We start from the raw sequence: 230686 nt of genomic DNA, 5'->3' as shown, positions 1-230686 counted from the left end.
GGCGAACTTCTTCACGGTGTCGTTCATGGTCTTGATTCCTTTGCTGACGGCGGCAACCGGCGTCGGTGCAGCCTTGGGGGCAAGTTTCGGGGCAATTTTCTTCACGGCTGCCTTCTTGGGGGCAACCTTCTTGGCGGCGGCCTTGGGGGCAGCAGCCTTCTTCACCGTCGGCTTGGCTTTTGCCTTCACCGTCTTGATCTTGGCGGGAGCCGCAGCCTTCGCCACTGCGGGGGCAGCGACAACGGCGGGGGCCGCCGGAGCTTCCACCGGCTTGGCGGCGGTTTCCAGCGTCGCGGCTTCGAAAGCCTTCTCGGCACTATCCATCTTGGTAGCCATGGGTAAAACTCCTTTATGTTGCAGTGCACAATATAGGAGTGGTTCGGCGATTTCAAGGGTATTTTTGTGCAGCGCACAAAAAACCTGTCACCGCCGCCCATAGGCAGGATAATCGCTAGATATTACCGCTGTTTGACATAGCGGCCGGGCGCGTCCTCGATCGCCTTCCTGGCCCCTTTCCCGGGGATGCGAGCGCCTTTGACGGCGACTTTTTTGTCATCCTGTGCGGCAATCCAGTCGATCCAGTGCGGCCACCAGCTGCCTTTTGTTTCGCTGGCACCGGCGATGAATTCGTCCAGCGTCGCAGCTTCGCTGTCGCCGGTCCAATATTGATATTTGCCCGCGGCGGGCGGATTGACGACCCCCGCGATATGGCCCGATCCGGCAAGCAGGAAGGTCTTGGGCCCCGACAGATGATCCATTAACCGCCACACGCTGGCGAGCGGCGCAATATGATCCTCGCGCCCCGCCTGGATATAGGCCGGGGTCTGGATTTTCCTCAGGTCGATCGGCGTTTCCAGCGCGGACAGACTGTTCGGAATGACCATGCGGTTGTCGCGGTACAGGTCGACCAGATATTGGCGGTGCCATTTCGCGGGCAGGTTGGTCGTGTCGCCGTTCCAATAGAGCAGGTCGAAGGGCGGATAGTCGTTGCCGAGCAGATAATTGCTGACGACATAATTCCAGATCAGGTCGCGCCCGCGCAGGCTGTTGAAGGTCGCCGCCATATAGCGGCCATCGAGATAGCCTGGCGCCGACAGCTGTTCGAGCAGCGCCAGATAGCTGTCGTCGACGAACAGCTTAAGGTCGCCGGCCTGTTCGAAATCGACCTGCGCGGTGAAGAAGGTGACCGACTTGACCCGCTCCGCCTCGCCCTTCGCGGCGAGCACCGCCAGCGTCGCGGCGAGCGTCGTCCCGGCTACGCAATAGCCGATCGTGTGGACGGCGGGCACGTCCAGCGCCGCGCGCACGGTATCGATCGCATCGATCTGCGCCGCGATATAATCGTCCCACACCACGTCCTTCATCGACGCGTCGGCCGATTTCCACGACACCATGAATACCGACAATCCCTGTTCGACCGCCCAGGCGACGAAGCTTTTGGCGGGATTGAGGTCGAGGATATAGAAGCGGTTGATCCACGGCGGGAAGATCAACAGCGGGACAGCGAAAACCTCTTTGGTCGTCGGCGTATATTGGATCAGTTGGTAAAGGTCGGTTTCGTGGATGACCTTGCCCGGCGTCGTCGCGATATTGACCCCAACCTCGAAAGCATCGGGATCGACATGGCTCAATTGCCCGCGCGATAGGTCGGTGAGCATATGCTTCAAGCCCTTGAGCAGGCTTTCGCCACGCGTTTCGACAGCGCGCCTGATCACTTCGGGGTTGGTCAGCGCCAGATTGGTCGGCGCCATCGCATCGGCGATGCTTTTGGCGGCAAATTCCATCTTGGCGCGCGCCGCGGGGTCGAGCCCGTCGAGCTGGCGCGTCGTCGCCAGCATCTGTTCGGCGAGCAGGCCATAGGTCTGGCGGATCATCGCGAACACCGGGTTCGCCGCCCAGTCGGGGTCGGCAAAGCGGCGGTCCTTTGCCGCGGCGGCATCGGGCGCCGCCGGGGTCATCGGGTTCAACGTCGCGAGCGACGTCCAGAACGCGACGCCCTGTTCCCACATCCTGGACGATTGCTGTGTCCACGTCTGCGTCGCCGGGTTTTCAAGCCATGTCGCCGGATCGAACAACGCAGCGGCGCCCGTCTTGCCGTCGTTCACTTGCCCCAGCGCATATTCGAGCATCATCTGCTGCGCGCGCCCGATCACGCTCGCCCAATGCTGCATGTCGTCGGGGGTCGGCAGGAAGGGGTTCGGAGCGTCGGTCGTGTCGCTATTGTCTGCGTCGCTCATGTTCGTTCCTGCTGGTCAGTGCGGTTAGAAGCCTATAACAAGCCGCGGTGCGGCTGGCGAGGCGCCGTTCGCGCTATATCCGATAACGAAAAGGAGTTGTTCTAGTTTCCCATGTCCGAAGATGAATTCTATCGCATCAAGCGCCTGCCGCCCTATGTCATCGCCGAAGTCAATGCGATGCGTGCGGCCGCCCGCGCCGCGGGAGAAGACATCATTGACCTGGGGATGGGCAACCCCGACCTGCCGCCGCCCGCGCATGTGATCGAAAAATTGTGCGAAGTCGCGATGAAGCCCGACGCGCACGGCTATTCACAGTCGAAGGGCATTCCGGGGCTGCGCAAGGCGCAGGCCAATTATTACGCGCGCCGCTTCAACGTCGACCTCGATCCCGAGAGCGAGGTTGTGGTGACGATGGGGTCGAAGGAGGGACTCGCGAGCCTTGCGACCGCGATCACCGGCCCCGGCGACGTCGTGCTGGCGCCGAACCCCAGCTACCCCATTCACACCTTCGGCTTCATCATCGCGGGCGCGACGATCCGCAGCGTGCCGACGACGCCCGACGAGAATTACTGGCGCGCGCTCGACCGCGCGATGGCCTTCACAGTGCCGCGTCCGTCGATCCTGGTGGTCAATTATCCGTCGAACCCGACCGCCGAGGCAGTGGATCTGGCCTTTTATGAGCGGCTGGTTGCGTGGGCGAAGGAGAATAAGGTCTGGGTGCTCAGCGACCTTGCTTATTCCGAACTTTATTACGACGGCAATCCGACGCCCTCGATCCTGCAGGTGCCGGGCGCGAAGGATGTCGCGATCGAATTCACCTCGATGTCGAAAACCTATTCGATGGCGGGCTGGCGCATGGGCTTTGCGGTCGGCAACAAGCGGCTGATCGCGGCGATGACGCGCGTGAAGTCCTACCTCGACTATGGCGCCTTCACCCCGATCCAGGCCGCGGCCTGCGCGGCGCTCAACGGCCCGCAGGACATCGTCGCGAAGAATCGCGAGCTTTATCAGAAGCGCCGCGACGTGATGGTCGAAAGCTTCGGTCGCGCCGGGTGGGACATCCCGAGCCCCAAGGCATCGATGTTCGCCTGGGCGCCGCTGCCGCCCGCGCTCAAGGAGATGGGCAGCCTCGAATTTTCGAAACAGCTGCTTACCCATGCCAAGGTCGCGGTCGCGCCGGGGGTGGGGTACGGCGAGGATGGCGAGGGCTATGTCCGCATCGCGATGGTCGAAAACGAGCAGCGCATTCGTCAGGCCGCCCGCAACGTCCGCAAATTCCTAGCCATGCACGGCATCAATACGCCCTCAGTCGCGGCGGGCGGCGAGGGATGAGCATGACCGGCTCGGCGATGATCGCCGAGACGATCCAGCTGTCGGTCACCCCGGTGTTCCTGCTCGTCGCGACGGGCAGCCTGCTCAACGTGCTGACCGGGCGCCTGTCGCGCGTCGTCGACCGCTCGCGCGCGCTGATGGAGCGCTGGGCCGAGACCGAGGGGCATGAGCATGAGCGCGTGGTCGCCGAACTGCGCGCTGCCGATCGACGAATGGACGTGATCAACAATGCGATCGCAGCCGCGGTCGCGTGCGGGATTGTCGTGTGCCTTCTCGTGGCGCTGTTGTTCGCGCAGGCGATCGCCGGGTTCAACCTGGGGCTGGCGGCGTCATGGGCGTTTGCTATCGCGATGCTGCTGTTGCTCGCGTCGCTGGTGCTGTTCCTGATCGAGGTGCGGATGGCGATCCGCAATATCCATGTGCCGATGGAGTTGCTCGAGCTGGAGGAAATGGGCTGGAAGCGGCGGCGGGATAAACGCTGACTACTTGAAGATCGTCATTGCGAGCGCAGCGAAGCAATCCAGAGTGGAATACGCGACTCTGGATTGCTTCGCTGCGCTCGCAATGACGAGTAATTATTGTGGCGCGATGCTCGCCCGATAGGTCGGCGCCACGCGCTTGCGGCTCGCCTGTTCATAGGCATAGCCCGCAGCCAGCACCTCGGCATCGGTCCATTTTCCGCCAATGAACGACACGCCGATTGGCAGCCCCGCGATCGTCCCCATCGGCACCGTCAGGTGCGGATAGCCCGCGACGGCGGGTAGCTGGCTCGCGCTGGGGCCGGTGTAATGATCGCCGTTCACCAAGTCGCTGGTCCAGGCCGGACCGTTGGTGACCCCGACGAGCAGGTCGAGCTTGTCGGCGGCAAGCAGCCGGTCGATGCCCTCGGGCCCGGCAAGCCGCGCGGCTTTCGCCTTTGCTTCAAGATAGGCGGGGCTGTCGAGGCCGCCCTTGGTTTCGGCGAGCTCGAACAGCGACTGGTCGAACCATTGCAGCTCTGCAGGGTTCGCCTTGTTGAAGGCGATCAGGTCGGCGAGCGTCTTGGGACCGTCATTGGCCGGAAGACTCGCGAGATAGGTCGCCATGTCCGCCTTGAGCTCGGTCAGCAGTATTTCAAACTCGGCGGCGCCCAATTCTTCCAGCCCTTTGCGGCTGTCGGCGATCTCGACCACCGTCGCGCCGAGCTGCGCCATCTGTTTCAGCGCTGCGTCGAACAGCACGGCGATGTCGGCGCGGTCGCCGATGCGATCGCGCAGCACGCCGATGCGCTTGCCTTTCAGCGCCGCGACCGACAGTTCGGCGGCATAGTCGGTCTTGCGCGCGTCGGCCTCGATGGTCGCGGGATCGGCGGGGTCGCTGCCGACGATGACGGTCATCACCAGCGCGGCGTCGCGCACGGTCAGCGTCATCGGGCCGGCGGTGTCCTGGCTATGGCTGATCGGGACGATATGCGTGCGGCTGACCAGCCCGACCGTGGGTTTGAAGCCGACGATGCCGTTGACCCCGGCGGGGCAGGTGATCGATCCGTCGGTTTCGGTGCCGATCGCGATCGGCGCGAGGCTTGCCGCCGTCGCGGCGCCGCTGCCCGCCGATGACCCACAGGTGTTGCGATCGAGCGCGTGGGGGTTTTTGGCGAGGCCGCCGACCGCACTCCAGCCGCTGGTCGAATTGTTCGAGCGAATATTTGCCCATTCGCTGAGGTTGGTCTTGCCGAGGATGACTGCGCCCGCCTCGCGCAGCCGCGCCACCAGCGGCGCGTCACGGTTAGTGACATTGTCCTTCAGCGCCAGCGATCCCGCCGTGGTCGCGATCGGCCCCTTCGCCTCGATATTGTCCTTGAGCAGAATCGGGATGCCGTGAAGCGGGCCGCGCACGCGTCCGGCCTGGCGTTCGAGGTCGAGTGCATGTGCCTGACTGGTCGCGTCGGGAAAGGTCGCGATGACCGCATTTAATTGCGGGCCATGGTCGTCGAGGTTGCGGATGCGCTCGAGATAGGTTGCGGTGATGACGTCGCTGTTCACCCGCCGCTCTGTCATTTCCGTCTGCAACGTCGCCGCATCCTTGCCCTCGACCGGCGGCAGCGGCGGCGGCATCGCCATGGCTGGAGTGATCAGCGCGAGGGCGGGGACGGCGAGCAGCGAGATTTTTTTCATGCGCCGCAGGCTGGCAGCCGTAGCGGCAATTGCAAGCGGCGATTTTCGGGGCGCCGCAAGGGCGTTGACACCACTCCCCCCGGTCTGCTCCCATGGGAGCGGGAGATCAGAATGACCGATAAAGCTGCCTTGTCGCAGGGCGTCACCACACCCGCCGCCGGGGTGTCCGCGCAAACGCGGACGATGCTGTGGATCCTGCTGATCGTCTATATCTTCAATTTCCTCGACCGGCAGATCGTCAACATCCTGGCCGAACCGATCAAGGCCGATCTCGGGCTTTCGGATACGCAGCTGGGCTTGCTGGCCGGCCCCGCCTTTGCCGTATTCTATGCGCTGCTTGGCATTCCCATCGCCCGTTATGCCGACAAGGACGGCACGAACCGCGTTCGCTTGATCGCGATTTCGCTCGCGATCTGGTCGGCGATGACCGCGGTGTGCGGACTGGCGCAGAACTTTGTCCAATTGCTGCTGGCGCGCGTTGGCGTCGGCGTCGGAGAAGCGGGCTGCACGCCAGCGGCACATTCGCTGATTTCCGATAGCGTGCCGGTCGAAAAGCGGTCGTCGGCGATCGCCTTTTATGGGCTGGGCGTGCCGATCGGATCGCTGCTCGGCCTGATCATCGGCGGCGTGGTGAACGACATTTATGGCTGGCGGATCGCGTTGATGATGGTCGGCGCGCCCGGCATTCTGCTCGCGCTCGTCGTGCTGTTCGTCATGCGCGAACCGCGCCATAGCCGTTCGGCGGAGGCGGTCGCCACGGCGCGCGCCGTCGTTCCGCTTTCGACCGGCGAGGCGCTGCGCGAAATTTTCAGCTCGCGCGCCTTCGTCTATATCCTGATCGCGGCGTCGGTCGTTGCCGTGCTCGGCTATGGCAAAGCGCTCTGGACGATCAGCTTTTTCATTCGCAGCCACGGACTGTCCACAACCGAGGCTGGCCTGTCGATGGCGGTCGTGCTGGGGCTGGCGGGCGCGTTCGGCACCTGGCTCGGCGGCAAGATGGCCGACAAATACGGCCCGCGTGACAAGAAGCACCTGCTGACCTTTCCCGCTTATGGCATGGCGATCGCGGCGCCGATCCTGTTCCTCGGCTATTATATGGAGGATTGGCGGATCGCGGTGGCGATGCTGATCATCCCGACCATCCTCAATTCGGCCTATTACGGCCCCGCCTATGGCTGTGTGCAGGGGCTGGTCCAGCCGCGCGCCCGCGCCGTCGCGGCGTCGATCATGCTGTTTGGCCAAAATCTGATCGGGCTTGGGCTTGGGCCGTTTCTGTTCGGGGTGTTGTCCGATGCGCTCCAGCCGCTCGCGGGGCAGGAAAGCGTGCGCTGGGTGCTTTATGGCGCCGCATGGCTGGGGCTGATCCCCGCCTTCTTCTTCTGGCGTGCCAGCCTGCGGCTGAAAGCCGAGCTGAAGTCGGGGTAAAGATAAAGGCGTAGCCCTGAGCTTGTCGAAGGGCGCTTCTCGGTGAAGCGCCCTTCGACAGGCTCAGGGCTACGGTCATTTCATCAATAGGGCGGATCGACCTTCGCGCGCTGTGCTTTCGCGGCATCCACCCACCAGTTGAGATCATCCGCAAAGCGCGGGAAGCTTTTCGCAAGACGCGCACCGTCGTCGCCGGTCGGCTGGCCATCGGCATCGAAAGCGCCGCCGATCCGCCCGACCGGCAGGATCGACGAGGTGACCGCCATCCCCATCTCGCCCAGCGTGTCGCGCCAGCCCATCATCGCGCGGACCCCCGACCATGGTCCCGCCGAGTAGCAGGCGATTGCCGCAGGCCGCCAGAACCATTCCTCGAGGAAATGGTCGGTGAGGTTCTTCAGCCCCGGCTGCGGCCCCCAATTATATTCGCCGGTGACGAAGACGAAGCCGTCGGCAGCGCGAATCTTGGCCGCGAGTTCGGCCATTGCAGGCGGCGCCTCGCCCTTCGGATATTCCTTATACATGCGGTCGAGCATCGGCAGGCCAACGGCCTTGGCGTCGATCAGTTCGGCGTGGTCGCCGCGTGCGATGATGGCATCGACCAGCCACCGCGCAAGTTTGATGCCCTGCCGGTCGCGGCGATAGCTGCCATAGAAGACGAGGATTTGTCGGGTCATCGCGCGACCGTGGCATGGCTTGCGCCGCAACGGAAGTCCCCTAAGCTGATCGCGACCAAGGGTGGGGGGAGAAGATGATGCGCGTTTATCGCACGCCGGACGATCGTTTCGTGGATTTGCCGGACTGGCCCTATGCGCCAAATTACATCGAGATCGCCGGCGGCCTGCGCGTTCATTATGTCGACGAAGGGCCACGCGACGAGCAGCCGGTGCTGATGCTCCACGGCGAGCCGACCTGGGCCTATCTCTATCGCCACATGATCGGCCCCGCGGTCGATGCCGGGTTTCGCGTCGTCGCGCCCGACCTCATTGGCTTCGGTCGCTCGGACAAGCCGCTCGATCGCGCGGCGTATAGTTATGCGGCGCAGGTCGCGTGGATGCGGCAGTGGATCGAGGCGCTTGATCTGAAGGACATCATCCTCGCGTGCCAGGATTGGGGTTCGCTGATCGGCCTGCGCCTCGTCGCCGAAATGCCCGAACGCTTTGTGGGCGTGGCGCTGTCGAACGGCGGGCTTCCCGAAGGCCAGCGGGCGCCGCGCGCTTTCGCGATCTGGCGCGCCTTTTCGCGCTACAGCCCGGTGTTCCCGATCGGCAAGATCGTCAAGGCGGGCGCCAAACGCGAATTGAGCGCGGCGGAAATCGCCGCCTATGACGCCCCATTCCCCACCCGCGCATCAAAGGTGGCAGCGCGGGTCTATCCATCCTTCGTGCCGCTCGGCGACAATATTGCGGTCCCCGACCAGAAGCGCGCCTGGGCTGCGCTCGAAGCGTTCGACAAGCCGTTCCTGTGCTGCTTTTCCGACGGCGATCCCATCACGCGCGGCGGCGATGCCCTGTTCACGTCGCGCGTTCCCGGCGCGGCGCGCGTCACGCATCGCACGCTGCACGGCGGCCACTTCATTCAGGAGGACGACCCGGCGGGCTTTGTCGCGGCGATCCGGGATGTCGGCAATGCGGCGAGCCGTGCCAGCTCATAGGCCACCGCCTAGGGCATAGGAAAAATCCGGCTTTGTTTGACCACACCATAGGCAAAGCTGGTGTCGATCGACGCCACGCCGGGGATCATGTGCAGCGTTTCGCGAACAAAGCGCTCATATCCCTCCAGATCGGGGGCGACGACGCGCAAAAGATAGTCGATGTCGCCGGTCATCAGGAAGCAGTCGAGAATCTCTTCGATCGTTGCGACACGTTCCTCGAATTGTCGCACATTGAGTTTGCCATGACCGTCGAGCTTGATGCCGACGAAAATTGTGAGCGGAAAACCATAGGCCTTTTGATCGACCAGGGCCGCGTAGCCCTTGATAACCCCGCGTTCCTCAAGCAGGCGGACGCGCCTCAAACAGGGTGATGGCGACAGATTGACCCGCGCCGCCAAATCCTGGTTGGTCAGGCGCCCGTCCTGCAAAAGTGCGCGGACAATCTGGTGATCTTTTTGGTCCATGGTCATAATCGTGGCACAATATGCCAAAAATATCGCGATTTATAGTCATATTGGGCAGCACATGCCAGCGCGGTCCTGATATCCCCGACTTGGTTCATATGATCGGGAGAGCAAAAATGGCGGGCGTTTCGAAGACAGGTTTTGCGACGCAGGCGATCCACGCGGGCTATGATCCGAAGGCGCATGACGGGGCGCTTTGCCCGCCGCTGCATCTCAGTTCGACTTTTGTCTTCGACACGGCGGAGGCTGGGGCCGAAATCTTTGCCGGCGAGCGGCCGGGATATTTCTACAGCCGGATTTCCAATCCGACGCTCGACCTGCTGGAGAAGCGCATGGCGCTGCTCGAGGGTGGCGAAGCCGCGGTTGCGACGGCATCGGGGATGGGCGCGATCGCGGGCGTGCTGTGGTCGTTCCTGAAACCTGGCGACGAAGTGATCGTCGACAAGACGCTTTATGGATGCACCTTTGCCTTCATGCGCCACGGTCTGGCGCGTTTCGGGGTCAAGATCACCCATGTCGATCTGACCAATGCCGACAATCTGTCCGGCCATATTTCGCCCGCCACAAAGATCGTCTATTTCGAAACGCCAGCGAACCCCAATATGCGACTGATCGACATCGCCGCGGTGTCGGCGATCGCGCGCGACCAGGGCGCGCGAACCGTGGTCGACAATACCTATGCGACCCCGGTGCTGACCCAGCCGATCATTCTGGGGGCCGATATTGTCGTCCATTCGGCGACCAAATATCTGGGTGGTCATGGCGATCTGGTCGGCGGGATCGCGGTTGGCAGTGCGCGCGATATGGCCGAGGTGCGGCTGGTCGGGATCAAGGACATGACGGGTGCGATCATGGCGCCGTTCAATGCGATGCTCGTGATGCGCGGCCTGAAAACACTGAAGCTGCGGATGGCCGAGCATTGCCGGTCGGCGATGGTGATCGCGGCCATGCTGGAGGCGCATCCGGCGGTGGCCGCGGTATACTATCCGGGACTAGCGAGCTTTGGTCAGCGTGATCTGGCGCTTCGTCAGATGGGTGGATTCGGCGGGATGATCGCGTTCGAACTCCATGGCGGTCATGCGGCGGGGGTCGCGCTGATGAACCGCCTGAACCTGATCCATCGCGCGGTGTCGCTGGGCGATGCCGAAAGCCTGATCCAGCACCCCGCGAGCATGACGCATTCGACCTATTCGCGTGAGGAACGCGCCGAATACGGCATCTCCGACGGATTGGTCCGCCTGTCGGTCGGGCTGGAGGAGGTCGAGGACATTATCGCCGACCTGACCCAGGCGCTCGAAGGCGCGGGCACCGAAGCGCCCGGCGCATCGTCAGTCGCTGAACGGGTCGCGGATCAGGATCGTGTCTTCGCGCTCGGGGCTGGTTGATACCAGCGCGATCGGGGTTTCGATCAGTTCCTGGACGCGCTGGATATATTTGATCGCCTGCGCGGGGAGGTCGGCATAGCTGCGCGCGCCCGCGGTCGATTCGTGCCAGCCGTCCATTTCCTCGTAAATCGGCTCGACCTCAGCCTGATCGGCGGCGTGGGCGGGGAAATAGTCGAGGATCTTGCCGCGCAGGCGGTATCCCGTGCAGATGCGGATCGTATCGAAGCCGTCGAGCACGTCGAGCTTGGTCAGCGCGATGCCGGTCACGCCCGACACCGCGCAGCTCTGGCGCACCAGCACCGCATCGAACCAGCCGCAACGGCGCTTGCGCCCGGTGACGGTGCCGAATTCATGCCCGCGCTCGCCGAGCCGCTGGCCGATCTCGTCCTCGAGCTCGGTCGGGAAGGGGCCGCTGCCGACGCGCGTCGTATAAGCTTTGGCGATGCCAAGCACGAAGCCAACCGCCGAGGGGCCGAGGCCCGAGCCGCTCGCCGCGGTGCCGCTGACGGTGTTCGAGCTCGTGACGAAGGGATAGGTGCCATGGTCGATGTCGAGCAGCACGCCCTGCGCGCCTTCGAACAGGATGCGTGCGCCGGCCTTGCGGACCTTTTTCAGCCGCTTCCACACCGGCTGCGCATATTCGAGCACATAGTCGGCGATTTCCTTGAGGTCGGCGATCAGACGCTCGCGGTCGATCGGCGGTTCGCCGAACCCGGCGCGCAGCGCATCGTGGTGCGCGGTGAGGCGGTCGAGCTGGGGTTCGAGTTTGTCGAGGTGCGCGAGGTCGCAGACGCGGATTGCGCGGCGGCCAACCTTGTCCTCATAGGCCGGGCCGATGCCGCGGCCGGTGGTGCCGATCTTGCCCGCGCCCGCGGCGGTTTCGCGCAGCGCGTCAAGGTCGCGATGGAAGGGCAGGATCAGCGCACAATTGTCGGCGATCGCGAAATTCTCCGCGTTGATCTCGACGCCCTGGCCGCGCAGCTTGGTAATCTCGTCGCGCAGCGCCCACGGATCGAGCACAACGCCATTGCCGATGATCGACAGCGTGCCGGTGACGATGCCGGAGGGAAGCAGCGACAGCTTGTACACCTGCTCACCGACGACGAGCGTATGACCGGCGTTATGGCCGCCCTGAAAACGCACCACGGCATCGGCGCGGCTGGCGAGCCAGTCGACGATCTTGCCCTTGCCCTCGTCGCCCCACTGCGACCCGATGACGGTAACATTTGCCATGATGCTGTCCTGCTGAACCGGACCCGAAAACGACCAGCGCGGGTCCGGCGCGGCCTTAGCGGATTTGGCCGCAGAGGCAAGCACGCTGGGATGAATTTGCGACATTTGCGCTGGACAATGGACCGGCGCCGGGGGGCGATGGAGGTGCGGATATGAGCAAGCGATACGGGATCGGCGCGGCGATGATTGCCGCTTTGGTGGCGAGCAGCATGCCTGCCAGCGATGCGCGCGAAAAGCTGCGCGAGCGGCTGCGCGAACGGATGGCCGAGCGGATGGGTGCCGAACAGGGACCGAAGGCGCCAGGTAGCGAGACGATCAGCTATGGCAGCGATCCGTTGCAGGTGCTGGACATATGGCGCGCCAAAAATGCCACGGGGCCGGCGCCGCTGATCGTCTATGTCCATGGCGGCGGGTGGAAACGCGGCAGCAAGGACAATGCCACCGGGCGGTTCAAACCCGTGCATTATCCGGAGCAGGGCTATGCCTTTGCCTCGATCAACTATCGCCTCGTTCCCGCGGCGACGGTCGAGCAGCAGGCCGCCGACGTGGCCAGTGCGGTCAGGACGTTGATCGATCGTGCCGGATCACTGGGCATCGACCGGCGGCGCATCGCTCTGATGGGGCATAGCGCGGGCGCGCATCTGGTCGCGCTGGTCGGGACCGACGAGCGCTATCTGAAGGGCGCGGGCCTGTCCTTCGCCGACATTGCAGGAGTGATCCCGAATGACGGCGCGGCCTATGACGTTCCGGCGCAGATGAAGGACGGCCCGCCCATCATGCAGGCGACGTACAAGCAGGCTTTCGGGACCGATCCGGCGCGGCAACAGGCCTTGTCGCCGACGGCACACGCCGCCGCGCCCAATGCGCGCGAATTCTTGCTGCTCTATGTCCAGCGGCCCGACGGGGTGCGGCAGGCGAAAGCCTTGGGCGATGCGCTGGTCGCGGGCGGTAGCCGGGTCGAGCACGGCAGTTTCGCGGGCGAGGGACTGAAGGGCCATGCCGAGATCAACCGCAGCCTTGGCGATCCTGCCTATCCGGCGACCGCCACCGTCGATGCATGGTTGAAGCGGGTTTTCGGGCGATAGAATTTTGCCATTGCGAGCGTAGCGAAGCGATCCAGAGCAGGATAAAGACGCGCTGGATTGCTTCGCTACGCTCGCAATGACGGCTGAAGAGTGAGGATATGCAGCTATGACGAACCCCGACGCGCCCTATCATGCGCATATCTATTACGACCCCGCCGAACGGCCAGTCGCCGCGGCGCTGCGCGACGATTTCGGCAACGATCCGGCGATCCTCTTCGTCGGCGCGATGACCGATGGCGCCGCGGGGCCGCATCCGATTGCGCAATATGAAGTGCATTTCCTGGCGCGCTCGCGCGATGACGTCGTGGCGGCGATCGAAGCGACGGGGCTGCGCGCGCTGGTGCATCCGCTGACCGACGACGATCTTGCCGACCATACGACGCTGGCGCACTGGATCGGCGAGCCGGTCGAGCTCGACGTGACCGTGCTCGATCCGCCAGGGATCAATCAGGGGGTGCCGCGGTTCGGGATTTCGGATTTCTAGGCTGGGCTTTTAGCGCCCGTTCGTATCGAGCGAAGTCGAGATACGTTGGGGCTGTCTATGCGGTCGCGTGTCTCGACTTCGCTCGACACGAACGGAATTGGGGGATGGCTCAGGCCTCGACCGGCCCATCGGCACCAAGTCGCCACCCACAGCCCAGCGCCTTGGCATCGTCCGCGTCGCACAGGGCTGCGACCGTCTGCCAGTCATCTGCGCGCAGACTGGCGGCCAGCGCCGGGTCATGGCCGAGCGGCAGGAAGATGCGGCGCTCGGCGTCGTCTTCGGCGCCAAGACCCGCGTCGATCAGCGGATCGGGGTAGAGCGAGAAGCCCACCGCCGATTCCTCCTGGTCCTCGCCGACGGGGATCGCATAGCCGCCGCCGCGACCGACCGCGTCGCCTTGGCCGGGGACGAAGATCTGGAAACCGAACCAGCTTTGATAAGCAAAGCCGTGGCGCTCGGTCGGGTCGAGCGTCAGCGTCACGCGGTCGCGGATTGGCGCGGCGATGGCTTCGAGCGCGTCGATGCGCGCGGCGAGGACGCCCGCGGTGTCGAAGGCGCGCAGGTCAGCTATCGCCTGATCGAAGGGGCCGGTGGCGCGGAGCAAGGGCAGGTAGGCGGCGGCGCCGATCCGCGTCAGCGCGCCGGCGTCCTTGGCGTCGAGTTCGTCGCGCAGCTGCTGGATATCGACCTCGACAGGAAGCGGGCCGTTCGCGAGTAGGTCGACGACGTCGGGCAGGGTGAAGTCGATCGTCACCGGGCCGATGCCCGCCGCTTCGAGCGCGTCGATCGCAACCGTGACGATCTCGCGCGCCGCTGCGACGCTGTCGCTGCCGATCAGTTCGGCGCCGACTTGCAGCATTTCGCGCGCGGGGCGGAGCTGGCTGGCGCGCAGCTTGACGACTTGCCCCGCGTAGCATAGGCGCAAAGGGCGTGGCGCCTTGGCGAGCAGCGAGGTCGCGATGCGGCCAACCTGCCGGGTGATGTCGGGGCGCAGCGCGAGGGTGCGCTGCGACACCGGGTCGGTGAAACGCAGCAGGTCGCGGGTTGCGCGCTCGTCGTCGCCGCCCAGCGTTTCTCGAAATTCGGCGAGCGGCGGCGCAACGCGGCCATAGCCGTGCGCGCGCATCGCATCGACGAGGGCACGTGTAACGCGCGAGGCGGCCTCCGCCTGTTGGGGGAGGCGGTCGCGGAGGCCTTCGGGCAGCAGGGCGGGGGCCTTGGTCATGGGGGCTCTCCTACGCGGCGAATGCCGCAAGTGAAAGCCCCTCCCCTTCAGGGGAGGGGTTGGGGTGGGGGCCATCGGCCTTGCGCAAGGCCGCTGGCCCCCACCCGCTGCGACTAGGGAGCAAGCTCCCAAGTCTCGCTGCCCTCCCCTGAAGGAGAGGGCGTTTGGTTAGTCAGAACTTCAGACCCTTCACCGTCTTCACGCCCGGAAGTTGGCAGAGCTGCCACAGCAACGGTTCGGGCATCGGCGAATCGAGGCTCAAAAGCAGCACGGCTTCGCCGCCCGCGGCGCGGCGGCCGAGGTGGAAGGTGCCGATGTTGAGGCCCGCTTCACCCAGCGTGGTGCCGATGCGGCCGATGAAGCCGGGGGCGTCCTCGTTGACGATATAGAGCATATGGCCGTCGAGGTCGGCTTCGACCTTGATGCCGAACATCTCGACAAGCCGCGGTTCGTTGTTGCCGAACAGCGTGCCCGCGACCGAGCGGTCGCCGGACTCGGTGGCGACGGTGACGCGGACAAGCGTGTGGTAATCGCCGTCGCGGTCATGGCGCACTTCGCGGACATCGAGCCCGCGTTCGCGCGCGAGGTGCGGGGCGTTGACCATGTTCACGCTGTCCGAATAGCGGCGCATCAGGCCGGTCAGCACCGCGGCGGTGATCGGCTTGAGGTTCAGCTCGGCGGCGGCGCCCTCGACCTCGACCGAGATCGTCGTGAGGTTGTCGTGCGCGAGCTGGCCGACGAGGCTGCCGAGTTTTTCGGCTAGGCTCATATAGGGGCGCAGCTTCGGGGCTTCCTCGGCCGACAGGCTCGGCACGTTGAGCGCGTTGGTGATGCCGCCGGTGAGGAGATAGTCCGACAGCTGCTCGGCCACTTGAATGGCGACATTGACCTGCGCCTCGTCGGTCGAGGCGCCGAGGTGCGGGGTGCAGATGAAGTTCGGGGCGCCGAACAGCGGATGATCGGCGGCGGGCGGCTCGGTCTGGAACACGTCGAGCGCGGCGCCCGCGACATGACCCGATTCGAGCGCCTCCTTCAGCGCCGCTTCGTCGATCAGCCCGCCGCGCGCGCAATTGATGATCCGCACACCCTTTTTGGCCTTGGCGATATTCTCCTTCGACAGGATATTGCGCGTCTGGTCGGTGAGCGGGGTGTGCAGCGTGATGAAGTCGGCCTTGGCGAGCAGGGTGTCGAGATCGGCCTTTTCGACGCCAAGCTCGATCGCGCGCTCGGGGGTCAGGAAGGGGTCGAAGGCGACGACCTTCATGCGCAGGCCGATCGCGCGCTCGGCGACGATGCTGCCGATGTTGCCGCAACCGATCAGGCCGAGCGTCTTCGAGGTCAGCTCGACGCCCATGAAATCATTCTTCGGCCATTTGCCCGCCTGCGTTCCCGCGTTGGCTTCGGGGATCTGGCGGGCGAGTGCGAACATCATCGCGATCGCATGTTCGGCGGTGGTGATGCTGTTGCCAAAGGGCGTGTTCATCACGATGACGCCCTTTTTCGATGCCTCCGGAATGTCGACGTTGTCGACGCCGATGCCGGCGCGGCCGACGACCTTGAGGTTCGTGGCGGCGGCGAGGACGTCGGCGGTGACCTTGGTGGCCGAGCGGATGGCGAGGCCGTCATAGGCGCCGATCATCGCGATCAGCTCGTCCTTAGTCTTGCCGGTGATGACGTCGACGTCGATGCCGCGTTCCTTGAAGATCGCGGCGGCTTTGGGGTCCATTTTGTCGCTGATGAGGACTTTGGGTGCGGTCATTGGAATAGCTTTCAAAAACTCCGTTCGTCCTGAGCTTGTCGAAGGACAGTATTTCTGTTGGACGTCGGAAGAATAAGAACGGCCCTTCGACAAGCTCAGGGCGAACGGAAGAAGGGAAGCGTCAGGCCGAAAGGCTGGCGTAGGCCCAGTCGAGCCACGGGCCGAGTGCTTCGATGTCGGCGGTGTCGACGGTCGCGCCGCACCAGATGCGGAGGCCCGGGGGTGCGTCGCGATAACCCGCGATGTCATAGGCCGCGCCTTCGGCTTCGAGCAGCCCGGCGAACTTCTTGATGAAGGCTTCGTCGGCGCCCGCGACCGACAGGCAGACCGAGGTCTTCGAGCGGCTGGCGGGGTCGGCGGCGAGGTGGCTGAGCCAGTCGCGATCGGCGACGATCTTGTCGAGCGCCGCGGCGTTCGCATCGCTGCGCGCTTTCAGGCCGTCGAGACCGCCCAGCGACTTCGCCCATTCGAGTGCGAAGATCGCGTCTTCGACCGCGAGCATCGACGGGGTGTTGATCGTCTCGCCCTTGAACACGCCCTCGGCGAGTGCGCCCTTGCTGACGAGGCGGAACACCTTTGGCAGCGGCCAGGCGGGAGTATGATTTTCGAGGCGTTCGACCGCGCGCGGGCCGAGGATCAGCACGCCATGGCCGCCTTCGCCGCCGAGCACTTTCTGCCAGCTGAAGGTCGCGACATCGATCTTGTCCCACGGCAGGTCGTAGGCGAACACGGCCGAGGTCGAGTCGGCGAAGGACAGCCCTTCGCGATCAGCCGGGATCCAGTCACCGTTCGGCACGCGGACGCCGCTGGTTGTGCCGTTCCAGGTGAAGAGGACGTCGTTCGACCAGTCGACCTGGGTCAGATCGGGGAGCTGGCCGTAATCGGCACGAATGACGGTCGGGTCGAGCTTGAGCTGCTTGGCGGCATCGGTGACCCAGCCCTCGCCGAAGCTCTCCCAAGCGAGCGTCGTGACAGGGCGGGCGCCGAGCATCGTCCACATCGCCATTTCAAAGGCGCCGGTGTCCGATCCCGGAACGATGCCGATGCGGTGCGTATCGGGCAGCTGCAGCATCTCACGCATCAGGTCGATGCAGTACTGCAGGCGCGTCTTGCCGATCTTGGCGCGGTGCGAGCGGCCCAACGATTCGGTAGCGATTTTGGAGGCGTCCCAGCCCGGCGGCTTTGCGCAGGGGCCAGAAGAAAAATAGGGGCGCGTCGGGCGCACCTGTGGCGTCGTCACTTCACTCATTATAGTCTCTCCTTGCAGAGAGCTCGCGCGGCGTTGGGACCGCGTGGCCCGGCGCCGCGTTTAGGGTTCGCCACGCAACTGTCAAACAAATTGCGCGGGCCGCGCGAAATATCCGGTGAGCCGAAGCAAAACTAAAGAGCTTGTTAACCATCTTGTCGGTATTTTGACGGTCATGCGGATCCCGACCGTCTTGCAGCCCCGAACGCTGATCGCCGCCACCGCAGCGCTGGCATTGTCCGCCTGTTTCGGCAGCCCCGAGGTGATGAAGCGCGGCGATCCGAAACGCCCCACCGCGAGCGCGCCGAAGCGGCCGCAGATTGCGCCGACGCCGTCGTTCACAAGCGCCGAAGCGCAGCAATGCGCGTTCGACCTGAAACAGGCGGGGGTGCGCTTTACGCCGCTACCCAACCAGGATCATGGCGGCGGATGCAGCTCGATCGATTCGGTGAAGCTTCTCGACATCGGCACCCCGACGACCAACCTTGGCGCGATGACCTGTCCGCTGGCGAAAAATTTCGCCGCTTGGGCGCAGCATGCGGTGAAGCCTGCGGCGCGGAAATATTTCGGGCAGGAGGTGGTGAAGATCGAGACCTTTGGCACCTATAGCTGCCGCAACATCTATGGCGGCCGCTCGGGCCGCTTGTCGCAGCACGCCTATTCGAACGCGATCGATGTGTCGGGCTTTGTGCTGGCCGACGGACGGCGGATCATGCTGGACGGCGGGTGGAAGGGCGACAAGGTTTCGCAGGATTTCCTGCGTGCGCTCCACAAATCCGGCTGTCGGCGCTTTGGAACCGTGCTGGGGCCGGATTACAACGCCGCGCACTATAATCATTTCCATTTCGACATGAGCGGCAACGGTTATTGCCGTTAACTGAGCTGGCGCACCTCATTAGATCGTCATCCCGGCGAAGGCCGGGATCTCGCCAGTGCGTCAAGATTTGACGTTGAGATCCCGGCCTTCGCCGGGATGACGAAATAGTAAGAGCCCCTAAGGGGCGCCGCTCAAATCGTCCCCGTCTTGGCAAAGTCACGCCGAACGGCTAGCCGCTGTTCAATGGCAGAAGATAAACAACCCCATCGTTCGCGTTTCCACAAAGCCAAGGACGACGCGCAGTTCGCCAAGCAGGCGACCACCACCCCGCAGACCGCGAGCGCGGCGTACAAGCTGGCGTTTCAGGACACCGACTTTCTGCTGCGCGAAGATTTGCGCCCGGTTCGGTTCCAGCTCGAACTGCTCAAGCCCGAACTGCTGCTCGACGAGGCAAAGATCGAATCGATGCTGGTCATCTATGGCTCGGCGCGCATTCCCGAGCCTGCGGATGCCGACGCGCTCGAAGCGGCGGCGACCGACGATGTCCAGCGCAACATTGCGCGGCGGCTGAAGGCCAAGGCGAAATATTATGAAGAAGCGCGCAAGCTGGCGCGCCTTGCGAGCCAGGTGCCGCCGGATGAACATGGCTGTCGCCACTTCGTCGTGTGCTCGGGCGGCGGGCCGTCGATCATGGAAGCGGCGAATCGCGGCGCGGACGACGTCGGCAAGGAATCGGTGGGGCTCAATATCGTGCTACCGCACGAACAGGCACCGAACCGCTATGTCACCCCGTCGCTGAGTTTCCAGTTCCACTATTTCGCGCTGCGCAAGATGCACTTCCTGCTGCGCGCGCGCGCAGTGTGTGTGTTTCCGGGCGGTTTCGGCACCTTTGACGAGATGTTCGAGCTGCTGACGCTGATCCAGACCGGCAAGATCAAGCCGATCCCGATCGTGCTGTTCGGCAAGGAATTCTGGGAGCGCGTCGTCAATTTCGAGGCGCTGGTCGAGGAGGGTGTGGTGAGTGCGCGCGACCTGGGGCTGTTCAAATTTGTCGAGACCGCCGACGAGGCGTGGCAAATCGTCCAGGATTTTTACGCGAATATCGAGGAGCAGGGGTGATGCCTTTTTGATCCTCCCTGTCGCGCAGCGATGGGGAGGGGGACCGGCGCCGCAGGCGACGGTGGAGGGGCGACGACGGTAGCGCCATTGCCCCTCCGTCAGCGGCTACGCCGCTGCCACCTCCCCATGGCTTCGCCACAAGGAGGATCAACTATTTCGACTGCGCTTCCAGATACAGGATCAGCGCCTTGCGATCCGCAGCGTCGATCACCCCGGCAAACGCCATGCGGGTGCCCGGAACCGCCTTCATCGGCGCTTCGAGATAGGCATCGAGCGCGGCTTCGTCCCAGACGCCGCCCTTGGCCTTCATCGCGCCGGAATAGGAAAAGTCGGGCTTTGCCGCGACCGCTGCGCCGACGACGCCGTGCAAATTGGGGCCGATCCCGTTGCGGCCGCCCTTGTCCACGGTATGACACGCCACGCAGCGTTTGAAGACCTGCTCGCCCATCGCCGCGGTTGGCGCGACGGCAGCCGCAGGGGGAGCGGCGGCTTCGTCCGCGGCGACATCGGCGGGGGGAGAGTCGGCCTTGCCGCAGCCGGCCAGCGCTAAAGCGCCCGCCAGCAGGACGGGCGCGAGCCGCATTATTTCTTGGCTTCGGCCGGAGCGGGGGTTGCCGCGGCGGCATCAGCCGCGGGAGCGGCAGCGGCACCTTCGGCCGCCGGGGCAGCCGCTTCGCCTTCGGCCGGGGCGGCGCCTTCGGCGGGTGCGGCGGCTTCGGGGGCGGGCAGCGGCAGGTTCGAACCCTGGCTGTTCATGTAAACGATCAGGTTGGCGCGATCTTCGGCGCTGCTGAGGCCCGCGAACGACATCTTGGTTCCCGGCGCATATTTGCGCGGGCTGGCGAGCCAGGCGTCCATGCCTTCGAAATCCCAGTTGCCCGGAACCGACTTCAGCGCGTCCGAATAGGCGAAGCCTGCGACGTGGCCGTGCGGCTTGCCGAGGGCGCCCCACAGATTCGGACCGATGCCGTTGGCGCCGCCCGAGGCAATCGTGTGGCACGCGGCGCATTTCGCGAACACCGCTTCGCCCTTCACCGGATCGGCGGCGGCGAGCAGGTTGGCGATCGGCACGGCCGCGGCGCCACCGGCGCCCGCTTCGGCATCTTCGATCGGGAAACCGGGCTTTTCCGGGTTGTGACCGGCGAACAACATGCTCGACCCGATGGTCAGGCCCAGCGCGCAAATGCCGGCGAACAGCACCCAGCCAGCGATAGTGTTGTTGCGATTGTCCATGCTCTTTGAGCCCCGTTTGCTGGCGCCCGCTTGCCGGACGCATATCTGATTTGGACGCTCCCTTACTGGCGCGGCGACGGCGGCGCAAGGGGAGGAATCGGGGATCGCGACCAGATGCGCCGGTTGCGCGCATGCGGCTTGGCGGCTATGCGCCGCGGCTCCACTCTGGGAAGGCAGTCATGGGCAGTTATTCGGCTTCCGCGCAGCATCTGGTCGACAAAATGCGGGCGGTTGCGCTTGCCGATCCCGCACGCGGGCTGGCGTTTCAGGGCGCGCCGGGAGCCAACAGCGATCTGGCCGCGCGCGAATATGATCCGAACGCGTTGCCGCTCCCCTGCTACGCCTTTCAGGATGCGATCGACGCGGTGCGGGACGGCAGGGTCGATCGCGCGATCATCCCGATTGAAAACAGCCTGCATGGGCGCGTTGCCGACATTCATTTCCTGCTCCCCGAATCCGGGCTGTCGATCGTCGGCGAGCATTTCCTGCCGATCCGCTATGGTCTGATGAGCCGCGATCTGGGCCCGGTGACGCGCGCAATGAGCCATGAGCAGGCGCTGGGCCAGTGCCGCCACTGGCTGCGCGCCAACAATATCGCGCCGGTTGCGCATAGCGACACCGCGGGCGCCGCGGCGTGGGTCGCCGACAGCGACGAGGTCGGGCTGGCCGCGCTGGCACCGCCGCACGCGGCGGAACTGTACGGGTTGACGCTGCACGGCACCGGGATGGAGGATGCTGACCATAATATGACGCGCTTCGTCGTGCTGGCGCGCGAACCGCTCGCCGATCTTGCGGCGATCGAGGGGCCGGTGATGACCACCTTCATGTTCGAGGTGAGGAATATCCCGGCGGCGCTGTACAAGGCGCTCGGCGGATTTGCGACCAACGGGGTCAACATGACCAAGCTGGAAAGCTATCAGACCGGTGGCAGCTTTGCCGCGACGCAATTTTACGCCGACATCGTCGGGGCGCCGGGGGACGAACGTGTCGATCGTGCGCTCGAGGAACTGGATTTCCAGACCAAGTCGCTGCGCCTGCTCGGTACGTACGCGCAGGCGCGCCTGCGGCCCTAAAATTTGCGAAAGTCGTTGCCGCTTGGAATGAACCGTAGCCCTGAGCCTGTCGAAGGGCGCTTCACCGAGAAGCGCCCTTCGACAGGCTCAGGGCTACGGTGATTGGAGATTTCAGCACCACGCCACAGGCATTATCCGCCGCGGCGGCGGAGCATTCGGGCGGTCGCCGACGTCTGAACGATGAACAGCGTCACCAGGATGCTCGACACAACCAACGCGAACAGGTCGAACGCCGAGAAATTGGTGCCGCCGATGTCGGCGCCGCCAACCACCGGCATCAGCGCGGTCATCGCCATCAGCATCAAGCGCAATTCGGTCGGTCCACCCGCCATATAGGACAGGCGAAACTCGCCGACGACCTTGGCGGCGATGAAGGTGTGGATCGACAGCAGGAAGTAACCGATCACCGCCATCAGCGCGACGTCGAAACGCATATAGGGGCTCATCCCGATCGCGCTGACCATCAGCAGGGTTGCGAGCGCATCGACGCTATGGTCGACAAAATAGCCATAGTTCGGCCGCTCGATCTGGCGCCAGCGCGCCAGGCTGCCGTCGAGCGAATCGCCGAACCAGTTGACGACATAGCCCGCGAGGCACAGGCCCAGCCATTCGTCGTCGATCCAGCTGAGCATATAGCCCGCGGCGACCATGACGGCGCCGAAGAAGCCCAAAACGGTAAGCTTGTCGGGGGTGACCCACTGCGGCAGGCGGGGGCATATCCAGTTGAGCAGGCGGCGTTCGCCGCGCGCGAGGATATTCTGCTGAATACGGACTGGCGCCTGCGCGACGGGCTGGAACTTGCTCATGGAAATCCTTTGAAGCTGGCTGTCATATTATCGCCAGCCAAATGTCATAGGATCGTCATAGAGCGAAAGTTGCGGGTCGTAAAGGGGTGGGGCGACGCGCCAGCTTACCGGGACGCCGGTTTGCCGATTGCCTCGAAATGTGTCGCCGCTTCCGCGCCGCGTGTCGTGACAAGATAGTCGAAGCCGAGCAACAGGAAGCGCGAGAAGGCGGGGAGATCGCGCAATTTCTTTCCCTGCAAATTGTGGCGCAGCGGCGCGATCGGGATCAGGACGTGACCGTCGGCGGGAATGGCGTCGTGCGCTATTCCGGCTGCATCGAGGATCGGAGCGATCGCCTCGTCGCGATAGGCAGTAACGTCGGTGAAGCGTTCGGGCGACGGCTTCACCTGCCGGACCATGCCCGCAGTCGGGACATAGGCGATATGCAGCGACGTGCGTCCATTGGTCGCGGCCATGCCCGGGAGCAGCGATCCGATGTCGTAGATCGAGGTCGGCGTCGTCCCGCGGCCCATATGATAGGCGCCCATCTTGAACAGCACCCGCGGTGCCGGCACCGCCGCGTTGCGGTAGGCGGTGAGGAAGTAATCCTGCATCAGAGCCTGTCGTTCTTCATTATTCTGAAGATATTGGCCGCTGTTGTTCAGGCCATAGATGCGCGCACTTTCGGCGAGCGCGTCGATGATCGCCGCCGCTTCGGCATCGCCCGCGAATGCCTTTCGCAGCGCGGCGAAATCGGCCGGTGCGGCGGTCGACATCATGATGGCGCCGAAGTTTCCGGTGTTGAGCGCGGCGCGGTCCTGTTCCAGCCACGCCGCGAGGCGCGCGCGTACCGCCTCGTCCTTCGTTCGCGCCACGAGCGTTTCGAGCAGGATCGACGGCGCGCCGATAAATTCCTGATCGATCCCCCACAATCGCCCGGACCGCGCAAAGGGCGCGGCGAGCGAGGCGTCTTCGCGGTTGGAAAGGAACGGCATCGCCCACGGCCGTCCAGCAAAGGCGTCGGCCAGCGAATCCACGCCGCCGGTTTCGATCCGGGCGCCGATCCACGCGGCGCTGTGCGGTCCGACCTCGACCGCATGATAAAGCGGCCCGGCGTTCTGCGTTTCGGCGATTGCCGCGGCGTCATGCGCGAGCGCCTCGGCCAGTTTCGGGGCGCCCGCAAGGCCATGGTCTTCGCCCAGCGCGACGAACTGCGCAGCCGTGAGCGCGTCGCGCAAGCGATCGCCGCCGGGCCCCGACAGGCCGTCAGGGGAAAACCCCACCGGCAGGATTTCGACCTTTTCGCCAACCGGCGGCGGTGCGGTGGTTTGAGCTCCAGCCGGGGTTGCGAGCGCGATGAACGCAAGGGCGATGAAACCGTTCAGCTTCCAGCTTAGCATGATGCACGCTCCTCTGTTGTCACTGTATTATATAAACAGTACAGTTGAGCGCAAGGCGTTGTTTGGCGATCGTCAGTCCTGCCAGGGACCGATTTCGCCGACGTCGCCTATCGACCGAAAGCGCACGGCATCGTCGACCCATGCCACTTCCCACATCGGCGCGGGGCGCAGCCATTCGCCGATCACGAACAGCGGCACGCGGTGCGCGGTGACGAACGCCAGATCGCTCGCGCTGGGGCCGGGGACGGGGGTATCGTAACGCTGGCGCAGCCGCACGACCGCGACGATGTTCGGCGGCGGTGCGGGCAGCGACTGGCGCGCCGGAAAGCCGGTACTGATCGCGATAATCGGGAACCCCTTGTCGTCGCGCGCGATGAGCAGCACCTTGTCGGCGCTGGCGATCGGGCCGCCGACCGGACGCCCGGCTACCTTGCGCGCGGCAATTGCGACGAATTCGCGCACGTCGGTGTCGGCGATCGGTGCGAGCGCCGCGGTGGTCGGCGGCGCAGGCGCAGGGTCGGTGGCGAGCGCCGCGGCAAATAGCAGCCATGCGATCAATGCGCTTCGCCCCAGCTCTTGCCGACACCGATTTCGACGTCGAGCGGCACCGACAGCGTCAGGGCCGGTTCGGCAGCGCCCATCATCACGGTTCGGATGACCGCCCCCGCGGCCTCCGCCTTGTCCGCAGGTGCTTCGAACACCAGTTCGTCGTGGACCTGGAGCAGCATCTTGACGTCGGACAGCCCTGCATCGGCGAGCGCCGCGGGCATGCGCGCCATCGCGCGTTTGATGAGGTCGGCGCTGGTTCCCTGGATTGGTGCGTTGATCGCGGCGCGTTCGCTGCCCGCGCGCTCGTTCTGGCTCGCCGCCTTGATGCGCGGGAACCAGGTTTTGCGCCCGAACAATGTCTCGGTGTACCCCGTCGCCCGCGCACTTTCGAGCGTGTCGGTGATATAGTCCGAAATCCCGGGGAAGCGTTCGAAATAGCGCGCGATCAGCGCCTGCGCCTCGTCGGGCGTGATCTCGAGCCGCCCCGCCAGTCCCCACCGCGAAATGCCGTAGAGGATCGAGAAATTGACCGTCTTGGCCTTGCCGCGGGTGTCGCGGTTGCTTTCCCCGAACAATTCGATCGCGGTCGCGGCGTGAATGTCCTGCCCCTGCGCAAAGGCTTCCTTAAGTTCGGGGACATCGGCCATATGCGCGGCGAGGCGCAGCTCGATCTGGCTATAGTCGGCGGCGATCAGGACGTGGCCCGGCGCGGCGATGAAGGCGTCGCGGATCTGGCGCCCGGTTTCGGTGCGGATCGGGATGTTCTGCAAATTCGGATCGGTCGACGAGAGGCGCCCGGTCTGCGCGCCGACGAGGCTGTAGCTGGTGTGGACGCGTCCGGTCGTGGGATTGATCTGTTGCTGCAGCGCGTCGGTATAGGTCGATTTCAGTTTGGACAGCTGGCGCCATTCGAGGATTTTGCGCGCGATTGGCACGCCGTCGCGTTCAAGCCGTTCAAGCTCGTTCTGGTCGGTCGACCAGTCGCCCGACTTGCCCTTGCGCCCGCCTTTCAAACCGAGCTTGTCGAACAGGATTTCGCCGAGCTGCTTCGGGCTGCCGATCGCAAAGGGCTGGCCCGCGAGCTCGTGAATCTCGCCCTCGATCCGCAGCATTTCGGTGGCGAATTCGCCCGACAGCTTCGCCAGATAGTCGCGATCGACCATGATTCCGGCGCGTTCCATGCCCTCGATCACCGCCGCCAGCGGGCGGTCGACCATCTCATAGACGCGCGTGCCGCCCTCGATCGGCAAGCGCAGCTTGAGCAGCTTCCACAGCCGTAGCGCCACATCGGCATCCTCTGCGGCATATTCGGTCGCGCGGTCCAGCTGCACCTCGGCAAAGCTGATCTGCGATTTGCCGGTGCCGCATACATCCTTGAATGACAGGCAGGCATGGTCGAGGTGGAGCTTGGCAAGTTCGTCGAGCCCGTGCTGATGCTTGCCCGCGTCGAGCGCGAAGCTCATCACCAGCGTGTCGTCATAGGGCGCAATGGTGACGCCATGCTGCGCGAGCACGCCGATGTCATATTTAAGGTTATGCCCGACCTTCAGCACCGCATCGTCAGCGAACAGGTCGCCGAGCCGCGCGAGTGCGTCACCCATTACAATCTGCTCGGGCTTTTCGGCGAACATGTCGGTGCCGCCGTGGCCGAGCGGGATGTAGCACGCCTTGCCGGGCGCGGTCGCGAGGCTGACCCCGACGAGGCGCCCGGTGACGCTGTCGAGACTGGCGGTTTCGGTATCGACTGCAACGACATGCGCGGCGCGCGCGTCGGCAATCCAGCGGTCGAGCGCGTCGAGCGTCGTCACCGTTTCATAAGCCGAGCGGTCGATGGGCGGCATCGCGGGCAGGGTCGGCGTCGATGGCGCACCATTTGCAGTCGGTGCGGCCGCGGCAGCAGCGCGCGGCAGGGTCGGCGGGCCGCCCGGCGTCGCGCCAAGGTCGAGCTTGGCCGACAGCGAGCGGAAGCCATGCTCGTCGAGAAACGCCTTGAGCGGCAGCGGCGGAATCGCGCCGAGCTTGAGGTCGTCCAGCGCATCGGGCAGCGGGCAGTCGCGCTTCAGATCGACCAGCACGCGCGACAATTCGGCCATCGCGCGATGTTCGATCAGATTGTCGCGCAGCTTGCTGGCCTTCATCGTCTCGGCGCCGTCGAGCGCCGCGGTGAGGCTGCCATATTCCTGGATCAGCTTGGTCGCGGTCTTCGGCCCGACCCCGCGCACCCCGGGGACGTTGTCGACGCTGTCGCCCATCAGCGCGAGCACGTCGCCGACGAGATCGGGGGTGACGCCGAATTTTTCGTTCACCGCATCAAGCCCGAGGCGGACATTCTTCATCGTGTCGAGCATGTCGACGTGCGGCCCGTCGGCAGGCTCACGGATAAGCTGCATCAGATCCTTGTCCGACGAAACGATGGTGACGTCCCAGCCTTCGCGCACCGCGGCTTCGGCATAGGAGGCGATCAGATCGTCGGCCTCAAACCCCTCCATCTCGATACATGGCAGCGAAAAGGCGCGCGTCGCGTCGCGGATCAGCGGGAATTGCGGCCGCAGATCCTCGGGCGGTTCGGGGCGGTTGGCCTTATACTGGTCGTAAATTTCATTTCGGAACGACTGGCTGGAGTGGTCGAGAATGACCGCCAGGTGCGTCGGCCCGTCGGCGTCGTGCAGGTCCTTGGCCAGTTTCCACAACATCGTCGTATAGCCATAGACCGCGCCGACCGGCACGCCGTGCGGATTGGTCAGCGGCGGCAGGCGGTGATAGGCGCGGAAGATGTAGCTGGAGCCATCGACCAGATAGAGATGATTCTTGTCCGACATGGCGGCGGTGTAGCAGCGGCGGGCAGGGCGGCCTAGGGCAAGGTTCCCGCTTTCTTCTCCGTCACGCGGCGAGCGAAGGCCACCGTGCGATCGAGGGCTTGCTTGCCCGCGGTGCTGTCGAGATCGAACTGATATTCATGGCCGAGCGCCGGGACATGATCCTTTGCGAAGAACAAGGTTTCGACGGGCGCTCCTGCGCTTTTCAGGCTGTTTGCCAGCCGTTCGGACTGGCCGAGCAGCGGGTCGCCATTGCCTGCCGTGATGAAGGCGGGCGGAAAATCGGCGGTCACATGATCGGGCAGCGCCATGAGGCGGAATTGCGGATCGTCCATCGCGTCGCGCTTGCCGCCATAGGCCCAGACGACGGCGCGCAGGAACGGGCCGAGCGTGCCGTCAAGGTTCAGCATCGTGACGTCGTGCGCCCCGCAAAAGAGGATGGCGCCCTTGATCCGCTCTGGTCCGACCGACGGCGCGATGCCGACCGCCTTTGCATAGGCGGGGTTGGTCGCAATCGTAGCGACTTGTGCCGCGATCTGCGCGCCGGCGCTGTCGCCGCCGATCAGGATCCTGTCGGGATCGACACCGTAGCGGGCCGCGTTGGCGGCCACGTAGCCGAGTGCCTTGTTGGTCTGCCGGATCGGGGTGGGATAGCGCGCGTCGGGGGCGATCGTATAGTCGACGGTGATCGTGACGAAGCCCTGCGCGGCCAGAATCTTGAGATATTCGGCGACGATATGGCGGTTGCCCGATACGAAACCGCCGCCATGCACCCAGACGATGGCAGGCCGCGCGCCCGATGCAGCCTTGGGCCGAAAAATGTCGAGCAGCGCGTCGGGATCGGCAGGATCGTAGCGGATCGCGGCGAGCGTCTCGACATCGGACGGTACTTTGGGAAGCAGCTTTGCGCTGGCCGCGTCCGAGCCCGAATCGAACAATGCGCGGATCGCCCAGATCGCGGGCTGCGGCGTGATGTAACTGACGGTCAGCCACAGCGCGGCCACGACCGCGACAAGGCCCAGTATGATGCGAATGAACCAGCGCAGCATGGCGCGTCCTCTTCGTCGGGTTCAGTCTTTCGTTCGCGGCAAGGGCGGCAGGTCGAAATGCATCACGTCCTCGCGCACGCCGAGCCTGGTGTATAACGCAACCGCGGGATCGTCGCCATAGTCGGCCTGCACAAACACCGCCCAGGCACCGATGTCGGCGGCGATATGCTGAAGTTCGGCGATCAGCGCGGTGGCGATGCCGTGGCGACGGTGCGCCGCATTGACCGCGAGATCGTAGAGATAGATTTCGCTGCGCGCCGCTTCGAGTTTGGGGAGGTCATAAGCGGTGAGGCCGCCGACGATGCAGCCGTCGGCCTCGGCGACGACAATGATGATTGCATCTTTGGCGAGCTGGCGGGCGAGCCAGTCATCGTCGGGCCGGTCGTGTCGATAGGTGTCGTGATCCTCGAATGCGTCGGCATAGAGAGCGTTGAGGTCGCGGGCGGCTTCGATGTCGCCAAGGCCGAGACGGCGGACCTTCATCGCGCCCGCCATCGTTCGATCGCCTGCCAGCCGAGCCATGCGGCAAGCGGCACGCCAATCGCTCCCAGCATCAGCAATTCGGTCGATGTCCGCTCGACCGCCGCGGCGCCGATCGCGGCATAGACGACGCCGACCCCCAGATTGCCGAGCGCCACGGCGAACAGAAAGTGCCCAAATGCCATTCCGGCAATCCCTGCGGCGATCGGGGTCATCTCGCACAAAATGGGGACCGGGCGCGATACGATCAGCACCACCGGGCCCGCGCGTTCGGCGATCCGGTGCGCGCGCTCCAGATCATCGGCGCCGAGCAGCCGCGCGGCAAGCGGACGCGCCCCCCAGCGACCGAGCGCATAGCCCGCAGTGCTGCCGCCCATCAGCCCCAGCCAGATGACGAAGGTGCCGAGGGCAAAGCCAAAAGCGGCGCCAGCCAGCGTATTGGTCACCCCGTTCGGTACGGGCAGGAAGACGTCGAGCGTCAGCGCGGCGACGATCAGCGCGGCGGCGGCAAAGGGGCGTTCGTCGGCCGCCGCCAGCACCCGGTCACTGATCGCGATAAATTCTTCGCGAAAGATCAACGGCACGCCGACGACGATCGCCAGCAGGCCGATGATCATCAGCCAGCGTCGCAGCAGGGAAGGGCGTTCTGCCATGCCCCCCGTCTAGCGCGTCAATCGCGATAGTCGATCGTCAGCCGCGCCGCCGCCGCGACCGCAGCGGCGCGCGCGTCGTCGGTCGTGCCGTCGGCGACGCGCGCGAGCGTGACGCCCATGCGGCGGTACGGGCGGGTCACCGGCTTGCCGAAGATGCGGGCGTCGATCGCGGTTGCGGGGCTGGGCGGGATGAGTGCGTCGGCCAGCCCGCTGATCGCGAAATCGCCGGCGTCGCGGTCGGCGAGCAGTACCGCGCTCGCGCTGGCATCGGGGACCGTGATTTTCGGGATCGGTAAGCCGAGAATGGCGCGCGCGTGAAGGTCGAATTCGGACAGCGACTGCGAGATGAGCGTGACCATGCCGGTGTCGTGCGGGCGCGGGCTGAGCTCGGAGAAGATGACCGTGTCGCCCTTGACGAAAAACTCGACGCCGAAAATGCCGTGGCCGCCAAGGGCATCGACGACCTTGGTCGCCATATCCTGTGCGCTGGCCAGTGCGGCCTTGGACATCGCCGCGGGCTGCCAGCTTTCGCGGTAATCGCCGCGCTCCTGGCGGTGGCCAATCGGCGGGCAAAAGGTCACGCCATCCTGGTGGCGGACGGTGAGCAGGGTGATCTCATAATCGAAGTCGATGAACGCCTCGGCAATCACCCGCAGACGGTCGCCGCGCATCCCGGCGGCGGCATAGTCCCACGCCGCGTCGATACCGTCCGCGTCCTTGACCGTGCTCTGGCCCTTGCCCGATGATGACATTACCGGTTTGACGACGAGCGGAAAGCCGATGCGCGCCGCGGCCGCGTGCAATTGCTCGCGGGTTTCGGCATATTCGAAGGTCGAGGTGGTGAGCGCGAGTTCGCTGGCCGCAAGGTCGCGGATCGCGTCGCGGTTCATCGTCAGCTGCGCGGCGCGGGCCGACGGGACGACATGATAGCCGTCGGCTTCGACCTCGGCGAGGATTTCGGTGCGGATCGCCTCGACCTCGGGGACGATATGGTCCGGACGATGCTTTTCGATCGCGCCGCGTAATGCATCGCCGTCGAGCATCGAAAAGACTTCAAAGGCGTCGGCAACCTGCATGGCGGGCGCGCCTTCATAACTGTCGCATGCGATGACGCGGCAGCCGAGCCGCTTTGCGGAAATGACGAATTCGCGGCCCAGCTCGCCCGAACCGAGCAGCAGGATGGTGGCGGTGGGGGTCATGGCAGGGCTCCGCTACAGGAAATTCGCCCTGCCTCTAATCGCAGTCGCCAGGATTCGCCAGCGCGCCGGTCGTCATTCCGGCCAGCGCGCCGTGTCGTGGTCGGGGTGCTGGTGGTTGCTCGTCCTGATGGCATCGACGTAGGCGGCCATGGTTTCCTCGGTGGTACCCTCGGCGTTGATCGGTAGATGTTCGAACAGCGGCAGCTGGCCCTCGACCCCGAACTGGACGCGCGGCGGGAATTGCGCCGGGTTGTCGAACGAGCCGGTGGTGAGGTTGATATGCTTGCTGTCGTGATAGTCATAGGTCAGCGGGGTGCCGCAGTCGCGGCAGAAGCCGCGCGACGCCTTATCCGAACTGGCGAAGGTCGCGGGTGCGCCGCGCGTCCAGCGGATCGCGTCGCGCGGGACGCCGATCAGCGCGATGAAGAAATTGCCCGCTGCCTTCTGGCACATCCGGCAATGGCAAATGTGCGAGGTGTCGAGCACCGCGGTGACATGATAGCGCACCGCGCCGCACTGGCAGCCGCCCGAGGCCTGGGTTTCGATCCGGTCCATGCCGGGATGCTATCAAGGGCGGCGCAGCCTCGCAACCGCGCCGCCCTTGATCATCACGCGCCGAAGCGGTCGATCACCTCGGTCAGCGGGACATGGCCGCGGAACGCGCCGCTTCCCGCCACGCTGTCGCCGCTTTCCAGCGCAGTGGCAAAGATCACCGCAGGGTCGGCCTCCAGCCGCGCGCGCAAGGCGGCAAGCTTTGGCCAGCGTGCCGGTTCGGCAACCTCATGAAACTCCAGCCACCGCGCGACGCCGATGAACAGCGCGTCGGCCAGTGTCGGGCGGTCGCCCACCAGAAAGGGGGTATCGCCCACCATCGCCTCGAGCTTGTCGTGGCGCCCGATGACCGCTTCCTTGCCAAATTCGCGCATCGACGCCTGCATGGCCGGGCGCGGTGGGTCCATTTCGAGCGCCACCCACAGCGGGCTGAACGCGCCGGTGAAGCCGCTGTTGATGAATGCCATGATCTGGCGCATCCGGTCGCCGTCCGCCGACAGCGGGTCGGGGCTGATCCGCCGTTCGGTATCGCGCGCGGCGAACCAGTGCGCGATCGCCATCGTTTCGGTCAGCACCCTGCCGTCATCGGTGACCAGCGCGGGCGTTTCATGCCGCGCGTTGATGCGGGCATAGGACGGCTCGCGCATTTCGCCGAGCATGTCGACGCGGCAGAGGCGATAGGGTTTGCCCAGCCATTCGAGGGCCGCAACAAGGCCCATGGAACTTCCCAGCGGGAAGCCATAGATAAGGATCGGTTCCAAGATATTGCTCCATCTTCTTGAGGGGAGCTGCGCAGCGATTTGCGATATAGGGCGTCCGTTTCGTGCGTAAATTACGCACCTTTTTGTAACCATGAGGGTCGTGATGAAGAATCTGGTCTCGCGCTGTCCGATCGAGGAAGTGATGCAGCTTTTGAGCGGCCGTTGGCCGACGTTGCTCATCTATTATCTCAGCGACGGAACGAAGCGGTTCAGCGATCTCCAGCGCGACAATCCGACGATTTCGCACAAGATGCTGACGATGGAACTGCGCAAGCTGGAAGATGCCGGGATCGTGCGGCGCACCGAATTCGAGGGCTATCCGCGCCGCGTCGAATATGACCTGACGGCGGACGGCGAAAGGCTCGTCCCGCTGATCGACGCGCTGGGCGACTGGTGGGACGGGGTCAACGCCGCGACGGACGCACCGGCCGATCAGGCAATCATGATCTAGTGCAACGGCCGTGTGTGGCCGATTGCGCGGAAGCTGCGTATGGGGGCGGCCAGGGACAGTGGGAGGATGTTACATGCTGGATAATCTACCGCAGTTGTTGTTGCGGCATCGCCGTGCCGTGGGCTTGGTCGCGATCCTGATCGCGGCCCTGACCTGGGCGGTCGATCTGACCGGTCTTGTCTACGCATGCCCCTATTGCCGCAGCCAGCGCACGGTGATCGGCCTGCTTGGACTTTTGTTGATGCTGCCCAATCCGGCGCATTGGCTGGTGCGTTACCTCTCAGCGGTTTTTGCGGTGTTTGGGGCGTCCGTTGGCGCTACCCAGCATTTTCAGGGTTGGATGCGCATCATGCGCGGCGAGTTCGAATGGGGCGAACAATGGTATGTCAACGCGTGGATACTGTCGGGCTTTGCCCTGTTCATCATCGTTGGCCTGCTGCTGCTGATCTGGAGCTGGCGGCCCAATGCGCCTGCCACGGCCTGATCGTTCAGGCGGTCACTCCCACTCGATCGTCCCCGGCGGCTTTGACGTATAGTCGTATACCACGCGATTGATGCCCTGCACCTCGTTGATAATGCGCGTTGCGCAGCGGCTCAGGAAGCTGGCGTCGAAGGGGTAGATATCAGCGGTCATGCCGTCGGTCGAGGTGACGGCGCGCAGCGCGCAGACATGGTCGTAGGTGCGCCCGTCGCCCATCACGCCGACGGTCTTGACGGGCAGCAGCACCGCGAACGCCTGCCAGATCGCATCGTAGAGACCGGCATTGCGGATTTCTTCGAGATAAACCGCGTCGGCTTTGCGCAAGATGTCGCAGCGGTCCTTGCTGACTTCGCCGGGAATACGGATCGCGAGGCCGGGGCCGGGGAAGGGGTGGCGACCGACGAAGATGTCGGGCAGGCCGAGTTCCTTGCCGAGCAGGCGGACCTCGTCCTTGAACAGCTCGCGCAAGGGTTCGACCAGCTTCATGTTCATGCGTTCGGGCAGGCCGCCGACATTGTGGTGGCTCTTGATCGTCACGCTCGGCCCGCCGGTGAATGAAACCGATTCGATGACGTCGGGGTACAATGTGCCTTGCGCCAGGAAATCGGCACCGCCGATCTTCTTCGCTTCTTCCTCGAACACGTTGATGAATTCGGCGCCGATGAACTTGCGCTTCTTTTCGGGGTCGGTGACGCCCGCGAGGCCCGCCATGAAGCGCTCCTCGGCATCGACGACGACGAGCGGGATATTGTAATGGTCGCGGAACAGCGTTTCGACCTGGCTACGTTCGTTCATGCGCAGCAGGCCGTGGTCGACGAAAACGCAGGTGAGCTGTTCGCCGATCGCTTCGTGGATCAGCACCGCCGCGACCGCGCTGTCGACCCCGCCCGACAGGCCGCACAGCACGCGCTGGTCGCCGACCTGCGCGCGGATTTCGGCGATCTTGGTGGCGCGGAATTCGGCCATCGTCCAGTCGCCGCTGCACCCGCAAACGTGGCGGACGAAATTGGCGATCAGCTTGGCGCCGTCGGGGGTGTGGACCACTTCGGGGTGGAATTGCGTGCCGTAATAGCGGCGCTCGTCGTCGGCGATCAGTGCGAAGGGGGCGCCGTCGCTGACCGCGACGATACGGAAGCCGGGGGCGAATTCGGTCACCTTGTCGCCATGGCTCATCCACACCTGATGCCGCTCGCCGACCTGCCACAGCCCGTCGAACAGCACACAGGGTTCGGTGACGGTCAAGAAGGCGCGGCCGAATTCGCCGTCGCGCTCCCCATCGACACCGCCGGGTTCGACCCGTCCGCCCAGCTGCTGGCTCATGACCTGCTGGCCGTAACAGATGCCGAGGATGGGAAGGCCGCTGTCGAACACCGACTGCGGCGCGCGCGGGCTGCCGTCGGCGGGAACCGATGCGGGGGATCCCGACAGGATCACGCCTTTTGGCTGCATTCGCTCGAGTGCGGCTTCGGCCTGGGTGAAGGGGACGATCTCGCTATAGACCCCTGCTTCGCGGACCCTACGGGCGATGAGCTGGGTCACCTGACTACCGAAATCGATGATCAGGATCGATTCACCGGTATCGGAGCGGGGCGCGGCGGATGTGTCTGGAGTCGGCATGGCTGGCCGATAAGGGCAGCGCGCCATGCTGTCCAGCGGTCGATATCGCCCGTTGGTGGAACGCAACTGGCCTCGACACATTGTTGCGACAATTGCGACATAAATGAACCCGCCACAAAGACGCGCGTCAGCAAGGGTTCAGTCCGGTCGCGCCAAAAAAGAAGCAAGAAAAAACAGAAGGCTCTCCCCCAATGACCCATGCCCACCTCTCCCTTTCAGCGCGCGCGCTGTTGCTGACCGCGAGCGCCGCGCTCGCCTGGCCCGCCATGGCCGAAACCGATGCGATGCCCGCCAGTGCCGCGGTGACGGCGATCGCCGACCAGCCATCGGCGCCGGTCGTCAGCGCGTCGAGCGACCCCGAAGATGAATATGAAGAGATCGACGGCGACGAAATTGTCGTGACCGCGCCGCGCCTTGCCGGGCAGCTGGAAACCGACATCAAGGCCGAGGCCGAGCTCGATGAAGCGGCGATCGCCAGTTATGGCGTATCGAACGTGTCGGAGCTGCTCGAGGCGCTGGCGCCGCAGACGCGCTCGGGCCGTGGGCGCGGCGGCGGGCGACCGATCATCCTGATCAACGGACGCCGCATCGGCGGCTTTGGCGAAGTGCGCAACCTGCCCCCCGAGGCGATCGCCAAGGTCGAGATTTTCCCTGAAGAAGTCGCGCTGCAATATGGCTATTCGGCCGATGAGCGCGTCGTCAACATGGTGCTCAAGCCCAATTTCCGGCAGGTCGCGGTCGAGGCCGAAGGCGGCGTTCCGACGCAGGGCGGGCGGTTCCAGAGCGAAGTCGAGGGCAGTTTCCTGGCGATCGGCGAAAATGGCCGGGTCAACGTCAACGCGGGCTGGGAGCAGTCGACGATGCTCACCGAAAACGAGCGCGGTCTTGGCCCTGCGACGCGCAGCTTGTTGCCCGAAAGTGATACCTATCTGATCGATGCGACGATCCAGCGCAGCCTGAACAAGGTCACCGATGCGTCGATCAACCTGCGGCTGGACCAGACCGACAGTCTGTCGTTCCTTGGTCCTGTCGTCGCGGGCGGCGATGTGCCGCTGGAACGTGACAGCCGCAGCCGCAATCTGACGACGACCGCCAGCGTTAACGGCATGCTCGGCGATTGGCGCTGGTCGCTGTCGGGCAATTATGGCGACGCCGATCAGCGCACCTTCACCGACCGGGTGACCGGCGCGCGCGACCGCTTCGACAGCAGCCAGCAAAGCTTTGGCGGCAGCGCGAACCTGTCGGGGACAGTGACCGAGGGCTGGGCCGGGCCGATCCGCCTGTCGATGACCGGCAGCTATTCGGGATTGCGTTTCGACAGCCAGTCCGAACGATCGGGCGTGGTCACCACCACCGATCTGGGACGCGATACGCCCAGCGTGTTCGGCTCGCTGACGCTGCCGCTGCTCGATCCCGAATATGAGGTCGGCAACATCGGCCGGATGTCGCTGACGCTGAGCGGTCAGGTCGCCAATCCCAGCGATTTCGAGGCGCTCAAAAGCTGGGGGGCGAGCCTCAACTGGGGCGTGACCGACAATCTGTCGCTGATCGCTAGCTTCAACAATGACGAGGCGGCACCCGGCATCCAGCAGCTCGGCGCGGCGCCGCTGGTGACGCCCGGGGTCACCTATTATGATTTTGCGACCGGGCAGACGGTGGAGATTACGACGACGACCGGCGGCAATCCCTTCCTGCTTGCCGAACAGCGGCGCGACCTGAAGCTGGGGCTGAACTGGGAAGTCCCGATGGTCGAAGGCCTGCGCCTGTCGGTCAATTACAATCGCAACAAGAGCAACGACACCGCGAACAGCCTGCCGCTGCTGACGCCCGAGATCGAGGCGGCGTTTCCGGGCCGCGTGACGCGCGACGCCAATGGTGTGTTGATCGCGCTCGACCAGCGGCCGGTGAACTTCGACCAGGTCGAAAATTCGCAGATCCGCTGGGGCTTGAACTTCGGCAAAAGCTTTGGCCAACCCGATCAGGCTGGACGCCCCGGTGGCGGCCCGGGCGCAGGTGCGGCAGGCCCGCGCGGCGCTGGTGGTCCGCGGATGGGTGGGCGCGGCGGGCGCGGCGGCGGTGGGCCCGGCGCGATGTTTGGCGGCGGTCCGCAGGGTGGTCGCTGGTCGGTGTCGCTATATCACACCTATAAGCTGACCGACACGATCCTGATCCGCCCGGGGGTGCCCGAACTCGATTTGCTCGACGGTTCGGCGACCGGCAGCGGCGGCGGCAGCAACCGCCACCTGCTCGAACTCGACGGCGGGCTGTTCTACAAGGGGCTCGGCTTTCGCCTGAGCGGCAAATATGACAGCGGCAGCACGGTGACCGGCGGCACTGCAGGCGACCTCAACTTCGGCGATCTTGCGACGTTCAACCTGCGCTTTTTCGCCGACCTCAATCAGGTGCCGAAGCTGACCGAGAAGCTGCCGTTCCTGAAGGGATCGCGCCTGCGCCTGTCGATCGACAATCTGTTCGATGCACAGCGCAAGATCACCGATGCGAATGGGGTGGTGCCGCTGAATTATCAGCCCGGCTATATCGACCCCTTGGGCCGCTACATCGAGCTGGAGTGGCGCAAGACGTTCTAGGCGGGCGCCCCCGCGGCACCGAAGGTGAATTCGGACGCCGCAACGCCGGGTACGAAGGTCAACGCCTGTACGAACTGGGCGGTGCAGCTTGTCCAGCTGTAGCGCGCACCCAGCGCGGCGGCATCGGCGCGGTCGCAAGTCAGTGCGGTGTCGATCGCGCGGCCTAGATCCTCGTCGAGCGCTCCGGCGCCATCGCGGATGATGTCGCCGGGGCCGGGAACGGGAAAGGCGGCAACGGGCGTCCCGCAGCTCAGTGCTTCGATCACCACCAGCCCGAAGGTGTCGGTGCGGCTGGGGAAAACAAACACGTCGGCGCCCGCATAGGCCGCCGCGAGCGCTTCGCCGCCGAGTTTGCCGAGGAACAGCGCGCCGGGGTGTTGCGCCTGAAGCGCAGCAAGCGCAGGTCCGTCGCCGACGATCACTTTCGTGCCCGGGCGGTCGATGTCGAGGAACGCCCCGATATTCTTCTCGACCGCGACGCGACCGACGTAGAGCTGGATCGGGCGCGGCAGACCGGCATAAGCGGGGTGTCCGGCGTGGTCGGGACGAAACAGATCGTGATCGACGCCGCGTTCCCACATCATCGTCTGCTCAAGTCCCTGTTCGGCGAGTTCGCGCGCCAAGTTGCGCGTCGCGACCATGATGTGCCGCGCAGGGCGGTGGAACCGGCGGATGAAGCGCCACACGAATGCGGGGGAGAGGGGCAGCCGCGCCGCGACATATTCGGGAAAGCGCGTATGATAGGCGGTGGTGAAGGGAAAGCCGTGCTTCAGGCACCAGCGCCGCGCCGCCAGTCCCAATGGCCCTTCGGTCGAGATATGGATCGCCTGCGGGGCGAAGGCGCGAATGTGCCGACCGACCTTGCGCCACCCCGCCATCGCGAGGCGGATTTCGGGGTAGGAAGGGCAGGGGATCGACCGGAACAGGTCGGGCGAGACGACCGCGACCTCATGCCCCGCCTTGCGCAATTCGGCGATCGTGGCCTGCAAGGTGCGGACGACGCCGTTGACCTGCGGCTCCCAGGCGTCGCTGACGATGAGGATCCTCATGCGGCGCGCGCCGGTGCTGGCAGTTCCAGCACCGCCGGGACCGCGCGCGCGGCGACCTCTTCGGCCCAGTGCAGGATTTCCATGCGCCCATCATGATGCTCGACCAGCGCGGTGCAGCCTTCGACCCAGTCACCGTCGTTATAATATTCGGTGCCCTCAATCTCGCGCATTTCGGCGCTGTGGATATGGCCGCACACGACGCCATCGACCCCGCGCGAGCGGGCAGCGTGGGCGACGACTTCCTCGTAGCGACCGATGAACTGGACGGCGTTCTTGACCTTGTGCTTGGCGACCATCGACAGCGACCAATAGGGCAGACCGAGCTTGCTGCGCACCGCATTGACGACGACGTTGCACTTCATCAGCGCGGTGTAGGCGGCGTCGCCGACGAAGGCGAGCCAGCGGTGCGCGAGCATCACCGCATCGAATTCGTCGCCATGGACAACCAGTAGTTTTCTGCCATCGGCGGTTTCGTGGATCGCTTCGCGGCGGATTTCGACCCCGCCGAAATCGAAGCCGTCGAACGGCTTGACCATCTCGTCATGGTTGCCGGGGACATAGACGACGCGGGTTCCGCGCTTCGCGCGTTTGAGTACGCGCCAGACGACGTCATTATGCTCGGGCGGCCAGAAATGCCGCTTCTTGAGCCGCCAGCCGTCGATGATGTCACCGACGAGGTACAGCGTTTCGCAATCGACATGGTCGAAGAAGTCGATCAGCATCGCGGCGTTGCAACCCCGGGTGCCGAGGTGGATGTCGCTGACCCACACGCTGCGATAGTTGCGACGCTCGCCGATCACGCGCTCGGGAATATGCGGGTCGGCTGTAAAGGGGTCGGCAAAACGGGCGGGGATCGGCAGGGTCGAGATCGAGGCCATGTCATGCTCCGTGGCAGCCTTAGCTGCTCACGGGCTAGACAGGAGTTTTGTGACACTGTGCGATTCAAACCCGCGTCGGTTCGGCGACGGTTTGGCGGCGGTTTTGTGACGGCTTTGGCTAGTCCCACCTCGTCATTGCGAGGAGTCGAAGGCGACGCGGCAATCCAGAATAGGCGTAAACCGCTCTGGATTGCTTCGCTACGCTCGCAATGACGAGATGTATGGCGTTAAGTCCGCCGGATCACCAAATTCCTGATCTCGCTCATGTCCTCGATCGCAAAGCGCACGCCCTCGCGTCCCAGCCCCGAATCCTTGACCCCGCCATAGGGCATATTGTCGACGCGGTAGCTCGACACGTCGTTGACGACGATGCCGCCTACGTCGAGATGATCCCACGCCTCCAGCACCTTCTGGATGTCGCTGGTGAACAGCCCCGCCTGAAGACCGAACTTGCTGTCGTTGACCTCGGCCAGCGCTTCGTCCCATGTGGCGAATTTCGACAGCACGACGACTGGCCCAAAGGCTTCCTCGACGACGACATCGGCGTCCGCGGGGACATTCTCCAGTAGTGCCGCCTCCAGCATATTTCCCTCGCAACCGCCGCCCGCGAGCAGCGTTGCACCCGCGGCGACCGCATCGTCGATCCAGCCCTTCAGCCGCTGCGCTTCCTTGACCGAAATCATCGGCCCGATGAAGGTGTCGCGCAGCTTCGGATCGCCCGATTTCAGCGTCTTGACCTTCGCGGTGAGCATGTCGCGGAACTTGTCGTAAATATCTGCATGGATGATCACGCGCTGCACATGGATGCAGCTTTGCCCCGACTGGTAATAGCCGCCAAAGATGATCCGCGCGAGCGCATGGTCGAGGTCGGCGTCCTTGTCGACGACCACCGCGGCGTTGCCGCCGAGTTCGAGCACGACCTTTTTCTTGCCCGCCTTCGCCTTCAAATCCCAGCCGACGCCGGGGGAGCCGGTGAACGACAGCAGTTTCAACCGCTCGTCGGTGGTGAACAGGTCCGCCCCGGCGCGGCTTGCGGGCAGGATGCTGAACGCGCCTGCGGGCAGGATATCGCATTCGGCGAGCACCTCGCCCATGATGATCGCGCCGAGCGGGGTCAGCGACGCGGGTTTCATCACGAACGGACAGCCGATCGCGATCGCCGGGGCGATCTTGTGCGCCGCGAGGTTCAATGGAAAGTTGAACGGCGAGATGAAGCTGCACGGGCCGATCGGCACGCGTTTCCACATCCCCATATAGCCCTTGGCGCGCGCCGAAATATCGAGCGGTTGCACCTCGCCATAATTGCGCGTCGCTTCCTCGGCCGCGATGCGGAAGGTGTCGATCAGGCGCGTGACTTCGCCCTCGCTGTCGGCGATTGGCTTGCCCGCCTCGACACACAGCGCATAGGCGAGCTCGTCGAACCGCTCCTGAAAGCGCTGAACGCAGTGCAGCAGCACGTCGCGTTTCTCATAGCTTGCAAGCCGCGCCATCGGCTCGGCGGCGCGCACGGCACCCGCGATCGCTTCGTCGATGACGTCGGGGGTCGCCAGCGCGGTGCGGAAGGCGACCTCGCCGGTGAACTTGTCGATCACCTCAAGGTCGGTGTTCGGCTGCGCCGCCTTGTTGTTGAGATAGAGCGGATAGACGTCTTTGAGCTTCATTTTTACCTCTCCGCACCCCGGCGAACGCCGGGGTCCAAGGCTAGAATGCGCAACGGTGGCGCAGGGGCGCTCTGGGCCCCGGCGTTCGCCGGGGAACAGCAAGCGGCGGGCTACATCTCTTTCGATATCCGCTTGATGTCGATGTTCAAGATCTGATCATTCTCCGAATAATCGACCGGGCAATCGATCAGGTGCACTCCCGGCGTATCGCGCGTGTGCGCCAGCAGTTCCTTGAGATGCGCGGCGCTTTCCACCCGGTGGCCGTGCGCGCCATAGCTTTCGGCATATTTGACGAAATCGGGGTTGCCATAGGTCAGCCCCCAATCCTTGAAGCCCATATTCGCCTGTTTCCAGCGGATCATGCCATAGCTGTTGTCGTTGAGGATCAGCACCGTCATGTTGAGCCCGAGCCGCACCGCGGTTTCCATCTCCTGGCTGTTCATCATGAAGCCGCCGTCGCCGCATACCGCCATCACCTTGCGGTCGGGATAGACCATCGCCGACATCATCGCCGACGGCAGCCCGGCGCCCATCGTCGCGAGAGCATTGTCGAGCAGCACCGTGTTCGGGCGATAGGCGGTATAGCCGCGCGCGAACCAGATTTTATAGACACCATTATCGAGGCAGATGATGCCGTCGTCGGGCATCGCGTCGCGGATCGACTGGACCAGATGCGGGGGAAAGATCGGGAAACGCTCGTCCTTCGCCAGCGGCGCGGTATGGTCGACCTCGCCTTGACGATAGGCGAGCATATGGTCGAATTTCCAGCTGCCGCTGGGGACGATATCCTCCTTCATCTGCCAAACGGCGTTGGCGATGTCGCCGATCACCTCGATATGCGGGAAATAGACCGGATCGACCTCGGCGGTCTTGCTCGAGATGTGGATCACGGTCGGGCCATCTTCCTTCATGAAGAAGGGCGGCTTTTCGATCACGTCATGGCCGAGGTTGACGATGCAGTCCGACGCTTCGACCGCGCGGTGGACGAAATCGCCCGCCGACAGCGCGGCGCAGCCGAGGAACTTGGGGTGCCGCTCGTCGATCACGCCCTTGCCGAGCTGGGTGGTGAGGAAGGGGATGCCGGTCTTTTCGATGAACTGCAGCAACATGCGGCTCGTCATCGTCCGGTTGGCGCCCGCGCCGATGACGAGCACCGGGGATTTTGCATTCTCCAGCGCCTTCACCGCTTCGCGGATCGACTTGGTATCGGCGTTGGGGCGGCGCGAATGGCTGCGTTTCAGCGGGCGTGAATCGGTGTGTTCATCGGCAATATCCTCGGGCAATTCGATATGCACCGCGCCCGGCTTTTCTTCCTCGGCCAAGCGGAATGCCTCGCGCACGCGGCTCGGAATATTATCCGACGACGCCATCTGATGGGTGAATTTGGTGATCGGCGACATCATCGAACAGACGTCGAGAATCTGGAAACGGCCCTGTTTCGATTTCTTGATCGGCTTTTGCCCGGTGATCATCATCATCGGCATGCCGCCGAGCTGCGCGTACGCGGCCGCGGTGACGAAGTTGGTGGCGCCGGGGCCGAGCGTCGCGAGGCAGACGCCGGTCTTACCGGTGTGACGGCCATAGGTTGCCGCCATAAAGCCCGCGCCCTGTTCGTGTCGGGTCAGGATCAGCTTGATCTTGGTCGACCGCGACAGGCTGTCGAGAAAGTCGAGGTTTTCCTCGCCCGGAACGCCGAAGATATATTCGACGCCTTCTTCCTCCAGACATTCGATGAACAGGTCGGATGCTTTTTTCATGTGACAGTCGCCCCCTCAGCCGCGCACCGCCATCGGTGCAGCCCCAAGCCATGCTGGCGACCCACAGCATGATTATTCGGTGCAGCGGCGCTCGTCGTCAGGCCGCGAGTCCCTGCTGCTCCGGGGCCAGTTTGTAACGACGGGGGAGGGGGTTGTCACCCATCCCGTGGACGCCCCATTTTGCATCAATCCACGTCGAACAGCCCCGCCAGCTGCTCGACCATCGTGCCGCCCAACTGCTCGGCATCCATGATCGTCACCGCGCGGCTGTAATAGCGGGTGACATCGTGGCCGATGCCAATCGCGCACAGTTCGACCGGCGAGCGGTTTTCGATCCAGTCGATCACCTGGCGCAGATGCTGGTCCAGATAGGCGCCGTGGTTCACCGACAGGGTGCTGTCGTCGACCGGCGCGCCGTCGCTGATCACCATCAGGATGCGGCGTTCCTCGGGGCGGCCGATGATGCGCTGGTGCGCCCACATCAGCGCCTCGCCGTCGATATTCTCCTTGAGCAGCCCCTCGCGCATCATCAGACCCAGCGACTTGCGCGCGCGGCGATAGGGTTCGTCGGCGGGTTTGTAGATGATGTGGCGGAGGTCGTTGAGGCGGCCGGGATGCGCCGGGCGGCCCGCGGCCAGCCAGTCCTCACGGCTCTGTCCGCCCTTCCACGTCCGCGTCGTGAAGCCCAGGATTTCGGTCTTCACGCCGCAGCGTTCGAGCGTGCGCGCCAGGATATCGGCGCTGATCGCGGCGATGCTGATCGGCCGCCCGCGCATCGATCCCGAATTGTCGATCAGCAGCGTGACCACCGTATCGCGGAAGTCGGTGTCGCGTTCGATCTTGTAACTCAGCGACTGGCCGGGCGAGACGATGACGCGCGCCAGCCGCGCGGCGTCGAGCTGGCCCTCTTCCTGGTCAAAATCCCACGCGCGGTTCTGCTGCGCCATCAGGCGCCGCTGCAACCGATTGGCGAGCTTTGTCACCGCGCCCTGCAGATGCTGCATCTGGGTATCGAGATAGGCGCGCAGCCGCGTCAGCTCGTCGGCATCGCAGAGTTCGGTCGCGAGGATGATCTCGTCATGCTTGTCGGTGAAGCGCAGGTAATTGAAATCGGGGATGTCGCTCGGCAGGCGGTTGGGGCGCACGGGCAACATGCCCTCATCGCCTTCGCCGCCCATTTCGGGTTCGCCGTCGGCTTCCATTTCCTGCGCATCGGGATCGCTGTCGCCGTCGTCAGCCTGATCGCCCGCCATTTCGGCGCGGGCATCGACCTGGCTTTCCCCGGCGCCGCCGTCTTCGCTTTCCTGCTCGTCTTGGCTTTCCTCGGCTTCGCTCTCATCTTCTTCGCCGCCGTCCTCGCTGCCTTCCTCCAGCGGTTCGTCGCTGTGGATCAGGTCGAGGTGGCGCAGCGCGAGCTTGGCGGTTTCAGCGAATGCCGCCTGATCGTCGAGCAGCATCGACAGCGCGGTCAGATCGCCGCCCGCTTCCTTGTTGATCCATTCGCGCACCAGCGACAGGCCGGTCTCGGTCCCTTGCGGCGCCTGCGCGCCGGTGAGCGCCTCGCGCAGCATCAGTTCAAGCGCGCTCGACATCGGGACATCGTCACGGCCCTGCGCGCGCGAAATCGGGTCGCTGCGCATCCGCATCGCGAGGCTTGCCGACAGGTTGGCGCGCATCCCGTCCATATGGCGCGCGCCCAGCGCCTCGATCCGCGCGCGTTCCATCGCGTCGAACGCCGCGGCAGCGAGCGGTTCGGTAGGGCGCGCCGCCGCGTGCAGCTTCTCGCTGTGATGCTTCATCCGCAGCGCATAGCCATCGGCAAACCCGCGCGCTTCGGCGACCTGATCCGCCGGAAGCGTGCGCGACGGCGTCGGCACCTTGATCGCTTTGCCGATCTGCGCCGGGGCATCGGCGGTAAAGCCGACCTCAACCTCGGCGTCGCGGGTAACGGCGCGCGCAACGCTGGACAGCGCGGCCTTGAAATCTTCGAGAGGCGATTGGGCGGTCATTGAGTCGGCTCTAACCAGCTTTGGCCGTCGAAGGAAATCCCTTTCATCGTCACCCCGGACTTGATCCGGGGTCCATGCTTCATCGGCGTAATGGACCCCGGATCAAGTGCGGGGTGACGAAGGTTGAGTGGGTGAGGGCGTAGCTTTGCTCGCTTGACCCGGCTCGGCAAGGGTTGCATTCGGCAACCTATGACCTCCCCCACCACTTCTCCCATGCGCCGCCCCTGGATCGTCATCCTTTGCGCCGCCTTCATCGTCACGCTGGCGATGGGGGTGCGCCAGTCGTTCGGGCTTTTCCTGCCGCAGATGAGCGTCGATATCGGGATCAGCCGGTCGGATTTCGGGCTGGCGATGGCGCTTCAGAACCTGCTGTTCGGGCTGGTCCAGCCCTTCGTCGGCGCACTGGCGGACAAGCATGGCGCGGGGCGCGTCGTGCTGGTGGGGGCGCTGCTCTATGCGTTGGGGCTGATCGGCGCGGCGTTCGCGACCGACGCGATCGGACTGCATTTCAGTTTCGGTATCTTCATCGGCATGGCGCAGTCGGCGACGACCTTTGTCGTCGTGCTGGGCGCGGTGGGGCGCGTCGTCAGCCCCGAAAAGCGCAGCAGCGCGTTCGGCATCGTCACCGCGGGCGGATCGCTTGGCCAGTTCCTGGTCGTGCCGCTGGCGTCGATCCTGCTCCGCGACATCGGCTATCACGAGACGCTGTGGATCATGGCGGGGCTGGTCGCGCTCTGTGGACTACTCGCGATCGGGGTCGCGGGGCGGACCGATGGCGGGCCGGGCGTCGCGGCCGAGGTCGAGCAGACGGCGCGCGAAGCGCTGCGTGAGGCATCGGTCCATCGCGGTTTCTGGCTGCTCAATGCCGGATTTTTCGTCTGCGGGTTCCACATCGCGTTCATCGCGACGCATCTGCCCGCCTATCTCGACGACAAGGGGCTGGGGATCGAGATCGGAGCGCAGGTGCTGGCGCTGGTCGGGCTGTTCAACATCCTCGGCTCCTATGTGTTCGGCCGCGCGGGCGACGTGCTGCGGCAGAAATATGTCCTGTCGGCGCTCTATACCGCGCGCTCGGCGGTGATCGCGCTGTTCCTTTTCGTTCCGCTCAGCCATGCGAGCGCGCTGGTGTTTGCCGGGGCGATGGGCTTTCTGTGGCTTGGCACCGTGCCGCTCACCAGCGGCATTGTCGGGCGTATCTTCGGCATCCGCTATCTCTCGATGCTCTATGGCATCGTGTTCCTGAGCCACCAGGTCGGCAGCTTTTTCGGCGCGTGGATGGCTGGACTGATCTTCGACGCCACCGGCAGTTATGATATCGCCTGGGGTTTTGCGATCGCGCTGGGGGTCTTTGCGGGGCTGGTTCATCTGCCGATTGCGGATGCTCCCGTCAGGCGGCTGCAACCAACATGAAATGGGCGCGACAAGACGCGGTCGCGCTGGGGCTGTTCGCGGTGATCGCGGTGGGCGGCTTGTGGCTGTGGCGCGGCGAAGGGCCAGCCGTCTGGCTGACTGACTTTGCCATCATGTGCGGATTTTAGGGCGCAGCAGCCAACGGCACGCGATTGCAGATCGCCTCGTCATCAGGCTTCGGCTCCGCCGGGTCGGGAAGCAGCCGGAACACATGCGCCAGATGCGTTGCCACCCGGTCGGGCCGCGCGCGCTTGTCCGCCACCACATCGACAAAATCGCGGCACGCGACCGCGCTGCGCAGGAAATTGCTGTGCCCCGTGGTCGTGCGCGACACGTCGGTGGTATCGACAACGGTCAACCCGGGCACCGATGTCGGGTAGCAGCGCACCGGCAACCCCTTGGCCTTCAGATCGGCGGCCTCGAACGGGTTGAAGCAATAGGGCGACCCGAGCCGCGGATAGCCGTGTAGCGCGCGCGACGCGGCGAGCGCCTTGTCGGCGTGTGAGACGTAAACGGTGATCCGCCGGTTGTTGGCGACGCGGCGCGGGGCCAGCACTTCTTCCTCGATATCGCGTTCAAAGGTTTCACGGTCGATGTCGGGCGATGCCAGGATGACGTTGGAGATGTTGCTGCTGTCGGCGCTGCTCGACGTGCGGTCGACATAGGCGATGGCCGGGATCACCAGCCGCGCGCCCAGCGAGTGCGAAACGACGACGATTTCCTTGACCCACGGCCGTTCGGCGAGCGTCTTCAGGAAATCGCGGAAATTCCGGACGTCGTGGTACATATTGGTTTCGTCGACCGCATAGCTCAGCACCTCGCCCTGCGACGGCCAGCTATATTCGATCACCGGCCCGTCGAAACCGGTCATCCGCGCGATCTGCGCGGCGTCTTTCGACGTCGTCTCGAACGTCTCGCGATAGCCATGCACATAGAGCAATACGCGGCCCTGGCGGCGGTCGGTTTCGGCCTGCAACGCCGTCCACCAGTCGGCCGAAGCCTGGAACGCCATGGGCGTGCGCAGCCTCTTCTTGCCGCCGACCTCGCTTTCGCGCGGCACGGCAAAGCGGCCATAACGGATCGTGTCGCCGCGGTGACGGAGCAGGCGGATGTCGTCGGTGCGGCAGTCGGGCAGGCGGCTCGTCGCGAAAAACAGCGGCAAGGCGTCGCCATCGACCACCGCACCCGGCTGCGCGGTGCAGCGCGGATCGGCGACATAGTCGGCATGGCGGACGGGGCCGTAATCGACCGCGGCGATGCTGCACCCAGACAAAGCCAGCGCGGTTGCGGCCACCAACAGGCGGCGCGGCATCGTCACTTGCCGATAACGCTTTCGGGCAGGTCTTCGCCGAACACACGCTGATAATATTCGGCGACAATCATCCGCTCGGCCTCGTCGCACTTGTTGAGGAAGCTCAAGCGGAACGCGAAGCCGATATTGTGGAAGATCGCGGCGTTCTGCGCCCAGCTGATCACCGTGCGTGGGCTCATCACGGTCGAAATGTCGCCGTTGATGAAGCCTTGACGCGTCAGGTCGGCGACCTTGACCATATTGGCAACCGTCGTGTCGTCGGTGTCGGGCACCTTCGCGAGGATGATCGCGCTTTCGGTCGCGGCGGGGAGATAGTTCAGCGTGACGACGATGTTCCAGCGGTCCATCTGGCCCTGGTTGATCTGCTGCGTCCCATGATACAGCCCGCTCGTGTCGCCGAGCCCGACGGTGTTCGCGGTCGAGAACAGGCGGAAATGCGGGTTGGGGCGGATTACGCGATTCTGGTCCAGCAAAGTGAGCTTGCCCTCGGTCTCCAGCACGCGCTGGATCACGAACATGACGTCGGGACGGCCCGCGTCATATTCGTCGAAGACGAGCGCGGTCGGGGTTTGCAGCGCCCAGGGGAGCAGGCCTTCGCGAAATTCGGTGACCTGCTGGCCGTCGCGCAGGACGATCGCGTCGCGACCGACTAGGTCGATGCGGCTGATGTGCGCGTCGAGGTTGACGCGGATGCACGGCCATTTGAGGCGCGCCGCCACCTGTTCGATATGCGTCGACTTGCCCGTACCGTGATAGCCCTGCACCATCACGCGGCGGTTATATTTGAAGCCGGCCAGGATCGCGAGCGTGGTGTCGCCGTCGAAGACATAGGCGGGGTCAAGGTCGGGGACGCGCTCGTCGGCCTCGCTGAAGGCCGGGACCATCATGTCGATATCGACCCCGAACATCTCGCGCGCATTCACCTCGGTATCGGGCGCCGCGAGGAGCGTCGAGCCGTGGTGATCGGGGAGGCTGTTCGGGATATCGGTCATCTTGCTGCCTTCAAAAATCTCGGTCCCTTCTCCCTTGATGGGAGAAGGATACGAAGCCTTGCCGCGAAGCGGCTAGGCGTAGTTGGATGAGGGTGGGCGGCGCTTTGTGCCGCGCGAGCCTGCGGCTCGCAACCCCTCACCCAGCTTCGACTAGGCGGCAAGCCGCCAAGTCTTTGCAACCCTCTCCCGCAAGGGGAGAGGGGAGTTGCGTTTGCGCGGTATAGGCGTCGGTTTCAGCTTGCAACGCCTTTTCAGAGCAACCCAAGCGCCTTCATCACCGCAGACTGGTCGTAATAGGGGCGTTCGCAGATAATTTTGTCGCTATCCGGGGCAAATTCGAAACTCGCCGCCATGCGGATGCGGAACGCCTTTCCGGTCGGTTCGATCGTGCGCGGCCCAAGCTTCAGCGGGCCAAGATGCGTGCCGGTCAGCCAGAATTCGACGAGCACGGTATGCGTCGCGGCGTCCGCGGCGATCGCGATGACTTCGTTCGCCTGATCGGGAAAAGGCTCGCGCGACGCGGCGAAATAGGAGCGGACCGCGGCCTCGCCATCAAATACCGTGCCGGGCCCGAGCAGTTCGTAGCGCGGATGATCGAAGGTCGCGATGACGCCGTCCCAATCGTGCGTGATCTCGAGCGCCATATGGCGGCGCACCACGTCGATCCGTGCTTGGTCCAGCTCGCTCATCGCGCGTCTCCTATGCGAATGCCTTGGTCTTCCTCAGCAACTGATATGCCGCAACCACTTCGCCGAGTCTCGTCTCGAAACTGCGATCGCCGCCATTTCGGTCGGGATGATATTTGCGCACCAGCTCGCTGTAGCGGCGGCGGAGTGCGGCGCGGTCGGCGTCGGCGGGCAGCGCGAGCAATTGCATTGCGGCCCGTTCGTCGCGCGAAAGGCCGGGGTTGGCGGCCTCGCGCCGCGCTTCGTCCATTCGCTGGCGAAATCGCGCGCCGAGCGCGTCGATGGGATCCTTGAAATCGGCCCAGCGCGGCGGCAGGTCGGCGCTCCCGGCGGCGCGGAAGGCGCGGCTTTCGGTTTCCCAGCCCGCGGTCGGCGATTGCGCGGCCATGATCTGGTCGGCGCTCATGCCTTCGAAGAAATTATAACCTGCGTTGAATTCACGCACATGGTCAAGGCACAACCAGCGATATTGCGGCGGTCCGTCGGGCGAGCGGGTCCAGGCCATCGGGGCGCGAAATTCGCCCGCCTCGCGGCATCCGGGCACGGCGCACGGTGCCTCGCGGGGGACGCGGCCATGGAAGCGGTTGGGGCGGGGAGGCGTGGACAAAATGCGCTTTCGAGGTGGGGGGCAAGGAGATAGGGGGTCTTATAATTTGGCGACGGACCGCTTATGGTCAACCCCATGAGCAGCAACGGCCCCGTGCAACAAGAGATGGAAAGGCTGCTCCGCGCGGCTTTTCCCGATGCCAATTTCATCGTCAGCAACGACAGCGCCAAGCATCATGGTCACAGCGGCGACGATGGATCGGGCGAATCGCATTTCAGCCTGACGATCGAATGGGCAGGGTTCGCAGGCATGAACCGCGTCGCGCGCCAACGTGCGGTGAACAAGGCGCTTGGCGATTTGCCGGGGCAGCGCGTTCACGCTCTCGCGATCAAGGCGACGGCGCCGGGGGAGTGACGATGGTTGCCAAGGTGAACCTCGCCGAAGCCTTCGCCAAAATCCCCGAAGCCTGGAATCCGCATGTCGCGGGCGACATCAACAATTTCCAGATCAAGCTGGTCAAGCTCGAGGGCAAGTTCGACTGGCATCATCATGATATCGAGGATGAATTGTTCCTGGTCGTCGCGGGCCGGATGAAGATGGGCCTGCGCAGCGGCGATGTGATCGTCCAACCCGGCGAGTTCATCATCGTACCGCGCGGGGTTGAACATTGTCCCGAGGCGCTGGACGGCGAATGCCATGTCGTGCTGCTCGAACCGGGATCGACCCTGAACACTGGCAATGTCGAGACCGAAAAGACGCGGCGAACGCTGGCAAGACTGGACGCGCGATGACGGCCGCCCCTGTCGAGCTTCGCTACAGCTCGCGGTTGCGTACGCCCGCCGCCGATGTCTGGACAGCGGCGATGTCGCTGGCAGGGATCAATGCCGAGGCAATGCCGATCTTCCGGATGACGGCCCCGCCGGGAATTCGCGGGATGGTCGATGCCGAATTTGTCCCGGGGCAAATGCTGTTCCGCAGCCGCGTGCTGGCGTTCGGGCTGATCCCTTACGACTGGACCGAATTGACCCTGGTCGAATTCGAACCGGGCAGGCGTTTCGTCGAGCGGTCGCGGATGGGGTCGATGCACAGCTGGCAGCACATCCGGACTGTCGATCCCGTGGATGGCGGCTGCGTGGTCACCGACGAATTGCGCTTTGAACCGAAATGGCCGCGGCCGATCGCGCGGCTGATGATCAATATCGCCTTTCGCAATCGCCATCGCCAGTTGAAGCGCCGATTTGGCGCCATGCAGGAAGCCGACAATGTCTGACGCCGATCTTCAGGTCATCACCCCCTCGACCCACGACCTTGGTGCATTTGAGGTGCGGCGGACGCTGCCGAGCAAGGCGCGCACGATGGTCGGTCCGTTCATCTTTGTCGACCAGTTCGGCCCGGCGCATTTCGACATCGGCGCGGGCATGGACGTGCGGCCCCATCCGCACATCAACCTGGCGACGGTTACCTATTTGTTCGAGGGTGCGATCGACCATCGCGACAGCCTGGGCACGCTGGCGACGATCCGTCCCGGCGCGTGTAACCTAATGACGGCAGGGCGCGGTATCGTCCATTCGGAGCGCACCCCGGCGGCCGAGCGGGCGACCGGGTCGGGCATTTCGGGAATGCAGACCTGGCTCGCCTTGCCCGACGGTCAGGAAGAGATCGAACCGGCATTCGAGCATGTCGCAAAGGGCGACCTGCCGCTGATCGAGGATAGCGGCGTTTCGGCGCGGGTGATCATGGGCAGCCTGTGGGGCGCCACCTCGCCGATCACCCAGCATGCGGCGACGATCTATGCCGACATATTGATGAATGCCGGGGCGAGCATTCCGATCGAGGCCGAGGCCGACGAACGCGCGGTGCTGGTGGCGCTCGGAGATGCCAGTCTCGATGGCGACCGGCTCGATCGCCACAGCCTTTACATATTGAAGCCGGGGCAGGCGATGACGCTGCGCGCCGACAGCGACGCGCGGGTGATGCTGCTCGGCGGCGAAGCCTTCGCGACGCCGCGCCATGTATGGTGGAATTTCGTCAGTTCGTCGCGCGACCGCATCAACCAGGCCAAGCATGACTGGAAGGATGGCAAATTCCCGCTGGTTCCGGGGGACAGCGAGGAATTTATCCCGATCCCCGAGGTGCCGAAGACGGTGAGCTATCCGTAGGGGTTGGGTTGCGACCGGTAGCTGCCGTTTTCGTTCCTCCCCGGAACGGGGAGGGGGACCGCCGCGAAGCGGTGGTGGAGGGGTCGGGACGGTGCGTGATCACGAGAGGTTTCGGCCCCTCCGTCAGCCCTACGGGCTGCCACCTCCCCGTTCCGGGGAGGAACGAACTACGCCCGCTTCCCACCCCAACGCCGACGCGATCCAGCCTTTCGACCCGCCCCGCCATTTGCTGCAGCTTGCCAGCCACGCGGTTCCTCGCCATCAGGTTTCGAAACGAAACCAAGGGAGCGATGGCGATGATCGGCGATTTTGAACAGCAGCGCGTGAAGCTTTCGACCGGCGTCGAACTCGACGTCGTCGATATCGGCCCGCGCGACGCCCCGGTGCTGATCTTCCTCCATGGCTTTCCCGAATCGCATCGGACATGGCGGTACCAGCTGCCGCATTTCGCCGACCGCTTTCGCTGTATCGCGCCCGACCAGCGCGGCTATCGCGGTTCGTCGAAGCCGCAGGATGTCGAATCCTATACGCCCGATAAATTGATCGCCGACGTCTTCGCGCTCGCCGATGCGCTGAGCGTCGGGGAATTTACCGTCGTCGGCCATGACTGGGGCGGGGCGATTGCGTGGGGGGTAGCCTTGGGCGGCCAGCCCGACGGGCTGCATCCGGCGTGGTCGGGCCGCGTCACCCGCGCCGTCATCGCCAACGCCCCGCATCCCGCGATCTTTCAACGCCTGCTGCAGACGAATGAACAGCAGCGCGCGGCGAGCCAGTATATCAGCATCTTTCGCGACCCGGCGAGCGACGCGATTATCGAGGCGCATGGTATCGCGGGCATCCTTGCCCATGCTTTCGCGGGCCGGGTGCCGAGCGGTGGGATCCAGCCGCCCGACGAGATCGCGCGATTGCTGAAAGATTGGGAGGATCGCGATACCTGCCGCGCGATGATCAACTGGTACCGCGGTTCGCCCGCGATCGTTCCGGCCATGGACGCGCCTTATGCCGAGCCGCCTGCGGTGCCGTTCCCCGGGCTCACTATTCCGACGCTCGTCATCTGGGCGCTCGACGATGTGGCGCTGCCGCCATGCAACCTCGACGGGATGGCCGACCTCGTTCCCGCGGTCGAGATCGTGCACGTCGCCGATTGTGGCCATTTCGTTCCGTGGGAAGCGCCCGATGCGGTCAATGCGGCGATGGACGCGTTTCTGACCAGCAGCTGATTTAGGCCAGGTGACGCCCCCAAAAAAGGTGGCGGGCGGCATATTTGCCGCCCGCCTTGGGGGGGGTCTCGTCAGGCGCGCGAAAGGGCACGCGAAAGGGTCGATGCAACAGCATTTTTTCCCCAATTTCCGCCGTTTCGGAAGAATTTGGAGCTTCGATTTAACCATAGATTTGGCGTAAATGGCAGGCTTTCACATTCTCCCCAACTTGCCATACTTGTGTCATGGAAGTGGGAGGACTCAGGGTCGCCTCGATCGTTGATCGCATCGAAGGTCCATTGAGCTGGACGGTCGAACGCGACGTCCATGTCCTCTACTTATACGAAGCTGGAAGCTATCACTGGCTGGAAACCTGGCTCGACGATCAGCGGACCTCGCTGGGCGATCCTCTGCCCGGCGAGATGTGGCTGGCGCCCGCCGGACGCCGCTATCATGGCGAAGCAAAGGGCGGCGGGGTCCGCTATATCGAGGTGGCAATACCCGCGGCACGGCTGGTCGTCGCGCCGGACGCACGCGCGCTTGCCGGGCATTACGACATGGCCTTGGCCGCGCTGGTGCGCGCGCTGGCCGCAGGCGACGCGGCCGCGGCCGATCCGCTGGTCACCATTCTTGCCAAAACGATGGAAGCCATGGTGGGGCGCCGCGATTCGTCCGCGGTGACCCAGCGCATCAACGACTTGATGGCCTATATCCAGACCCAGCTCGAATTGTCGCTGACGGTTGAGGAAATGGCGGCCGAGGTGGGCATGTCGGTCAACAGCCTGATCGTCCATTTCGCGCGCGCGACCGGCTACACCCCGGCGCAATATATGCTGCGCCAGCGGCTGCGCCGCGCCTGCTGGTTCCTGATGAACCGCCCGCTGTCGGTCGCCGAGATCGCCTTTGCGACCGGCTTTTCCAGCCATGCGCACCTGTGCGCGATCTTTCGCCGCAAGCTGGGCATGTCGCCGGGCGAATGGCGCCGGCGCCATGTCTCGGCCATCTTGCCGCCAGTCTGGGAAGAATAGCCGGTCGGCGTCAGTTTTCAGGCCGCAGCAGGCAGCCGCTGGCGCCCGCATAGCGCGCGCTGCGCGAGGCGAGCAACGGCACGCTGCCGGTCACCGTCTTGGTCGCCGGGTCTTCGCTCAGCGACACCATCTCCATGCCGGGCTCGAAATCGCTCTGGCAGCTCTCCAGGCTGCGCCCCTGGACATAGCGGCACGAACAGCCGACCCGCGCCGCATAGGCCGATCCGAGTTCGGCCTGCGCCTTGAACGACGGGAATTTCCAGATCGCAAAGCCGGTGAGCAGCACCGCAAGGACGAGCAGCCATGGCAGGCAGCCGCCCCAGCGGCTCGGCGTTTTGCCGGGGCGCGGTCGGGTTGCGGATTGTGTCTCGGGCGGCGGTGCCGCGGTCGGCGTCTCGCCCGTTGAAGGACCGGTCGGGTTGGTGCTAGTCACTCATCCCATGATCACGAAAAAACGGCTGCTGGCAAGTGCCGCTCTCGCGATGCTCGGCGCCTTGTCGCTGGTGCAGGCGGCGGGGCAGGGCAATATGGCGCCCGCATCGCCCGCGCCGAAATTCGGCGCCTCGCTCGATGGGGTGGCGGCAACCGACACGCTGCAACCGCTGCCGGTGCTCCCCGCAGCGATCAAGGCGCGCGCCGATGCGCTGTTCGTCAATGGCGACGACGTCGGTGAGACGCGCGCGCTGATCGTGCTGCGCGACGGCGAGCTGATCTATGAACGCTATGCCGCGGGTTTCGGCCCCGAAACCAAGCTGATCAGCTGGTCGATGGCGAAAAGCATCACCGCGGTGCTCATCGGCTTTCTGGTCGCGGACGGCCAGTTGGCGCTCGACGGTCCGGCGCCGGTCGCGGCGTGGCAGCGCAGCGGCGATCCGCGCGGCGCGATTACGCTCAAGCACTTGCTCCACATGTCGGCGGGGCTCGAGCATGTCGAAAATGGGGATCCGATCTGGCAGGGCGATACCGTCGATATGCTGTTCGGCGGCGGCGCCCCCGACATGGCGGGATTTGCCGAAGCGAAGCCCGCGGCGGCGCAGCCGGGTGAGATTTTCAACTATAGCTCGGCGACCAGCGTCATCCTGTCGGACATTTTGGCCGACACGCTGACCCCGTCGCAAAGTCCGGCGGCGCGGCGCGATGCGATGCGCGAATTCATCGCGGGCCGCCTCGTCGAACCGCTGGGTATGACCAGCCTGACGCCCGAGTTCGACGCGAACGGCACGATGATCGGCGGGTCGATCATGCACGCGACGGCGCGCGATTATGCGAAGTTCGGCGAATTCCTGCGCAATCATGGCGTCGTCAACGGCCAGCGGTTGCTGCCCGAAAGCTGGATGAATTTCATGCTCAGCCCGTCGCCCAATGATCGCGGCTATGGCGGGCATATCTGGCTCAATCGCGCCCGCCCGGTGGGAGCGCAGCCGGCGTTGTGGCCGGACCGCGGCCCGAACGACCTGTTCGCGTGCATCGGCCATCAGGGGCAATATATCATCGTGTCGCCGTCGCAGCGGGTGACGATCGTCCGGCTGGGCGTGACAAAGGGCGACCAGTTTCCGGCGCTGCGGCGCCACCTCGCGGATCTGACGGCGGCGCTGTGAGCGGCGAAGGGGCGCGCCCTTCGTTCAAAGTTCAGTAAAGTTCAGCCTTATGCGCTGCCGATTTGCACGCTGGGAGGCGCCGGTTGCGCAAGCCCGGCGGCGACCGCTTGATCCACCGCATCAACGAGCCGGGAAGAAGGCTGGCACAGCCGGATAATGTAGGAAAGCGTTATTTGCCGCGGATGGCGGCTTTTGGGGTGGGGAGCGGACGTTCCCATCGTGAACTGATTTCCCGTCCCGCAGGCGGGAGGGGCAGCGAGACTTACGAACTTGTTCGTTAGTCGCAGCGGGGTGGGCTATCTCACCGTCGCTGCCCACCCCCGACCCCTCCCGCCTGCGGGAGGGGAGAAGAAATGTCCACTTCCGGTCGCAAGCCGACACGCCGTTTCCCTTACAGCAGGAAATCGCCCACCAGCGTCGTGACACAGCGACCGGTCAGTTCGACCATGTCGCCGTCGAGGCGGCAGCCGACGTGGCCGCCGCGCGCGCTGGCCTGATAGGCGGCAAAACGGTCGCGGCCCAGGCGCGCTGCCCAATAGGGGGTGAGGACGCTGTGCGCCGAGCCGGTGACCGGATCTTCGTCGATCCCGGCACCGGGGGCGAAGGCGCGGCTGACGACGTCGGCGCCCGACGGGTCACCGTCGCCGGGCGCAGTCGCGATGTAAAGCACATCGACGCCTTCCTTGAGCGCGCGGAAGTCGGGGGCTAGTGCACGGACACTCGCCGCATCGCGATAGGCGATGATCGCATAGCCGCCGGGGTGCCACTGCGTCTCGACGGGATCGCCGCCCAGCGCGCGGACGATGTCGGGCATCGCCTTTGGCGCCGGGGGGTAAGCGGGCAGCGCCATGCGATAGCCTTCGTCGTCGTCCCCGTCGCCAGCGACGCGAGATACCTGCAAAATGCCCGCCTTACGGGTGCGAAAGCGCATCTCCTGCCGCCATGGTGCCGCCGACAGCAGCACATGGCCGCTGGCCAGCGTCGCATGGCCGCACAGGGCGACCTCGACCGTCGGGGTGAACCAGCGCAGCTCATAATCGGCCTCGCCGCTCTCGTCGGGAACGAGGAAGGCGGTTTCGGCAAGATTGTTTTCGGCGGCGATCGCTTGCAGCACGCCGTCGCCCAGCCACTCCTCAAGCGGCATCACGGCGGCAGGATTGCCGGTAAAGGGTCGGCTGGCAAAGGCATCGACCTGGCTGATCGGCAGGCGGCGCGCCGCGCTCATGGATAGAGCATCCCGCTCGACCAGTCATTGCCGGTGCGGGTGTATACCGTGCGTTCGTGCAGCCGGTGCGCGCGATCCTGCCAGAATTCGATCGCGGCAGGGGTCACCCGCCACCCCGACCAGCGCGGCGGGCGCGGTACATCCCGTCCTTCGAAGCGCGCCTGCATATCGGCAAAGCGCGCCTCGAACGTGGCGCGATCAGCCAGCGGGCGCGACTGGTCGCTCGCCCAGGCGCCGAGCTGGCTGTCGCGGCTGCGCGTCGCGAAATAGGCATCGGCGGTGGCGTCATCGACCGGCGTCACCGGACCTTCGATCCGAATCTGACGCCGCAGCGATTTCCAGTGAAAGAGCAGGGCAACATGCGGATTGGCGGCCAATTCGCCGCCCTTGCGGCTGTCGAGATTGGTGTAAAAGATAAACCCATCCGGCTCATGACCTTTGAGCAGCACCATCCGCAGCGACGGGTGCCCGTCGGCGGTCGTCGTCGCGAGCGCCATCGCATTGGCGTCATTGGGCTCGCTCGCTCGCGCTTCGGCGAACCATGTGTCGAACAGGGCAAAGGGATCGTCGGCCATGCGCGCTGTCATAAGGCGGTGCGCGATATCGCGAAAGCCGGAACTTGACCGCTTTGCGACACATTCCCACATCGACGCGCAATCGGGCCTTCCCGGCCAATCACTTATCGGGCTACAGGAACAATATGGCAGATCCCTATTCCACCCTGGGCGTCGCAAAGGGCGCGAGCGAAGCTGAGGTCAAATCGGCCTATCGCAAGCTCGCCAAGGAATTGCACCCCGACAAGAACAAGGACAATCCGAAGGCGTCGGAGCGATTTTCCGAGGTCACGCGGGCATATGACATATTGTCCGACAAGACCAAGCGCGCGCAGTTCGACCGCGGCGAGATCGATGGCGACGGCAATCCCGCGATGCCGTTTGGCTATGGTGGCGGCGGCGGTTTCCGCGGCGACCCGCGCGGCGGGCAGGGCGGATTCGGCGGCTTCGGCAATGAGGGCGCCGATTTTGGCGACATATTCGAAGGCCTGTTCGGGCGCGGCGGCGGCGCGGCGGGCGGCGGCTTCGGCGGCTTTGGCGGGCGCAGCGCGCCGCCGCAAAAGGGCGCCAATGTCGCCTATCGCCTGTCGGTGTCGTTCGTGGACGCCGCGACGCAGGCGCCGCAGCGCATCACGCTGGCCGACGGCGGTACGATCGACCTGAAACTGCCCGCCGGGGTCGAGACCGGCACCCAGATGCGTCTGGCCGGCAAGGGGCAGGCGGGGCCGGGTGGCACTGGTGACGGGATTGTGACGATCACGGTGAAGGATCATCCGTTCTTCGTGCGCGAGGGCGCCAATATCCGGCTCGACCTCCCGGTGACGCTGGACGAGGCGGTGAAGGGCGCCAAGGTCAAGGTGCCGACGGTCGACGGCCCGGTCATGCTGTCGATCCCGGCGGGGTCGACGTCGGGCAAGGTCATGCGACTGAAGGGCAAGGGGTTCAGCCAGAAGGGCGGTGGCCGCGGCGATCAGCTCGTTCGCCTGATGGTCGATCTGCCCGCCGATCCCGCCGAGCTGTCGGCCTTGCTCGGCGACTGGACCGATCCGCGCGCCGTGCGGGCCGATCTGGGTGTGTGATGCGTGACTGAGGCGACCGACCAGAAGGCGGCGGATGCCCTCGCCAAACAGGTCGCCGAAGAGGTCGGCAAGGAATTTCTGGCCGAAGGTCATTCGCCGCATTCGCCCGAAGCGCGCGCCGAGCGTGAGAAGCGGATCAAGCTGCGCGCGCGCGCCCAAGGGATCATCGATCGCGGCCGCGAACGGCTGGGGCCGGGGACGCGGGTGTTTCATATCGTCCGCCGCGTCGTCGTCGGCACCTATACCGACGGCTTCATCCACGCCGGCAACCTTGCCTATCTGGCGCTGATCGCGCTCTTTCCCTTCTTCATCCTGCTCGCCGCCGCCTTTTCGCTGATCGGTGGCAGCGTCGGGGGCGAAGCGGCGATCGAGGCGGTATTCTCGACGATGCCGCCATCGGTCGCCAAGGCGCTGGCGGGGCCGATCCGCGAAGTGATGAGCGCACGCACCGGCATTTTCCTGTGGCTCGGCGCGCTCGTTGCGCTGTGGACCGTGGGCAGCCTGATCGAAACGGTGCGCGACATATTGCGCCGCGCCTATGGCACGCATTTCAGCAAGGGCTTTTTCCATTATCGCCTGCTGTCGATCGGCATCATCACCGGCGCCGTGGTGCTGATGCTGCTGTCGTTCAGCATGCAGGTGCTGATCGTCGGGGTCGAACAATTCGTCACCCGCGTGCTGCCCGAGCAATATCAGTCGGTCGGCGTCGTCGCGATCTCGCGCACGGTGTCCGGGCTTGGCCTGTTCCTTGCGATCTACATGCTGTTCTACAGCCTGACGCCATCGAAATACCGCACGCGGCAGTTTCCGAAATGGCCGGGGGCGCTGTTCACGACGCTGTGGTGGATCGGCGTGACGCTCGCGCTGCCGCCCCTGCTCGCCAGCCTGCTCAGCTATGACGCGACCTATGGCAGCCTTGCGGGGGTGATGGTCGCACTGTTCTTTTTCTATCTCGTCGGATTGGGTATGGTGATGGGCGCCGAACTCAACGCCGCGCTCGTCGAGGTTGAGGATTTGGGCCATGACGCTATTGGGCGCGTCGACGATGTGATTATTGAAAAGGCCGGAGACACAAAATGACGGGTCTGATGACGGGCAAGCGCGGGTTGATCATGGGGCTTGCGAACGACAAGTCGCTCGCCTGGGGCATTGCCAAGGCGCTGCACGCGCAGGGCGCCGAGCTGGCGATCTCGTACCAGGGCGATGTGATGCTGAAGCGGGTGAAGCCGCTCGCCGACGAGCTCGGCTGCGATTTCCTGATCGATTGCGACGTGTCAGACATGGACAATCTCGACGCCGCCTTTGGTGCGCTGTCGGCGCGCTGGCCGACGATCGACTTCGTCGTCCACGCGATCGGCTATACCAACAAGGAAGCGCTGCGTGGGGCTTATGCCGATGTGACGCTCGACGATTTCCTGATGACGATGAACATCAGCGTGTACAGCTTTACCGCGGTGGCGAAGCGCGCCGCGGCGATGATGACGCCGTTCGACCCCGAGACGGGCAAGGGCGGCGGCTCGCTGCTGACCTTGAGCTATTATGGCGCCGAAAAGGTGATCCCGCACTACAACGTCATGGGCGTTGCGAAATCGGCGCTGGAAACCAGCGTCAAATATCTCGCCAATGATTATGGCCCGCAGGGCGTGCGCGTGAACGCGATCTCGGCGGGACCGATCAAGACGCTCGCCGCGTCGGGTATCGGCGATTTCCGCCTGATCCTGAAGTGGAACGAGCATAATGCGCCGCTGCGCCGTAACGTGACGATCGACGATGTCGGCGGCTCGGCGCTCTACCTGCTCAGCGACCTGTCGTCGGGGGTCACCGGCGAAACGCATCATGTCGATGCGGGGTACCACACCGTTGGCATGAAACAGGAAGACGCGCCGGACATCGCGCTTGTGTAGCGGGCGCGGTTACGAAAGCATCTTCGTTTCCCCGCGAAGGCGGGGATCCATCACCGACGGGTTCAAACTTGCACCGGCGGGAGATGGGCCCCCGCCTTCGCGGGGGCACGCGGCTTTTTAACTCATGCTATCAATTCGAACCTCGACGCACAAAGACAACGACGCCATCGATGCCGTTATCCGCGCCGCCTTTGCCGGGACCGAATTCGGCCATCAGGGCGAGGCAGAGCTGGTGCGGATGATCGACGCCGACGGTGACGCCATGGTGTCGCTCGTCGCCGAGCAGGGCGACGAAATCGTCGGGCACCTGCTGTTCAGCCGCATGGATGTCGAGGCCGACGGCACCGCGATGGCGGGCGCCGGGCTCGCGCCGGTGTCGGTCGCGCCCGACTGCCAAGGGCAGGGCATCGGCGGGGCGCTGATCCGCGCCGGGATCAAATTGCTCGGCGCGCAGGGCTGTGCGATCAGCTTCGTGCTGGGGCACGAAGGCTATTATCCGCGCTTCGGCTATTCGCCCGACCTTGCGGCGCGCTTTAAGTCGCCCTTTGCCGGGCCGCATTTCATGGCGATGATGCTGGACTCGGCGGCGCCTTGGCCGCTAGGCGGTCGGGCGGACTATGCGCCCGCATTCGGCCGGATGGGATAGAGGCATGAGTTTCAACAGCTTCGGACGCGTTCTTCGCTTCACCACTTGGGGGGAGAGCCATGGCCCCGCGCTCGGCGCGGTCGTCGACGGCTGCCCGCCACGGCTGTCGCTGTCCGAAGCCGACATCCAGCCGTTCCTGGACAAGCGTCGTCCGGGCCAGTCGCGCCACACGACGCAGCGGCAGGAGCCCGATCAGGTGCGAATCCTTTCGGGGGTGTTCGAGGGCAAAACCACGGGCACGCCGATCAGCCTGATGATCGAGAATGTCGACCAAAGGTCGAAGGATTATGGCGAGATCGCGCAGGCCTATCGCCCCGGCCATGCCGATTATGCCTATGACGCCAAATATGGCATCCGCGATTATCGCGGCGGCGGCCGGTCGAGCGCGCGCGAGACCGCGGCGCGGGTTGCGGCGGGCGGCGTCGCGCGGCTGGTGATTCCGGAGGTACAGATCCATGCCTGGGTCGCCGAAATCGGCGGCGATGCGATTGATCCCGCGAACTTTGACCTCGAAGAGATTGATCGCAATCCCTTTTTCTGTCCCGATCCAGCCGCGGCACAGCGCTGGGAAGGGTTGATGGACGCGGCACGCAAGGCGGGGAGCTCGCTGGGTGCGGTGATCGAATGTGCGGCAAGCGGGGTTCCCGCGGGATGGGGCGCGCCGGTCTATGCGAAGCTCGACAGCGATCTCGCCGCGGCGATGATGGGGATCAACGCGGTCAAGGGCGTGGAGATCGGCGCGGGGTTCCATGCGGCGCGGCTCCGCGGGGAAGAAAATGCCGATCCGATGCGCCCCGCCACCGACGGCAGCAACCGCCCGGACTTCCTGTCGAACAATGCGGGGGGCATCGCGGGGGGCATTTCGACCGGGCAGCCGGTCGTCGTCCGCGTGGCGTTCAAGCCGACCAGTTCTATCCTGACCCCGGTGCCGACGATCAACAAGGCGGGCGAGGCCGCCGACATCGTCACCAAGGGACGCCATGACCCCTGCGTCGGCATTCGCGGCGCGCCGGTGGTCGAGGCGATGATGGCGCTGGTGCTGGCCGATCACAAATTGCTCCACCGCGCGCAATGCGGTTGACGCAACGGTAATGGAAGCGATCCGGGCTTTTATCGAAGCGCATCAGGCGGTCATATCGCTGGTCATTCTGGCCGGTATTTTTGTCGGCTTCATGCTGGAACGGCTGCCCGCCACGGTCATCGCGGTCGTCGGCGCCTGCATCTATCTGGCGCTGGGCATTCTCGATTCCGATGCGATGTATTCGGTGTTTTCGAACTCGGCGCCGATCGTCATCGGCGCGATGTTCGTGCTGTCGGGGGCGCTGATCCGCACCGGGGTCATCCAGCGCGTCGCCGACGCTATCATGAAGCGGGCGGAAAAGAACCCGCGGCTCGCGATCGTCGAAGTGCTGGTGGGCGCGCTGCTCGCGTCGGCGTTTCTCAACAATACGCCGGTCGTCGTCGTGCTGCTGCCGATCATGATGAAGCTCGCCGAAGTCACCGGGGTAAGCGCGAAGAAGCTGTTGATGCCGCTGTCGATCGCGGCGGTGCTGGGCGGTACGCTGACGTTGATCGGCACCTCGACCAATCTGGTCGTCGACGGCATCGTGCGCGACGCAGGGATGGAGCGCTTCGGCATTTTCGAGATCACCCCTATCGGCCTCGTCACCGCGGCGTCGGGGATGATCGGTCTGGCGCTGATGTGGTGGCTGCTGCCGTCGGACAAGCCGGTCCGCGGTCCGGCGGGGACGCATGACGCGCACCAATATCTGACCGAACTGGTGCTGAAAGACGATGACGATCTGGTCGGAATGACGATCGAGGCGTTCCGCGACCTGCCCCGTTCGGGCCGGATCGTCGGGATTCGCCGTGCGTCGGCGGTCGTGCACGGCGGCGATTTGGAAAACTGGATTCTGGCCGCGGGTGATCGCCTGATCGTTCGCGTCGATGGCGCGACGCTGATGACCTGGCGCGAGCAAGGGCGATTCCAGCTGGGGATCGGCAGCGGCGATCCGGCGGAGGGCGACATGGTCGTCGAAACGATGGTCGCATCGAACCATCCGGCGATCGGGCAGCGGCTGATCGACATTCCCTTTCTGCAAAAGATTCGCGCGCGTATCATCGGCCTCGACCGCCCGGCGCACCAGCCCGGCCCTGATCTTGCCAGCGTCCGCATCCGCCCCGCCGATCGCCTGCTGGTCGCGGGCGGCGCGCGCGAGGTCGAGGCGCTGCGCGACAATCCGCACCTGATCGGCGCTGACCTTGCGAAAGTGCGGGCGTTTCGGCGCGGCAAGGCGTGGATTGCGATCCTCTGCATGCTGGGGGTCGTCACGCTCGCGGCATTGAATGTGCTGACGATCGGAGTCGCGGCGATCATCGCGATCGGCGTGATCCTGATCACGCGTTGCATCGACAGCGAAGAGGCATGGGGGACGATCGACGGCGACGTGTTAATCCTGATCTTTGCGATGCTGGCCGTCGGGCTTGCGCTGGAAAACAGCGGCGCGGTCGCAATGATGGTCGGCTGGGTCAAGCCGTCGCTCGCCGATGCGCCGCCGTGGGTGCTCGTCTTTGGCATCTATTTCTTTGCGTTGATCCTCTCCGAACTGCTGAGCAACAATGCCGTTGCGGCGCTGATGACGCCGGTCACGCTGGCGATCGCGGCCGAACTCGGGGTCGATCCGCGCCCGCTGGTCATCGCGCTGATGATCGGCGCGTCGGCCTGTTTCGCGACCCCGATCGGCTATCAGACCAACACGATCGTCTATGCCGCGGGCGATTATCGCTTTGTCGATTTCGTCAAGATCGGCGTACCGCTCAATATCATCACCGGCGTTTCGACCTGTTTCGCGATCGTCTTTTTCATGACATGACGCGCCCTTGACGCTGCGCGCTGTGGCGGCTCAAAGGGTGCGCAGAACGGGTCCGCAAAAGCGCGCCACTCATTAAGAAATTCAAGGGGGACGGCCGCATGGACCGCAAGCTGACTTGGTATATATTGGCGGGCATGGCGCTCGGCGTGATCGCGGGATATGCGGTTCACGTCGGCCTGCCCGCGGACCATCCGTGGTTCGAATATCTGACCAAGACGTTCAAGCTGTTATCCGACATCTTCCTCAACCTCATCAAGCTGCTCGTTGCGCCGCTGGTGCTGTCGACGATCGTCGTCGGCATCGCGAACATGGGCGACAGCACCGCGCTCGGCCGCATCGGAACGCGCGCGATCATCTGGTTCATCACCGCCAGCTTCATCTCGATCGCGCTCGGCCTGTTGATGGTCAATCTGTTCCAGCCGGGCATCGGCGCGCCGATCCCCGACGCGGCCGAGGCCGCCAAAATGGTGGGCGAGGTGAAGAAACTCGACGCGTGGGAATTCACCCTGTCGATCTTTCCCAAAAATGCGCTGGAAGCGCTGGCGACCAACAATATCCTGCAAATCCTGGTCTTTTCGATCTTTGCCGGCGTTGCCTTGTCGGCGATCGGCGAAAAGGGGTCGGCGCTCGTGCGCGGCGCCGACGCACTCGCCGAAATGATGCTCCAGATCACCGGCTATGTGATGCGCTTTGCGCCGTTTGCGGTGTTCGGGGCGATTGCCAATGTCGTTGCAAAAAGCGGCCTTGGCATCCTCGCGACCTATTTCGAGCTGCTCATCGAATTCTACATCTCGCTGGTGCTGCTCTGGATCATTCTGCTCGCATTGGGCTGGGCCTTCCTGCGTCAGCGCATCTGGATGCTCATTCGCTATATTCGCGAACCGTTGCTCATCGCCTTTTCGACCGCCTCGTCGGAAGCCGCGCTGCCCAAGATGTTCGAACAGCTCGACCGCTTCGGCGTGCCGCGCCGCATCTCGGGCTTCATGCTGCCGCTGGGGTACAGCTTCAACCTCGATGGTTCGATGATGTACATGAGCTTTGCGACGATCTTTATCGCGCAGGCCTATGGCATCGACCTGTCGATCACGACCCAGGTCCTGATCCTGCTGACGCTGATGATCAGTTCAAAGGGCATCGCCGCGGTGCCGCGCGCCAGCCTGGTCGTGATCACGGGGACGTTGGCGCAGTTCGGCTTGCCCGTCGAAGGCGTGGCGATCATCCTGGCGATCGACCAGTTCCTCGACATGGGCCGCACCGCGACCAATGTCGTCGGCAATGCGGTGGCGACCAGCGTCATCACCAAGTGGGAAGGGATGCTGGAAGTGCCCGAACCCGCCGACATGGAACGACCGCATGCGCCGGCGCATACGCCGCACCATGGAACCCGCGGGCTCGATCTTCGTGATGACATAGAGGACGGCGCCAACAAGCCAGCGGTCGACAAGGCATAAACCGCAGCTTCGCGCCGTCCCCATGGGGGCGAGCAAGGAGCTGAGCCATGGCCGAGGCCGCCGCGATTGACGAAGCAGACCGGGACGCTTTGCGTGCACGGCGGCTGCGATGGCGCATGCTGCTGGGCTTTCTCGCCGGGCTGATTATCGGGCTGGCGGTTCATTATGGCGCGCCCGACGCCCCCTGGGTTGCGGCGGTGACCACCTATGTCACCGGGCCGCTGGGCCAGATATTCCTGCGCCTGCTGTTCATGCTCGTCATTCCGCTGCTGGTATCGGCGCTGATCGTCGGCGTCGCCGACATGGGCGAGATGCGCGCGCTGAAATCGATCGGCACGCGCACCCTGATCTATACCGTTGTCGTTGCGGCGATTTCGGTCGTGGTCAGCCTGATCGTCGTCAACCGGCTCCAGCCGGGGGCGGGGGTCGATCCGTCGCTGGCGCGCAGCCTGATCGCCGAGGGGGCCGAGGGCGCGAAGGCGATCGCCGATCGCGCCGGGGAAGCGAAGACCGGGATGGACGCGGTGGTTGCGATCGTCCCCGACAATTTCGTCGCCGCGATGGGCGCCAACGACGTGCTTGCGGTGATGTTCTTTGCGCTATTTTTCGGCATCGGGCTGATGCTGGTGCAAACACCCCAGACGGCGGCGCTGAAATCGGTGGTCGAGGGGGTGTTCGCGGTTGCGATGAAACTGATCGGGCTCGTGATCCAGCTCGCGCCGATCGCGATTTTCTGTTTCATGTTCAACCTGGCGTCGCAGTTCGGATGGGATCTGATCATCCGCCTGTCGGCCTTTGTCGGGGTCGTGCTGCTCGCGCTCGCGCTTCAGATGTTCATCGTGTTCCCGGTCATTTTGAAGACGCTGGCCAAAAAGTCGCCGATCGCCTTTTTTCGCGAGACGCAGGAGGCCTTTGTCATGGCCTTTGCCACCGCGTCGTCGAACGCCACCCTGCCGACCGCGCTGCGCGTGGCGCACGACCGGCTGCACCTGCCCGACAAGGTGGCGCGCTTTGTCCTGACGATCGGCGCAACCGCGAACCAGAACGGCACCGCGATGTTCGAGGGGGTGACCGTGATCTTCCTCGCACAATTTTTCGGCATCGAGCTGACGCTGACGCAGCAGATTTTCGTGATGCTGATCTGCATATTGGGCGGCATCGGCACCGCAGGGGTGCCCGCCGGGTCGCTGCCGGTGATCGCGCTGATCCTGGCCTCGGTCGGCATCCCGCCCGAAGGCATCGGGCTGATCCTGGGGGTCGATCGCTTCCTCGACATGTGCCGCACGACGCTGAATGTCATCGGCGATCTGGTCGCCGCGACTGTGGTGTCGGCAGGGGTGAAAGACGATGAGGCGGTGGCGCAAGACGCCACCGTCTGATGGCCTGAATCCTAATCCGGACGAACGGCGTTTTCGGCGTCGACCCGGCTGACCGTGGCTGGCGGGTCGGCGCGCGGCGCCTGCGCTGCGGCCGGTGGCGGGCGGAATGTCGGTGCCGGACGCTCGGCGCGCGGGGGGCGATCGGGCATCGCGGATGACGATGTCCCGCGACGTGGAGGCGAAACCGCCTCGCCGGGCGCGCGCTCCGGCCTGTTGCGGACGGGGCGCGGCTGTCCGGTGCTGCCGTCGACTTGCGGCGCGGGGCGCGGGCGAGCGGTCCCCCAATCGGGGCGGCCGGGGCGTGCGGGAGTGGTCGTCACGGGCGGCGTGCCGGTTGCACCGTCGCCGCGCCCGCGACCCGGCCGCGTGCCGCGCGGGCCGTCACCGTCGCGATCGCCGCGATTCCAGCCGCCGGGACGACCCGGTCGACCATCGCCCGGCCGCCCATCGCCGTCACTGCGGTGCCAGCCACCGGGGCGTCCCGGCTGGCCGTGACCGCGGCTGCCATGATGTTTCCACCACGCGCGGCGGCCGCCCCAATAGTTCAGATAATGGTCGCGCAGCGGATAGCGGTTGCTGTAATTGTCGAACATCCACATCCCATAGCCGGGATAATAATAATCGTCGTACCAGCCGCCGCCGAAGCCAATGTTGACGAAGCCGCTGCCATAATCGGACGCGTCGTAACAATCATATCCATAGCCGTCGTCATAGGCATAGCCGTCATAATCATAATAGGCGCTGCCATAGCGCGCCGCGCAATCGCCGCCCGACGCATAGCTCGCGCCATAGACGTCGCCATAATAGCAACCGCCGAGCGTCGTCGTGGCGAGCGCGCCGAGCGCGAGGGAGAGGGGGCGTTTGTAGGTCAGGGGCATCGAGCCAATCCTTTGTCGGGTCCGGGCGGACCGGTCATGTTGGCGGCGAAGCTGCATGAGTCGAGTTGAATTTGCGGTGAATAGTGGCGCAGCGGGTAAATCGCGTTACTTGCATCGATGTCAGTAGTGCGATACGCTCGGCGATAAAGCAGCACCACAGAGGATGGACCCGATGAACGCGCCGACCAAGATCACATGGCCCGAAGCCCGTTTTGGCCCCGAAACGCAGCATTGGCTGCCGCGCAACCCCGATCAGGCGCTCGATCATATTCCTGGCGAAGATGGGTATCCGGTGATCGGGAACACGCTGGAACAGCTCAGCGACTATCGCAGCTTTACCAAGCGGATGGTCGCCAAATATGGCCGCGTCTATCGCAACAACAGCTTTGGCGGGCGCAGCGTCGCGCTGCATGGTCCCGAAGCGAACGAACTGGTCATGTTCGACCGCGACAAGATTTTTTCGTCCGAACAGGGCTGGGGACCGGTGCTCAACCTGCTGTTCCCGCGCGGGTTGATGCTGATGGATTTCGAAAAGCACCGCGCCGACCGCAAGATCCTGTCGGTTGCGTTCAAGCCCGAGCCGATGCGTCACTATGCCGAATCGCTGAACGAGGGCATCAAGGATCGCGTCGCGTCGTGGAGCGGTCAGACTTTCCAATTTTATGCGGCGATCAAGAAACTGACGCTCGACCTGGCGGCGACCAGCTTTCTCGGCATCCCCTTTGGTCCCGAGGCCGACAAGGTGAACAAGGCCTTTGTCGACATGGTGCAGGCGTCGATCGGCGTCGTCCGCGTGCCGATGCCGTTCACCGCGATGGGGCGCGGCGCCAAGGGCCGCGCCTATCTGGTCGAATATTTCGGGCGCATGGTGCCGGAGCGGCGCGAAGGGACGGGCGAGGATATTTTCAGCCAGATCTGCCGCGCCCGCGACGACAATGGCGACTATATGAGCGCTGAGGCGATCGTCGATCATATGAACTTCCTGATGATGGCGGCGCATGACACGATCACCAGTTCGATCACCTCTATGGTGTGGATGCTCGCCAAGCACCCCGAATGGCAGGACAGGCTGCGCGAGGAAATGCTGGCGGTGTCGCCCGCGGGCGAGGGCGTCGGCCACAACAGCCTGGGCGAGCTGGAAATGACCGAATGGGCGTTCAAGGAAGCGCTGCGGCTGGTGCCCCCGGTACCGAGCTTCCCGCGCCGCGCGCTCAAGGATTTCGAATATGGTGGCTACATGATCCCTGCCGGAACCTCGGTCGGGGTCAGCCCGGCGTTCACCCACATGATGCCCGAACATTGGCCCGAGCCAGAGAAATTCGACCCGATGCGCTTTTCGCCCGAGGTTGCGCGCGAGCGGCACAAATATGCGTGGGTGCCGTTCGGCGGCGGTGCGCATATGTGCCTGGGGCTGCACTTTGCGTATATGCAGGCGAAGATCTTTTTCCATCATGTGATCACGACGCACCGCATCGTCGTCGCGCCGGGTTACGAGCCGAAATGGCAAGTGCTGCCGATCCCGCGACCCAAGGACGGGCTGATAGTGACATTCGTACCGCTCTGAGCTTGCACAGTTCGGCGTCGCACCCCATTGAAATGGGGTGAAAAGCGCGCGTCCCTATCTGATCTGGTTCGGCATCGCTGTCGTGCTCGCGCTCGGCGCGATCCGCGGCATGCAATGGGTACGCGATCATCCCGAACATATGCCGACCGCGCGCTTCGAGATCGCGCATCCGCAGGGATGGGCGACGCAGCGTAAGCTGGTCGGGCTCGCGCGGGACGACGCGGCCTGTTTTGCGGCGCTCGACCGCGCGGGCGCCGGATATGAACGGCGTCCGGTGATCGGCACGGGCACCTGCCGCGCCAGCCAGCGCCTGGTCCTCACCGGCAATCGCTTTGTTCCGACGATGCGCCCGGCAAATGCCGCGCCCGGCTGCGCCGTGACCGTCGCGATGGCGCTGTGGAATCGCGACGTCGTCCAGCCGCTGGCGCAAAAGCACTTCGGGCAAAAGGTCGTCGCGCTGGAAAATCTGGGCAGCTATAACTGCCGTGCTATCCGCGGGGGGCAAGCGCCGAGCCAGCATTCGACCGCCAATGCGATCGACATTTCGGCGTTCGTCCTGGCAGATGGAACACGCATCGCGTTGATCAACGACTGGGACGATGCAGACGTCCGCCGCGAATTTCTGCACGAGGTTCGCGGTGGATCGTGCGACCTGTTCAGCACAGTTTTGTCGCCTGATTATAACGCGGCTCACGCCGACCATTTTCACTTCGACATGGCGAAGCGCACGGCGGGGTGGTCGGTTTGCCGCTGATCAGACGGTGAAGCTCTCGCCGCAGCCACAGGCGCCCTTGGCGTTCGGATTCTCGAACACGAAACCCGCAGCGAAATCATCCTCGACCCAGTCCATCGTGCTGCCGATGAGGTACAGCACCGACGCGCCGTCGATGTAGAAGATGCCGCCCGGGGTCTCGATCTTCTCGTCGAACTTCGCCTCTTCGGTGACATAATCGACCGAATAGGCGAGGCCCGAACAGCCGCGGCGCGGGGTCGACAGCTTGACGCCGATCGCACCCTCCGGGGCCGCGGCCATCAGCTTCGCGACGCGCGCTTCAGCGTTGGCGGTCAGCGTGACTGCGGCGGGGCGGGTCCGGGTTTTCGTGTCCGTCATCAGAGCATTCCCAACTCAAGCCGCGCTTCGTCGCTCATGTTCGCGGGCGACCAGGGCGGATCCCAGACCAGATTGACTTCGGCATCGCCGACGCCGGGCACCGCGCCGACGCGCAGTTCGACCTCGGCGGGCATCGACTCCGCGACAGGGCAATGCGGGGTGGTCAGCGTCATGGTGACCACCGCATGGCCTTCGTCGATCTCGACATTATAGATCAGGCCAAGGTCGTAGATGTTCACCGGGATTTCGGGATCGTAAATGTCCTTGAGCGCATTGACGACGGCCTCGTACAGGTCGCCGCCGACCCCGTGCGGATCGACCGCCGCGGGCTTGGCCGCGAGGAAGCCTTCCAGATAGTCGCGCTTGCGCTCCAATTTCTCGGGCGCCGTCTCGACATCTTCGACGCGCGCCTTCGGCGGCGCCTCGACGCTGGTCACTTCCTCAACCTTGATCATCCGGTCCTCGCTCATCCGAAAATCCTCTCGACGCGGGCGAGGCCGTCGATCAGCGCCGCCACATCGTCATCACTGCTGTACACACCAAAACTCGCTCGCGCGGTCGCCGACACGCCCAGATGCTCCATCAGCGGCTGCGCGCAATGGTGCCCGGCGCGGATCGCGACCCCGCTTTCGTCCAAGATAGTGCCGATGTCGTGCGGATGAACCCCCGCCATCGCGAAGCTCACGATTCCGGCGCTATTTTCAGGGCCATAGAGGGTGATACTGTTCTTGCGTGCAAGTTGTTCGCGCACCCTCGTTACCAATGCGACCTCATGCGCGTGGATTGCGTCAACGCCCAGCGCTTCGACATAATCGACCGCTGCGGCCAGCCCGATTGCCTCGATAATCGCGGGCGTGCCAGCCTCGAACCGCGTCGGGGCAGGCGCATAAGTGGTCTGCGCGAAAGTTACGCGATCGATCATCGATCCACCGCCCTGCCAGGGCGGGAACGTGTCGAGTTTGTCGCTCCACAATACGCCGATGCCCGTCGGGCCGTAGAGCTTGTGCCCCGAAAACACGTAATAGTCGCAGCCCAATGCCGCGACGTCGACGGGCAGGCGCGGCACCGCCTGACAGCCGTCGATCAGCAAATCGGCGCCGACGCGATGCGCCAGCTCTGCCGCGCGCGCGACGTCGAGCGGGCTGCCGAGCACGTTCGAGACATGCGCAAAGGCGACCATCGTGTGTTCGCTCGTCAGCAGCTTCTCGGCGGCGTCGAGGTCGATGCAGCCGTCGGCGGTCAGCGGGCAGACGTCGACCTGCCAGCCCGCGAGCTGCCAAGGCACGATATTGCTGTGATGTTCGAGCATCGACAGCAGTATGCGACCCTTGTTGGGGTGCGAGTAGGCGACAAGGTTAATCGCCTCGGTCGCCCCGCGCACGAACGCCACCTGATCGTCCTTTGCGCCGATGAAGCCCGCGATGCGCCGCCGCGCCGCCTCATAGGCCAGCGTCATGTCGGCCGAGCGCGCATAGACGCCGCGGTGGACGGTCGCATAGTCGCGGCCCATCGCGTTCACGGTCGCGTCGATCACCGCCTGCGGCTTCTGCGCGGTCGCGGCGGTGTCGAGATAGTGCCAGCCGGGGGTAAGGCCAGGGAACTGATCCCGGATCCCGTTCGTGTCGAGCGTAGTCGAGACACGTTGGTGCCCGACTTCACGTCCCTCGACTTCGCTCGGGACGAACGGGGAGGAGACGATGCTCACACCAGCTCTCCCAGCTTCGCGAGCGCCAGTGCCTGCAATTGCTCTTCATCCTCGGCGCCGTCGAAGACGCCCGCGACGAAGGCCTGCAACAGGATCTTCTTCGCTTCGCCGGGCGGCAGCCCGCGCGACTGAAGATAATAAAGACCCATCGCATCCAGCTCGCCGATCGCGCAGCCGTGCGCGCATTTGACGTCGTCGGCGAAGATTTCGAGTTCGGGCTTGGCGTTGGCGGTCGCGCTGCGATCGAGCAGCATCGCCTTCACATCCTGCTCGCTGTCGGTCTGCTGCGCATCGCGCGCGACGGCGACCTTGCCGAGATAGGTGCCGGTGGCGGTGCCGCTGAGGACCGAGCGCACCATTTGCCGCGACGTCGCGCCGGGCTCGGCGTGGGTGACGGTGGTGACGATCTCGAGATTCTGCTCGCCGCCGCCGATCTGCGCGGCGCCGAGGGTGAAGTCGGCGCCTTCGTGGAGCGTCACCGCCAGTTCGATGCGGCCATAGGCGCCGCCGATGTTGAGGATGTGCAGCGATGCGGTCGCGCCCTTGCCGATGCTCATTTCGATCTGATGGATCGCGCCTGCATCCTGCACGATCGCGCGGCGAAATTCGCCGCCGGCGGGCACCACGATGCTCTCGGGCGCGGGCAGCGGCCATGCGGCGGTCACCGCATCGATGTCGGCGTAGCGCCATGCTTCGTCGCGGCGGGTGGGGTGGGTGGTGGCCGTCATCCGATCCTCCCTGTGCCCATAGGGCATGGGGAGGGGGACCGCCGCGAAGCGGGGGTGGAGGGGCCGCGACGTCGCGCCATGGCCCCTCCGTCAGCGGCTTCGCCGCTGCCACTTCCCCATCGCTGTGCGACAGGGAGGATCAAGACGGGCAGCGTCATCACGCCGCGATCTCCGCATAGCCTTCGCGTTCGAGCTCGAGCGCGAGCTCGGGTCCGCCCGACTTCACGATCCGCCCGCCCGCGAGGACGTGGACGAAATCGGGCTGCACATAGTCGAGCAGGCGCTGATAATGGGTGATCAGCAGCACCGCCTTGTCGGGGCGGCGCATGATCGCGTTGATCCCGTCGCCGACGACGCGCAGCGCGTCGATGTCCAGCCCTGAGTCGGTTTCGTCGAGGATCGCGAGCTTGGGATCGAGGATGCCCATCTGCACCATCTCGTTGCGCTTCTTCTCGCCGCCCGAAAAGCCGACGTTCACGGGGCGCTTGAGCATGTCCATGTCGAGCTTGAGCAGCCCCGCTTTCTCGCGCGCGAGTTTCAGGAAGTCGCCGCCCGACAAAGGTTCTTGCCCACGCGCCTTGCGCTGGGCGTTGAGACTTTCGCGCAGGAACTGGACGTTCGACACGCCGGGGATTTCGACCGGATATTGGAAGCCGAGGAACAGGCCGGCGGCGGCGCGCTCGTGCGGGTCCATGTCGAGCAGGTCGTGCCCGTCGAACGTCGCCGATCCCTCGGTGACCTCATAACCGGGCCGCCCGCCGAGGACATAGGAAAGCGTCGACTTGCCCGCGCCATTGGGGCCCATGATCGCATGGATCTCGCCCGCATTGATGGCGAGCGACAAGCCCTTCAGGATCGGTTTGTCGGCGACGGTGGCGTGGAGGTTTTCAATTGTGAGCATCATATTTCCTATAGAACCGGACAGCCCCCGGGGCGCAGTTCGCAACTGAAGGAGCGGGCAAATGATTTCCGATAATGTGCAAGGCGCGCATTAAAGTCGGGAATCCACTCGTCGTTCGAGATCGAGCCGTGGAAACTCGACAGCGGCCGTTTGGCCATCGCTTGTGCGACGTCTTCCAACTCCTTTGGGCATTTGAGCCCAAATTCATTGATTTGATCGTCGGGCAGGGCAGCCCCACGCTTTGCCAAATCGATGTGCGGTTGCATGCACTTGTTGAACGACTTGATTGCCTCGTAAGATGTGCGCTCCGAGAGCGACATGTCTGCCAGCATCTCGGCTTCGCCATCGGAGCACGCGGCGACAAGGAAAACGAAGGCGAAAGTTGCCTTCACCCCGCGTTCCTCTCAAGGCCGATTTTCAGCTTCCGCAAAGGAATGACCAGCCCTGTGGGCAGCGGACGCCTTGCTATTCGGCGGCGAAGATTTCCGCCAGTTCCGAATTGGCGACTTCTTCGACGCTGATCACGCTGGTGTTCTGCAGATGCTGCAAGCGCCGGATGAGCATGGTCACCGCGTGATGTGGAACAGTGATCACCTCGTCGCGATCGCGTTCCGATTTCTTCTGCTGCCGAATGACCACGCCCTGATGCGTCGGATAGGCGGTCACGGCCTGCACAGGATGGACGACCAGATCGGCGTCCGACCAGTTGAATTCCAAACCGCGTGCCATGGCTGTTTCTCCGGATCGAATCGGACAGGGGGCGAGCATATGACAAAGGCGTGACGTCCCATGTCCCCGGATGCGGACTGGTGATAATTATAGTTAATTCGGGCCGGTTAATGTCGAAGTTGCGGTGGTTTCCAGCCCATATTGTCTCAATTCGGGGCATAAACGGGGGCGCCGCGGACATCGCTGTCCCCGTCGATCTGGCTTGGCGCTTGGGCGAGCCGTTAAGATCGTCAACTTTGCGCATCTTGCGCTTTCATCCGGTCCAGAACGCGCCGCTCGGCGGTGCCGATGATCGCATCGGCGGCCTTTTCCGCCGTCTCGCGGCTGGCAAAGGGAATCTGCTCGCCGATGCCGTCAGCCAGGATATTCATCGCAACCTCACGCGCCCCGGCGACCGATGCGACCTCGGCGAAGCTGACCGGCCAGCGGCCGAACTCGGCCTTGTAGGTGGCCGCGGCGTTCAACAGGTCCCGCTCGTAGGACGTCACCGCGCCGCGGACCTCCGGCGGCAATTTCTCGACGAGCGTCGCGGTGTCGAGCAAGCCGCTCTCGCCCGCTGAGCCTGCGTCGCCGCACGCGGCGAGCAGGGCAAGGCTCAGGCAGGCGGGAATGACGAAGCCGCGGCGCATCATCCGACGCTCCCCTCAAGGCTGATCCCCAGCAATTTCTGCGCCTCGACCGCGAACTCCATCGGCAGTTGCTGCAGCACTTCCTTGGCGAAGCCGTTGACGATCAGCGCCACGGCCTCTTCCTGCCCCAGCCCGCGCTGCATCGCGTAGAACAGCTGGTCATCGCTGATCTTGCTCGTCGTCGCTTCATGCTCGACGGTCGCCGTGGGATTGCGGACCTCGATGTAAGGCACGGTGTGCGCGCCGCAGGTGCTGCCGAGGAGCAGGCTGTCGCACTGGGTGAAGTTGCGCACGCCCTCGGCGTTCGGCGCGACGCGCACGATGCCGCGATAGGTGTTGTTCGACTTGCCCGCGCTGATGCCCTTTGACACGATGGTCGAGCGGGTGCGCTTGCCATTGTGGATCATCTTGGTGCCGGTATCGGCCTGCTGGTAATTGTTGGTCACCGCGACCGAATAAAATTCGCCGACGCTGTCGTCGCCGTTGAGCACGCAGCTCGGATATTTCCAGGTGATCGCGCTGCCGGTTTCGACCTGCGTCCACGACACCTTGCTGCGCTTGCCCTGGCAGAGCGCGCGCTTGGTCACGAAATTATAGATGCCGCCGAGCCCCTCGGCATTGCCGGGATACCAGTTCTGGACGGTCGAATATTTGATCTCGGCATCGTCCAATGCGACGAGTTCGACCACCGCGGCGTGGAGCTGGTTCTCGTCGCGCATCGGCGCGGTGCAGCCTTCGAGATAGCTGACGTACGCGCCCTTGTCGGCAATGATCAGCGTGCGTTCGAACTGCCCCGTATTCTCGGCATTGATGCGGAAATAGGTGCTGAGCTCCATCGGACAGCGGACGCCCTCGGGCACATAGACGAAGGTGCCGTCCGAAAAGACCGCGCAGTTGAGCGTCGCGAAATAATTGTCGTGCATCGGCACGACCTTGCCGAGCCACTTCTTCACCAGCTCGGGATATTCGCGGATCGCTTCGGAGATCGACAGGAAGATCACGCCCGCGCGTTTCAGTTCTTCGCGGAAGGTCGTCGCGACGCTGACGCTGTCGAACACCGCGTCGACCGCGACCTTGCGCGCGCCCTCGACGCCCGCGAGCACCTTCTGCTCCTCGATCGGGATGCCGAGCTTCTTGTAGACTTCGAGGATTTCGGGATCGACCTCGTCGAGGCTGCTGAGCTTGGGCTTGGCCTTGGGCGCTGCGTAATAATATGCGTCTTGGTAATCGATCGGCGGCACGTTGAGCTTCGCCCAGTCGGGCGTCTCCATCGTCTGCCAATGGCGGAACGCCTTCAGCCGCCAGTCGAGCATCCATTCGGGCTCGTTCTTCTTGGCCGAGATGAAGCGGACCGTATCCTCGGTCAGCCCCTTGGGCGCGAAGTCGGTTTCGATGTCCGCGGACCAGCCATGCTCGTAGTCGGCGACTTTGGCGGCGGCTTCGTGCGCGGCCTGGTCCTTGATGCGGGTTTCGGTGTTGTCGGTCATATCTATCTCGTCGCCCCCGCGAAGGCGGGGGCCGTTGTCGTTGGTGCACTGGATCCAGCGGCCCCCGCCTTCGCGGGGGCGACGGACAAGGAGGCCAAACTGATCTCCGCCAGCGCGCCGCGCACGGCGCCGTTCACGACGCCCCAGTGCGGCTGCACCTTGCAGCTGCCTTCCAGCGTACAATCGTGGCGGCCTTCGACAACGCAGCTGGTCAGCGCGATCGGGCCTTCGACGGCTTCGATGATGTCGGCGACGCTGATCGCCGCTGCCGGCCGCGCGAGGCGCACGCCGCCGCCGCTGCCGCGCGATGCGACGAGCAGGCCTGCGCGGGCGAGCTGGCTCACCAATTTCTGCGCGGTCGGCCCCGGAATCCCCGTCTGCTCGGCGAGCATGCCGGCGTGAAGCGGCACCGACCCGCACTGGCGGGCGGCGGCGCTCATCAGCACCACGGCATAATCGGCAAGGTTGGACAGTCGCATCGTTTCTCTGCTCGCAAATTGCGAACGATTCTTAACTGGAGTAAATTACTCCACTTATATAGGCGCGCCGTTTGGACGGTGCAAGCAAGCGCGTTTGTCGGCGGGGATAGAAATATTGCGCCAAAAAAAAGGCACCCACCTGGCCGGAGCCAAATGAGTGCCGAGATGAAGGTCTCAGTCCTCGTCAGAGGATGAGCTCTTCTGGGTCGCAGCACCCGATTATGCTCGCGCGGCGATTCGCGATTGTACGGAAACGCCAAAAACGGCCTAGGTCAGATTTTGCTGGTTAATGGGGTCGAGCGACTGCGAACGCCGCCGCAGAACCTTCACCGTAGCCCTGAGCTTGTCGAAGGGCGCCTGTCCGAGAAACGCCCTTCGGCAAGCTCAGGGCTGCGGTAACGATCACACCGCAAAATCCGCCCTACGTCTCCGACACCAGCGGGCTGACTTTGCCGGCGAGCTGCTTGCGCCCCTTGGTCGTCGCCTCGGTGTAGGAGGTCGGCTTGCTGAGCTGGCCCGGCGTCGCGCCGGCGAAGCGCTTGATCTCGCGGATCAGATGCGACTGATCGTAAAAGGCGTCGCCGAGCTGCGCGGCATCGAGCCCTTCGCCGCGCGCGAGCGCTGACGCGGCGCGCACGGCGCGATATTTGCGCGCCAGCATTCGCGGCGACAGGCCGTAATAATGCTTGGTCATCCGCTCGACCGAGCGGATCGACATGCCGGTCGCATCGACCAGATCGGCGACCTGCGGGGAGGGCGTCGCGGTCAGCCACTCGTCGACGGTGCGGATGAACCACAAAGGCGGCGCTTCGCCGCGGGTCAGCACTTCGCGCGCAAAATTATTGCCGATCACCAGCTTGGCCTCGACGTCCGCCGCCTGTTCCAGCGTTGTCGCCACGTCTTCGATCCACGGCCCGAACCGGTCGGTGGCATCAAGCGCGCGGTCGGTCAGCTTTTCGGCGTCGTCGCCCATCAACGCCGCCCATCCCGCGGGCAGCAGGCCAAAGCCGAACAATTGCGCCGGGCAATTGCTGATCGCGCGCACCCGTCCGCTGGTCGGGCCGATGATGATCGCGCGCGTCACGGTGGCGCGGTGGCCGTCGGCAAAGACATATTCGCCGTCGGCATTGGTGACGAACCGGAACTGCGGCCGGTCGGCGCGTTCATATTCGTCGAATTTCGGCATGTTGAGCCGCGCGAAATAAAAGCTCGACACCAGGTCCGCCAGATCGGGATCGGGCGGGAAATAGTGCAATTCGAACGGCGCGCTGCCGTCCACGCCTGCGCGTGAGGATGAAGCTTCTGACATGACGAACCCAGACCGCGGCCGCCTTTCCCCAGGCGGCCTTGTTATCTGAAACAAATCATTTGCGTTTCATCCCTGCGCGTCAAGCGCGAACTTTGTTCGATTATTAGCTTTTTTGGCTTGCGATCCATGCATCGACGCGCCGTTCGAGGATGTCGAGCGGGACCGGTCCCGATTCGAGGACGACGTCGTGAAAGGCGCGATAGTCGAATTTGGCGCCCATCGCCGCCTGGGCACGGCCGCGCAATTCCATGATCTTGAGCTTGCCGATCAGATAGGCGGTCGCCTGTCCGGGATAGACGATATAGCGCTCGATCGCCTTTTCGATGTCGCCGTCGGGGTTCGGGGTGTTGTCTTTGAGGTATTTGATCGCCTGCTCGCGGCTCCAGCGCTTGTCGTGGATGCCGGTGTCGACGACGAGGCGGCAGGCGCGCCACAGCTCCATGCCCAGCCGCCCGAAATCGCTGTAGGGGTCGGTATAGAAGCCCATGTCCTTGGCGAGCTCCTCCGAATAGAGGCCCCAGCCTTCGGTATAGGCGGTGAAGCCGCCGAAGCGGCGGAAGGGCGGCAGGCCGGTGAGTTCGGTCTGCACCGCGCGCTGGAGATGATGGCCGGGAACCCCCTCATGATAGGCGAGCGCTTCGAGCTCGGTCTTGGGCATGTCGCGCAGGTCGTAGAGGTTCACATAATAGGTGCCGGGCCGCGACCCGTCGGGCGAGGGCGACTGGTAGAAGGCCTTGCCCGCCGATTTCTCGCGGAACGCCTCGACCGCCTTTACCTGCAACGCCGCCTTGGGCAGCGTGTTGAAAAAGGCCGGGAGCCGCGCTTCCATCGCCTTGGTGCGGGCGTCGACTTCGGCGAGATAGGCTTCGCGCGTCGTGTGATAATATTGCGGGCTGGTGCGCAGATGCTCGAAAAACTGCTGCAGCGAGCCCCTGAAGCCGACCTTGGCCATGATCGCCCGCATCTCGCCATGGATACGCGCGACTTCGGCGAGGCCGAGGTCGTGGATCTGCGTCGCGGTCATGTCGGTCGTCGTGTAATTGGCGAGCAGCGCCTCGTAATAGGCTTTGCCGTCGGGCAGGCGCCACACCCCGTCCTGCGTCGGCGCGCTCGCCTGCTGGCGCTTCATTTCGGCGAGCAGGCGGCCATAGGCGGGACCGGCGCTCTCCGCCCATGCGGCCTTCGCCGCGGCGGTCAGCCGTGCCTTTTCGGCGGCATCGATGTCGAGCTTGGCGACTTTCGCGGCGAGATCCTCGACGACGGCATTGTTCGGTCCTTGCAGGTTGCCGATATCCGAAATCAGATAGGCATAGACCCATTTGGGCGGCTGGACGCCCTTGGCAGCGCGCTTCACCGATTCCGCGTTCAGCGCGTCGAGCACCGGGCCGAGCCCGCGGATGCGCGCAATGTAGGCTTCGGCCTCGGCAAGATTGGCGACGCGGTGGATGTTGATCAGGAAGGCGGGGAGCTGGCTTTGCGGGCCGTTCATCTGGTCAAAGACATAGCCGCGATCGCGGAACGGAAACAGTCGCTCGGCGCGCGCCGCCTGCGCGTTGAACAGTTCGAACGACAGCGCTTCGTCGGTCGACATCGTGGCGGGATCGAAGCTGCCGCGCATCGCCGCGGCGGTCGCCTGCTGCAATTTATGGTTCGCGATCGCCGCCTCGTCGCTGACGTCGTTCCAGCGGCCATAATCGGCGTCGCGGATGCCGCGATACGCCTTGCCCTGCGGGCTCAGCGACAGCTGGGCGGCGTCATAATTGTCGAAAAATTGCGCGAGGTTCGCCCCTGCGGGCACGGCATCCGGCGCGGGCGTCGCTGCCGCGGTGGCGGGCGCGTCCTGCACCGCGGCGGGCGCGCAACCCGCGACGGCGAGCAGCGCGATGGCGGTGGACAGGCGAGCGATGAGGTGAAGCTGCGACACGATTTTCTCCCGGTTTTTCCGATGGCTTTTTGGCGACGGCGAATTGGTTGCAGCGGGGCTTGCCATAGCCGCGCGGGGCGCGCAATGGCGGGCCATGTCGCTCTTTGCCTCCGCCGCCGATGCCGCTTATGCGCTGGTCCGCCCGATCGTCCATGCCACCGATGGCGAGGCGGCGCATAATCTGACCCTCAATGCGCTTCAGCCCCTGCCGCGCGCGCGCACCGCATTGTCGCGCCCGGTGCTGGCGACCGAACTGGCGGGGCTGCATTTCCCCAATCCGGTCGGCCTCGCGCCCGGCTTCGACAAGGACGCGCGCGTCGCGCATGCGATGCCGCATTTCGGTTTCGGCTTTGTCGAGGTCGGCACGTTGACCCCGCTGCCGCAGGGCGGCAACCCGCGCCCGCGGCTGTTCCGGCTGGTCGAGGATCGGGCGGTGATCAACCGCATGGGGTTCAACAATGGCGGGCAGGAGAGGGCGGCCGACCGCATCGCGTGCCTGCGCCGATACGGTCTGCCGGTGCCGCTCGGGATCAATATCGGCGCGAACAAGGACAGCGCCGACCGCATCGCTGATTATGCGCGGGGCACCGCGGCGATGGCGCCGCTCGCCGATTATCTGACCGTCAACATCAGCTCGCCGAACACCCCGGGGCTGCGCGCCTTGCAGGACAAGGGGGCGCTTGAGGCCCTGCTCGACGGCGTCGCTGCGGCGCAGCCTGCGGGCGGGGTGAAGCCGGTGTTCCTGAAAGTCGCGCCCGATCTGGAGCCCGCCGACATCGACGAGATCGTCGCGGTGGCTCTCGACAAGGGGCTCGCTGCGGTGATCGTCTCGAACACCACCATCACCCGCCCGGCGCTGGCATCGCGCCATGCAGCAGAGGCGGGCGGCCTGTCGGGGGCGCCGCTCGCCGATCTGGCGCTCCAGCGCGTTCGCGATTTCCGCGTGGCTGGCGGGGGCAGGGTGCCGCTGGTGGCGGCCGGCGGCATTGCCTCGGCAGAGCAAGCGTGGGAGCGCGTCCGCGCGGGCGCCAGTCTGGTGCAGATTTATTCGGCGATGGTTTACGAAGGGCCGGGGCTCGCCGCGCGGATTGCGAAAGGGCTCGAAAAGCTGGCGGTGCGTGACGGTTTTGCGCGGGTGAGCGACGCGGTGGGGACCGCACAATAATCCTCCCTGTGGCGAAGCCATGGAGAGGGGGAGTGCGGGGGTGGATTGCCCCCGGCAATCCAAGTCCAGTCCGGGGGACTGGACGACCCAGCACTCTCGCGAAGCGAGGGGTGGAGGGGCCGCAACGGTAGCGTCATGGCCCCTCCGTCAGCGCTTCGCGCTGCCACCTCCCCATCGCTGCGCGACAGGGAGGATCGGTTGGGCTTGCACTCCCCCCGACCGCGCGCCAATGTCGCCGGCATGTTGAAAAGATTCCTGCCGCTCGTCGCGCTCGCCACCCTGACCCTCCCATCCACCGCGCTCGCACAGGGTGTCACCTCGTCCGCCGACTCGCGCGCGACCGAGGCGGGGCGGCAAATTCTCCATCAGGGCGGCACGGCCGCCGACGCGGCGGTCGCGATGGTCGCGGTGCTGACGCTGGTCGAACCGCAGTCGAGCGGCATCGGTGGCGGCGGTCTGATGCTGCATCACGATGCCAGGGACGGCAGTATATCGACGATCGATGGCCGCGAAATGGCGCCTGCCTCGGCGAAACCCGACCGCTTCCTCGGCCCCGATGGCAAGCCGCGCAGCTATTCGGACGCGATCCCCGGCGGATTGTCGGTGGGCGTCCCCGGCAACATCCGCCTGCTGGAAATGGCGCACAAGAAATGGGGCAAGCTGGAATGGGCGGCGCTGTTCCAGCCTGCGATCAAGCTGGCCGAAGAGGGTTTCGAAGTCACCCCGGTGCTGCACAACTGGATGACGCGGTTCGAATCCTTGTGGAAGGATTTTCCCGAGGCGCGCGCGATCTATTATGTCGACGGCAAGCCTGCGCCGGTCGGCACCCGGATCCGCAATCCCGCCTATGCCGCGCTGCTGCGCGACGTCGCGGCGCGCGGGCCCGACGCCTTTTACACCGGTGCCAACGCCAAAGCGATCAGCGACGCGGTTGCCAATGCCCAGCGCAACAAGGCAACGCTGACGGTCAAGGACGTTGCGGCCTACAAGGCCAAGGAGCGCCCCGCGGTCTGCACGACCTATCGCATCTACAAGGTGTGCGGCATGGGTCCGCCCTCGTCGGGCGCGACCACCGTGTTTGGCATCCTCGGGATGATCGAGGGCTGGGACATGAAGGCGATGGGCAAGGACAATCCCATGAGCTGGCACCTGCTCGCCGAGGCGATGCAGCTGTCCTACGCCGATCGCGGTGCCTATCTGGGCGATGCCGATTTTGTCGATGTGCCTGTCGCGGGACTGCTCGACAAAAAATATCTCGCCGAACGTCGCCAGCTGATCTCGCCCTTTGCCGCCGCCGGACGCTATGAGCCCGGCACCCCGCCGGGCGCAAAGCCCCGCGCCGAAGCGCCGCCGATCCCCGAGCAGGGCACCACCCATTTTGCCGTCGCGGACAAGGCGGGCAATGTCGTGTCGATGACCTCGACGATCGAGAGTATTTTCGGCAGCCACCTGATTGCGAATGGCTATTTCCTCAACAACGAACTCACCGATTTCGACCTCGCCCCGACGATGAACGGCGTCCCGACCGCCAACCGGGTGCAGGCGGGCAAGCGCCCGCTGTCGTCGATGTCGCCGACGATCGTTTACGGCCCCGACGGTAAGGTGGTGCTGGCGGTCGGTTCGGCGGGCGGCAAACGGATCATCATGCATGTGACGAAAGTGCTGGTCGGCGTGCTCGACTGGGGGCTCGATGCCAAGACCGCGATGGAACTGCCCAATCTCTATTTCGGCGAGCGCGGCGTGCTGATCGAAAATACCGACGCGGGCGAGGCGATGGCGGCGAAGATGAAGCCCTTCGGCTACAGCTTTACGCCCACGGACCTCGGTTCGAAGCTGAACGCGGTCGAGCGCGTTGGCGATGGCTGGCGCGGCGCCGCCGACCCGCGCGGGCCGGGAACATCTTCGGTGGATGGTGCACCGCCGCAGGGGTGAATTGGCTGATCTTGCGATCTCGTCATTGCGAGGGCCGCAGGCCCGTGGCAATCCAGAGCGGCGCAAGACCATATTGGATTGCTTCACCCAGCATTCGCCGCGGTCGCAATGACGTGTATTTGAAACGATAAGAACAGAAAAACAATCTCCCTGGAGAGAGGTAGAATGAAGCTGGACAATCCCCATCTCGACCAATTTCCGAGCCTGGTCGCGATGTTCTTCGACCGCGCCGCGCGCGGCGGCGAAGATCCGTTCCTGTGGCGCAAGGCGGACCGCGTCTGGCATCCGCTGAGCTGGCGGCAGGTCGCCAACCAGGTGGCGGCGCTGGCGCACAACCTGCGCGAAATGGGGCTGAAGGACGGCGACCGCGTCGTGCTCGTCAGCGAGAACCGCCCGGAATGGTGCATTGCCGACCTCGGTATCATGGCCGCGGGCTGCATCACCGTCCCGACCTATACGACCAACACCGAACGCGACCACCAGCATATCCTCGACAACAGCGGTGCGACCGCGGTGATCGTGTCGACCGCGAAACTGGCGCGCACGTTGATGCCGGCGGTCACGCGCTCCGACGCGCATATCGTCATCACTATGGAAAGCCTGCGCGTCGGGCAGCAGGGCGATGTCGCGATCCACGACTGGGAACCGCTGGTGACCGGCGGCGAAGCCTGGCTGGAAGAAGCCAAGGCGCGCGCCGCCGCGATGAAGCGCGAGGATACCGCGTGCCTGATCTACACCAGCGGCACCGGCGGCGCACCCCGCGGGGTGATGCAGCATCATGGCGCGATCCTGCACAATGCGGCGGGGGCGGCCGAGGTGCTGGTCAACGACTTTGGCATCGGCGACGAGGAGGTGTTCCTGTCGTTTCTGCCGCTCAGCCATGCCTATGAACATTCGGGCGGGCAGTTCCTGCCGATCATGGTCGGCGCGCAAATCTATTACAGCGAGGGGCTCGAAAAGCTTGTCTCGAATATCGAGGAGACGCGCCCGACGATCATGGTCGTCGTGCCGCGGCTGTTCGAAGTCATTCGCGCCCGCATGATCAAATCGGTCGAAAAGCAGGGCAAGCTGGCGAACTGGATGCTGAACCAGGCGCTGCGCGTCGGCGAGAAGGATTATGAGCGGCGCATGGGGCTGCTTGACCGCCCGGTCGACTTGTTGCTCGACAAATTGTTCCGGCCCAAGATCGGCCAGCGCTTCGGTGGCCGGATGAAGGCATTGGTTTCGGGCGGCGCGCCGCTCAATCCCGAAATCGGCGTATTCTTCCACTCGATCGGGCTGACCTTGCTCCAGGGCTATGGCCAGACCGAGGCAGGGCCGGTGATCAGCTGCAACCGCCCGAGCGCGGGGATCAAGATGGACACCGTCGGCCCGCCGCTGATGAACACCGAGGTCAAGATCGCCGATGACGGCGAGATATTGGTGCGCGGCGAACTGGTGATGAAGGGCTATTGGCGCAATGACGCCGAGACCGCGCGGGTCTTGGTCGATGGCTGGCTCCACACCGGCGACATCGGCCATATCGACGACAAGGGCCGCATCGTCATCACCGACCGCAAGAAGGATCTGATCGTCAACGACAAGGGCGACAATGTCTCGCCGCAGCGCGTCGAGGGCATGTTGACGCTCCAGCCCGAGATTTTGCAGGCGATGGTCTATGGCGACAAGCGGCCGCACCTGGTCGGCTTGCTGGTGCCCGATCCCGAATGGATGGCCGAGTGGGCGGAGGCCGAGGGGCTACCGAAAGACCTGTGCCGTCTGCGCGAGCATGAAAAATTCCGCGCCGCGATCCGGGCGGCGGTTGATCGGGTGAACGGCCAGCTGTCGGTTATCGAAAAGGTCCGCAAATTCGACTTCGCCGACGAGCCGTTCACGATCGAGAACGAACAGATGACCCCGTCGATGAAGATCCGCCGCCACGTGCTGCGCGAGGTCTATGCCGACAAGATCGCGGCACTGTACAAAGGCTGAGCATCCTCCCCGGACGGGGAGGATGCCATAGCGTTCAGGCTCCGCCTGTTTCGTCCTGCTGCGCGAGCCACTCTTCGAGCCACTTGATCGTATAGTCGCCGTGGATGACGTCGGGATCGGCAAGCAACGCCTGGTGCAGCGGGATGTTCGTCTTGACGCCGCCGATCACCATTTCCTCGAGCGCGCGGCGCATCCGCATCATGCAGCTTTCGCGGCTGCGGCCATAGACGATCAGCTTGCCGATCATGCTGTCATAATAGGGCGGGATCGAATAGCCGGCGTAGAGCCCGCTATCGACGCGGACGTGCATGCCGCCGGCGGCGTGATAGTTGGTGACCTTGCCGGGCGAGGGCAGGAAGCTGCGCGGGTCTTCGGCATTGATCCGGCATTCCATCGCATGGCCGCGGAATTCGAGATCCTCCTGTTTGACCGACAGCCCCGCGCCGCCCGCAATGCGGATCTGTTCGCGGACGAGGTCGAAGCCGGTGATCATCTCGGTCACCGGATGCTCGACCTGGATGCGCGTGTTCATCTCGATGAAGAAGAATTCGCCATTTTCCCAAAGGAATTCGATCGTGCCCGCACCGCGATAGCCCATCTTGGCCATCGCATCGGCGCAGATGCCGCCCATGCGCGCGCGTTCTTCGGCGGAGATGATCGGCGAGGGGGCTTCTTCGAGAACTTTCTGGTGGCGGCGCTGGAGCGAGCAGTCGCGCTCGCCAAGATGGATGGCATTGCCGTTCCCGTCGCCGAACACCTGGAACTCGATGTGGCGCGGGTTGCCGAGATATTTTTCCATGTAAACGGTCGGGTCGCCAAAGGCGGCCGCCGCTTCGGATGAGGCCTGACCCATCAGGCTTTCGAGGCTGTCCTCGTCGGGAACGACCTTCATCCCGCGCCCACCGCCGCCCGAGGCAGCCTTGATCAGGACGGGGTAGCCGATTTCCTTCGCGAGCTTCTTGGTCTCCTCGCTGAAGGTGACCGCGCCCGGCGAGCCGGGGACGACGGGCAGGCCGAGCGCGACGGCGGTGCGCTTCGCCTCGACCTTGTCGCCCATCGTGCGGATATGCTCGGGCTTCGGTCCGACGAAGACCATGTCGTGCGCTTCGATGATTTCGGCGAAGCGCTCGTTTTCCGAGAGGAAGCCATAGCCCGGATGGATCGCGTCGGCGCCGGTGATCTCGGCGGCCGAGATGATCGCCGGGATGTTGAGATAGCTGTCCTTGGCGGCGGGCGGGCCGATGCATACGGCCTCGTCGGCGAGGCGGACGTGCATCGCGTCGGTGTCGGCGGTCGAATGGACCGCGACCGTCTTGATGCCCATTTCGTGGCAGGCGCGATGGATGCGCAGCGCGATCTCGCCGCGGTTGGCGATCAGCAGTTTTTCGATGGCCATGGGCTGACTTTATCCGATGGTGAACAGCGGCTGGTCGAATTCGACCGGCTGGCTGTTCTCGACATGCACGGCCTTCAGCGTCCCCGCGGTGGTCGCGGTGATCGGGTTCATCACCTTCATCGCCTCGATGATCAGGATCGTGTCGCCGGGCTTCACCGCCGAGCCGACGGCCGCGAAATTGGGCGCGCCGGGTTCGGGCGCCAGATAGACGGTGCCGACCATCGGAGATTTCACGGCGTCGGCGAAGCTATCGGCAGCGGGCGCGGCGGCTGCCGGAGCCGCGGCGGGTGCGGCAGGGGCAGCGGCTGCAGGCGCAGCGACCGGCGCGGGAGCATAGGCGACGGGTGCGGCCGCGGCGGTCAGCGTGCGCGCGACGCGGACCTTGCGATCGCCGTCCTCGACCTCGATTTCCGAAAGCTGCGTGTCGTCGAGCAACTCGGCGAGCGCGCGCACGAAAGCCGGATCGATGTTGATGCCATTGTCTTTATGGTCACCCATGAGAATTTTTCCTGTTGTTGCGGCGCCGTCATTCGGGCGCCTGACCCCGTTTTTTAATGCGCCCTATTGTCAGAGACGGGCCGCGGCGTCCAGCGCCAGCGTATAGCTGTTCGCGCCGTGTCCGGCAAAATGTGCGACGGCGGCCATGCCGACATAGCTGATGTGCCGAAACGCTTCGCGCTGCATCGGGTCCGACAGATGGACCTCGATCACCGGCACCTTGATCGACTTGATCGCGTCGTGGAGCGCGATCGAGGTGTGCGTATAGCCGCCCGCGTTCAGCAGCACCGCCTTGGCGCCAGCGACATAGGCTTCGTGCAGCCAGTCGATCAGCACGCCTTCGTGGTTGGTCTGGCGGCATTCGAGCCTGAGCCCGAGCGTTTCGGCCTGCGCCTCCAGCCGCGCGTGAATGTCGTTGAGCGTGTCGTGGCCGTAAATCTCGGGCTCGCGCGTGCCGAGCAGGTTGAGGTTGGGGCCGGAGAGGACAAAGACGGTCGGCTTGTCGGTCAAAGCATGGTCTTTCGGTTGCTACGCGATGCGCTCCCCCTATATGGGCTGCTCGGCAAAAGGCAAAGCAAGGCGGATATGCGGTGATTTCTGTCATCCTCAACGGCGAACAACGGCAGGTGCGCGAAGGCAGCGTCGCCGATCTCGTCGCCTCGCTTGGCCTCGATGTCAAAAAGGTTGCGGTCGAGCGCAATCGCGAAATCGTGCCGCGCTCGACGTTGGGAGAGGTGGCGCTCGCGGACGGCGACGCGCTGGAAATCGTGCATTTTGTGGGAGGCGGTTGTTGACCGACACTTGGAGCGTTGCCGAACGGACATTCACGTCGCGGCTGATTGTCGGGACCGGCAAGTACAAGGATTTCGAGCAGAATGCGGCGGCAGTCGCGGCGTCGGGGGCGGAGATCGTTACCGTCGCCGTGCGCCGCGTCAATGTGTCGGATCCCAATGCGCCGATGCTGACCGACTATATCGATCCCAGGAAGATCACCTACCTGCCGAACACCGCGGGCTGCTTCAACGCCGACGACGCGATCCGCACGCTGCGGCTCGCGCGCGAGGCGGGCGGCTGGGATCTGGTGAAGCTGGAAGTACTGGGTGAAGCGAAAACGCTTTATCCGAACATGCGCGAGACGCTGGAGGCGACCGAGGTGCTCGCGAAAGAGGGCTTCCTGCCGATGGTTTACTGCGTCGACGATCCGATCGCCGCGAAACAGCTCGAGGATGCCGGGGCCGTCGCGATCATGCCCTTGGGCGCGCCGATCGGTTCGGGGCTGGGCATCCAGAATCGCGTCACGATCCGCCTGATCGTCGAGGGCGCGTCGGTGCCGGTGCTCGTCGATGCGGGCGTCGGCACGGCAAGCGATGCCGCGGTGGCGATGGAGCTTGGCTGCGACGGCGTGCTGATGAACACAGCGATCGCCGAGGCGAAGGACCCGATCCGCATGGCGCGCGCGATGCGCCAAGCGGTCGAGGCGGGGCGCGACGCCTATCTGGCGGGGCGGATGGGCCTGCGCAAATATGCCGATCCGTCGAGCCCGCTGGCAGGGCTTATCTGAGGAGCATCACATGAAAATCCTGACCCTGCTAGCTGCCGCGCTGTTTGTCCCGCAAACAGCAATCGCCCAGCCGGTGTTCGACAGCCACGTCCATCTGTGGGATGGCGACAAGTCGATCGGCGAATATGAGGCGCAGGTGAAAGGTGCCGGGCTGACGATCACCGGCTTTGGCGGTATGTGGTTCGGTGGGCCGGAGAACCAGGCGCTGGCGGGCAATCCGGCCAGCATCCGGGCGCATAATGACGCGCTGCTGGCGCTCGCAAAAAAGCACCCCACGATGGTGCCGATCGCGACCGTCCACCCCTATGATGCGGCGGCGGCGCTCGACGAACTGCAGCGCGTGGCGGGGTTGGGCGTGAAGATGCTCAAGATCCATCCGCACACCCAGCGCTTCGACCCCGCCGACCCCCGGGTGCTGGCGCTGGTTCGGCGCGCCGGCGAACTGGGCGTCGTCGTGGTGATGGACAATGCCAATATCGTGCCGGGCGGCGACAGCGAAAAGCTGTTCAATCTGGCGCTGTCCGCGCCGAAGACCAAATTTGTCTTTGCCCATCTGGGCGGGCTGAATTTCCGTTTCTGGAACATATTGAAAATGGCGCGCACCGCCGAGGGGCTGTTCGGCGACAATATCTATTTCGACATTTCGGCGACGGTGACGCTGGTCGCCGATGCGCCGATCGAGGAAGAATTCATCTGGACGATGCGCAATGTCGGGATCGACCATGTCCTCATCGGATCGGACTATCCGCAGTTTTCGCTCAAACAGACGCTCGACGCGCTCGACAAGCTCGACATCACGCCCGCCGAAAAGGCGAAAATCCGCCACGAAAATGCGCGGGCACTGTTGGGCCTGAAGCCGTAAGGCGAAATCAGAAGGGGGCCGGCGAGCGATAGAGCATCGCGATGCGTTCGATCTGACCGTCGATGCCGAGCACCACCTCGACATCCCACAGCAATTTGCCGGGGCCGTCGGGAAGGACGATGATCCGATAGGGCTGCCACAGCTTGTTGTCGGTTGCCTTGCGCTCGACGCTGAACGTCTTGGCGAGCGGGAGGCGGAGAAAGGCGTCGCGCGGCGCGGTGCGCGTCATCGGATAGGATGCGGGCGCGCCGGACAGTAGCTCGAAATACGCCTTCTCATCGTTCTTGAGCCTGGCCTGCGCCTCGGCGATCTTTGCGATCAGCGCCGCAGCCTCTTCGGCGGTCAAGCCGCGCGTTTGGGGCTGCGCCGGGGCGCTGGCCGGTGTCGGCTGCGCAACGGCGGTGGGAGCGAGCAGAAGGGCGGTCGCTGCGAGCAGGACGGAGCGTGGATTCGTCATGCCGCTATTCAATCCTGTTTGGGCCGCAGGTCAAACATCCTTTTTTCTGAACGCTTTGCCGGGTGCGCGGAACATTGGCGACGGTGGCCCGTTGGTGGGGCAAGAGGCAGCGTCGCCTCGGCCATCAGCTAAGGAGAAATTCCATGGGTGAACTCACCGAAAAAGCCAAAGGTCTCGCCAACGAAGCCGTAGGCAACACCAAGCAGGCGATCGGCAAGGCGACCGACAACGAGCGGCTGCGCGCCGAAGGCGAGGCGCAGGAGCGCAAGGGCGAAGCCCAGAATCTGAAGGGCAAGGTCCAGGGCGCGCTGGGCGACAAGGTCTGACGATCCGCCGTCATGCTAAAGGAAAAGGCTCCGGGAAACCGGAGCCTTTTTTGTTGGGTGGTGGATCGCTCGCATCCCACCGTAGCCCTGAGCCTGTCGAAGGGCGCCTATCGCCGTTAAGCGCCCTTCGACAGGCTCAGGACTAGGGCTTTTTAGCGACCGCCCGACGCGACCAGATCGACGTCGGTCATGCCGCCGTCGCGGCGCGCCATGATGACATAGGCGAGGTCGCCCTTGGTGCCGCCCAGCATATGCTCATTGCCGTTGACGCGATGGTCGCTGGTGTAACCGGCGCGCACCGCCATCGTGTGATAATAATCGAACACGCCCTGGATCGACGCTGCGGTCTGGAAATTGACGACGCGGATGTTGCACTTGCCGCCCGCGATGCCAGCGGCTTCGCGCAGCGTCGCGCGCGGGTAGACTTTGAACGCGGCGGGCAGGCGATCGGCCCAGGCATTGCCATATGTCAGCTTGGCGTCGCAGCCGCCCTTTGACTGATCGCGGGCGAGCGCGCCGATGGTCACCGGGCGGTCCTTCGCTTCGCAGCCGTCGCAGCCGGCTTCGAGCGGCAAGGCTTTCGGGGCTGTCAGCAACTTGCCGGCCTTGAGCGCCGCGGCGGCTTCGGCGACGGTCGCGGCCTTGCCGCCCGCAACGCCGGGAACGCCGCCATCGACGGGCCGGTTACCCGGACCGACGGCATTCTGGTTCGCCTGACCCGCGAGCTTGGGATCGACCATGATCTTGTCTTCGAGCGCGCCCTTCACCGCCGGGTCGGCGTTGGTCAGCCCGTCGTCGAGCGGGGCGAGTTCGGACTTGGCTTCGGGGTTGTCCCGGCAACCGGCAAGCGGTGCCGCCGCCATCAGCAGGCCGGTGACCAGCCATTTTCCGCGCAAGATCATCGCTAACACTCCCTTAATCTTTGACCCGGATTGCCCGATCCTGGTTAAAAAGGCGCAAAGAAAATGCGTTAACGGGTAACGCTTTGTTAGCCGAAAACTGTCTCGGACAGGGACGCTTTCGGGTCGCAGCGGATGAGCCGCGAGGTTGCGACGGCCGCCTGACGGTGGATGACCGCCTGTCGATAGACCGGATCGGTGACCATTTCCATGAAGGCGGCGCTGGTCGGATATTCGGCGATGAACATCGCGTCCCAATGTTCGGCATCGGGACCGATCACCATCGCCTGCATCGTCCCGCGCCACACGATCCGGCCACCGACGCGCTGGAATATCAGTCCGCTGTCGGCGCCATAATGGGCATAGGCGTCGGCGCCGCTCAGCCCTTTGTCGGCCAGCCCATGGTCGGCGGGGTAGGTCGCGGTGGCCTTGAAGCGAACGAGGTTGAGCATGTGGATCACGCGATCGCGCGGCAGCGCCTTGAACGCATCGAACTGCGCGCGTTCGGGGTCGATGTGCTGGTCGGTCATGGCAGGAACTCCTTGCGCTTGATCCGCCAGGCATCGGCGCTTTGCGTCCAGGCGTCCACCGGTGCATCCTCGAACGGCGCGGGCAGTCGGGTCGGGCCGCTGTTGGTCGCGCCGAGCCGTGCAGCGAGCGCCTGCGACCGCGTGTTGGTGGGGTCGATGCTGTGCATCAGTTCGGGCCATTTCAGAAATTCGACGGCAAAATCGCACGCGGCGACCGATCCTTCGAATGCGTAGCCTTTGCCGGCAAATTTAGCGCGCACGCCATAGCCGATCTCGGGCGCGGGCCAGCCGTCGGGCTCCCATGGCCCCAGCCGTCCGACCCATTCGCCGCTGGCGCGTTCGATCACCGAAAACATCGAGAAACCGCGAATATGCCATGCGCCGGCGAGCGTGCACCATTGGCGCCAGGCCGCGGCGCGGGGGCAGGTGCCACCAATGAATTTCATGGTTTCGGGCTCGGCGCACATTTCGGCGAACGCGTCGAAATCCTCGGCGGCGGGCGGTCGCAGGATGAGGCGCTCGGTAACGAGCAGCGGGCCGTTGAGCATGGTCGATCCTCTCCCGTTGATCAGGGAGAGTGCTTGTGGGCCAAGTCGCTCGGCGGGACAAGCGCCGGATGAAGGCCAGACACGATGTTGAGGGCGCCGACGACCAGGTCGACGCCCTCTCCATCACGTGTGCGGGCGGAGGGGTCTCGGACCCACACCCGTAACGGGGTCTCTATCGCTTAGCGGCAGCGATATTTGTCGCGGTCGATCTCGCGGCCGATCAGCGCGCCGCCCGCGGCGCCAATCACCGTACCGAGCAGCTTGTCGCCGCGACCGGCGATTTCATTACCGGCGAGGCCGCCGACGGCGCCACCGATCAACAGGCCCGTGGTGCCATTGTCGCGCTTGCAGCGATAACGACCATCGTCACCGCGCCAGACGCGGGTGTTCGCATGGACGCGCTGGTCATGGTAATGACGCTTTTTGCGCTTGTGAAAGCTGCTCGACTGATCGAGTTCATGAAAGCCTGGCGCCTTGGCGGGGGCCGTCATCCCGGCATAGGCCGGAGCGGTCAGGGCAACGCTGGCAGCGGCGATGGCGCCCATCAGGCCTTTGTTGAAGTTACGCATCTTATAATCCTTTCCTGGCGTCGCGCCTTGTGCCGCTGGACGGCTTTGGGCGCTTCGAGGAGAAAACGACCCACGCCCCAATCGCGTTGCATGAACGCGGGGCAACAAGATGAAGCGAGCGTTATCATCGACGAACCGAAAGGGACTTGCTGGTTGCGCGGCGGCATGCGACAGTCCCGAAATGCTCAATATTGCCTCGCTCGTCATCGGCGCCATCGCTCTGGTTCTGGCTGTTTTCGCCTTCATTCCGCTGTTGGGGTGGGCAAATTGGGTCATCGTTCCTTTTGCGGTTGTCGGGCTCGCGCTCGGCGCCATGTCTAGCAGCACCAGCGGTCGCAATCTGAACATTGTCGTGATCGTCATCGGCGTAGTCCGCCTGATGCTGGGCGGCGGCATCATCTGAATTTCGGCCGAAAGGCAGGTTTTTTGTCCATGGTTCAGCCGACCGTCCCCGCGGCGCGCGAGCAGCGCGGTCTGCCCTATGCGCTGGGCGCCTATGCGATCTGGGGCTTTGTTCCGCTGTTCTTCAAGCTGCTGGAGGCGGTGCCGCCGGTCGAGGTGCTGGCGCAGCGGATCATCTGGTCATTGCCGCTGTGTTTCGTGATCATGGCGTTGCGCCGCCAGATCGGCGAATATCTGGCGGCGCTGAAAGATTGGCGCGTGCTGCGCCTGCTGCTCGCGAGTTCGCTGCTGATCGCGCTCAACTGGCTCGTTTACATCCATGCAGTGTTTACCGATCATGTGCTCGCGGCCAGCCTTGGCTATTATCTCAACCCGCTGGTCAATGTGCTGCTCGGCATGATCTTCCTGGGAGAGCGATTGTCGCGGCTACAGGCGGTTGCGGTGGCGATCGCGGCGATTGGCGTTGCGATCCTGCTGGCCGGGGCACTCGACACCCTGTGGATCAGCCTGACGCTGGCGCTGAGTTTCGGAACCTATGGGCTGATCCGCAAGGTAGTGCCGGTGGGTTCGCTCCCGGGGCTGGCGATCGAGACGACCTTGTTGCTACCCGTGTCGCTGGCGGCGGCGGCTTATTACCTCTGGATCGGCGACGGGCTTGGCTTTGGGGCGAGCGCCCAGATCAGCTGGCTGCTCGCGGCGGCGGGCGTGGTCACCGCGATACCCCTGCTGTTGTTCGCGACCGCGGCGCGTCGGATGAGTTATGCGGCGCTCGGCTTTGTCCAATATCTGGCGCCGAGCATCGCGTTTCTGCTTGGGCTGTTCGTGTTCGATGAACCGCTGAAGCCCGCGCAGCTGTTTTGCTTTTTGCTGATCTGGCTCAGTATCGCTGTGTTCAGTTTCGACATGTGGCGCAAGATGCGCGCGGAGCGGGTGGTCGCAGCCTGATTGCCGTCGCCCCAGCGTCTCACCCGCATGGAATGGCACGACCTCGCCGATCCGGTCGGGGACGACGACCTCGGCGCGTTCCAAGGTCACCGTGCCCTCATTGAGCGGCAGGCCGTAAAAGCGTGGTCCATGTTCGCTGGCAAACCCCTCGAACCTGTCGAGCGCGCCATCCTCGTCGAAGGCCGCGATATAGCTTTCGAGCGCATAGGGCGCATTGAAGATCCCCGCGCAGCCGCACGACGCTTCCTTGGTATCCACCGCGTGCGGCGCGCTGTCGGTGCCGAGGAAGAATTTGGGCGAGCCCGAGGTCGCGGCGGCGCGCACCGCGAGGCGGTGGTGCTCGCGCTTGGCGACGGGCAGGCAATAGGCGTGCGGGCGAATGCCGCCGACCAGCATGGCGTTGCGATTGATGTGGAGGTGCTGCGGGGTGATCGTCGCGGCGACGTTGGCGGGGGCGCCCGCGACGAACTGCGCCGCCTCTGCGGTGGTGATATGTTCAAAGACGATCTTGAGCTCGGGGAGGGCGCGGACGAGCGGTTCCAGCGTGCGCTCGATGAACACCGCCTCGCGGTCGAAGATATCGACGTCATGGTCGGTGACCTCGCCGTGGATCAGCAGCGGCATGCCGATGCCTTGCATCCGCTCGAGCACGCCCATGATGTTGGCGACGTCGGTCACGCCATGCGCGCTGCCGGTGGTGGCATGCGCGGGGTAGAGTTTGGCGGCGGTAAACACGCCCTCAGCATGGCCGCGCGCGATTTCGTCGGCGTCGGTAGCGTCGGTCAGATAGGCGACGATCAGCGGGGTGAAGTCGAGGTCGGCGGGGACCGCGGCGTTGATCCGGTCGCGATAGGCGCGGCCTTCCTCGGCGGTGGTCACCGGCGGCGACAGATTGGGCATGACGATCGCGCGGGCGAACTGGCGCGCGGTGTAGCGCGCGACATGGGTCAGCATCGCGCCGTCGCGCAGGTGAACGTGCCAGTCGTCGGGGCGGCGGATCGTCAGGCGGTCGGTCATACGGCTCTCGCGGGTAAAATGGGCGCTTGGTTTTGGCTGCCGCGTCCCTAGATTATCGCCATGGCCAATACCACCCTCATCAACCGTGCCCTGATCCGTCTGTCGGGGGACGATGTCCGCGGCTTTCTGCAGGGTTTGGTCACCAACGACACGTCGGGCGATTTGCCGGTCTGGGCGGCGCTGCTGTCGGGGCAGGGCAAGGCGCTGTTCGATTTCCTGATCTGGGGCGATGGTAACGACATATTGATCGATTGCGAGCGCGATGCCGCGGGCGATCTGGCGAAGCGGCTGACGCTCTATCGCCTGCGCCGTGCGATCACGATCGAGCTCGAACCCGACCTCTGCGTCCATTGGTCGGTCGAGGGTGACGCCGGCGTCGTCGATCCACGGCTGCCCGAGCTGGGCCGGCGCTGGCTGGCGCCCGCCGATGGTGATGCGGGCGCGGACGAGGCATGGCGCGCGCACCGGCTGGCGCTGGGCGTCACCGAAGGGCGCGCCGAGCTGGGCGACGGGACGACGCTATGGCTCGAATGCAATGCAGCCGAACTGAACGGGGTCAGTTTCTCCAAGGGCTGCTACGTCGGACAGGAAAATACCGCGCGGATGAACTGGCGCCAAAAGATCAACCGGCGGTTGGTGGTGGTGCCGATCGCCGAAGCCGATGAAAAACGTCAAGTGATCGCCTATCCCGATCTCGGCTGGTCGGTCGAGCATCGCCGGGTCGAGAGCATCGACCCCGCCTTAGCCCCGCCCTGGATGCGCGGTGCACTGGTGCCGACCGGAGCCTGACAGGCGCCGCGATGTCTGCTATGATCCAGCCATGCGCGCTTTCCTGATCTCGTCGGCGCTGGTCGCCGCATTCGCTACGCCCGCCCTCGCGACGGAGGCGGGTGCGCCCGCTTCGTTGCTCGCGGTTGAGACTGAAGCGGCCGCACCGCGGGCGCAGCTGGCTCCGCTTGCTGCCGATTCGGCGTGGACGCCGCGCTTTGCCGCGGCCGCGGACGAGTTGGCGACGGCGCTGCGGTCGCGCGACGAGGCGCGCTGGGCGCCGCTGCTCGGCGGGCAATGGCTCGCGGCGGCCGACCGCGCGCAGATCGCGGAACTGCTCCGCGACGGCAACAGCCCCTTTCGGCACGCCTTGTTTTCCAAGGGGTTTACGCACCGCGCGATCCTTGGCTGGAGCGCGCCGGCGTCGCTGAACGCCGACGAACGCGCCGCGATCGAAGCCGGGACCGAGGCGGAGGCGCTGGTGTGCTGGTCGGCGGGTGGCGCTGGCGATCAATGGCCGGTGACCGCCGCCGATGCCGACAATCGGGCGGATCGGCCCTATGCTTGCGCGCGGATCGCGTATAGCATTCGCGGCGAAAAGCCGACGTGGCGCGCCTTCATCGAACAGCCGCTCGCTTAACCATTCTCCAACCCAAATTTGCGACAAGCCGCGCCATGTTCGGGCGCTTCCTTGGTTTGACCGCGGTCATCGCAGCGGTTTCGATCGGCATCGCCGGGGTCGCCATCCGCGCGCCCGGCAGCGATGCCCGCGCGTCAGCCGATGCCGATGCCGATGACAACAGCAACTGGACGACTCAGCGCAGCCGCAGCGGCGGCTGGGATTCGTCGACCAGCAAGCCGCGTTCGTCGGGGGGCGAAGTGCGGCTCGGCCGATCGGGCGATTCGCATTTTTATGCCGACACCAATATCGACGGCACCAATATCCGGATGATGGTCGACAGCGGCGCTTCGATCATCGCGCTCACCCGCCGCGATGCCGAAGCAATCGGGATCGATGTCGATCGGCTGCCGATCGGCGGCATGGCGCGCACCGCGGGCGGCGAGGTTCCGATGCGCACCGTGATGCTCGACAGCGTCGAGGTCGACGGGCTGGAAGTACGGCAGGTGCAGGCAGCGGTGATCGACACCGACATGGGCGTGTCGCTGCTCGGCCAGAGCTATCTGTCGCAGCTCGATGCGGTGAATGTCGAAGGCGACACGATGACGCTGCGCTGAGGCGCCGCGCTACTTTGCCTTCTTGTCGATCAATACCGCCTGTTGCCAGCGGCTTGGCGCCTTGTCGGTGCGGTGGATGCACCCGGCCCAGCAGCATGGCCGCTTCTTGCCCTCGTGCAACTCCTCGATCGTCCGCTCGATCCGGCGTGTCCGCGTCTTGGCCTGTTTGGCGTCGTCGACCCAACAGATAAACTCGTTGCGGCCGAGCGGGGTTAGGCTTTGCCACAGCGCCAGCGCCGCGACATCGGAGGTCAGGGCCGCCTGCATATCGCTGCCCGCGACATGCACGGTGCCGTGAAGAAAGGCGTCGGTCATGGCCCGGAGGAATAGGGGGGCCGGCTCGGCGGGTCAAATCGGCGATGGCTTGCCATTTGCACCGCTTTTCCCCACATCACCGGCATGAACGCTCCCCAACCTCCGATGCGCGCGGCGATCGTGCCGGTCACCGCTTTCCAGCAGAACTGCACCCTGCTCTGGTGCACCGAAACCAACAAGGCGGCCTTTGTCGATCCGGGCGGCGACCTGCCCAAGCTGAAGGATGCGGTGCGGCAGACGGGGGTCGAGGTCGAGAAGATCCTCGTGACCCACGGCCATATGGATCATTGCGGCCAGGCGGGGATGCTGGCGAAGGAACTGGGCGTGCCGATCGAGGGGCCGCACGAGGATGACCGCTTCTGGATCGCGCAATTCGCCGAGGATGGCGCGCGGTTCGGGATGGTCGGGGAAACCTTCGAACCCGATCGCTGGCTGGTCGATGGCGACACGGTGACGGTTGGCAATCTGACGATCGACGTCATTCATTGCCCCGGTCATACGCCGGGCCATGTCGTGTTTCATCATGCGCCGTCGAAACTGGCGATTGTCGGCGACGTGATTTTCCAGGGGTCGATCGGGCGCACCGACTTTCCGCGCGGCAATCACCAGCAATTGCTCGATTCGATCACGCAAAAGCTGTGGCCGCTGGGCGGCGACACGACCTTCCTGCCGGGACATGGCGCGCACAGCAATTTCGCACATGAGCGGCGTACCAACCCGTTTGTTGGCGATATGGTGTTGGGAACGACTGGCTAAACATTCTCGTCATTGCGAGCGCAGCGAAGCAATCCAGGGCGTGACAAGCCGCTCTGGATTGCTTCGCTGCGCTCGCAATGACGGTGCGTTTACTTCGGCGCCACCACCATCGTTTCCTCAATCTCGGTCGTCGTGATGCTGGTCGGTGTCATATATACGATCCACAGCGCGCCGAGCGCCAGGCCGAGCTGGGTCAGCATGGTGATGATGGTGCCGACCATGCGGCCCCACATCATGCCGTCCATGCCGATCGCGTGCAGGATACGCCCGACGAGGTACAGCGCGCCGACGGCCCACAGCCACATCGACGAGCCGAGGCCGAGTTCGACGAGCGCCAGCAGGATCAGCACAAAGGCGGTGTTCTCGACAAAATTGCTGTGCGCGCGCATGCGGCGGGTCACCATTTCGCTGCCGCCGTCGCCGATGAAGACCTTCTCCTTGGTCCGTACGCGGCCGACGCGGATCGACAGCCACAGGTTGAGCAGCGCCGCTCCCGCGGCAATCGTCAGGCTGATTGGCAAGATTATCATATGCGTCCCCCCATTCGTCCGCAGCTGTTGTCGCCGGACGCTGACCGCGTGTGTGGCATCGCACCAGCGGATCGGCAAGAGCGACACATTCGCCCGTCGATTGTCATGCGCAGGGGTTGCCTTTGCGGGCAAAAACGCTATAGCCCCGCCCGATCCGGCACCCGACACCTTCTGGCGTTGAGGCACCCTTCGGCGGACGATTTCCCTGTCGCTATCGGACTGGGACAAAGTATCGCACGGCGGGCGGGCCAGTCATTTCCGGCAACGGCGATGACAAATCCGGGTAGCCGATTCGTGACACACTATTGAGAATGCAGGAAATATCATGGCCGTTCCCAAGCGAAAAACCTCGCCCTCGAAGCGCGGCATGCGTCGCAGCCACGACAGCCTGAAGGTCGAAGCCTTTCAGGAATGCCCGAACTGCGGCGAGCTGAAGCGCCCGCACAACCTGTGCAATGCCTGTGGCCACTACAACGGCCGCGAAGTGGTGTCGGTCGGCGCCTGACCCCTAGCCGGAGCGCGAATACATGGCACTGACACCGCGAATCGCGATTGATGCGATGGGCGGTGACGTCGGCGTGCGCATGATGCTCGCCGGCGCTGCGATGGCGCGCCACAAGCACGACGGCCTGCGCTTCATCCTCGTCGGCGACGAGGTGCAGATCAAGGCGGCGCTCGACAACCACCCGAATCTGCGCGCGGCGTCGGACATCATCCACACCGATGGCATGGTGACGGGCGAGGACAAGCCGAGCCAGGCGATCCGCAAGGCGAAAAGCACCTCGATGGGGCTCGCGATCGACGCGGTGAAGCGCGGCGATGCCGGCGGCGCCGTGTCGGCGGGCAACACCGGCGCGCTGATGGCGATGGCCAAGCTCGCGCTGCGCACGATGCCGGGGATCGACCGGCCCGCGCTCGCGGCGCTGCTGCCGACGCTCGGCGCCAACGACGTCGTGATGCTCGACCTTGGCGCCAATACCGAATGCGACGCCACCAACCTCACGCAATTTGCGGTGATGGGCGCGGCCTATGCGCGCACGGCGATGGGGCTGGAACGCCCGCGCGTCGCGCTGCTCAACATTGGCACCGAAGAACTGAAGGGCACCGACGAGATCCGCGATGCCGCGGCGTTGCTGCGCGCCGCCAAAGGGCTGCCGATGGAGTTTACGGGCTTTATCGAGGGCGACAAATTGTCGCGCGGCGACGTCGACGTGATCGTTCATGACGGTTTTTCGGGCAATATCGCGCTGAAGACGATCGAGGGGACGGCGCGCTTCGTCACCGATCTGCTCCGCCGCGCCTTCACCAGCTCGACGCGCTCGAAGATCGGCTTCCTGATCTCGCGCCCGGCGACCGAGCTGCTGCGTCACCATCTCGACCCCAACAACCATAATGGCGCGGTGTTCCTGGGCCTAAACGGCGTCGTGCTCAAAAGCCATGGCAGCGCGGACGCGAAAGGGGTCGCAAATTGCGTTCACCTGTGCGCCGAACTGATCGAAAAGGACATTACGCGGCAGGTGACCGAGGATCTGGCGAATTTCCGCAGCGGCGACGCGGCGTGACCGTGCGTGCGATCCTGGCCGGAACCGGTTCGGCGTTGCCGCGCACCCGGGTGTCGAACGCCGAACTCGCGGCGCGCGTCGACACCAGCGACGAATGGATCGTCGAGCGCACCGGCATCCGTTTCCGCCACATCGCCGAACCCGACGAGACGACCGCGACGCTGGGCGCCGACGCCGCCAGACAGGCGCTGGCCGCCGCCGGGCTCGAGCCATCGGACATCGGGCTGATCATCGTCGCCACCGCGACCCCCGACAACACCTTCCCGGCCAGCGCGACCAAGGTCCAGGCGCTGCTCGGTGCGCCCGATTGCATCGCTTTCGACGTGGCCGCGGTCTGTTCGGGTTTTCTCTATGCGGTATCGGTCGCCGACTCGATGCTGCGCACCGGCGCGGCAAAGCACGCGTTGGTGATCGGCAGCGAAACCTTCAGCCGCATCCTCGACTGGGAAGACCGCACGACCTGCGTGCTGTTCGGCGACGGGGCGGGCGCAGTGGTGCTGTCGGCAGAGGATGTCGAGGATGGCCGCGGCATTCTCGCGACGCGACTCCACGCCGAGGGCAAATATTGCGACATGCTCTATGTTGACGGCGGGCCGTCGACCACCGGCACGGTCGGCCATGTCCGCATGCAGGGCCGCGAAGTGTTCCGCCATGCGGTGACCAACCTGGCGTCGGTGCTGGGCGAAGTGATGACCGATGTCGGCCTGTCGTCCGACCAGATCGACTGGATCGTGCCGCATCAGGCGAACAAGCGGATCATCGATGCGACCGCCAAAAAGCTCGGCCTGCCCGCCGAACGCGTCGTGCTGACGGTCGACCAGCATGCCAACACCTCGGCCGCGTCGGTGCCGCTGGCGCTCGACCTCGCGGTACGCGACGGACGGATCAAGCGCGGCGACCTGGTCGTGCTCGAAGCGATGGGCGGCGGCTTTACCTGGGGCGCGGCGGTCCTGCGCGTCTGACCTGCGGCTTCACCGCATTAACTCCTCGTCCCATCCGTTTCAGTTTGGCGGATTAATTCGCTTTTGTTACATAGGGGCACGGGACTCGTGACGGTGGGGGCTGTCCGGGACCGGTTCGAACATTTTCGCTTCACGAGGGGGAAGGGACCGTCATGACCGCAGGGACGCTTACGCGAGCCGATATTGCGACGCGGATCAACCAGCAGATCGGGTTGTCGCGCAATGAATCGGCGACGATCGTCGAGTCGATTCTGGACCATATGTCCAACGCGCTGGCGGACGGGCAGAATGTCAAAATCTCCGGCTTTGGCACCTTTGTCCTGCGCGACAAGGCACAGCGTATCGGTCGCAATCCCAAGACCGGCATCGAAGTGCCGATCCTGCCGCGCCGCGTGATGACCTTTCGCGCCAGCCAGACGATGCGAGCGCGCGTTGCCGGTAAATAATCCAGGCCTCGGCCATGGTGGGGTTTGACGTGCCGGACGACAACGGCAAGGCGCCCGCTGCCATGCTCGCGATCGGCGAGCTGGCCGACCGCATCGGGGTGCCGACGCACGTCCTGCGCTACTGGGAAACGCGCTTTCCGCAACTGAAGCCGCTCCAGCGCTCGGGCCGCCGCCGCTATTACCGCGCCGAGGATGTGGCGCTGGCGGAACGCATCCATCATCTGCTGCATGTGCAGGGGTTTACGGTCGAGGGCGCGCGTAAGGCGTTGTCGGAGGGGGGGGCGAAGGCTGCTCCGGCACCAGCCGTTGAGGTCCGCGCCGAGCGCGCGACCGAGAATGACACGATGCGGCAGGCGCAGGGTGTACCGGTGGCGGCGCTCGTCGCGCTGCGCCAGCGATTGGCGGCAGCGCTGGATTGACGCGACCAGCGTCGGGTATCAGCAAGTTCGAGAACGCCTGTTTAGAGGTGGATTTAAGCCATTCCCTTCCCTTCCAGGGAGGGGTTAGGGGTGGGTGCGAGCGAAGCGAGCCGAGGCAGAATGCCGCCTTCGGCGGCTACCCACCCCCAGCCCCTCCCTAAAAGGGAGGGGAGAAGACATGTCCGCTTCCGGTCGATTCCCGCCATTCCGCGACCGAAGCTGCGGCCTAATCGTGATCCATCGCCGGCGCTAGCGTCGGGTCGAGGTCGCGGGGGCGGATGAAGGCGGTGAAGCGCGCCATGCCGGTGTCGAGATCGTGCCAGTCGGCGATGTCGAGTTCGAGCCGCGCGAGCGCCGACGTCGGCAGCTTTTCCTCAACCTCGCCGCGCAACTCGTCGCCGCTCGTTTCGGGGACGAGCATCAGGATCAGATCCTCCAGCCCCGGATTATGCCCCGAAATCAGCAGATGCTGCGCATCGCGCCCAGTGTCGCGGATGACATCGATCAGCGTCGCGGCGGAGGCGAGATAGATGCGGCGGTCCCAATGCGGCTCGATCATGTCCAAATCGGCGGCAGGCTGAAAGATGTCGAGCGTCTCGGTCACGCGCACCGCGGGCGAGGCAATGATCCGGTCGACGGGCAGCTTCTGACGCTTCAGCCATTGCCCGACGATTTCGGCGCCGCGCGCCCCGCGTTTGTTGATCGGGCGGTCAAAATCGCGCTCGACCTGAACGTCCCAACCCGATTTGGCGTGGCGCAGGATCGTCAAACTCTTCAAAATCTTCCCCCGCGCGTTCGCGCTTATGCCGTCGTTCGAGCCGCCTTGTGCCGCAAACTTATGACGGTGAAAAGGCTGGAAAGGCGGTTTTTCGCCTTTCGACGTTCGCCGCCGCGACATGATTGACCGCTTCGTCGAGCGGCAGGCGGCGGATCGGGGTGCCTTCGGGAAAGGCGCTGAGCAGCCTTGACGGGAAGCTGGGCGAGAGCATGACGAACTGGCCGAAATCGTCGGCGCGGCGGATTAGCCGCCCGAACGCCTGCCCGATGCGGCCGCGAATGACCATGTCGTCATAGGCGCTGCCGCCCTGCGCGGCACGCCGCGCGGCGTGCAGGATCGTCGGGCGCGGCCATGGCACCCCCTCCATGATCACCTGCCGCAACGATTCGCCGGGAACATCGACGCCATCGCGCAGCGCGTCGGTGCCGAGCAGCGAGGCGTGCGGGTCGGCGCGGAAGATGTCGACGAGCGTGCCGGTGTCGAGCGGGTCGACATGCTGCGCGTAAAGCGGCAGCCCGGCGCGCGCGAGGCGGTCGGCGATGCGGGCATGGACGATGCGCAGCCGCCGGATCGCGCTGAACAGCCCCAGCGCGCCGCCGCCCGACGCTTCGATCAAACGGCTGTAAGCCCCGGCGAGCGCCGGCAGGTCGCCGCGCGCGAGGTCGGTGACGATGATGACCTCCGACTGGCGGGCATAATCGAACGGGCTGGGGACGGCGAAATGGCGGACGCAGCCGTCCATGTGGCGCGCGCCGGTGCGAATGTCGGCCTCGGTCCAGCCCTGCGCGCCATGGCCGCTACGGAGCGTCGCCGAGGTGACCAGCACGCCTTGCGCAGGTCGATAAACCACATCGGCGATCGGGCGCGCGGGGTCGAGCCAGTGGCGGTGTAGCCCGGTGTCGAACTCGCGCCCGTCGTAGCGGTCGATTGCCAGCCAGTCGACGAAATCGGGGTCGGCGGGGCCGCCGACGCGGCCGAGCAGCGACAGCCAGCCGCCGAGCGTGTCAATGCGCGTGCCAAGGCTGTGGCGCGCGCCGTCAACCCTTGCCCGGGCTTGCCCGTCGAGCCAGTCGGGCGGGTCTTCGATCAAGGCTTCGAGGCGCTTGCCGAGCGCCAGCAGCGGGCGGAGCAAAGCCTCGACCGCGTCGCTCGCCGCCGCTGCGGCGGCGACCAGCGCCGCGTCGGGGTCGGCCAGCTCGGTTTCGAGGCCGTAGCCCGCGTCGGCGGTGCGCGTATCGACCGCGCGCGCATAGACCTGTCCGCGCACCGCCGCAAGCAGCCGTTCGATCGCGCCCCACGGGTCATTCTCGGACAGGCGGCCGAGCCAGCCATCGCCGGGAAGCTCGGCGGCGGCGGCGATCGCGGCCTGAATCGCGCGGTCGCCCGCCTCGTCATAGCTCGCGACATCGGCGAGCCGCGCCGCGAGCCCGCGGCGGCGCCCGCGCGACTTGCCCTCTGGCCCCAGCACCCAGCGGCGGATTTCGACCGCTTCCTGCCCGGTCAGCGCGGCGGCGAACATGCTGTCGGCGGCGTCCCACAGATGATGGCCCTCGTCGAAGATCAGCCGCGTCGCCGCGGCGCCGGCATCGCGCGGGCGCGCCGCCTGCACCATGGTCAGCGCATGGTTGGCGATGACGATGTCGGCTTGGGTCGCGGCGCGCGCCGATCGTTCGATGAAGCATTTGCGGAAATGCGGGCACCCCGCATAGATGCACTCGCCGCGCCGGTCGGTCAGCGCGGTCGTCCCGTTGCGGCGGAACAGCGCGGGAAGCCAGCCCGGCAAATCGCCGCCGATCATGTCGCCGTCGCGTGTATAGGCGGCCCAGCGCGCGACGAGCTGCGCGAGGATCGCGGCGCGGCCCGAAAAGCCGCCCTGCAGCGCGTCTTCCAGATTGAGCAGGCAGAGGTAATTTTCACGACCCTTGCGCACCACGACCTTTTCGCGGTGCGTCGCGGCGTCGGGGTAGAGTTTTTCGGTCTCGCGCGACAATTGGCGTTGCAGCGCCTTGGTAAAGGTCGAGATGCAGACGCTGCCCGCCGACTGGTCGATCCATTGCTTGGCAGGCGCGAGATAGCCCAATGTCTTGCCGATCCCCGTGCCCGCCTCGGCAACGAGCATCTGCGGCGCATCCTTGCGCTCGCGCGGGGCAAAGATCGCGGCGGTCGCGCGTGCATAATCCTGTTGCCCCGCGCGGCGTTCGGCGCCGTCGCCGGTCAGCCGGTCGAGCCGCGCGGTGACGTCTCCTTCGTCGATCGTCACCTGCCGCGGCGCGGGGCGGGGTGTCTGTTCTTCCCATTCGGGCAGACGCGCGAACAGCCAGCGTTCATTGGCGTCTGGCGCCGTCAGGCGCGGCTGGACGAGCGGCGCCCACGGCCAGCGCTGGCGCGCCAGCGCCTGCATGCCGTGCCAGGCGCCTTCGCGCTCGGGCCAGGCAGGGGCCTCGATCCCCGCAAGCATGGCTGCGGTTGCCCGTGGCAGAAAGGCGGCGATGTCTTCCTCGGTCTTTGGCGGGGCAAGGTCGATCGCCGCCGCAATCCCCGCCGGGGTCGGCACCGCAAAGCGCGCGGGATAAAGGAAAGCGAAAAGTTCGAGCAGGTCGAGCCCCGACAGCTCGGGATAGCCCAGCCGGTCGCCGGTCAGCGCTGCATTGAGCAGCAGGTGCGGGGTCGCGGCCACCGCCGCAATCGCCTCACCGCGCCCGACCCGCTGCACGCGTCCCTGCGTATCGGCGATCCAGATGCCGACGTGACTCGCATGGATCGCAGGGAGGGAGAGAGGATCGGGCGCCACCGCACCAGCCTAGGGACAAAAGGCGAACGCGGCAAGGCGTGCCGTGGCTTTGGAGCCATCCTTCGTCCGTTTGTCCTGAGCTTGTCGAAGGACCGTTCTGATCTTTACCCGGGCCGAAATTTTGCTCCAATATAGCGGCGGGATGCCATGGTTGCTTGGGCAGAAGAAAGAACAACCCTTCGACAAGCTCAGGGCGAACGGAGAAGGTTAAGCCTAAAAGGATGTTGGGATGAGCGAAGAAGGCGCGATCGGTGCGGTAGTCGACGAGATGTATGCGATGATCTCGGGGCCGAAGGGGCCGCGCGACTGGTCGCGGCAGGCGAATTGTTTTCATCCCGACGCGCGGCAGATCCGGACGTGGGTCGATGCCGATGGACGCGCGACCTTTCGCAGCATGGGGCTGGCCGATTATGCGCGCGACACGACGCCCTTTTTTGCCGCCAATGATTTTTTCGAGGTCGAGATTGGGCGGCGGATCGATGTGATGGGCAATATCGCCCATGTCTGGAGCGCCTATGAGGCGCGCACCGCGCTCGATGATGCGGCGCCCGAGCGGCGCGGGATCAATTCGATCCAGCTGTTCAAGGATCCCGATCTTGGCTGGCGGATCATGGCGATGATCTGGGACAATGAGCGCGAGGGCGTGGCGATCGCGCCCTTTTGACGCCTCTTCCGGCGATCAGTTGAGGCCGCGGCGTCCGAACGTGACCGGCCGACTGCTCTGAAATATCTGCGCGGGTTCGATCAGCATGGCATTTCGTGCTCGATTCAACGCGTTATAGAGCGGACCGTGGGTCAGCTCGTACGGGAAGCGCACCCCCATGCGATCGACTTCGGACCACATGACGACCGCGTATGTGACCTGGCCGCCATAATGGATTTCGCAGCGCGAGCGGGCGGGCATGCTGGCACCGTCGATCCGCGCGCCACCTTCGGACAGATCGGTGATCTGCCCTTCGACGAAGTTGAGGACGCCGTTGACGGTGACGTCGAGCGCGACCGGCGTGCGGGTCTGGCGGCGGGGCTGCGGAATGCGGGGCGTGTCCATGGCATGATGCTAAGCCAAAGATGGTAAACAATCCGGTAACGATAGTCCGGCAAGGCTGACCCGCGACGACGATGCCCCGGTACATGGCCGCGGCTGGCGCGGCGCGCCGAAACGGGCAGAAGGGCGCCGCCCCCTCCCCAAGGTCAGGATTCGCTGATGAAAGCCGTTGTCTGCCCCCGTTATGGTGGTCCCGAGGTGCTTGAGTTTAGCGACGTGCCGACGCCCGAACCCGGGGCGGGCGAGGTGCGCGTCAAAGTGATGGCGACGTCGGTGACGTCGGGCGACAGCCGCCTGCGCGCCGCGCGGTTTCCCACGGGTATGGCCATGCTTGCGCGCCCATTCCTGGGCTTTCGCGGGCCGCGCCAGCCGATTTTGGGGACCGAGATCGCCGGGATCGTCGATGCCGTCGGCGCTGGTGTCACCCGCTACCGCGCTGGCGACACGGTGATGGCCTTTCCGGGCGGCAAGATGGGATGCCATGCCGAATATCGCTGTGTCCCGGAAAACGGGCCGATCGCGCGCAAACGCGCCGGTTTGAGCTTTGCCGACGCGGCGACCCTGTGTTTTGGCGGCTGCACGGCGCTCCATTTCCTGGATGTCGCTGGTGTTTTGCCCGGCGACCGCATCCTGGTCATCGGTGCATCGGGCGCGGTGGGGTCGGCGCTGGTTCAGCTCGCGCGGCACCGCGGTGCGCATGTCACCGGCGTCTGTAGCGCGCGCAACGCCGATCTGGTTCGCGATCTCGGCGCGGCGGCGGTAATCGATTATGAATCGACCGATTTTCGCGGCGATATAGAGGCTTATGACGTCATTTTCGAAACGGTTGGCAGCATCGTGACGCGCGAAGCGCTGCCCTTGCTGCGCCCCGGCGGCCGTTTCGTCGCGATCGCCGCGGGGTTGCCCGACATGCTGGCGACGATCGGGGGACCGGGGCGCAAAGGGCGGCGGGTCATCGCCGGGCCCGCAACCGAAAAGCCCGAATATGTTCAGCAATTGGCCGACCTCGCCGCATCCGGGGTGCTGCGTCCGCTGATCGACAAAAGCTATGCCTTCGATGAGATTGCGGCGGCGCATGCCTATGTCGACACCGGGCGCAAGCGCGGGTCGGTGGCGGTGCTGCTCGATCCGGCGGCGCGCGACTAGCCCGGTCCGGTGCATCGCGCTTGCAAAAACGCGCAAAAAGGGGAAAGGGCGGAGCCCCCGCCACACAAGTACCGGAATATAGTCGTGACCGATTTTCGTGCTGCCGCCCTCGCGTCCAAGGCCTGGCCTTTTGAGGAAGCGCGCAAGCTGGTCAAACGCTACCCCGACGGCAAGCCGGGCGGTGCGCCGATATTGTTCGAAACGGGCTACGGTCCATCGGGCCTGCCGCACATCGGCACCTTCAACGAGGTGCTGCGCACGACGATGGTGCGCCGCGCCTATGAGGAAATGACCGGGGCGCCGACGCGGCTCGTCGCGTTCAGCGACGATATGGACGGGCTGCGCAAGGTTCCCGACAATGTCCCGAACGGCGACATGCTGCGCGAATATCTGGGCAAACCGCTCACCGCCATTCCCGACCCGTTCGGCAAGTATGAGAGTTTCGCGCATCATAACAATGCGATGCTGCGCGAGTTTCTCGACCGATTTGGCTTTGAATATGAGTTTGTGAGCTCGACAGAGCGCTACACGTCGGGCGCGTTCGACGACGCGCTCAAGAATGTCCTCCGCCACAATCAGGACATTCTAGACATCATGCTGCCGACGCTGCGCGCCGAGCGCGCCGCGACCTACTCGCCGATTCTGCCGGTCAGCCCCAAGTCGGGCATCGTGCTGCAGGTGCCGGTGACCGTCGTCGATGCCGACGCGGGTCTGGTGTCGTTCGAGGATGAGGGCGAGACGATCACGCACAGCATCCTCGGTGGTGGCGCCAAGCTGCAGTGGAAGGTCGACTGGGCGATGCGCTGGGTCGCGCTGGGCGTCGATTACGAGATGTACGGCAAGGACCTGACCGACAGCGGCGTCCAGTCGGGCAAGATCGCCAAGGCACTCGGCGGGCGCAAGCCCGAGGGGCTGATCTACGAGATGTTCCTCGACGAAAAGGGTGAGAAGATTTCGAAGTCGAAGGGCAACGGCCTCAGCCTCGAACAATGGCTGGCCTATGGCAGCGAGGAAAGCCTGGCCTTTTTCGCCTATCGCGAGCCCAAGGCGGCAAAGCAGCTGCACATCGGGGTGATCCCGAAGGCGGTCGACGAATATCTGCAGATGCGCGGCAATTACCCGGCGCAGGAAGCCGACAAGAAGCTCGGCAATCCCGTGCATCATGTCCATGTCGCGCGCGGGCAGGATGTGCCGACGACCGAATTGCCGGTAACCTTCGGGCTGCTCCTCAACCTCGTCGGGGTGATGGGTGCCGACGCGTCGAAGGAGCAGATCTGGCGCTATCTTGGCCAATATGTCGACGGCGCGGACGCCGCGACCTGGCCCGAGCTCGACCGGCTGATCGACAATGCGATGGCGTATAACCGCGACTATGTCGCGCCGACGCTGAAGCGCCGCAAGCCGCAAGGCGGCGAGGGCGCGGCGCTGGCCGAACTCGACGCCAAGCTCGCGGCGCTGCCCGCCGACGCAAGTGCTGACGACATCCAGAACATTGTTTACGAGATCGGCAAGAACGAAGCCTATGGCTTTGAAAATCTGCGCGATTGGTTCAAGGCGCTGTACGAAACTTTGCTCGGGTCGAGCGCCGGCCCGCGCATGGGCAGCTTTATCGCGCTGTTCGGGATCGACAACAGTCGGCGGTTGATTTCCGAGGCTTTGGCATGATCGAAATCTTCACCACCGGCGGCACGATCGACAAGGTCTATTTCGACGCGCTGAGCGAGTTTCAGATCGGGCCGACGGCAATTCCCGATTTGCTGCGCGAGAATAATGTCCATGTCCCGCACCGCGTAACGCAGTTGATGCGCAAGGACAGCCTGGAACTTGATGACGCCGATCGGGCCGCGATCCGCGCGGCGGTCGAGAATAGCGAAGCGTCGCACATTCTGGTCACCCATGGCACCGATACCATGGTCGTCACCGGCCGGATGCTGGCGGGCATCGCGGGCAAGACGATCGTGATGACCGGCGCGATGCAGCCGGCGTCGGTGCGCGCCAGCGACGCCGAATTCAACGTCGGCTTTGCCTTGGCCGCGGCGCAGATTTTGCCGCCGGGGGTCTATATCGCGATGAACGGGATGATCTTTGACCCGGCGACAACGGTGAAGGACCGCGCCGGGGCGCGCTTCGTCGCCCAGTAGAGGACAGGCTTTTCGCATTTGGAACCGTAGCCCTGAGCCTGTCGAAGGGCGCCTATCCGATAAGCACGCTTCGACATGCTCAGGGCTACGGTTTGACCCTTTAGTGGCCTATCCCGCCGTAACCTGCCGCAGCACCGCGGCGTAACTGGGTGCGATCGTCATCGCTTCATGGCGCCCGGCGTGCCCCAGCATCGCGTGAACCTGTGCCAAGCGATAGCAGGGCACCCCCATGAACAGATGATGTTCCGCGTGATAATTCACCCAATATGGCGCGACCGTCGCGCGCGCGAGCCAGCCTGCGTGCGTGGTGCGGGCATGGGTGAAGGGATCGTCGCTGCCGGTCGTCGTACAGGCATGTTCGGCGATATTGCGGATGCGCAGGTATAGCTGGAAGGTCGTCGCCAGCCCTGCAAGCCATAGCAGATAGGGTATCCAGCCGTAGAGCGCGAGCGACGCCGCGAGCAGCGCCGCCTGGACGAGCAGGAACCGCCCAACCGCGCGCGCCACCGCCATCGCGCCCGCAACATCGGCGGTCGGTGACGTCACACCGTCATCCGATTGCTTGTTGAACGGTGTCCCGGCGGTGGTGCTGGCGCGGCCCTTTTCGGCGGTTTCGCCGCGCAGCATCGCCTTCAGCCCGACCAAGGCAAAGCCGAATTGTGCGATGCGCTGCTTGAAAAAGGTCTGGCCGGTCAGGTCGCGCAATATCTTGCGGCCCAGGCTGGCGCGGGTGGTGGGGAAGGGTTTCGACAGCGCCAGGTCGGGATCTTCGGCCTGTTGGGTGAATTTGTGGTGCTGAAGATGATAGGTCCGATAGGCGATGAGGTCGGACCCGATCGCGGCGCCGGTCAGCCATTGGCCCAGGAAATTGTTGGTCTTGCGTACCGGGTGCAACAGGCCGTGCGCCGCGTCGTGCATCAATATCGCGAGGCCAAGCTGGCGCCCGCCGACGAAGACGATCGCGGCCAGCCACGCCAGCGGGCTTTGCGACCATGCGGCCAGCCCCACCAGCGCGATGCTGACGATCCACGCATGGGCAACCAGCCAGATTCCGCGCCAGCGCGACGCGGTGGTGATCGCCGCCCATTGGTTGCGGTCGAAAAAACGGTCGGGCGGGAGCAGGCGGACGGCGGGCATGCGGCTCTATAACAAGTTGCGATGCGAAACGGAATAGCATCCATTTTGGCACAGTAACGGGGTTAATGAGCGGCCCGCGGTAAGGAATTGGCAACCCCTATCCGGCCACTGCACCGGACGGACCAGACGAGCAGGAAAAGCGGGACATTGGGGGATCGGCGTAGCATCATCCGGCCAACGGTCGGCGACGTGACGACGGGCGAATCGATCTTTGATTCACCCGAATTCGTCACGCGACTGCTGCGCGTCGCCCAGCTATGGCATTATGTCCTCATCGGCCGGGTTCTGGCGTTTTTCACCTTTGCATTTGTGCCGGGGGTCGCCGGGTTTCTGGATCAGCCGCTGCAATGGCTGGTCATGGCGGTGGGACTGTTTTTCGACCTGGTGCTGACGGTGGTCGGCCAAATGATGCGGCGCCCGGGCCCCGCTCTGCAACAAAGATTGCGGGCGCTGGTGGCGGCGAGCATGGCGCTGATCCTGCTGGGCAGTTTGCTCAACGCTGCCGCGATGTTCGCCGCGGTCGCGATATCCGACGGTCGCCACAGCTTTGACGCCTTCACCGCGATTCAGATCGGGTCGTTGCTCGTCGCGGCATCGGCGGCGGCGATTGCGCGTCCGGCCTTTTTCGCCTTTGCCGGTGCGACCGCGCTGGGGGGCGCAATCGGTATCGCGTCGTGGCCCTTTGCGATGGCGGGCTGTGTCTTTCTCGCCCTGCTGATCGTGATGATGCGCGAAGATATTCGCCACCAGCGCCGGGCAACGCGCGCGGCGCGATTGTCGGTCAGCGACCAGCAACGGGCGCTGAACCTGATGCGCGATTTCGAACGCGCCGGACGCGGCTGGTTCTGGGAAACCGACCGCCATGGCCAGCTGGTCTATATCTCGGCGACGGTCGCGGCGCGGCTGGGGCGTCCGGTATCGGAGCTGCTCGGCCAGCCGTTCACCGACATCATCCGCAAACGCATCGGCAACGACGAGAATGAGGAGCGCACGCTGGGCTTCAGCCTGTCGTCGCGCACCCCGTTCAAGGAATTGACGGTGCAGGCGGCGGTCGCGGGTGAAGAACGCTGGTGGTCGATCTCGGGCCAGCCGATCAGCAACGAACTTGGCAATTTCCAGGGGTTTCGCGGCAGCGGCACCGACCTGACCGACAAGAAACGGTCCGAGCGCGAGATCAATCAGCTTGCACGTTACGACACGCTCACCGGGCTCGCGAACCGGCCGCACATCACCGACCTGCTCGAACGCGCGCTGAAGAGTCATATCGGCCAGCCGCAGCCGTGCGCGCTGCTGCTGATGGATCTCGACCGGTTCAAGGCGGTGAACGACACGCTCGGCCATCCGGTCGGCGACCAGTTGCTGCAACAGGTCGCGGGACGATTGACCCAGATCGTCGGCGACAAGGGGCAGGTCGGGCGGCTTGGCGGCGACGAGTTCCAGATCGTCGTTCCGCAGCTGAGCCAGCCTGAAAAGCTGGCTGGCATCGCCAATGCCATCATCCTGAGCCTCGCCAAGCCCTTTTCGATCGAGGGCGAGCAGGTCCGTATCGGCTGTTCGGTCGGCATCGCGGTGTCGGAGGGGCAGGGGGTTTCGGCGTCGGCGCTGGTCCGCAACGCCGACCTCGCACTTTATGCCGCCAAGGATGCCGGGCGCGGCGTCTATCGTTTCTATGCCGATGCGATGCATAATCAGGCGAGCGAGCGAAAGGCGATCGAGGACGCGCTGCGCGACGCGCTGGTCAAGGACGAGCTGCGGTTGCTGTATCAGCCGATCGTCGACGTCGGCAGCGAGCGGATCACCGGCTTTGAAGCGCTGATCCGCTGGCACCACGCGCGCGACGGGATGATCAGCCCGTCGAAATTCATTCCGATCGCCGAGGAATCGAATCTGATCGTGCCGATCGGCGAATGGATCATCCGCACCGCCTGCGCGAGCATCGCCTTGCTCGGTCCGGGGTACCGCGTCGCGGTCAACGTCTCGCCGCGCCAGTTCGCCAACGAGAAATTGCCGGCGACGATCCTGAGCGCGGTGTCGGCGGCGGGGATTCGCCCCGAACAGCTCGAGCTGGAAATTACCGAGGGCGTGTTCCTCGACGAGAGCCCCGAAAATCTGGCGATGTTCCAGAAACTGAAGCGTACCGGCGTGCGGCTGGCGCTCGACGATTTCGGCACCGGCTATTCGGCGCTCGGCTATTTGAAGAAGGCGCCGTTCGACAAGATCAAGATCGACCAGAGCTTTGTCCTCGGCGCCGCCGACCCCAGCAGCATGAACGGCGCGATCATTTCGTCGATCGTCGGGCTGGCCACGGCACTCAACATGGAAACGACCGCCGAGGGGGTCGAGACGCATGACGATCTGGCGCTGATCCGCGGGCTCGGGTGCAGCCACGTCCAGGGCTATATCTACGGGCGCCCGATGGATCTGGCCGAGGTTCTCGCGCTGCTGCGCGATGGCGGCGGGCGGGTCGAAGCGCAGGGCTATAAATGCGCGCGCGAGCCGCGGACTACGATCTTTCGGACGATCCAGGTCGCGAGCGGCGGGCATCAATATGAAGCGATCGTCCGCAACATGTCGCCGCGCGGCGCGCTGGTCGAGGGATTGTGGAATGTGCCGCCGGGCACGCTGCTGACGCTGGAGTTCGGCGCCGATCAGGCATTCGACGCCGAGGCGCGCTGGTCGGCGGGCAATCGCGTCGGAGTCAAATTCGCCGAGGCGATCGATCTGGACGCACTGCTTGGGCCGAAAACGGGGGTAGCGGCGCGCGGGCGGGTGCGGCGGGCTGCTTAAACACCCTGCGTCATCCCGGCGAAGGCCGGGATCTCATCCTGTCACGATGACGCACCGGCGAGATCCCGGCCTGCGCCGGGATGACGATCTATGGCAAATCAATCCGCAACCCGCCCGCGCACCATTACCCAGTCGACTTTTTCCAGCGCCGTGACATCGGCAAGCGGGTCGCCGCTGACCGCGATCATGTCCGCCGACAGGCCGGGCACGATGCGGCCGATCTCGCCTTCCATCGACAACGCCCTGGCGGCGACGGTGGTCGCGCTTGCGAGCGCCTCGCGCGGGGTCAGCCCCGCCTTGACCAGCAGCGCAAATTCGCCGCCGTTGCGGCCATGTTCGAACACCCCGGCGTCGGTGCCAAAGGCGACGGGGACGCCCATCGCCTTGGCCCGCGTCACCGCCTTGCCGACGCTGCCCAGCGTCATGCGGACCTTTTCCTCGACCGTCGGGGTATAGATGCCCTTGCCGAGCCGCTCGCGGATGCCTTCGAACGCCATCAGGGTCGGGACCAGATAAGTGCCCTTCGCCTTCATCACCTTCAGCGCCGCATCATCGGCAAAGGTGCCATGATCGATCGTATCGATCCCGGCCGCCGCCGCGGCCTCGATCCCGCGCGCGCCATGGGCGTGCGCCATGACCTTCAGCCCCAGCGAGTGGGCGGTGTCGGCAATGCTTTGTAACTCGGGGCTCGTGAAATGCCCCTCCAGCCCGCGCCCCTGCTGCGACAGCACGCCGCCGGTTGCGGTAATCTTGATGATGTCGGCGCCCGCGCGTGATGCCTTGCGGACCTTTTCGGCGCATTCGAGCGCGCCGGTGCAGGTATAGCCCTGATCGAGCACATCATGGACGTCTTCGCGAAAGCCGGTGATGTCGCCGTGCCCGCCGATGATCGACAGCGCCGGACCGGCGGCGATGATCCGCGGCCCGGTGATGAAGCCCGCGGCGGTACCGCGGCGCAGCGAATACGCCGTATATTGCGCCGACCCCGCCTCGCGCACCGTCGTGAACCCCGCGCGCAGCGTGATGCCCGCATTCTTCACGCCGACAACGACACCCCATTCGTCGGGCTCGACTGCCGCGCTGCGGAAATCTTCGCCGGGGTCGCCGGTCAGGTGGACGTGCAAGTCGATGAGGCCGGGAAGCAGCGTCTTGTCGCCCAGATCGACGACGGTCGCATCGGCGGGCGGGGCGCTCCGGCCTGCGGTGATCGACGTGATACGGTCATCGGTGATGACGATTGTCGATGGTCCTTGCGCAGGCTTGTCGGCATCGGTGATGACGCGCCCGGCATAGATGACCGTGGTCTTGGCGTTCGCCGCGGTGCCAAGCAGCGCCAGCGTGAGCGCCGCGAGCATTCCGTATTTTCGCATGAAGGTTCCCCTGTCCTGATCCGGCATCGTGACGCGTGGGGCCGTGGACGGCAAGGGGGAAAGGGTGGGTGAACCGGTTGGAACGATCGGAGATCGACGGGCGGCGGATATGGGGTGGGGAGCGGAGTTCGCGGCAAAGACACGCCCTCCCCTTCAGGGGAGGGCAGCGAGACTTACGAACTTGTTCGCTAGTCGCAGCGGGTGGGGGCCAGCGGCCTTGCGCAAGGCCGCTGGCCCCCACCCCACTACGACTAGGCAGCAAGCTGCCAAGTCTTCGTTGCCCCTCCCCTGAAGGAGAGGGGCTGGCTCTTCGCTACGTTCGCACCCGATCGCAAACGGCCGCGCTACGCACAAAAAGAGGGGCCGACTGGGTCGGCCCCTCAAGTTTGTCCTCGGGTAATCGAAAGGACTTACCAGAAGAAATCGTAGATCACGTCGACGACCTGGCCGTTGTACGTATCGACGAGGATCGCGTCGTTGTAATAGCGGATCCAGCGATAGCCGTCGTACGCAGGCGGCAGGCGGTAGTACCAGGGATCGTTGATCCAGTAGCGGCTGCCATAGAATAGCGAACCCAGGCTGAACCCGATGCTGAACCGCGTGTAGCGGTGGTTGCGGTACGGCGAATAATAGGCCGGCAGGCGGTAGTGGCTGCGATAGCGCTGGCGATGGTCGCGCCAGTTATAACGGCGATCGTCGCGCCACGAGCGGTTCCAGTTGTTCCGGCGATTGTCATAGCGACGATCGACGCGGTCGTTGTTGTTGCGATCGTAGCGCCGGTCGATCTGGCCGTCGCGATTGCGGTCGTACCGGCGGTCGCGCTGGTCGATGCGATTGTTGTTGTTGCGATCCCAGCGGCGGTCGAGGTCACCATCGCGATTGCGGTCATAGCGGCGATCGACGCGGTTGTTGTCGTTGCGGTCGTACCGCTGATCGACCTGGCCGTTGCGATTGCGGTCCCAGCGACGGTCGATGCGGCCGTCGTTGTTGCGGTCATAGACGCCGCCCTGGCGGACCTCGCGCTGTTGGACCGCGCGTTGCTGTTCGCTGCGCTGTTGCCACTGCTGGCGCTGCGCGTCGCGCTGCCCGCGATCGCCGCGCTGCTGCCATTGTTGCTGGCGCGTTTCGCTGCGCTGCTGGCGCTCGGCGCGCGGTTGCTGGCTCTGCTGGCGCTGGACGCGCGCTTCGCCGCCGCCGTTGCCGCGGCGGGCTTCGGGGCCGCGCGGACCGCGGTCGCCGCGGCTGCCGCGATCGCCGTCGCCGCGCTGCGCCAACTGGATGCGCTCGCCCGATGCCTGGGCGGCGGCCGGGGCAATGGGGGTCAGGACCGTTGCAGCGATCAGCAACCCTCCGAACATTTTTTTCATCTCGCCATTCTCCAACTCATGTCCCGATTGCTGGAGAGGCCAGCCGGGATGATGAATCGTGTGTTACCGGCGGCAAGATGATCGGCGGCTGAACCATGCTGTTGCCTGCGGTTCAGCTAGATGAACAAGAGGGCTCAGCTGCCGGGGGGCAAGCGTAGCGCAGGTACGGCGCGCGCGGCATCGTCGGGTCGGATACCGGGCGGCGGCGCGGCGGCGATCCGTTCCTCGCCGCGCAGCACCCTGCCGGCGCGGCGGATCGCAGTGCGGATGCGCGGATAGGTGCCGCAGCGGCAGATGTTGGTCATCGCCGCGTCGATTTCGGCGTCGCTGGGGTTGCTGTTCGCGCGCAGCAGCGCGGCCGCGGCCATGATCATCCCCGACTGACAAAATCCGCATTGCGGCACCTGTTCGGCGACCCACGCCTGCTGCACCGGGTGGCTGCGGTCGCGCGACAGGCCTTCGATCGTCGTGACGAAGCGGCCCTCGCATTCGGCAATGGTGACCATGCAGCTGCGAATCGGCTCGCCGTCGATATCGACGGTGCACGCGCCGCACTCGCCGGTGCCGCAGCCATATTTGGTGCCGGTCAGATTCGACGCGTCGCGCAGCGCCCACAGCAAAGGCGTGTCGGGTTCCATGCGATATTCGACCGGACGGTCGTTGACCGAGAATCGTGTCATGCCGCCCGGTTTAGCGTCACCGCGTGATTAGTCACGCCAGCTCGTGTCGATCTTGTCGACCTTGCGCACCATTGCGTCGAATTCGGCTTTGCCCGATTGGCCGGGGATCGCCGCCATATACAGGTCGCGCTGGTGGACCTTGATGACGTCCTCATCGACGAGCACCGGCTTGCCCATGCTCATCGTCGCGAGCTGGATCTCGCACGCACGTTGCAGCGCCCAATATTTGATGAAGGCGTCGGACAGCGACTTGCCCATCACGACGGGGCCATGGTTGCGCAGCATCAGGATGCGCTTGTCGCCGAGGTTCTTCACCAGCCGCTCGCCTTCTTCCTCGCGTACCGTCACGCCCTCGAAATCATGATAGGCGAGCTGGCCCATGAAGTTGCAGGCGTAGAAATTGGTCGGTTGCAGCCCGCCCTCCAGTCCGCACACCGCCATCGTTGCGGTGGTGTGGGTGTGGATGATCGCATGCGCGTCGGGCAGGACGCGGTGGAACAGGCTGTGCTGGACGAACCCCGCCTTGTTGACGTGCCAGGGATTGTCCGCGTCCAGCTTGTTGCCGTCGATGTCGATCTTGATCAGGCTCGACGCCGTGACCTCGCTGAAATGCATGCCATAGGGGTTGATCAGGAACGCGCCGTCCTCGTCGGGAACTTTCACTGTGATGTGGTTGAAGATCATCTCGTCCCAACCCATCATCGCGAAAATCCGGTAACAGGCGGCCAGCTCCTGCCGCGCCGTCCACTCGGCTTCGCTATATTTGCTGTTGCGCTTGAGCTGCGTCGCCATGGCCTGTCCCTTTGATGTTAGTTTCGTCTTGCTACCTATGCCACAAGGCGAGGGGGCGACACAATCCCGCAAGCGGACGAGAGCTCTGGTCACGGGGGCAGGGGCTTTGCCGCGCAGGGGCTTGCATTTTACTGCGAATCCCCTTATCGGCGCAGCCATCGGAACGTCGCGGGTTCGCGGCGCTTCTTTTATTGCCCTTATATCGGCGATTTATGGCGGACCGGATAACCGGTTGCCGTTCATCGTTGGACGAACCGGAGACGACACGGCACATGCAGATCATCGTTCGCGACAATAATGTCGACCAGGCCCTTCGCGCGCTCAAGAAGAAACTGCAGCGTGAGGGCGTGTATCGCGAAATGAAGCTGCGCCGTCATTACGAGAAGCCCAGCGAAAAGCGCGCGCGCGAACACGCCGCCGCTGTCCGCCGCGCCCGCAAGATGGAGCGCAAGCGGATGGAACGCGACGGGATCAAGTAAGACCCGTCGATCCTGACGGATTCGGATCGTGAAACAGGCGCTGCGGGCAACCGCGGCGCCTTTTTCGTTTGGCGCGCGCGCATAATGCCTCTGGACCGCCGCGCGCCGCACCGCCTATAGGCCTCGCCAACATTTGCGCCCGCGGGCGCCTGCGGAAGGATCAGCAGAGATGAGCGTGACGACGGTTCCCTTGCGCCCCGTGAGCAAAAGCGGCTTGTGGCTGATGTGGTTCGGCCTCTTGACACTGCTCGCCCTCGGCGCCGCCTTTGCCTGGCACATGACCCCGCGCATCGGGTTCGAAGTCGTCAAGGAAGGCACCGGTGCGAGCCCGACCCGCGCCGATGTCGTGCTGGTGAAATATGAGGGCAAGCTGGACGACGGCACCGTCTTCGACGCCAATGAACAGGCGCCGATGCAGGTCGCGGGCGTCGTTCCCGGCTTTTCCGAGGCGCTGACCCGGATGAAGAAGGGCGGCGAGTACAAGATCACCATTCCGCCGCAGCTCGGCTATGGCGACCGCGCGACCGGCCCGATCCCGGCGAACAGCACGCTGCACTTTACCGTGACCCTGCTCGACTACCGGTCGGAGGCCGAGGTTCGCGCGATGCAGCAGCAGATGATGCAGCAGCAACAGATGATGCAGGGCGCGCCGGGCGGCGCTGCTCCCGCGGGTCCGCCGCCGGGTGCGCCGCAACCCTGACCCTGATTTCCATTATCCCGGTTGTATTCCCGTCATCCCGGCGAAGGCCGGGATCTCGCCAGTTGCGTTAGGACGATCGGGTGAGATCCCGGCCTTCGCCGGGATGACGAGCTGAAAAAGAGGGGCGATGGTTTTCAGACTGCCGCCGCCTTCGCATCCTTGGGCGCTGCCCCGGCATTCCTCTCCGCCTCGCGCTCCAGCGCGACCTTGATCATCGCGACGATCGGGTCGGCCAGGAACAGGCCCATGATGCCGAGCAGCGCGCCGAGCAGGATTTGTGCGCCGAGCACAAGGGCGGGGGCAAGGTCGACAGTCTTTTTCGCCACCATCGGCACGATCAGATAGCCATCGACGGTCTGGACCACCAGATAGATGACGATCGCCCATAGTCCCGCATCGGTCCCCGCTGAAAAGCCGACGAGCACCAGCAGCACCCCCGACACGATCGCGCCGATATTGGGGATGAAGGCGAGCAGACCGGTTAGGAGGCCCATCAGTGCCGCCATCGGGATGCCGACCGCGAGGCACGCGAGCCATGTCCCAATGCCTTCGACCAGCATGCCGAGCAGGCGGCCCGCCATCAGGCGGCGGAGGGTGAAACCCATGCGCGCGGTGGTGATATAGAAATTCTCGCGATGCTTCATCGGCAGCATCCAGGCGACGCCGCGTTCGTACAGTCGCGGTTCGATGGCGATGAAAATTCCCAGCACGACAATCATCACCAGGCTGGTCAGCGCGCCCAGCACCGTGCCGACCGCGGCGGTGACGCGGCCCACGGTGCCCGCGATATTGTCGGCAATCGTCTTGGTATCGATCTGGAAATTGCCCATGCCATGATCGGCGGCCCAGGCCGCGATCCGTTCGACCTGGACCATGATGACCTGTTGCAGCGTCGCCGCCTGGCTGGCGATCTGGGATCCGGCAAACATCGCGGTCCACGCCAGAAAGGCCAGCAGCGACAGGCACACGATCGCCAGCCGCCAGCCGCGCGCGATCGGCAATATGCGGCCGAGCAGGCGCGTGCCGCCGTCGAGCATCGACGCCATGACGATCGCCGCAAAGATCAGCAGGATGGGCTGGATCAGCACGACGCACGCCGCGATCAGCAGCGCGAGGCCGAGCCACACGCTGGCCTTCAGCAATTCGGTGCGGACCAGATGGCTGCGGATTTCGGTGGGGCCGGGGGCGTTGGCGGTCGCCTTGGCGCGCGCCTGAGCGCGTTCTTTTCGCTCGACCCGCTCCACCATGCCCGCGCTCCCTATTTTGCTGTGCTGCTACGTTCGGGCCGCAGGTCGGTTCCCGCGCGGCCCGAGCGCAGCGCATTGAACCAGCTGAGCGGGTTATACCACACCGCGGTACCGTCGGTCGAAAAGCTGATGATCTCTGCCCGGCCCGCGATCACGTCGAACGGCACGGGGCCGCCCAACCCCTTTTGCGACGTGTCGACCCGGCTGTCGGCGCTTCCGTCGCGGTTGTCGCCCATCAGGAACAGATGGTCGGCCGGCACCTTGATCGGGCCATAATCGTCGGTGGTGTACCCCGGGCCCATATCGATCGTGTCGAAGGTCGCGCCGCCGGGCAGCGTTTCGCGCACGATCGGCAGTTCGAGCGTTTCGCGCCCGTCAGCGCCGCGGGTGATGAAGCGGTCGAGGCTGCTGTCGCCGCTGGGCAGGTTCGGATCGACCGGGATCGATAGCAGCGGCTGGACTTCGCGCTTCACCGGCTTGCCGTTGATGCTGAGTTCGCCGTTGGTCAGCTGGATGGTGTCGCCGGGAAGGCCGATCACGCGCTTGATATAATCGACCCGGGTGACCGGATGTTCGAGGACGACGATGTCGCCGCGCTCGGGCAGCTTGGCGAACCAGCGGCCTTCGGTCTTGGGGGCGAGGTGAAAGCTGACCGAAGCGTAGGACCAGCCATAGGGAAATTTGCTCACGATCAGTCGGTCGCCGTTGCGCAGCACCGGCATCATCGAATCGGACGGGATATAGAAGGGTTTGGCGACGCAGCTGTGGATGCCCAGCACGAGCAGCAGGATCACCACGATGTCGCGGATAAGCTTGCCCCAGCTGCCGTCGTCCTTTGCTTTGCCCTTCGCCATAATGCCGTCAGTCCTTGATCGCTTCGATAATGACGAATGCCTGCGCCCAGGGGTGATCGTCGGTCAGGGTGAGATGAATATGGGCGCTGTGTCCCGCCGGGATCATCGCCGCCAGCCGTTCGGCGGCGCCGCCGGTCAGCGCCAGCGTCGGCGCGCCGGAGGGGGCGTTGACGACGCCGATGTCCTTCATGAACACCCCGCGCTTGAAGCCGGTGCCGACCGCTTTCGAGAAGGCTTCCTTGGCGGCGAAGCGTTTCGCGTAGGTACCCGCGCGAGTGAACGGTCGGCGCGCGGCCTTGGCCCGTTCGACGTCGGTGAAGACGCGTTGCTCGAAGCGTTCACCGAAGCGGTCGAGCGAGTTCTGGATGCGCTCGATATTGCAGAGGTCGGAGCCGAGGCCGATGATCAACTGAAATCCTCCCTGTCGCGAAGCGATGGGGAGGGGGACCGCGCCCGAAGGGCGGGGTGGAGGGGCTGCGACGTAGCGCCATTTGCCCCTCCGTCAGCGCTTCGCGCTGCCACCTCCCCATGGCTGCGCCACAGGGAGGATCTGGCCCTGGTCACGCTCACCCTCGCGCCTCGTCCATCAGCACCCGCATCCGGCGCACCGCATCTTCGAGGCCGGTAAAGATCGCCTCGCCGATCAGATAATGGCCGATGTTGAGCTCGGCGAGCTGCGGGATCGCGGCGACGGGGACGACATTCTCATAGGTCAGGCCGTGTCCCGCATGGGGTTCGATGCCGTTCTTCCACGCGAGAGCCGCGGCATCGGCGATGCGGCGCATCTCGACCGCGCGTTCCTCGCCGTCGCAATGCGCGTAGCGGCCGGTGTGAAATTCCACCACTGGCGCGCGCAGCCGCATCGCGGCCTCGATCTGGCGCGGATCGGGCTCGATGAACAGGCTGACGCGAATGCCCGCGTCGGCGAGGCGCGAGACGATCGGGGCAAGGTGGTTATGCTGCCCCGCGGCGTCGAGCCCGCCCTCGGTCGTGCGCTCCTCGCGCTTTTCGGGGACGATGCACGCCGCGTGCGGCTTATGGCGCAGCGCGATTGCGACCATCTCGTCGGTCGCCGCCATTTCGAGATTGAGCGGCAGGTCGGTCGCCGCCTGGATGCGCGCGAGGTCGTCGTCGCGGATGTGGCGCCGGTCCTCGCGCAGATGCGCGGTGATGCCGTCGCCGCCGACCGATGCGACGATTTCGGCAGCGCGCACCGGGTCGGGATGCTCGCCGCCGCGGGCGTTGCGGATCGTCGCAACATGGTCGATGTTGACCCCCAGGCGAAGGCGACCCGTCAATTCGCGCGGCTTCCGGGCTTGATCGCCGGCGTACCGGCGAGATGTTCGGGGAGCTCGTCCGCCGCATAGGTCGGGAAGTTGATCGCGACGAGCGGATAGAAGGGGACGCCAAGGTCGATGTTGCTGCCCGCCGAACGATCGACGAGCGCCGCCTCGGCGACCACTTCGCCGCCCGCGGCGGTCACGCAGGCCATGGCTTCACGCGACGACAGGCCGGTGGTCACGACATCCTCGACCATCAGCACCTTGGCGCCGGGTTCGATCGTGAAGCCGCGGCGCAGCTCGAAGGTGCCGGTCGGGCGCTCGACGAAAATCGCGGGTTTGCCGAGTGCACGCCCCATTTCATGGCCGATGATGACACCGCCCATTGCGGGCGACACGACGATGTCGATCGCCTGTTTGAGCTCGCGCGGCAGCTTGGCGGCGAGGGCGATCGCGAGGCGTCCGGCGCGCTCCGTATCCATCAGCACGCGCGCGCATTGCAGGTAATATTCGCTGTGGCGGCCCGACGACAGCAGGAAATGCCCTTGGAGCAGGGCGTCGGCAGCGCGGAATTCGGCCAGGATTTCGTCATCAGTCATGGGAGAATTGTTCTTTTGTCCAGTGCGTCGTCCTGCGCGGACGACCGGGTTTTGGCGGCGAAGATTATCCAGCCGCAAAATAGTGTTAGAGATGCTTGAGGCAAGCGGCAAGCGGGTCTATAGCGCCCGCGAGATTCAGCCCATCCTCCGGCTGTCGCGACGCTTGTCCGACCGCCGCCGAAGAGGGGTGAAATGTGATAAAGAACAACAGGCAACGGGCGGCACCAGTCTTATGAAGAGCTTGAAAACCCTTGTAATTGCGGCGGCTTTGTCGCTTGGCGCAGTGGGCGCCAGTCATGCGCAGGCACCGGCGGCGGCTCCGGCCGAAGCCCCTGCTGCGGCACCCGTGGCGAATCCGGCGCCGGTTGCGACCGACGCGGCCGCCCCGGCGGCTGCGCCCGCGGCAACCGAGGCGGCGGTCCCGGCTGGCGACGCGACCTATGTGCCGATGAAGCCGACCCCGGGGGTTGGTCAGCCGATCGATGCCGGTATCGATTTCCAGCCGCAGGTCAGCCCGGTCGGCGAACAGGCCTATTGGTTCAATCATGTCATCCTGTTGCCGGTGATCACGGTGATCACGCTGTTCGTTCTCGGCCTGCTGCTCTGGGTGGTGTTCCGCTACCGCGCCAAAGCGAACCCGGTCCCGTCGAAGACGACGCACAACACCTTCATCGAAATCATCTGGACCGCGATTCCGGTGCTGATCCTCGCGGTGATTGCGGTGCCGTCGATCCGCCTGCTCGCGCAGCAATATGAGCCGCCGAAGAAGGAAGCGCTGACGATCAAGGTCACCGGATACCAATGGTATTGGGGCTATGCCTATCCCGACCAGGGCATCGGCGAATATGTGTCGAAGATGCTGACCAAGGAACAGGCCGATGCCGCCGGTGAACCGCACCAGCTGGCCGTCGACAACCGCATGGTCGTACCCGTCGGTCGTCAGGTGAAGCTCATCATCACCGGCGCCGACGTGATCCACAGCTTTGCCGTCCCGGCCTTCTGGACGAAGATGGATGCGGTCCCTGGCCGCGCCAACGAAACGACGTTCACCGCGAACAAGGTTGGCGTCTATTACGGCCAATGTTCGGAACTTTGCGGCGTTGATCATGGCTATATGCCGATTGCGGTCGAGGTTCTGCCGGTCGACAAGTGGGAAGCCTGGGTCCGCTCGAAGGGCGGCAATCCGGCCGGTCCGGTTGTCGCCGCTGCAGCGCCCGCTGTTGCTGCGCCGACACCTGCCGCTGCTGCGCCGGCCGCGACGCCGGCCGCCACCACGACCGAAGCTGCACCGGCAGCGGCGCCTGCCGCTGCACCGGCTGCCAAGAATTAATAAGGGGTCCGACAGATGACCGATATTGCCGCAACTGCACCCGCCCATGGCCATGCCGATCACGCGCATGACGACCATGATCACGATACGCCGGGCTTTTTCGTCCGCTGGTTCATGTCGACGAACCACAAGGACATCGGCACCCTCTACCTGATCTTTGCGATCGTCGCCGGTATCGTCGGCGGCGTGATTTCGGGCATGATGCGCTGGGAACTGGCCGAGCCGGGCATCCAGTATCTGACCGGCTGGGCGCAATTCTTTGACCCCGCCGCAAGCGAAGTGCAGGGCAAGCATTTCTGGAACGTGATGATCACGGCGCACGGCCTGATCATGGTGTTCTTCATGGTCATGCCCGCGATGATCGGCGGTTTCGGCAACTGGTTCGTGCCGCTAATGATCGGTGCGCCCGACATGGCGTTCCCGCGCATGAACAATGTCAGCTTCTGGCTGACCTTCGTCGCGTTCGTCATGCTGGTCGGCTCGATGTTCGTTCCGGGCGGCAGCGGGCTTGGCGCCGGCACCGGCTGGACGGTTTACGCGCCGCTGTCGACCAGTGGGTCGGCGGGTCCGGCGGTCGATATGGCGATCTTCTCGCTCCACCTTGCGGGTGCGGCGTCGATTCTGGGCGCGATCAACTTCATCACCACCATTTTCAACATGCGCGCACCGGGGATGACCATCCACAAGATGCCGCTGTTCGTGTGGTCGGTGCTTGTCACTGCCTTCCTGCTGCTGCTCGCGCTGCCGGTTCTGGCGGCGGCGATCACCATGCTGCTGACCGACCGCAACTTCGGTACCACTTTCTATGATGCTGCTGGCGGCGGCGACCCCGTTCTCTACCAGCATCTCTTCTGGTTCTTCGGTCACCCCGAAGTGTACATCATGATCCTGCCGGGCTTCGGCATCGTCAGCCAGATCATCTCGACCTTCAGCAAGAAGCCGGTGTTCGGTTATCTCGGCATGGCCTATGCCATGGTCGCGATCGGCGTCGTCGGCTTCATCGTGTGGGCGCACCACATGTTCACCGTCGGCATGTCTGTGAACCTCAAGATGTACTTCACCGCGGCGACGATGGTCATTGCGGTCCCCACGGGTATCAAGATTTTCAGCTGGATCGCCACCATGTGGGGCGGTTCGATGAGCTTCAAGACCCCGATGGTCTGGTCCTTGGGCTTCATCTTCATGTTCACCGTGGGCGGCGTGACCGGCGTCGTGCTCGCCAATGGCGGCGTCGACACCAACCTGCACGACACCTATTATGTCGTGGCTCACTTCCACTATGTGCTGTCGCTGGGCGCCGTGTTCTCGCTGTTTGCCGGTTTCTATTACTGGTTCCCGAAAATGTCGGGACGGATGTACAACGAGTTCCTGGGCCAGCTGCACTTCTGGATCTTCTTCATCGGCGTGAACGTCCTGTTCTTCCCCCAGCATTTCCTGGGTCAGCAGGGCATGCCGCGCCGTTATCCGGACTATCCCGATGCCTATGCCTATTGGCACCTGATCTCGTCCTACGGCTATGTCATCATGGCGGTCGGCGTGCTGATCTTCTTCGTCAATATCCTGTGGTCGCTGGCTGCCGGCAAGAAGGCCGCCGACAACCCGTGGGGCGAAGGCGCGACGACGCTCGAGTGGACGCTGTCGAGCCCGCCGCCGTTCCACCAGTTCAACGAACTGCCGCGTATCGCCTGACAAGGTTCGCCCCCTGCTGATTTCCGGCAGGGGGCGTTTCCCTGATGGCCGGAGTTAACATGGCGCAAAGCCTGACCCATGGCGAAACGGCGCTTCCCGCCGACTGGCGCGACCTGTTCGCGCTGACCAAGCCGCGCGTGATGTCGCTGGTGGTGTTCACCGCGCTGTGCGGGTTGCTCGCGGCGCCGGTGTCGGTGCCGCCGGTGCTTGCCTTTTCGTCGATCCTCGCGATCGCCTTGGGCGCAGGCGCGTCGGGCGCGCTCAACCAATGGTATGAGGCGGGTCTCGACGCCAAGATGAAGCGCACCGCCGGGCGGCCACTCCCGGCCGGGCGGCTTGACCCGCAGACGGCGCTCCAGTTCGGGATCGGCCTTGCTGCCTTTTCGCTGTTCCTGATGCTGTTTGCGTCGAACTGGCAGGCGACGTTGCTGCTGGCGGTGTCGATCCTGTTTTACGTGTTCATCTATACGATGTGGCTGAAGCCGCGGACGCCGCAGAATATCGTCATCGGCGGCGCGGCGGGCGCCTTTCCCCCGCTGATCGGCTGGGTTGCGGCGACGGGCAGCGTTGCGCCGCTGCCGGTGATGCTGTTCCTGCTGATCTTCCTCTGGACCCCGCCGCATTTCTGGGCGCTGGCGCTGTTCGTGCGCTCGGACTATGCCGCCGCGGGCATCCCGATGATGCCGGTCGTGGCGGGCGAGAAATCGACGCGGCGCCAGATCCTGTTTTATGCGCTGATCATGGCGGCGGCGGCGATCGCGCCATGGCCGCTTGGTTACACCGGTGCGCTCTATGGTTGGACCGCCACGATCCTGTCGGCGCTGTTCGTGGCGTTGTCGGTGCAGGTCGGCACCCGCACGACGGGTGAGGGCGATCTGATGCAACCCGAAAAGCGCCTGTTCGCTTATTCGATTGCCTATCTTTTCATTTTGTTCGGCGCGGTTGTTGCCGACCATTGGTGGACCATATGACCGACGAACCCAAGCCCGCGCCGTTCGACGAGGCGGAGTATCGCCGCCGCCAGCGTAGCCGCGCCAATATGATGGCGTGGATGCTGGGCGCGCTCGCGATCCTGTTCTTCTTCATCACCATCGCCAAGATCCAGATATTCGCATGAGGTCTTTTCCGGCAATTGGGCGCCTGTCCCCCAAGGCGAAGACCGCCAGCCTTGCCTCGGCGCTGGCGCTTGCGATGGTCGGGCTCGGCTTTGCAGCGGTTCCGCTCTACGACCTGTTTTGCCGTGTGACCGGCTTCGGTGGCACGACACAGCGTTATGACCCCGTTGCGGCGGCGGCCGACCCGGTGATCCTGTCGAAAACCATTTCGGTCCGTTTCGACGCCAATGTGTCGGCGGGGCTGCCGTGGAAATTCTACCCCGAGCATCCGACCGACACGGTGAGCATCGGCGCGCGCGACATGGCGATCTTTATCGCCGAGAATAACTCGTCAAGGCCGGTCGTCGGCACCGCCGGGTTCAATGTCACGCCGACGCAGGCGGGCAAATATTTCGCCAAGATCCAATGCTTCTGCTTCACCGAACAACGGCTGGAGCCGGGGCAGCAGATGCGGATGCCGGTGCTGTTCTTCGTCGATCCCAAGATCATGGACGATCCGGACGCGCGCGACATCCAGGAAATCACCCTCAGCTACACCTTTCACCCTGTAGACGAGGGTAAAAAGGCGAGCTAAGGCCGCGATCAGAGTCTTATTTCAAGGACCGGCGAGCGATGGGGAATCGCGACGCTGGGGCTGCAAAACGGGAAACACGCAATGTCCGGTGCCAAACATCATGACTATCATCTGGTAAACCCCAGCGTCTGGCCGTTGATCGGCTCGTTGGCGGCGATGGTGATGTTCTTCGGGCTCGTCATGTACATGCACGACGATTATTTCGGCGGCGTCGGCAAATGGGTGCTTGGCCTTGGCTTCATGGGGGTGATCGCCACCTTCTTCAGCTGGTGGTCGGACGTCATCAACGAAGCCCATGCCGGTGATCACACCCCCGTCGTTCAGCTGCATCTGCGTTACGGCATGATCCTGTTCATCGCATCGGAAGTGATGTTCTTCGTCGGCTGGTTCTGGGCCTGGTTCGACTTCTCGCTGTTCCCGGTGCCGATCGAATATGCCGAGGGCGCGGTGACGTCGATGTTCGGCCAGGAAGGCGCCGAAGCGATCACCATGTGGCCGCCGAAGGGCATCGAAGTGATCGATCCCTTCTCGCTGCCGCTGCTCAACACGCTGATCCTGCTCTGCTCGGGCACCACGATCACCTGGGCGCACCATGCGCTGATCCATGGCGACCGCGAAGGGCTGAAAAAAGGTCTGTGGCTGACCATCATCCTCGGCGTCATCTTCTCGATGATCCAGGCCTATGAATATGCCCATGCGCCCTGGGGTTTCGGACAGAGCAACTATAGCTCGGCCTTCTACATGGCGACCGGCTTCCACGGCTTCCATGTGCTTGTCGGCACGATCTTCCTGATCGTCTGCCTGGTGCGCACCTACAAGGGCCACTTCACCCCGAAGCAGCATTTCGGCTTTGAGGCGGCTGCCTGGTACTGGCACTTCGTCGACGTGGTGTGGCTGTTCCTGTTCATCATCGTCTATGTCTGGGGCGGCTGGGGCGCGCCGGTCGCCGCGCACTAAGTTGCCGGACACCGACTCCATTGCAAAGGGGCAGCCGCCGGTCTGGCGCGCTGCCCTTTTTGGCCTCTGCCCCGAATGCGGGGCAAAGACGCTGTTCGACGGGCCGGTGCAGTTTCAGCCGACGTGCCGTGCCTGCGGGCTCGATTACAGCCGCTACAATGTCGGCGATGGCCCCGCCGCCTTCCTGACCCTGATCATCGGCGCCTTGCTCGTGGCGATCGCGCTGACCCTCGACGCTGCGGTCCAGCCGCCCTTGTGGGTTCATGTCATATTGTGGGTGCCGCTGACCGCTGCCGCGGTGGTTTATGGCCTGCGCATCGCCAAGGGCGCGCTGCTGGCAAGCGAGCATCAGCGGCAGGCGGCCGAGGGGCGCCAGCTGGACAAGCCGCATGACTGATACCGCGACGCCCTCCGCGCGGCGCTGGCCGCTGATCCCGACCATCCTGGTGCTGATCGCGGTGGCGGTGATGATCGGGCTGGGCGTGTGGCAGTTGCAGCGGAAGGCGGAAAAGGAAGCGCTGGTCGCGCTCTATCAGCGCAATATGGCGATGTCGGCGCTCGTCACTTATCCCGAAATGCCGCCGGTGGCCGACAGCTTGCTGTTTCGCAAGAGCAGCGTCGTGTGCCTGGAACCCGTGCGCTGGGATCCGCGCAGCGGCACCGACCTGAAGGGAAGGGCGGGCTTTCGCATGATCGCCGACTGCCGCACCGGCGCCGAAGGGCCGGGGGTGCTGGTCGATGTCGGCATCGGCGATGATTTTACCCCGCCCAAATGGAGCGGTGGGATCGTTCAGGGGACGATTGTTCCCGGCCCAGACCAGCCGACGGTGATGGAGCGTGCCGCCGGCAAGGGGGCGGCTGCGCGCGCCATGCTGATCGCCGACACGCCCGCCGCGGGTTTGCGCGCCAGTGCGGTTCCGTCCGCCGACAACACGCCCAACAACCATCTGGCCTATGCGGTGCAATGGTTCCTGTTCGCCATCGCCGCATTGGCGATCTACGTGCTGGCTGTCCGTCGCCGCTTGCGGCCTTGAAGCTGGCCCGCTAGGCGCTGGGCCGCCATGGAATATATCAGCACCCGCGGCTCCGCGCCGACCCTCGACTTTCGTGCCGCGACCCTTGCCGGTCTTGCCAGCGATGGCGGCCTCTATCTGCCCGCGCGCTGGCCGCAGATGGCGGCGGACGAGATCCGGGCGCTCGCCGGGCTCGACTATGCCGAAACCGCGGTGCGCGTCATGCGCCCGTTCGTCGCAGGCGTCCTGTCCGAAGACGAACTGCGTCAGCTTTGCCGCGCTGCCTATGGCAGCTTCAGCCATGATGCCGTGACCCCGCTCGTCCAGCTCGACCATCGCCACTGGCTGCTCGAGCTGTTCCACGGCCCGACGCTGGCGTTCAAGGACGTCGCGCTGCAACTGCTCGGCCAATTGTTCGAAAAATTCCTGAGCGGCGGTGAAACGAACATCACGATCGTCGGCGCGACGTCGGGCGATACCGGGTCGGCGGCGATCGAGGCGGTCGCCGGGCGCGAGCATATCCAGATATTCATGCTCCATCCCGAGGGCCGGGTCAGCGACGTCCAGCGTCGCCAGATGACGACGGTGCTGGCGCCAAATGTCCATAATATCGCGATCGACGGCAGCTTTGACGATGCGCAAGCGATGGTAAAGCGGCTGTTCGGCGACGAAGAGGCGCGGGCTGAGGTCAATTTGTCGGCGGTGAACAGCATCAACTGGGCGCGCTTGATGGCGCAGATCGTCTATTATTTCTATGCCGCGGTGCGGCTGGGTGCGCCCGACCGCGCCATTGCCTTCTCGGTGCCGACGGGCAATTTCGGCGATGTTTTCGCGGGCTATGTGGCCGCGCAGATGGGATTGCCGGTCGCGCGGCTCGTCGTTGCGACCAACGTCAACGACATCCTCCACCGCGCGCTGACCCGCGGCGACTATAGCGCCGGGACGGTGACGCCGACCGCGACCCCCAGCATGGATATTCAGGTCAGCAGCAATTTCGAACGGCTGCTGTTCGACCTGTCGGGCCGCGACGGCGCCGCGATCACGGCGATGATGCGCGATTTCGATCAGAACCGCGCGATGACCATCCCCGAAGACATGCTGGCGGGCGCCCGCGGGCTGTTTTCGAGTGCGAGCATCGACGGTGACGCGATGGCGCTCGCGCTGCGCTGGGCGCAGGAGCATGGCGGCCAGATCATCGACCCGCACAGCGCGGTTGGCTTGGCCGCCGCGCGCCAGCTCGAATTGGACGCCGACATCCCCGTTGTCACGCTGGCGACCGCGCACCCCGCCAAGTTCCGCGAAGCGGTCGAGCGCGCCACGGGTGTCCGTCCGGCATTGCCCGCCCGCCTCGGCAATCTGTTCGAGCGCGAGGAGCGCTACACCAAGCTCCCCGGCGACTATGACGCGGTCAAGGCCTTCATCCTGGCGGAAGCCGCGCGTGGCTGAGCTGCTCCCCCTCGTTACGCTCGTCGGCGAGGCGTGGGACGATTATGGGCTGATCGACAGCGGAAACGGGCGCAAGCTCGAACGCTATGGCCGCTTTCGATTCATTCGCCCCGAACCGCAGGCGATGTGGGCACCCGCGCTGCCCGACAGCGAGTGGGCAGCGGCGGACGGCGAGTTCATTCCGGCGTCCGACGACGATGGCGGGGGGCGCTGGTATTATAACAAGCCGGTCCCTGCGGAAGGCTGGCCGCTCTCGTGGCGCGAAACGCGCTTTACCGGGTCATGCACCCCGTTCCGGCATCTGGGCTTCTTCCCCGACATGGCGCCGGTATGGGACTGGTTGCGGGCAAAGGTCGCCGATAAGCCCGACCCGGCGTTCCTCAATCTGTTCGGTTACACCGGGGTTGGCAGTCAGGCGCTCGCCGCCGTCGGTGCATCGGTAACGCACGTCGATGCATCGAAAAAGTCGGTCGGGCAGGCGCGCGAGAATGCGGCGCTGGCGGGCATGGCGGACAAGCCGGTCCGCTGGATACTCGACGATGCGGGCAAATTTACCGCGCGCGAGGTGCGGCGCGGCAAACGCTATGACGCGATCCTGCTCGATCCGCCGAAATTCGGTCGCGGCCCGACCGGTGAGCGCTGGCAACTGGAGGAAGGGTTGGCGCCGCTGCTGACCGATTGCCGCCAATTGCTCGACGCCGACAGCCGCGCGCTGTTCCTGACCGTCTATGCCGTGCGCATGTCGGCGCTCGCGATCGGCGAGCTGCTGGCGCAGTTGTTTGCGGACCTCCCCGGCAAGGTCGAATGCGGCGAGCTGGCGGTGCGCGAAGAGACGCGCGGGCTGTTGCTGCCAACCGCCATCTTCGCGCGCTGGAGCCGCTGAGGCCCGACCGGGGCTGAGCCCAAAAAAAAGGCCGCACCAGCTCCGTTATGGAGCTGGTGCGGCCGCTGCGCCCAGTGTCAGAATTTGGCGCGGACGCCGAAGTAGAATTGGCGACCATTGTCGTAGGTCGCGCGCGGCTGCGCCCGGGTGCCCGAATATTGCTCGATCGGCTCGTTGGTCAGGTTGACCGCGTCGAGGGTCAGCGCGATGCCGTCGGTGACGTTGACGCTGACCGACGCATCGAGCGACGACAGGGCGGCCTGATTGAGCGGTGCGGCGCGGTCGATGTCGATGAAGAATTTCGAGCGATAATTGTACGACAGGCGCGCGCTGAGCAGGTCGTTTTCATAATAGCCCGTCAGGTTGAGCGCGTGTTTCGAATTGCCCGGGATCGGGTCGCCATTGTTCGCCTTGGCGTCCGAATAGGTGTAATTCACCACCGCGCCAAAGCCGCCCCAGATCGGGCGCGACACCTGGAATTCGAAGCCCTGGTTGCGGCCGCCGGTCCCGTTGCTGCGGCGGTTGATCTGATAGGGGCAATTGAACAGGTTCGGATTGCCGCCGCCCGCCGCGACGCAGCCTGCGGGCTGCGATCCCGGGACGAAGACCCCGGGCAGGGTTTCGACCGACGTCGCATTCACGATATACGACTGGATATCCTTGTAGAATGCGGCAAGCGCGACGATCGTTTCGCGATCGGGGTACCATTCGACCGACAGGTCATATTGGTTGGCGCGGTAGGGGTCGAGGTTCGGATCGCCGCCGCGTCCGGTGAGCAGGGTGCCGTTGAGATCGACGCCGGGGGTGATGTCGACAAAGTCGGGGCGCGTCACCGTCTTGCCCGCGCCGAAGCGCAGCACCACCTGATCCGACAGGTCGAGCGACAGGTTCGCGCTCGGCAGGACGTCGGTGTAGGAGCGCTTCGCGGTGCTCGGCGTAAAGCCGCCGAACGGGTTGGTGAACTGTGGGTTGGCGCCGCCGATGATGAAGCCTTGCGACGTCTGGTCGGTCGTGATCACACGCAGGCCAACATTCCCGCGCCAGTTGTCGCCGCCGAATTTCGCGAGGCCGTAGCCGCCATAGGCCTTTTCATTGATCGAATAGCTGTTGCCGGGGACGAGGAAGCGATCGGTTCCCGGGGAGGTCTGCGCGGCATAAATCGCCCGCAGCTTGGCCGGGTCGACGCGCCAATAGTCGGTCAGCGTGCCATCAGACGCGATATTGTCGAGGAAGTCGCCGGGCATGCCGCCGCCGGTGGCAAAGCTCGCCGAGGTGCATGGCGCGCCGCTGCAACGCAGGCCGGGGGTGAAGACGCCGCCATTGGTCGCGAAGCGTTCGGCGACGCGATCATGGTCGGTATATTTGACGCCAAATTTCAGCGCGGTCAGCGGACCCCATTCGACCTCCTTCTCGAGGTCGAGGTAAAGATATTTTTCCTCGTCATCGTTGGTCACCGACTGGATGCGCGCGAAGTCGGGGCGGATGCCCGCCGGGTTGAGCGGGCTGGGGCTGCCAAAGCTGACTTCGGGGCGACCGCTGCGCAGGTCATAGGTGAAGCGGCCCGGCCCCGCGAATTCGATGAAATTCTCGTTGCTCGTATCGCCATTCGCCTTGGTCCAGCCCGCCTTGAAATGGACGGTCAGCGTGTCGCTGGGGCGATAGGTCAGGTCGAAGTCGGCCGACACGGTCTTGGCAACTGCCTGACGATCGATCGCGTCATAGACGACGCCAAATCCCTCGGTGCCATTGTTCCGCGACGCGATGGTGCCCGCGACCGCGATGCCGTCCTGCACCACGGCGTTGGTCAGCGTGCCGCCGCCGCCGAGCGCCTGATCGCCCCAGGCGAGATAATTCTGGTTGAAGTTGTCGGCGTTGAAGCGCGAATAAAGCCCGGTGATGTTGATCTCGAGCTCGTCCGAGGGGCGGAACTGGATCCCGATATTGGCGCCATAGCGCTCGCGATTCTGTTCGAACATCGTCGAACCGATCAGCGTGGGAATAAGCGCGGTCTGGCCACCGCCGGCGGGGCGATAGCCAAAGATTTCAAGGCCGTCGCGGCGGGTGCGGCGCTTCTGATAAATGCCGCCGATCAGGACGCCAAAGGTCTCGTCGGCATTTTTCCAGCTGACCAGCCCCGAAACCTGCGGATCGACCTTGCCCGACAAGTCCGAATAGACGCCCTGCAGCGACGCCGAGACGGCGAAGGGTTCGAGGTCGAGCGGGTTGCGGGTGATGACGTTGATCGTGCCGCCAACGCCGCCTTCCTCGACATCGGCCTGCGGGCTCTTATAGACTTCGAGGCGGCCGACGATTTCGGCGGGCAGGGTCAGATAGTTGAAGCTCCGGGTCGAGGCGACCTGATCGAGGATGAACCAGTCGGCGGTGGCGACCGAGTGGCCATTGAGCAGCGTCTTGGTGAGGTTGGGGGCAGTACCGCGCAGCGAGACGCGCTCGCCTTCGCCGAATTCGCGATTGACGACAATACCGGGAACGCGCTGCAGCGCTTCGGCGACGTTCTTGTCGGGGAATTTGCCGATGTCTTCGGCGGTCACGACGTCGGCGATGACCGCCAGGTCGCGCTTGGCGTCGATCGACTGAGCTACCGAGCCGCGAAAGCCCGTGACGACGATTTCATCAGCAGCTGCCGCGTCGGTGCCTTGCGCCGCCGCCGGGGTAATGCAGGTCGCGAACGCGAGAATGCTTGCGGTGGCAAAAAGGCGATTTGATTTCAGCATGTCGATCCTCCCAAAGATCCGTTGGTCTTTATTGGTAATGCATAAGTCATAACAATCCTGCTTATGCTGTCAAGATTGGAGTTATGCGGGGGCGAATGCTTACTGTGGGGCGCAGCGGCGGGGCGCCAATATCAAAATTGGTATTATATTGGACTTGTTAAGATGCGCGCTGCGTGCCGGAGGTGGCCTGCCGACATTGGAACAGGCGGCGGCAGCGGTCCTTGCCCGCCGGTCGCGCCGCCATGCACGAAAATCGCCGCGGATCGTCGCGCTCTGGTGCGCGATGATCCGCGGCGTCCCGCCCCCTTGCGGGAAGCTTGGTTCAGTTGGGTTCGGCGAGTTCGATGCGGTTGCGACCGCCTGCTTTCGCTTTGTACAGGGCGTCGTCGGCGGCCTTGAGCGCGCCGCGCGTTTCGCCATAGCCAAAGACGTCGGCGACCCCGCCCGAGAAGGTAATCTGCCCGAACGGCTCGTCGGTCTTGCGGTTGATCAGGCGGCGTTCGGCCAACCCTTCGCGCGCCTCGTCGAGTCGCTGCGCCGCTTGGGTCGGGGTCAGGCCACGGAACAGCATGACAAATTCCTCGCCGCCATGACGGGCGACGTGACAGCGATCGTCGGAAATGCGCGCCAGCGTGTCGGCGATGGCCTTGATCACGCGGTCACCGGCTTCATGGCCATGAAGATCGTTGACCTTCTTGAACTCGTCGATGTCGCAAAAGGCGACGCTGAGCGGTTCGCAGGCGGCGCGGGCTTCCTTGTAATGACGTTCGAGCAGGATTTCGAATGCGCGGCGGTTGGGCAGGCCGGTCAGGAAATCGAGCTCGGCGTCGCGCTTGGCGCGCTCGAGGCTGCGGCGCAGCGCCTTGGCCTCATCCTCGCTCTTGCGCATATGGTCTTCGGCCTTGCGCGTGCGCTCCAGCATGACCTTGGCAAGATCGGCGAGGCTCGAGACGATCCGCCCGGTTTTCTGGAGCTGTTCCAGATCGTCGACATGCTGTTCGAGTTCGGTGCCGTAATCGCTGGTGACGCTCCGCGCTTCCTTGGCGTGGGCATGAAAGGATTCGAGATTGGTTTCGAGCCGCGTCATCAGGCGGTCGAGATCGGCGTGGTCGGCGGGGGCGCTATTCTGTTCGCTCAGCTCGTTGAGCCATTGCTGCGTGATCCCCTCGGGCGATTGCGACCGCGCGGTAATTTGCCGGGCGAGCGGCGGGTTCATGCCCGAAAAGGCGCCATGCGCGAGCAACAGGTTCGCGGGCGACACGTCGAGGTCGTTGTCGACCAGAAAGGCCATGATCGTACCGATCAGCTGATGCCGCGCCAACTGCGCAAGGTCGCGCGTGCCGCCACCGTCCGGGGGCGCCGGGCGTCCTGCCGCGGGATTGTTTCGCCCCGGGCGAAGTCCCAGCCAATCCAGAAGCCGTCCTACCGGCTCGTTCGATGGGGTTGCTTTGGTGGTCATGCGAGAATTAACGGGCTCGCATCGACGCTTTTAAGCCGATTCTGGAAGGAATTTGCGCTTTGGCGCCGGGTCGATGGACTAGTTCATGCAAACCAGCGTCAAAACAGCAGCTTAGTTATACGCATTTTTCGGCGCCGCCGGCGCGGGGTCATGGGCATCGGTTCCAGCCCGCCCCGCGCACCGCGCGCCCGGGCGTCGCGCCGCTATGGTCGCCATCGCGCAGCACGGCCACGCCGTTGACGAACACGTCGCGCACGCCGACCGAATATTGGTGCGGATCCTCGAAGGTCGAGCGATCGGCGACCTTGGCCGGATCAAAGACAACGATATCGGCAAAATAGCCGGGCTTCAGCGCGCCGCGCTCCCTGATCCCCAGATTGGTCGCGGGCAGGGTGGTGAGGCGGTACACCGCCTGCTCGAGCGAGATCAGCTTTTCGTCGCGGACATAGCGCCCGAGCAGCCGCGCAAAATTTCCATAGGTGCGCGGATGCGCGCCCGATTTCAGGAAGTCGCCCTCGGCCGCCTGCGATGCGCCATCGGACCCGAAGCTCATCCATGGCAGCTGGATCTGCTTGCGGACATTGTCCTCGGACATCAGGAAATAGACGGTGCCGACGCGTGATCCGTCCTCGACCACCAGGTCCATCGCGGTTTCCTCGGGCGATTTGCCGCGCATCGTCGCGACTTCGGCGAGCGTCTTGCCGGTCAGCGGTTTGAGCTTCTCGTTCTTGAAGCCCGAGAGGATCATCTTGTCGGCGCCCGCGCCCAAGTAGAGATTTTCCCAATCGCTGCCGGGCTGCTGCATTTCGGCGGCAACGCGCGCGCGGGTGGCGGGGTCCTTCAGCCGCTCGATCCACGCTTCCAGCCCGCCGGCCTGCACCCAGGTTGGCATCGCGGCGTCGAGCCCGGTCGCGCCGGCGGTATAGGTGTACATGTCGGTGGTGATCCGCTGGCCCGCGGCGCGCGCAGCCTCGATCTTGGCGACGACGGCATCGAGCTTGCCCCAATTGCTGCGTCCCGCCATCTTGAGGTGATAGATTTCGGCAGGTGCGCCCGAGCGCCGCGAAATTTCGATGAGTTCGTCGACGGCTTCCTCCAGCCGGTCGCCTTCGGAACGCATATGGCTGATGTACATGCCGCCGCATTTCGCGGCCTCGCTGGTCAGCGCAACCAGTTCGTCGGTTTCGGCATAGGAGCCGGGGGCGTAGATCAGCGAGCTGCCGACCCCCATCGCGCCTTCGTTCATCGCCTGGCGCACGAGCGCGCGCATCCGGTCGAGCTGCGCCGGGGTCGGATCGACATCGCCTTCGCCGAGCTCGTGGACGCGCACCGTCGCCGCGCCGACGAAGCTTGCGACATTGGTCGAAACGCCGCGTTTTTCCAGATAGCCGAGATAATCGCCGAGGCTGGTCCATTCGATCGGGAATTTGAGGTCGCCCTGACGTTCGATCTCCTGCGCCTTCATTGCCGGGCTGAGCGGCCCCATTGACCAGCCTTCGCCCATCACCTCCAGCGTCACGCCCTGCCGAATGTCGCTTTGGCTTTTGGGATCGACGATCAGCGATTCGGTCGCCCAGCTGAGCATGTTGATGAACCCCGGCGCGACCGCCATGCCGTTGGCCTGCACTTCATTTTTAGCGGTTCCAGAGACCTTGCCGACGGCAACGATCCGGTCGTCCTTGATCGCGACATCGCCGACAACCGGCGGCTGGCCCGATCCGTCGTAGAGCGTGCCGCCGCGGATGATCAGGTCATAGGCAGGCGCCTGAGCGCCAACGGATGCCGACAGCAGCATCGAACTGGCGAGCAGCAGGACCGATGGGACGAAGCGCCGCGACGAGGTCATCAATTTTCTCCGATTGGGATCAGCCGTGCAGGCTCATGAGCGAATCCATCAGCCCGTCGTCGGCGCTCGAACAGACACCGAGCACCAGCGCCTCGTCGAACCCGTCGGCGACGACATAAGCGTGGCCCATCGACGAATCGAGATAGATGCCCTCGCCGGTCTTGAGCGCGACGGGATCGTAAAATTCGGTGTGAATCTCGATCGCGCCCTCGAGCACATAGATGAACTCCTCACCCTGGTGGCGGACCAGCTCGCCGAACTCGCTCGCGCTGTGCGCGCGGATGCGGGTGATGATCGGGATCATCCGTTTCTGGCGCAGGTCGGTGCAGAGGTAATGATAGTCGTAATTGTCGGTCGTGACGCGCACTGCCTGATCGATCGTTCCGACGCTGCGGCGGCCGGTGACGCGCGGAGTGGTGTCGCCCTCATCCTCGGCAAACAGGTCCGACATGCGGATGCTGAGTCGCTGGCTGAGCTGCTGGAGCTTGTCGTAACTGAGCGTCAGCCGGTCATGTTCGACCTTCGACAGCGTCGAGACCGGGATCCCCGATTTCGCGCTCATCTCCTTGAGTGTCCAGCCGTTTCGCGAGCGAATGCTCTTCATCACGGTGCCGAGTGTGGGTGGGGCCGCACGCGCCGCCATCAAAATTTCCATTCCATGTTTGACAATTTTCTAATCAGGATCATTATGTCCCTATTGGGTTAACAGTTGTTGACCCTTGGTAAGGCGTCGCGCCGCTTGCTGCAAGGTCAGACAGGGCGACCCAGACAAAAGGGGAAAGTGATGCGTTTCATCCGCAAGGCGATGATCGGACTGGCGGCGCTCGCCGCGCTGCCGCTGGCGGCACAGGGGCCGCTGCCCGCACCGACGGCGAAGAAAGTCGAAACAGCCGCCGTGGTCAGTCCTGCCACGCCGAAGGCGCCGGTTACGCTTGATGCAGCGGACCTTGAAGCGTGGATGGACGGCTATCTGCCCTATGCGCTCGAACGCGCGCGGATCCCCGGCGCGGTGGTCGTCGTCGTCCGCGGGAACCAGGTCGTGCTGCAAAAAGGCTATGGCTTTGCCGATGTTGCCAAGCGCGCGCCGGTGCTCCCCGAAACGACGATGTTCCGCCCCGGATCGGTGTCGAAACTGCTGACCTGGACCGCGGTGATGCAACAGGTCGAGGCGGGCAAGATCGACCTCGACAAGGATGTGAACGCCTATCTCGATTTCAAGATCCCGCCTTATCAGGGCAAGCCGGTCACGATGCGCAACATCATGACCCACACCCCGGGGTTCGAAGAGTCGGTGCGTCACCTGATCAGCAGCGATCCCAAGGCGGTGATGACGCTGAAGCAGCAGATGCCGCTGGCGCTGCCCGAGCGGGTCTTTGCGCCGGGGACGACCCCCGCTTACTCCAACTATGCGACGGCGCTCGCAGGCTATATCGTCGAGCGCGTCAGCGGCGAGCCGTTCGATAATTATATCGAAAATCACATCTTCAAGCCGCTCGGGATGAATCATTCGACGTTCCGCCAGCCGCTGCCCGCGCGCCTCGCGCCGCATATGGCCAAGGGCTATCCCGACATCACGCAAAAGGCGAAGCCCTTCGAGATCGTGATCCCCGGACCGGCCGGCAGCCTGTCGGCGAGCGGCGCCGACATGGCGAAGTTCATGATCGCGCACCTCAATGACGGCGCTGGGCTGATGTCGGCTGCCACGACCAAGCAGATGCACGATTTCAAGGCGCCTGGTGTCGGCCCGCTCAACAGCATGGCGCTTGGTTTCTACGAGCAATGGGTCAACGGTCGGCGCGCGATCGCGCATGGCGGCGATACGGTCTGGTTCCACTCCTATCTGTGGCTGTTCCCCGAGGATGACATCGGCGTGTATGTGTCGATGAACAGCGCCGGGACGCAGGGCGATGCGGGCGCGATACGCAGCGCGTTGTTCCACAAATTTGCCGATCGCTATCTGCCGGGCGAGGACAAGGCGGGCCAAGTCGATGCCAAGACCGCGAACGAACATGCGCAGATGATGGTCGGCAATTATGTCAGCAGCCGCGGATCGTTCACTAACTTCATGAGCCTGATCGGGCTGCTTGGGCAAGCGACGATTTCGCTTACCGAAGACGGCAAGATCAGCTTCCCCGCATTGGACGGCCTTGGCGCCGGTGCGCGCGACTGGGTCGAGGTCGAACCGTTCGTGTGGCGCGACCGCGGCACCGGCGAACGCCTTGCCGCCGAAGTGCAGGACGGCCGGGTGGTGCGCTTCAGCGTCGATGCCGGATCGCCGTTCATGGTGTTCGAACCGGCCCCGGCGGGCGTCAATGCCGCCTGGCTGACTCCGGCGCTGATCGCGGCGCTCGGCATCGTGCTGCTTGCGGCCTTGGCCTGGCCGGTGCGGGCGCTGGTGCGGCGCAGCTTCAAGGCCGATTTTGCGCTCGAAGGCCAGTCGCGGCGCGCCTACCGCTTGTCGCGCATCTTTGCTTGGCTGGTCCTTGCGTCGCTGGCGGGTTGGCTCGGACTGATCGCGGCCTTCTCCGCCGATATCGGCAGCCTGGGCGGCCCGCTCGACTGGCTGATCCACCTGCTGCGCATCCTGACCCCGGTGGCCTCGTTCGGGCTGTTGGCAACCGCCGGCTGGCACCTGTGGCTGACGATCAAGGACAAGCGCCGCTGGACGATGAAGCTCGGCGCGGTGCTGCTGCTACTCGCGGCGCTGGTGCTGGTGTGGGTGACGCTCGCGTTCAACCTTTATGGCTTTGATATGGTGTATTGATGGCGACGCAAATGACACAGGAACTGACGCTCGACCTTCGGGTCGAGCGGTTTCCCTATCACCAGCCGTTCCGCATTTCGGGGCACGTCTTTACCGAAACCGCGCTGCTTGTCGCCGAGCTTTCCGACGGGACGCACGTCGGCCGCGGCGAGGGGGCGGGGGTCTATTATCTGGGCGACGACATCGACCATATGCTGGCCGAGGCGACGCGGGTGCGCCAGGCAGTCGAGCGCGGTGCGACGCGCGCCGATTTGCAGGCGTTGCTGCCGCCCGGCGGCGCGCGCAATGCGCTCGACTGCGCCTATTGGGATCTGGAAGCAAAGCAGGCGGGGCGGCCGGTGTGGGAACTGGCCGGATTGAAGCCGCCGCGCGCGCTGCCCTCGACTTTGACGCTTGGCGCCGACAGCGCGGGCAACATGGCGAAGGCGGCGCTGGCGATCGATCCGGAGGCGCCGATCAAGGTCAAGCTGACCGGCGACCTCAGCGACGACATCGCCCGGATTGTCGCGATCCGTACCGCGCGCCCGCATGCGTGGATCGGGGTCGATGCCAATCAGGGCTATGACATTGCCACGCTGGCGGAGCTGCTGCCGGTGCTGGTCCAGACCCGCGTCGCACAGCTCGAACAGCCGCTGAAGCGCGGGCGCGAGTCCGATCTGGACGGGCTGAAGCGGCCTTTGCCCTTTGTCGCCGACGAAAGCGCGGTGACGCTCGCCGATACCGCGACGCTGGTCGGCCGCTTCGACGTCGTCAATATCAAGCTCGATAAATGTGGCGGGCTGACCGAGGGGCTGGCGATCGCGCGGCAGGCGCGCAAGCTGGGGCTCGACGTGATGGTCGGCAACATGATGGGCACCAGCCTGTCGATGGCCCCGTCGTTCGTGCTGGGCCAGCTATGCGACATCGTCGACCTCGACGGGCCGACCTTTCTGGCGCGCGACCGAGCGCCCGGCGTCGAGTATCGCGGCGGGATGATCCATTGCCCGGCAGAAATTTGGGGATAGATGACAATTTTATGTCCTAAATGGGTTGACAATTTTCTGATTAGGACAATAGTCGTCATATTGAAATTTAGTTGAGAGGGAGGCTGGAATGACGGGGTCATTCGCAGTAACGCGCCGCGCGGTCATCGCGGGCGCGGTCGGCGCCGCCTTGTCTGCGCCGATGGTGAACCGGGGAAGCTATGCATTCGCCGTCGCACCGGGGCGCGTTTACTCGCGCCGCGCCGTCGACCTCGTCGCGCGGTCGCTCGTCATCGACATGCTGGCGCCGCTCAAGATCACTTTAGCCGAAGATTATGTCGCGCACCGGCTGACCGATGCCGAAGCCGCGGAGTTTCGCGCCAGCGGCATCACCGGCTTTCACAATGCTTACGGGTTGGGCGGCCCCGATGCGAAGAAACAGGCGCTGACCTTTCTGGCGGGGTGGCAGGGTTTTGCCGGGCGCAACAGCCATGTGTTCACGCTGGTCGATGGCGTCGCCGATCTCGATCGTGCGAAGGCCGACAAGAAATGCGCCGTCATCATGGGCATCCAGAATGCCGAGCATTTTGAGAAGATCGAGGATGTCGCGCTGTTCCGCCGCCTTGGCCTGCGCTGCGCGCAGCTGACCTACAACAGCCAGAATATGATCGGATCGGGCAGTACCGAACGGATCGACGGCGGGATCAGCGACTATGGCGCCGCGATCGTCGCCGAAATGGAAAAGCAGCGCATGCTGGTCGACGTCTCGCATTGTGGCGACAAGACGACGCTGGATGCCATAGCGATCGCCAAGGGGCCGATCGCAATCACGCACAGCAATGCGCGCGCCCTGGTCGATCATCCGCGCGTCAAGACCGACGCCGCGATCAAGGCGCTGGCGGCCAAGGGCGGGGTGATGGGCATTACCGGGGTGCGGATGTTCGTGCGCACCACCGACCCGACCAACGTCGGGCATATGGCCGACCATATCGACCATGTCGCGAAGCTGGTCGGGATCGATCATGTCGGCATCGGATCCGACGCCGATCTGCACGGCTATGACGACATGCCACCGCAAGAATATGCGCTGCTCAAGGGCGCGTACAAGGGCAGCTACGCCTTTCGCGACAAGATCGACATCGACGGTTTCGATCATCCTCTGAAGGTCTTTGACCTGACCGAGGAACTGATCCGCCGGGGCTGTTCAAACGACAACATCACTGCCGTGTTGGGAGGCAATTTCCGCCGCCTGCTGGCGCAAGTCTGGGGGTAAGACAATGAACAAGAGAGTTTATTTCGCCGCAAGCATCGCCGCAATGATCGCCGCGATGCCTGCGCAGGCGCAGGAACCGGGCGCCGTCGAGGCGGCGGGCGAAATCGTCGTCACCGCGCAAAAGCGCGTCCAGAATGTCCAGGACGTGCCGATCTCGATCGCCGTCGTGAATGGTGAGGAGCTTCAACAGCAGGGCTCGGCGTCGCTCGTTGACTATGCCGGTTACGTTCCCGGCATGAACGTCAGCAACAGCGGTACGCCCGGTCAGACCACCATCACGCTGCGCGGTGTCGCGCCGCTGAACTCCAGCCAGACCGTCGGCATTTATCTTGACGACGCACCGGTGGGATCGAGCGCGATCTACAACCGCGCTGGCTCGTTCACGATCGACCTGATGCCCTATGATTTGGAACGGATCGAAGTGCTGAAAGGGCCGCAGGGGACGCTCTATGGCGCGAGCTCGATCGGCGGCTTGGTCAAATATGTCACCGTCCAGCCGAACACCAATGCCTTCAGCGTGAAAGCGGGGGCCGAGGGCTTCGCGATCAAGGGCGGCGACGGGCTTGGCTGGGGCGCGCAGGTGATGGTCAATCTGCCGATCGTGGAGGACAAGCTGGCAGTGAGCGGCAGCTTCGCCTGGCGCAGCACCCCGGGCTGGGTCGACAGCGTCAATAATGCCGCGCTGACCGATCAGAATGATTATGAACAGCGCGGCGGCCGCGCGGCGCTGCTGTGGACCCCGACGCCCGAATTCAGCGTGAAGCTGGCCGGGATTTGGCAGTCGCTCGATTCCGACGGCAACGCCCTCTACGCCGCCGACCTGACCGGACAGCGGCTGGGCGATGGACGCTCGTTCAACAATTTTGTCCCCGAATCCTTCGACGTCGACCTCGACTATTATTCGGCAACGCTCGACTATGATTTCGGCGCCGCGACGCTGACCTCGGCGACGACGTACAGCAAGACGCAGAGCGCGCAGGTGCAGGATGCGAGCTATGCCTTTGGCGTGCTGTTCCCGCTGCTGACCGGCGGCGCCGTCCCGCCCGGCATCACGCCGTTCTCGCTCGACCTCGGCCTCAAGAAATGGACGCAGGAACTGCGGCTTGCGTCGCCGAGCGGCGGACGGTTCGAATGGCTGATCGGCGGCTTCTTCACCGATGAAACCACCAGCAATGCACAGCTGGTTCGCTCGTTCGACATGGCAGGCAATCCGATCCCCGGGCTCGATCCGCTGGCGATCGTCGGGCTACCCGCGACATACAAGGAATATGCGATCTTCGGGAACGGCACCTTCAAGCTCAGCGAGCAGTTCGAAATCACCGGCGGCCTGCGCTGGGCGCGCAACAAGCAGACGTTCCGCCAGATCAGCTCGGGGGCGATCGTGCCCCAAGCCGACGATCCCGGCACATCGGCGGAAAGCGTGTTCACCTATTCGATCAGCCCGCAATTCCACATCAATGACGACGCGATGCTCTATGCGCGGCTCGCGACGGGCTATCGTCCCGGCGGACCGAACGTCATCGTTCCGAACGTCCCGCCGACGGTCGATGCCGACCGCATGAAAAACTATGAAGTGGGTTTGAAGGCTGACTTTGCCGACCGCATGGTTTCGGTCGATGTCGCGCTGTTCCTGATGGACTGGACCGACATCCAGGTCGTGCGTTCGTTCGGCGGCGTGTCGGGCGGTGCGAACGGCGGCAAGGCGCGCAGCAAGGGGATCGAGGGCAGCTTTGCGGTGCGTCCATCCCCTGGCCTGACGATCAGCGCGACCGGCAGCTATACCGACGCGGGGTTGAGCGAGGATGTGCCCGAAATCAGCGGCGTCAAGGGCGACCGCCTGCCCGCGGTGCCGAAATTCAGCGGGGCGCTGCGCGCCGATTATGAATTCGAGCTGGGCGGCGGCAACAAGGGCAGCTTTGGCGCCGGCATCCGCCACGCCAGCAACCGGCTGTCGCTGGTCGAAAGCGATCCGCTGGTGGCAAAGGCCAAGGCTTATACCTCGGTCGATCTCAACGCCTCGATCACCGTGGGCGATCACTGGACATTGCGCGCCTATGCCCGCAATCTGCTCGATAATCAGGGTGAGATGGCGCGGTCGACCTTTGCCAACGGGCTCAATCAGCCGAGCTTCCTTGGCATTTCGCCGCTCCAGCCGCGGACCGTCGGCCTCGCGCTCGACCTGGCCTATTGAACGGACTGGAGTTGGAAACGATGAACGCGCCCACCGGCAGGCTGGAGAGCAGCCTGACCCTGCCGCAGCCCTATCTGCTGTTCCTCGGCGACACGACCGAGGCGGGTTATGCCAAGACCGCCTTTGGTCTGGCCGATTGGGCGGCGGATCGCTGCGTCGGCGAGCTGGCGATCGGCGGCTGCACCGTCACCACCGGCCTGCCGCCGATGTCGCCCGCCGAGGCGCGGGCGGCGGGGGCGCGGTCGCTGGTGATCGGCGTCGCCAACCAGGGCGGGGTGATCGGCGACAGCTGGATCGCCGCGCTGGTCGAGGCAATGGAGGCGGGGCTCGACATCGTCAGCGGGCTGCACGTCCGGCTGGCGAGCCTACCCGCGCTGGCCGAGGCGGCGAAACGCACCGGCCAGCGGCTGATCGATGTGCGCACGCCGCCGCCGTCGATCCCGATCGGTAACGGCCGCAAGCGCAGCGGCAAACGCTTGCTGACCGTCGGCACCGACTGCGCGCTCGGCAAGAAATATACCGCGCTGGCGCTGCACCGCGCCTTTGTCGAACGCGGCATCGATGCCGATTTCCGCGCGACGGGGCAGACCGGCATCATGATCGCGGGGGGCGGGATGCCGATGGACGCAGTCGTTTCCGATTTCGAAGCGGGGGCCGCGGAGATTCTGAGTCCAGATGCACCTGCGGATCATTGGGACTTGATCGAAGGACAGGGGTCGATCTTCAACCCCGCCTATGCCGCGGTGTCGCTCGGCCTGCTCCACGGTAGCCAGCCCGATGTGTTCGTCGTCTGTCACGATCCGACACGCAAGGTGATCCTGGGCATGGAAAGCTTTGCGCTGCCCTCGATCGAAGAGGTGATCGATCTGACGATCCGCCTCGGCAGCCGCACCAACCCGGCGATCCGCTGCGGCGGGGTCAGCCTCAATACATCGAGCTATGACGCTGACAGCGCGGAAGCGCTGATGGCTGCCGAACGGGCCAAGCTGGGGCTGCCAGTAACCGACCCGATCCGCGGCGGCGCTTCCTTCGACGCGCTCGTCGAAAATATTCTCGCGTGAGTGTGGGCGAGACGGGCGGCAGGGCGAGCTGGTTCCAGCGCTTCCTGCTGCCCGGACTGGCGCTGAAGGCGGTGATCATCGGCGGCGGCTATGCCACCGGGCGCGAGCTTGCCGAATATTTCGTGCCGTCGGGGCCGTGGGGCGGGCTGTCGGCGATGCTGCTCGCGACGCTGATCTGGAGCACCGTTGCCGCGGTTACTTTCGCGCTCGCCCGGAAGATGGGCGCCTATGACTATCGAGCTTTTTTTCGGGGGCTTCTCGGCCCGGGCTGGGTTGCGTTCGAGCTGGCCTATCTGATCTTCGTGATCCTGATCCTCGCCGTGTTCGGCGCCGCGGCAGGCGCGATCGGCGCGGCGACCTTTGGCTGGCCCGAACTTTTGGGGTCCATCGTGCTGGCGGTGAGTATCGTCGCTTTCACGGCGTTCGGCACCGACACCGTCGAGACGCTGTTCAAATATGCCTCGATGCTGATCTACGCCGTTTATGCGCTGTTCCTGATCTTCGCGCTGACCAGCTTCGGCGGCTTGATCGCAGAAGGGTTCACCAATGCGCCGCCGCCGTCGGGCAATTGGGTCGCGGGCGGGCTGACCTACGCCAGTTACAATATCGTCGGCGCGGTGATCATCCTGCCGGTGCTGCGCCACCTCACCAGCCAGCGCGACGCGGTGGTCGCGGGGATCATCGCGGGACCGCTGACCATGCTGCCCGCAATCCTGTTCTTCGTCGCGATGATGGCCTTTTACCCCGCAATCGGTGCCGAGACCTTGCCGTCCGATTTCCTGCTCCGCCAGATGGCGGTGCCGGGGTTCCATATCCTGTTCCAGCTGATGATCTTTGCCGCGCTGCTCGAAAGCGGGGTCGGCGCGATCCATGCGATCAACGAGCGCGTATCGGGGGTCGTCGAGGCGCGCGGCCGCCCGCCGCTCGGCACCGGCGCGCGCGCTGCGATCGGCAGCGTCATCTTGGTCGGCTGCATGTTCGTCGCCGCGCGCATCGGCCTCGTCGACCTGATCGCGAGTGGTTATCGCTTCCTCGCCTGGCTGTTCCTGATCGTCTTTGTCGCGCCGCTGCTGACCATCGGCGTCTGGCGCCTCTTGCGCCCCGCTCCCATTCGAATGGAGACCCTGCCATGAAAACCGTCCGCCTGCTCGCCCTGTCGTTGATGCTGTCGGTCGCGGCGCCCGCCTGGGCCGAACCGCCCAAGGACATCGTCGAAAGCGTAGAGGCGCTGCGCACGAAGATCGGCGCGCCCGGCGTGTCGATCGCGATCGTCGAGGATGGCAAGACCACGCTGGCGCGCGGCTGGGGCGTTCGCAAGCTTGGCGAACGCGCGCCGGTCGACAAACAGACGCTGTTCCAGACGGGCTCGACCGGCAAGGCGATGACCGCGGCGGCGCTCGCGATCCTGGTCGATGAAGGCAAGATCGCGTGGGACGATCCGGTCATCAAGCATATGCCGTGGTTCCGCATGTACGACGCCTGGGTCACGCGCGAGATCACGATCCGCGATCTGCTGGTTCACCGCAGCGGATTGGGGCTGGGGCAGGGCGATTTGATGTTCGTGCCGCGCACCCACCTGACGCGCAAACAGACGGTCGAGCGCGTCGCTTTCCTCAAGCCCAAGACCAGTTTTCGTTCGGCCTACGCTTATGACAATATCCTCTATGCGGTGGCGGGGCAGTTGATCGAGGAGGTTACCGGCCAGACGTGGGAAGTGTTCATGCGCGACCGCCTGCTGCGCCCCGGCGGGATGCGCGACGGGACGACCGACAGCGAGGACCGTTTTCGCATTGCCAACCGGTCATGGCCGCACGCGCGGCTGTCGGGGCCGCTGCGCGGGCTTGGTCCGCAGCAGGCACTCAACGAACGCGACGAACTTGGCCGCAATGGTGCGCCGGCGGGCGGGCTCGCGCTCAGTGCCGACGATATGGCGGCGTGGCTCAAGATCCAGCTGGCCTATGGCGCGCTGCCGAACGGCAAGCGGCTGTTCAGCGAAGCACAGGCCAAGGAAATGTGGGCGCCGGTTACCCCGATGCCGATCACCCCGCTGCCCGACAGCCTGAAACCGGCGCAGCCGAACCAGCAGGCCTATGCGCTCGGCTGGCAGGTGCAGGATTATCGCGGCCACCGTATCGTTCAGCACAGCGGCGGGGTGTTCGGATCGATTACCCGCGTCGTGATGATCCCCGACAAAAATGTCGGTTTCGCGATCATGATGAACAGCGAGGACAGCGGGATGCTCCTCGGTCTCTATTTCGACCTGCTCGACCATTATCTCGATCAACCCGACTACGGCTGGATCGACAAATGGGAGAACTGGTACCAATCGCGGCTCGCGGGCGGCGTGGAATATCTGAAACAGACGCAAGCCTCGCCGGTAAAATCGGGGCCGTCGCTGGCGCTCCCGGGCTATGCCGGGCGCTATCGCGATCCCTGGTATGGCGATGTCGTCGTCGGATCCACGGCGAATGGCCTGACGATCGACTTCACCTCGACCCCGCGGATGGCGGGGCGGCTGAAGCATTGGCAATATGACAGCTTCGTCACCGATTTCGATGACCCGGCGATCGAGCCTGCCTATGTCACCTTTGCGCTCGACGCCGACGGCAAGATCACCGGGGTGACGATGAAGGCGGTAAGCAAAATTGCCGACTTCAGCTGGGACTATCATGATCTCGACCTGAAACCGGTGGAGGACAAGCAGTGAAGCACCTCGCGATCCTGCTCTCCGCCACCGCGCTGTCCGCCTGCTCGACCGGCGAGCAAGCGGTGAAGGCGCCCGAAGCGCCGCTGCACAACCGGATGCTGGTCCTCGACACCCACCTCGACACCCCGCTGCATTTCGAACGGCAAGGGTGGAGCTTTGCCGACCGCCACGGTCTGAGCGAGGATATGGTTCAGCTCGACATCCCGCGGATGAAGGACGGCAACCTCGATGGCGGCTTTTTCGTCATCTACACCGAACAGGGCGCGCTCGATGCGAAGGGCTATGCCGATGCGCTGGCCTTCGCGCGCGCGCGCTCGGATCTGATCGACGCCACCATCGCCAAGCATGGCGACGCCATCGGTCCGGCGCGAACGGCTGACGATGCGCGAACGCTGAACAAGGCGGGCAAGCTGATCGCCTATAAAGCGATGGAGAACAGCTATCCGCTGGGCGAAGACCTCGCGCTGCTCGCCGAGTTCCACCAAAAGGGCGTCCGCATGGCGGGGCCAGTGCATTCAAAGACCAACCAGTTCGCCGACAGCGCGACGGGCGAGGCGCGCTGGAAGGGGCTCAGCCCGCTGGGCAGGCAGTGGGTGGCGGAGATGAACCGGCTTGGCATCGTCATCGACGCGAGCCATGCTTCGGACGCGGCGTTCGACCAGTTGCTGGCGCTGTCGAAGTATCCGATCATCCTGTCGCATTCGAGCCTGCGCTCGGCCAACGATCATCCACGTAATCTGGGCGAGGGGCGTCTGAAAGCATTGGCCGCAAAGGGCGGCGCGATGTGCATCTCGACAATTTTCATGTCGGACATGAACATGACCCCGGCGCGCGGCGAATTGTTCGGGCAATATGAACGCATCGGCAGCCTGTCGCCCGCCGAGCAGGCCGAGCTCAACCGCAAATGGCGTGAACTCGATAAAACCGAGCCGCTGTGGGCGGCCGATTTCGAGAAATATATGGCGATGGTGTTGCGCGCGATCGAGGTCGGCGGGGTGGACCATATCTGCTTCGGCGCCGACTGGGACGGCGGCGGCGGGCTGAAGGGGATCGAGGATATTTCAGCGTTGCCCAAGGTGACCGAGCGGTTGAAAGCCGCGGGTTATTCGGACACAGACATCGAAAAAATGTGGAGCGGCAATGTGCTGCGTGTTCTGGCCGCGCAGCAGGCCCGCTGATCGATCGGGCGTAGCGGCATAGCGGCGCCTCTTTCCTAAACGCGTCGTTAACCATGTTGCTGAAGCATATTCTCACGTCGCTTCGGCATGCCTCGCGCTATGTTCGCGCGGCTCCATCCTTCAACCATCGCCAGCGTTGCAGCGCTCTCGCTTGCCGCAATGGCGCCCGCGACGGCGCATGCGGCGACCGGCGCGACCGCGATGAAGATGGCCAATGCCAAGTCATTTGCGATCGGTGATAGCTGCCAAGCCGCTGTCGCCCCGCCATCGACGACATCGACCTTTGCCGCCGTCGCCCCGTTCGAACCGGAGGCGCCAAGCGCGCTCGACCGCATCCGGATGAGCCAGGAACAACCGGCGCCGACGGTCGACGCCGCTCCAGCGCTCACCAATCCGATGGTCGTCCACGCGATTTCGCGGGGCGCCGACCGCCTGTTCGATGCCGATCGCCCGGCTGCCGTGTCGGTACGGGTCGATTGCACCGCGCCGGTTGCGGTGCTGGCGACGGCCGCTCCGGACCCCGACAGCGAGCTTGGTACGCTCGCCATTCCCGTCGATACGACGCGCTTTGACGATCGCTGGGCGCGCGTCCGTCGCGCTCCCGCCGGGTGGCTGATGCAGGCGCAGCTCGATCGCGCTGCGGTGACGCCGGGGCTGGGCGAGGCGACGACGCTCGAACGGGTCAACCTGTGGGTCAATCGCCAGATCGCCTATGCCGACGACGAGCGCAATTATCGGCAGCGCGACTTTTGGGCGACCGCCGATGAAACGGTCGCGCGGGGCAGCGGCGATTGCGAAGATTATGCGATCCTGAAAATGCATATGCTGCGCGCGGCGGGCATCGACGGCGACCGCATGAAACTTGTCCTGCTGCGCGACCTCGCGATCAACGCCGATCATGCGTTTTTGATGGTGCGGTCGCAGGCGGGCTGGGTCGTCCTCGATAATATGACCGACCGCATCTACGACGGCCGCCAGGCCAATGCGGTGCGCCCGATCATGTCGTTCAGCGGCGACCGCCGCTGGATCCACGGCTATCGCGACGCCGCGGCGCCCATGGTCATGGCCGCAGTGGCGGCGCCAAAGGTTTCGGCGACGGCTTTCGCCAGCGCCGCCCGCGCCGCGAATGGGCGTCCGTCTTTCAAGACGGCGTTGCAGCCTGCCACCGGCGTCAAGCTCGCTTTGGCGCATGTTTCGATCGGCAACGCGCTGCCCCGGATGTTCGGGCGCCTGGCATCGCGCGGAACCAAATGATCGCCTGACCGGCGCGTGCAGCGCCATATCACCAGATTTCAAATGCTTCTGTGACGGAGCGAAAATGCTGTCAGATTGGCAGCATCGAATCGGCCCCGACTCGCGTGGCACGATACATTCGAATCGGAGTCTTTCTCGATTGACCGTCGTCGATTAACCAGAATTGTTAGGGGGTGTGGCCAAATTCTGGCCGCATCCCTCGGGTGAAATCACCCGAAAGGCTAGCAAATCTGCGGCTCTGCGGCGGCAGCGTAAACTGCTGCATTTGATGCGATTTGGACCGCGTCGTCGTTGGCGACGCTTTTCCCGCGATGCTGTGCGTGCGAGCGACCATACCTCTTTGTGGGTATGTATCAAAATCCTCGTAGATTCTGTCATTTAGTTGTATAACCTTTAGGGTAGTTATTGGATAACCAAACTAAAAGGTTAACATATTCAACGTGGGGAGGGGTCCGCCGCGATGAAGATCAAAGGGAATTTGGGGTTTAGACCGAAGTCCAGACAAGTTGGGTCGCCTTGACTGAGAGTTCAGGGGAGGCGGAAATGTCGCAGTTGATCAAGATTTCGCTTCTAGCGAAATATGAAATCGCGAGGGAAGGGTTACGCAACATCCTTTCCGGCGAAAGCTTTCAAATCCAGGCATCGGTTTCCGATGCTTCGGCGTTGTTCGACCCGCAAGGACGGATTGCGGACGACGTCGATTGCCACGTCATCGTCGTCGATGGCGGCGATACCGGCTATGGCCTCGACGCCTGCCGTCGGCTTGTCGCAAAGAAAGATCGGGCACGCCTGGCGTTGCTGTTCGACCATTATGTCTTTGAAGATGTGGTCGAAGCGTTTCAGATCGGCGTCGATGCCGTGATCATCAAGGAAATTCTGTGCGCACCGCTGGTCGAATCGATCAAGCTGGTGGCACTGGGAGAAAAGGTCTTTCCGTCGCAGCTGGTGAACAATCTGACCAGCTGGGTCCCCGCCGCGCTTGGCGGCGACTGGAAAAGCAGCGCGGCGTCGGTCGGCTTGTCCGACCGCGAGATCGAAATACTGGAAAGCATCATGGCCGGAATGGCCAACAAGGTGATCGCGCGGCAATTCGGCATCTGCGAAGCCACCGTCAAGGTCCACGTCAAGGCGATCCTGCGCAAGTTGGGGGTCGAGAACCGCACCCAAGCGGCAACCTGGGGGGTCAAGAATGGCCTGGGGGAGCCGGTGCAGCTAAATCTCCGCGAGGTAAGGCCCGTTCGCGCTCCGATTAGGCCGCCGCCGTTGGCCGGACGCGCCGCCTGACGCGGCCCGGCACCGCGCCGACATGCAAAGGGGCGCTACGGCAATGGCCGCAGCGCCCCTTTTTTTGGGCCGCCTCGAGCGCGCTCAGCGTTCGGTAAATGCTTCCGAACGGGCGCGCAGGAACGGCTTGAACAAATAGCTCAAGATGCTCTTCTTGCCCGTCAGCACCTCGACGTCGCACACCATCCCCGGCGTGATCGGTAACTGGCGACGGCCATTTTTCAGATAGGCGACGTCGGTTTCGACCACGACGGTGAAATAGGCTTCCTTGGTGGCTTCGTCGTACAGGCTGTCGGGCGAAATCTGCACGACACGCCCCGACAGGCCGCCATAGACCGCAAAATCATACGCCGTGACTTTCACATTGGCGCGGTCGTTGACCTTGATGAAAGCGATGTCGCGCGGTGCGACACGCGCCTCGACCAGCAATTTGTCGCCGACCGGGACGACCTGCATGATCTTTTGCCCCGCCTGCACGAAGCCGCCCACCGTGGTGACCTGAACGTCGTTGACGATGCCGTTGGCGGGCGAGCGGATCTCGCTGCGCTGCTGACGCCCCGCGGCACCGCGCAGCGATTCCGAATTGACCGCCATCTTGGCGACGATCTGGTTGCGTTCGTCGAGCGCCTCCTGACGGAACTCCAACCCGGCGGCGGATACCTGCGCCTGCGCTTCGCTGATCGCCGCGGCGGCGCGCGACGCGGCCTGTTCGGCGGCGGCGAGCTTGCCGCGCACCTCGGTCACCTCACGCTGGGCGTTGAGCAACTCGGTCTGCGGGACGATCGATTTGGCGGCGAGCGGCGCGAGCAGGTCGACCTGATTCTGCGCCAGCGACAGGCTGGAGCGCAGCGAGGCGATCGTGGCCTGCGCCTCGCCATAATCGCGGCGTCGCTGCTCGACCGCAGCATTGAGCGCCATCCGGCGGCTGCGCTGGGTCGCGGCGCGCACCGATTGCAAATCGGCTTCCTGGCTGCATTCGGCGGGCCTGACGCCGCTCGCGTTGGGGGTGCAGTCGGCCGCCGCCCCGCCATTGCCTTCGCGCCCCAGCCGCGCGGCACGCGCCGCCAGCGAGCGGTTTTCGGCTTCGATCTGGCCGAGCTGCGACGAGGATTCAGTGTCATCAAGGCGGACCAGCAACTGGCCCTTGCGAACCGCTTGCCCCGATCGCACGACAATGTCCAAAATCGTTGCCGGTTCGGCGGACTGGACGATCTGCGCCTTGCTCGACGGGATAACCCGCCCCTGCCCGCGGGTGACTTCATCGACCTGCGCAAAGCTGGCCCAGCTGACGAAGACGAACATCCCGACCCCGGACGCCAGGATGATCCGGCGCGTGCCGACATAGGGCCGCGATCTGATCATTTTCCGCTCTCCTTTGTGGCGACGTCAAACTCGCCGCCTTGCTGGCGCGCCATCATGCGCGAGGCGCGGCTGGTTTCTTCGGGTTCGGGGATCGCCAATTCCCAGCCCAGCGACGGGTCGAGCCGACCACCGGCGTCGTTGTCGGCGCGGCGATCCTGCAGAGCTTCCAGCGTATTGCCCGACGATGCCTGGATCAGGCCTTGCCCGTCGCCGCCATCGCGCTGCCGCACCACCGCGCTGCGCGCCAGGATCGTCGGGATCGCTTCGACGCCGCTGTAGCGACCCGAAAACGCCCCCGGCGTGCCCCATTTGCCGGGCCAGCGATAAAAGATATGCGCACCCAGCTGCGCGATCTTGACCAGCTTCGGCGCCCAATAGGGCGATACATAATTGGCGTGATAGTGGGTCGCATGACCGACCGAAGGTTCGACATAGCCCGCGAGCGCGGCGCGCGCGACATCCTCGGCCTCTTGCCATTTCGCCGGGTTGGGGCGCCGATTGAGCGACCCGTCGCAGGTGAAGCTGAACTGGCACACCGGGCGATTGACGCCCTGATAGACGACGCCGCAGATCGATTTTGGAAAAGCAGGGTGCAGCGCGCGGTTGATGACGACCTGCGCCACCGCCCGCCGCCCGGCAATCGGTTCATAAGCCGCCTCGAAATAAACCGCTTGGGTCAGGCAGCGCAGCGCCGTCAGCGCCGCCCTTTGATCGACCGTCACCGGATGGAACGGCCGCGCCGACGCCACCGGGCCGGTGGAGAAAGGGATCGCCTGATTGCGCGTCATCGCGGTTTCTGGCGCCTGGATCGGCGTCGCCGCAGGATCTTCGGTCAGCTTGATGAGCCGCACCATTTCGGGATCGGTAATTACCGGCGCGTCGGGGCGGCTGTAGCCGGTTTCGGGAACGTCGCCGCCGACAAAGTCGGCCACATGCGCCCACATCGTCCGCGAGGTCAGCAGAGTGACCACCACGGCCATGATGACCAGCCACATGATGGTGCGGCGGTTGTCGTCCTGGGCGACCGTGCCATATCGCCGGGCGGTCGCGGCGGTCATGACGCGGCTCGCTGGGCAAGGATTTCGTCGCGCGGCCCGTCGGCGACGATCCGGCCATTATCCATGACGATCAGCCGGTCGACCAAGCCGAGCACGGTCATCCGGTGCGTCGCGATGACCAGTGTCTGCGTCGAGGGAATCGCCGCGTGCAGCCGGTCGACGAAATGCTTTTCGGTCTGGCTGTCCATCGCGCCGGTCGGCTCGTCGAGGAACAACAGATGTGCCGGGGTCATCAGCGCCCGGGCGAGGACCAGAAAGCTGCGTTGCCCGCCCGACAGGCGCGCCCCGCGTTCGCCGATATGAAAATCGAACCCCGCCGTGTCGCGGCCCAGGAATTCGTCGGCACCCGACCGGCGAACCGCGTCGATGATCGCCGCGTCGTCCGCATCGCTGGCACCGACCATCAGATTTTCGCGCACCGTCCCGCTGAACAGCTCGGTATCCTGGCCGACGAAACGCAGCGTCGAGCGCAGGTCGTGCGGATCATATTGGCGGCTTTCCAGCCCATCGATCCGGTAGCTGCCGCTGGTGGGATCATACAGGCCGCACAGCACGCGGCCGAGTGTCGATTTGCCCGACGCGACACGGCCGATCAGGCCGACGCGTTCGCCGGGTTCGATTATCAGGCTGACATCGGCGAGCGATTCCCGGTCGGTATCGGGATAGCGAAAGCTGACATGGTCGAACTGCAGCCGCCCGTCGCGGATCTCGGGGGTGATCGAACGGCTGCCCTTGTCGCGCTCGTCATCCTGATCCATCAGCTGTTGCAGGCTGTTCAGCGTGACAAACGCCTGCCGTCCGCGCGTCATCAGAAAGGCGAGCTGGCCGACCGGGGCGAGCGAACGGCTGGCCAGCATGACGATCGCGATGATCGCCCCCATCGAAATGCTGCCGGCATTGAACAGGTAGAAACCGCCGATGATCAGCGCGACACCGGTCGCCTGCTGGCACAGCGTCGCCAGGTTGACCGCGGTCGCGGTCAGCTTGCGCATTTCTTCCTGCGTATAGGCATTGGATGCCGACAGCCGCCGCCATTTGCCGAGCATCCGTCCCTCGGCACGGCACGCCTTGACGGTTTCGAGGCTGCCGATCGTTTCGACGAGCGTCGTCTGCAACATGCTGGCGTCGACCTGTGCGTCGGCGACCGCGGCGCTCATCCGGCGCTGCAAAACCCAGCCCATCGCGAGCATGACGGTCATCGCGACGATCGGGATCACCGCCAGCCAGCCGCCAAGCACCGCGATCAGCGCGACGAACACCGCAAGGAACAGGATGTCGGTAATCAGGACGATGGTGGTCGAGGCAAAAAAATCGCGAACCTGTTCATAGTCGGTCACGCGCCGCGCGAGCGCTCCGGTGCTGCCGCGCTGGGTCGCCAGCGGCAGGTTCAGCACCTTGTCCAGCAGCCGCTGCGACAGGCGCGCGTCGATGCCGCGCCCGACCTCGTCGATCAGCCCGGTGCGTGCCAGCCGCAGCCCATATTCGACCGCAATGGCGAACAGCGCACCCAGCGCGAGCATCCAGAGGCTGGCCGCCGCCTTGTTGGGAATGATGCGGTCGTACACATTCATCGTGAACAACGGCATCGCAAAGGCGAGCAGATTGATCAGCAGCGATGCGAACATCACATAGCCATATTGGCTGCGCTCCTTCCACACCTCGCTCCAGAACCAATGCTGTTTCGTGGCTTCATCCCACGGACGTTCGCGCGCCGTTTCGCTGGCGGGGTCATGGCGGACGATGACGCCCTGTCCCGAATAGGCGGCGTCGAGCAGGCGGCGATCGATTTGCAGGTCGCTGCGCGCACCCGGCAAGCGCACCCAACAGCTGTCATCGTCCATCGCGGTCAGGACCAGCGGTCGTTCTTCGTCCAGCAGCAGGATGGCGGGAACATCCTGCGCATTCCACGCCGCGAGTGGACGCCGCACCAGGTGGCAGCGGAGGCCAACGGCGTCGAGGGCGTGATCGAGCTGATCGAGCGGCACCAGGCCGTCGTCGTCGAGCGCGAGCCCCTTTTTGACGCGCAGGTCAGAAAAGGGACGTTCGAACAGCGCCGCGATGGCCGCCACGGCATCGAGCAATTCGTCGCCCTGCGCCGGGGTGCTGCGCCATGCTTCAAAACCCGTGGCGGGGGAGGGCTGGCGCGACCGCCGCGCCCCGCGGGCGTCGGCCGGATAGTTCATGTGGGATCCCGCATCGCTTCAGGATTCATTTCCGGGGTCGGCCCGACCTTGAACCGTTCGCGCGCGGTGGCCGCGGCCGCAGCAGGCGGCTGGACATCCATTGCCGCGAGCAGGTCGTTGAGCGCGGCAAGCAGTTTGAATTCGGAATAGAATTGCGCGAATTTTGCCGTCTCGGTGCGAACCTGGACGTTGTAGCGGGTGTTTTGTGCGTCGAGCACGTCGAGCAGCGAGCGACGCCCGACGTTGAACTGGGCGCGATACGAGCGCAGCAATTCGTCCGAAACCCGGCTCTGCTCCTCCAACTCCTTCACCAGCTTGCCCTGCGCGTCCCAGGTGTTCCACGCGACGCGCACATCCTCTTCGGCTTCACGGATCATCTGATCCATCCGATAACGCGCTTCCTTTTCGCGCCGGTGCATCTCCTGCACCTTCGACCGCTTGAGGCCGCCGTTGAAAATGTCCCAGCGCAGCACCAGTCCGGCGCGCAGGTCATTGGTCTCGCCGCGGAAGCCGTCGATGTCGTCGCCGATCCGCGCATTGCCTTCCAGCGCCAGCGTTGGAGACATTTCGGCCTTCGCCTTGCGAACGAGCGAATGGGCGGCGTCGAGGTCCGCCTGCGCTTCGCGCACGCGCGGGTTGCGCTCGCGGGCGCGGGCCAGCGCATCCTCGAGCGTCGCCGGAATGCTGCCTGCAAGCGAGGGCGGCAATGCGGCGCCGTCGACCAGATCGAGCCCGGTCAGGGTACGGAACGAGGCCGAGGTGTTGACAAGGTCGAGATTGGCTTCGGTCACCCGCGCCCGGGCGGCCTGCTGGCGCTCCTCGGCTTGCTGCTGGTCGGCGATGCTCAGCGACCCCTTGGCTACGCCTTCGCGCAGGTCGGTGACCAGCTTGCTGTGGAAATCGATATTGTCCTCGGACGCCGCGACGATCCGCTGCTGCAACAGATAGTCGAGATATTGGCGCGTGACCTGGAGCGCGATGAACTGCGAGCGCTCCTCGACACGGAACGCGGCGCCGTCGGTCCGTGCGGCCTGGCGCCGCACCTCGTTGCGCCGAACGCCGCCGTCGAACAGCGTTTGTTCGACGCTTAGCGAACCCTCCATCGGATAGAGCTCGTTGTCGGCGATACCGAGTGCGCGGCGGGTGCTGTTCTCGAGACGCCGAATACCGACCGACCCTTCAACCGAGATGCGCGGGGCGAACAGCCGCTGCGCCTGTTCGCGCTCAAACTCGATCGCGGTCTTGTTCTCGACCGCCTGATTGATCTCGGGGTTGGTCTGGACCGCGGTTTCCACCGCGGTTTTCAGTTCGATCCGCTGGGTCCAGCCGGCATCGTGCGTAGCAACGAGCGCGACGGCGGTGAGCAACAAGGCTGCGGTACGAAGTTTCGGCATTTTCAGTCCCCTGCTTTTATCCGGTCGAAGTCGAAGATCCTTCTGCGTGATCTTTCACCTGCGCCGGTGTTTCGTAATGTTCGGCCTTTCCGCCGGTGTTTCAGGCGTGTCCGGCCGACGCCATTTGTTCGAGCTGCACCACGACATGCTGCTGCGCGAGGTCGGCGATGAACGAATGACCCGCTGCGCTATCGCCGATCCCGCCGATCGTTCCGCCGTCGCCCAGCATGATGCGGGCCAGCACCGGTTCGGCTGGCGTCGCCGGACCGAGCAACGCGTCGAGTTCGACTTGCGGTCCTTCCAGCGCGGCGGCGACGATGGTGTCCAGCTGCGCGGCGGCCGGGTCGGTGACGGTCTGCGGCGGTAGCGCCATCTGCATCTGGTCGCTCGCGGCGGTTGCCGTTGCGGGTTCGGGCGGCAGGTCGACCTCGGTCCCGGCAAGCAGCTCCGAATAGCTTGGGTCGGGCGCCGCGCTGTCGGCGGGGTCGCTCTGCGCTTCGCGGCGATCATCCTCATCCATCTGCCGCTGGGTATTTTCAGGCTCGATGCGAGCGGTCGCCGGGCCGGAGAAATATTCGTGGACCAGTCCGTCGGCCTTGGCAGCGGGCAGGGCATCCGATTGCGCGGCGGCTTCGCTCGATACCCCGACCTGCTGGTTCGCAACGGCGTTGTCGCCGTCGGGCGTCGCGGGGGGACGGGCTGCCAGCGGTGTTGCTGCGGCCAGCCCGGCCACCAGCATCGCGGTCGAAACGCCCGCGGCGCCATTGGTCGCGGCGATCCGTTGCTGGTCGGCAAAATTGGTCGCGAAAGCCGCGTCGGCAAGCTTGCCCGTGGTGCCGTCGGCGCGGGTGTAGAGCGCTTCACCCTTGACCTGCACCTGTCCATCGGCGGCGGTATAGGCCTTTCCGTCAGAGGTCAGCGAAATGCTGATGATGCCTTCGCTGATCAGCGATCGGAATTCGCCGGCGTCGGTCACGCCGTTGCTGTTGGCATCCTGCCAGATTCCGAATTTTGCGAAATCGGCGTCGGCAGCGTCGAGCTTGCCATCGCCATTGCTGTCATAGGCGGCGGCAAGACCTTGCAGATCGGACAGGCCCGCGCCGCCGAACACCAGCTCGGCGCCGTTGTTGACCTTGCCATCGCCATTTTTGTCGATCGCCAGCAGGCCGTCGTCGGCGCTGACCCAGGCGGTGGTTTCGGCGAAGCCGTCGCCATTATAGTCAAAGCTGACCCCGGCGGCGTTCGACACGAACTCGACCCCGTCGCCGTCCAGATCGACCGCGATCGGCGGTGCGAGCGCGGTGATGGTCACCGACAGGTTCGCGGTCGCGGTGTCGCCATCGCGGTCGGTGATGACATAGTTGAACACTTCGGTCGCGGTCACCGTGATCGGGCTCGGCGGCTGGTAATTATACTGGCCCGTCGCGAAGTTCAGCGTGAGCGTTCCGCCCATCGGTGTGGTGATCGCATTCAGCGTCGTTCCCGCAATGCTGCCGCCGCTCGACACCGCGATGCTGGACGCGCCATCCCAGGTATAGGTGGTCGAACCGATGGTGATCGAAAGCAGGCGTCCGCCATCGGCGCCAAAGAAATCATTCGCGTCGAGATCGCCCGACACCGCCGACGGGACGATCACCGACAGCAAGGTCGCCACCAGATCTTCGAAATCATCGACCAGAATTGGTTCGTTGTTCGGCGCCGCGTTCAGGTCGACGTCGCGCAGTCGCTGGATGTTGAGCGGTTGCAACGGATTGTTGTCGATGCCGATTGCGGTGACGTTGACATTGTTGTTGTCGACGAAATTGTTCCACGCCGTTGCCGTCGCGGCGGTCAGCGAATTGGTGACCATCGGCGGGATGCCACCAAACTGCGTCTGCTGGTTCGGGTTGCCGTCGCTCAGGAAAAACACCTGGTTGCTTGCGCCGGGGATGGCGCTGAAGTTGGCCAGCGCGGTCTGGATCGCGCCGGTATAGTTGGTGTTGAACCCGATGTCGTCCTGCGACGGGCGTTCGCCGCCCGCAGCCGGGTTGAGCGAGTCGAGGTAGGCGTTCGCCTCGGCCGCCGTCGAGAAAGCTTCCGAAGCAAACGAGCCCGACGAGAAGATCACGAACTTGATCGTGAGCGCCCCCGATGCTGCGGTGTCGAGCTGCGCGAGCGCGCCCTGGACCGCCTCCAGCATGATGTTCAATTCGCTGTCGTCGATGCTGTCGCTGAAATCGAGGATGAAGAGCGTGTTCACATCCTGCATCGGCTGCGACGACGATCCGGTTTCGCCGGTGGCGGTCGGCGCGTCATCCTCGATCACGATCTGGATTGCCGACGCATTGGTCGTCGTCGTCGTGCCGTCGGATACCGACACCGGGACGAAGAAGTCCTTCAGGTCTTCCAGCGCGACGGTCGGGTGATCGACGGCGCGCGACAGCGTGACAGTGTAGGCGCCGTTCGACGCGAGCGTGACGCGGATGACCTCCGATCCGCCGACCGAACCGATCAGGGTTCCGGTGCCGATCCCGACCCAGGTGACCGGGACGCCGCCTGCGGTCAGGACCGCGCCGGGGTTGCCGAGCGTCGCGGTCAACGTCTCGCTCGCGTCGGCGTCGCCGATCGCGAGCGTACCGCTGAACGTCGCGCTGTTGGTCGTATCGAGCGTCGCATTCGGCGCCGTATCGGGCAAACCGTTCGGCAGGCCTTCTTCGGAAATCCGCGCGATCGCGGTACCGATCGTCGGCGCGTCGTTGGTGCCGAACACCGTGATCGTCAGCGTCGATCCGACCGAAAGCGATCCGTCACTGATCGTATAGGCAAAGCTTTCGGTCAGCGTCTGGCCGCTGTCCAGCGCGTTGACGACGGGTTTATCCTCGTCGAGCGTATAGGTGTAGCTGCCGTCGGCGTTGATGACGAGCGTGCCGTAAAGGCCGACATAGGTGCCCGCCGAGGTAACGGTGATCGCCTCCAGATCGGGGTCGTTGTCGGCAACGTCGGCAAAGCTGCCAAACGGCGCGCCGGGATGCGCGATGTCCTGCAGCACATTGCCCGACGCGCTGGGGTCCGAACCGCTGACGCCGTCGAGCACCCAATTGGTATCGGCACGCGCGATCGGGAAATCATTGGCACCGGTGATCGAGATGGTGATCGTCGCGATCGACGTATCGCCGTCGGCGTCGCGCACCGTGTACTGGAACGTATCGGTCAGCGTCTCGCTGGAATTGAGCGCGATGACCGCCGGGTCATTGGGGTCGAGATCATAGCGATAGCTGCCATCGGCGGCGATCACGATCGAACCATAGTCTCCCGCGAGGGCAGCGCCGATTGTTCCCGTCGTCGCCCCGAATGCGACGCCGATCACGATCAGCCCGCCGTCGGCCCCCCCATTGTCGGGCGATCCGTCCATGCCGTTGACATCGGTGCCGCCGATTCCGGTCAGCACGTTGCCGTCGGCAAAAATCTCGCCGTCGCGCGACACATTGTCCTCGTCGTGCACCGCCTGCGGCGCATCGTCGCGGATCGCGAACTGCCCGGTAATGTCGGCCGTCGCGCGCGCCGTGTCGCCGTCGCCGTCGGTCGCGATGGCGGTCAGCGTGATCAGATTGCTTCCCGAGAGGAATTTCGTCTGATCGGGGCCGCTGTCGGGCGTGTGCATGATCGCGCGCGACTGGTCAAAGGTGACCAGGCCGCCCGGGGCCACCGAGATGCGGAACACCTCGTGCGTCGATGTGCGGCCAAAGATCACGCCGCCCTCGATCGACAGGATAACCGGCTCACCGGTGAGCGAGTCGATCAGGCCGCTCGCTCCGGCGGTGACACCCAATTCATAGGTGACAAAACCCGGACCATCGGCACCGAAATCGGTGGTGGCGTTAAACAGCCCCGACAGATTGACGGTCGCATCGGTCGCAAAGTCGCTTTCGTCGACGGTCAGCGTCGAGCCGGTGCCGCCAGCGGTGATCGACGGGCCGTCGTCGGCAAAGCGGATATTCCCGCCCAGATCGACGGCAACGGTATCCGACACGCTGTCACCGTCGCGATCGACGATCGTCGCGGTGCCGCGCAGCTCGACCAGATTGGCCGCCAGCTCGACGAGCTGGGCGGCATAGTTGCTGGAAGATCCCGGCAACGGATGGTCGATCTCGGCAAATTGGGTCAGCGTGACGACGCCGGTGGCGGCGTTCACGGCGATGGAGAAAATGGGCGTGCCGGCCGCGCTGCCGACGATCTCGCCGGAGACAAGGGCCAGCGTGACCGGCACGCCGTTGCTGGTCAGGGCGGAGGTCGCGGCCGCCGAGCCCAGCGCAAGGGAATAGGTCCAGGTGACCGCGCCCGCATCCGCGGGACCATCGGCGCCGAAATTGACCAGCGAAGTCGAAAAGGCCGCCGAAAAATTGGCGGTCGCGACGTCGAGCGCGCTGCCGCGCGTATCGGCATCCTGCGTCGTCAAGGTGATGCTGTTGGTATCGGCGTTGGTTGCGTCGATCGACGGGCCGTCATCCCTGAACACCAGCGTGCTGCCGATCGCGACCAGCGCCGATGCCTGGTCACCGTCGCCGTCGGTCACCGTCGCGGTCAGCCGGATGATCGTCGGCGACAAGGTTACCGGATCGTCGGGGTTGGTGGCATCGGGGTGACGGATCGCGCGGATCTGGTCGAGCGTAGCCTGTCCGTTGGAGGCGACGGTCAGCCGGAACGCGACCGTCGACGGCGAATCCTGCAGCCGTCCCTCGACGACGTTACCGATCGCCTGCAGGATGATCTTCGACCCGGTGGCGACGTCGACCAGCCCGGTGGCCGTTGTCACCTCGAAGGTATAGCTGACGCTGCTGCCGTCCTGATCGGCGCCGATAACGATGTTGAACAGGCTGGCGAAATTGGCGGTTGCATTCATCGCGAGGTTGGTCTCATCGACCGTCAGCAGCCCTGCGGTCGGCGACAAGGCCGTAATCGACGGCACGTCGTCCGATACCGAAATATTGACCGTACCCGCGACCTGATCGCCATCGGCGTCGGTCGCCACCACCTCGATCGATCCCAGATCGACCAGATCGTCGATCGTCGTATCGGGATGCAGATCGTAATTATATTGCAGCGTGACGGTCACCGTCGCGACGTTGCCCGACAGGCTGAGGTCGATCACGACCACCGGATTCTCGTCGGCGTCCCAGCCGATGATCTGGTTGTCGGATTCCAGCGTCCAGCTGAGCCCACCGTCGAGTGTCGAAATGTCGCCAAAGCCGATCGAGGCGATGGCATCGGACCCCGGTGTGAACACGATGTTGCCGCTCGACGTGACTGGCTGCATCGGCGACGGCGTCGAACCGCTTTCGAGATGCTGGTCGTCGACGGTCAGCTGGATCGGGCCGCTCGCGGTTGGCAGGCTGCCGTCGGCAAGGCGGATTTGCTGCACCGCCGACGACTGGTCGCCGTCACCGTCGGTGATCGTGTAAGTGAAATCGGCGTGGATCGGGAACACGCTGATTTGCGGCACCGGGTCAAAGCTCCAGGCACCGTTGGCCTGAAATGTGTAGGTGCCGTTGGCGTTGGTGAAACTGGTAATGCCGGCTGCAGCGACCGCCACGACGGTGCTGCCGATCGTCACCGACGTCACCGTTGCCCCGTCGGCACCCTGCGTGTCGTTGGTCAGCAGATTGCCCGTGATCGCCGGCGCGTCTTCGGCGACGGTAATCGACGGGGCCGACCGCGCGACCGGGACATCGTCGATCACGTCGATGACGATGACATTTTGGGTGACGTTCCCGAATGCGTCGGTGACATTGTAGGTGAAGGTTTCGACCGCGGCGACAAGGTTGGTGCCATTGTTGGCGGTCACCCCGTCCACCGTGCTGGTCAGCGTGTAGAAATAGGTGCCGTCGGGATTGAGCGTGAAGGTGCCATGCGTACCCACGCCATTGCCAACCAGGCTGAATTCCAGCGGACCAGTGCCCCCCGCGACATTGTCGTTGAGATCGCCCAACACCGTTTCCGCATCGCTGTCCGGATTGCTGCCGGTGGCAAGCGCGGCTTCGTTGACCTGCAACTGGACCGCCTCGGCGGACAGCCCGGCGTCGCTCAGGCGAATGGTCAACGTGGTTGTCGAGCGGTCGCCGTCGCCGTCGACCAGTGTATAGACAAAGACATCCTCGACGCCGTCGGGCGGGACGATGTTCGCATTGGCGACATAGGCATAGCTGCCGTCGGCGGCGACCGTCAGCTGACCATACAGACCAACGATGACCGCGCCGACCCCACTGATCGCTGGCGCCGACAGATTGTCGCCTGCCGCGCGCACGCCCAGGATTTCGCCGCCATCGGCACCCGGAATGTCGTTGGCGAGCAGCCCGCTTGCCGCATCGACTTCCAGCGTCTGGCCTTCACCGACGTCGCCCTCGTCAGCTTCCGCCGCCGGATTGTCGTCCTGAATCAGGACGTCGAGCGTTGCCGCGGCGACAGTGCCATCGCTGTCGGTGATCTCGATCGCAAAGCTTTCGGTCAGCGCGGCGTCGGTCGGGCCGCTGTGCAACAGGCTGTTGTCGATGAGTTCATAGCTGTAGCTGATCGTCCCGCCGACGACATCGCCCGCCGCATCGAACACCGGTTCGAAATCAGTGATCGTCAGGATGCCCAGGTCGGTGGTGATCACCAGCCCCGCGACGATCGTCTCGCCCGCCAGCGTGATCGCGGCGACGCCATCGGCGGCGCTGAAGGTAAAGCTGCCGAGCTGGAGCAGCGCGTCGCTGTCGGGCGCCGACCCGTCGGCCAGATTGGCTTCCGACACCGTGGCTTCGGCGCCATCGGGGTTCAATCCGTTGATCGTCACGATGTCGTCGCGGCCGCGGATGATCACGGTCAGCGTGGCGGTCGCTTCGTCGCCGTCGGCGTCGGTGATCACATATTCGAACGTCTCGGTCAGCTCGTCGTCACCGTCGAGTCCGGCGACGTCCGGGTTCTCGGGGTCGAGCGTGTAGCGATAGCTGCCGTCCGCGGCGATCTGCAGCGTGCCATAGGCGCCAAACGTAAAGCCGTTGATGTCGCCGCTTTCGCCGCCGAACGCGATGGCGGTAACGCTGGCGCCGTCCGCACCCTCGACATCGGCTTCACCGTCGCTGTCGTTGGCATCGACGCCGCCAATGCCCGTCAGGACATTCCCGTCAGCGGTGCTGGTGACGCCCGATTGCAGCGAGTCCAGATCGTCGATCGCGGTCGGGACGTCATCCTCGACCACGATGCTCAGCGTGCCGCTGGCGGCGTCGCCGTCGAGGTCGGTGACCACGACGCCGAAATTCTCCATGACATCGTCGCCGCTGGTCACCTCGGTCAATGTGTAGCTATACTCGATCGAGGTCGCCGTGATGCCGGTGATGGTGAGCGTGCCGAACTCGCCCGCGATCGTCTGGCCGACCGCCGTGATCGTCTCGCCATTGATCCGCACCGTGCTGACGCCATCGGTCGCGGCAAAGGTGATCGACCCTTCGGTGGTATTGGCGCCGCTGCCCGGCGCCGATCCGGTCGGCAGGCCCGCCTCGGACACCTGCTGGCCGTCGTCGTTGCCCGTCGGAAGCGACAGGGTGACGCCGCCATCGCCGATCGCAATCCGCAGCGTTGCGGTGGACGTGTCGCCGTCGCCGTCGGTCAGTCGATAGGTAAAGGTGTCGAAAACGCCGCCCGGGGTGCCGGGATTGCGCACATAGCTGTAGCTGCCATCGCTGTTCAGCGTCAGGACACCGTACAGCCCCGCGACCGGGGTACCCGCTGCGACGGGGGCACCGCTGCCCGAAACCGACGACACGGTTGCGCCGTCGGCACCGGGGAAATCGCGTCCACCGTCATTTTCGGCGTCGGTGATGACATTGCCGGTGGCGGGGCCAAAGGTACCCGCAGGGATGCTGTCGAAATCGGCGACGGCTTCGGGAACATCGTCGATGATGTCGATCTCGAAACTCGCCGATACGGTATCGCCGTCCAGGTCGGTGATGCCGACGGTGATCAATTGCGACATATTGTCGCCCAGCGTGTTGTCGGTCAGCCAGAAGAAATATTCGATCGAGTCGGGGTTGATCGCGATGATGTAGAAGGTGCCGTTGGCCAGCTCGATTTCCTGGCCCTCTTCGGTAATCGCAACGCCATTGATGGTGATGGTCGCGGGCCCGTCACCCGCCGCAAACTGGATCACCCCCGACGTGAAATCGGAACCGTCACCCTCCCGCGAGCCGGGGCTTTCGCCGTTGCGTTCGGGCAGGCCGGCCTCGTCGACAAAGGTGCCGTCGTCGCCTGCACCGGGCAGGATCAGGCTGGGTGCGCTGTCGCCGATCCGGATCGTCAGCGTCGCGGTCGTGACATCGCCGTCGCCATCCGTCAGCCGATAGGTGAAGACATCTTCGACGCCGCCCGGCGTTCCCGCCGACCGGACATAGGCATAGGTGCCGTCGGGGGCGATCACCAGCCGGCCATATTGGCCCTGTACGGGCGTCCCGGTCGGGCTGAAATCGGTGGCGGCGGCGCTGCGCACGCCGGTGATCAGCGCGCCGTCGGCGCCGGGCGAGTCGGCACCTGCCGCACCCGTGGCGGTGCCGGCACCGGTGATGACATTGCCGCCCTGCGGTGCGTTGCTGCCCGGCAATGTGTCGTCAATATCGGGCCGAGCGATCGGCGCGTCGTCTTCGATGGTCAGCGTCAACGTCGCCGTACCGATGTCGCCGTCTTTGTCGGTGACGGTGATCGTCACGATTTCGGTGGCGGTCGGGTTGGTGCTGTTGTCGGTCAGCGTGTAGCTGTAGCCGATCAGCCCCGGGGTGATGCTGGTGATGGTCACCTGGCCCAGCGGGGTCGTAATGACCTGTCCGACCGTGGTGACGACGGTGCCATTCACCGCAACGACGACCGGTTGGTCGAGCGCCGTGATCTGGATCGTGCCGCTGGTCGATTCGCGCGGTGATGCGGGGTCTGTCCCGGCGGGTTCCGCGCCGCGCGCGGCCAAGGCCGCTTCAGAGACCACGGCGGTCGCGGCGGTGACGCCGACCTGCTGGTCGGGCGTGGTGATCAGGATCTTGGGCTTGTCGTCCGGTGCGTTCGGAATGACTTCAAGGTCGAGAATTTTCGGAAAGCCGAACTCGGTCGGCGGCAGCAGGTTGCCGAGCGCAAAGGGGTCGCCAATGTCGCCCGGCGTCTGGGCGAAATTGCCGCCCGAACTTTGCGGACGGCCAGCCGCGGGCTCGGGTTCCTGATCGGCGATCAGCGCCGCGACGGTGGGCGCCGGGATATTGATCGGGCCGACCTTGATCTGCGGGATGCGCAGCGCGCCATCGACGATCACCAGCACTTGCCCGTCGGGCAGGGTGACCAGCAAGTCGTTGCCCGACAGCTTGATCGCGTCGAGCCGCGTTCCGGGCGGCAACTGGATGACACCGTCGACAGGCAGGATGGGGGTCGCACCGGGCGGAATGGCGCGTGCTATGGTGGCGATTTCGCCGACCTGGTCATTCCGCTTCAATTCCATCGCCTAATGCCCCCTGCACTTCGATGTTCGCTGGTCATGCGGCAGCGACCTGTACGGGGCCGCTGCGGAAACGGGCGAACGGCACTGCATTTCCGCGCCGGATGTCGCGCAGAGCAGCAATGCAAGCTCTTGTGATCGTGCTGGGTTCTCTTTGGCGACCTGTGCCCGTGCCTTGTCACTGACCCCGGAAATACAAACCTCGGGGGGTGATTCTGCAATGGCAATTTTCGGTATGGGCACCTATACCTTTGTATAATAACACTATCTTATGAGTTAATTTTTCGTTAAAATTCCTATTATTTGTAAATTTGGCAATCGCAACTGTCGCAAATTGAATATGATGCCTTTCATATGTGATGCATGTTTGATACCGTATTCAATTCTTAGAAATATATAAATCATCACATAAACCAATAATTTGCATTTTTCTGGAAAAAGCTGATTCTTGGTTTCGTTGTTAATTTAACCTTATTTTATCGTTTCTGACGTTTCGATCGTCGCGACCGTCGCGCCGTCGCGTTTTAGCAGATATCGTCCGGTATAGCGGCCCCCCGGCCATCCCGTCGGTGGGGCACGTTTGCCACTATAGGCAAACCAGCTGAGCCCGCCGCCTTCGACCAGCGATTGCTGGTCATGAACGATTTGCCCGTCGGGTCCGGCGATCGAGAAGTGCTGACGGTCGCCGGCACGCGCGCCGATCGTATCGACCCACAGGATCAGCGGCGCCTGCCGCCCGCCCAGCCCCGGCGGCGGATCGCGGTCGGCAACGGCCTTGGGCGGGACGGTGGAGGCGAGGCCGCCTGCGATCACCGCCGTCGGCGCGTAGCCAAGCGAACGCGCCGCCGCCGCTGTCCAGAGACCCGCCGGGCGGGCTTCGACGTTGCAAGGGGCGGGGACCGCGCCGCCAACGAACGGATCGACGGCCTCGCCGCGATGGCGAACGGTGAAATGGAGGTGCGGAAACTCGCTATTGCCCGACAGGCCGATCAGCCCGATCCGCTCGCCACTGCCGACGCGCTGCCCGGGACGAACGCTGATGCTGCCCTGGCGCAGGTGGCTATACTGCGTCTGCCAGCCGTCGCCATGGTCGATCACGACGGCGTTGCCCGCATCCTTGCCATCCAGGACGGCCCGATCCTCGACGCTGCGGACGGGTTCGCCGTCGCGCGTGCGGAGCACCGTTCCCGGCGCTGCGGCGACGACCGCAAAGCCGGTGCGCATGTCGGCCATGGTGCGCAAACGAATATCCACCCCATCATGCCCGTTCGTCGTCAGCAGCCCGCAGCGATAGTCGCGGCGACCCGGTCCCGGGTCGTGGTCGACCAGTTTCTGGATCAGGCAGGATTCGCCGACGACACACTCGACGGGAAAACCAAGGGCAGGGGCGCCGTCCGGTAGCGGGGGCTGCAACGCAGCGATGGCCAGCGCGAAGGAGAGGTGGAACGCGTGCATCATGGTCGGGCTCTTGTTGCGGACAGGCGTTCGCGGCGCAAAAGTGACGATCGATGGAATTTCGACGCCGGCCGCCGCCAGGGGGCGTGGCGGCGGACACGGCTAGCCAGCGGGAGCTGGCCGAACTATAAACTCTGCCAATTGTCGTGAGGCGAAATTGCCCCCGGGTCGTCGGCAGGATTCCTACTTTTATTACACCCAATCTCTGCAGACCTGCTTGGCTAAAGCAGGCATCGTCCGGATGATTCTTGCCCGTCATCCTTGTGTCAAAATTGGCGGAAAGCGCGGTTTCCTGCCATTCCCTGATGGGGACATTTCAAAAATTGGCCACCGGCGAGCTGCTATTTGGTTGCAGCGCCGGGAAAATATCCTGGCTCCGGAACATAAAAAGGAGGGCAGGCCGCGGCCTGCCCTCCAGTTAGCAGAGGTCCGTCGAGGAGTGGCTCCCCGTACGAAGCCTTGTCCTCAGACGAACGTGATCATGTCATAGGACGCATTGCCCTGGCTGTACGCGTTGATCGCGGCAACCGAGTCATAGGCACCGAGTGCAGCGAGCGCCGCGATCGGAGCCGAAGCGCCTTCCCAGAAGTCTTCGATCAGGACAGCGCCGGCGGCAGTGAAGACGAACACGTCGAGCGCATCGCCCTGACCGTCCCAGTCGCCGGTGATGACGAACATGTCGTTCGCCGGATCGAAGCCAGCGTCAACGTCGAACACCAGGGTATCACGGTTCGCGAGGTTGAAGTCGCGGCCCGATCCCAGGCTGAACGGCGCACCGATGACGTCGAAGCCAAAGCCCGGCGAAGCGTCGGTCGAGTCGAACAGGAACAGATCCTTGCCCGCGCCACCCGACATATGGTCGTCGCCTTCGCCACCAGTGATGGTGTCGTTGCCTTGTTCACCTTCCAGATTGTCATCGCCAAGGCCACCGTTGATGGTGTCATTGCCGGTGTCGCCCCGGATGCTGTCGTCGCCGTCATCGCCGTTCATCACGTCGTTGCCGAAGCCGCCCGACATATAGTCGTTGCCGTCGCCACCCGACATGGTGTCGTTGCCGCCGCCCGGATTGCCCAGGTTTTCGTACAGCGTGTCACCATACATGATGTCGTCACCGGCGCCACCGAACATGGTGTCGTTGCCAGCGTCACCAGCAAGCTGGTCGTCGCCGTCATTGCCGTTGATGGTGTCGTTGCCGGCACCACCATAGATCAGGTCATCGCCGTCGTTACCCGACAGATTGTCGGCGCCGTTGTTGCCCTGAATGAGGTCGTTGCCGTCACCGCCTGCGACGACGTCGGCTCCATCGTTACCCGACAGATTGTCGTCACCGTCGCCGCCATCAATGTTGTCGTTGCCCGCGTCACCAGCAATCAGGTCATTGCCGTCATTGCCCTGGAGAACGTCGTTGCCTTCGTCACCGTTGATGGTGTCGTTGCCGTTGCCGCCCGAGATGAAGTCGGCATCGGTGTTGGTCGGGTCGAGCGGATCGAAGAAGGGATCCCCGTTACCGCGGATCACGTCGTCGCCGTCATCGCCATACAGCTCGTCGTCGCCGCTTTGGCCCCAGATCAGATCATTGCCCGCGTCGCCGTGGACCAGATCGTCGCCGTCGTTGCCGTTCAGCGTATCGTCGTCGTCGCCGCCGCCGATGTCATCGTCGTCAGCACCGCCCTGAACAAAGTCAAAGCCGGCGCCGCCGCGGATGAGGTCATTCCCGGCATCGCCGCTGAGCTCATCATCGCCATCCTCGCCGTACAGCGCGTCGTCGCCTTCGCCACCGTCAAGCGCATCGCTGCCGGTCCAACCCAGAATGACGTCGTTGCCGTCGTCACCCCAAAGCAGGTCGTCACCCGTCCAGCCGTCAATGACGTCGTTACCGCCCTGGCCAAAGACCTGGTCGTCGCCAGCACCGGCAAAGATGTTGTCGGCATGGCCATTCCCGCGATTATAATTGCTCTGGTTATAAGCAAAATCGCCGTCGGCCTTGCGACCCACGCCATTGTCGCCAAAGATCACATCATTGCCGTCACCGCCGTTGATCTGATCGACGCCGTTGGTGTTGGTACCGCCTTCGATATAATCGTCGCCGTCACCACCAGCAATCACGTCGGTTTCGGTGCCACCGAACAGATTGTCGTTGCCGGTGCCGCCGTCGATGACGTCGTCGCCCGCGCTGCCTTCGATACGGTCATCGCCCGATTGGCCGTTGAGCGTGTCGTTGCCGGCGTCGCCGCGGATGAAGTCGTTTCCGCCGCCACCCCAGGCCGTGTCGTTGCCGGCACCGCCAAGCAACGTGTCGTTACCGTCCGCGCCGCCATTGTCATCGCCGGTATAGACGACGTTGCCGGGGCCGACGACGACGAACGACGCTTGGTCGCCGATCAGCGTGTCGTTGCCGGCACCACCATCGACGCGATCATTGCCGCTGCGGCCGATGACATTGTCGTCGCCCGCATCGCCATACAGATCGTTGTCGAAGTTGTTGCCATAGATGGTGTCGTTGCCGCCGTTGCCGCGTGCGTTATACGGCAGCGCAGCGGTCGAGGTGATCGCATTCAGGTCGATGAAGTCGACCGAATTCGTCCCAAGTACTTGCCCGCGCGAGGTGGGCAGCTTTGCGCTATTCGGTGCGCTAGAAGGTCCTACTGTAGGCATTTCGCTATCCTCTTCTTTCATGGGTCGCAAGGGATGCGTGATCGCCGACTCGGCTTGCTCATCCCCCCAATGACCCCGAAAACTCGAGGCCATGACAATGGGATATGGCGGGGCAGGGGGACCGGACATTCCTGCTTGGGGACATGGCGGATAATTTTATGAAGTGGTTCATTTTGGGGCAGGTCGACGGCGCGTAGAAGCCGTCAGCTTTCGAAAATGCACGGATTTCCGCCGTTTCGGGGATTGCCGAAACAGAACAGTCCAGAAAGAAAACTTGCTTGCTAGTTAAGTTTGCGGCCGAGCGCAGAGCTGGCGGGACGCCCCGAACTGCCTGCGGGCGCACCCGCGTCGGCGGGGGTGCTATCGGGCGTCTGGCCCAGCGATGACATCTGCGGGCGAGGTGCCGTTGCGGGATCGACAATCGCTTTGCCAACCTCGGTCAAGCGGGGGCGGCCGAGCGCGGACATCATCGGGCGCTCGCTCGTGTCGGCGCCGCAGCACCGGCCATCGAGAATCGCCTGGGCGTTGAGCTGACCGGTCGCCGCGAGCAAGCTTGCGCGGGCGACGAATTCGTTGCGATGCGCGCGCTCGAGGGTCACGCGGGCGTTCAACAGTTCATTCTGCGCGTTCAGCACGTCGGTCAGGGTGCGATTGCCGCCGACCGCTTCCTTCTTGATGCCCTCTGCCGCTTCCTGGGTGGCGGCCACTGCCGTTTCAGCCGCCGCGATCGTGCTCTTTGCCGATTGCCAGCGGGTCCAGGCGCTCGCCACCTCCTCGGCTACCGTCCGCACTGCCATATCGGTTTGCGAGAGACGCTGATCGCGGACGGCGCGGGCGCGGCGCACCTCGGCATGGTCGCGCGGGAGGAAAATCGGCACGCGCAGTTCCAGCCCATAATAGAGCGAAGAACGATCGTCGGGATATTTGCCCGTGAAAGTGTTCGTCGCGCCGCCGGTCAGATAGTCATAGCCGGTCACGGCATTGAGCTGGGGCAGCAAGGCGCCGGTCGCGAAATGCACCGCCGACTTGCCCGCCTGGGCATTCAGCCGCGCCGCGCGGAGCCGCGGCGCGGCGTCCTGTGCAATCTTTTGTGCGGCGGCAAGTGACGAAGGAACCGGCGCGAGCGGCGGCAGCGGCGGAACCATCGTTCCCGACTGGCCGCTGACATTGCGAAACCGATGTCCGTTGACGCCCAATTCTTCGGTTGCGGCAAGCACCCCGGCCTGCGAGGTCGCGAGCCGCGCGCGCGCCAGTTCCTCATCGGTACGGGTGGCCTCGCCAAATTCCAGCCGACGCGACGTCGCGCGCAGCTGCTCTCCGATCGCTTCGGTCTGTGCTTCGGTGAATTGCAGGATCTTGCGATTGAGCTGGACGTCCGCGGCGCTGGTCAGCAGCTCCAGCAGGATGTCCGACGTGATCGCGTCCAGCCCCGCGCTCGTCGCTTCCAGTTCGGCCTTGGCGATTTTGACGCCGTTATACGTGCGGTCGCCGTCGTAGAAGCGGAGACGTGCCTCGATCCCCGCCTGTCCGGCGGTATATCGCGCGTCGTTCGTGCTGCTCCCATTCTTGATGTCGATCTCGCGCCGTTGGACCGCACCGTTCGCTTCGATGGTTGGCAGATAGCCTGCCTCTGCCGCCTGGAGTCGCGCCGCCGCCACCCGGACCTGATGGCGCTGCGCCGCGATCTCGGGGTTGGAGATGACGATCTGACGCGCGAGCGCGGCCATCGTGCTCGCCGGCGCGGCGGCGGGCGACGCCGATTGCGCCAGCAGCGGAGTCGCGGCGAACGCGAACGCCGCGACGGCGGCCGGCGCGCCAAGGGCGCTCGCCCAAAAAGTCCATGATTTCCGCACGTCACCCCTCCTGAATCATCACAGATTCGAGTGCCGACCCCTCATTTTTGTAGTTACCAAAGAGTAATGTGCGGTGGCGGAACGGGAAACTACTCTAACGGATATGTCCGAGGGGGTAATAGACTCAATCCGCCGAATCGAAATAGACAAAGCCCGTCGCCAGCATCCGTCACGGCAGGCGACGCTATCGAGAGATTCGCATCAATCGACAGCCAACGCCGGGAAAAAAGGGCTTCAGCCGATCCCGGTGGGTGCGTGCGTTCTGGCCCGTAACCAGAGCATTGCGCCAGACATCATGGTCGCGCGTGAAACGCCCGTTGCGAGGTTGGCCTCGCTTCGGGGACGATGTTTTTTGGGGGCCATAATGTCTGCGACAATGGAATTTTCGACGCAGTATGCAGAATCAATCCGCGACGATGCCCATTTGTTTGAGGGGGTGTCGGAAAGCGAAAATCATGACGTCATGGCGGACCATCCGCTGTCGATCGATGTCGCCGCCAACACCCGGCGGCTTTGGCATGATTATCTGGCACAATTTGATGTCGCATCGGCGATTTTGACCGTCACCTTGCCGGGCGTCGGGCATCAACGCCACGCATTTTTGATCGGTTTTGACCAGGTGCGCGGCGATGCCGCTGCCACCCGGCGCCTGCTGGCGATGGTGGAAGACGTCTGGGTACGAATTGGTGAGCAGCCGGTGCATCATTTCCAATTTTCGGGCGCCCTCTTCGGTGCGACGAACGGCCCCGTCGATGCGGACGCCGACAGCCCGCTCCACAATGGCATCGCGATCCAGATGAAGCGCGAGGGCAAAGTCATTCGCGCGCTGTTCTTTCGCGAGGGCGGCGGGGAACATTTCAGCGATCGCGATGCCGCATCGCTGCAACTGATCGCGCCGCTGCTCGCCGAATCGGCGACCGGCGTGGCGCAGCTGGCGCAGCAGTCGCAGCGTTCCGCCATGCTGGAGGGAATGTTCGACCGGGTATCGATGGCGATGGCGCTGTTGTCGGCCGACGCGCAGCCCTTGTTCCTGAACAGTGCCGCGACCGGACTGGTTGAACAACGAAAATGGCTGATCCGCGCCGCCGACGGCGCGATCGTCGCCGCCGATCCGGCACAGGCCAAACAGCTGCGCGAGAGCATCCGCCGCGCCGCCACCGCGGCGCCCGACGCGCCGGTCGAAGATGTTTTCCGGCTCGATTGCCGCGATGGCGAATGGCGCCTCGCCTATGTCATCTCGGCCAAATCGCGCACCGGGGACAGCATGACGCGCTGTGCCATGGTCATCATCATGGGGCCGGGCAAGGTCGATGCGCCGACCTCGCTGCTCGAAGCCCTCGGCTTGCTTCCGTCCGAGCAGCGGTTTCTGGGGCATTTCCTGAAATCGAGCAGCCTGTGCAATGCGGCGGAAGGGTGCGGCCTGTCAGAGGAAACCGCGCGCACCTATTTGAAGCGCGTCCGCGCGAAGCTGGGGGTTCACCGCCAGATGGAACTGGCCGGATTGATCTCGGGATTGGTGCTGCCGCTCAACGCTGCGGATAGCTCTGCGCAACTGGGACGATAAACATGTCCTGGAATCCTCTCGCCGCGGGGCGGGCGTCCGACAATCCGGACAATCTGCTCAAAAAGCTCCTGATCCCGCAAAAGCCGATTGCGGTCCGGCTCATCCTGTTCTCGGCGATCACCAACATGGCGGCGCTCGCCATGTCGCTTTACATGATGCAGGTCTTTGACCGCGTCCTGACCAGCCAGAGCAAGGATACGCTGTTCTTCCTCGCGCTCGCGATCACGCTGGTCGTGGCATTGGGCTCGATGCTCGACGGCATCCGGCAGCAGGTGGCCAATCGCGTCGGGACCTGGATGGCCCAGCAATTGGGACCGACGCTGCTGCTGCGTTCGCTCGAGCAAAGGCTGATCGCGCCGAATGTGCGGCTCGAAGCGCTCCGTGAACTGACGCAGGTTAAGAATTTCATCTCGACCCCCACGGTGTTCAGTGTCGTCGATATGCTGTGGGTGCCGCTTTACCTGCTCGTCGTATTCTTGCTGCACCCGGTGTTTGGGCTGCTGTCGGCCGTCGGCGCCGCGATGCTGTTCGGCCTGACCTGGTACAATGAACGGATCACGCGCACGGCGATCCGCGACACCCAGGCGCTTGCCACCGCGAACATGCAATATGCCGAATCGCTGGTACGCAACAGCGAAGTCATCGACGCGATGGGGATGGGCAAGGACACCATCGCGCATTGGCGCGAGCGCTACATTGCCGAAACCGACGCGGTCGACGGGACGCAGTTTCAATCGAGCAAGATCCTGGCGTGGATGAAATTCGTCCGCAATCTCGTGCAGGTTGCCGTGCTCGGCATCGGGGCGCTGCTGGTGCTCGACCAGCAACTGACCGGCGGCGCGATGATCGCCGGATCGATTCTGATCGCCCGCCTGCTCGCGCCGATCGAGGCGGCGATGAGCTATTGGAAACAATTTGTGCTGGCGCGCGAGAGCCTGCAGCGGCTGTCGCGATTCTGTGACCTACCGACGCCGCGTCCCTCGCAGATGGCGCTGCCCAAACCGTCGGGCGCGATGGCGGTCGAGAATCTGACCTATGCGGCGCCCGGCATGAAGGGGGCGATCCTGAAGAACGTCAGTTTCGCGATCGCGCCGGGGACGTCGCTGGCGATCGTCGGGCCATCGGCGTCGGGGAAGACGACCTTGTCGCGGCTTCTGGTCGGCGTCCTCAAGCCTTTGTCGGGGCATGTGCGGCTCGATGGCGCCGACACGTTCGACTGGATGCGCAGCGATTTCGGGCCAAATGTCGGCTATCTGCCGCAGGACGTCGAACTGCTGCCTGGATCGATCCGCGAGAATATCGGACGCTTTCGTCCCGACGCCCGCGACGCCGACGTGATCGCGGCGGCGAAGCTGGCCGATTGCCATGAAATGATCCTGCATCTGAATGGCGGCTATGACTGCGTCCTGACCGATGGCGGGCATCAGCTATCGGGCGGTCAGCGCCAGCGCATCGGGCTGGCGCGCGCGCTGTTCGGGCTACCGCCGCTGATCGTGCTCGACGAACCAAATGCCAGCCTCGATGCGCGCGGCGACGCCGCATTGCTCGCGACGATCAAGAAACTGAAAACGCTGAACATGACGACGATTATCGTCTCGCACCGCGCCAATCTGCTCGAACTGGCCGACAAGATACTGCTGATGATGGACGGGCAGGTTGCGAAATTCGGCGATGCCCGGACGGTGGTCGAGGAGATGGCTGGTAAACGGCGATCGATCCCTCCCGGCGAAGCAGTGCCTCCGGGCGGGCCCGGCAAGGCCAATCCGGCGATGTTCAAACAAGGGGGAATGGAGGCATGAACATTCCTTTTCGCCTGGGCGAAGATGGCGATCCGGTGCGTCTCGCGCTGCCATCTCCCGATGATGATGTCGCCGGACCGCGGGTGAACGGCTCGATGCGGCTCGCGCTGTTGTCGATCGGGCTGTTTGTTCTCGCTTTCGCGGCTTGGAGCTGGGCTGCCCCGCTGAATAGCGCGGCGATCGCCAGTGGGTTTCTGGAGGCCGAAGGCGGTGGCCGCCGCACGGTCCAGCATCTGGAAGGCGGCATCGTCCGCCAGTTCCTGGTCAAGGAAGGGCAGGAGGTACGCGCCGGCCAGCCGCTCGTGCTGTTTGACGAGACGCAAAGCGAGGCCTCGGACGCGGCCTTGCGGACGAGCTTTTACGGTCTGCTCGCGCAGGACGCACGGCTCACCGCCGAGCGGCTGGGGCTGCCCACGGTCCGCTATCCCGCCGAACTGCTGGCGGCGGCTGGCGATCCCGAGGTGAAGGAAATCATCGCCGCGTCCAATGCGGAATTTGCCTCGCGGCGTCGTGGCTTGGCGGAACAGGCGCAGATCTTGTCGCAGCGGATCGGGCAGTCGAACGCCGACATTCGCAGTTCGGGGGCGCAGATCGCGGCGCTGACCGATCAGGCGAAGCTGCTCGACGACGAACAGATGGGCGTCGACATGCTTGTCGATGAGGGGCTGGAGCGCAAATCCCGACTCCTCGCGCTGCAACGGCAAAAGGCGCTGGTCGACGGCGAACGCGGCAAGCTTACCAACAATCTCGACCGGCTGCGGGATACGATTGGTGAGACGCGCGCGCAGATGGTCTCGCTGCGCGGTCAGATGGTGCTCGAGGCGACCGGCCAGCAGCGCCAGGTCCAGCTCCAGATCGCCGAAGCGCGCGAAAAACTGACGGTCAGCAGCGATATTCGCACCCGCCAACAGGTGGTCGCACCCGTCGCTGGGCGCGTGGCCAATCTGCGGTTGATTACGCCCGGCGGGGTCATTGGCGCCGGGCAGCCGATCCTCGACATCGTTCCGACGTCCGAAAAGATTGTGGTGTCGGCGCGCCTTCGCCCGATCGATATCGACGTGGTTCACAAAGGGCTGAAGGCGGAAATCAAGCTGACGCCGTACAAGGCGCGCGTGATCCCCAATCTGATCGGGACGGTCAAGGAAGTCAGCCCCGATGCGATCTACGACAAGGATGCACAGCAAATCTATTACAAGGTTATCGTCGAGATATCGGCGGCGCAGCTGAAGAAATATCCCGACGTCCAGCTGATGTCTGGGATGCCGGCCGAAGTCTATATCGACCTCGGGTCAAGCTCGCTGCTGCAATATCTGTTCCAGCCGATGATCGACAGTTTCAACCGGTCCTTCCGCGAGGGATGACCCCGACGCGGCTTGGGAGAAGGTGAAGCCGGGACCGGCCGGCATGACAGGGGGAAGAGGTTGGCGGGATACGGAATATTGTTCCGGGGCGTTCACCAGGCGGTGCAAGGCACCGCGCTGGGCGTCGCGGTGATATTCGGTGTCGGCGAAACCGCGCCGCTCTACGCGCGCGAGCGCGAGATCGTCCAGGCCGCGCCCTATGCGACACTGCGCCAGTCGACGGCGATGGCGCGGGTGCTGTCGATTCAGGAAGGGCGCCCGCTTGACGAGGTGCAAGCCGAGTTTGCCGACATGGCGCCGACGCCGAATTCGGACGCCCTCATTCTGACCGCATCAATCGCGCCGGGGCTGGTCGAAGCCCGCGCGCCGATTGCCGCACCCGACGCTGACGCGAAAACGGCGAAGCCCGCTCCGCTCGTCATCGATTGGAATGCGCCGATCGCGCCTTCGGTCGCTTCCGCAAACGCCGCAACCGGCAAGGCGCGGACAGTCGTGCCGCCAAAGACCGGCGTTGTCCCTGCGACCGCGATCGACGACGCGCTCGCCGAACTGAAGGTCGATGTCGAACGGGCGTTCTGGCTCGGCGATGCCGAAGTTCGACGGCAGTCGGTCATGGCGCACACCGCGGCGGTGCTGGCGCCGAGGGAGGCTGGGTGCGCGGATTGCCTTGCTCCCAAGGCCGCAAAGGTCGCAGCCAAGCGTACCGCGTCGGCATTGCGGCCGAGCGTCGCTGCGCGCAGCAGGAAGGCCGCGACGCGCGGAAGCCCTTCCCATGTCGCGGCGAAGGCTGTTCCAAGCGATCTGAAGCCGAGCCTTGCGGTGCGCTTCGGACCACCGGCCACGATCACGGCGTTCGACCTGCCCGCACTGCCCGCCGACATGGTCAATCTGGCGTGCGTCGTGGCAGCGCAGAATCGGATGGGGCCGCCGTGCTTCGCGATCGGCGGAGTCCAGCGGGTCGGCCGCAAAGCGGCGGCGGGGATGCGCAAATTCCCGGCGTTCGATGGCGACGTTTCGACCGCGCCATGGCTGGGCGACGCCGGTTCGCGCCGCGCGGCGCTCGACGGGCGCCCCGATGCATCGAAGCTCGGCATGGCGTCCGCCGAGCCTGAATATGGCGAGGAAGGTCTCGCCGAAACGGGAGCCGAAGGCACGACCGGTATCGACGGCGCCGATGGTCAGGCCAGCGAAACCGATCTGCTGTCGATCGAGACGCTGCCGCGCGGCGGCCTCGCTTTTTCAGGCGGCTATTCGTCGCTCGAAGGTCCGGTCGGAACGGTCAAGATCGCGCGCACCAACATCGGTGCCCCGGGCCGCGACATCACCGCGTCGGCGCGCTATTCGAAAATCCAGCGGCTGTTCGAACTCGGGCTGGCCGACGCCAATTTCATGGGCAGCAAGGTGTCGCTGGCGCCGACCTTCTTCTACTCGCGATCGACCGCGGTCGGTTTTGACGCCCAAAGCAAATCGTCGGTGTTTCGGCAGACCGCGCGGGGGGTCAATTTCTATGCCGGCAAACCGCTGGCGCGCGGCTTGCGGGTCGCAGCCAATTACCGATATTCGGACGAGGATTTCCTGATCCGCCAGAAAAATGCGCAATGTGACGTGGGGCTGCATGGAAGCCCGTTTTGCAATGCCCTGGGCCGCTCGACCAGTTCGGTCCTGAGCGTCGGCCTTGTCCTTGATCGGCGCGACCGAGCCGTCGATCCCACGCGTGGTTTCCAGCTTCGCCTGACCCCCGAGATCGCGGGACCGGGCGGAACCTCGCGCTATGCCCGGATACGGGTCAGCGGTAATTTTCATCACCGCATCGGTGATATGTTCGACGTTTCGCTCGGCCTGGAGGGCGGGATGATGGAATCGATCGGCGGCCGTACGATCCCGCTGTTTGACCGTTTCTACATCGGCGGCAACAGCATGCGCGGTTTCGACCTTCGCGGGATCGGACCCAAGGTCGTGCCGCTGAAAGCGCCGGTTGCGCCCCCGACGGCGATCGGCGGCCGTGCCTATTATGTCGGTCGGTTGGAAGTCGCGTTCCGGGTCGAGGGCGCGATGCAGAAATTTGGCGTGTCGCCCAGCGTCTTTGTCGACGCCGGATCAGTGTTTGGCGCGTCGAAGAGCGAATTGATCGCGGGTGAGCGGCTGATCGGCAATTCGGCCAAGCCGCGCGTCGCGGTCGGCTTCGGACTGGCATTCAATGCCGGGCCCGGCAAGCTACGCTTCAACATTGCCCAGCCCGTCGTGCGGCAGGACGGCGATCGTTCGAAAAAATTCTCGATCTCTTTGGGAACCGCTTTCTAGCCCTTGCGCACCGCAACCGGACGCCCATCACCCCCGAAATTGTGCAATCGCGGGACAGGCCGATTTTTCGATGTCCCCATCGGGGAATGACGAAAAACCGCGATTTCTGGCACATTAAGTTCGATCGTGGCGCGGGACTTGAGGGGGCGTCAATGGATATGAACGTCATCGGCAAGAGCGGTGTTTTTGCAAGCCGCGCCGAAGCCGGGCTGAGCCGGGGGGCGCAACCGCCCGCCGGTGCACGGAAACTGCGGGCGTTGCATCGCCCATGAGCGCCTCGGCCCGCCCCATCGAGTATGACGCGGCCGAGCCCCTGCCGACGCGGCTTCGCCGTTATCGCGAACAATGCGGCATCAGCCGGTCAGAGCTTGCGATGCGGACCGGCCTCAGCAGACCGACGATCTGGGCGTGGGAGTCGGGCAAGACGCAGCCGCGGCTCAGCAACCTGCGGGTGCTGGCGAGCGTGCTGGGGATATCGCAGCTCGAACTGGTCGGCGGGCTCGAGGCGGCGGTCCCCGATGATGAAGTCGATGTGATGCTGGAGACGGGGTGGGAACATGGCGAAATTCCGGCTGGGCTGGCCAATCCGCAGCGGCTGAGCATCATGATCTACGCGGCGAAGCTCAGCATTGCGGCGCTCGCCGGGATCAAGCCGCAGAATGTGAAAATTTCGATCGAGCTTTGAAGCGCTCAGCCCCGGCTATTGCCGATAGGCGCCGACCCCTTCACCCAGGAACTGGTTGTTCGCCTCGCGTTGCGCCGCCGCCTCGTCGTCATAGAGAAAGGGCAGAAAGGCGTAACGCCGTCCGCGCGCGACCGGCGTCGCTTCGTGCAGCAGGCCGCAACCGAACACGATCGCGCCGCCGGGGGCCGGGCGATAGGTGCGCGTTCCGAATTCGGGGAAGCGCAGCTCGCCGCCGTCGAAATCGTCATTGAGGTTGATCGTGACCGCAAAGCGGCGGTGCGCGGTGCCCATGGTGGTGTTGTCGCGGTGGGCGCGAAAATGGCCGGCGACCGATGCATCGTAACAGGCGACGATGTAGCGTTCCATGCGCGTCGCGTCGAAATTGAACGCGCGCTGGATTACCGGGCGCAGGCAATGGTTCACGCGGGCGCTGAGGGCGCGGCAGAGGGCCTGGTCCTTGATCGTCACATCCGAACGGCGCTTGTGGCCATGATCGATGACCGACACCGTCTTGCCGTCGACTTCGCGCATGAATCCCGAATCCCGTCCGCCTTCGGCGTCGTAAAGCTCGATCAGGCGCTGACAGGTCGCGCGATCAAATACGCGCGGCACCGACAGCACTGGCGCCCAGTCTTCAGGCTTGCCCTCTTCGGCGAGGCGATCGATCAGCGCGAGTGCCTTGTCGGCGTCGGGCAAATGATAGCGTCCCGCGACGCGCAACTGCCGGTCCAGAACCATGATATAAGGCTCGTAATGATCGCTGCCCGAAAGGCTCGCTCCATATGCCTCGCTGACCGCCCGATCGCTGTCGAGGATATAGCGAATACCAGGGATCCGCGTCTTGATCCGTTCTGCCGTGTGGTCTTCGGCATCGACGGTGACGCCGAAAAAGCAGCTGCGCGCGTCGTCGAAGCGCTCGGGGTCGGTTATCAGCTGGTCATGAGCAGCGCGGACGCGATCACGGGCCGCCGACCCCATGAAAAACAGCAAGACGGCTCGTCCGGCCACGGTGTGAAAAGTATATTGCGGGTTGACGTCCAGAACATGCGCCTTGAACCAAGGTGCCGCCGATCCGACAATCGGTTTCGGAATTGAATCCACTGTCGTTGCAGATTGTAACATGAACTTGCCCCTGCCCCCGCGTGATGCCGAAATTTTTTAGCATTAGGGACAAATGCGTACAAGCTATCCCAAAGGCTTAAGCGGCACGACTGTCCCAATTTCGGCGCGTCGGGATCATCATCACTTGCGCCGCACCGAGCATTTTGACCGCGATCAATGACGCGGCGTCCGTCGCCGTGTCTTGTCCCTGTTCCAGCAGGAGATTTGACGTGCGCAATATCTTGATTCACGCCGATGACGGCCCCGGAATGTCCGCGCGACTGGAGAGCGGGCTGGCGATCGGGCGGCGGCACCGATCGCATCTGGATCTGGTGATCAGCTCGCCGTTTCAGCAGTTTATCGCAACCGACCCGTTTGGCGGCATGTATCTGGCGGGCGAGCAGCTGGCCAAGGCGCAGGCGGCCGATGCAGCGCTCGACCGGCGGTTGCGCGCCGACCTGGAACGCGAAGATGTGCCATGGGAGGTGACGCGGGCCGATGGCGACGTCCTGGCGACGCTGACGCTGGCCGCGACGCTGGCCGATCTCGTCATCGTCTCGCTCGGCACCGCCGATCGGCGCCGCAGCTTTACGCCGCCGATGATGGCGGGCGACCTCGCGATGGCGGTGCCTGCACCGGTGCTTGCTATCCCCGAACCCTGTGGTCCGATCGACCTCGATGCGCCGGTGATGATCGCGTGGAATGGCAGTCCGCAGGCCGCGCACGCGCTGCGCGCTGCGGTGCCGCTGATGCGCGACGCGGCGCAGGTGATCATGGTCATGGTCGGTGAGGAGGAGGGGCTGGTCGCCGCCGACGATGCGCTGCGTTACCTGTCGCGCCACGAACGCCATGCCGAGCTACGCCACGTCGAGCGCGGGGTCGAAACGATCGAGGAGGCGCTCGAACGGACCGCGTGCGACATCGGTGCCGGGCTGATCGTGATGGGCGCATTCGGCCATACCCGGCTGCGCGAGACGTTTTTTGGCGGGGTAACCCGATATTTGCTGGAATCGGCGCCAGCGCCGTTGCTGCTGATGCACTGATCGCTACTGGCGGCTCGGCTTTCCAAAATCGCCGCGCTGTTGTACGGCGGCGGCATGACCGATTGTTCTGCCTGCGTCGTTCGCAACCGCGCCATTTGCGCGAGCCTGAACGCGACGGAAATTCTGGCGCTCGGCAAGATGGGGCGCAAACAAAAGGTTCGCCAGGGGCAGACCTTGCTGTGGGAGGGTGATGGCGCACCGGTTGTCGCCAATGTCCTGACCGGCGTGTTGAAGCTGGTCGTCTCGACCGCCGATGGCCGCGAGCAGATTGTCGGGGTGGTGTTCCCGTCCGACTTCATCGGTCGCCCGTTCGGCAAGGAAAGCCCCTATAGCGTCACCGCGATGACCGATGCCGAGGTGTGCATTTTCAACCGCAACAATTTTGACGAATTTGCGAGCTCGCACCCCGACCTTCAGCAGAAATTGCTGCGCCGCACGCTCGACGAGCTCGATCGCGCGCGGCACTGGATGATGCTGCTCGGCCGCAAGTCGGCGTCGGAGAAGGTTGCGTCGTTCCTGCTCGAAATGTCCGAGCGCTTGTCGGGGCAGGGATGCGACGCGACGCTGCCCAAGGGCGGCTTCGAGCTACCTTTCGGACGCCAGCAGATCGCCGATATCCTGGGGCTGACGATCGAGACGACCAGCCGCCAGCTGACCAAGATGCGCGGCGAAGGCGTGCTCGACCTGCCGTCACGCCGCGAGATCGTGATCAACGACCGCGCGGCGATGGAGGCGATGGCGGGCTGACCCGCCGCGTCAGAAGCGGAAAGCAAGCCCGGCGCTGACGACCCAAGGGTCGAGCCTGTGTCGCGTGCGCAGCACCTCGGCCGGACCGGCGAACCAGCGCGCGGTCGAGCGCATGATATAGCGTTTGGCGTCGAAGGTCACCGACAGCCCCTTGGCGTTCACCGGGACATCGACCCCGGCCTGAAACGCCACGCCCAGCGAATCGCTCATCTTTTGCTTTGTCGCACCCAGCGCGACCGCCGTCGCACCCGGCTTTTCGTCGATGAAGATGAAATAGCTGGGACCGACGCCGACATAGGGCTTGATTCCGGTGTCTGTTCCGAAATGATATTTCAGCGTCAGCGTCGCCGGGACGATATTCGCATTCGATACCAGACCCGCACCGGCCAGGGCGCCGCGGCCCACGACATCATGCTGGGTGACGCCTGCGATCGTTTCGACGGAGATATTGTCGGCGACGAAATATTCGACCGCGACCGTCGGCACGACATTGTCGTCCGCCTTGGTCTGGGTGCCCGCGGGCAGGCCGATCGCATCGAGCTTCACATCCTTGATCTTGCCATCGGGCGCCACATAGGTCGCGAGCAGCTTGAACTGGACGTTGCCGCTTTTCGCAGCCGCTTGCCCGGGCACCGCCAGCGCTACGGCCAGCGCGGCGAGGGAGAGATATCGGGTTGTCATGGGTATTGGCTCCTGTTGTTGATGGAGCCGTCCCTGCGCCGCCGCGCGCCGCGCCGCATTGATGAAGCGCAAGCAATTTGTTGATCCCGATCAATGTTTCAGCGGTCCGCCGCGTCCATGAGCGACCCGAAGCGCGGCGCGCGAGCCGCACCAAGCGGGGACAAGCATATGGACGGTCTGGTAATCAAGGCGGGCGGCTGGCTGGCGCTGGCGCTGCTGGCGCTGGTGATGGCGGCACTCGCGGTCGATGCGCCCTTCGCGGTGCATATGGGCATCGTCGCCGTCGCGGCGCTGGCCGTGCTGTGGGCGACCGTTTCGCAGGCCGATTATGGCGCGATGGCGCGGGGGTTGCTCAAAATGCCCGCCAGCGAGAGCGTCTATGATGACGATCCCGTGCGCTGGGGCGTCATTGCGACGCTGTTCTGGGGTATCGCCGGCATGGGGGCGGGGCTGTTCATCGCGCTCCAGCTCGCCTTCCCGGCGCTCAACTTCAACCTCGAATATACGACCTTCGGGCGGCTGCGCCCGCTGCACACGTCGGCGGTGATCTTTGCGTTCGGCGGCAATGCGCTGATCGCGACGAGCTTTTACGTTGTTCAGCGCACCTGCCGCGCGCGGCTCGCTTTCCCCAAACTCGCCCGCTTTGTGTTCTGGGGGTATCAGCTGTTCATCGTCCTCGCCGCTACCGGCTATCTGATGGGCGTCACCGCGGCGAAGGAATATGCCGAGCCCGAATGGTATGTCGACCTGTGGCTCACCATTGTCTGGGTAGCTTATCTGGCGGTGTTCGTCGGCACGATCGTCAAGCGCCGCGAGCCGCACATCTATGTCGCGAACTGGTTCTACCTCAGCTTCATCATCACCATCGCGATGCTGCACATCGTCAATAATCTGTCGATGCCCGCCAGCATACTCGGGTCGAAAAGCTACGCCGCCTTTGCCGGGGTGCAGGATGCGCTGACCCAATGGTGGTACGGGCATAATGCCGTCGGTTTCTTCCTGACCGCGGGCTTCCTCGCGATGATGTATTATTTCGTCCCGAAGCAGGCCGAACGGCCCGTGTACAGCTATCGCCTTTCGATCATCCACTTCTGGTCTTTGATCTTCCTCTACATCTGGGCGGGGCCGCATCACCTCCACTATACCGCGCTGCCCGACTGGGCGCAGACGCTGGGCATGGTCTTTTCGATCATGCTGTGGATGCCCAGCTGGGGCGGGATGATCAACGGCCTGATGACGCTCAACGGCGCGTGGGACAAGATCCGCACCGACCCGATCATCCGCATGATGGTGATGGCACTCGCCTTCTACGGCATGAGCACCTTCGAAGGCCCGATGATGTCGATCAAATGGGTCAACTCGATGTCGCACTATACCGACTGGACGATCGGTCACGTCCATTCGGGCGCGCTCGGGTGGAACGGCATGATCACCTTTGCCTGCGTCTATTATCTGGTGCCGCGCCTGTGGGGCCGCGAGCGGCTCTACAGCCTGCGCATGGTCAATTGGCACTTCTGGCTCGCGACGGTCGGGATCGTTTTCTACGCCGCGTCGATGTGGGTCGCGGGCATCATGCAGGGGCTGATGTGGCGTGAATATGGGGCCGACGGATACCTCGTCTACAGCTTTGCCGAAAGCGTCGCGGCGATGCACCCGATGTACCTGATCCGCGCCGCGGGCGGGGCGATGTATCTCGCCGGGTTCCTGATCATGATCGTCAACGTCTGGGCGACACTCGCCGGGCGGGTCCGCGCCGAAAAGCCGATGACCGAAACCCCTTACAATGCCGCTGCCGACCGCCCGTTGGTCGCTGTCCCCGCCGAATAAGGAGCCGCATGATGGCCACCCAACCCGCCGAAAAGCGCCTCAGCCACAAAAAGCTCGAACGCAATGTGACGCTGCTCGGCTTCTTCTCGCTGATCGCCGTCACCATCGGCGGCATCGTCGAGATCGCACCCTTGTTCTGGATCGACAATACGATCGAGAAAGTCGACGGCATGCGCCCCTATACCCCGCTCGAGCTGGCGGGCCGCAACATCTATATGCGCGAGGGCTGCTATACCTGTCACAGCCAGATGATCCGCCCGTTTCGCGACGAGGTCGAACGCTATGGTCATTACAGCCTGGCCGCCGAGAGCATGTACGATCACCCCTTCCAATGGGGATCGAAGCGCACCGGACCAGACCTCGCGCGCGTCGGCGGACGCTATTCGGACGAGTGGCACAAGGCGCATCTGATCGACCCGCGCAGCGTGGTGCCGGAATCGATCATGCCGCCCTACGCCTTCCTCGCCGAGCGCGACCTTTATGTCGGCGACATGCGGAACGACCTCACCGCACTGTCGCGCGTCGGTGTGCCGTACAGCAAGGAAGCAATCGCCGCCGCGAACGACGATATGAACGCGCAGGTCGATCCGGCCGCGGGCGTCGAACTGCAAAAGCGCTATCCCAAGGCGCAGGTGCGCGATTTCGACGGCAATCCCGACCGCCTGACCGAAATGGATGCGCTGATCGCCTATCTCCAGATGCTCGGCACGCTCGTCGATGTCGAAAAAGCCGCGCCGCAGGAACAGGGCGCTGCGCCAGAGGAGGTGAAGCGGTGAACTACAACGACCTGCGCCATTTCGCCGACAGCTGGGGGCTGCTCGCGATGACCATCCTGTTCCTTGGCCTGGTTGCCTGGCCGTTCCGCAAGGGCGCCCGCCGCCGCAACGAAGAGGCCGCAACGATGATCTTCAAGGACGACGACCATGGCTGACAAAAAGCGTATCGACGAGGCCACCGGTACCAGCACCGTCGGCCATGAATGGGATGGTATCGAGGAACTCGACACGCCAATGCCGCGCTGGTGGCTGTGGACCTTTTACGCCTCGATCGTCTGGGCGGCGGGCTATGTCGTCCTCTACCCGGCCTGGCCGATGCTCAACAGCGCGACGCAGGGCGTGCTGGGGTGGACCAGCCGTGGCGCGCTCGACCGCGAGATGGAGGCGCAAGCGGCGCGCCGCGCGCCGATCAACAGCGCCATCGCTGCAACGGCGCTGACCGACCTGCCTGCAAAGCCCGAACTGATGCAGGCGGCGGTGCAGGGCGGAGCCGCCGCTTTCCGCGTCCATTGCGTCCAGTGCCATGGTGCGGGCGGCGCGGGGGTCAAGAAACTCTACCCCAGCCTGACCGACGATGACTGGCTGTGGGGCGGCGACCTCGCGAGCATCGAATATACGATCGCGCACGGGATCCGGAACCCCGATCACAAGGCGACGCGGACCAGTCAGATGCCCGCCTTCGGACGTGACGGGATTCTCGATGCGGCGCAGATTGCCGATGTCGTCAGCCATGTTCGCGTGATCAGCGGGCAGGAAAAACCGGGCGCGGCGGCCGCGCGCGGTAATACGCTGTTCCAGGCGAATTGCGCGGTCTGCCACGGCGCCACGGGTGCGGGCGATCGCACCGTGGGCGCGCCAAAGCTGACCGACGCCGTCTGGCTCTACGGCGGCGATCGCGACAGCCTGACCGCGACGATCGTGCAACCCCGCAACGGGGTGATGCCGCGCTGGGCGCACCGGATCGACCCGGTAACGGTCAAGATGCTCGCGACCTATGTCTATTCGCTCGGTGGCGGCGAAAAAGCCGCGCCACAGGTGGCGACCGATGAAGGGCAGGGAGCCGATGGCCAGCCCTGACGACCTGACCGGCGAAAACGCGCCGCTCTATGCGGCGCGCAAAGGCGTCTATCCCAAAAAGGTCGATGGCGCGTTTCGCCGCTTCAAATGGGCGGTCATGGGGATCACGCTCGCCATATATTATGGCACGCCATGGATCCGCTGGGACCGCGGACCCTATGCGCCCGACCAGGCGGTGCTCGTCGATCTGGCGAACCGGCGTTTCTACATGTTCCAGATCGAAATCTGGCCGCATGAATTTTACTATGTCGCGGGCCTGCTCATCATGGCGGGGATCGGGCTGTTCCTCGTCACCAGCGCGGTGGGGCGCGCCTGGTGCGGCTATGCCTGTCCGCAGACGGTATGGACCGACCTGTTCCAGCATGTTGACCGGCTGGTCGATGGCGACCGCAACGCACAGATACGGTTGGCGAACGGCCCATGGACGCTGGAGAAGGTTTCCAAGCGGACGGTCAAATATCTGATCTATCTGACCATCGCCTTTTGGACCGGCGGCGCGTGGATCATGTATTTCGCCGACGCGCCGACGTTGACGGTGGATTTCTGGACCGGGCAGGCGGCACCCATTGCCTATGGCACCGTCGCGGTGCTGACCGCGACGACCTTTGTCCTCGGCGGCTTCATGCGCGAACAGGTGTGCATCTATATGTGCCCCTGGCCGCGCATCCAGACCGCGATGATGGACGAAAAATCGTTGCTCGTGACGTACAAGGACTGGCGCGGCGAGCCGCGCGGGAGCGTCAAGAAGGCGCAGGCGCACCCCGGCGCGTTTGGCGACTGCATCGACTGCAACCAGTGCGTCGCGGTGTGCCCGACGGGCATCGATATTCGCGAAGGGCCGCAGATTGGCTGCATCACCTGCGCGCTGTGCATCGATGCCTGCGACGATGTCATGGGCCAGATCGGGCGGACGCGCGGGTTGATCGACTATTGCACGCTCGACGATGCCGCGGTCGAAAAGGCGGGCGGCGTTGGCAAGCCGGTGATGAAGACGCTGCTCCGCCCGCGCACCCTGATCTATTTCGGTATCTGGTGCGCGATCGGCGCTGCCATGCTGTTTTCGCTCGGTCAGCGCACGCGGCTCGACCTCGCGGTGCAGCACGAGCGCAGCCCGCTCTATGTCCAGCTGTCGGACGGCCACATTCGCAACAATTACACGCTGAAATTGCGCAACATGGAAACTCGCCCGCGCCGCGTGGCGGTGACGGTCGATGGCCTCGCGGGGGCGGCGGTTTGGACCGAAAACGGATCGCGCGAGACCGCCACCCGGCGCGTCGAGATCGCGCTCGCACCCGACAGCGTGACCCGCGTGAAATTGTTCGTTGCGGCGCCGGGCGAGGGTCCGGCGCGGCAGGATTTCACCATCGCAACGCGCGGCCTTGACGGCGACCCGCGCGGCGACAGCGATATCATCCAGTTCGATCGGCCGGAGGCAGGGCAATGACAGGCAAACCGATGCGGGGGGGCTTTACCGGGCGGCACATGGCCGCGATCCTCGTCAGCTTCTTTGCCGTGGTCATCGCGGTCAATTTCACGATGGCGCGGTTCGCGATGTCGACCTTCGGCGGCAAGGTGGTCGAAAACAGCTATGTTGCGAGCCAGCACTATAATGTCTGGCTGGCGCGCGCCGCGGCGCAGGACCGGCTGGGATGGACACCGCACGTCTCGCTCGATGCCGGTCGCCATGTCCGCCTCGAAATTCGCAAGGACGGCCGAGCACTGGTGGGCCTGCGCGTCGCCGCGACCGCCAGCCATCCGCTCGGGCGCACCGCCCCCGCCACCCTCCGGTTCGAAGCGGTGGCGGATGGCGCGTGGCGCTCGGTCGAGCCGCTGGCGATAGGGCGCCAGCGGCTCGACATCGTCGTCGGTCAGGGGACCGACGAGGCGCGCTACCGGATGGACATGCAATGACCGCCGCCGCTTTGATCGAACGCGATTTCGCCGTCCCCGACATTCGCTGCGCGGGATGTATTGCCAAGCTGGAGCAGGGGCTGGTTCGCGATCGGCGGATTGCAGCGGCGCGCGTGAATTTCACCGAAAAGCGCGTCCACCTGTCCTGCGTCCCCGATGCCGAAATGCCCGATCTGATCGGCGCGTTCACGACGCTGGGGTTCGAGGCGCACCCGATCGGCGATGCGTTGGGCGATGCCGATCCGGCGGCGGCAGACAGCCGCGAACTGCTCCGCGCGGTTGCCGTTTCCGGCTTCGCGATGATGAACATCATGCTGCTTTCAGTATCGGTGTGGTCGGGGGCATCGGGCGCGACGCGCGACCTGTTTCACTGGCTGTCGGCGATGATCGCGCTGCCGACGATCGCCTATGCCGGGCGGCCCTTCTTCCGCTCGGCGTGGCGCGCGCTGCGTCATCGTCAGACGAACATGGACGTGCCGATCAGCATCGGCGTCCTCATCACCACCGGGCTCAGCCTGTTCGAGACCGCGACCAGCGGCCCGCACGCCTATTTCGACGGCGTCGTCATGCTGCTGTTTTTCCTGCTCTGTGGTCGCTGGCTGGACAGCGTGATGCGCGACCGCGCGCGCGGCGGCGTCACGGCTTTGCTGCGCAACATGGGCACCGGCGCGATGGTGCTGGGAGACGACGGCAAAAGCCGCTGGACCGATGCCACCGCGCTCGAGCCCGGCATGGTCATGCTGGTGGCCGCGGGCGAGCGGCTCGCCGCCGACGGCGCGGTCCTTCGCGGCACAAGTCGGCTCGATCTGTCGCTGCTCACTGGCGAAAGCGCGCCGCAACTGGTCCGCGTCGATGACCGAGTCCACGCCGGTACGCTCAATCTCGATGCGCCGATCGAGGTCCGGGTGTCGGCGGTCGGCGGCGACACCGCGCTGGCCGACATCGCGCGCCTGATGGGCGAGGCGGCGCAGGGCAAGTCGCGCTACGTTCGCATCGCCGACCGCGCGGCCAGGCTCTACGCTCCCGCGGTTCATGCGCTGGCGCTGATCGCCTTCATCGGCTGGATGATGGTCGGGGCGGGGTGGCATCACAGCCTGCTGATCGCGGTTGCGGTGCTGATCATCACTTGTCCCTGCGCACTCGGGCTGGCCGTCCCCGCAGCGCAGATCGTCGCGGCGGGGGCGTTGATGCGCGTCGGGGTGCTGATCAAGGACGGGTCGGCGCTCGAACGATTGGCCGAGGTGGACCGGGCCATGATCGACAAGACCGGTACGCTGACGCTCGGCCGTCCCGAGGCGCGCGATCTCGAACGCCTCGACCCCCAGCTTCAGTCGCTCGCGCTGGCGCTGGCGCAGGCGAGCCGCCATCCGCTGAGCGAAGCATTGACGCGCGGCCTGCAAGCGCTCGACGTCGCGCGCGCCGATGTCCATTTGGTCCGTGAAACACCGGGATTTGGCGTCGAGGCAAAGTGGGGCGATCGCGTCGTGACCCTCGGCCGTCCAAATGATCCGGTCGCGGGCGACGCCCTCGCAACGCAGCTGTCGATCGATGGCGCACTCGCCGCGACCATCCGTTTCGCCGATCGCTTGCGTCCCGATGCGCGCGCCGCGATGGACGCGCTGCGTACCGACGGCATCGACGTGTCGATCCTCAGCGGCGATCGCGCCGCCGCGGTGGCGCCGGTCGCCCGCGAACTGGCGATGACCGCTCAAACCGGCATGAGCCCGCAGGACAAGCTGGCGGCGCTCGCGCGGCAAAGCGCGGCGCACAAGGTGCTGATGATCGGCGACGGATTGAACGACGGTCCGGCGCTCGCGGCGGGGCACGCATCGATGGCGCCGGGTTCGGCCAGCGATGTCGGGAAAAATGCCGCCGACTGCATTTTTCTCGGCGACCGGTTGATGCCGGTCGTCGCGGCGCTGCGCATGGCGCGGCGCACGCAGGCGATCGTCCGGCAGAATTTCGCGCTCGCGATCGGTTATAATGTGATCGCGGTGCCGCTGGCCTTCCTCGGCTATGTCACCCCGCTTGTCGCGGCGCTCGCGATGTCGGGGTCATCGCTGATCGTCGTCGGCAATGCGATGCGGCTCAAAAGGGCGATCCGGTGAACGGCCTCGCGCTGCTAATCCCGATCGCGCTCGGGCTGGGGCTGCTCGGGCTTGCGGCCTTTTTCTGGTCGCTGCGCCGCGGCCAGTTCGATGACCTCGATGGTGCGGCGCTGCGCATCTTTGTCGAGGATGAAGAGGAGGGGGCGGTATGATCGGCCGCGCCTTCGCGTCGCTGGCCGGCGCAACCGCGCTCGCATTGACGCCGCTGACGGTCGATGCCCGGATGCTCATCATTCCCGATTGCGGCGGCGGTCGCCACATGCTGCTGGTGCCGGACGGATCGGACAAGCCGGGCAGTGAAAGCTGCGCCAAGGCGTGTCACGCAATGACCGATCGGCGCAGCAAATCGGCAGGCGTTCGGAAGGGCTGTTGCTGATGACGCCGTTGATCTGCGTCAATGCGTTCGCGCGCGCCTCCGCCTAATTGCCCGCTATGTGGAGTTATCACCCCGATCTGCTGGCCACGCCGGTTCCGCGCTACACCAGCTATCCGACCGCAGTCGAATTTACCGACGCCGTCGGCGCTGACGATTACGCGGCGGCGCTCGACCGGATCGCCTCGGCGACCCCCGTCTCGCTTTACGTCCACATCCCGTTCTGCGACCAGATCTGCTGGTATTGCGGCTGTAACACCGGCGCCGCGAACCGGACCCAGCGCCTCGCCGATTATCTGACCGCGCTCCGCTCGGAAATCGCCATGGTCGCCAAACGTCTCGGCGGCCGCGCGCGGGTTCAGCGGATCGCGTTCGGCGGCGGCAGCCCCAACGCCATCGCGCCGGTCGATTTTGTGCGTCTGCTCGACCGTATCCTGACCGTGTTTGACGCCAGCAACCCTGATATTTCGATCGAGATCGACCCGCGCGGTTTTTCCGCCGACTGGGCGCGCGTCCTCGCGGCCTCGTCCGTGGGGCGCGTCAGTCTGGGGGTGCAGACCTTCGCGCCGCAGCTCCAGCAGGCGATCGGACGGATCCAGCCGCTCGCCGACATCGAAAATGCGGTGGCCAGCCTGCGCTTGCGTGGGATCGACGCGATCAATTTCGACCTGATGTACGGCCTCCCCGGGCAAAGCCTTGCCGATCTTGACGAAACCCTCGACGAAACGATCCGCCTCGCACCCAGCCGCGTCGCGCTGTTCGGCTATGCGCATCTGCCCGCCATGATTCCGCGCCAGCGCCGGATCGACGCCAGCAATCTGCCCGATCAAAAGCTCCGCTTCGAACAGGCGGCGCTCGGTTTCGACCGGCTGACCGCGGCGGGCTATGTCCCGGTCGGCTTCGACCATTTTGCGCTGCCCACCGACACGCTCGCCATCGCGGCGGGCGAGGGACGGGTGAACCGCAACTTCCAGGGCTTCACCGACGACGACACCGACGTCCTGCTTGGCTTTGGCGCCAGCGCGATCAGCAAATTTCCCGACCTGATCGTCCAGAATGAAAAGCGCGCGGGTCCTTATCGCGACCTGATCGGCGGAGGGCATTTGACTGCGACGCGTGGCGTCGCGGTGGATGCTTATGAACGCCAGCGCGCAGCGATCATCCGCGAGCTGCTGTGCCGCGGCAGGGCATCGATCGACTGGCGGCTCAGCCCTGCGGCGCACATCGCAATGCGCGATTTCGAGCGGCGCGGCCTGGTCGCCTGGCACGGCGATGAACTGGTCGTCGACGCGTCCGGTCGCCCCTACGCCCGCCACATCGCGGCGCAGTTCGACCGGGTTCGGGGTGCCGTTCGGGCCACCGAATGATCACCATGGGCTGCCCGGCGCCGTCGCCGACGGTCACGCCTGCTGCGGGCGAATTTCAAATCCGGTGGCATGCGGATCGCGCGCCAGCGAGGCGGCCAGTCGCTCGGCATGATCCTCGCTGTACCCATGCGCAATCGCGCCAAATTCGACGATGTCGTCGACCATCACTTGGTCGATGGTGATCGATTTCAATCCGTGCTCGGCAAGGAGAGCGCCAAATTCGCTCAGCATCATCGCCTCCGACCGGCGGTAACGGGCCTTCAGATGCACGATGCGCTGCTGCGGCGCGCGTCGACCGGTGATCGTGACCGCGGCCAGGACCAGCAAGGTTGCGGCGGCGCCAAATATCGCCAGTTCATAAAACCCGATTCCAAACAACATTCCCAATGTTGCCGTCATCCACAGCGACGCCGCGGTAGTGAGTCCCCGGACGTTGAACCCTTCGCGAAAGATGACCCCGCCGCAGAGAAAGCCGATGCCGGTCAGAATGCCGTGCGCCATGCGCACCGGATCGATGCGGACGACCTCGATCGGCGCATCGTTTAGCCACGCCATCTGGTGCACCGCCGACAGCATCAGCAGGCAGCACGAGAGGCCGACCAGAATATGCGTCCGCAGCCCCGCAGGACTCGCCCGATACTCGCGCTCCGCGCCGATGATCGCGCTCGCGACGATGGCGCCGACGATCGGCCAAATCAGGTCGGGATCGAGCAGTTCCATTTAGGCGCCCAGCCGCGCGTAGCCGTGCGCGCGGATAGATTGCGAAAAATGGCTGGAGCGCATTGGCAGGGTCACAAATCTGCAACGCCCGCAGCCTTTGTCGGTTGCTCAGATGATGCAAAGAAATGGTGGACGCACTAGGGCTCGAACCTAGGACCCGCTGATTAAGAGTCAGCTGCTCTACCAACTGAGCTATGCGTCCACTGCCGGATTTCGGCGCGCTTGGCGGCGGCGAGCTTTGCTCTTTGCTGCGAAGCGAGCGGCCCGCTATCATGCCAATCGGGGGAACGCAATGCCTCTGCCAAAGATTTTTCTCAATGCAGGCGACGTGTGCCCGTTTTGCTGTCGTTTTCGATCGCGAGCATGATCCCGACGCACGTCATGATCGTCAGCATCGACGATCCGCCATAGGAAAAGAGCGGCAACGGAATGCCGACCACCGGTGCTAGCCCCATCACCATCATCAGGTTGATCGCGATGTAGAAAAAGATCGTCATGGTGAGCCCCGCCGCGGTCAGCTGGCCAAAGCGGGTGCGTGCTTTCAGCGCGACGCGCGTTCCCCAGCGCAGCAGGAGGAAAAAGGCAAAGAGCAGCCCCAGCCCGCCGATCAGCCCCCATTCTTCGGCCATCGTGGCGAAGATGAAGTCGGTGTGACCTTCGGGCAGATAGTCGAGATGGCTCTGCGACCCGTTGAGAAAGCCCTTGCCGCCGACCCCGCCCGATCCGATCGCGATTTTCGACTGGCTGATATGATAGCCTGCGCCGAGCGGGTCGCTTTCGGGATCGAGGAAGATCAGCACGCGCTTTTGCTGATAATCGTGGAGGAACGAGAACAGCACAGGCAGCGCCGCCGCCCCGGCGATTGCGGTGCTGCCGAACCACCAGAAGGGCAGGCCCGCGACGAACATCACCACCACGCCGCCGATGCAGATCGACAAGGCCGTGCCAAGGTCGGGTTGCAGCATGACGAGCGCGGCAGGCAGTCCGATCATGATCAGCGCCGGCCACAGCGCGGTCCAGCTGCGCGTGTTCCCGGGCGGCAACTGCGCGTAGAAGCGTGCCAATGCGACGACGATCGTCACCTTCATCAATTCGGAGGGCTGGAGGTTCATGAAGCCGAGGTTCAGCCAACGCTGGCTACCCCCGCCGACAAAGCCGAGCAATTCGACCGCGATCAGCAGGACGAGCACGCCGATATAGGCGATGTACGAGAAGTCCTCGAAAATTCGGATCGGCAGGCGCCCGATCACCATCGCGACGGTCAGGAACACCAGAAAGCGGATGGTTTGCTGCATCGCCCACGGCGTGAAACTGCCGCCCGCGGCCGAATAGAGCACCAGAATGCCAAAGCCCGTGATGGCGCTGAGCAGCGCGATCAGTTTCCATGGAATGCGCTGGATGGCGGGCGGCACGACGATCATTGTGGCAGCTCCGGATTGGGATCGCTCGACGCGCCCGATTTCCACGCGGCATAGTCGCGGTCCATCCGCTCCTTGATATTGCCGCCCCAGCCAGCCTCGAACGTCTCCAGCGCTTCCATTGCCTTTTCGCGGTCGTAGAGGAAGGTGAAGATGTCCTTGGCGATCGGCGCTGCGGCGCGCGATCCGCCCATGCCATGCTCGATGACCACCGATGCGGCATAACGCGGGTTTTCGACCGGCGCGAAGCAGACGAACAGGCCGTGGTCGCGATATTTCCACGCGCCGCTCTGACCGCGCGAGCCCGAGGCAAGGCCGCGCACCTGCGCCGTGCCGGTCTTGCCGCCCATGGTGATGCCGTCGAGCGGCAGGCGGCTGCGCACTGCGGTACCCGCGCCGTTGACGACGCGGTCCATACCCGAACGCGCAACGGCCAGCGCCTCGGCCGAAAATGGCAGCAGTTCGTTGCGAAATTCGCGGTTGATCAGACGCGGATACAGCCGCCGCCCCGACGCGATCCGCGCCGTCATCACCGCCAGTTGCAGCGGATTGACGCTGACATAGCCTTGGCCGATCACGGCGTTCAGCGAATCCGACGCCGACCATTTCTGGTCGTACCGGCGCATCTTCCACGCGCTGTCGGGGATGGTGCCGTACCGCTGGTTGCTGCCCGCCAGCTGAAATTCCTCGCCTAGCCCGAGCAGCTTGGCGGTGGGTGCCATCGCGTCATAGCCCAGCCGGTGCGCCAGCCAGTAGAAATAGCTGTTGCAGCTTTTTTCGATCGCGGTCGCCATGTCGACGCTGCCGTGCGTGCCGAGGCAGCGAAAGAAGCGGCTGCCGAGCCGATAACCGCCGATGCAGGTGTGCCGTTCGCCGGGGTCGACGCCATGCTGGACCGCGGCGATCGCCGCCATCGGTTTCAGCGTCGATCCGGGGGGATAGAGCCCGCGCGTCGCCTTGTTGATCAGCGGCTGGTGATCGTCGGCGCGCAGCCAGCTATATTCGCTGTTGCTGATCCCATCCGAAAAGCTGTTCGGATCGAAGCTCGGCATCGATATGAACGACAGGATGTCGCCGGTCAGGCAGTCGATAACGACGACCGCGCCCGATTCGCGGCCCATCCGGCGCGCCGCATATTCCTGCAAGTCGGCGTCGATCGTCAGGTGGACGGTCTTGCCCTGCACGTCCGTCTGGGTTTCGAGATCGCGGACGATCTTGCCGCGCGCGGTCACCTCGACGCGCCGCGCGCCCGGCTTGCCCTTCAGCATCGGCTGGAAATATTTCTCCAGCCCATCCTTGCCGATCTTGTACCCGGGCGTGATGTACAGCGGATCCTTCGCCTTCTGATATTCCTCGGCATTCGGTGCCCCGACATAGCCGATCAGATGGCCGACCGCCGCGCCGGTCGGATAATTGCGGGCAAAGCCGCGCTGCGGCGCGATGCCCGGCAGCTCGGGCAGGCGGACGAGGATCGAGGCATATTCGGCTTCGCTCATGTCTTCGGCCACCGCGACCGGCTGAAACCCCGATGCGGCTTTCAGATCGCGGTTGATCCGCTCCATCGTGTCGCCGTCGAGGCGCAACAAGGTTCGCAGCTGGCCGAGCACGAAGTCGCGATTGTGCAGGCGGTCGGGGATGATGTCGATACGCAGCGAGACGCGATTGTTGGCCAGCGCCTTGCCATGGCGATCGACGATCCAGCCGCGACGCGGCGGGATGAGCGTCAGGTTGACGCGGTTGCTTTCCGATTCCAGCACATAACGATCATTGTCGATGACCGAGATATAGGTCATGCGCGCCGCCAGCGCGAGCCCGACCGCCGCCTGCGCGCCGCCGACAACCAGCGCGCGGCGGGTGAAGGTAATACCCCTCCAGGCTTCGGTAATGGGTGGGTTCTTGCGCGGCATTGCTTCTGACTAAGGCGATTATCGGCGTTTCAGGCGGAAATTGTCAAACTTGCCGGTCAGCCGCATGAACAGCGGCACCAGCAGCGCCGAGATGACGATCTGCGGCACGACCAGCCCCAGCACGCGTCCCGTCGCCGCGCTCGGATGAACGATCAGCGCCGCCAGCGACTGGATAACCGCGATCAGCAAGGCTGCAATCGCCCAATCGTGCAGAAAACCGCGCCAATAGATGCGCTGCGACGAATAATGGATCGCGATGCTGGCGAGCGTCCACAGCCCGACCGCAGTGCCGATCGGCTGGCCGCTGAACAGATCGTCCCACAGCCCCAGCGGCAGGCCGATCCACACCGGCCACATTTCGGTGCGCAGCAATTGCCAGCAGAGGAAAAACAGCAGCCCAAGCGGTGGCAGCACCGGCGAGTTGGCGACGAGCGGCAACATCAGCGGCAGCGCCGAAGCGATCATCACGGTCGCCACCGGCACGATCCGCATGCGCCACAGCGAAGCCGGTTCGCCCAAACGCGGCGCGGCGCGGTTGTTCATGGGGTGGGGCCTGCGGCAGTTGGGGGCGGCGGGGCAGGGGCGGGTTGGGCCTCGATATTGTCGGGGGTGTAGGGGCGCAGCACCGACACCGCATCGACCTTGCCGGGGTCGGCGAGCGGGCGCGCCAACGCCCCGTCATCCTGTCGCCGCACGACGATCGCGACCGGGATATTCGGCGGATAAAGGCCGCCGGTCCCCGACGTGACCAATATGTCGCCGGGCTTGAACGGGTTGTTGGCGATGTTGAGGGTGCGCACGTCGAGATCGCCATTGCCGCGGCCATAGGCCAGCGCGGGCAGGCCGTCGCGCGCGCGGCGGACGGGGACGATATTGTCGACGTCGGTCAGCAGCAGCACCTGCGACACCGAAGGGCCGCTACTCAACACGCGCCCGATCAGCCCGTCGGCGCCGCGCACCGGCTGGCCTGCGGCGACCCCCAGATTGCGCCCGATGCTGAGCAGCGCGATGCGCTTGCTGCTCGTCGAGGTCGAGGTGAGGAGATAGCCGTTGGCGAGCGCGGTCTTGTCGGTTTCCTGCAATTTGAGCAGCGCCTTCAACTGGCGGTTCTCTTCCTGCAAGGTGCTGGTGGCGACCAGTTCACGGCGTGTTTCGGCCAGCTCGCTGCGCAGCCGCCGGTTCTGCGATCCGGCGCTGACATAGGCGCCGACGCTATCGTCGATGCCCGAAATCGACCCGATCACCGACCGCGACACGCGCGCCACCGGCGCGGTGATTTCCTGGCTTGCCAGGCGAAGCTGGGCAAAGCCAACGGGGTCAACGACCGACAGGATCGCCAGAAGCAGCCCGGCGACGGCCCCCGTCACCGCGATGACATAGGCCGCGAACAGGCTGTACTGGGCCTTTCGGGATTGCCCCGGACGTCGATGTACCGGGCGGACCATGAAGCGTCTTTACCCGATCAGGCTTGCTGCAACACGCCGCGGAAGGCAGGGTCTTCCATCGCGCGGCCCGTGCCGATCGCGACGCAGGTCAGCGGGTCTTCCGCAACCGTCACTGGCAGGCCGGTTGCTTCCTTCAGCAGTTCGTCGAGTTCGGCGATCAGCGCGCCGCCGCCGGTGAGCACGATGCCCTGATCGACGATGTCGGCGGCGAGTTCGGGCGCGGTGTTTTCGAGTGCGATCCGCACCCCTTCGACAATCGTGCCGATCGGTTCTGACAGCGCTTCGGCGATCTGCGCCTGATTGATCGAGATTTCCTTGGGCACGCCGTTGACGAGATCGCGGCCCTTGATGTGGATCGTCATGCCGGTCCCGTCGGCGGGAATGCGCGCGATCCCGAAATCTTTCTTGATCCGCTCGGCGGTCGCTTCGCCGATCAGCAGATTGTGGTGGCGGCGGACATAGCTGACGATCGCTTCGTCCATCTTGTCGCCCCCGGCGCGGACCGAGGTGGTGTAGGCGAGGCCGCGGAGCGAGAGCACCGCGACTTCGGTGGTGCCGCCACCGATGTCGACGACCATCGATCCGATCGGTTCGGTCACCGGCATGTCGGCGCCGATCGCGGCCGCCATCGGTTCCTCGATCAGCCACACTTCGCTGGCACCCGCATTTGATGCGGCGTCGCGGATCGCGCGGCGTTCGACGCTGGTCGATCCCGAGGGCACACAGATCACGATTTCGGGGCTGCGGAACGCATTGGGCTTGCCGCCGTGCACCTTGGTGATGAAGTGCTTGATCATCTGTTCGGCGACGTCGATGTCGGCGATGACGCCGTCGCGTAAGGGACGGATCGCCTCGATGCTGTCGGGGGTCTTGCCCATCATCAGCTTGGCGTCGTCGCCGACCGCCTTCACCCGCTTGATCCCATTGACCGTTTCGAACGCAACGACCGACGGTTCGTTCAGCACGATGCCCTTGCCGCGCACATACACGACCGTGTTCGCGGTGCCGAGGTCGATGGCCATGTCTTGGGAATTGAATTTCAACCAGCGAGAAAAGAAGGACATCAGATTTAGTTTCCCTGTCATCGACGCCGACCCTCAGGGAAGGGCGCGCCGCCGTCGTCATTGAACCCGCGCGCCCGACCGGGGACAGGACCAATCAGGGAGAGATTCCGGCTCGGCCGACGGGGGCTGGCTGGACAATATGATAAGGCTGTGCGGGTGGGTCGCGATTTGCGTCCGACTGCGCTAGGACAGGCGTCATGTCAATACGTCGCCTGCCCGAAACGCTGGTAAATCGGATCGCAGCCGGTGAAGTGGTCGAAAGACCCGCCGCGGCGCTGAAAGAACTGGTCGAAAACGCCATCGACGCCGGTGCGAGTCGCATTTCGGTGCGAATCGCCGAGGGCGGAATTTCGCGGCTGGAGGTTGAGGATGACGGCTGCGGCATGACCGCTGCCGACATGGCGCTGGCGCTCGAACGCCATGCGACCTCGAAGCTGCCCGACGACGCGATCGAGGATGTCACCACGCTGGGTTTTCGCGGCGAGGCGCTGCCGTCGATCGCCAGCGTCGCGCGGCTGACGCTCGACAGCCGGGTCGCGGGCGGCGACGGCTGGCGGCGCGTGGTCGACAATGGCGCGGTGGTGGCCGAAGGACCGGCGGCGCTGTCGCACGGCACGCGCGTGCTGGTCGAGGATCTGTTCGCGCGCGTCCCGGCGCGGCGTAAATTCCTGCGCAGCGCGCGCAGCGAATATGCCGCCTGCCTCGACGTCGTGAAGCGGCTGGCGATGGCGCGTCCCGACGTTGGGTTCGTCGTCGAGCATGACGGGCGGCGCGTGCTCGACGTGCAGGGCGGACAGGATCAATTGAGCCGCGTCGCGGCGCTGACGCAGCGCGATCTGGCGGCAAACAGCATCGGGGTCGATCTGGATCGCGGCGGCGTGCACATCGGCGGCGTCATCAGCCTGCCGACCTACAATCGCGGCATCGCCGACCATCAATATCTGTTCGTCAACGGGCGCCCGGTTAAGGACCGGCTGCTCGTCGGGGCGCTGCGCGGCGCCTATGCCGACCTGCTCGCGCGCGATCGTCATCCGGTCGTCGCGCTGTTTCTCGACGTTCCCGGCGGCGAGGTTGATGTGAATGTCCACCCGGCGAAGACGGAGGTCCGCTTTCGCGATCCGCAGCTGATCCGCGGGATGATCGTCGGCGGCCTCCGCCGCGCGCTCGACGAGCATGGCTTTCGCAGCGTCCAGCGCCCCGCCGAGGCGGCGCTGGCGGCGTGGCAGCAGGAGCCGGTTGCACCGGCTGCGCCCGCGCCGACGCTATTTGCCGCGCACTACCCCCATCCGCATGCCCCCGCGACGCACCTGTTCGGTGCCGACACCGATCCCGCCACCCATGCGCTGGTGCGCGACCGCACCGTTGATTTCGCGCCGCCGCGAGACGCACTGCCGATCGGCCGCGCCGAGGCCGCGACCGCCCCGGTGCCACACGCCGACGCGCATCCGCTCGGCATCGCGCGCGGCCAGATCGCGAAAACCTATATCGTGGCGGAGGCCGAGGACGGGCTGGTCATCGTCGACCAGCACGCCGCACACGAACGCCTCGTGCTCGAACAACTCCGCCGCGGGATGAGCGGGCAGGCGGTGCCAAGCCAAGGCCTGCTGCTCCCCGAGGTCGTCGAACTCGACGAACCCGCCTGCGACCGGCTCGAGGCCGCGGCGGCACAGCTTATGGCGCTCGGGGTGGAGCTCGAACGCTTCGGCCCCGCCGCGGTGATGGTCCGCGCCACCCCGGCGATGTTGGGCGCGATCGATTGCCACAAGCTGGTCACCGACATTGCCGACGATCTGGCGGGCTATGACGCGGCGCTGGGGCTCAACGAGCGGCTCGAACTGGTCGCCGCCACCATGGCCTGCCACGGCTCGGTCCGCGCCGGTCGCACGCTCAGCGTCGCCGAAATGAACGCGCTGCTCCGCACGATGGAGATCACCCCGCATTCGGGCCAGTGCAACCACGGCCGCCCGACCTGGGTGAAACTGGCGATGGACGATGTAGAGAAGCTGTTCGGTCGCAAATAGCCGTCAGCGGCGCCGCTGCGCCAGAACCCCCGCCGCATCGCTGGCAAGCGGCGGCACGCCGAGCAACGCCATCAGCAGCGGATAGACCTCGATATTGTCGACCGTGCCGACATCACCCGACAGTCCGCTGCCATGCGCGATGAACAGCGCCAGCATTTCGGGATCGCGATTGTCATAACCGTGCGCGCCGCCCTTCACCGGCCAGGGCGGACCGGCGAGGATCGACCAGCCCGGCCCGGCGATGCAGATGATCGCCGCGACGCGCGGGTTGCGGCCATAGTGGAGCTGCTTCGGCAGCTCCTCGCGGCGATAGCACGTCATATGCGCGTGCGGTTTCAGCAACACCTGCGCGACGCGGTCGTCGGTCCCGGCGGCGGGCTCGATCGCGGCGTAGGGGCCGGTCTCGACCGCGATGATGCTGGCGAGGTCGATCAGGTCGGCGAGCTGGATCACCCGGCTTTCGTCGGTCGCGCGCATGCCATGATCGGCGACGATCAGCAGCCGGGCGGGTTGGCCGAGGTCTGCGAGCCCGGCAACCAGCTTGCCGATGCGGCCGTCGACGTCGGCGATTGCGGCGTTCACTTCCGCGCTGTCGGGGCCGAAACGGTGTCCCGCGTCGTCGACCGCTTCAAAGTAAAGGGTGACGAACGCCGGGCGGATTGCGGCGGGACGGCGCATCCAGTCGAGTATCGTTGCGATCCGCTGTTCATAGCCGACATGCCGGTCATAGCGCAGCCAGTCGGCGGGCCGTGTGCCGCCGATCGCAACCTCGCTGCCCGGCCAGAACATCGTCGCGCTGCGCACCCCCGCCTTTTCCGCGGTCACCCACGCGGGTTCGGCCTGATCCCACCAGAAGGGATCGAGGGACTGTTTCGGGTCGCCCAGGCTGAACTTCTCGCCGGGTCGCCGCGGGTCGATCATATTGTTGCCGACGATGCCATGCTTGTCAGGGCGCTTGCCGGTGACCATCGCGTAATGATTGGGAAAGGTCTTGGTCGGGAACGACGGGCGCAGCTTGCCGCGCGCCCCTTCGGCCGCGAGCCGCGACAGGTGGGGGGTGATCCCGCGATCGAGATAATCGGCGCGGAACCCGTCGATCGAGATCAGGATCGTGACCGGCGGGCGCTCGCCTTCCTGCGCCCGCGCGGCAAAGGGCAGGCAGAGGGCGAGCAGCAAGAGATACAGGCGCGTCATGCGCGATCCGCTATGACAGCGATGAGACCGCCCGGCGACACGTCACGCCATCTTGATCCCGGCAACGTCGCGTTCGACGATGCCCGTCGCGCGTTTCGACAGCGTGCTCACCGGCGTCGTCACCTTGTCGACGACCATGAAATGCGTCTGCCACGCTTCGCGGCCGACCTCGCACACCAGATAGCCGCGTTGGTCATTGGCGAATTTCAGTTCGGGGTTCAGCTTCAGAAACTCGTCGGTGCCGTTGCGCCTGTCGCTGCCGTCGCCGCCGCTGGAGATCGAGGTCGCCACAAATTCGGCGCCGACGACCTTGTCCTTCAGAACCAGGTCGCCGCAGAAATTCTGGTGCTCGTCACCGGTCAGCACGATCGAATTCTTCAGCCCGCCCAGCCGCGACAATATGCGCTCGCGTGGCGCTTCATAGCCCGCCCAGCTGTCGAGATTGACGATCTTCTTCGGCTCGTCGGGCTTGCGCCGCCGGTCGAGCGACATCATCGTCACCTGCTGCGCCAGCGCGTTCCACGTCGCGCCGCCCTTGGCCAGATTACGGTTCAGCCAGTCTTCCTGCGCGCGGCCCAGCACTTGCGCGTCCTTGGCGAACACTTCGGGGCAGGCGGGTTTGAACCCGTCGCCGCACGGCTGGTCGTCGCGATACTGGCGCGTGTCGAGCAGCTGCATCGCCATCAGATCGCCATAGCGAAACTCGCGGTTCATCGCGACCATGCCGCCGCGCGGCAACAGCGCCTTGCGCACCGGCATATGTTCGTACCACGCTTGCATCGCCGCCTGTTTTTTCAGCATGAACACTTCGGGCGACGGTGCGTCGGGATCGTCGCCGGGCAGGTCGAGCGACCAATTGTCGATGTCGGACACCCAGTCGTTGATGATCTCATGATCGTCGAAACTCGACAGATGCGCGTGGACCGAGCGCACCGCCTGCTGGTCGATGTCGAGCAAGGTCTGCGCATAGGCGGCGCGGAAATCGGTGACGTCGATCAGCGCGCGCTGCTCATAGCGGCGCACCGGGCGGATCGGCAGGCCGCTGTCGTACAGATAATTCTGCTGATACTCGTAAATGAAGTCGCCGTAATGATAGACGAATGCCAGCTCTTCGCGCGCCATGTGGCGATAAGCGCCGTAATACCCGGACTCGAAATGCTGGCACCCGGCGACCCCGAATTTCAGCGCGTCGACCTTGGCGCCGGGCGCGGGCAGGGTGCGCGCGCGACCGCGCAGGCTGCGCTCGCCCGCAGCGGTAAAGCGGTAATAATAAGGGCGGTCGGGCAGCAGCCCTGCGACCTCGACATGGACGCTGTGCGCGAGTTCGGGGCGCGCCAGCTCGGTGCCCTTGGCCACGACGTCGCGAAACCCGGTGTCGCTCGCGACTTCCCATTCGACCGGCACATTGGTGAGCGGCATGCCGCCGTGGCGTTCCATCGGTTCGGGAGCGAGGCGCGTCCAGATGACGAAGCCGTCGCTCGCGGGATCGCCCGCCGCGACTCCCAGCTTGAAAGGAAAGTCGCGCAAAATGCCCTGTGCGCGGACGATCGCGGGCGCGGCAAGGCCGACGAGGGTCGCCCCGGCAAGGAAGTGGCGGCGGTTGTACATGGCTGGGCTCCGTTGGCGCGCGAATCGCTAGCCTTCGATAGCCCAGCCATGGCTTTCATCAATGGCCGATGGCGGCGCGGATCAGAATCCCATCGATGCCATCCACAGCGCCATCGCCACCATCATCACATTCTCGGTCAGCGACACGAATCCCAATGGCACCTTGCTGCTGCCGCCGACACAGGCGCATTTGATGTCGCGCCGGTCGATATAGACCGCCTTGAACACCGACACCGCGCCGATGCCGCCGATGAACAGCGCGATCGGGATCGACAGCCAATTAAGGGCATGCGCGGTCATCAGCACGCCAGCCAGCCCTTCGGCAAAGGGATAGATGCTCGCATAGGGTACCCAGCGCTTCGCGAGCAGGTCGTAATTCAGGAACATCGTCGCGAATTTGTCGACGTCCTGAAGCTTGAGCAGTGCAAGGACGATCATGCTGAACGAGATGAACCATTCCGCGGCGCGGACGGTGAAGGGGGTGCCATAGACAGAAAAACTGGTCGCCAGAGCCATCAGCGCGGTCATCGCAAACAATGCGATCACGGGGGTGTAGCTCGTCGCGTCGGGATCGGCGACCTTCAGCCCGAAATGGCGACGCAGATCGTCATATCCGCCGATACGAACCCCGTCGATGAAGGTCTGCGGCGTCGTCTTGACGCCATGCTCGGCCTTGAACGCGTCGGTTTCCTCGCGCGTCGTCAGCCAACGGTCGTCGACGGTGAAGCCGCGGCTTTCGAGCAGATGTTTTGCCTTGAGGCCATAGGGGCAGATGTGCCCCGGCATGACCATGCGATGGAGGGTTGCTTGGTGTTTCATGCCCCCCAATATAGCGTCCGTACCATGGTACGGAGTCAAGCGATGCAAATCACGATCGGCAAATTGGCGGCGGCGGGCGATGTCGGGGTCGAAACGATCCGCTATTACCAGCGCCGCGGGCTGATGGGCACGCCCGCGCGCAGCGGCGGCGACGGCTGGGGCGGCGGGGTGCGCCGCTACGATGCCGATGATGTAAGGCGCCTCAAATTCATCCGTGCGGCACAGGGGGCGGGCTTCACGCTCGATGAAATCGGCGAACTGCTCGCGCTCGAGGCGAGCGGCGACCGCGTCCGGGTCCGCACGCTTGCGCGGCAGCGAATCGAGCTTCTCGATGAAAAGATCGCGCAGATGACCACAACCCGCGCCGCACTCGCACGCCTCGCCGACCAATGCGCGGCGGGCGACAAGGGGCCATGCCCGATCTTGGCGGCGTTCGAGGCTTAGGATTTGTCGGGAAAAGTCGGACAGATGACGGCTTTCGACCGATTGCGGACATAGCCGATCCTCCCCCAACGGGGGAGGGGGACCACCCGAAGGGTGGTGGAGGGGCACAGGAGGTTACCGCAGCGCCGGGCCTAAAGAACTGCGCGTTCCGGGAGCCTCGCGGTAGAGTACGACTTCGGCGGCAAGGCAAACCGATGGTGCCCCTCCACCAGCTTCGCTGGTCCCCCTCCCCGTTCCGGGGAGGATTGCTCCGTCCGCTCCCCACCCCACAGACGACATTCCCGCCAACTTCTGTTACAGATGTTGCGTGCTGTTGGCGCCGGTCGCGGAAAAATCGTGAGGGAGCAGGGCGAGATGATCGAGAGTTTTGGAGCATTGGTCGGCTGGACCCATCATGATGCGGGCGATCGCATCATGCTCCGGCTGGAAAGCGTACAAACCTCCGAAGCAGCCCGGAAGCACGACCCCGATCTGTTTCGCTTCGCGATGACCAAGCAGCAAGCGGCGATCCTCGGCAATTATCTGGTGCGGCTGTCGGGGCAGCCCCCGGTCGTTCCGAAAAAGCGGGGCTGGTTTCGTCGTCGCTTCGGCTGACGGCGACGCATGGCGCGACGCCGCCCTCGAATCAGCTATGCAGGAAGTGCATCACGTCGCCGTCGTGCACCACATAGGCCTTGCCTTCGGCGCGCAGCTTGCCCGCTTCGCGCGCTTTGGCTTCGCCGCCCAGCGTGACATAATCGTCATAGGCGATCGTTTCGGCACGGATGAAGCCTTTCTGGAAATCGCTGTGGATTTCGCCGGCGGCTTCGGGGGCGGTCGCGCCCTGATGGACGGTCCACGCGCGCGCTTCCTGCGGGCCGACGGTGAAGAAGGTGATCAGGTGGAGCAGCTCGTACCCCGCGCGGATGACGCGCGCGAGGCCGGTTTCGGTCAGCCCCATCTCCGACAGAAATTCCATCCGGTCGGCCATGTCCATCGTCACCAGCTCGCTTTCGATCGCCGCTGACACGACGACCGCCTGCGCGCCTTCCGCGGTCGCCTTGGCGAACACTTTTTCGGAGAAGGCATTGCCGTTCGCAGCGCTGCCCTCGTCGACGTTGCAGACATAGAGGACGGGTTTCGAGGTCAGCAGCTGCGCGGTGCGCAGCACGCGGGCTTCCTCGTCGTCCTTGGGCTCGGTCAGCCGCGCGGGCTTGCCTTCGCGCAGCAGCTCGAGCGCCTGGCCCAGCACCGACGCGGCAATCTTGGCTTCCTTGTCGCCCTGCGCGGCCTTCTTGGCAAAGGCGGGAACGCGCTTTTCGAGGCTTTCGAGGTCGGCGAGCAGCAGCTCGGTCTCGACCGTTTCGGCATCGGCGACCGGATCGACCTTGTTTTCGACATGCTGGATGTCGTCATCCTCGAAACAGCGCAGCACATGGACGATCGCGTCGACCTCTCGGATGTTGCCAAGAAACTGATTGCCCAGTCCTTCGCCCTTCGATGCGCCACGGACCAGCCCGGCGATGTCGACGAAGGCAAGCTGCGTCGCGATGATCTTCTTGCTGCTGGCGATCGCCGCCAGCTTTTCCAGCCGGTCGTCGGGGACCGCGACATTGCCGATATTCGGCTCGATCGTGCAAAAGGGATAGTTGGCCGCCTGCGCCGCTGCCGTTTCGGTCAGCGCGTTGAACAGGGTGGACTTGCCGACGTTGGGCAGTCCGACGATGCCGCATTTGAAACCCATAAAAACTCCGTGTGGCCGGCGCGCTGACGATGGGCGCGGCGGGGTTGCAGCGCCCCTAGCGCCAAGTCGCCCGCGACGCCAGCTTTTGCCGCGCCAGATTGTCGTTGCGAACGGTTCAGCCTTGCGGCTTTATCGCGGGCGCCATGACGACAATATCTCGATGGGGCGCTGCCGCGCTGGTGCTGGGGCTTGGGGCGGTTGCCGCCAGCGCTACCCCCAGCCGTTTCGAAGCCGGCGTACTTGCCGAGCTCAATCGCTTTCGCAGCGATCCTGCAGGCTACACCGATGTCCTGCGCGATTATCGCGAGCGCTTCGATGGCCGCCTGTTGCTGGCCGACGACGATGGCGAAATCGACATTATGACCAACGAAGGCGTTGCCGCGGTCGATGAAGCAATCCGCGATCTGCGCCGCGAAAAGCCGCTGCCGCGTTTGCAGCAGAGCGACAAGCTGGCCGCCGCCGCCGCCGATCATGTCGCGGTTCAGTCGCGATCGGGGGCGGTCGGCCACTATACGCGCGGGCGCGGCCCCGGTGAACGGATGAAGGCGCGCGGCGGCGGTCCTTACGTCAATGAAGTCATCACCTATGGTCACCACAGCCCGGCGGGGGTGGTCCAGCAATTGCTGATCGACGACGGGGTGCCCGGCCGCGGGCATCGCCACAGCCTGCTGCGCGCGACGCACCGTTATGCCGGGGTCGCCTGCGGGACTCATCGGGTGCATCGCACCATGTGCGTGACCCTGATGTCGCAGACGCCCGACGGATCGCCGCCGCCTCCACCCAAGCGTACGCCCTAGTGCAAGGCCCGCCTGCCCGCGAAGGACAGACGGGCCCAGGCGTTTATGCGCCGACCGGCTGGTTATCGGTGCGGCGCACGACGATCGTCGACGACCGCGGTTGCTGGCCCGCCACCGGCCAGTTGCCCGTCGGATGCTGGATGTTGACGAAGAAGGTGCGCAGGTCCGGCGTGTAGGTAAGACCCGTAATTTCGCAGCCCAGCGGGCCGACGAGGAAGCGTTTCGACAGCTTCGTTACCTGATCGACATGGAACATCGCATTGTGCCCGAACGCCTGATCGATCGTGCGGCCCGCGACCCCTGAATTGCCCGGCACGCTATGGTCGGTCTGCACCCAAAGCCGTCCCTGCGGATCGATGGCGATGCCGTCAGGGCTGGAGAAGGTGTCACCGTTGATGTTGCCGGTCAGGTTGCTGCCCCCCGCCGCCAGCGACGGATCGCCCGCGAGCAGGAAGATTTCCCAGCGGAAGCTTGTCGCCAGCGGCGAATTGCCCTGTTCGCTGAACTTGATGATATGGCCGTGCAGGTTCGACGTGCGCGGGTTCATCGGGTTGGTGACGCGGCGGCCGCTGTTGTTGGTCAGCGTCACGAACACCGCGCTGTTGTCGGGCGCGACGGTGATCCATTCGGGGCGGTCCATCACGGTACCGCCCGCGACGCGCGCCGCCGATTTGCAGTTGATCAGCACGTCAGCCTGGCTGTTGAAATTGACCGTCGTCGGCGCGGGCGGGGTGGTGCTCTGGCTGGTGTTGCCGGGATCGGACGCGCCCGCGGTCAGCCCGTTCTGCCCCACCACCAGCGCGCGCCATTCGCCGGTGCCATCGCCGTTGAAGCGCGCGACATAGAGCGTGCCTGTATCGAGCAGGTCGGTGTTCGCGGCGCGGTTCGTCGCGCTATAAGCGCGATCTGGAACGAATTTATAGATGCACCCCGGGGTGGAATCGTCGCCCATGTAAAAGGCGGTGCGGCGGTCGCTGTTTTCCAGGAATGCGACATTTTCATGGTCGAAGCGGCCCATTGCGGTGCGCTTGGTCGGTTCCGCAAGCTCGCGGCGCGGGTCGATTTCGATCACCCAGCCATAGCCGTTGGCGGGCTGCGTCGGGTCGAGATAATTGTCGGTCGTTTCCTCGCAGGTCAGGTACGTTCCCCACGGCGTGCGCCCACTCGCGCAATTGTTGAGCATGCCCTTGACCGGACCGGCGACGACGCCCGCGGCGGGGCCGCCGACGCGGTAGCTGCTATTGCCGGTATAGCGGCGGTTATAGGTCGATCCCGACTGCACGGCCCAGCGACCGTCGCTGCCCTTGGCGATCTCGACGACGCTGATCCCGACCGCCGACAGCGCGATCGCCTTCTGGTCGGCGGTCGCGGTCGCGGCATTGTAACTGCCCGACATCAGGATGTTGAAATCGGGATATTCATGGTTGATCGCCAGCAGGCCGCGGTTGTTGGCATCGACCCCCGGAAAGGCGAAATATTCCATCCCGTCATGATTGCCGCCGGCCCATTTCTCGGCGACAGCCGGGGTCGGGAAGCTGCCGGTGTAGGGGGCGCCGCTTTCGACCGAATCGCCGGCCTTCAGCAGCACGTCGACGGTGTAACCCGCGGGGACGGTGACCGCGTCATTCTGGTTCGCGGCGACCGCTGCAAAGGTGACGGCATAGCTGACCGGCGGCGGGGTCGGGGTCGGCGTCGGGCTCGGCCCGGCGGTGGGGGGCAGGGTGACCACCGGATCGCCGCTGGTGCCGCCGCACGCTGCTAACGCGGTAGTGGAGAGCATCGAGAGCCCGAACAGGCCGTTGCGGAGCAAGGTGCGGCGCGTCGGGTTGGCGGCGACGATCGCCTCCAGGCTGCCCGGTGCGTGATCGTTGATGGTCTCGCTGCGATAAGGCGCGCGGGCGTCGTCGGTAAGATATGACATGCAGTCCCCCTGTTTTCGGTTGAGCCCCGGACTGGTTGGTCCGACTTTGGGTGGCGCACCGATGGCAGCGGGAGGTGTCAGCTAAATGGCTTCACCAAGTCAGAAAGGCAGGATTTGCATGACACTCTGGTGACATGGCAGGGTTCAGTCGTGCACCGCCTTGACCAGCGGCCCCAGCGCCCCGCCGCCCAGCCATGCCAGCTGAACTTCGGCCGACACGCGATTGATCGCTTCCTGCGGCTTGTTGCCCGGATGGACCGCGCGGCGCAGCGGGCGCTTGCCCGCGGGCATCGCCATGATCTCGGCAATCGCGCGCGGCACGTCGAGCGGATCGGCGCTGCGCCCGCTGCCATCCTCGGTCCCCATCCCCCGGGTGAAGGGCGCATAGGCATCGAGCAGCGCCGCGTCGCTGCGGGCCTTCAGCGCGCCGGTATAGGCGTTGCGATTGACCCACACCTTGGTCGGATAGCCGCCGGGCTGGATCACCGTCACGTCGATGCCGTGCGGGACCAGTTCATAGGCCAGCTGTTCGGACATCGCCTCGACCGCGAACTTCGTCGCCGAATAATGACCGCCGCCGGGAACGATGACGCGCCCGAGCTGCGACGAGATGTTGAAGATCTGCCCGCTTTTCGCGGCGCGCATCTGGGGCAGCAACGCCAGCTGCATGCGCTGGATGCCAAGGACATTGGTGTCGAAGATCAGCTGCGTCGCGGCCATATCCTGTACTTCGACCGGCCCGGTGATGCCGATCCCGGCATTGTTGATCAGCGTGTCGATGCGTCCGCCCGCGATTTTCAGCGCCTCGGCGGTCCCCGCGGCGACCGACGCATCGCTGGTCACGTCGATCTCGACGATATGCAGGTCGAGCTTGTCCTTCGCGGCCTCGGCGGCGAGCGTTTCCGCCTCGGGCCGCGGCAGTCCGCGCATCGTCGCGATGACCTTGGCGCCCAGCTTGGCATAATAAAGCGCACCCACGCGGCCGAACCCGCTCGAAGCGCCGGTGATCAGGATCGTGCGACCTTTCAGCGAAGGCGCCGCGGTCGGGGTCGCGGCATGCAGCAGCGCGGGGGCGGTGGCGGTAAGCGCTGCGGCACCGGCGATGAGTTGGCGGCGGTTGGGAAGAATTGGATCGGGCATCGGACTCTCCTTTGGAGCGCCATCATGCCTCAGTTGGTGCGCCGCGCCAAATTTCTGCGTTGGGGTGGGAAGCTGCCGTTCCACTATACCGTCGCCCCCGCGGAGGCGGGGGGCGCTAGCCGTCTATTCCTGCAGGGCTGCGTAAACCGACAGCGGCCCCCGCCTTCGCGGGGCGACGGGGACTTCCGGTCGGTTCCAGCGCCCCCCTTCATCCCTGCAAGCGCAAGGCAAGGTCGCTGGCGAAGCGCACATCGTCGCCCTCGGCGAGCCATTTTGCCTCCGCGGCAATCGCGCCGAGCAGGTCGATCAGCGGCTCCATCTCGCTCTTGTGATAATTGCCCAGCACATGGCCGGTCACGCGGTCCTTGTGCCCCGGATGGCCGATGCCGATGCGGATGCGGCGGAAATCCTCGCCGATATGCTGGATTATGCTGCGGATGCCATTGTGGCCCGCTGCGCCACCGCCGCGTTTGACCTTCACCTGCATCGGGGCAAGGTCGAGCTCGTCGTAAAAGACGGTGACGTCCGGCGCGGTCAGCTTGTAGAAATCGAGCGCGGCGCGCACGCTGCGGCCGCTTTCGTTCATGAAAGTGCCGGGTTTGAGCAGCAGGATGCGCTGCGATCCGATGCGGCCTTCCTGAATCCAGCCCTGGAATTTCTTTGCAGGTGCGGCAAAGCCATGAACGTCGGCGATGACGTCGGCGGCCATGAAGCCGACATTGTGGCGGTGCATCGCATATTGAGGCCCTGGATTGCCGAGGCCGACCCAGAGCTGCATCATACTGCCTTTCCCGGGTCCGATGGAAACGCCCCTCCCGTAAGGGGAGGGGCGCATCCGAATGCTTAGGCTTCGCTGCCTTCGGCAGCTTCACCGTCATCCTTCGTCGTGTCGCCGTCGCTGGACTTCAGCGCCGACGGGGCAACGATGGTGGCGATGGTGAAGTCGCGATCGGTGATCGCGCTTTCCACGCCCTTGGGCAGCGTAACGTGGCTGATGTGGATCGAATCGCCAACGTCGAAACCGGTGACGTCGATCGCGATGTCGTCGGGGATCTTGTCCGCGTCACAGACGAGTTCGAGTTCGTGGCGAACGATGTTCAGCACGCCGCCGCGCTTCAGGCCCGGCGAGGCTTCTTCGTTCTGGAACGCGACCGGAACGGCGACCTGGACCTTGGCATCCTTGCTGATGCGCAGGAAGTCGGCGTGGATCGGGCGATCCTTGACCGGATGAAATGCGACGTCCTTGGGCAGCGTGCGGATTTGCTTGCCGCCGACGTCGATCATGACGACCGAGTTCATGAAGTGACCCGTCATCAGCTGCTTCATCAGCAGCTTTTCTTCGACGTGGATCATCAGGGGTTCTTCTTTGCCGCCATAGACAACGGCGGGGACGCGGCCTTTGCGACGCAGTTCACGCGAGGCTCCCTTGCCTCCCCGATCACGCGTCTCGGCCGACAGCACCAGCTGGTCGCTCATCATTTTTCTCCGAAACAGATTACACAGTCCGCCACGCCTCCAGGGATGACCATGGACGGAAGCGGCGGCGCTTAGCGGGGAAGCGCGGGAAATGCAAGCGCAGGAGGGGTAGGGGCTTTCGCAATGGCGGCTAGCGATCAATTGTGGATATGACCGCGCCATGTCATAGTCAATTTCATCTGCGCGGTGGCTGGGAAGTACGATTGGTGAGGAAATCAAAGATTATCGCCTCGGCACTGTTGTTCGCCGCATCAGCGGTCAACGCGGAGGCGCCGCTCCCGCCGCCTCCCCATGACGCTTCTCAAGCCCGCTGCTCAATACAAAGATTTGTAAACGCCGTGAATAGACATGACCTAACGAAAATCTCCACAATACAAATCTTCGCCAACGAGATTGGTCAAGTCTCGACAACCAACGCTCCAGCATTTTTTGCATCTTTCGATGTGGGTACAAAGCTAACCGACCGTGATCCGCTTACAATCAGAAACATAGCGGTCCTGGAAATCGATGTAACATCTCCAATATATCTAGCGACGCTTGAGCGGAAATATTCAGAAAAGAGATATTGGGCTGTGTGGATTTTCCAGTTCGAGAGCGATAACATCATTGTGGCTCGTCGGGCAGATGAGCTTTGGCGGCTTCTTGAGCGAGGGTCATTTGCCTTTGATTCGTGTGCCGCCGACTAATTGGTAACGGCACCTTCGTTGCTGAATTTGCTAAGTTGTGCGAGCGTCAGGTGATGTTCGCGTTCCACCCCCAATATATCCGGGAACTCCGTCGACTCACTGCACCCGCGTCACCGTCATCCCCTCCGCCGCCAGCATCGCCGGGACACCATCCGCTCCCACCAGATGCCCGGTGCCGACCGCCATCAGCACCGTGCCCGGCTGCGCCATCCGACGTTTCACCCAGGCCGCCCAGCGCCGGTTGCGGTCGGTGATAATCGCCTTGCGTGCCGCGGGGACGGTATCGACGTCGGCGTTGATCATCTGTTCAAGCCCATCGACGTCGCCGCTACTCCACGCGGCGGTCAGCGCGCCGATCTTGCCAACCGCCTCGTCCGCGCCGGTGGTGGCGCGGGACAGCAAGGCGCGCTGGGTCGATGCATCGAGATTTTCGAACAGCATCAGCTGGCTCTGCGCCGATTCCAGCCCGCGGATCGGCTTGTTCGCGGCTGCGAAAATTTCGGTCAGTCCCTTTTCGACCCCCGCGGCGGGCGTCAGGTCGGCGGCGCGCGCGGCGCGCTGTCCGATCAGGATCATGATCGCCCAATCGTCGAGTTCTTCGCCGCCGAACGAACCGCCGCTCGCTTCGAGCGCGCGGTAGCGGGCGAGCGCCACGCCGGAAAGCCGCGCTTCGATCGGCAGGGGCGCGGCGCGCGGTGCCAGCGTCTGGAACATGGCGGCCGCCGCTGCCAGTTCGCGCGGCGATAATTCCATGATCAGCTCGTCGGCCGACGCAATCGCTCGCCCGACCGCGCCGTCATCCCAGTCGGTCCCGCGCGGCAGGGCGTGCATCGTGCCGAGCATGTAAATTCGGGTATCGGCATCCGCGACCAGCCACATTGCAGGCTTTGCCTTCGGCGCCGGATCGGGCGAGCCACACCCCGCCAGCAGCAACGGCAAAAGGGCCGCCGCAACGCGGCGACCCCAATGTCGGGACAGAGGCGCGGCAGGGCTCAATATTCGACCCGCGTCGCGGTCAGCCCCTGTGCCTTCAGATAATCCTGCACGCTCTTTTCGCCCGCCAGATGTCCCGCGCCGACCGCGATGAACACGGTGCCCGGCTTGTCCAATCGCGTCTTGATCTGGTCGGCCCAGCGCGCGTTGCGATCATAGAGCAGCGTCTTGGCGAGTTCGGGGGTCGCCGCCATGCTTTCGTTCATCGCGACCGCCAGCCCGTCGGGATCGCCCTTGGTCCACAGCGCGACCATCTTGTCGAGCATCGGCCCCAGCTTATCCATATCTCGGACCACGGTATTCAGGAATGCGACCTGCTGGGCGTCGGGCAGCTGGTCGAAGAAGCCGAGCTGTTCTTCGAGCGTTTCGAGGCCCGATACCGGCTTCGCATCGGCCTTGGCAAATTTGGTGAGCAGCTTTTCGGCCCCCTGTTCGGGGTCGTAGCCAAGCTTGGTCAGCGGCAGCACCGACAGCGTCATCGCCGGAAACCAAGGCTCGAAATTGTCGAACGCATTGGCAGGCAGGCCGACACTGACGATCGCCGCCTGATAAGCCTTGAGCTGGTCGGCGGTCAGGCGCGACGGGATGGTCTTGCCGCTCTGGTCCATCGCCAGCGGCATCATCGTCCTGGCGACCGCATTCTGGTCCTCGGGCATGACGATTTCCAGCATCATCTCGTCCGATTTGTCGAACGCGTCCTTCACCGCTTCGTCGAACCAGCTGAGGCCGGGCTTCAGCACATGGACGGTGCCGAACAGATAGATCGTCGTGTCCTCATCCTTGACCACCCACAGCGCGGGGTCGGCATCGGTCAGCGCGGTCGCGGCGGCGGCAACCGGCGCGGGTTCGGCGGCGATGGCGACATTGCCGCCGGGCAGCACGGCGCATTGCGCGAAGGGGATGACGGCGCAGGTAGCGGCGAGCGTCTTGAACCATTTTTTCACGGGGGAATATCCTTTCATTATTGGCCCTTATGGCCGGATGTGATGGGGAAGGGGAGAGCGAAAAAGGTCAGCGAAACTTGAACCAGAAATAGAATAGTGCATTGGCGGCCAGCGACAGGGCGAACAGCGGCATCGCCTCGACCGGGGGCGCCAGATCGGCGCGCCACAGCACCCACCAGACGGGGCAGGGGAAAACAAAGGCGTAAAAGCCGGCAAGCCCGCCCAGATGATAGGCCCGCCGTTCATGGTCATCGACCGTGCGGTGATAGAGGACCAGCGCGATCGTCAGACCGACCACCCACATCACCGACAGGCCGATCGCAACCGTCGGGGTCATTGCGGCATTGCTGAACAATCCCTCGGGTCCGCTCGTCCCCGATTGCATCACCATGGCCGCGACGAAGCCCAGCGCACACGACAAGGTCAGGCTGACCCAGTACAGGCGCTTGCGCGGCGACCAGTTGCGGAACCAGTCGGCATAACGGCGGACGTAATAGGCCAGTGCCAGGCCGCCGATCAGAATCGCGACGACGGGACCGATCCAGGGTGCCAGCACGGCATCGCCATTTTCGGCTGCTGATTGATTGTAACCGGCAAAGCCGCCCGCCAGCATCGCGGTGCCTAGGCCGATCGCGATCGGCCAGACCATGCTGGGCGCGCGGCGCTTTTGCGGTTCAATGTCCATCATCTTGTCCCTCATGGCCATCGTCGAAAATTTCCTCGATCGGCATCGCGAACAGGCGCGCCAGCTTGAATGCGAGCGGCAGCGACGGATCGTATTTCCCGGTTTCGATCGCGTTGACCGCCTGCCGCGATACGTCGAGCCGGTCGGCCAGTTCGGCCTGGCTCCAGTTCCGCATCGCGCGCAGCACCTTCAACTGGTTGTTCATCGGCAATCCGTCATGCGTCCCTGACCGTATGTCAGGTGTTGTTGACTAAATGATATGATTCGCTGACTGTGTCAACAAGACCTTACATTTGCCGTCGGATGTCGCATTAAGCGGCACTTTCGCCGACATCCGCGCGCCCCTCGCCCTTGACCCTGCGACCCCGCTGCGCCAAGGGCGGCAGCAGTTGTTGCACCTGCGAAAGAGCGGATAGTGGCCGACGCGGCGGAGACGAAACCCTTAAGCTTTCAGGACATGATCCTGACGCTCCACAATTATTGGAGCGCGCGCGGCTGCGCGATCCTGCAGCCTTATGACATGCGCGTCGGGGCAGGGACATTCCACCCCGCGACCACGCTGCGCAGCCTCGGCCCCGAACCGTGGAACGTCGCTTATGTCCAGCCGAGCCGCCGCCCGACCGACGGCCGCTATGGCGAGAACCCGAACCGCCTCCAGCATTATTACCAGTATCAGGTCATCCTGAAGCCGTCGCCCGCCGACCTGCAGGAGCAGTATCTCGGCTCGCTCGCCGCAATCGGCATCGACCCGCTGCTCCACGACATCCGCTTCGTCGAGGACGACTGGGAATCGCCGACGCTCGGCGCGTGGGGGCTGGGCTGGGAAGTCTGGTGCGACGGGATGGAAGTCACCCAGTTCACCTATTTCCAGCAAATGGGCGGCTTCGATTGCAAGCCCGTCGCGGGCGAGCTGACCTACGGGCTCGAACGGCTGGCGATGTATATCCAGAATGTCGACAATGTGTACGATTTGCGCTTTTCCGACGCGGTCGGCGATGTCGCCGCGGTGAGCTATGGCGATGTGTTTCTGGAGAACGAACGCCAGTTCTCGAAATGGAATTTCGAGGTCGCCGATACCGACAGCCTGTTCGCGGGGTTCAAGGCGGCCGAGGCCGAATGCAACCGCGCGATCGAAGCGGGGGTGCCGCTGGCGGCCTATGACCAAGCGATCGAGGCGAGCCACCTCTTCAACCTACTTCAGGCGCGCGGCGTCATCAGCGTGCAGGAACGCGCCAACTATATGGCGCGCGTCCGCGACCTGGCGAAGGGCAGCTGCAAGGCGTGGATCGACAGCCAGTCCGAACGCTGGACCGAAAAATATCCGGGATGGACGCTGTGATGGCCTATCGTTGTTTCGCCGCCTCCTTCTCCGTTCGTGTCGAGCGAAGTCGAGACACGCAGCGGTCTAGCGCCATCCTCCGGGGCATCTCGACTTCGCTCGATGCGAACGGGGTTTGGGGTTCGGAGGATTTGCTGTGACCGACTTTCTTCTCGAACTGCGCAGCGAGGAAATCCCGGCGCGGATGCAGGCCGGTGCGCGCGCCGAACTGGAAAAGCTGTTTCGGGCGCAGATGTCGGCCGCGGGCATCGAGGCGGGCGAACTTACCATCTGGTCGACCCCGCGCCGCCTTACCCTGATCGCGCGCGACCTGCCCGAAGCGACCGCGGCGGTCAGCGAGGAACTCAAGGGCCCGCGCAGCAGCGCGCCGCCGCAGGCGCTCGAAGGTTTCCTGCGCAAGACCGGGCTGACGCAGGACCAGCTCGAGGATCGCGACGGAGTGTATTTCGCGGTGATCGACAAGCCTGGCCGCGCGACCGCCGACGTCCTGGCCGAGGCGATCCCCGCGATCGTCCGCGCCTTCGCCTGGCCCAAGTCGATGCGCTGGGGCAAGGAAAGCGCGAGCAGCGAAAGCCTGCGCTGGGTGCGCCCGCTGTCTGGTATCGTTGCGATCTTCGGCGAAGATCTGATTCAGTGTAAAGTTAGCGGGATTTCTGCGGGTTTCGCGACGCGCGGCCATCGCTTCCACTGCCCGGGCGAGATCACCATCGGATCGGCATCTGATTACGCCGAGAAGCTGCGCGCCTGCCACGTCATCGTCGACCATGAGGAACGACAGGCGATAATCCGCGACGGTGCCGCCAAGGCCGCGGCCGATGCGGGGCTGAGCCTCGTCGAGGACGAGGGGCTGGTGATCGAGAATGCCGGGCTCACCGAATGGCCGGTGCCGCTGCTCGGCCGTTTCGACGAAGCCTTCCTCGAAGTGCCGCCCGAGGTCATCCAGCTCACCGCGCGCGTGAACCAGAAATATTTCGTCGTGAACGGTGCGGGCGGCAAGCTCGCCAACGGCTTCGTCTGCACAGCGAACATCGACGCGAAGGACGGCGGCGCGGAGATCGTCGCGGGCAACCGCAAGGTGCTCGCGGCGCGCCTGTCCGACGCACGCTTCTTCTGGGAACAGGATCAGAAGAAGACACTCGAGCAGCACGCCGAGAAGCTCAAGAACATCACCTTCCACGAAAAGCTCGGCACCGTCGCCGACAAGGTCGAGCGCGTCGCGAAGCTTGCACGGTGGCTGGTCGAAGAGGGGATCGTCGCCCCCGCGAATGCGGGGGCCGCTGGAGGTAGTGCACCGACGACAACGGCCCCCGCCTCCGCGGGGGCGACGGCTGAATTGGCCGACCAAGCCGAACTCGCCGCGCGACTGGCAAAGGCCGATCTCGTTACCGAGATGGTCGGCGAATTCCCCGAACTCCAAGGCCTGATGGGCGGCTACTACGCCCGCGCCGAAGGCCTGCCCGACGCCGTCGCCGACGCGATCCGCGACCATTACAAGCCGGTCGGGCAGGGTGATGACGTGCCGACGGCGCCGGTGACGGTGGCTGTGGCGTTGGCGGATAAGCTGGATACGCTTTTTGGTTTCTTCCGTGAAGATATGTTCCCGACAGGATCGAAGGACCCGTTCGCTCTCAGGCGTGCAGGCATTTCTTCCCTGCGTCTAATTTTGCAAAACGGGCTGAAGCTGTCGACTGACGCTGCTGCGACGCAATGGCTTGGCCAAAGCGATCCGACTGCCCGATTGAGCGAAAAGCAGATCGCCGATCGCAAAATTCTGACAACGATTCCGGACTTCTTGACGGAGCGTTTGGCAGTTCAATTGCGTGAAACTGGCGTGCCGGCAGATGTGGTGCAAGCTTCGCGCGAATGGAACAGTCGAGATGACACTCGGCTTGATCGCACGGAAACTCGCGCTCGCGATTTGCAAGCATTCTTGGCGACCGAAGACGGCACCAATCTGCTGGCGGGCTACAAGCGCGCGGCGAACATCCTGAAGCAGGCGGGCGAGGTGAGCGGCAACGGCGCTGCAACGCCGCCGACCGACGCGGACGCCGCCTTGCTTGCAGCGCTCGACACCGCCGAACCCGCAGCCTCTACCGCCGTCGCCGAGGAGCGTTTCACCGACGCCATGGCTGCGCTTGCGTCGCTTCGCGCCCCGATCGACGCCTTTTTCGACGGCGTGATGGTCAACGACGCCGACGAAGCGGTCCGCGCCTATCGCCTCGGCCTGCTCGCCCGATTTACCGGCGCGGTGCATGGCGTGGCCGATTTTTCGAAGATCGAGGGCTGACGCTGCGGCTATGCGCCGCTTCTTATATCGCGCGAAGTAAATCTGAATCGACGACAGGACTTCTCAACCCTATCCAGCCGCAACCTCCTCCCCGGGGCAGCAGGAGCATATGATGACGAAGATGGTGCATTTGTTCGGCGGCGCGGCCACGACGGCCGAGCGTTCGAAGGAATTGCTGGGTGGCAAGGGGTCGAACCTCGCCGAAATGGCCTCGATCGGCCTGCCGGTGCCCCCGGGCTTTACGATCACCACCGACGTCTGCACCGCATATTACGCCAATGGCGAGCAATATCCGGCGGGCCTCGTCGAGGATGTCGCCGCGGGCATCGCGCATATCGAGGGGATTACCGGCAAGCGCTTCGGCGACGCCGCCGACCCGCTGCTGGTTTCGGTCCGCTCGGGCGCGCGCGTGTCGATGCCTGGGATGATGGACACCGTTCTCAACCTCGGGCTCAACGACCAGACCGTCGTTGGCCTTGCCGAAGCGTCGGGCGATCCGCGCTTTGCGTGGGACAGCTATCGCCGCTTCGTCCAGATGTACGCCGACGTCGTCATGGGGCTCGACCATGCCGAGTTCGAGGAAGCGCTGGAAATCGCAAAGGAAGACAAGGGCTTCTATCTCGATACCGAAATGTCGGCCGAAGACTGGCAGGCGCTGGTCAAGCAATATCAGGCGATCGTCGAGCGCGAGACCGGCGCGCCGTTCCCGCAGGAACCGAGCGACCAGCTGTGGGGCGCGGTCGGCGCGGTGTTCGCGAGCTGGGAAAGCGACCGCGCGAAAGTCTATCGCCGCCTCAATTCGATCCCCGGCGAATGGGGCACCGCGGTCAATGTGCAGGCGATGGTGTTCGGCAATATGGGCGACACCTCGGCAACCGGCGTCGCGTTCACGCGCGATCCGGCGACCGGCGAGCGCGCCTGGTACGGCGAATGGCTGATCAATGCGCAGGGCGAGGACGTCGTCGCGGGCATCCGCACCCCGCAATATCTGACCCGACAAGCGCGCGAAAAGGCCGGTGCCAAGCCGCTGTCGATGGAAGAGGCGATGCCGGAGACGTTCGAGGAGCTCGGCCGCGTCTTCGACACGCTCGAAACCCATTATCGCGACATGCAGGACATTGAGTTCACCGTCGAACGCGGGACGCTGTGGATGTTGCAAACGCGGTCGGGCAAGCGCACCGCGAAGGCGGCGCTGCGCATCGCAGTCGAAATGGCGGCTGAGGGGCTGATTTCGGAAGAGGAAGCCGTCGGCCGCGTCGATCCGGGCGCGCTCGACCAGCTTCTCCACCCGACGCTCGATCCGAAGGCGCCGCGCGACGTGCTGACCAAGGGGCTGCCTGCCAGCCCCGGCGCGGCGTCGGGCAAGATCATGTTCACCGCCGATGATGCGGAAAAGGCGGCGGAAATGGGCGAGGCGGTGATCCTCGTCCGCGTCGAAACTTCGCCCGAGGACATCCACGGCATGCACGCCGCGAAGGGCATTTTGACCGCGCGCGGCGGGATGACGAGCCATGCGGCGGTGGTCGCGCGCGGGATGGGACGTCCGTGCGTCTCGGGCGCGGGCGGGCTGTCGATTGACGGCCATGCGCGCGTGCTGCGCGTCGGCGGGCGCGAACTGCGCGAAGGCGACATCCTCACCCTCGACGGTTCGACCGGCGAGGTGATGGCGGGCGAGGTTCCGACGCTCCTGCCCGAACTCGTCGGCGATTTCGGCACCCTGATGGGGTGGGCCGACAAGGTGCGCCGCATGAAGGTGCGCGCCAACGCCGAAACCCCGGCGGACGCCCAGGTCGCGCGCGATTTCGGTGCCGAGGGCATCGGGCTCTGCCGCACCGAACATATGTTCTTTGACGCCGCGCGGATCACGGCGGTGCGCGAGATGATCCTCGCCGACAGCGAGGAGGGCCGCCGCGCGGCGCTCGCGAAATTGCTCCCCGAACAGCGCGGCGATTTTGCCGCGATCTTCGGCGTGATGGCGGGCCTGCCCGTGACGATTCGCCTGCTCGACCCGCCGCTGCACGAATTCCTGCCGACGCGCGAGGAAGATTTCGCCGATGTCGCCGCTGCAGCGGGGGTGGGGATCGAGGCGCTCAAGGCGCGCGCGAACGAGCTGCACGAGTTCAACCCGATGCTCGGGCATCGCGGTTGTCGTCTGGGTGTCACCTATCCTGAAATCTATGAGATGCAGGCGCGCGCGATCTTCGAGGCGGCGTGTGACGTCGCCGCCGAAACCGGCGCCGCGCCGATCCCCGAGGTGATGATCCCGCTCGTCGCGACGCGCCGCGAATTCGACCTCATGAAGGCGGTCGTCGACGCGCAGGCCAAGGCGGTGTTCGCCGAAAAGGGGCGTGAGATCGCCTATCTCGTCGGGACGATGATCGAACTGCCGCGCGCCGCGCTGATGGCGGGCGAGATCGCCGAGAGCGCCGAATTCTTTTCCTTCGGTACCAACGATCTTACCCAGACGACGATCGGCATCAGCCGCGACGACGCTGGCCGCTTCCTGACGCAATATGTCGACAAGGGCATCTTCCTGACCGACCCGTTCGTCAGCCTTGATGTCGAGGGCGTCGGGCAGCTTATCGAGATCGCGGCCGATCGCGGCCGGGCGACGCGCTCGAACGTCAAGCTCGGCATCTGCGGCGAACATGGCGGCGACGCGCCGAGCATTCATTTCTGCGAAAAAACCGGCCTCGACTATGTCAGCGCCTCGCCTTACCGTGTGCCGATCGCACGTCTGGCGGCAGCGCAGGCGGCGCTGAAGGCGAAATGATCGTCGCCCCCGCGAAGGCGGGGGCGCTATCAACCTTGCGTAACGCTGCCAGCGGCCCCCGCCTTCGCGGGGGCGACGGGGGAACGTGCACATGAAAAGCTGGCACCGCTATTCGATCACCCTGTTAGCCGGGTTGGCGGTGGGGCTCGGCGCAGCCTGGGCGCTCACCAACGGCGGCCTTGGCGACGGCGCGATCAGGAACGGCCCGTGGACGACTTCGCTTGGCTATGGGACCAAGGCGACCGATCCGCTGACGCGCGCGATGGTCGCGCGCTCGGGGCTGCTCGCTCTGCCCGCCAGGGAAACGATCTACTGGATGGCGAAAACCGACGCGAGCGGCGCGCCGCTCGACGGCAATTGTCGCTACAGCCTGTCGGGTACCCCGCTCGATGCGCGGTGGTGGAGCGTGACGGTCTATAACGACACGGGCTATCTGGTCGATAATCCGGCGGGGGTCTGGTCGGTCAACGGCGCCAACGTCGCGCTCGATGCCGATGGCGCGTGGCGCGTCGTCATTTCGCCTGACAAACCCGCCGACGCGGCGTGGTTGCCCGGGGTCAAGGGCGAACCGTTCCAGCTGACCCTGCGCATGTACAATCCCGGGGCGGCGTTTCGTGCCGACCCGGCGAAGGCGGCGCTGCCGAAAATCGTGAAGGAGGGCTGCTGAGATGCGCAACTGGCTCGGTCCGCTCGCCTTTGGCCTTATCCTTACCGCGGTCACCGCATGGGCGGCAATCGGCGCGATCCCCTATGGCCTGATGAACGTCGCGATGGAGCGGCTGGGGCAGGGCGGGATCAACACGATGTCGCACGGCAATCTGGCAACCCCCGCGCGCCAGCCGGTCGTGCGGCCCAGCCCCGATCTTGCTTATTCCAGCTGCCCCTACGATCTGTCGGCGGGACCGCTGGCGATCGACGTCACCCCCGTTCCCGGTCGCTACAGCTCGCTGAGCATCTTTGATGCCGCGACCGATGTCATCTTTGTGCGCAACGATGTCGAAGCACAGGGCAAGCCGTTCCGAATCGTCGTGGCGCGCGATGGGCAGGCGGTGCCGGCGGGCGCCGAAGTGGTCCGTACGACCCATGATCGCGGCATCGCGCTCGTTCGTCTGCTTTTGAAAGATCCCAAGGAAATCGGCGCCCTGAACGCGGTCCGGCGCCAATCGACCTGCGCGACGGTCACAAAGCTGAAATAGGGGGTTGCGCCCCTGCGCCGCGCCCCTTAAAGGCGCCTCTCCACGCACCCGTAGCTCAGCTGGATAGAGCACCAGACTACGAATCTGGGGGTCGGACGTTCGAATCGTTCCGGGTGCGCCATTTCCCACCATCGGCCTTCATCCTGCAGCGGAGCGCGGAAGATTCCGCTGGCCTCGCGCGATGAAAATCGGCAGCAAGACGGTATGGCCGCGCGTCCCGTCCTTGGCATTATCGCCTGCAACCGCACCGTCGGCGTCGAGACGGCGCAGGCGGTGATGAACCGCTATGCGACCGCGGCGATGCAATATGCCGATTGTGCGGCATTGATCATTCCCTCGCTCCCTGATTTCATGCGCGCCGACGAGGTTGTGGGGCGGCTCGACGGGGTGCTGCTGACCGGAACCCCGTCGAATGTCGAACCGGCGCGCTATGGCGATGCGGGGGCGGGCGAGGGGCCGTTCGATCCCGACCGCGACCGGATGATGATCGAGCTGGTCGACGCAGTGATCGCTGCGCAGCGACCGCTGTTCGGAATTTGCCGTGGCTTTCAGGAAATCAATGTCGCGCTGGGCGGGACGCTGCGCCGTGATACGTCGGCGAGCGAGGATTTGCTGGCGCATCACGCGCCCGACGGCGTCAATTTTGACGGCATGTTCGAGCATCGCCACGCAGTCGAGCTGGCCGACGACGGCCTGCTTGCCGCCGCTTACGGCAAGGCGGCGATCGACGTCAATTCGGTCCATTATCAAGGCGTCGGCGAACTCGCGGACGGTTTGCGGGTCGAAGCGCGCGCGCCCGACGGGCTGGTCGAGGCCTATAGCGCGCGCCCGAACGGCGCACCGCTGCTCGCGGTGCAGTGGCACCCCGAATGGGGGACCGACGACAATGCCGAAAGCCAGACCTATTTCCGCCTGCTCGGCCGCGCGCTAAGAGGCGAATTATGAACCGCCGCGTCACCCGTTACGACCGCTATCTTGCGCGGATCAGCTTTTCGCCCTGATCAGAGGCTCCCCTCCCGCCTGCGGGAGGGGTTGGGGTGGGGTGAGCCGCAGGCGAACTTCTGCCCTCTCGCCCTCAGGACGCGCTTCGCGCGTACCCACCCCTAGCCCCTCCCTGCAAGGGAGGGGTATTTCAGGAACAAAAACATGCCCCGCAATCACGACATCGCCGAACTCAAGCGCCTCGACGTCGCGCACCACTTGCCCGCCCAGGCCGATTGGGCCGAGATCGAAAAACTCGGCGGCAGCCGCATCATCACCCATGCCGAGGGTTGCTATATCCACGACGGCGACGGCCACCGCATCCTCGACGGGATGGCGGGGCTGTGGTGCGTCAATGTCGGCTATGGCCGCGAGGAGCTGGTCGAGGCGGCGGCCGCGCAGATGCGCGAGCTGCCGTTCTACAACACCTTCTTCAAGACCGCGACGCCGCCGACGGTGACGCTGGCGGCCAAGATCGCCTCGCTCACGGGCAATCGCTTGCCGCATGTGTTTTTCAACGCGTCGGGCAGCGAAGCCAATGATACCGTCTTCCGCATGGTGCGCCATTATTGGAAACTGAAGGGCGAGCCCAAGCGCACTGTCTTTATCAGCCGCTGGAACGCTTACCACGGCTCGACCGTCGCCGGCGTGTCGCTGGGCGGGATGAAGGCTATGCACGCGCAAGGCGACCTGCCGATCGCCGGGGTCGAACATGTTCGCCAGCCCTATGCCTATGGCGAAGGGCAGGGGATGACCGAGGAGGAATTTTGCGACGCCTGCGTGCAGGCGATCGAGGACAAGATCCTGGAGGTCGGACCCGAAAATTGCGCCGCCTTCATCGGCGAGCCGGTGCAGGGTGCGGGCGGGGTGATCATCCCGCCCAAGGGCTATTGGTCGAAGGTCGAGGCGGTGGCGCGCAAATATGGCCTGCTGATCGTCGCGGACGAGGTCATCTGCGGCTTCGGGCGCACGGGCAAGATGTGGGGGCACGAGACGATGGGCTTCACCCCCGACCTGATGCCGATGGCGAAGGGGCTGTCGTCGGGTTACCTGCCGATTTCGGCGACCGCGGTCGCGGCGCACGTCGTCGAAGTGCTCAAGACGGGCGGCGATTTCGTCCACGGCTTCACCTATTCGGGCCATCCCGTGGCGGCGGCGGTCGCGCTCAGGAATATCGAGATTATCGAGCGCGAGGGGCTGGTCGAGCGGACCGGCAGCGTGACCGGGCCGCATCTGGCCAAGGCGCTGGCGACGTTGAATGATCACCCGCTCGTCGGCGAGGCGCGCTCGATCGGGCTGCTCGGCGCGGTCGAGATTGTCGCCGACAAGGCGACGCGGGCGCGGTTCGGCGGGGCCGAGGGCACCGCGGGGCCGATGGCGCGCGATGCGTGTATTGCGAACGGCTTGATGGTGCGCGGCATCCGCGACAGCCTGGTGATGTGCCCACCGCTGGTGATTTCGACCGAGCAGATCGACGACCTGGTTGCGATTATTCGCAAATCGCTCGATGAGGTGCTGCCTAAGCTGCGGGCGCTCTAGCGCGTTCTCGAGTTCCGTTCGTGTCGAGCGAAGTCGAGACACGCGAAGTCGAGCGCGAACTTAACGTGTCTCGACTTCGCTCGACACGAACGGCTAGAGGGACGATGAACGCTCTCATTGAATATCTCACCGAATAGACGAAAGACCAACACCCTATGCCATCCGGCCTTTTTGCCCTGCTCGACGATGTCGCCACGATCGCGAAAGTGGCGGCGGCGAGCATCGATGATATTGGCGCCGCGGCGTCCAAGGCGGGCGTGAAGGCCGCGGGTGTGGTGGTCGACGATGCTGCGGTCACCCCGCGCTACGTCACCGGGTTCCAGCCCAACCGCGAACTGCCGATCATCTGGCGGATCGCCAAGGGGTCGATGTTCAACAAGCTGGTGCTGATCCTGCCGGCACTGCTGCTGCTATCCGCAGTGGCACAATGGGCGATCACGCCGCTGCTGATGGTCGGCGGCGCCTATCTGTGTTTCGAGGGTGCCGAGAAGGTGTGGCACAGCTTTGCCGCAAAGAAGCACAGCCTTGCCGAAGAGGCTGCCGAGGTCGTCGATCCGAACCATGAAGAAACCATGGTCAAGGGCGCGATCCGGACCGACTTCATCCTGTCGGCCGAAATCATGGTCATCGCACTCAATGAAGTGCTGACCGAGCCGTTCGCGATGCGCGCTGCAACGCTGATCGTCGTGGCGATCGCGATCACGATCGCGGTGTATGGCGTCGTCGGTCTGATCGTGAAAATGGACGACATCGGCCTGCACATGGCCAAAGCCGGTTCGGCGGCCCGGCGCGCGATCGGACGCGGACTGGTGAATTTCATGCCCAAGCTGCTGGCGACGCTGGCAATCGTCGGCACCGCCGCGATGCTGTGGGTCGGCGGGCAGATATTCCTGCACGGGCTGGATCAATATCATATCGGCAATCTGGGTCATGGCCTCCACGATTTCGCGCATGCGGTGGCGGGCGGTCTGCCCGGTGCCGGGTTCTGGGAATGGCTGATCAATGCTGGCGGCGCGGGCGTATTCGGGCTGGTGCTTGGCGGGTTGATTGTCGCAGCGCTGCATCTGGTGCCCGGGAAAAAGGCCGCCCACTAACGTCGTCATTGCGCGCGAAGCGAAGCAATCCAGGGCGGTCTACGCTACTCTGGATTGCCGCGTAGCTTCGCTCCTCACAATGACGAAGGAAGCTACCCCAGCAACACCACCGGGCTGTCGGCGCGCCAGTGCATGCTCACCCGGTCGTCCCAGGTGAAATCTTCCTGATCGTGACGCGACAGATTGGGGCGCGAGACGCGGATGCGCGCGCCGTCGTCGAGCTCGATTTCGAACAAGGTGATGTCGCCGAGGTAGCTCATCCCTTTGATCTTGCCGCGCGCAAAATTGTAACCGTCGGGCGCGTCCTGCGCCGCGGCCTTCACCGCTTTGCCTTCGCCCGGAACGTGCAGATAGATTTTCTCGGGGCGTAGCGCGACCCACACGTCGGCGCCGTGGGGGCCGGTGACGCCGTGGTTGAGGTAAATCTTGCCGACCCCCGGGCAATCGACCGCGGCCTTGTCGGGCTCGTCCAACGTCAGCTTGCCCTCGAAGATATTCACCGATCCGACGAAATCGGCGACGAAGCGGTTGGCGGGATATTCGTAAAGGTCCGACGGGGTCGCGAGCTGCGCGACCTCACCCTTGTTGATCACCCCGATGCGGCACGCCATCGACAGCGCTTCGTCCTGATCGTGGGTGACGGTGACGAAGGTGATGCCGACCTTTTCCTGCAATTCGCTGAGCTCGAACTGCATCTGCGCGCGAAGTTTGGCATCGAGTGCTGAGAGGGGTTCGTCGAGCAGCAGCACCTTGGGGCGCATCACCAGGCTGCGCGCGAGCGCGACGCGCTGGCGCTGGCCGCCCGACATCTGGTCCGGCATGCGCTCGCCAAAGCCGCCAAGCTTGACGAGTTCGAGCGCCTCGGCGACGCGGTCCTTGACCTCGCCACCCTTCACCCCGGCAATCTTCAGCCCGTAAGCGACATTGTCGGCGACGCTCATGTGCGGGAACACCGCGTAGCTTTGGAACACCATGTTCACCGGGCGCTTGTTTGGCGGGATGCCGGCCATGTCCTGCCCGTCGATCAGGATGCGCCCCTCCGTCGGCAGCTCGAAACCGGCGATCATCCGCAGCAGCGTCGTCTTGCCGCAGCCTGACGGGCCAAGCAGGACGAAAAACTCCCCGGCGTTGATGTCGAGGCTGACATTGTCGACCGCGGTGACCTTGCCAAAGCGTTTCGAG

The 230686-nt window shown here is 64.7% G+C and carries 211 protein-coding genes, 2 tRNA genes and 1 pseudogene (2 of these 214 running past the window's edge); 109 read left to right on the top strand and 105 right to left on the bottom strand.

The features are described 5' to 3' along the window. Both G9408_RS07075 and G9408_RS07070 read right to left on the bottom strand, forming a co-directional pair. Positions 1–336 carry the beginning of a phasin family protein gene (locus G9408_RS07075; protein WP_168453265.1) on the bottom strand. Its footprint begins 420 nt before the window's first position, so only the first 336 of its 756 coding nucleotides appear in the window; its start codon is at positions 334–336; its stop codon lies beyond the left edge, outside the window. Between the two features lie 122 nt (positions 337–458). Continuing rightward, positions 459–2237 carry a PHA/PHB synthase family protein gene (locus G9408_RS07070; protein ID WP_168453264.1) on the bottom strand — a complete coding sequence of 593 codons (1779 nt, stop codon included), beginning with the start codon at positions 2235–2237 and terminating at the stop codon, positions 459–461. Positions 2238–2348: 111 nt separating this feature from the next. On the opposite strand from G9408_RS07070, the gene G9408_RS07065 reads away from it, so the two are divergent. Next, positions 2349–3569: an LL-diaminopimelate aminotransferase gene (locus G9408_RS07065; RefSeq protein ID WP_168453263.1), complete on the top strand. Its 1221-nt coding sequence runs from the start codon at positions 2349–2351 to the stop codon at positions 3567–3569. Next, positions 3566–4051 (top strand): DUF2721 domain-containing protein, encoded by a 486-nt coding sequence (locus tag G9408_RS07060; protein ID WP_168453262.1) that lies wholly within the window; start codon positions 3566–3568, stop codon positions 4049–4051. The genes G9408_RS07065 and G9408_RS07060 overlap by 4 nt, the downstream gene beginning before the upstream one ends. Before the next feature lie 93 nt (positions 4052–4144). Here G9408_RS07060 and G9408_RS07055 read toward each other — a convergent pair whose 3' ends face one another. Continuing rightward, positions 4145–5722, bottom strand: a complete 1578-nt coding sequence (locus G9408_RS07055) for an amidase (RefSeq protein WP_235957491.1) — start codon at positions 5720–5722, stop codon at positions 4145–4147. A gap of 111 nt (positions 5723–5833) precedes the next feature. Here G9408_RS07055 and G9408_RS07050 point away from each other — a divergent pair, with 111 nt between their 5' ends. Further along, positions 5834–7147, top strand: coding sequence for a spinster family MFS transporter (locus G9408_RS07050; protein WP_168453261.1), 1314 nt, complete (start codon positions 5834–5836; stop codon positions 7145–7147). Between the two features lie 83 nt (positions 7148–7230). Here G9408_RS07050 and G9408_RS07045 read toward each other — a convergent pair whose 3' ends face one another. Then, positions 7231–7821 (bottom strand): NADPH-dependent FMN reductase, encoded by a 591-nt coding sequence (locus tag G9408_RS07045; RefSeq protein WP_168453260.1) that lies wholly within the window; start codon positions 7819–7821, stop codon positions 7231–7233. 74 nt (positions 7822–7895) lie between these two features. Between G9408_RS07045 and G9408_RS07040 the strand changes: the two genes are divergently transcribed. Then, positions 7896–8798, top strand: a complete 903-nt coding sequence (locus G9408_RS07040; protein WP_328804400.1) for a haloalkane dehalogenase — start codon at positions 7896–7898, stop codon at positions 8796–8798. 8 nt (positions 8799–8806) lie between these two features. Here G9408_RS07040 and G9408_RS07035 read toward each other — a convergent pair whose 3' ends face one another. After that, the gene (locus tag G9408_RS07035; RefSeq protein ID WP_235957490.1) at positions 8807–9268 is read right to left on the bottom strand and encodes an Lrp/AsnC family transcriptional regulator; all 462 of its coding nucleotides are present in this window, start codon (positions 9266–9268) and stop codon (positions 8807–8809) included. Positions 9269–9378: 110 nt separating this feature from the next. Here G9408_RS07035 and G9408_RS07030 point away from each other — a divergent pair, with 110 nt between their 5' ends. Next, positions 9379–10647 (top strand): methionine gamma-lyase, encoded by a 1269-nt coding sequence (locus tag G9408_RS07030; protein ID WP_168453259.1) that lies wholly within the window; start codon positions 9379–9381, stop codon positions 10645–10647. On the opposite strand, the gene G9408_RS07025 is transcribed toward G9408_RS07030, so the two are convergent. Then, on the bottom strand, positions 10591–11880 hold the full coding sequence (locus tag G9408_RS07025; RefSeq protein ID WP_168453258.1) for an adenylosuccinate synthase: 1290 nt from the start codon (positions 11878–11880) through the stop codon (positions 10591–10593). The genes G9408_RS07030 and G9408_RS07025 overlap by 57 nt on opposite strands. Positions 11881–12032: 152 nt before the next feature. Here G9408_RS07025 and G9408_RS07020 point away from each other — a divergent pair, with 152 nt between their 5' ends. Together G9408_RS07020 and G9408_RS07015 are read left to right on the top strand one after the other, a co-directional pair. After that, positions 12033–12965: an alpha/beta hydrolase gene (locus tag G9408_RS07020; RefSeq protein ID WP_168453257.1), complete on the top strand. Its 933-nt coding sequence runs from the start codon at positions 12033–12035 to the stop codon at positions 12963–12965. Between the two features lie 106 nt (positions 12966–13071). Then, on the top strand, positions 13072–13449 hold the full coding sequence (locus G9408_RS07015; protein ID WP_168453256.1) for a DOPA 4,5-dioxygenase family protein: 378 nt from the start codon (positions 13072–13074) through the stop codon (positions 13447–13449). 109 nt (positions 13450–13558) lie between these two features. Here the strand turns inward: G9408_RS07015 and G9408_RS07010 are convergent, their stop codons facing one another. The 3 genes from G9408_RS07010 to G9408_RS07000 form a co-directional block, all read right to left on the bottom strand. Further along, positions 13559–14674: an ATP phosphoribosyltransferase regulatory subunit gene (locus tag G9408_RS07010; protein ID WP_168453255.1), complete on the bottom strand. Its 1116-nt coding sequence runs from the start codon at positions 14672–14674 to the stop codon at positions 13559–13561. A 172-nt stretch (positions 14675–14846) separates the two neighbouring features. Further along, positions 14847–16433 carry a phosphoglycerate dehydrogenase gene (gene serA, locus G9408_RS07005; RefSeq protein WP_168453254.1) on the bottom strand — a complete coding sequence of 529 codons (1587 nt, stop codon included), beginning with the start codon at positions 16431–16433 and terminating at the stop codon, positions 14847–14849. 121 nt (positions 16434–16554) lie between these two features. Next, positions 16555–17682, bottom strand: coding sequence for a phosphoserine transaminase (locus G9408_RS07000; protein ID WP_168453253.1), 1128 nt, complete (start codon positions 17680–17682; stop codon positions 16555–16557). 172 nt (positions 17683–17854) lie between these two features. On the opposite strand from G9408_RS07000, the gene G9408_RS06995 reads away from it, so the two are divergent. Both G9408_RS06995 and G9408_RS06990 read left to right on the top strand, forming a co-directional pair. Beyond that, on the top strand, positions 17855–18556 hold the full coding sequence (locus tag G9408_RS06995; protein ID WP_168453252.1) for an extensin family protein: 702 nt from the start codon (positions 17855–17857) through the stop codon (positions 18554–18556). A 183-nt stretch (positions 18557–18739) separates the two neighbouring features. After that, positions 18740–19615, top strand: coding sequence for an LOG family protein (locus tag G9408_RS06990; protein ID WP_168453251.1), 876 nt, complete (start codon positions 18740–18742; stop codon positions 19613–19615). 151 nt (positions 19616–19766) lie between these two features. Here the strand turns inward: G9408_RS06990 and G9408_RS06985 are convergent, their stop codons facing one another. Both G9408_RS06985 and G9408_RS06980 read right to left on the bottom strand, forming a co-directional pair. Further along, complete coding sequence (locus G9408_RS06985; RefSeq protein WP_168453250.1) at positions 19767–20198, bottom strand: c-type cytochrome; 432 nt, start codon at positions 20196–20198, stop codon at positions 19767–19769. After that, the gene (locus G9408_RS06980; RefSeq protein WP_120215618.1) at positions 20198–20848 is read right to left on the bottom strand and encodes a c-type cytochrome; all 651 of its coding nucleotides are present in this window, start codon (positions 20846–20848) and stop codon (positions 20198–20200) included. Before G9408_RS06980 ends, G9408_RS06985 begins: the two co-directional genes overlap by 1 nt. A gap of 179 nt (positions 20849–21027) precedes the next feature. Here G9408_RS06980 and G9408_RS06975 point away from each other — a divergent pair, with 179 nt between their 5' ends. Further along, positions 21028–21921 carry a prephenate dehydratase gene (locus G9408_RS06975; protein ID WP_168453249.1) on the top strand — a complete coding sequence of 298 codons (894 nt, stop codon included), beginning with the start codon at positions 21028–21030 and terminating at the stop codon, positions 21919–21921. A 131-nt stretch (positions 21922–22052) separates the two neighbouring features. On the opposite strand, the gene G9408_RS06970 is transcribed toward G9408_RS06975, so the two are convergent. From G9408_RS06970 to G9408_RS06925, 10 genes are all read right to left on the bottom strand, one after another. After that, positions 22053–22727 carry a CDP-alcohol phosphatidyltransferase family protein gene (locus tag G9408_RS06970; RefSeq protein ID WP_120215620.1) on the bottom strand — a complete coding sequence of 225 codons (675 nt, stop codon included), beginning with the start codon at positions 22725–22727 and terminating at the stop codon, positions 22053–22055. A 104-nt stretch (positions 22728–22831) separates the two neighbouring features. Next, entirely contained in the window at positions 22832–24106 is a 1275-nt protein-coding gene (locus tag G9408_RS06965; RefSeq protein WP_168453248.1) for a hypothetical protein, read from the bottom strand. A 72-nt stretch (positions 24107–24178) separates the two neighbouring features. Beyond that, entirely contained in the window at positions 24179–24664 is a 486-nt protein-coding gene (locus G9408_RS06960) for a hypothetical protein (RefSeq protein WP_168453247.1), read from the bottom strand. Continuing rightward, complete coding sequence (gene polA, locus G9408_RS06955) at positions 24661–27474, bottom strand: DNA polymerase I (RefSeq protein ID WP_168453246.1); 2814 nt, start codon at positions 27472–27474, stop codon at positions 24661–24663. Before polA ends, G9408_RS06960 begins: the two co-directional genes overlap by 4 nt. Positions 27475–27506: 32 nt before the next feature. After that, positions 27507–28520 carry an alpha/beta hydrolase gene (locus tag G9408_RS06950; RefSeq protein WP_168453245.1) on the bottom strand — a complete coding sequence of 338 codons (1014 nt, stop codon included), beginning with the start codon at positions 28518–28520 and terminating at the stop codon, positions 27507–27509. Between the two features lie 21 nt (positions 28521–28541). After that, positions 28542–29015 (bottom strand): AAC(3)-I family aminoglycoside N-acetyltransferase, encoded by a 474-nt coding sequence (locus tag G9408_RS06945; RefSeq protein ID WP_408021864.1) that lies wholly within the window; start codon positions 29013–29015, stop codon positions 28542–28544. Continuing rightward, positions 29000–29653 (bottom strand): TVP38/TMEM64 family protein, encoded by a 654-nt coding sequence (locus G9408_RS06940; protein WP_168453244.1) that lies wholly within the window; start codon positions 29651–29653, stop codon positions 29000–29002. Before G9408_RS06940 ends, G9408_RS06945 begins: the two co-directional genes overlap by 16 nt. A gap of 17 nt (positions 29654–29670) precedes the next feature. Then, positions 29671–30852: a formate-dependent phosphoribosylglycinamide formyltransferase gene (purT, locus tag G9408_RS06935; RefSeq protein WP_168453243.1), complete on the bottom strand. Its 1182-nt coding sequence runs from the start codon at positions 30850–30852 to the stop codon at positions 29671–29673. A 72-nt stretch (positions 30853–30924) separates the two neighbouring features. Further along, positions 30925–31407: a GFA family protein gene (locus tag G9408_RS06930; protein ID WP_168453242.1), complete on the bottom strand. Its 483-nt coding sequence runs from the start codon at positions 31405–31407 to the stop codon at positions 30925–30927. A gap of 53 nt (positions 31408–31460) precedes the next feature. Next, on the bottom strand, positions 31461–32165 hold the full coding sequence (locus G9408_RS06925; protein ID WP_168453241.1) for a glutathione S-transferase family protein: 705 nt from the start codon (positions 32163–32165) through the stop codon (positions 31461–31463). Between the two features lie 103 nt (positions 32166–32268). Between G9408_RS06925 and G9408_RS06920 the strand changes: the two genes are divergently transcribed. Together G9408_RS06920 and G9408_RS06915 are read left to right on the top strand one after the other, a co-directional pair. Beyond that, on the top strand, positions 32269–32616 hold the full coding sequence (locus G9408_RS06920; RefSeq protein WP_168453240.1) for a winged helix-turn-helix transcriptional regulator: 348 nt from the start codon (positions 32269–32271) through the stop codon (positions 32614–32616). A 124-nt stretch (positions 32617–32740) separates the two neighbouring features. Continuing rightward, complete coding sequence (locus G9408_RS06915) at positions 32741–33100, top strand: hypothetical protein (protein ID WP_210423193.1); 360 nt, start codon at positions 32741–32743, stop codon at positions 33098–33100. 12 nt (positions 33101–33112) lie between these two features. Here the strand turns inward: G9408_RS06915 and guaA are convergent, their stop codons facing one another. Next, a complete protein-coding gene (guaA, locus tag G9408_RS06910) occupies positions 33113–34714 on the bottom strand; it encodes a glutamine-hydrolyzing GMP synthase (protein ID WP_168453238.1) in 1602 nt (533 codons plus the stop codon). Between the two features lie 191 nt (positions 34715–34905). On the opposite strand from guaA, the gene G9408_RS06905 reads away from it, so the two are divergent. Then, positions 34906–37302, top strand: a complete 2397-nt coding sequence (locus tag G9408_RS06905) for a TonB-dependent receptor plug domain-containing protein (protein ID WP_168453237.1) — start codon at positions 34906–34908, stop codon at positions 37300–37302. Here G9408_RS06905 and G9408_RS06900 read toward each other — a convergent pair. The 5 genes from G9408_RS06900 to cobT all read right to left on the bottom strand — a co-directional run bounded on the left by G9408_RS06900 (position 37299) and on the right by cobT (position 44656). Beyond that, complete coding sequence (locus G9408_RS06900) at positions 37299–38351, bottom strand: glycosyltransferase family 4 protein (RefSeq protein ID WP_168453236.1); 1053 nt, start codon at positions 38349–38351, stop codon at positions 37299–37301. The genes G9408_RS06905 and G9408_RS06900 overlap by 4 nt on opposite strands. Continuing rightward, a complete protein-coding gene (locus tag G9408_RS06895) occupies positions 38348–39229 on the bottom strand; it encodes a UDP-2,3-diacylglucosamine diphosphatase (RefSeq protein ID WP_168453235.1) in 882 nt (293 codons plus the stop codon). The genes G9408_RS06900 and G9408_RS06895 overlap by 4 nt, the downstream gene beginning before the upstream one ends. A 227-nt stretch (positions 39230–39456) precedes the next feature. Continuing rightward, complete coding sequence (locus G9408_RS06890) at positions 39457–40890, bottom strand: aldehyde dehydrogenase family protein (RefSeq protein ID WP_168453234.1); 1434 nt, start codon at positions 40888–40890, stop codon at positions 39457–39459. Positions 40891–41000: 110 nt separating this feature from the next. Continuing rightward, positions 41001–42647 (bottom strand): acetolactate synthase large subunit, encoded by a 1647-nt coding sequence (locus G9408_RS06885; protein ID WP_168453233.1) that lies wholly within the window; start codon positions 42645–42647, stop codon positions 41001–41003. Positions 42648–42832: 185 nt separating this feature from the next. Further along, a complete protein-coding gene (gene cobT / locus G9408_RS06880) occupies positions 42833–44656 on the bottom strand; it encodes a cobaltochelatase subunit CobT (RefSeq protein ID WP_168453232.1) in 1824 nt (607 codons plus the stop codon). Between the two features lie 213 nt (positions 44657–44869). Here cobT and G9408_RS06875 point away from each other — a divergent pair, with 213 nt between their 5' ends. Both G9408_RS06875 and G9408_RS16640 read left to right on the top strand, forming a co-directional pair. Then, entirely contained in the window at positions 44870–46066 is a 1197-nt protein-coding gene (locus G9408_RS06875) for an MFS transporter (RefSeq protein ID WP_210423192.1), read from the top strand. After that, positions 46063–46194: a hypothetical protein gene (locus G9408_RS16640; RefSeq protein WP_268932531.1), complete on the top strand. Its 132-nt coding sequence runs from the start codon at positions 46063–46065 to the stop codon at positions 46192–46194. The genes G9408_RS06875 and G9408_RS16640 overlap by 4 nt, the downstream gene beginning before the upstream one ends. On the opposite strand, the gene G9408_RS06870 is transcribed toward G9408_RS16640, so the two are convergent. The 4 genes from G9408_RS06870 to G9408_RS06855 all read right to left on the bottom strand — a co-directional run bounded on the left by G9408_RS06870 (position 46191) and on the right by G9408_RS06855 (position 49561). Beyond that, entirely contained in the window at positions 46191–47378 is a 1188-nt protein-coding gene (locus tag G9408_RS06870) for an alpha/beta hydrolase (RefSeq protein WP_168453230.1), read from the bottom strand. The genes G9408_RS16640 and G9408_RS06870 overlap by 4 nt on opposite strands. Positions 47379–47380: 2 nt before the next feature. After that, positions 47381–48370, bottom strand: a complete 990-nt coding sequence (gene cobS, locus G9408_RS06865; protein WP_168453229.1) for a cobaltochelatase subunit CobS — start codon at positions 48368–48370, stop codon at positions 47381–47383. A 251-nt stretch (positions 48371–48621) separates the two neighbouring features. Continuing rightward, positions 48622–49059, bottom strand: a complete 438-nt coding sequence (locus G9408_RS06860) for an ester cyclase (RefSeq protein WP_168453228.1) — start codon at positions 49057–49059, stop codon at positions 48622–48624. A 10-nt stretch (positions 49060–49069) separates the two neighbouring features. Further along, positions 49070–49561, bottom strand: a complete 492-nt coding sequence (locus G9408_RS06855) for a J domain-containing protein (RefSeq protein WP_235957489.1) — start codon at positions 49559–49561, stop codon at positions 49070–49072. Positions 49562–49738: 177 nt separating this feature from the next. Between G9408_RS06855 and G9408_RS06850 the strand changes: the two genes are divergently transcribed. The 6 genes from G9408_RS06850 to G9408_RS06825 all read left to right on the top strand — a co-directional run bounded on the left by G9408_RS06850 (position 49739) and on the right by G9408_RS06825 (position 53989). Next, a complete protein-coding gene (locus G9408_RS06850; protein ID WP_235957488.1) occupies positions 49739–50017 on the top strand; it encodes a BolA family protein in 279 nt (92 codons plus the stop codon). A 2-nt stretch (positions 50018–50019) separates the two neighbouring features. Further along, the gene (locus tag G9408_RS06845; protein ID WP_168453226.1) at positions 50020–50394 is read left to right on the top strand and encodes a cupin domain-containing protein; all 375 of its coding nucleotides are present in this window, start codon (positions 50020–50022) and stop codon (positions 50392–50394) included. After that, on the top strand, positions 50391–50873 hold the full coding sequence (locus G9408_RS06840) for an SRPBCC family protein (protein WP_168453225.1): 483 nt from the start codon (positions 50391–50393) through the stop codon (positions 50871–50873). Before G9408_RS06845 ends, G9408_RS06840 begins: the two co-directional genes overlap by 4 nt. Continuing rightward, positions 50866–51762, top strand: a complete 897-nt coding sequence (locus G9408_RS06835) for a pirin family protein (protein WP_168453224.1) — start codon at positions 50866–50868, stop codon at positions 51760–51762. Before G9408_RS06840 ends, G9408_RS06835 begins: the two co-directional genes overlap by 8 nt. Positions 51763–52058: 296 nt before the next feature. Continuing rightward, positions 52059–52982: an alpha/beta fold hydrolase gene (locus G9408_RS06830; RefSeq protein ID WP_168453223.1), complete on the top strand. Its 924-nt coding sequence runs from the start codon at positions 52059–52061 to the stop codon at positions 52980–52982. A gap of 224 nt (positions 52983–53206) precedes the next feature. Next, positions 53207–53989, top strand: coding sequence for an AraC family transcriptional regulator (locus tag G9408_RS06825; protein WP_168453222.1), 783 nt, complete (start codon positions 53207–53209; stop codon positions 53987–53989). Positions 53990–53999: 10 nt separating this feature from the next. On the opposite strand, the gene G9408_RS06820 is transcribed toward G9408_RS06825, so the two are convergent. Then, positions 54000–54422 carry a hypothetical protein gene (locus tag G9408_RS06820; protein WP_235957487.1) on the bottom strand — a complete coding sequence of 141 codons (423 nt, stop codon included), beginning with the start codon at positions 54420–54422 and terminating at the stop codon, positions 54000–54002. Positions 54423–54429: 7 nt separating this feature from the next. Here G9408_RS06820 and G9408_RS06815 point away from each other — a divergent pair, with 7 nt between their 5' ends. Next, positions 54430–55587 (top strand): serine hydrolase domain-containing protein, encoded by a 1158-nt coding sequence (locus G9408_RS06815; protein ID WP_168453221.1) that lies wholly within the window; start codon positions 54430–54432, stop codon positions 55585–55587. 391 nt (positions 55588–55978) lie between these two features. On the opposite strand, the gene G9408_RS06810 is transcribed toward G9408_RS06815, so the two are convergent. Next, positions 55979–56812: a PhzF family phenazine biosynthesis protein gene (locus tag G9408_RS06810; protein ID WP_168453220.1), complete on the bottom strand. Its 834-nt coding sequence runs from the start codon at positions 56810–56812 to the stop codon at positions 55979–55981. Then, entirely contained in the window at positions 56809–57387 is a 579-nt protein-coding gene (gene pdxH / locus G9408_RS06805) for a pyridoxamine 5'-phosphate oxidase (RefSeq protein ID WP_235957486.1), read from the bottom strand. Before pdxH ends, G9408_RS06810 begins: the two co-directional genes overlap by 4 nt. Before the next feature lie 125 nt (positions 57388–57512). Here pdxH and G9408_RS06800 point away from each other — a divergent pair, with 125 nt between their 5' ends. The 8 genes from G9408_RS06800 to G9408_RS06765 all read left to right on the top strand — a co-directional run bounded on the left by G9408_RS06800 (position 57513) and on the right by G9408_RS06765 (position 66698). After that, positions 57513–58445 (top strand): DnaJ C-terminal domain-containing protein, encoded by a 933-nt coding sequence (locus tag G9408_RS06800; protein WP_168453218.1) that lies wholly within the window; start codon positions 57513–57515, stop codon positions 58443–58445. A 3-nt stretch (positions 58446–58448) separates the two neighbouring features. After that, a complete protein-coding gene (locus G9408_RS06795; RefSeq protein WP_120215696.1) occupies positions 58449–59525 on the top strand; it encodes a YihY/virulence factor BrkB family protein in 1077 nt (358 codons plus the stop codon). Further along, entirely contained in the window at positions 59522–60349 is an 828-nt protein-coding gene (gene fabI / locus G9408_RS06790; protein ID WP_168453217.1) for an enoyl-ACP reductase FabI, read from the top strand. The genes G9408_RS06795 and fabI overlap by 4 nt, the downstream gene beginning before the upstream one ends. 124 nt (positions 60350–60473) lie before the next feature. After that, the gene (locus G9408_RS06785; RefSeq protein WP_168453216.1) at positions 60474–60995 is read left to right on the top strand and encodes a GNAT family N-acetyltransferase; all 522 of its coding nucleotides are present in this window, start codon (positions 60474–60476) and stop codon (positions 60993–60995) included. Between the two features lie 4 nt (positions 60996–60999). After that, positions 61000–62076 (top strand): chorismate synthase, encoded by a 1077-nt coding sequence (aroC, locus tag G9408_RS06780; RefSeq protein ID WP_137869336.1) that lies wholly within the window; start codon positions 61000–61002, stop codon positions 62074–62076. Positions 62077–62086: 10 nt separating this feature from the next. Then, positions 62087–63868, top strand: a complete 1782-nt coding sequence (locus G9408_RS06775) for an SLC13 family permease (protein WP_168453215.1) — start codon at positions 62087–62089, stop codon at positions 63866–63868. A gap of 98 nt (positions 63869–63966) precedes the next feature. Then, positions 63967–65319 carry a dicarboxylate/amino acid:cation symporter gene (locus tag G9408_RS06770; protein ID WP_168453214.1) on the top strand — a complete coding sequence of 451 codons (1353 nt, stop codon included), beginning with the start codon at positions 63967–63969 and terminating at the stop codon, positions 65317–65319. Between the two features lie 47 nt (positions 65320–65366). After that, positions 65367–66698 (top strand): dicarboxylate/amino acid:cation symporter, encoded by a 1332-nt coding sequence (locus G9408_RS06765; RefSeq protein ID WP_168453213.1) that lies wholly within the window; start codon positions 65367–65369, stop codon positions 66696–66698. An 11-nt stretch (positions 66699–66709) separates the two neighbouring features. Here the strand turns inward: G9408_RS06765 and G9408_RS06760 are convergent, their stop codons facing one another. Beyond that, entirely contained in the window at positions 66710–67576 is an 867-nt protein-coding gene (locus G9408_RS06760) for a hypothetical protein (RefSeq protein ID WP_168453212.1), read from the bottom strand. A 172-nt stretch (positions 67577–67748) separates the two neighbouring features. Between G9408_RS06760 and G9408_RS06755 the strand changes: the two genes are divergently transcribed. Next, positions 67749–69140 carry a cytochrome P450 gene (locus G9408_RS06755; RefSeq protein ID WP_168453211.1) on the top strand — a complete coding sequence of 464 codons (1392 nt, stop codon included), beginning with the start codon at positions 67749–67751 and terminating at the stop codon, positions 69138–69140. A 37-nt stretch (positions 69141–69177) separates the two neighbouring features. Beyond that, entirely contained in the window at positions 69178–69894 is a 717-nt protein-coding gene (locus G9408_RS06750) for an extensin-like domain-containing protein (RefSeq protein WP_328804396.1), read from the top strand. Here G9408_RS06750 and G9408_RS06745 read toward each other — a convergent pair whose 3' ends face one another. From G9408_RS06745 to G9408_RS06690, 12 genes are all read right to left on the bottom strand, one after another. Continuing rightward, complete coding sequence (locus tag G9408_RS06745; RefSeq protein ID WP_210423190.1) at positions 69895–70251, bottom strand: HesB/IscA family protein; 357 nt, start codon at positions 70249–70251, stop codon at positions 69895–69897. It lies immediately after the preceding gene. After that, positions 70251–70721: an SUF system Fe-S cluster assembly protein gene (locus G9408_RS06740; RefSeq protein WP_168453210.1), complete on the bottom strand. Its 471-nt coding sequence runs from the start codon at positions 70719–70721 to the stop codon at positions 70251–70253. The genes G9408_RS06745 and G9408_RS06740 overlap by 1 nt, the downstream gene beginning before the upstream one ends. Further along, the gene (locus G9408_RS06735) at positions 70718–71863 is read right to left on the bottom strand and encodes an aminotransferase class V-fold PLP-dependent enzyme (protein ID WP_328804415.1); all 1146 of its coding nucleotides are present in this window, start codon (positions 71861–71863) and stop codon (positions 70718–70720) included. The genes G9408_RS06740 and G9408_RS06735 overlap by 4 nt, the downstream gene beginning before the upstream one ends. A gap of 89 nt (positions 71864–71952) precedes the next feature. Beyond that, entirely contained in the window at positions 71953–72684 is a 732-nt protein-coding gene (locus tag G9408_RS06730; protein WP_168453208.1) for a SufD family Fe-S cluster assembly protein, read from the bottom strand. Positions 72685–72841: 157 nt separating this feature from the next. Further along, complete coding sequence (gene sufC / locus G9408_RS06725; protein ID WP_168453480.1) at positions 72842–73585, bottom strand: Fe-S cluster assembly ATPase SufC; 744 nt, start codon at positions 73583–73585, stop codon at positions 72842–72844. An 8-nt stretch (positions 73586–73593) separates the two neighbouring features. Further along, positions 73594–73977, bottom strand: coding sequence for a hypothetical protein (locus G9408_RS06720; protein WP_168453207.1), 384 nt, complete (start codon positions 73975–73977; stop codon positions 73594–73596). Positions 73978–74050: 73 nt separating this feature from the next. Beyond that, the gene (locus tag G9408_RS06715; protein WP_168453206.1) at positions 74051–74314 is read right to left on the bottom strand and encodes a hypothetical protein; all 264 of its coding nucleotides are present in this window, start codon (positions 74312–74314) and stop codon (positions 74051–74053) included. Positions 74315–74544: 230 nt separating this feature from the next. Beyond that, positions 74545–74946, bottom strand: a complete 402-nt coding sequence (locus tag G9408_RS06710) for a hypothetical protein (RefSeq protein ID WP_168453205.1) — start codon at positions 74944–74946, stop codon at positions 74545–74547. Next, complete coding sequence (gene sufB, locus G9408_RS06705) at positions 74943–76430, bottom strand: Fe-S cluster assembly protein SufB (RefSeq protein ID WP_168453204.1); 1488 nt, start codon at positions 76428–76430, stop codon at positions 74943–74945. Before sufB ends, G9408_RS06710 begins: the two co-directional genes overlap by 4 nt. 2 nt (positions 76431–76432) lie before the next feature. Then, complete coding sequence (locus G9408_RS06700) at positions 76433–76909, bottom strand: SUF system Fe-S cluster assembly regulator (RefSeq protein ID WP_168453203.1); 477 nt, start codon at positions 76907–76909, stop codon at positions 76433–76435. A gap of 421 nt (positions 76910–77330) precedes the next feature. Beyond that, positions 77331–78188 (bottom strand): AraC family transcriptional regulator, encoded by an 858-nt coding sequence (locus G9408_RS06695; protein WP_328804395.1) that lies wholly within the window; start codon positions 78186–78188, stop codon positions 77331–77333. Positions 78189–78321: 133 nt separating this feature from the next. After that, a complete protein-coding gene (locus G9408_RS06690) occupies positions 78322–80142 on the bottom strand; it encodes a DUF885 domain-containing protein (RefSeq protein WP_328804394.1) in 1821 nt (606 codons plus the stop codon). Between the two features lie 94 nt (positions 80143–80236). Between G9408_RS06690 and G9408_RS06685 the strand changes: the two genes are divergently transcribed. From G9408_RS06685 to G9408_RS06675, 3 genes are all read left to right on the top strand, one after another. Continuing rightward, positions 80237–81307: a quinone-dependent dihydroorotate dehydrogenase gene (locus tag G9408_RS06685; RefSeq protein ID WP_168453200.1), complete on the top strand. Its 1071-nt coding sequence runs from the start codon at positions 80237–80239 to the stop codon at positions 81305–81307. A 240-nt stretch (positions 81308–81547) separates the two neighbouring features. Continuing rightward, entirely contained in the window at positions 81548–83239 is a 1692-nt protein-coding gene (gene ggt / locus G9408_RS06680; RefSeq protein ID WP_168453199.1) for a gamma-glutamyltransferase, read from the top strand. A 165-nt stretch (positions 83240–83404) separates the two neighbouring features. Beyond that, a complete protein-coding gene (locus tag G9408_RS06675; protein ID WP_168453198.1) occupies positions 83405–85210 on the top strand; it encodes an AMP-dependent synthetase/ligase in 1806 nt (601 codons plus the stop codon). Positions 85211–85244: 34 nt separating this feature from the next. Here G9408_RS06675 and accC read toward each other — a convergent pair whose 3' ends face one another. The 3 genes from accC to G9408_RS06660 all read right to left on the bottom strand — a co-directional run bounded on the left by accC (position 85245) and on the right by G9408_RS06660 (position 87614). Continuing rightward, positions 85245–86606, bottom strand: coding sequence for an acetyl-CoA carboxylase biotin carboxylase subunit (gene accC, locus G9408_RS06670; RefSeq protein ID WP_168453197.1), 1362 nt, complete (start codon positions 86604–86606; stop codon positions 85245–85247). 9 nt (positions 86607–86615) lie between these two features. Continuing rightward, positions 86616–87104 (bottom strand): acetyl-CoA carboxylase biotin carboxyl carrier protein, encoded by a 489-nt coding sequence (gene accB, locus G9408_RS06665; RefSeq protein WP_168453196.1) that lies wholly within the window; start codon positions 87102–87104, stop codon positions 86616–86618. 69 nt (positions 87105–87173) lie between these two features. Continuing rightward, positions 87174–87614 (bottom strand): type II 3-dehydroquinate dehydratase, encoded by a 441-nt coding sequence (locus G9408_RS06660; protein ID WP_168453195.1) that lies wholly within the window; start codon positions 87612–87614, stop codon positions 87174–87176. A gap of 80 nt (positions 87615–87694) precedes the next feature. On the opposite strand from G9408_RS06660, the gene thiS reads away from it, so the two are divergent. Genes thiS through G9408_RS06645 form a run of 3 tightly spaced genes read left to right on the top strand, consistent with a single transcriptional unit; the run spans position 87695 to position 89527 of the window. Next, positions 87695–87898, top strand: coding sequence for a sulfur carrier protein ThiS (thiS, locus tag G9408_RS06655; protein WP_168453194.1), 204 nt, complete (start codon positions 87695–87697; stop codon positions 87896–87898). Continuing rightward, on the top strand, positions 87895–88665 hold the full coding sequence (locus tag G9408_RS06650) for a thiazole synthase (RefSeq protein WP_168453193.1): 771 nt from the start codon (positions 87895–87897) through the stop codon (positions 88663–88665). Before thiS ends, G9408_RS06650 begins: the two co-directional genes overlap by 4 nt. A 10-nt stretch (positions 88666–88675) precedes the next feature. Next, positions 88676–89527, top strand: coding sequence for an amidohydrolase family protein (locus tag G9408_RS06645; RefSeq protein ID WP_168453192.1), 852 nt, complete (start codon positions 88676–88678; stop codon positions 89525–89527). A 7-nt stretch (positions 89528–89534) separates the two neighbouring features. Here G9408_RS06645 and G9408_RS06640 read toward each other — a convergent pair whose 3' ends face one another. Then, complete coding sequence (locus G9408_RS06640; RefSeq protein WP_168453191.1) at positions 89535–89984, bottom strand: hypothetical protein; 450 nt, start codon at positions 89982–89984, stop codon at positions 89535–89537. Positions 89985–90127: 143 nt separating this feature from the next. On the opposite strand from G9408_RS06640, the gene G9408_RS06635 reads away from it, so the two are divergent. Then, the gene (locus G9408_RS06635; RefSeq protein WP_168453190.1) at positions 90128–90310 is read left to right on the top strand and encodes a CsbD family protein; all 183 of its coding nucleotides are present in this window, start codon (positions 90128–90130) and stop codon (positions 90308–90310) included. 152 nt (positions 90311–90462) lie between these two features. Here G9408_RS06635 and G9408_RS06630 read toward each other — a convergent pair whose 3' ends face one another. The 4 genes from G9408_RS06630 to G9408_RS06615 all read right to left on the bottom strand — a co-directional run bounded on the left by G9408_RS06630 (position 90463) and on the right by G9408_RS06615 (position 92856). Beyond that, positions 90463–91212, bottom strand: coding sequence for a hypothetical protein (locus G9408_RS06630; RefSeq protein WP_168453189.1), 750 nt, complete (start codon positions 91210–91212; stop codon positions 90463–90465). Between the two features lie 86 nt (positions 91213–91298). Next, a complete protein-coding gene (locus G9408_RS06625) occupies positions 91299–91739 on the bottom strand; it encodes a DUF1330 domain-containing protein (RefSeq protein WP_168453188.1) in 441 nt (146 codons plus the stop codon). After that, complete coding sequence (locus G9408_RS06620) at positions 91736–92287, bottom strand: GNAT family N-acetyltransferase (protein WP_168453187.1); 552 nt, start codon at positions 92285–92287, stop codon at positions 91736–91738. Before G9408_RS06620 ends, G9408_RS06625 begins: the two co-directional genes overlap by 4 nt. A 179-nt stretch (positions 92288–92466) precedes the next feature. Continuing rightward, positions 92467–92856: a glycine zipper 2TM domain-containing protein gene (locus G9408_RS06615; RefSeq protein ID WP_120216748.1), complete on the bottom strand. Its 390-nt coding sequence runs from the start codon at positions 92854–92856 to the stop codon at positions 92467–92469. A gap of 181 nt (positions 92857–93037) precedes the next feature. Between G9408_RS06615 and G9408_RS06610 the strand changes: the two genes are divergently transcribed. Both G9408_RS06610 and rarD read left to right on the top strand, forming a co-directional pair. Next, positions 93038–93259, top strand: a complete 222-nt coding sequence (locus G9408_RS06610) for a hypothetical protein (protein ID WP_120216747.1) — start codon at positions 93038–93040, stop codon at positions 93257–93259. Positions 93260–93288: 29 nt separating this feature from the next. Then, positions 93289–94203 (top strand): EamA family transporter RarD, encoded by a 915-nt coding sequence (gene rarD, locus G9408_RS06605; RefSeq protein ID WP_168453186.1) that lies wholly within the window; start codon positions 93289–93291, stop codon positions 94201–94203. A 3-nt stretch (positions 94204–94206) separates the two neighbouring features. On the opposite strand, the pseudogene pyrC reads toward rarD, so the two are convergent. Continuing rightward, a pseudogene (pyrC, locus tag G9408_RS06600) lies at positions 94207–95220 on the bottom strand (dihydroorotase); the annotation flags it as partial. Positions 95221–95280: 60 nt separating this feature from the next. Here pyrC and ygfZ point away from each other — a divergent pair. Genes ygfZ through G9408_RS06585 form a run of 3 tightly spaced genes read left to right on the top strand, consistent with a single transcriptional unit; the run spans position 95281 to position 97224 of the window. Next, positions 95281–96009, top strand: a complete 729-nt coding sequence (gene ygfZ / locus G9408_RS06595; RefSeq protein WP_168453185.1) for a CAF17-like 4Fe-4S cluster assembly/insertion protein YgfZ — start codon at positions 95281–95283, stop codon at positions 96007–96009. A gap of 31 nt (positions 96010–96040) precedes the next feature. Continuing rightward, positions 96041–96628 carry a hypothetical protein gene (locus G9408_RS06590; RefSeq protein ID WP_168453184.1) on the top strand — a complete coding sequence of 196 codons (588 nt, stop codon included), beginning with the start codon at positions 96041–96043 and terminating at the stop codon, positions 96626–96628. Between the two features lie 35 nt (positions 96629–96663). Then, positions 96664–97224 (top strand): retropepsin-like aspartic protease family protein, encoded by a 561-nt coding sequence (locus G9408_RS06585; RefSeq protein ID WP_168453183.1) that lies wholly within the window; start codon positions 96664–96666, stop codon positions 97222–97224. Positions 97225–97233: 9 nt separating this feature from the next. Here G9408_RS06585 and G9408_RS06580 read toward each other — a convergent pair whose 3' ends face one another. Next, positions 97234–97539: a YdeI/OmpD-associated family protein gene (locus tag G9408_RS06580; protein WP_168453182.1), complete on the bottom strand. Its 306-nt coding sequence runs from the start codon at positions 97537–97539 to the stop codon at positions 97234–97236. A gap of 84 nt (positions 97540–97623) precedes the next feature. Here G9408_RS06580 and G9408_RS06575 point away from each other — a divergent pair, with 84 nt between their 5' ends. Further along, the gene (locus G9408_RS06575; RefSeq protein WP_168453181.1) at positions 97624–98295 is read left to right on the top strand and encodes an MBL fold metallo-hydrolase; all 672 of its coding nucleotides are present in this window, start codon (positions 97624–97626) and stop codon (positions 98293–98295) included. Positions 98296–98384: 89 nt separating this feature from the next. Here G9408_RS06575 and G9408_RS06570 read toward each other — a convergent pair whose 3' ends face one another. Then, the gene (locus G9408_RS06570) at positions 98385–98825 is read right to left on the bottom strand and encodes an MAPEG family protein (protein WP_168453180.1); all 441 of its coding nucleotides are present in this window, start codon (positions 98823–98825) and stop codon (positions 98385–98387) included. A gap of 325 nt (positions 98826–99150) precedes the next feature. Here G9408_RS06570 and rpmF point away from each other — a divergent pair, with 325 nt between their 5' ends. The 5 genes from rpmF (at position 99151) to G9408_RS06545 (ending at position 102214) form a co-directional block, all read left to right on the top strand. Then, the gene (gene rpmF, locus G9408_RS06565; protein ID WP_011541714.1) at positions 99151–99330 is read left to right on the top strand and encodes a 50S ribosomal protein L32; all 180 of its coding nucleotides are present in this window, start codon (positions 99151–99153) and stop codon (positions 99328–99330) included. Positions 99331–99352: 22 nt separating this feature from the next. Beyond that, positions 99353–100387: a phosphate acyltransferase PlsX gene (gene plsX, locus G9408_RS06560; protein WP_168453179.1), complete on the top strand. Its 1035-nt coding sequence runs from the start codon at positions 99353–99355 to the stop codon at positions 100385–100387. Then, positions 100384–101349, top strand: coding sequence for a beta-ketoacyl-ACP synthase III (locus G9408_RS06555; RefSeq protein WP_168453178.1), 966 nt, complete (start codon positions 100384–100386; stop codon positions 101347–101349). Before plsX ends, G9408_RS06555 begins: the two co-directional genes overlap by 4 nt. A gap of 152 nt (positions 101350–101501) precedes the next feature. Next, on the top strand, positions 101502–101795 hold the full coding sequence (locus tag G9408_RS06550) for an integration host factor subunit alpha (RefSeq protein ID WP_120216736.1): 294 nt from the start codon (positions 101502–101504) through the stop codon (positions 101793–101795). 14 nt (positions 101796–101809) lie between these two features. Then, positions 101810–102214 (top strand): MerR family transcriptional regulator, encoded by a 405-nt coding sequence (locus G9408_RS06545; RefSeq protein WP_168453177.1) that lies wholly within the window; start codon positions 101810–101812, stop codon positions 102212–102214. A gap of 226 nt (positions 102215–102440) precedes the next feature. Here G9408_RS06545 and G9408_RS06540 read toward each other — a convergent pair whose 3' ends face one another. Together G9408_RS06540 and G9408_RS06535 are read right to left on the bottom strand one after the other, a co-directional pair. Continuing rightward, the gene (locus G9408_RS06540) at positions 102441–102992 is read right to left on the bottom strand and encodes a SixA phosphatase family protein (RefSeq protein WP_168453176.1); all 552 of its coding nucleotides are present in this window, start codon (positions 102990–102992) and stop codon (positions 102441–102443) included. Between the two features lie 58 nt (positions 102993–103050). Continuing rightward, complete coding sequence (locus tag G9408_RS06535) at positions 103051–105783, bottom strand: ATP-dependent DNA helicase (RefSeq protein WP_168453175.1); 2733 nt, start codon at positions 105781–105783, stop codon at positions 103051–103053. A gap of 229 nt (positions 105784–106012) precedes the next feature. Between G9408_RS06535 and G9408_RS06530 the strand changes: the two genes are divergently transcribed. Next, a complete protein-coding gene (locus G9408_RS06530; protein WP_168453174.1) occupies positions 106013–106447 on the top strand; it encodes a DUF4440 domain-containing protein in 435 nt (144 codons plus the stop codon). Between the two features lie 15 nt (positions 106448–106462). Here G9408_RS06530 and G9408_RS06525 read toward each other — a convergent pair whose 3' ends face one another. Further along, positions 106463–106831, bottom strand: a complete 369-nt coding sequence (locus tag G9408_RS06525) for a PilZ domain-containing protein (RefSeq protein ID WP_120216731.1) — start codon at positions 106829–106831, stop codon at positions 106463–106465. A 156-nt stretch (positions 106832–106987) separates the two neighbouring features. On the opposite strand from G9408_RS06525, the gene G9408_RS06520 reads away from it, so the two are divergent. The 3 genes from G9408_RS06520 (at position 106988) to G9408_RS06510 (ending at position 110115) form a co-directional block, all read left to right on the top strand. Beyond that, positions 106988–107974: an NAD(P)-dependent alcohol dehydrogenase gene (locus G9408_RS06520; protein WP_168453173.1), complete on the top strand. Its 987-nt coding sequence runs from the start codon at positions 106988–106990 to the stop codon at positions 107972–107974. 78 nt (positions 107975–108052) lie between these two features. Continuing rightward, positions 108053–109639 (top strand): lysine--tRNA ligase, encoded by a 1587-nt coding sequence (locus G9408_RS06515; protein ID WP_168453479.1) that lies wholly within the window; start codon positions 108053–108055, stop codon positions 109637–109639. Further along, on the top strand, positions 109636–110115 hold the full coding sequence (locus G9408_RS06510) for an asparaginase domain-containing protein (RefSeq protein WP_120216728.1): 480 nt from the start codon (positions 109636–109638) through the stop codon (positions 110113–110115). The genes G9408_RS06515 and G9408_RS06510 overlap by 4 nt, the downstream gene beginning before the upstream one ends. 108 nt (positions 110116–110223) lie before the next feature. Here G9408_RS06510 and G9408_RS06505 read toward each other — a convergent pair whose 3' ends face one another. Beyond that, a complete protein-coding gene (locus G9408_RS06505; protein WP_168453172.1) occupies positions 110224–111252 on the bottom strand; it encodes a fatty acid desaturase family protein in 1029 nt (342 codons plus the stop codon). Positions 111253–111399: 147 nt separating this feature from the next. Here G9408_RS06505 and G9408_RS06500 point away from each other — a divergent pair, with 147 nt between their 5' ends. Continuing rightward, positions 111400–114039, top strand: a complete 2640-nt coding sequence (locus tag G9408_RS06500; RefSeq protein WP_168453171.1) for an EAL domain-containing protein — start codon at positions 111400–111402, stop codon at positions 114037–114039. 98 nt (positions 114040–114137) lie between these two features. Here the strand turns inward: G9408_RS06500 and G9408_RS06495 are convergent, their stop codons facing one another. The 4 genes from G9408_RS06495 to G9408_RS06480 all read right to left on the bottom strand — a co-directional run bounded on the left by G9408_RS06495 (position 114138) and on the right by G9408_RS06480 (position 118248). Beyond that, positions 114138–115409: a metal-dependent hydrolase family protein gene (locus tag G9408_RS06495; RefSeq protein WP_168453170.1), complete on the bottom strand. Its 1272-nt coding sequence runs from the start codon at positions 115407–115409 to the stop codon at positions 114138–114140. Between the two features lie 410 nt (positions 115410–115819). Continuing rightward, positions 115820–116776 (bottom strand): RcnB family protein, encoded by a 957-nt coding sequence (locus tag G9408_RS06490; protein ID WP_168453169.1) that lies wholly within the window; start codon positions 116774–116776, stop codon positions 115820–115822. 134 nt (positions 116777–116910) lie between these two features. Then, the gene (locus tag G9408_RS06485) at positions 116911–117456 is read right to left on the bottom strand and encodes a (2Fe-2S)-binding protein (protein ID WP_120216724.1); all 546 of its coding nucleotides are present in this window, start codon (positions 117454–117456) and stop codon (positions 116911–116913) included. A 27-nt stretch (positions 117457–117483) separates the two neighbouring features. Then, the gene (locus G9408_RS06480) at positions 117484–118248 is read right to left on the bottom strand and encodes a class II aldolase/adducin family protein (protein WP_168453168.1); all 765 of its coding nucleotides are present in this window, start codon (positions 118246–118248) and stop codon (positions 117484–117486) included. A gap of 272 nt (positions 118249–118520) precedes the next feature. Between G9408_RS06480 and rpsU the strand changes: the two genes are divergently transcribed. Then, positions 118521–118727, top strand: coding sequence for a 30S ribosomal protein S21 (gene rpsU / locus G9408_RS06475; RefSeq protein ID WP_037510267.1), 207 nt, complete (start codon positions 118521–118523; stop codon positions 118725–118727). A gap of 169 nt (positions 118728–118896) precedes the next feature. After that, the gene (locus tag G9408_RS06470; protein WP_168453167.1) at positions 118897–119427 is read left to right on the top strand and encodes an FKBP-type peptidyl-prolyl cis-trans isomerase; all 531 of its coding nucleotides are present in this window, start codon (positions 118897–118899) and stop codon (positions 119425–119427) included. Positions 119428–119561: 134 nt separating this feature from the next. Here the strand turns inward: G9408_RS06470 and G9408_RS06465 are convergent, their stop codons facing one another. The 5 genes from G9408_RS06465 to pyrE all read right to left on the bottom strand — a co-directional run bounded on the left by G9408_RS06465 (position 119562) and on the right by pyrE (position 123407). Further along, positions 119562–120674: an AI-2E family transporter gene (locus G9408_RS06465; RefSeq protein ID WP_137869287.1), complete on the bottom strand. Its 1113-nt coding sequence runs from the start codon at positions 120672–120674 to the stop codon at positions 119562–119564. A gap of 11 nt (positions 120675–120685) precedes the next feature. Beyond that, positions 120686–121528: a signal peptidase I gene (lepB, locus tag G9408_RS06460; protein ID WP_168453166.1), complete on the bottom strand. Its 843-nt coding sequence runs from the start codon at positions 121526–121528 to the stop codon at positions 120686–120688. 7 nt (positions 121529–121535) lie between these two features. Then, positions 121536–121937 carry a holo-ACP synthase gene (gene acpS / locus G9408_RS06455; protein ID WP_168453165.1) on the bottom strand — a complete coding sequence of 134 codons (402 nt, stop codon included), beginning with the start codon at positions 121935–121937 and terminating at the stop codon, positions 121536–121538. Between the two features lie 157 nt (positions 121938–122094). Further along, on the bottom strand, positions 122095–122826 hold the full coding sequence (locus tag G9408_RS06450; protein ID WP_168453164.1) for a pyridoxine 5'-phosphate synthase: 732 nt from the start codon (positions 122824–122826) through the stop codon (positions 122095–122097). Then, the gene (pyrE, locus tag G9408_RS06445) at positions 122823–123407 is read right to left on the bottom strand and encodes an orotate phosphoribosyltransferase (RefSeq protein WP_168453163.1); all 585 of its coding nucleotides are present in this window, start codon (positions 123405–123407) and stop codon (positions 122823–122825) included. Before pyrE ends, G9408_RS06450 begins: the two co-directional genes overlap by 4 nt. 232 nt (positions 123408–123639) lie before the next feature. Between pyrE and coxB the strand changes: the two genes are divergently transcribed. From coxB to G9408_RS06395, 10 genes are all read left to right on the top strand, one after another. Next, positions 123640–124737 carry a cytochrome c oxidase subunit II gene (gene coxB / locus G9408_RS06440; protein ID WP_168453162.1) on the top strand — a complete coding sequence of 366 codons (1098 nt, stop codon included), beginning with the start codon at positions 123640–123642 and terminating at the stop codon, positions 124735–124737. Between the two features lie 15 nt (positions 124738–124752). Beyond that, a complete protein-coding gene (ctaD, locus tag G9408_RS06435; RefSeq protein ID WP_120216714.1) occupies positions 124753–126426 on the top strand; it encodes a cytochrome c oxidase subunit I in 1674 nt (557 codons plus the stop codon). A gap of 44 nt (positions 126427–126470) precedes the next feature. Next, positions 126471–127397 carry a heme o synthase gene (locus G9408_RS06430; protein ID WP_235957485.1) on the top strand — a complete coding sequence of 309 codons (927 nt, stop codon included), beginning with the start codon at positions 126471–126473 and terminating at the stop codon, positions 127395–127397. Then, a complete protein-coding gene (locus G9408_RS06425) occupies positions 127394–127543 on the top strand; it encodes a hypothetical protein (RefSeq protein ID WP_168453161.1) in 150 nt (49 codons plus the stop codon). The genes G9408_RS06430 and G9408_RS06425 overlap by 4 nt, the downstream gene beginning before the upstream one ends. Beyond that, positions 127540–128115 carry a cytochrome c oxidase assembly protein gene (locus G9408_RS06420; RefSeq protein ID WP_168453160.1) on the top strand — a complete coding sequence of 192 codons (576 nt, stop codon included), beginning with the start codon at positions 127540–127542 and terminating at the stop codon, positions 128113–128115. Before G9408_RS06425 ends, G9408_RS06420 begins: the two co-directional genes overlap by 4 nt. A gap of 81 nt (positions 128116–128196) precedes the next feature. Beyond that, a complete protein-coding gene (locus G9408_RS06415; protein ID WP_120216711.1) occupies positions 128197–129072 on the top strand; it encodes a cytochrome c oxidase subunit 3 in 876 nt (291 codons plus the stop codon). Position 129073: 1 nt separating this feature from the next. Beyond that, entirely contained in the window at positions 129074–129469 is a 396-nt protein-coding gene (locus G9408_RS06410; RefSeq protein WP_235957484.1) for a DUF983 domain-containing protein, read from the top strand. Beyond that, positions 129462–130106: an SURF1 family protein gene (locus G9408_RS06405; protein ID WP_168453158.1), complete on the top strand. Its 645-nt coding sequence runs from the start codon at positions 129462–129464 to the stop codon at positions 130104–130106. The genes G9408_RS06410 and G9408_RS06405 overlap by 8 nt, the downstream gene beginning before the upstream one ends. A gap of 27 nt (positions 130107–130133) precedes the next feature. Then, positions 130134–131531 carry a threonine synthase gene (thrC, locus tag G9408_RS06400; RefSeq protein WP_168453157.1) on the top strand — a complete coding sequence of 466 codons (1398 nt, stop codon included), beginning with the start codon at positions 130134–130136 and terminating at the stop codon, positions 131529–131531. Continuing rightward, on the top strand, positions 131524–132414 hold the full coding sequence (locus G9408_RS06395; RefSeq protein ID WP_328804393.1) for a class I SAM-dependent methyltransferase: 891 nt from the start codon (positions 131524–131526) through the stop codon (positions 132412–132414). Before thrC ends, G9408_RS06395 begins: the two co-directional genes overlap by 8 nt. A gap of 77 nt (positions 132415–132491) precedes the next feature. On the opposite strand, the gene G9408_RS06390 is transcribed toward G9408_RS06395, so the two are convergent. From G9408_RS06390 to G9408_RS06375, 4 genes are all read right to left on the bottom strand, one after another. Next, positions 132492–135149 carry a TonB-dependent receptor gene (locus G9408_RS06390; protein ID WP_168453155.1) on the bottom strand — a complete coding sequence of 886 codons (2658 nt, stop codon included), beginning with the start codon at positions 135147–135149 and terminating at the stop codon, positions 132492–132494. A 322-nt stretch (positions 135150–135471) separates the two neighbouring features. Next, on the bottom strand, positions 135472–136608 hold the full coding sequence (locus G9408_RS06385) for a sensor domain-containing diguanylate cyclase (protein WP_168453154.1): 1137 nt from the start codon (positions 136606–136608) through the stop codon (positions 135472–135474). A 148-nt stretch (positions 136609–136756) separates the two neighbouring features. After that, positions 136757–138454, bottom strand: coding sequence for an N-acyl-D-amino-acid deacylase family protein (locus tag G9408_RS06380; RefSeq protein ID WP_168453153.1), 1698 nt, complete (start codon positions 138452–138454; stop codon positions 136757–136759). A 19-nt stretch (positions 138455–138473) separates the two neighbouring features. Next, on the bottom strand, positions 138474–139097 hold the full coding sequence (locus tag G9408_RS06375) for a helix-turn-helix domain-containing protein (RefSeq protein ID WP_137869277.1): 624 nt from the start codon (positions 139095–139097) through the stop codon (positions 138474–138476). Positions 139098–139238: 141 nt separating this feature from the next. On the opposite strand from G9408_RS06375, the gene G9408_RS06370 reads away from it, so the two are divergent. The 10 genes from G9408_RS06370 to G9408_RS06325 all read left to right on the top strand — a co-directional run bounded on the left by G9408_RS06370 (position 139239) and on the right by G9408_RS06325 (position 153128). After that, positions 139239–141218, top strand: a complete 1980-nt coding sequence (locus G9408_RS06370) for a serine hydrolase domain-containing protein (protein ID WP_168453152.1) — start codon at positions 139239–139241, stop codon at positions 141216–141218. Then, positions 141218–142222 carry a dipeptide epimerase gene (locus tag G9408_RS06365; protein WP_168453151.1) on the top strand — a complete coding sequence of 335 codons (1005 nt, stop codon included), beginning with the start codon at positions 141218–141220 and terminating at the stop codon, positions 142220–142222. The genes G9408_RS06370 and G9408_RS06365 overlap by 1 nt, the downstream gene beginning before the upstream one ends. A gap of 88 nt (positions 142223–142310) precedes the next feature. Next, positions 142311–143453 (top strand): dipeptidase, encoded by a 1143-nt coding sequence (locus G9408_RS06360; protein WP_168453150.1) that lies wholly within the window; start codon positions 142311–142313, stop codon positions 143451–143453. Positions 143454–143457: 4 nt separating this feature from the next. Then, entirely contained in the window at positions 143458–145644 is a 2187-nt protein-coding gene (locus tag G9408_RS06355) for a TonB-dependent receptor (protein ID WP_168453149.1), read from the top strand. A gap of 20 nt (positions 145645–145664) precedes the next feature. Then, entirely contained in the window at positions 145665–146705 is a 1041-nt protein-coding gene (locus G9408_RS06350) for a DUF1611 domain-containing protein (RefSeq protein ID WP_168453148.1), read from the top strand. Continuing rightward, entirely contained in the window at positions 146702–147838 is a 1137-nt protein-coding gene (locus G9408_RS06345; protein ID WP_168453147.1) for a YkvI family membrane protein, read from the top strand. The genes G9408_RS06350 and G9408_RS06345 overlap by 4 nt, the downstream gene beginning before the upstream one ends. Continuing rightward, the gene (locus tag G9408_RS06340) at positions 147835–149412 is read left to right on the top strand and encodes a serine hydrolase (RefSeq protein WP_168453146.1); all 1578 of its coding nucleotides are present in this window, start codon (positions 147835–147837) and stop codon (positions 149410–149412) included. The genes G9408_RS06345 and G9408_RS06340 overlap by 4 nt, the downstream gene beginning before the upstream one ends. Continuing rightward, complete coding sequence (locus G9408_RS06335) at positions 149409–150590, top strand: dipeptidase (protein WP_168453145.1); 1182 nt, start codon at positions 149409–149411, stop codon at positions 150588–150590. The genes G9408_RS06340 and G9408_RS06335 overlap by 4 nt, the downstream gene beginning before the upstream one ends. An 87-nt stretch (positions 150591–150677) precedes the next feature. After that, the gene (locus G9408_RS06330) at positions 150678–151844 is read left to right on the top strand and encodes a transglutaminase-like cysteine peptidase (protein WP_210423189.1); all 1167 of its coding nucleotides are present in this window, start codon (positions 150678–150680) and stop codon (positions 151842–151844) included. Positions 151845–152387: 543 nt separating this feature from the next. Further along, positions 152388–153128 carry a LuxR C-terminal-related transcriptional regulator gene (locus G9408_RS06325; RefSeq protein ID WP_168453144.1) on the top strand — a complete coding sequence of 247 codons (741 nt, stop codon included), beginning with the start codon at positions 152388–152390 and terminating at the stop codon, positions 153126–153128. Between the two features lie 84 nt (positions 153129–153212). Here the strand turns inward: G9408_RS06325 and G9408_RS06320 are convergent, their stop codons facing one another. The 8 genes from G9408_RS06320 to G9408_RS06285 all read right to left on the bottom strand — a co-directional run bounded on the left by G9408_RS06320 (position 153213) and on the right by G9408_RS06285 (position 174569). After that, positions 153213–154490: an HlyD family type I secretion periplasmic adaptor subunit gene (locus G9408_RS06320; RefSeq protein WP_120216695.1), complete on the bottom strand. Its 1278-nt coding sequence runs from the start codon at positions 154488–154490 to the stop codon at positions 153213–153215. Beyond that, complete coding sequence (locus tag G9408_RS06315; protein WP_168453143.1) at positions 154487–155548, bottom strand: cell wall hydrolase; 1062 nt, start codon at positions 155546–155548, stop codon at positions 154487–154489. Before G9408_RS06315 ends, G9408_RS06320 begins: the two co-directional genes overlap by 4 nt. Next, positions 155545–157731, bottom strand: a complete 2187-nt coding sequence (locus G9408_RS06310; protein WP_168453142.1) for a type I secretion system permease/ATPase — start codon at positions 157729–157731, stop codon at positions 155545–155547. The genes G9408_RS06315 and G9408_RS06310 overlap by 4 nt, the downstream gene beginning before the upstream one ends. Then, positions 157728–159125, bottom strand: a complete 1398-nt coding sequence (locus G9408_RS06305) for a TolC family outer membrane protein (RefSeq protein ID WP_120216692.1) — start codon at positions 159123–159125, stop codon at positions 157728–157730. Before G9408_RS06305 ends, G9408_RS06310 begins: the two co-directional genes overlap by 4 nt. A 100-nt stretch (positions 159126–159225) precedes the next feature. After that, positions 159226–168609 carry a DUF5801 repeats-in-toxin domain-containing protein gene (locus tag G9408_RS06300; protein ID WP_168453141.1) on the bottom strand — a complete coding sequence of 3128 codons (9384 nt, stop codon included), beginning with the start codon at positions 168607–168609 and terminating at the stop codon, positions 159226–159228. 468 nt (positions 168610–169077) lie between these two features. Then, positions 169078–170064 carry a M23 family metallopeptidase gene (locus tag G9408_RS06295; protein ID WP_168453140.1) on the bottom strand — a complete coding sequence of 329 codons (987 nt, stop codon included), beginning with the start codon at positions 170062–170064 and terminating at the stop codon, positions 169078–169080. Positions 170065–170526: 462 nt separating this feature from the next. Continuing rightward, positions 170527–172716, bottom strand: coding sequence for a calcium-binding protein (locus tag G9408_RS06290; RefSeq protein WP_168453139.1), 2190 nt, complete (start codon positions 172714–172716; stop codon positions 170527–170529). Between the two features lie 281 nt (positions 172717–172997). Then, a complete protein-coding gene (locus G9408_RS06285; RefSeq protein ID WP_168453138.1) occupies positions 172998–174569 on the bottom strand; it encodes a TolC family protein in 1572 nt (523 codons plus the stop codon). A gap of 376 nt (positions 174570–174945) precedes the next feature. Here G9408_RS06285 and G9408_RS06280 point away from each other — a divergent pair, with 376 nt between their 5' ends. The 6 genes from G9408_RS06280 (at position 174946) to G9408_RS06260 (ending at position 182279) form a co-directional block, all read left to right on the top strand. Further along, positions 174946–176133, top strand: a complete 1188-nt coding sequence (locus G9408_RS06280; RefSeq protein ID WP_168453137.1) for a helix-turn-helix transcriptional regulator — start codon at positions 174946–174948, stop codon at positions 176131–176133. A gap of 2 nt (positions 176134–176135) precedes the next feature. Next, positions 176136–177932 carry a type I secretion system permease/ATPase gene (locus tag G9408_RS06275; protein WP_168453136.1) on the top strand — a complete coding sequence of 599 codons (1797 nt, stop codon included), beginning with the start codon at positions 176136–176138 and terminating at the stop codon, positions 177930–177932. Then, positions 177929–179293, top strand: coding sequence for an HlyD family type I secretion periplasmic adaptor subunit (locus G9408_RS06270; protein WP_168453135.1), 1365 nt, complete (start codon positions 177929–177931; stop codon positions 179291–179293). Before G9408_RS06275 ends, G9408_RS06270 begins: the two co-directional genes overlap by 4 nt. Positions 179294–179371: 78 nt before the next feature. After that, entirely contained in the window at positions 179372–181594 is a 2223-nt protein-coding gene (locus G9408_RS06265) for a BamA/OMP85 family outer membrane protein (RefSeq protein WP_168453134.1), read from the top strand. Positions 181595–181680: 86 nt separating this feature from the next. Beyond that, positions 181681–181866 carry a hypothetical protein gene (locus tag G9408_RS16460; RefSeq protein WP_210423188.1) on the top strand — a complete coding sequence of 62 codons (186 nt, stop codon included), beginning with the start codon at positions 181681–181683 and terminating at the stop codon, positions 181864–181866. Then, a complete protein-coding gene (locus G9408_RS06260) occupies positions 181863–182279 on the top strand; it encodes a helix-turn-helix domain-containing protein (protein WP_137869255.1) in 417 nt (138 codons plus the stop codon). The genes G9408_RS16460 and G9408_RS06260 overlap by 4 nt, the downstream gene beginning before the upstream one ends. Before the next feature lie 15 nt (positions 182280–182294). On the opposite strand, the gene G9408_RS06255 is transcribed toward G9408_RS06260, so the two are convergent. Further along, positions 182295–183380 (bottom strand): 2OG-Fe(II) oxygenase, encoded by a 1086-nt coding sequence (locus G9408_RS06255; RefSeq protein WP_328804392.1) that lies wholly within the window; start codon positions 183378–183380, stop codon positions 182295–182297. Positions 183381–183610: 230 nt separating this feature from the next. On the opposite strand from G9408_RS06255, the gene G9408_RS06250 reads away from it, so the two are divergent. Then, positions 183611–184423: a universal stress protein gene (locus G9408_RS06250; RefSeq protein ID WP_168453132.1), complete on the top strand. Its 813-nt coding sequence runs from the start codon at positions 183611–183613 to the stop codon at positions 184421–184423. A 54-nt stretch (positions 184424–184477) separates the two neighbouring features. Further along, positions 184478–185170, top strand: a complete 693-nt coding sequence (locus G9408_RS06245) for a Crp/Fnr family transcriptional regulator (protein WP_120216679.1) — start codon at positions 184478–184480, stop codon at positions 185168–185170. 9 nt (positions 185171–185179) lie between these two features. On the opposite strand, the gene G9408_RS06240 is transcribed toward G9408_RS06245, so the two are convergent. After that, the gene (locus tag G9408_RS06240) at positions 185180–185851 is read right to left on the bottom strand and encodes an OmpW/AlkL family protein (protein WP_168453131.1); all 672 of its coding nucleotides are present in this window, start codon (positions 185849–185851) and stop codon (positions 185180–185182) included. Positions 185852–186019: 168 nt separating this feature from the next. Here G9408_RS06240 and ccoN point away from each other — a divergent pair, with 168 nt between their 5' ends. The 10 genes from ccoN to hemN are packed head-to-tail and all read left to right on the top strand — an operon-like array spanning position 186020 to position 195290. Then, positions 186020–187678, top strand: a complete 1659-nt coding sequence (ccoN, locus tag G9408_RS06235; RefSeq protein WP_168453130.1) for a cytochrome-c oxidase, cbb3-type subunit I — start codon at positions 186020–186022, stop codon at positions 187676–187678. 11 nt (positions 187679–187689) lie between these two features. After that, a complete protein-coding gene (gene ccoO, locus G9408_RS06230; protein WP_168453129.1) occupies positions 187690–188454 on the top strand; it encodes a cytochrome-c oxidase, cbb3-type subunit II in 765 nt (254 codons plus the stop codon). Continuing rightward, positions 188451–188609, top strand: a complete 159-nt coding sequence (locus G9408_RS06225; protein WP_168453128.1) for a cbb3-type cytochrome oxidase subunit 3 — start codon at positions 188451–188453, stop codon at positions 188607–188609. The genes ccoO and G9408_RS06225 overlap by 4 nt, the downstream gene beginning before the upstream one ends. After that, on the top strand, positions 188602–189531 hold the full coding sequence (gene ccoP / locus G9408_RS06220; protein ID WP_168453127.1) for a cytochrome-c oxidase, cbb3-type subunit III: 930 nt from the start codon (positions 188602–188604) through the stop codon (positions 189529–189531). The genes G9408_RS06225 and ccoP overlap by 8 nt, the downstream gene beginning before the upstream one ends. Next, positions 189518–190975: a cytochrome c oxidase accessory protein CcoG gene (ccoG, locus tag G9408_RS06215; RefSeq protein ID WP_168453126.1), complete on the top strand. Its 1458-nt coding sequence runs from the start codon at positions 189518–189520 to the stop codon at positions 190973–190975. The genes ccoP and ccoG overlap by 14 nt, the downstream gene beginning before the upstream one ends. Then, the gene (locus G9408_RS06210) at positions 190972–191442 is read left to right on the top strand and encodes a FixH family protein (RefSeq protein WP_235957483.1); all 471 of its coding nucleotides are present in this window, start codon (positions 190972–190974) and stop codon (positions 191440–191442) included. Before ccoG ends, G9408_RS06210 begins: the two co-directional genes overlap by 4 nt. Beyond that, positions 191439–193550 (top strand): heavy metal translocating P-type ATPase, encoded by a 2112-nt coding sequence (locus tag G9408_RS06205; RefSeq protein WP_168453125.1) that lies wholly within the window; start codon positions 191439–191441, stop codon positions 193548–193550. The genes G9408_RS06210 and G9408_RS06205 overlap by 4 nt, the downstream gene beginning before the upstream one ends. Beyond that, positions 193547–193702, top strand: coding sequence for a cbb3-type cytochrome oxidase assembly protein CcoS (gene ccoS, locus G9408_RS06200; RefSeq protein ID WP_168453124.1), 156 nt, complete (start codon positions 193547–193549; stop codon positions 193700–193702). The genes G9408_RS06205 and ccoS overlap by 4 nt, the downstream gene beginning before the upstream one ends. Beyond that, complete coding sequence (locus tag G9408_RS06195; protein ID WP_168453123.1) at positions 193699–193926, top strand: hypothetical protein; 228 nt, start codon at positions 193699–193701, stop codon at positions 193924–193926. Before ccoS ends, G9408_RS06195 begins: the two co-directional genes overlap by 4 nt. Positions 193927–193982: 56 nt before the next feature. Continuing rightward, positions 193983–195290: an oxygen-independent coproporphyrinogen III oxidase gene (gene hemN / locus G9408_RS06190; protein ID WP_168453122.1), complete on the top strand. Its 1308-nt coding sequence runs from the start codon at positions 193983–193985 to the stop codon at positions 195288–195290. A gap of 33 nt (positions 195291–195323) precedes the next feature. On the opposite strand, the gene G9408_RS06185 is transcribed toward hemN, so the two are convergent. The 7 genes from G9408_RS06185 to G9408_RS06155 form a co-directional block, all read right to left on the bottom strand. Next, the gene (locus tag G9408_RS06185) at positions 195324–196010 is read right to left on the bottom strand and encodes an MgtC/SapB family protein (RefSeq protein WP_168453121.1); all 687 of its coding nucleotides are present in this window, start codon (positions 196008–196010) and stop codon (positions 195324–195326) included. 126 nt (positions 196011–196136) lie between these two features. Beyond that, positions 196137–196212: transfer RNA gene (locus tag G9408_RS06180), tRNA-Lys, on the bottom strand. A gap of 112 nt (positions 196213–196324) precedes the next feature. Then, the gene (gene rodA, locus G9408_RS06175) at positions 196325–197431 is read right to left on the bottom strand and encodes a rod shape-determining protein RodA (RefSeq protein WP_137869233.1); all 1107 of its coding nucleotides are present in this window, start codon (positions 197429–197431) and stop codon (positions 196325–196327) included. Further along, the gene (gene mrdA / locus G9408_RS06170; protein WP_168453120.1) at positions 197428–199335 is read right to left on the bottom strand and encodes a penicillin-binding protein 2; all 1908 of its coding nucleotides are present in this window, start codon (positions 199333–199335) and stop codon (positions 197428–197430) included. The genes rodA and mrdA overlap by 4 nt, the downstream gene beginning before the upstream one ends. An 18-nt stretch (positions 199336–199353) precedes the next feature. After that, positions 199354–199878 (bottom strand): rod shape-determining protein MreD, encoded by a 525-nt coding sequence (locus tag G9408_RS06165; protein ID WP_168453119.1) that lies wholly within the window; start codon positions 199876–199878, stop codon positions 199354–199356. Next, positions 199875–200780, bottom strand: coding sequence for a rod shape-determining protein MreC (gene mreC, locus G9408_RS06160; RefSeq protein ID WP_168453118.1), 906 nt, complete (start codon positions 200778–200780; stop codon positions 199875–199877). Before mreC ends, G9408_RS06165 begins: the two co-directional genes overlap by 4 nt. A 17-nt stretch (positions 200781–200797) precedes the next feature. After that, positions 200798–201844 (bottom strand): rod shape-determining protein, encoded by a 1047-nt coding sequence (locus tag G9408_RS06155; protein ID WP_168453117.1) that lies wholly within the window; start codon positions 201842–201844, stop codon positions 200798–200800. 197 nt (positions 201845–202041) lie between these two features. Between G9408_RS06155 and mutL the strand changes: the two genes are divergently transcribed. Beyond that, on the top strand, positions 202042–203865 hold the full coding sequence (gene mutL, locus G9408_RS06150) for a DNA mismatch repair endonuclease MutL (protein WP_168453116.1): 1824 nt from the start codon (positions 202042–202044) through the stop codon (positions 203863–203865). A gap of 3 nt (positions 203866–203868) precedes the next feature. Here mutL and G9408_RS06145 read toward each other — a convergent pair whose 3' ends face one another. The 3 genes from G9408_RS06145 to G9408_RS06135 all read right to left on the bottom strand — a co-directional run bounded on the left by G9408_RS06145 (position 203869) and on the right by G9408_RS06135 (position 207486). Further along, the gene (locus G9408_RS06145) at positions 203869–205059 is read right to left on the bottom strand and encodes an alkaline phosphatase family protein (RefSeq protein WP_168453115.1); all 1191 of its coding nucleotides are present in this window, start codon (positions 205057–205059) and stop codon (positions 203869–203871) included. 42 nt (positions 205060–205101) lie between these two features. Further along, complete coding sequence (locus G9408_RS06140; protein WP_168453114.1) at positions 205102–206667, bottom strand: alkaline phosphatase D family protein; 1566 nt, start codon at positions 206665–206667, stop codon at positions 205102–205104. Positions 206668–206748: 81 nt separating this feature from the next. Continuing rightward, positions 206749–207486 (bottom strand): glutaredoxin family protein, encoded by a 738-nt coding sequence (locus G9408_RS06135; RefSeq protein ID WP_235957482.1) that lies wholly within the window; start codon positions 207484–207486, stop codon positions 206749–206751. 42 nt (positions 207487–207528) lie between these two features. On the opposite strand from G9408_RS06135, the gene G9408_RS06130 reads away from it, so the two are divergent. Further along, positions 207529–207930, top strand: coding sequence for a MerR family transcriptional regulator (locus G9408_RS06130; RefSeq protein ID WP_168453113.1), 402 nt, complete (start codon positions 207529–207531; stop codon positions 207928–207930). Between the two features lie 354 nt (positions 207931–208284). Further along, entirely contained in the window at positions 208285–208524 is a 240-nt protein-coding gene (locus tag G9408_RS06125) for a hypothetical protein (protein ID WP_168453112.1), read from the top strand. A 31-nt stretch (positions 208525–208555) separates the two neighbouring features. Here G9408_RS06125 and ychF read toward each other — a convergent pair whose 3' ends face one another. After that, positions 208556–209653, bottom strand: coding sequence for a redox-regulated ATPase YchF (ychF, locus tag G9408_RS06120; RefSeq protein WP_168453111.1), 1098 nt, complete (start codon positions 209651–209653; stop codon positions 208556–208558). A gap of 143 nt (positions 209654–209796) precedes the next feature. Between ychF and G9408_RS06115 the strand changes: the two genes are divergently transcribed. Next, entirely contained in the window at positions 209797–210450 is a 654-nt protein-coding gene (locus G9408_RS06115) for a CAP domain-containing protein (RefSeq protein ID WP_168453110.1), read from the top strand. Between the two features lie 43 nt (positions 210451–210493). On the opposite strand, the gene G9408_RS06110 is transcribed toward G9408_RS06115, so the two are convergent. The 4 genes from G9408_RS06110 to G9408_RS06095 form a co-directional block, all read right to left on the bottom strand. Beyond that, on the bottom strand, positions 210494–212371 hold the full coding sequence (locus tag G9408_RS06110) for a PhoX family protein (protein ID WP_168453109.1): 1878 nt from the start codon (positions 212369–212371) through the stop codon (positions 210494–210496). A 144-nt stretch (positions 212372–212515) separates the two neighbouring features. Then, entirely contained in the window at positions 212516–213511 is a 996-nt protein-coding gene (locus G9408_RS06105; RefSeq protein ID WP_168453108.1) for an SDR family NAD(P)-dependent oxidoreductase, read from the bottom strand. Positions 213512–213719: 208 nt separating this feature from the next. Beyond that, complete coding sequence (pth, locus tag G9408_RS06100) at positions 213720–214289, bottom strand: aminoacyl-tRNA hydrolase (RefSeq protein ID WP_168453474.1); 570 nt, start codon at positions 214287–214289, stop codon at positions 213720–213722. Between the two features lie 65 nt (positions 214290–214354). Continuing rightward, a complete protein-coding gene (locus G9408_RS06095) occupies positions 214355–214987 on the bottom strand; it encodes a 50S ribosomal protein L25/general stress protein Ctc (protein ID WP_168453107.1) in 633 nt (210 codons plus the stop codon). A 143-nt stretch (positions 214988–215130) separates the two neighbouring features. On the opposite strand from G9408_RS06095, the gene G9408_RS06090 reads away from it, so the two are divergent. Next, complete coding sequence (locus tag G9408_RS06090; protein ID WP_168453106.1) at positions 215131–215673, top strand: hypothetical protein; 543 nt, start codon at positions 215131–215133, stop codon at positions 215671–215673. 96 nt (positions 215674–215769) lie between these two features. On the opposite strand, the gene G9408_RS06085 is transcribed toward G9408_RS06090, so the two are convergent. From G9408_RS06085 to G9408_RS06070, 4 genes are all read right to left on the bottom strand, one after another. Beyond that, positions 215770–216552, bottom strand: coding sequence for a TraB/GumN family protein (locus tag G9408_RS06085; RefSeq protein WP_168453105.1), 783 nt, complete (start codon positions 216550–216552; stop codon positions 215770–215772). Positions 216553–216665: 113 nt separating this feature from the next. Continuing rightward, on the bottom strand, positions 216666–217610 hold the full coding sequence (locus tag G9408_RS06080; protein WP_168453104.1) for a TraB/GumN family protein: 945 nt from the start codon (positions 217608–217610) through the stop codon (positions 216666–216668). A 67-nt stretch (positions 217611–217677) separates the two neighbouring features. Beyond that, positions 217678–218298: a hypothetical protein gene (locus G9408_RS06075; RefSeq protein WP_235957481.1), complete on the bottom strand. Its 621-nt coding sequence runs from the start codon at positions 218296–218298 to the stop codon at positions 217678–217680. Continuing rightward, on the bottom strand, positions 218285–218500 hold the full coding sequence (locus tag G9408_RS06070) for a helix-turn-helix transcriptional regulator (protein WP_120216601.1): 216 nt from the start codon (positions 218498–218500) through the stop codon (positions 218285–218287). The genes G9408_RS06075 and G9408_RS06070 overlap by 14 nt, the downstream gene beginning before the upstream one ends. A gap of 252 nt (positions 218501–218752) precedes the next feature. Here G9408_RS06070 and G9408_RS06065 point away from each other — a divergent pair, with 252 nt between their 5' ends. The 9 genes from G9408_RS06065 to G9408_RS06025 all read left to right on the top strand — a co-directional run bounded on the left by G9408_RS06065 (position 218753) and on the right by G9408_RS06025 (position 229504). Beyond that, positions 218753–219634 (top strand): glycine--tRNA ligase subunit alpha, encoded by an 882-nt coding sequence (locus G9408_RS06065; RefSeq protein WP_168453472.1) that lies wholly within the window; start codon positions 218753–218755, stop codon positions 219632–219634. Between the two features lie 136 nt (positions 219635–219770). Continuing rightward, the gene (gene glyS, locus G9408_RS06060) at positions 219771–221921 is read left to right on the top strand and encodes a glycine--tRNA ligase subunit beta (protein WP_168453103.1); all 2151 of its coding nucleotides are present in this window, start codon (positions 219771–219773) and stop codon (positions 221919–221921) included. 112 nt (positions 221922–222033) lie between these two features. Next, positions 222034–224694 (top strand): pyruvate, phosphate dikinase, encoded by a 2661-nt coding sequence (gene ppdK / locus G9408_RS06055; protein ID WP_168453102.1) that lies wholly within the window; start codon positions 222034–222036, stop codon positions 224692–224694. A gap of 91 nt (positions 224695–224785) precedes the next feature. Next, the gene (locus G9408_RS06050; protein WP_168453101.1) at positions 224786–225361 is read left to right on the top strand and encodes a DUF1214 domain-containing protein; all 576 of its coding nucleotides are present in this window, start codon (positions 224786–224788) and stop codon (positions 225359–225361) included. A gap of 1 nt (position 225362) precedes the next feature. After that, a complete protein-coding gene (locus G9408_RS06045) occupies positions 225363–225890 on the top strand; it encodes a DUF1254 domain-containing protein (protein WP_168453100.1) in 528 nt (175 codons plus the stop codon). Between the two features lie 44 nt (positions 225891–225934). Further along, positions 225935–226011 (top strand) — tRNA-Arg (locus G9408_RS06040). An 83-nt stretch (positions 226012–226094) separates the two neighbouring features. After that, a complete protein-coding gene (locus G9408_RS06035) occupies positions 226095–226835 on the top strand; it encodes a gamma-glutamyl-gamma-aminobutyrate hydrolase family protein (RefSeq protein WP_168453099.1) in 741 nt (246 codons plus the stop codon). Between the two features lie 201 nt (positions 226836–227036). Then, on the top strand, positions 227037–228410 hold the full coding sequence (locus tag G9408_RS06030) for an aspartate aminotransferase family protein (protein WP_168453098.1): 1374 nt from the start codon (positions 227037–227039) through the stop codon (positions 228408–228410). Positions 228411–228565: 155 nt separating this feature from the next. After that, positions 228566–229504 carry a DUF808 domain-containing protein gene (locus G9408_RS06025; protein ID WP_168453097.1) on the top strand — a complete coding sequence of 313 codons (939 nt, stop codon included), beginning with the start codon at positions 228566–228568 and terminating at the stop codon, positions 229502–229504. A gap of 92 nt (positions 229505–229596) precedes the next feature. On the opposite strand, the gene G9408_RS06020 is transcribed toward G9408_RS06025, so the two are convergent. Next, positions 229597–230686: the 3' portion of an ABC transporter ATP-binding protein gene (locus G9408_RS06020; protein WP_168453096.1), read on the bottom strand. The gene runs 41 nt beyond the window's last position; only the last 1090 of its 1131 coding nucleotides appear in the window; its start codon lies off the right edge, out of view; its stop codon occupies positions 229597–229599.

Source organism: Sphingopyxis microcysteis (assembly GCF_012274265.1).
Classification (GTDB): Bacteria; Pseudomonadota; Alphaproteobacteria; order Sphingomonadales; family Sphingomonadaceae; genus Sphingopyxis; species Sphingopyxis microcysteis.
Note: the sequence above shows the minus strand (reverse complement) of the source record. Positions and strands in the feature narration are given on the sequence as shown.

Excerpts from the sequence above, each read along its gene's own strand:
- G9408_RS07070 (WP_168453264.1), bottom strand. The coding sequence starts at position 2,237 with ATGAGCGACGCAGACAATAGCGACACGACCGACGCTCCGAACCCCTTC.
- G9408_RS07065 (WP_168453263.1), top strand. The coding sequence starts at position 2,349 with ATGTCCGAAGATGAATTCTATCGCATCAAGCGCCTGCCGCCCTATGTC.
- G9408_RS07060 (WP_168453262.1), top strand. The coding sequence starts at position 3,566 with ATGAGCATGACCGGCTCGGCGATGATCGCCGAGACGATCCAGCTGTCG.
- G9408_RS07055 (WP_235957491.1), bottom strand. The coding sequence starts at position 5,722 with ATGAAAAAAATCTCGCTGCTCGCCGTCCCCGCCCTCGCGCTGATCACT.
- G9408_RS07050 (WP_168453261.1), top strand. The coding sequence starts at position 5,834 with ATGACCGATAAAGCTGCCTTGTCGCAGGGCGTCACCACACCCGCCGCC.
- G9408_RS07045 (WP_168453260.1), bottom strand. The coding sequence starts at position 7,821 with ATGACCCGACAAATCCTCGTCTTCTATGGCAGCTATCGCCGCGACCGG.
- G9408_RS07040 (WP_328804400.1), top strand. The coding sequence starts at position 7,896 with ATGATGCGCGTTTATCGCACGCCGGACGATCGTTTCGTGGATTTGCCG.
- G9408_RS07035 (WP_235957490.1), bottom strand. The coding sequence starts at position 9,268 with ATGACCATGGACCAAAAAGATCACCAGATTGTCCGCGCACTTTTGCAG.
- G9408_RS07030 (WP_168453259.1), top strand. The coding sequence starts at position 9,379 with ATGGCGGGCGTTTCGAAGACAGGTTTTGCGACGCAGGCGATCCACGCG.
- G9408_RS07025 (WP_168453258.1), bottom strand. The coding sequence starts at position 11,880 with ATGGCAAATGTTACCGTCATCGGGTCGCAGTGGGGCGACGAGGGCAAG.
- G9408_RS07020 (WP_168453257.1), top strand. The coding sequence starts at position 12,033 with ATGAGCAAGCGATACGGGATCGGCGCGGCGATGATTGCCGCTTTGGTG.
- G9408_RS07015 (WP_168453256.1), top strand. The coding sequence starts at position 13,072 with ATGACGAACCCCGACGCGCCCTATCATGCGCATATCTATTACGACCCC.
- G9408_RS07010 (WP_168453255.1), bottom strand. The coding sequence starts at position 14,674 with ATGACCAAGGCCCCCGCCCTGCTGCCCGAAGGCCTCCGCGACCGCCTC.
- serA (WP_168453254.1), bottom strand. The coding sequence starts at position 16,433 with ATGACCGCACCCAAAGTCCTCATCAGCGACAAAATGGACCCCAAAGCC.
- G9408_RS07000 (WP_168453253.1), bottom strand. The coding sequence starts at position 17,682 with ATGAGTGAAGTGACGACGCCACAGGTGCGCCCGACGCGCCCCTATTTT.
- G9408_RS06995 (WP_168453252.1), top strand. The coding sequence starts at position 17,855 with ATGCGGATCCCGACCGTCTTGCAGCCCCGAACGCTGATCGCCGCCACC.
- G9408_RS06990 (WP_168453251.1), top strand. The coding sequence starts at position 18,740 with ATGGCAGAAGATAAACAACCCCATCGTTCGCGTTTCCACAAAGCCAAG.
- G9408_RS06985 (WP_168453250.1), bottom strand. The coding sequence starts at position 20,198 with ATGCGGCTCGCGCCCGTCCTGCTGGCGGGCGCTTTAGCGCTGGCCGGC.
- G9408_RS06980 (WP_120215618.1), bottom strand. The coding sequence starts at position 20,848 with ATGGACAATCGCAACAACACTATCGCTGGCTGGGTGCTGTTCGCCGGC.
- G9408_RS06975 (WP_168453249.1), top strand. The coding sequence starts at position 21,028 with ATGGGCAGTTATTCGGCTTCCGCGCAGCATCTGGTCGACAAAATGCGG.
- G9408_RS06970 (WP_120215620.1), bottom strand. The coding sequence starts at position 22,727 with ATGAGCAAGTTCCAGCCCGTCGCGCAGGCGCCAGTCCGTATTCAGCAG.
- G9408_RS06965 (WP_168453248.1), bottom strand. The coding sequence starts at position 24,106 with ATGCTAAGCTGGAAGCTGAACGGTTTCATCGCCCTTGCGTTCATCGCG.
- polA (WP_168453246.1), bottom strand. The coding sequence starts at position 27,474 with ATGTCGGACAAGAATCATCTCTATCTGGTCGATGGCTCCAGCTACATC.
- G9408_RS06950 (WP_168453245.1), bottom strand. The coding sequence starts at position 28,520 with ATGCTGCGCTGGTTCATTCGCATCATACTGGGCCTTGTCGCGGTCGTG.
- G9408_RS06945 (WP_408021864.1), bottom strand. The coding sequence starts at position 29,015 with ATGGCGGGCGCGATGAAGGTCCGCCGTCTCGGCCTTGGCGACATCGAA.
- G9408_RS06940 (WP_168453244.1), bottom strand. The coding sequence starts at position 29,653 with ATGGCAGAACGCCCTTCCCTGCTGCGACGCTGGCTGATGATCATCGGC.
- purT (WP_168453243.1), bottom strand. The coding sequence starts at position 30,852 with ATGACCCCCACCGCCACCATCCTGCTGCTCGGTTCGGGCGAGCTGGGC.
- G9408_RS06930 (WP_168453242.1), bottom strand. The coding sequence starts at position 31,407 with ATGGACCGGATCGAAACCCAGGCCTCGGGCGGCTGCCAGTGCGGCGCG.
- G9408_RS06920 (WP_168453240.1), top strand. The coding sequence starts at position 32,269 with ATGAAGAATCTGGTCTCGCGCTGTCCGATCGAGGAAGTGATGCAGCTT.
- guaA (WP_168453238.1), bottom strand. The coding sequence starts at position 34,714 with ATGCCGACTCCAGACACATCCGCCGCGCCCCGCTCCGATACCGGTGAA.
- G9408_RS06905 (WP_168453237.1), top strand. The coding sequence starts at position 34,906 with ATGACCCATGCCCACCTCTCCCTTTCAGCGCGCGCGCTGTTGCTGACC.
- G9408_RS06900 (WP_168453236.1), bottom strand. The coding sequence starts at position 38,351 with ATGAGGATCCTCATCGTCAGCGACGCCTGGGAGCCGCAGGTCAACGGC.
- G9408_RS06895 (WP_168453235.1), bottom strand. The coding sequence starts at position 39,229 with ATGGCCTCGATCTCGACCCTGCCGATCCCCGCCCGTTTTGCCGACCCC.
- G9408_RS06890 (WP_168453234.1), bottom strand. The coding sequence starts at position 40,890 with ATGAAGCTCAAAGACGTCTATCCGCTCTATCTCAACAACAAGGCGGCG.
- G9408_RS06885 (WP_168453233.1), bottom strand. The coding sequence starts at position 42,647 with ATGAAAAAAGCATCCGACCTGTTCATCGAATGTCTGGAGGAAGAAGGC.
- cobT (WP_168453232.1), bottom strand. The coding sequence starts at position 44,656 with ATGACCGCCCAATCGCCTCTCGAAGATTTCAAGGCCGCGCTGTCCAGC.
- G9408_RS06875 (WP_210423192.1), top strand. The coding sequence starts at position 44,870 with ATGCGCCGCCCCTGGATCGTCATCCTTTGCGCCGCCTTCATCGTCACG.
- G9408_RS16640 (WP_268932531.1), top strand. The coding sequence starts at position 46,063 with ATGAAATGGGCGCGACAAGACGCGGTCGCGCTGGGGCTGTTCGCGGTG.
- G9408_RS06870 (WP_168453230.1), bottom strand. The coding sequence starts at position 47,378 with ATGCCGCGCCGCCTGTTGGTGGCCGCAACCGCGCTGGCTTTGTCTGGG.
- cobS (WP_168453229.1), bottom strand. The coding sequence starts at position 48,370 with ATGACCGATATCCCGAACAGCCTCCCCGATCACCACGGCTCGACGCTC.
- G9408_RS06860 (WP_168453228.1), bottom strand. The coding sequence starts at position 49,059 with ATGAGCGAGCTGGACCAAGCACGGATCGACGTGGTGCGCCGCCATATG.
- G9408_RS06855 (WP_235957489.1), bottom strand. The coding sequence starts at position 49,561 with ATGGCCTGGACCCGCTCGCCCGACGGACCGCCGCAATATCGCTGGTTG.
- G9408_RS06850 (WP_235957488.1), top strand. The coding sequence starts at position 49,739 with ATGAGCAGCAACGGCCCCGTGCAACAAGAGATGGAAAGGCTGCTCCGC.
- G9408_RS06845 (WP_168453226.1), top strand. The coding sequence starts at position 50,020 with ATGGTTGCCAAGGTGAACCTCGCCGAAGCCTTCGCCAAAATCCCCGAA.
- G9408_RS06840 (WP_168453225.1), top strand. The coding sequence starts at position 50,391 with ATGACGGCCGCCCCTGTCGAGCTTCGCTACAGCTCGCGGTTGCGTACG.
- G9408_RS06835 (WP_168453224.1), top strand. The coding sequence starts at position 50,866 with ATGTCTGACGCCGATCTTCAGGTCATCACCCCCTCGACCCACGACCTT.
- G9408_RS06830 (WP_168453223.1), top strand. The coding sequence starts at position 52,059 with ATGATCGGCGATTTTGAACAGCAGCGCGTGAAGCTTTCGACCGGCGTC.
- G9408_RS06825 (WP_168453222.1), top strand. The coding sequence starts at position 53,207 with ATGGAAGTGGGAGGACTCAGGGTCGCCTCGATCGTTGATCGCATCGAA.
- G9408_RS06815 (WP_168453221.1), top strand. The coding sequence starts at position 54,430 with ATGATCACGAAAAAACGGCTGCTGGCAAGTGCCGCTCTCGCGATGCTC.
- G9408_RS06810 (WP_168453220.1), bottom strand. The coding sequence starts at position 56,812 with ATGAGCGCGGCGCGCCGCCTGCCGATCAGCCAGGTCGATGCCTTTGCC.
- pdxH (WP_235957486.1), bottom strand. The coding sequence starts at position 57,387 with ATGGCCGACGATCCCTTTGCCCTGTTCGACACATGGTTCGCCGAAGCG.
- G9408_RS06800 (WP_168453218.1), top strand. The coding sequence starts at position 57,513 with ATGGCAGATCCCTATTCCACCCTGGGCGTCGCAAAGGGCGCGAGCGAA.
- fabI (WP_168453217.1), top strand. The coding sequence starts at position 59,522 with ATGACGGGTCTGATGACGGGCAAGCGCGGGTTGATCATGGGGCTTGCG.
- G9408_RS06785 (WP_168453216.1), top strand. The coding sequence starts at position 60,474 with ATGCTATCAATTCGAACCTCGACGCACAAAGACAACGACGCCATCGAT.
- aroC (WP_137869336.1), top strand. The coding sequence starts at position 61,000 with ATGAGTTTCAACAGCTTCGGACGCGTTCTTCGCTTCACCACTTGGGGG.
- G9408_RS06775 (WP_168453215.1), top strand. The coding sequence starts at position 62,087 with ATGGAAGCGATCCGGGCTTTTATCGAAGCGCATCAGGCGGTCATATCG.
- G9408_RS06770 (WP_168453214.1), top strand. The coding sequence starts at position 63,967 with ATGGACCGCAAGCTGACTTGGTATATATTGGCGGGCATGGCGCTCGGC.
- G9408_RS06765 (WP_168453213.1), top strand. The coding sequence starts at position 65,367 with ATGGCCGAGGCCGCCGCGATTGACGAAGCAGACCGGGACGCTTTGCGT.
- G9408_RS06760 (WP_168453212.1), bottom strand. The coding sequence starts at position 67,576 with ATGCCCCTGACCTACAAACGCCCCCTCTCCCTCGCGCTCGGCGCGCTC.
- G9408_RS06755 (WP_168453211.1), top strand. The coding sequence starts at position 67,749 with ATGAACGCGCCGACCAAGATCACATGGCCCGAAGCCCGTTTTGGCCCC.
- G9408_RS06745 (WP_210423190.1), bottom strand. The coding sequence starts at position 70,251 with ATGACGGACACGAAAACCCGGACCCGCCCCGCCGCAGTCACGCTGACC.
- G9408_RS06740 (WP_168453210.1), bottom strand. The coding sequence starts at position 70,721 with ATGAGCGAGGACCGGATGATCAAGGTTGAGGAAGTGACCAGCGTCGAG.
- G9408_RS06730 (WP_168453208.1), bottom strand. The coding sequence starts at position 72,684 with ATGACGGCCACCACCCACCCCACCCGCCGCGACGAAGCATGGCGCTAC.
- sufC (WP_168453480.1), bottom strand. The coding sequence starts at position 73,585 with ATGCTCACAATTGAAAACCTCCACGCCACCGTCGCCGACAAACCGATC.
- G9408_RS06715 (WP_168453206.1), bottom strand. The coding sequence starts at position 74,314 with ATGGCACGCGGTTTGGAATTCAACTGGTCGGACGCCGATCTGGTCGTC.
- G9408_RS06710 (WP_168453205.1), bottom strand. The coding sequence starts at position 74,946 with ATGATGCGCCGCGGCTTCGTCATTCCCGCCTGCCTGAGCCTTGCCCTG.
- sufB (WP_168453204.1), bottom strand. The coding sequence starts at position 76,430 with ATGACCGACAACACCGAAACCCGCATCAAGGACCAGGCCGCGCACGAA.
- G9408_RS06700 (WP_168453203.1), bottom strand. The coding sequence starts at position 76,909 with ATGCGACTGTCCAACCTTGCCGATTATGCCGTGGTGCTGATGAGCGCC.
- G9408_RS06685 (WP_168453200.1), top strand. The coding sequence starts at position 80,237 with ATGTCGCTCTTTGCCTCCGCCGCCGATGCCGCTTATGCGCTGGTCCGC.
- ggt (WP_168453199.1), top strand. The coding sequence starts at position 81,548 with ATGTTGAAAAGATTCCTGCCGCTCGTCGCGCTCGCCACCCTGACCCTC.
- G9408_RS06675 (WP_168453198.1), top strand. The coding sequence starts at position 83,405 with ATGAAGCTGGACAATCCCCATCTCGACCAATTTCCGAGCCTGGTCGCG.
- accC (WP_168453197.1), bottom strand. The coding sequence starts at position 86,606 with ATGGCCATCGAAAAACTGCTGATCGCCAACCGCGGCGAGATCGCGCTG.
- accB (WP_168453196.1), bottom strand. The coding sequence starts at position 87,104 with ATGGGTGACCATAAAGACAATGGCATCAACATCGATCCGGCTTTCGTG.
- G9408_RS06645 (WP_168453192.1), top strand. The coding sequence starts at position 88,676 with ATGAAAATCCTGACCCTGCTAGCTGCCGCGCTGTTTGTCCCGCAAACA.
- G9408_RS06640 (WP_168453191.1), bottom strand. The coding sequence starts at position 89,984 with ATGACGAATCCACGCTCCGTCCTGCTCGCAGCGACCGCCCTTCTGCTC.
- G9408_RS06635 (WP_168453190.1), top strand. The coding sequence starts at position 90,128 with ATGGGTGAACTCACCGAAAAAGCCAAAGGTCTCGCCAACGAAGCCGTA.
- G9408_RS06630 (WP_168453189.1), bottom strand. The coding sequence starts at position 91,212 with ATGATCTTGCGCGGAAAATGGCTGGTCACCGGCCTGCTGATGGCGGCG.
- G9408_RS06625 (WP_168453188.1), bottom strand. The coding sequence starts at position 91,739 with ATGACCGACCAGCACATCGACCCCGAACGCGCGCAGTTCGATGCGTTC.
- G9408_RS06620 (WP_168453187.1), bottom strand. The coding sequence starts at position 92,287 with ATGCTCAACGGCCCGCTGCTCGTTACCGAGCGCCTCATCCTGCGACCG.
- G9408_RS06615 (WP_120216748.1), bottom strand. The coding sequence starts at position 92,856 with ATGCGTAACTTCAACAAAGGCCTGATGGGCGCCATCGCCGCTGCCAGC.
- G9408_RS06610 (WP_120216747.1), top strand. The coding sequence starts at position 93,038 with ATGCTCAATATTGCCTCGCTCGTCATCGGCGCCATCGCTCTGGTTCTG.
- rarD (WP_168453186.1), top strand. The coding sequence starts at position 93,289 with ATGGTTCAGCCGACCGTCCCCGCGGCGCGCGAGCAGCGCGGTCTGCCC.
- ygfZ (WP_168453185.1), top strand. The coding sequence starts at position 95,281 with ATGGCCAATACCACCCTCATCAACCGTGCCCTGATCCGTCTGTCGGGG.
- G9408_RS06590 (WP_168453184.1), top strand. The coding sequence starts at position 96,041 with ATGCGCGCTTTCCTGATCTCGTCGGCGCTGGTCGCCGCATTCGCTACG.
- G9408_RS06585 (WP_168453183.1), top strand. The coding sequence starts at position 96,664 with ATGTTCGGGCGCTTCCTTGGTTTGACCGCGGTCATCGCAGCGGTTTCG.
- G9408_RS06580 (WP_168453182.1), bottom strand. The coding sequence starts at position 97,539 with ATGACCGACGCCTTTCTTCACGGCACCGTGCATGTCGCGGGCAGCGAT.
- G9408_RS06575 (WP_168453181.1), top strand. The coding sequence starts at position 97,624 with ATGAACGCTCCCCAACCTCCGATGCGCGCGGCGATCGTGCCGGTCACC.
- G9408_RS06570 (WP_168453180.1), bottom strand. The coding sequence starts at position 98,825 with ATGATAATCTTGCCAATCAGCCTGACGATTGCCGCGGGAGCGGCGCTG.
- rpmF (WP_011541714.1), top strand. The coding sequence starts at position 99,151 with ATGGCCGTTCCCAAGCGAAAAACCTCGCCCTCGAAGCGCGGCATGCGT.
- plsX (WP_168453179.1), top strand. The coding sequence starts at position 99,353 with ATGGCACTGACACCGCGAATCGCGATTGATGCGATGGGCGGTGACGTC.
- G9408_RS06550 (WP_120216736.1), top strand. The coding sequence starts at position 101,502 with ATGACCGCAGGGACGCTTACGCGAGCCGATATTGCGACGCGGATCAAC.
- G9408_RS06545 (WP_168453177.1), top strand. The coding sequence starts at position 101,810 with ATGGTGGGGTTTGACGTGCCGGACGACAACGGCAAGGCGCCCGCTGCC.
- G9408_RS06530 (WP_168453174.1), top strand. The coding sequence starts at position 106,013 with ATGAGCGAAGAAGGCGCGATCGGTGCGGTAGTCGACGAGATGTATGCG.
- G9408_RS06525 (WP_120216731.1), bottom strand. The coding sequence starts at position 106,831 with ATGGACACGCCCCGCATTCCGCAGCCCCGCCGCCAGACCCGCACGCCG.
- G9408_RS06520 (WP_168453173.1), top strand. The coding sequence starts at position 106,988 with ATGAAAGCCGTTGTCTGCCCCCGTTATGGTGGTCCCGAGGTGCTTGAG.
- G9408_RS06510 (WP_120216728.1), top strand. The coding sequence starts at position 109,636 with ATGATCGAAATCTTCACCACCGGCGGCACGATCGACAAGGTCTATTTC.
- G9408_RS06505 (WP_168453172.1), bottom strand. The coding sequence starts at position 111,252 with ATGCCCGCCGTCCGCCTGCTCCCGCCCGACCGTTTTTTCGACCGCAAC.
- G9408_RS06495 (WP_168453170.1), bottom strand. The coding sequence starts at position 115,409 with ATGCGAAAATACGGAATGCTCGCGGCGCTCACGCTGGCGCTGCTTGGC.
- G9408_RS06490 (WP_168453169.1), bottom strand. The coding sequence starts at position 116,776 with ATGAAAAAAATGTTCGGAGGGTTGCTGATCGCTGCAACGGTCCTGACC.
- G9408_RS06485 (WP_120216724.1), bottom strand. The coding sequence starts at position 117,456 with ATGACACGATTCTCGGTCAACGACCGTCCGGTCGAATATCGCATGGAA.
- G9408_RS06480 (WP_168453168.1), bottom strand. The coding sequence starts at position 118,248 with ATGGCGACGCAGCTCAAGCGCAACAGCAAATATAGCGAAGCCGAGTGG.
- rpsU (WP_037510267.1), top strand. The coding sequence starts at position 118,521 with ATGCAGATCATCGTTCGCGACAATAATGTCGACCAGGCCCTTCGCGCG.
- G9408_RS06470 (WP_168453167.1), top strand. The coding sequence starts at position 118,897 with ATGAGCGTGACGACGGTTCCCTTGCGCCCCGTGAGCAAAAGCGGCTTG.
- G9408_RS06465 (WP_137869287.1), bottom strand. The coding sequence starts at position 120,674 with ATGGTGGAGCGGGTCGAGCGAAAAGAACGCGCTCAGGCGCGCGCCAAG.
- lepB (WP_168453166.1), bottom strand. The coding sequence starts at position 121,528 with ATGGCGAAGGGCAAAGCAAAGGACGACGGCAGCTGGGGCAAGCTTATC.
- pyrE (WP_168453163.1), bottom strand. The coding sequence starts at position 123,407 with ATGACTGATGACGAAATCCTGGCCGAATTCCGCGCTGCCGACGCCCTG.
- coxB (WP_168453162.1), top strand. The coding sequence starts at position 123,640 with ATGAAGAGCTTGAAAACCCTTGTAATTGCGGCGGCTTTGTCGCTTGGC.
- ctaD (WP_120216714.1), top strand. The coding sequence starts at position 124,753 with ATGACCGATATTGCCGCAACTGCACCCGCCCATGGCCATGCCGATCAC.
- G9408_RS06430 (WP_235957485.1), top strand. The coding sequence starts at position 126,471 with ATGGCCGGAGTTAACATGGCGCAAAGCCTGACCCATGGCGAAACGGCG.
- G9408_RS06425 (WP_168453161.1), top strand. The coding sequence starts at position 127,394 with ATGACCGACGAACCCAAGCCCGCGCCGTTCGACGAGGCGGAGTATCGC.
- G9408_RS06420 (WP_168453160.1), top strand. The coding sequence starts at position 127,540 with ATGAGGTCTTTTCCGGCAATTGGGCGCCTGTCCCCCAAGGCGAAGACC.
- G9408_RS06415 (WP_120216711.1), top strand. The coding sequence starts at position 128,197 with ATGTCCGGTGCCAAACATCATGACTATCATCTGGTAAACCCCAGCGTC.
- G9408_RS06405 (WP_168453158.1), top strand. The coding sequence starts at position 129,462 with ATGACTGATACCGCGACGCCCTCCGCGCGGCGCTGGCCGCTGATCCCG.
- thrC (WP_168453157.1), top strand. The coding sequence starts at position 130,134 with ATGGAATATATCAGCACCCGCGGCTCCGCGCCGACCCTCGACTTTCGT.
- G9408_RS06390 (WP_168453155.1), bottom strand. The coding sequence starts at position 135,149 with ATGCTGAAATCAAATCGCCTTTTTGCCACCGCAAGCATTCTCGCGTTC.
- G9408_RS06385 (WP_168453154.1), bottom strand. The coding sequence starts at position 136,608 with ATGACCACCAAAGCAACCCCATCGAACGAGCCGGTAGGACGGCTTCTG.
- G9408_RS06380 (WP_168453153.1), bottom strand. The coding sequence starts at position 138,454 with ATGACCTCGTCGCGGCGCTTCGTCCCATCGGTCCTGCTGCTCGCCAGT.
- G9408_RS06375 (WP_137869277.1), bottom strand. The coding sequence starts at position 139,097 with ATGGCGGCGCGTGCGGCCCCACCCACACTCGGCACCGTGATGAAGAGC.
- G9408_RS06370 (WP_168453152.1), top strand. The coding sequence starts at position 139,239 with ATGCGTTTCATCCGCAAGGCGATGATCGGACTGGCGGCGCTCGCCGCG.
- G9408_RS06365 (WP_168453151.1), top strand. The coding sequence starts at position 141,218 with ATGGCGACGCAAATGACACAGGAACTGACGCTCGACCTTCGGGTCGAG.
- G9408_RS06360 (WP_168453150.1), top strand. The coding sequence starts at position 142,311 with ATGACGGGGTCATTCGCAGTAACGCGCCGCGCGGTCATCGCGGGCGCG.
- G9408_RS06355 (WP_168453149.1), top strand. The coding sequence starts at position 143,458 with ATGAACAAGAGAGTTTATTTCGCCGCAAGCATCGCCGCAATGATCGCC.
- G9408_RS06350 (WP_168453148.1), top strand. The coding sequence starts at position 145,665 with ATGAACGCGCCCACCGGCAGGCTGGAGAGCAGCCTGACCCTGCCGCAG.
- G9408_RS06340 (WP_168453146.1), top strand. The coding sequence starts at position 147,835 with ATGAAAACCGTCCGCCTGCTCGCCCTGTCGTTGATGCTGTCGGTCGCG.
- G9408_RS06330 (WP_210423189.1), top strand. The coding sequence starts at position 150,678 with ATGCCTCGCGCTATGTTCGCGCGGCTCCATCCTTCAACCATCGCCAGC.
- G9408_RS06325 (WP_168453144.1), top strand. The coding sequence starts at position 152,388 with ATGTCGCAGTTGATCAAGATTTCGCTTCTAGCGAAATATGAAATCGCG.
- G9408_RS06320 (WP_120216695.1), bottom strand. The coding sequence starts at position 154,490 with ATGATCAGATCGCGGCCCTATGTCGGCACGCGCCGGATCATCCTGGCG.
- G9408_RS06315 (WP_168453143.1), bottom strand. The coding sequence starts at position 155,548 with ATGACCGCCGCGACCGCCCGGCGATATGGCACGGTCGCCCAGGACGAC.
- G9408_RS06310 (WP_168453142.1), bottom strand. The coding sequence starts at position 157,731 with ATGAACTATCCGGCCGACGCCCGCGGGGCGCGGCGGTCGCGCCAGCCC.
- G9408_RS06305 (WP_120216692.1), bottom strand. The coding sequence starts at position 159,125 with ATGCCGAAACTTCGTACCGCAGCCTTGTTGCTCACCGCCGTCGCGCTC.
- G9408_RS06300 (WP_168453141.1), bottom strand. The coding sequence starts at position 168,609 with ATGGAATTGAAGCGGAATGACCAGGTCGGCGAAATCGCCACCATAGCA.
- G9408_RS06295 (WP_168453140.1), bottom strand. The coding sequence starts at position 170,064 with ATGATGCACGCGTTCCACCTCTCCTTCGCGCTGGCCATCGCTGCGTTG.
- G9408_RS06290 (WP_168453139.1), bottom strand. The coding sequence starts at position 172,716 with ATGCCTACAGTAGGACCTTCTAGCGCACCGAATAGCGCAAAGCTGCCC.
- G9408_RS06280 (WP_168453137.1), top strand. The coding sequence starts at position 174,946 with ATGGAATTTTCGACGCAGTATGCAGAATCAATCCGCGACGATGCCCAT.
- G9408_RS06275 (WP_168453136.1), top strand. The coding sequence starts at position 176,136 with ATGTCCTGGAATCCTCTCGCCGCGGGGCGGGCGTCCGACAATCCGGAC.
- G9408_RS06270 (WP_168453135.1), top strand. The coding sequence starts at position 177,929 with ATGAACATTCCTTTTCGCCTGGGCGAAGATGGCGATCCGGTGCGTCTC.
- G9408_RS16460 (WP_210423188.1), top strand. The coding sequence starts at position 181,681 with ATGACGAAAAACCGCGATTTCTGGCACATTAAGTTCGATCGTGGCGCG.
- G9408_RS06260 (WP_137869255.1), top strand. The coding sequence starts at position 181,863 with ATGAGCGCCTCGGCCCGCCCCATCGAGTATGACGCGGCCGAGCCCCTG.
- G9408_RS06245 (WP_120216679.1), top strand. The coding sequence starts at position 184,478 with ATGACCGATTGTTCTGCCTGCGTCGTTCGCAACCGCGCCATTTGCGCG.
- G9408_RS06240 (WP_168453131.1), bottom strand. The coding sequence starts at position 185,851 with ATGACAACCCGATATCTCTCCCTCGCCGCGCTGGCCGTAGCGCTGGCG.
- ccoN (WP_168453130.1), top strand. The coding sequence starts at position 186,020 with ATGGACGGTCTGGTAATCAAGGCGGGCGGCTGGCTGGCGCTGGCGCTG.
- ccoO (WP_168453129.1), top strand. The coding sequence starts at position 187,690 with ATGGCCACCCAACCCGCCGAAAAGCGCCTCAGCCACAAAAAGCTCGAA.
- ccoP (WP_168453127.1), top strand. The coding sequence starts at position 188,602 with ATGGCTGACAAAAAGCGTATCGACGAGGCCACCGGTACCAGCACCGTC.
- ccoG (WP_168453126.1), top strand. The coding sequence starts at position 189,518 with ATGGCCAGCCCTGACGACCTGACCGGCGAAAACGCGCCGCTCTATGCG.
- G9408_RS06210 (WP_235957483.1), top strand. The coding sequence starts at position 190,972 with ATGACAGGCAAACCGATGCGGGGGGGCTTTACCGGGCGGCACATGGCC.
- G9408_RS06205 (WP_168453125.1), top strand. The coding sequence starts at position 191,439 with ATGACCGCCGCCGCTTTGATCGAACGCGATTTCGCCGTCCCCGACATT.
- G9408_RS06195 (WP_168453123.1), top strand. The coding sequence starts at position 193,699 with ATGATCGGCCGCGCCTTCGCGTCGCTGGCCGGCGCAACCGCGCTCGCA.
- hemN (WP_168453122.1), top strand. The coding sequence starts at position 193,983 with ATGTGGAGTTATCACCCCGATCTGCTGGCCACGCCGGTTCCGCGCTAC.
- G9408_RS06185 (WP_168453121.1), bottom strand. The coding sequence starts at position 196,010 with ATGGAACTGCTCGATCCCGACCTGATTTGGCCGATCGTCGGCGCCATC.
- rodA (WP_137869233.1), bottom strand. The coding sequence starts at position 197,431 with ATGATCGTCGTGCCGCCCGCCATCCAGCGCATTCCATGGAAACTGATC.
- mrdA (WP_168453120.1), bottom strand. The coding sequence starts at position 199,335 with ATGCCGCGCAAGAACCCACCCATTACCGAAGCCTGGAGGGGTATTACC.
- G9408_RS06165 (WP_168453119.1), bottom strand. The coding sequence starts at position 199,878 with ATGAACAACCGCGCCGCGCCGCGTTTGGGCGAACCGGCTTCGCTGTGG.
- mreC (WP_168453118.1), bottom strand. The coding sequence starts at position 200,780 with ATGGTCCGCCCGGTACATCGACGTCCGGGGCAATCCCGAAAGGCCCAG.
- G9408_RS06155 (WP_168453117.1), bottom strand. The coding sequence starts at position 201,844 with ATGTCCTTCTTTTCTCGCTGGTTGAAATTCAATTCCCAAGACATGGCC.
- mutL (WP_168453116.1), top strand. The coding sequence starts at position 202,042 with ATGTCAATACGTCGCCTGCCCGAAACGCTGGTAAATCGGATCGCAGCC.
- G9408_RS06145 (WP_168453115.1), bottom strand. The coding sequence starts at position 205,059 with ATGACGCGCCTGTATCTCTTGCTGCTCGCCCTCTGCCTGCCCTTTGCC.
- G9408_RS06140 (WP_168453114.1), bottom strand. The coding sequence starts at position 206,667 with ATGTACAACCGCCGCCACTTCCTTGCCGGGGCGACCCTCGTCGGCCTT.
- G9408_RS06135 (WP_235957482.1), bottom strand. The coding sequence starts at position 207,486 with ATGAAACACCAAGCAACCCTCCATCGCATGGTCATGCCGGGGCACATC.
- G9408_RS06130 (WP_168453113.1), top strand. The coding sequence starts at position 207,529 with ATGCAAATCACGATCGGCAAATTGGCGGCGGCGGGCGATGTCGGGGTC.
- G9408_RS06125 (WP_168453112.1), top strand. The coding sequence starts at position 208,285 with ATGATCGAGAGTTTTGGAGCATTGGTCGGCTGGACCCATCATGATGCG.
- ychF (WP_168453111.1), bottom strand. The coding sequence starts at position 209,653 with ATGGGTTTCAAATGCGGCATCGTCGGACTGCCCAACGTCGGCAAGTCC.
- G9408_RS06115 (WP_168453110.1), top strand. The coding sequence starts at position 209,797 with ATGACGACAATATCTCGATGGGGCGCTGCCGCGCTGGTGCTGGGGCTT.
- G9408_RS06110 (WP_168453109.1), bottom strand. The coding sequence starts at position 212,371 with ATGTCATATCTTACCGACGACGCCCGCGCGCCTTATCGCAGCGAGACC.
- G9408_RS06105 (WP_168453108.1), bottom strand. The coding sequence starts at position 213,511 with ATGCCCGATCCAATTCTTCCCAACCGCCGCCAACTCATCGCCGGTGCC.
- pth (WP_168453474.1), bottom strand. The coding sequence starts at position 214,289 with ATGCAGCTCTGGGTCGGCCTCGGCAATCCAGGGCCTCAATATGCGATG.
- G9408_RS06095 (WP_168453107.1), bottom strand. The coding sequence starts at position 214,987 with ATGAGCGACCAGCTGGTGCTGTCGGCCGAGACGCGTGATCGGGGAGGC.
- G9408_RS06085 (WP_168453105.1), bottom strand. The coding sequence starts at position 216,552 with ATGTGGCTGGTCGCGGATGCCGATACCCGAATTTACATGCTCGGCACG.
- G9408_RS06075 (WP_235957481.1), bottom strand. The coding sequence starts at position 218,298 with ATGATGGACATTGAACCGCAAAAGCGCCGCGCGCCCAGCATGGTCTGG.
- G9408_RS06070 (WP_120216601.1), bottom strand. The coding sequence starts at position 218,500 with ATGAACAACCAGTTGAAGGTGCTGCGCGCGATGCGGAACTGGAGCCAG.
- G9408_RS06065 (WP_168453472.1), top strand. The coding sequence starts at position 218,753 with ATGATCCTGACGCTCCACAATTATTGGAGCGCGCGCGGCTGCGCGATC.
- ppdK (WP_168453102.1), top strand. The coding sequence starts at position 222,034 with ATGACGAAGATGGTGCATTTGTTCGGCGGCGCGGCCACGACGGCCGAG.
- G9408_RS06050 (WP_168453101.1), top strand. The coding sequence starts at position 224,786 with ATGAAAAGCTGGCACCGCTATTCGATCACCCTGTTAGCCGGGTTGGCG.
- G9408_RS06045 (WP_168453100.1), top strand. The coding sequence starts at position 225,363 with ATGCGCAACTGGCTCGGTCCGCTCGCCTTTGGCCTTATCCTTACCGCG.
- G9408_RS06035 (WP_168453099.1), top strand. The coding sequence starts at position 226,095 with ATGGCCGCGCGTCCCGTCCTTGGCATTATCGCCTGCAACCGCACCGTC.
- G9408_RS06030 (WP_168453098.1), top strand. The coding sequence starts at position 227,037 with ATGCCCCGCAATCACGACATCGCCGAACTCAAGCGCCTCGACGTCGCG.
- G9408_RS06025 (WP_168453097.1), top strand. The coding sequence starts at position 228,566 with ATGCCATCCGGCCTTTTTGCCCTGCTCGACGATGTCGCCACGATCGCG.